This window comes from Micromonospora sp. B006 (assembly GCF_003408515.1).
In the GTDB taxonomy this organism is placed as follows: domain Bacteria; phylum Actinomycetota; class Actinomycetes; order Mycobacteriales; family Micromonosporaceae; genus Micromonospora; species Micromonospora echinospora_A.
Genome location: NZ_CP030865.1, coordinates 5,744,546 through 5,970,202 on the forward strand (window position 1 = coordinate 5,744,546; position 225,657 = coordinate 5,970,202).

Here is a 225,657-nt window from a genome sequence, read left to right on the forward strand (position 1 = left end):
CCGGGCCGGCCGGGCGGGAGCGGTACGCGCGCGCCGACGTCGGGGTGCTGGACCGGGACATCGTGGAGGTCGGCCGGCCGCAGCTCGCCGGGGTGCACACGTTCGGCTCCGGCGCCGCCGACCACCGCTTCACAGCGCTCTACGCGCCGACCTGGGAGGGCTGGCTCGACGACGACCCGTACCACACCTCGCTGGTGCTGATGGGGGAGCGGATCGTCTCCGGGCTGCTCGCCGCCGGGGACGTGCGGGTGATCTACAAGCCGCACCCGCTGACCGGCAGCCGGTCGGCGAAGGCGCGGGCCGTGCACGAGCGGATCGTGGCCCGGATCAAGGCCGCCGGCGGCGACACCGATCCGTCCTCGCTGGACGGGACCGCGCACCTGGTGGTCACCGGCCGCACGCCGGGGCTGTTCGACTGCTTCAACGTCACCGACCTGCTGGTCAGCGACGTGTCCAGCGTGGTCTCCGACTTCGTGCAGAGTGAGCGGCCGTACGTGGTGGCGAACCCGGCCGGCCTGCCCGAGGACGAGTTCCGGCGGCAGTTCCCGACCGCGCGGGCGGCGTACCTGCTCTCGGCGGACTGCGGCGAGCTGGCGAAGATCCTCGACGTGACCCGGACCGGCGACGACCCGTTGACCGGGGCGCGGCGGGAGCTGAAGGAGTACCTGCTCGGCCCGGCCGGGTCGAACCCGATGGACCGCTTCCGGGACGAGATCGGCCGGCTCTGCGGCTGAGACCTACCGACGACGAGGGGCGGCGACCGGCGTGGTCGTCGCCCCTCGTCGCCTGTTCAGCCCTGGTGCGGCGGGTTGTCGACGTCGCGGGAGACGACCTCGCCCTTGGCGTCGACCCAGCCCTTCGGCCGGGCCGGGTTGCCGGCCACCAGCTGGTACGGCTTGACGTCGCGGGTCACCACCGAACCGGCCGCGATCATCGCGTACTCGCCCACCTCGATGCCGCAGACGAGCGTGGCGTTCGCGCCGATCGAGGCGCCGCGGCGGACCAGCGTCGGGGTGATCGTCCAGTCCGGATTCTGCGCGCGCGGGCGGAAGTCGTTGGTGAACACCGCGCAGGGGCCCACGAACACCTCGTCCTCGAGGGTCACGCCCTGGTAGACCGAGACGTTGTTCTGGATCTTCACCAGGTCGCCCACCGTGACGCCCGCGTCGACGTAGACGTTGCGGCCGATCACGCAGCCGGCGCCGACCTGTGCGCTCGACCGGATGTGCGCCAGGTGCCAGACCTTGGTGCCGTCGCCGACCTTGGCGCCGTCCTCCACGTCGGCCGTCGGGTGGACGAAGACGGAGGCGGACCGGTCGTTGCTGTCAGTCATCTCAACTCGCATCGTGGCAGGGCGCGTCGCGCCGTCGGGCGGGCTCGACGCAGCATAACGAGCACTCACCCGAGCAGTTCGGCCACCGCGTCGGCGGCGGGCCGGTCCGCCGGCAGCGGATGCGCGGCGACCACCGCGTCCACCGGCAGCGCGGCGTACAGGTGCGGGAACAGCGCGCCGCCGCGGGACACCTCCCAGCGCAGCGCGTCGCCGAGCCGCGCCTCGTCCACCGCGAGCAGAGTCAGGCCGGTGACCCCGGCGAAGACCCGGCGGGCCGTCTCCACCACCTGGTCGGCGGCGGAGAGATGGACGTAGCCGTCCTGCCGGTCCATCGCGGTGCCGGTGAACCGCCCGGCGGCCCGTGCCCCGGCCCACTCGTCGTCGGAGAGAATCTTGTAGATCACGGCAGCAGCCTAGAGCGCGCTCGCGTCCCGGCGGCGCGTCTGCCACCATTCGCAGGGCACTTGTCGAGCGGAGGGAGGAACGGGTGCGGATCCTCCTGGTCGAGGACGACCGTCGGGTCGCCGCCGCGCTGTCGTCCGCGCTGACCCGGCGCGGCTACCAGGTGGAACACGCGGCCACAGTCGCCGCGGCGCTCTCCGCCGCCCCCTGCGACCTGGTGCTGCTCGACCTGACGCTGCCCGACGGCGACGGCACCGAGGTGTGCCGCGAGCTGCGCAGGCGCAGCAGCCAGCTCGGCATCATCGCGGTGACCGCGCGCGGCGAGGAACGCGACCGGGTGCTGGGCCTGCGGCTGGGCGCCGACGACTACGTGGTCAAGCCGTTCTCGATGGTGGAGTTGCAGGCGCGGATCGAGGCGGTGCTGCGCCGCGCCGCGCACACCGTCCCGGAGCGTCACCTCATCGAGGCCGGGTCGGTGCGCATCGACGTCGGCGGCCGGACGGTGAGCGTGGCCGGCCGGGACGTGGCGCTGACCCGCAAGGAGTTCGACATCCTGCTCTCGCTGGCCCGCCAGCCAGGGGTGGCGGTGCCGCGCGAGCGGATCCTGCTCGACGTGTGGGGCACCACCTGGGCCGACCGGCACACGGTGGAGGTGCACGTCGGGTCGCTGCGCGGCAAGCTCGGCGACGCGACGCTCGTGGAGACCGTACGCGGGGTCGGTTACCGGCTCCGCGGCGCGTGAGGAGGGGCCCGTGCGTCGCCGGCTGGTGATCAGCTATCTGCTGCTGATGGTGCTCGTCCTGATCGCCCTGGAGACGCCGCTGGCGTTCACGCTGGCCTCCCGGGAGACCGACCGGGTACGCGCCGACCGCCTCGCCGACGCCACCCGCTTCGCCTCGCTGGCCGGCCCGGCGCTGCGCGGCGGCAGTCCCGGCCCGCTCGACGGGGAACTGGCCGCCTACGACGCCCTCTACAACATCGGCGCCGCGGTGGTGGACCGGGAGCGCCGTACCGTGGCCGCCTCGTCGGCCTGGGAGCCGGGCGCGGGCACCGGCCCGGCGCTCGACACCGCGCTGTCCGGCCAGCAGTTCAGCGGGCCGGAGTCGGTCTGGCCGTGGGGCGACGGGCCGGTGGTGACGGCCGTGCCGATCAACGACGGCGGCGAGGTGCTCGGCGCCGTGGTGACCACCAGCCCGGCGGACGGGGTACGCCGTACCGTCAGCACATGGTGGCTGCTGCTGGCCGGCATCGGCCTGCTCGCGGTGCTGGCCTGCGTCTCCACCGCGTTCGGGCTGGCCGGCTGGGTGCTGCGCCCGGTCACCGAGCTGGACGCGGTGACCCACGAGATCGCCGAGGGCCGCCGGACCGCGCGGGTACGCCCCCGGCTCGGGCCACCCGAGCTGCGCCGGCTCGCGACGAGCTTCAACGACATGGCCGACGCGGTCTCCGACGTGATGGACCGGCAGCGCGCGTTCGTCGCGCACGCCAGCCACCAGCTCCGCAACCCGCTGACCGCGTTGCGGCTGCGGGTGGAGGAACTGGGTCCCAGCCTCGGCGACGCCGACGGGCGGGCCGAGCACCGGCTCGCGCTGGAGGAGACCGACCGCCTGGCCACCGTGCTCGACGCGCTGCTGACGCTGGCCCGCGCCGAGCGGGAGGAGAATCAGCGGATCACCGTGGACGCCGCCGCCTCGGCCGCCTCCCGGGTGGCGGCCTGGCTGCCGCTGGCCCGGCACCGCGAGGTCGCGCTGCGCCTCGACGCGGACGGCACGCCGGTGTACGCCCGCACCGTGCCCACCGCCATCGACCAGGCGCTGGACGCCCTGATCGACAACGCGGTGAAGTTCAGCGGGGTCGGGGGAGAGGTGACGGTGACCGTCCGGGCCGCCGAGGGCGGTACGGCGCTCACCGTCCGGGACACCGGCCCGGGCATGACGGCCAGCCAGCTGGACCAGGCCACCGAGCGGTTCTGGCGGGCGCCGGACGTGCAGAACGTGGACGGCGCGGGACTCGGGCTGACCATCGCCGCGGTGCTCGTGGACGCCTCGGACGGCCGGCTCACCATGCGCCAGGGCGAGCCCCGGGGTCTGGTCGCCGAGTTGTGGTTCCCGGCGCCGGCCGGTGACCCGGGTGAGGCCGGCGACAAGGCCGCGGCGGACAGCCCGGCCGAGGCCGGCGGCACGGTGGGCGCCCGGCGCGACGGCGAGCCGGTCAGCCGCTGACCGCGCCCGGGCCGCAGCCCACAGCCGGGTAGCGGACCGCGCCCGGGCTCAGGGCTTGGCGGCGCGGTACCACTGCGCCGCGCCCGGGTGCAGCGGCAGCGGGGTGGTGACGATCGCCGACCGGGGGCTCATCCGTCCCGCCGCCGGGTGGGCGGCGGCCAGTTCCGCCCGGCGCTCCATCAGCAGCCGGGTCACGTCGCGCACCAGCGAGGTAGGCAGGTCGGCGCGGACGATCAGGTAGTTCGGGTTCGCCACGGTGCTGACCGGTTCCGCCTGGTACATGGAGCGGGGGATGTCCCGGGTCACGTAGACCTGCCCGTACCCGCGGCGCAGCGACTCGGTCCACTCGCCCAGGTCCACGATCCGCAGCGAGGTCCGCTCGGCCAGGTTGGCGACGCCGCGTACGGGCAGCCCGCCGGAGAAGAAGAAGGCGTCGATCCGGCCGTCCCGCAGGGCGGTCATCGAGTCGTCCAACCCGAGGTGCTCCTGGCGGATCCGGCTGCCGTCGAGCTGGGCCACCTTCAGCAGGCGAGTGGCGGTGATCTCGGTGCCGGACCCGTCGGCGCCCACCGAGACCCGGTGGCCACGCAGGTCGGCGAGCGTGCGGATCGGCCCGCCGGCGCGGGTGACCAGGTGCAGCAGGTCGTCGTAGACGCGGGCCACGGCGAGCACGGACGGGTGCTCGGGTTCACGCGGCGGGAGCACGTCGGCCTGGGTGAAGCCCAGTTCCGCCGCGCCGGAGCCGACCAGCCGGACGTTCTGCGCCGAGGCGGCGGTGACCACCACCTCGGCCCGTACCCCGGGCAGCTCCCGGTTGAGCACGGCGGCGAGCGACTGGCCGAAGGCGTGGTAGACGGCGGTCGGGCTGCCGGTGGCGATGCGGATGCGGGTCGGCTCGGCCGGCTCGTCCCGGCATCCGGCCAGGCCGGAGACGAGCAGCAGCGCCAGCACGAGCGGGGCGGCGGCGCGCACAGGCCAGTGTCGGCTCACGGGCTGCACTCTGCGCCGTGCACCCGCCGCCGCGCAAGCCCGCCGCCGCGCGAGCCGTCCCCCGTGCGAGCCCACCGTCGCGCAAGTCGCCCCTCGCGCAGGTCGCCCGCCGGGCCGGGCCCGGGCGGCCGGGCCGGTCAGCCGGCGGCGGCCAGCTCCGCGCTCTCGGTGATCCGGGTCCGGTACTCCCCGTTGGGCACGATCACCAGGAAGCAGCCCGCACCCGGCCGCAGCGCCGCCGGCACCTCCAGCAGCGCCGCGCTGCGGACCAGCACCGCCGCCAGGTCGCGGTCGGCCAGCCGGATGCCGAGGCAGTGCCGGCGTACGTGCCGGCCACCGGCGAGCAGCGCCGCCCGCCAGGCCGCCGCCGCCAGCCGGGGCCGCCAGAGCCGCCGCGCCGCCGAGGCGCCCGGGAACGGCCCGCCGAGCAGCTCCCGGCGGCCCTGCCGCCAGCCCGTGGTGAGCAGATTCGCGTACGCCGCCCGGTGCTGCGGCGGCACCGCCAGCCGGTGCAGCTCGTAGCGGCGGCGCAGGCCACCGGTGGTCAGTTCGTGCTGCACCGGCACGTCGAGCCGCCCCAGCAGCTGCCGCATCCGGTGCGACGCGTCCTCGCGGTTGAACTCGGCGATCCCGCCCCGGTGCGGTCCGGGGTCCAGGCGGCGTACGTCGGCGGCCGGCGGCGGCGTGCAGCGCACCATGCAGGCGATCTCGAAGGCGTCGGTCAGGGTCAGCCAGTCCAGCGGCGGGGACGGGCGGGGGCGGTCGAGCAGCGAGGTGGGCTCGGCGAGCATCGGCTCAGCTCCTCGGGTCAGAGTCGGGGTACCTCTACCGTCGTCGCCAACCGCCGGGCCGGGAACCGATGCGGCCGAGCCTTGAGCAAAATTTGCGGGAAGCCCGCCGTCAGAGTTCGGTGACCACCAGGTCGACCTGCCGCGGCCGCCCGGCCGACCGGGGTGCCTCCTCGACCGTGTACTTGAGGTCCCGCAGCGCGCCCACCAGCGCGTCGACGGTACGCGGCCGGGCGTCGGCGAGCAGCAGGTCCCGCACCAGGCGGCCCTTCGTCGCCTTGTTGAAGTGGCTCACCACCGAGCGGGTCGGCGTGCCGTCCACGGTCCGCTCGTGCAGCACCCGCACCGTCACCGTGCGTTCGGCGAGCGCGCCGCCCGGCGTCCACGTCGCCGCGTACGCGCCGGAGCGCAGGTCCAGCACCGGGCCGCGTCCCGCGGCGGGCTCCAGCACGGGGCCGAGCGCGGAACGCCAGTACGCCGACAGCGACCCGAGCCCGGGCAGCCGCGCCCCGATCGGGCAGCGGTACGGCGGGATCCGGTCGGCGAGGCGTACTGCGCCCCACAGCCCGGAGCTGATCAGCACCTGGCGGCGGGCCGCCCGCTGCGCGTCGGCGGGCAGCGTGTCCAGCCCGAGCGCCTCGTAGAGCACCCCGGTGTAGAGCCGCCCGGCGGGGGCCGTGGCCGCCTCCCGGAGCCGGGCGTTGCGCCGCAGTTCGCCGCGCTGCCCCTCGGTCAGGCCCAGCGCGGTCCGGGCCGCCGCCTCGTCCGGCCCGGCGCACAGGTCGACGAGCGCGGTCAGCGCCGCCTCCCGGGCCGGGTTCAGCTCGGTCAGGGACAGCCGGGACAGGTCCAGCCGGCGGCCGGTGCCGGCCTCGGCCTTCCCCTCCGACGGGGGCAGCAGGATGAGCACCGGCACAGCGTACGGGCCGGGCTCAGCGCCACGGCCGCACGGCACGGTCGGGGTGGTACACGCGACTGCCGCCCACCTCGGCCACCACCGCCGCGTCGGCGCGCTCGCCCAGCAGCCGCCGCAGCGTGCGCTCGGCGGGGGAGCCGACGTCCACCACGTACCCGGGCCGCGCCGCGCGCGCCACCCGCTGCCAGTACGCCGGATAGCGGTTCTGCCCCGGCGTCAGCGCGCCGTCGAGCACGCCGCAGGCGACAGTCTCCCCGGTGTTGAAGATCAGCCGGTTGCAGGTCCAGTAGTCCCCGTACACCTCCTGCAGGCCGGCCCGCCGGACCGTGTCCGCCAGCCGCCGGGCCGCCTGCTCCTCGGCGCGTACGCCCGGCACGCCGGCCAGGAACGCCACGGTGCCAGCGATCGTCGCGGCGGTCAGCGCGGCCAGCACTGCCGCCGTCGTGGCGCCGCCGAGGCGGGCGGCCCGTCCGGCGGTGGCCCGCAGCGCGTGCGCGGCGGCCAGCCAGAGCGGCCACAGCACGGCCGGCAGCGAGATCTGCAGCACCGACAGGTAGCGGGCGTTGCCCAGCGGGTCGGTCGCGGCGAGCGGGCTGCGCACGTACGCCAGCAGGGTCAGCGCCGCGCCCACGACCAGGGCGAGGATCGCCGCGGCCCGGACCCGCGCGGCGTGGTCGGCGGCCCTGCGGTAGGCGACCAGGCCGAGCGCGGCGGCGGCCACCAGCAGCACCGGGTAGAGCAGGCCGAACCACTGCGCCCAGCGCGCGCAGCCGTCCATCGGGCACAGGCCGGACGCCAGCGGCACCCCCTCCAGCAGTCCGCCGCGCAGCCGCTCGGCGAGCGACGGCGCGACGCCCTCCTTGGTGCTGATCTCGCGGAACACCGACAGCGAGTCCTGCCCGGGCGGCGCGACGATGTTGTCCTTGACCACCGGGGCGATCCCGGCGGCGAAGCCCGCCACCAGCAGCACGCCCGGCCAGCCGATCAGCTCCCGGGGCACCGCCAGGACCAGCACCACGCCCGCCACCGGCAGGTACGGCGTGATCAGCCAGTCCGACCAGAGCGCCAGCCCGGCGAGCAGCCCGAACGCGCCGGTGGCCAGCCAGCGGTGCCGGACCCGGTCTTCACCGAGGGCGACCGCGAGCAGCAGCATCGCCAGCACCGCCGGCTTCACCTCGGGCCGGCCCCCGACCACGGTGAGCTGGTCGCGGACCACCCGCTCCGAGCCGAGCGCCAGCAGGCCCACCACGACCACGGCGAGCCAGGGGGAGAACAGGCGGCGGGTCAGCCGGTACGCCAGCCACAGGAACACCGCGAAGAGCGCGACCAGCGGCAGCCGCAGCACCGGCCAGCTCGGGCCGGCCCAGCCGACCAGCGGCGCGGCCAGGTAGGACTCCAGCACGCCCATGTAGCGCTGGCCGTAGAGGAAGACCGGCCGTTCCCGGCCGGCGGCGATGTGCAGCGCGGCCAGTCCGAACGTGGCCTCGTCGCTGTTCGACGCGGGCACTGTGAGCAGCGTCAGCGCCAGGCGGTAGCCGACACCGGCCACGCCGAGCAGCAACGCTGCCAGCGCCGGCGCGTCCGGTCGCCGTCGTACCGGGTTCCGCTTCGCTGTCGACACGACCAACGCCCCCGTCGTCGCCCCGACCGCAGTCTGTCACGGCGCGACGCGGCTCCGAGGGCCGATCGGTGTGGATCACTCGCGTGGCCGGGCCCGGCCGGGTGTGGCAATGTTGCAGCGTGCCACCCACACCACCGGACCAGCTTGCCGTGCCGCGACTGCACCGCGCCGCGCGCTTCGAGGACGCCGTGCACGGCCTGGTGGAGCGCCGGTTGCGGCGCACCGGGTGGCAGCCCAACATCATCGCGTACGCGGGCTACGGCGCCCCGGGCTGGGCGCGCGTGCTCTGCCGGGTGCTGCTCGGCCGCCCGGACACGCGGCGGCGGGGCCGCCTGGACAAGGTGCGGGGCTGGCGCAGCTTCGCCACGCTGCCCGCGAAGCACGTGAAGGTGACCATCGAGGCCGACGGCGTGCGCCAGGAGGTGACCGCCGACCGCAGCGGCTTCGTCGACACCGTGATCGAGGCCGACTTCACCCCCGGCTGGGGCTGCGTACGCCTCAGCGTCGCCGACGCCGAGCCGGTGGAGGCGCTGGTCCGCGTGCTCGACCCGGCCGTCCGGTTCGGCATCCTCTCCGACATCGACGACACCGTCATGGTGACCGCGCTGCCCCGGCCGCTGCTGGCCGCGTGGAACACGTTCGTGCTGGACGAGCACGCCCGCACCGCAGTGCCGGGCATGGCGGTGCTGTACGAGCGGCTGGCCACCGCCCACCCGGGCGCGCCGGTCTTCTACCTGTCCACCGGCGCCTGGAACGTCGCGCCGACGCTGACCCGGTTCCTGTCCCGGCACCTCTACCCGGCCGGGCCGCTGCTGCTCACCGACTGGGGGCCGACCGCCGACAGGTGGTTCCGCAGCGGCCGGGAACACAAGCGGGCCACGCTGGCCCGGCTGGCCCGGGAGTTCCCCGAGGTGCGGTGGCTGCTGATCGGCGACGACGGGCAGCACGACCCGGAGATCTACCGGGAGTTCGCCGCCGCGCACCCGGATCACGTCGCAGGGGTGGCGATCCGGCAGCTGTCGCCGACGCAGTCGGTGCTCGCCGGCAGCCTCCCGGCACCGCCCGGACGTTCCTCGTCCGGCCCGATCGGCCAGAAGTGGCTCAGCGCCCCCGACGGCGCCGGCCTCTGGAAGCTCCTCCGCGAAGCCGACCTGGTCTGACCGCCGGCCCCTCCTCTTCGCGTCGATCATGAGGTTGACCGCCTTGTAGAGATCCACAACTGCCGTCAACCTCATGATCGGCGGCCGACTGTTACGGCGTCACCACGATCTTGCCCGTCGCCGTTCCCTTCTCCAGGTACCGGTGCGCCTCGAAGATGTCGTTCAACGTGAACACCCGGTCCACCATCGGTTGCAGCACGCCGGTGCGGACACCAGCGGCCAGGAACGCGGCGACGCGCCGGGCGGTCACCGGGTCGACCATGTCCGCAAAACTCATGTAGCGATAGATGGTCAGTGACGGGTTCGCCGGGAACGACGCCGGGCGCGGGTCCAGCCAGCCCACCGTGGCCAGGGTGCCGCCGAGCTTCGCAGCCAGCGACAGCTCGGCCAGGCCCGGGCCCATGACAGCGTCCAGGATGATGTCGGCGCCCACCCCACCGGTGTGCCGCCGGGTGGCCTCCCCGATGTCCTCCCGGTCGGTGGCGATCACCGCGGCGGCTCCGGCGGCCAACAGGCTCTCCACTTTGGCGCTCTGCCGGGTGACTGCGATCGGCACGGCGCCGATCTGGTTGGCGATCTGGATCGCGGCCCGCCCGACACCGCCCGACGCCGCGGTGATCAGGACCTGGTCCCCAGGCCGCATCCCGGCTCTGTCCACCAGCGCGCCGTAGGCGGTGAAGTACGACACCCAGAGCGCCGCCGCAGCGACGGGCTCCAGCCCGGCGGGCCGTGGCACCACCCGGTCGGCCGACAGCACGGTGTACTCGGCGTACGCGCCCCTGGTCTCGAAGTCGGGTATCGCACCGAGGATGACCGGGTCGCCGACGGCCAGCCCGGTCACCCCGGACCCGAGCGCGTCGATCACACCGGTCCCCTCGACGCCCAGCCGCGCGTGCGGCAACGGCACGGGCTGCGGGGACTGCCCGACCCGGACCATCTGGTCGAGCGGGTTGACCGCGAAGGCTTCGATCCGTACGCGTACCTCGCCGGCCGCGGGCTCGACGACCGGCTCATCGACGACGCGCAGAACGTCCGGACCGCCGGTCTCGTCGAACACGACTACTCGTGGCATGAATGGCTCCTTGTGTTCCTGAAGGGCTTCGTCGCACGACGCTACGGAGCCGATAGGAACCCGCTGGTACCTTTTGGCCTTGTGCACGACACTCCGGGCCAGGTCTTCCTCGCCGATTGCCCCACCCGCCTGGCGGTCGAGATCATCACCGAGAAGTGGGCGGTGATCGTGCTGTTCGCACTCAGCCTGCAACCACGACGCCCGGGCGAGCTGGCCCAACTCATCGGCGGCATCTCCCACAAGGTCCTCACCCAGACCCTGCGCCGCCTGCAGGCATACGGCCTGGTCGAACGCCACGCCTACGCCGAGGCGCCCCCACGCGTCGAGTACAGCCTCACCCCACTCGGGCAGACCCTGGTCGAGCCGATCAAGGTTCTGACCGACTGGGCTCGAGACAACGGCGAAGCGATCATCGACTTCCAGGAACAGAACGAGCGCTGAACCAACCCGCCCAACCGAAGACGCTGTCTCAGTGCCGGCCGCCGTGGCTGTTCTGGCGGTACTCGCACTCAGGCAGTTGCGGGTAGGAGCCAGAGCACGCCGAGCGGGGGGACGCGCAGGGATACCGAGGCGGGCAGGCCGTGCCACGGCACGTTCTCCGCGTGCACCTCGCCCAGGTTGCCCACGCCGGAACCGCCGTAGTGGTGGGCGTCGGTGTTCAGCGCCTCGGCCCACGTACCGGCCGCCGGCAGGCCGATCCGGTAGTCCTCCAGCGGCAGCGCGGAGAAGTTCGCCACACAGACCAGCGTCCGCCCGTCCGGGGCGATCCGGATGAACGACACCGCGTTGTTCGCGACGTCGTCCCCGGCGATCCAACGGAAGCCGGCCGGGTCGGTGTCCTGCGCCCAGAGCGCCGGGGTCTCCCGGTAGACCCGGTTCAGGTCGGCGACCAGCCGCTGCACGCCCGCGCGCGCCGGATCGTGGGTGAGGTACCAGTCGAGGCCGCGCTCCTCGCTCCACTCCCGGTCGTCGGCCAGCTCGCAGCCCATGAAGAGCAACTGCTTGCCCGGGTGCGCCCACATGTACGCCAGCAGCGCCCGCGTGGTGGCCAGTCGCTGCCAGGTGTCGCCGGGCATCTTGCCCGCGAGCGAGCCCTTGCCGTGCACCACCTCGTCGTGGCTGATCGGCAGCACGTAGTTCTCGCTCCACGCGTACGCCAGGGAGAACGTGAGCTGATGGTGGTGGTGCTGCCGGTAGATCGGGTCCTTCGAGGTGTAGAGCAGGGTGTCGTGCATCCAGCCCATGTTCCACTTGAACCCGAACCCGAGCCCGCCCTCGGAGGTCGGCTTGGTGACGCCCGGCCAGGCGGTGGACTCCTCGGCGATCATCAGCACGCCCGGGTGGTGCCGGTAGACGGTGGCGTTCACCTCCTGGAGAAACGCGATCGCCTCCAGATTCTCCCGGCCACCATGCACGTTCGGCGCCCACTGTCCGTCGGAGCGGGAGTAGTCCAGGTAGAGCATCGAGGCGACCGCGTCCACGCGCAGCCCGTCGATGTGGAACTCGTCCAGCCAGTACAGCGCGTTGGCGACCAGGAAGTTGCGGACCTCGTTGCGGCCGAAGTCGAAGACGTACGTGCCCCAGTCGGGGTGCTCGCCGCGACGCGGGTCGGGGTGCTCGTACAGCGGGGTGCCGTCGAAGCGCGCGAGGGCCCACTCGTCCTTCGGGAAGTGTGCCGGCACCCAGTCCAGGATCACCCCGATGCCGGCGGCGTGCAGCCGGTCCACCAGGTACCGGAAGTCGTCCGGGTCGCCGAACCGGGCGGTCGGCGCGTAGTAGCCGGTGACCTGGTAGCCCCACGAGCCGCCGAACGGGTGCTCCATCACCGGCAGGAACTCCACGTGGGTGAAGCCCATCTCCAGCACGTACGCGGTGAGCTGCTCGGCCAGCTCCCGGTAGCCGAGGCCGGGCCGCCACGAGCCCAGGTGCACCTCGTACACGCTCATCGGCTCCTGGTGCGGCGCCTGCCGCGACCGGCGCGCGAGCCAGTCCGCGTCGCCCCACTCGTACCGTGACTCGTGCACCACCGACGCGGTGGAAGGCGGCACCTCTGTGCGCGCGGCCATCGGGTCGGCCTTGTCCCGCCACCGGCCGTCCGCGCCCAGGATGCGGTACTTGTAGCGGCTGCCCACCGGCATGCCCGGCACGAAGATCTCCCACACGCCGCTGGACCCCAGCGACCGCATCGGCCAGCCGTCGTCCGGCGCCCAGCCGGTCACGTCGCCGACGAGCCGCACGGCGCGCGCGTTCGGTGCCCAGACGGTGAACGCGACGCCCTCGTCGAAGACCCGGGCGCCGAGCGCCGCCCAGAGCCGCTCGTGGCGGCCCTCGCCGATCAGGTGCAGGTCGAGTTCACCCAGCGTGGGCGGATAACGGTACGGGTCGTCGTGCGCCGTGCCGTCCACCTCGACCCGGTAGTCGAGCACCTCGCCGGGCAGTACCGCCTCGAAGACACCGGCGTCGTGCACCCGCTTCATCGGGTGCGCCTCGCCGTCGACGAGCAGCGTCACCTCACCGGCGCCCCGGCGCAGCGTCCGGATCGTGGTGCTCCCGCCGGCCGGGTGCGCGCCGAGCACGGCGTGCGGGTCGTGTACCTCGCCGGTGATCAGCTGGTCCATCGGGCGTCGTCCTTGTCGGCCGGTGCGGTCGGGGCGGTGCCGCCGGAGAGGTCGGCGGGTACGTCTTCCACTGTGAGGTCCGGCGCGGCCGGGTGCTCCGGTTCGGCGACGGTCTCCGGTGCGGCCGGGCGGCGCACGGTGAGCACGTGCGCCGGTTGCAGGTACGGGTCGAGGCGCACCGCGTTGCGCTGCCCCCAGTCGTACTCGGCGCCGGTCAGCTCGTCGCGCACGGTGAACCGCTCGTGCCAGTCCAGGCCGAGCGCCGGCATGTCGAGCGTCGTGTTGCCCCACTGCACCTCGCGGGAGTCGAACGAGCAGACCACGATCACCGTGTTGCCGCTGTCCGGGTCGTGCTTCGACCAGCACAGCAGCGCCGGGTTGTCGATGTCGTGGAACCGCAGGTTGCGCAGCTGGTGCAGGGCGGGGTTGTCCCGGCGTACCCGGTTCAGCGTGGTGATGAACGGCGCCAGCGACCGGCCCTGCGCCAGCGCGGCGTCCCAGTCCCGGGGCCGCAGCTCGTACTTCTCGTTGTCCAGGTACTCCTCGGCGCCGGGGCGGGCCACGTGCTCGAACAGCTCGAACCCGGCGTACATGCCCCAGGAGGGGGAGAGCAGCGCGGCCAGCACCGCCCGGATCTTGAACATCGGCGGCCCGCCGTGCTGCAACGACGAGTGCAGGATGTCCGGCGTGTTGGGCCAGAAGTTCGGCCGCATCCAGTCGACCGAGGCGACGAGCTCCTCGCAGTACTCCCGCATCTCGGCCGCCGTCGTGCGCCAGGTGAAATAGGTGTACGACTGGGTGAAGCCGATCTTGCCGAGCCCGTGCATGATCGCCGGCCGGGTGAACGCCTCGGCCAGGAACAGCACGTCCGGGTCCACCTTCTTGACCTCGGCGATAAGCCAGTGCCAGAAGTCGAACGGCTTGGTGTGCGGGTTGTCCACCCGGAAGATCCGGATGCCCTGGCCGACCCAGTGCAGCACCACCCGCAGCATCTCGGTCCGGATGCCCTCGGGGTCGTTGTCGAAGTTCAGCGGATAGATGTCCTGGTATTTCTTCGGCGGGTTCTCCGCGTACGCGATGCTGCCGTCGGCGCGGGTGGTGAACCACTCCGGGTGCTCGGTGACCCACGGGTGATCCGGCGCGCACTGCAACGCCAGGTCCATCGCCACCTCCAGGCCCTGCTCGGCGGCGGCGGTGACGAAGTCGCGGAAGTCCTCCGGCGTACCCAGATCGGGGTGGATGGCGTCGTGGCCGCCCTCGGCCGCGCCGATCGCCCACGGCGAGCCCACGTCGTCCGGCCCGGCGGTGAGCGCGTTGTTGCGGCCCTTGCGGTTGACCCGGCCGATCGGGTGGATCGGCGGCAGGTAGAGCACGTCGAAGCCCATCGCCGCGACACCCGGCAGCCGCTGGATCGCGGTGGCGAACGTGCCGGAACGGGCGGGGGCGTCGACTGTCGCCGGGATCGCGCCCTCGGAGCGGGGGAAGAACTCGTACCAGGCGGAGAAGAGCGCCCGCGGCCGGTCCACCCACAGCGTGTGCTCCGCGCCGGTGGTGACCAGCTCGCGCACCGGGTGCGCCCAGAGCAGGTCGGCCAGATCCAGCGCCGCGCTCACCCGCCGCGGCAGGTCCAGGTCGTCGTCGGTCAGCGCCCGCGCGGCTTCGCGTACGCGATCACGGTCGGCCTTCGGCACCAGGTCGAGCGCGGCGGTGAGCACGCGTACGCCCTCGGCCAGGTCGTTCGCCAGCTCGGCCGCGCCCTGGCCGGCGGCGATCTTCTTGGTGACCGCGTTCTGCCAGGTGAGGTACGGGTCCTGGAACGCCTCCACGGCGAAGCGCCACAGGCCCACCGCGTCCGGGCGGATGGTGGCGTGCCAGCGGTCCTGGCCGGGCTCGCCCGGGCGCATCCGGGTGAACGGGCGGGCCGCGCCGTCCGGGCCGAGCCAGACCACGTTGCACCCGAGCGCGTCGTGACCCTCGCGATAGGCCCGCGCCGACACCGGCACGACCTCGCCGACCACCGCCTTGGCCGGGTAGCGACCGCAGGAGACGACGGGGGAGACGTCTTCGATCGGGAACCGTCCAGTCACCCGCTCAACCTACTGCGCGAGATCCTTTCGCGCTCGGTTGCGCGTTGCTTCCACGGCGACGCGCCGGGCCCGGCCGCCCCGGGTGGACGGGCCTGCCGGGTCAGCGCCGGGCCCGCCACGCCTTGGCACGACGCATGTAGCGCAGCACCCCGGCCGGCCCGGTGGAGACGGGCCAGTCGTCGGTGCGGAAGTAGGCGTCCGAACCGCCGTCCAGGAAGATCACCGAACCGCAGAGGAAGTCGGCGGCCGGCGACAGCATGAACGCCACCCAATCGCCGACGTCCGCCGGCCTGCCGCGCCCGCCGATCGGCACCGGCAGCCCCTCGACCGCCTCCTTCTCGCCCCGGGCGATCTGCTCCTCCAGCAGCGGGGTGGCGATGATGCCGGGGGCCAGGACGTTCACCCGGATGCCCGCGCCGGCCCACTCCGGCGAGATCGCGGCGCGGCGTGCCCACCGCGTCACCGCCAGCTTCGAGCTCGCGTACGCGAACGGCGCCGAGCGCTTGCCGAAGCGCCCCACCACGCGCAGCGCCCGGTCCGCGTCGCGGTCGAGCAGGGCCCGTACGGCGCGCTCCGGCACCATCGGGGTGAGCGTGACGGAGTTCGAGCCGAACACTACGACCTTGCTGTTGCCGGCGGCGGCCAGCGCGGGTCGCCACGCCTCGAGCAACTCCACCACGCCGAAGAAGTTGACCTGCTGCACGAGCCGGTCCCGGCCGGGGATGCCGCCGAGCCCCGCGGCGCAGACCGCCCCGTCGAGCCGCCCTCCGGCGCGCTCCAGCACCTCGGTCGCAGCCGCCGCGCGCCCGGTCGGCGTGGAGAGGTCGGCGACGACCTCCACGTCCCGCAGGTCCACGCCGACGACAGTGTGCCCGTCGCGCCGCAGCCGCTCGGCGGACGCCCGGCCCATGCCCGAGGCCGCGCCGGTCACCGCGTACGTACCCATGTCGGTTCCTCTCCGCTTCGCCGACGGTCGGTCCGGGTCGGCCCGTGCGTCCTGCCGGATGCTGGCACGTCGGGCGGCCCCGGGTGCGACAAAACCGTGCCTAGTCCGCCGTCCGGCGGGCCGGGGCCCGGTCGGCGGCGGGGAGCTTGCCCGCCGCGTGCCGCCCGACGACGTAGCCGTAGACCAGGCCCTGGCCGATGGTCGCCCCGGCCCCCGGGTAGGTGCGGCCGAAGGCGTTGGCGGCGGCGTTGCCGATCGCGTACAACCCCGGGACCGGGTTCCCCGCGTCGGACAGCGCCCGGCCGAGGCCGTCGGCCCGGATCCCACCGCAGGTCCCGAGGTCGGACAGGACGACCCGGACGGCGTACAGGTTGCCGGCCAGGGGCCGCAGGTTCGGGTTCGGCGTCACCGTCGGGTCGCCGTAGTAGCGGTCGTACGCGCTGGCGCCACGCGCGAAGTCGTCGTCGACGCCGGCGGCGGCGAACTGGTTGAACCGCGCCAGGGTGGCGCTCAACGCGTCGGCGTCCACGCCCATCGACCGGGCGAGGTCACCCGGGGTGCCCGCGCGGTGCGCGATGCCCGCCGCGTACCAGGACTTCGGCAGCGGGGCGCGGGGGAACTGCGTGCCGGCGAAGACGTAGCTGTTGCGGTACCGCTGGTCGAAGACCAGCCACATGGCCGGCAGCGCTCCGCCCTCGTGGGCGAGGCCGAGCACCCGCTGCCCGAACGTCATGTAGTCGCAGGACTCGTTGACGAACCGGCGGCCCGTGCCGTCCACCATGAGCGACCCGGGCAGGGAACGCTCGGCGAGGAGCACCGACGGCGCGCCGTCGCCGACCGGCGCGACGGCGGGGAACCACCACGCCTGCTCCATCAGGTCGGTGCCGGCGCCCGCCTCCTGGCCGGCGCGGATCCCGTCGCCGGTGTTGCTGTCCGCGCCGAGGCTCCAGTCGCCCAGGTCACGGTGGTGGTGGGCGTGCCGCAGCGGCAGGTCGTGGTCGAAGCCGCCGGTGGCGAGCACGACACCCCGCTCGGCCCGTACGGCGAACGTCGTCTCCCCGTGGCGCAGCTCGGCCCCGACGACCCGGTCCCCCTCGACCAGGAGCCGCTCCAGCGCCGTCTCGGTCCAGACCGGGATACCGGCGCGGCGGACGCCGGCGAAGAGGCCGGCGGCGATGGCCTGGCCGCCGGCGGCGTACTCGCGTCCGAGCGCGAGGCCGCCGAGGCCCTGGGCGAGGCGGGTCACGATGCGGGGCAGCGCGCGAACCGGGGTCTTCGCCATCAGGTTGAGCCACTTGTAGTCCGCGCCGGTGACCGGCATGGGCACTGGTGCGGAGAGGACGGCGGGACGCAGCCGCGCGCGGTCGGCGCCGAGGAGCTTCAGGTCCAGCGGGCGGCACTCGCAGCTGCGGCCCTCGGCGGTGCCGCCGGGCAGCTCCGGGTGGTAGTCGGAGTAGCCACGGGCCCAGAGGAACCGCATCGGGGTGGTCCGCGTGAGCATCTCGATCGTGGCGGTGCCGTGCTCCAGGAAGCTGCGCCAGCGCTGTTCGGGCGCGGAGCCGTCCACGACGGCCTCCAGGTACGCCGCGCCGCGCTCGGGCGTGTCCCCGGAGCCCTCGGCGGCCAGCACGGGATTGGCGGGGATCCAGAAGGCGCCGCCGGAGCGCGCCGTGGAGCCGCCGACCCAGCGCGACTTCTCCACGACCACGACGGAGAGGCCGGCCTCGTGGGCGCTGAGCGCGGCGGCGAGGCCGGTGCCGGAGCCGATCACGACGAGGTCGACCGAGGTCGGACGGGGCTGCCGGGGTACGGACATCAGGAAACTCCTTGCTACGGGGCGACGACGGGGCGGGTGCCGGCGGCGACGAGCGCGGCCGTCCCCTCGGCGTCCAGGGGGCAGTGGGTGCCGGTGAAGATGCTGGCGGCGCAGAGGTTGCAGTGGGTGCAGCGCGACCGGGTGGCGGCGTCGCGGCTGATCCTGTTGATCAGGTCCGGCTCCCTGAGCAGGGCGCGGGCCATCGCGACGTACTCGAAGCCGTCGCTCATGGCCGTGCGCATCCCGTCGAGGTCGGTGACGCCGCCGAGCAGGATCAGCGGCATGGACAGCTCGCGGCGGAACTGGAGCGCGAGGTCGCGGAAGTAGAGCGGCTGGTAGGGGTAGTCGCGGAACAGGAACCGGCCGAACATCTTCATGCCGAGCCGCAGCAGCGGCGGCTGGGGCGCGGCCATCGCCGCGAGCGGGATGTCGCCCCGGAACAGGAACATCGGGTTGAGCAGCGAGGACCCGCCGGTGAGCTCCAGGGCGTCCAGGTGCCCGTCGGTCTGCAGCATCCGGGCGAACGGGATCGACTCGTCGAGATCGAAACCGCCGCGTACGCCGTCGCTCATGTTCATCTTGGCGATGACGGCCACGTCGTCGCCGACGGCCTCCTTGACGGCGGCCAGGATCCGGCGCGGGAACTCGGCCCGGTTGGCAAGCGCGCCGCCGAACTCGTCCCGGCGCCGGTTGAGCTTCGGCGACAGGAACGACCCGGCGAGGTAGGTGTGGCCCAGGTGCACCTCGACGGCGTCGAAGCCCACCTCGCGCGCCGCCGCGGCGGCGCTGCCGTGTGCGGCCACGACGCGGCGAATGTCGTCGTGCGTCGCGGCGCGGTCGAGGCCCATCGCCAGGGGGTTGAACCGCGCCGACGCGGCGAGCGAGGGCAGCCCGTTCGAACGGGAGTTCGCCACCGGCCCGGCGTGGCCGATCTGGGCGCTGACCTTGGCGCCGGTGGCGTGCACCGCCTCGGTCAGCCGCCGCAGCCCGGGCAACGCCTCGGGCCGCCAGTAGACCTGCCCCCGTTCGGTGCGCCCCTCGGGCGCGACGGCGAGGTAGGCGACAGTCGTCATGCCGACGCCGCCGCGGCCCACAGCGGTGTGGTACTCGATCAGGCGGTCGGTGACCAGGGCGTCCGGGGTCGCCCCCTCGAAGGTGGCGGACTTGATGACCCGGTTGCGCAGGCGAACCGGACCGAGGATGGCGGGGGCGAGCGGGTCGGGAATCGGGCGCGTGGTGGTCACGGGGCTTCCTCGGGTGTGGTGATGCGGATGTCCAGCAGACGCAGCAGGGCGTCGACGGCGTGGGCGGGCGAGCCGTCGGGGCCGCCGCGGGCCCAGTCGTACAGCGCGGCCTGGGCCGCCTCGCGGTACGCGGCGGCGACGGCGTGGCAGATCGCCGTCGGCGCTCCCGGTCGACGCCGGGCGATCTCCCGGGCGAGGGCCTCGGTCCAGGGCGCGTAGGCGCGGGCGGAGGCTTCCGCCAGCTCGGGTTCCTCGGCGACGACCCGCATCCAGTACCCGCCCGCGCTGAGCACGAGCGCGTCGTCGGAGACGGAGGCGACCACGGCGGCGCGCAGCGCGTCCGACAGCGGGATGTCGAGAGGCAGCGTGCGGAACGTCTCGGTCAGCCGCCGGGTGGCGGCGGGCACCCCCACCCAGGCGAGGGCGGCCTTGGACGGGAAGTGCCGCATCAGCGTGCGGGCACTGATCCCGGTGGCCGCGGAGATGTCGTCCCAGCCGGTGGCGCCGTAGCCGCGTTCGGCCCAGAGCCGCAGGGCCGCGGTGCCGACCGCTTCGGGATCGAGCACCGTGGGCCGGCCGCGTCGGCGTCGCACGGGCGGGGGGTCCGAGGCCATGTGACCAGTGAAGCATTTTTGTCAGGAAGCGTCAATAATCGGCGGCCGGCCGACGACGCGCTCCGGGTCTAGCTCGTCCGCTGCGCGACGAACACGAACTCCCGATCGGGGCGATCAGGTGCCTCCCGCACGTCGAGCACCCGGTATCCGGCGGCGGTCAGGCTCGACTCGACCTCGGCGCGCTCGCGGAACCGCAGCGTCGAGTCCGACGTGACCACTGCCCCGTCGGCCAGAAACCGGTAGGTGAAGCGGAAGGAGACGAACGGCAGGTCGATCGCGGTGACCCGGAAACGCCGTTCCACCCGTCCGACGCCCGGGACGGACCGGACGACCGGGCCGGTATCCGTCGCCCACTCCTCCCAGGCGCGATACTCGGGACGCCGGGTCTCGAAGACGAGATACCCCTCCGGCCGGAGCGCGGCGTGGATGCTCCGGAGCGTCCGTCCCCAGTCGGCGTCGGTCAGGAAGACCTGCGCCACGTTCCCGGTCATCGTGGCCAGGTCGGCGTCGAGCGCGGGCAGCGCCGTGGCGTCGCCGTGGATCCAGTGGACCGTGCCGGCCCCGTCCTTGGCCCGCGCGACGTCGAGGGACGCCTCGGCCGGGTCGACGCCGACGACCGCGTGCCCGTGCCGGGCCAGCAGGACCGCCAGCGACCCGGTCCCGCAGCCCACGTCGAGCACCGTGCGCGCGCCCAGCTCACCGACGAGCGCGAGGTAGGCGGCCAGGTCGTCCCGGTCGGAGTCGAAGGCGTCGTAGACCGGCGCGAGGCGCGGATGGGCGAAGATCGCATCGGGCATCGCGCGACCCTAACCCGGCCTGTGACGTCCGCACGTCGTAGCGCCCGGGTGCGGCGGGCCGCACCCGTTAAGAAGGGGCCCTTCCTCTACCGGAGGCGTTAAGAAGGGGCCCTTCCTTGCACCCCCACCGAGCGGTACACCTCGATCGTCTGCTCGGCGATCGCCTGCCAGGAGAAGTGCTCCACCGCCCGCCGCCGCCCCGCCGCGCCGAACGCCGCGATCCGCTCCGGGTCGGCCAGCAGCTCGTTCATGCGCGCGGCCAGGTCGGCCACGAAACGCTCCGGGTCCAGCGGGGTTCCGGACCCGTCGCCGGCCTGCTCGATCGGCACCAGCAACCCGGTCTCGCCGTCGGCGACCACCTCCGGGATGCCGCCCGTGGCGGTCGCCACCACCGCCGTCTCGCAGGCCATCGCCTCCAGGTTGACGATGCCCATCGGCTCGTACACGGACGGGCAGACGAAGATCGTGGCGTGGGAGAGCACCTGGATCACCTCGTGCTTGGGCAGCATCGCCGCCACCCAGACGACCCCCGACCGCTTCGCCCGCAGTTCGGCGGCCAGCTCCTCGACCTCGGCGGCGATTTCCTGGGTGTCCGGCGCGCCGGCCAGCAGCACCAGCTGGACGTCGGCGGGCAGTTCCCGGGCCGCGCGCAGCAGGTACGGCAGGCCCTTCTGCTTGGTGATCCGCCCGACGTAGACCACGCTGGGCCGGGACGGGTCGATGCCGAGCCGGTCGAGCACGTCGGTGTTCCGGTCCGGCGCGTACTGCGCGGTGTCGATGCCGTTGTAGACCACGCGGACCCGGTCCGGGTTCACCGCCGGGTACGCGGTGAGCACGTCGCGGCGCATCCCCGCGCTCACCGCGATGATCGCGTCGGCGGCCTCGAACGCGGTCCGCTCGCACCAGGAGGAGAGCGCGTACCCGCCGCCGAGCTGCTCGGCCTTCCACGGGCGCAGCGGCTCCAGGCTGTGCGCGGTGACCACGTGCGGCACCCCGTGCAGCAGCTTCGCGGTGTGCCCGGCCAGGTTGGCGTACCAGGTGTGGCTGTGCGCCACGTCGGTGCCGGCCGTACCGGCGGCCATCTCCAGGTCGACGCCCATGACCCGCAGCGCGGCGTTCGCGCCGGCCAGCGCGGCCGGCTCGGCGTACGCGGTCACGCCCTTCTCGTCGCGCGGCGCGCCGAAGCAGTGCACCCGCACGTCGGCGAGCCGGCGCAGCTCGCGGGCGAGGTATTCCACGTGCACTCCGGCGCCGCCGTACACCTCCGGCGGGTACTCGCGGGTGAGCAGGTCGACGCGCATCGGTGCCATGCCCGCACCCTAGTGCAGAGCGGCGTGTCGCACGCGGTGCGCAAGTGTGGGCGTCCGAGTGGTGAAGTCGGTTCCAGGTCGTTAGCGTCTGAGCATGGCTGCCAAGGTGCTCGCGATCGTCCTGGCCGGCGGGGAGGGCAAGCGCCTGATGCCCCTGACGACCGACCGGGCGAAGCCCGCCGTCCCCTTCGGCGGGATGTACCGCATGGTCGACTTCGTCCTGTCCAACCTGGCGAACGCCGGCTTCCTCAAGATCGTCGTGTTGACCCAGTACAAGTCGCACTCGCTGGACCGCCACATCACCAAGACGTGGCGGATGTCGACGCTGCTCGGCAACTACGTCACGCCGGTGCCGGCGCAGCAGCGCCGCGGCCCGTGGTGGTTCGCCGGCTCGGCCGACGCGATCTACCAGAGCTTCAACCTGATCAACGACGAGCAGCCCGACTACGTCATCGTCTTCGGCGCCGACCACATCTACCGGATGGACCCCCGGCAGATGGTCGACGACCACATCGCCTCCGGCGCCGGGGTGACAGTGGCCGGCATCCGGCAGCCGCTGTCGATGGCCGACCAGTTCGGCGTGATCGAGGTCGGCGAGGACGGCAAGCGCATCCGCGCGTTCCGGGAGAAGCCCACCGACGCGGTGGGGCTGCCCGACGCGCCGGACCAGATCTACGCCTCGATGGGCAACTACGTGTTCACCACCCGGGCGCTGTGCGAGGCCGTCGAGCGCGACGCGGCGGACAAGACCAGCAAGCACGACATGGGCGGCAGCATCATCCCGATGCTCGTCGAGCGCGGCGAGGCCAACGTCTACGACTTCAAGGACAACGAGGTGCCGGGCAGCACCGACCGCGACCGCGGCTACTGGCGGGACGTGGGGACGCTCGACTCGTTCTACGACGCGCACATGGACCTGATCAACGTGCACCCGGTGTTCAACCTCTACAACTTCGACTGGCCGATCTACACCGAGCAGCCGCCGTACCCGCCCGCCAAGTTCGTGCACGCCTGGGGCGAGCGGGTGGGCCGCGCGGTCAGCTCGATGGTGTCGCCCGGCTCGGTGATCTCCGGCTCGCTCGTGGAGAACTCGATCGTGTCGCCGAAGGTGAAGGTGCACTCCTGGGCGCACGTCGACGGCGCCGTGCTGATGGAGGGTGTCCAGATCGGCCGGCACGCCGTGGTCCGGCGCGCGATCCTGGACAAGAACGTCCACGTGCCCGAGGGCGCCGAGATCGGCGTCGACCGGGAGAAGGACCGCCAGCGCTACACCGTGTCCGACAACGGCATCGTCGTCATCGGCAAGGGCCAGCGCGTCGAGCCCTGAGCAAGCACCACCGCAACCCGAGGAGGATCCCGCAGTGGCCCACCCCCGTGCCGGCCAGCCCGCGCAGCCCGACGATCTGGTCGACGTGCCCCGGCTGGTCACCGCCTACTACGCCGAGCACCCGGACCCGAACGATCCGGCGCAGCAGGTCTCCTTCGGCACCTCCGGCCACCGCGGGTCGAGCCTGCGCCACGCGTTCAACTCCGACCACATCCTCGCCGTCACCCAGGCGCTCTGCGACTACCGGCGTGAGCAGGGCCTCGACGGGCCGCTGTTCCTCGGCCGGGACACCCACGCGCTGTCCGCGCCGGCCGAGGCCGACGCGCTGGAGGTGCTCGCCGCCAACGACGTCACGGTGCTGCGCGACAGCCGCGACGGCTACACCCCGACGCCCGCCGTCTCGCACGCCATCCTCACCCACAACCGGGGGCGGACCAGCGGCCTCGCCGACGGCATCGTGATCACCCCGTCGCACAACCCGCCGTCCGACGGCGGCTTCAAGTACAACCCCACCCACGGCGGGCCCGCCGACACCGACGCCACCAAGTGGATCCAGGACCGCGCGAACGCGATCCTCGCCGCCGGGCTCAAGGAGGTCAGACGCATCCCGTACGCGCGGGCGCGCGCCGCCGACACCACCGGCGAGTACGACTTCCTCGCCCGGTACGTCGACGTCGTGCCCGCCGCGCTGGACATCGACGCGATCCGCGACGCCGGGGTACGCATCGGCGCGGACCCGATGGGCGGGGCGAGCGTGGCGTACTGGGGCGAGATCGCCGAGCGGCACCGCCTCGACCTGACGGTGATCAACCCGCTCGTGGACCCGACCTGGCGGTTCATGACGCTCGACGGCGACGGCAAGATCCGGATGGACTGCTCGTCGCCGAACGCGATGGCGTCGCTGATCGCCGCCCGGGACGACTACGCGGTCTCCACCGGCAACGACGCCGACGCCGACCGGCACGGCATCGTCACGCCCGACGGCGGGCTGATGAACCCCAACCACTACCTGGCCGTGGCGATCGGCCACCTGTTCCGTACCCGGGAGCAGTGGGGCCCGGCCGCGGCGGTGGGCAAGACGCTCGTCTCCTCCTCGATGATCGACCGGGTCGCGGCCGACCTCGGCCGCCCGCTGCTGGAGGTCCCGGTCGGGTTCAAGTGGTTCGTGCCCGGCCTGCTCGACGGCGCCGTCGGCTTCGGCGGCGAGGAGAGCGCCGGGGCGTCGTTCCTGCGCCGCGACGGCGGCACCTGGACCACCGACAAGGACGGCATCCTGCTCTGCCTGCTCGCCGCGGAGATCATCGCCACCACCGGGCGTACGCCCAGCGAGCACTGGGCCGAGCTGGCCGACCGCTTCGGCGCGCCCGCGTACGCCCGCATCGACGCCCCGGCCGGGCGGGAGGAGAAGGCGGTCCTGGCGAAGCTCTCGCCGGAGCAGGTCACCGCCACCGAGCTGGCCGGCGAGCCGATCACCGCGATCCTCACCACCGCGCCCGGCAACGGCGCCGCGATCGGCGGCCTCAAGGTGACCACGGAGTCGGGCTGGTTCGCCGCCCGCCCGTCCGGCACCGAGGACGTCTACAAGATCTACGCCGAGTCGTTCCAGGGCCCGGAGCACCTGGCCCGGATCCAGGAGGAGGCCAAGGCGCTCGTCGACGGGGTGCTCGGGGCGTCCTGACGGTCAGCGGGGCGGGGGCAGCTCCCGGCGGTTGAACTGCTCCCGCAACCCGTCCGGCAGCAGCTCGCGGAGCTGGTCGGGCAGCAGCGGCAGGTCCAGCAGGCTCAGCTTGAGCTGGTTGCGCTCCTGGTAGCGGCGCGGGTCGAGGCGGACCACCCGGCCGGCGTCGCGGACGTACCGGATGTGCACCGAGCCTTCCGTCGCGGCCTCGCGGATCAGCAGCCCGTCCATCTCCACCGCCACCGGCGCCGAGTCCGCGCGCAGCTCCAGGTGCACCGTCTCGTGCGCGGAGAGCAGCACCGAGCGGGAGATCCCGGCCATCGGCGCCGACGGCGTCACCACCATCGCCTCCGTGGCCGGTGAGATCAGCGGGCCGCCGGCGGCGTAGCTGTACGCGGTCGATCCGGTCGGCGTGCTCACCACCAGCGCGTCGCAGCGGTAGTAGCCGTACCGCTGGCCGTCCACCGCCAGGGTCGCAGTGACGAAGCCGGCGCCGGGTTGCCGGACCAGGGCGATGTCGTTGAACGCCACCACGTCGTCACCGCAGACGTCGCAGGCCAGGCAGGCGTGCGACTCGACTGTGAAGTCGTGGTTCACCAGCCGTTCCAGGGCCCGGGGCAGGTCCGGCGGCTCCACCTCGACCAGGAAGCCCAGCCGGCCCAGGTGGACGCCGAGCACCGGCTTCGGGTCGCGGACGGCCAGGCGCAGCGCGCCGAGCATGGTGCCGTCGCCGCCGATGCTGATCAGCGCGGCGCAGCGGTCGGCCAGCTCTTCCGCGGCGATCGCCTCCACCGCGGCCGGCACGCGCGTGCGGTCCTCGGCGCGTACGGCGAGGGTGATCCGGTGCCGGGCCGCCCAGTCCACGACGATCCGCACCACCTCGGAGACGTCCCGGGTGGGGTGCAGCACCAGCCCCAGCACATCTCCCGCCACCGGTACAGCTCATCACAGCGGCGCGCGGCGCCGGGCCCACCCGCGGGCGCGAAGCCGGGGAAGTGCCCCCGAACAGGTGATTTCCGTACCCCCGTGCAGGCCCGGCTCGTTGGACGCGAGGTAGGGCGGGGACGAGCGGAGAGCCGATGCATGTCGTGATCATGGCGGGTGGCGCGGGGGTACGGCTGCGTCCCTACACCTCCACCCTGCCGAAGCCGCTCGTGCCCATCGGCGAGAGCTACGCGATCCTCGAGATCGTCCTGCGCCAGCTCGCCGATCGCGGCTTCACCCACGTCACCCTGGCGATCAACCACCTGGGCGCGTTGATCCGGGCCTTCGTCGGCGACGGCTCCCGGTTCGGCCTGGCCGTCGACTACGTCGAGGAGGACCGGCCGCTGTCGACCATCGGCCCGCTCTTCGGCATCCGGCACCGCCTGCCCGAGCACTTCCTGGTGATGAACGGCGACGTGCTCACCGACCTCGACTACGCCGACCTCCTGGCCACCCACGCGCGGTCGGGCGCGCCCCTGACGGTGGCCACCTACCGGCGTACCGTCAAGATCGACTTTGGGGTTCTGGAGCTGGCCGGCGACAAGATCACATCCTTCTCCGAGAAGCCGGTCCTGCACTACCGGGTGAGCATGGGGGTCTACGGCCTCTCCCGCAGCACCATCGCCCACTATCCGGCAGGGCAGCCGTTCGGGTTCGACCAGCTGGTGCTGGACCTGCTGGGCCGGGGCGAACCACCGGCCGGCTACGAGTTCGACGGCTACTGGCTGGACATCGGCCGCCCCGAGGACTACGACGAGGCCAACCGCTGCTTCGCCGAGGTCCGGGACCTGCTCCTGCCTGCCGGCGCCCCGGCCGGAGCATGATGCGCGTACTCCTCTTCGGCGCCGCCGGCTTCATCGGCGCTCACGTACGACGGGAGCTCGCCGCCACGGCGGACGTCGCGTGCCCGTCGCGCGACGAGTGCGACCTGGTCACCGCGGCGCCCGAGACGTTACGGGCGTTGCTCGACACGGTCCGGCCGGACGCGGTCGTCAACTGCGCCGGAGCGGTGAGCGGCGCCGCCGAGGATCTCGTCCGGGCGAACACGCTGGCGGCCGCCAGGCTGGTGGACGCGGTCGCCGACGCCGCGCCCCGCGCCCGACTGGTTCGCCTTGGCTCCGCCGCCGAGTACGGTCCCGTTCCGTTCGGCGCCGCGGCTGCCGAGGACCATCCCCCGGCGCCGGTCAGCGCCTACGGCGTGAGTCAGGCCGCGGCAACCCGCCTCGTCGAGTTGGCGGTCGCGGCCGGCCGGGTGGACGCGGTCGTGCTCCGGGTGTTCAACCCCGTCGGTCCCGGCATGCCCCGCACGACGCTGCTCGGCCGGGTGGCGGCGCTGCTGTCCCGCCTCGCGCCCGGCGAGGACCTGCGTACCGGCCCGCTGGACGCGTACCGGGACTTCGTGGACGTGCGGGACGTGGCCGCCGCGGTCCGGCGGGCGGTGACCGTCGCGGCGCCGCGGGCCCGTGTCCTCAACGTGGCGAGCGGCCGGGCGGTGCCGGTGCGCGACGCCGTCCACCTGCTGGTCTCGGCGGCCGGCCGGCCGGTCCGCGTCCGGGAGGACCGCCCACCGTCCCCCCGCTCCGCCGACGTGGGCTGGATGCGTGGCGACGTCGACCGGGCCGCCTCGGTCCTGGGGTGGACGCCCGAACACGACCTGTACGACTCGGTCGGCGCGCTGTGGAGCCAGGTGGCTCCGGCGGCGGCGCCGGCTCGTTGAGCCGACCCGGTACCGGTACGGCCGGACCGGCGAAGAGGAGGAGCGAACCATGACGGCACACTCGTCCGGCGGCCCGGTGGTGGTGACCGGGGCCGGTGGCTTCATCGGCTCCCACCTGGTCGAGGCGCTCGCCGCCGCGGGCCACCCGGTGCGCGCCCTCGTGCGCTACAACGGCGCCGGATCGCACGGCTGGCTGGACACCTTCGGCCCGGACCAGCTGGCCGGCGTCGAGGTCGTCGCGGGGGACATCCGCGACCGGGGCATGGTGCAGCGGCTGGTCGACGGCGCCCGCACCGTCTACCACCTGGCCGCGCTGGGTGGCATCCCGTACTCGTATCTCGCGCCGCAGTCCTACGTGGACACCAACATCACCGGCACGCTCAACGTGCTGGAGAGCGCGCGGACGGCCGGCGTCGGCCGGGTCGTGGTCACCTCCACGAGCGAGGTGTACGGGACGGCCACCACGGTCCCGATGACCGAGCAGCACCGGTTGCGCGGGCAGTCGCCGTACTCGGCCTCCAAGATCGGCGCGGACAAGCTGGCCGAGAGCTACCACCTCAGTTTCGGCCTGCCGGTGGTCACGCTGCGGCCGTTCAACACGTACGGCCCCCGGCAGTCCACCCGGGCGGTCATCCCCACCATCATCAGCCAGATGGCGAAGGGCGACGGGGTGGTCCGGCTGGGCGCGCTGCGTACCACCCGGGACCTCCTCTACGTGACGGACACCGTGGCCGCGTTTCAGGCCGTCGGCACGGCGCCCGACGACGCTGTGGTGGGCGGCGTGTTCCAGGCCGCGACGGGCCGGGAGACCTCGGTCGGCGACCTGGTCCGCAAGATCGCCGCGATGTTCGGCGCCCAGCCGGAGGTGGTGGTCACCGAGTCCCGGCTCCGCCCGGCGGATTCCGAGGTGGAACGCCTGCTCGGCGACGCCGGCCTGCTCCGGTCGCGGACCGGGTGGCAGCCCGTCACGAGCATCGACGAGGGGCTGAAGGCGACAGTCGAGTGGTTCCTCGATCCGGCCAATCTCGCGCGTTACCGCTCCGACCGGGCGGTGTGACGGGTTCCAAGCTCGGTGCCGCAGGAGGCTCGAACGTGATGGTGATGCAGGACAGCCGCCGGTCGTCGGCGATCGGCACGGTCCGCGGCCCCGGTGGGCCCGCCGGACCGGAGACACCGGTGCGGCGCACGGGTGGTCTCGTCTCGACGGTGCTGCGCGCCACCGCCGTGGTGCTGGTGCTCAACTTCGACCAGTTCCCGCGCATGGTCGGCCGCGGATTCCTGATCGCCGCGGTGGTGCTCGCGGTCCCGTTGCTCCTGCACGAGATCCTCCGGCCGGCCTCGCGGTCCCGGACAGTGATCTTCTGGACCCTTGTGGTCTTCGGCGTCCTCGCCTTGCCGGGGGTTCTGCACCCGCCGGAGACGGACTACGGCCGGCAGAAGTTCCTGCTGCTCATGACGCTGACCGTGTTCGCCACGGCGGCGGTGGCGGTGCTGCGCGGGCGGCGTGACGTCGAGATGTTCGCCGCCGTCTTCGTCCTGTCGGGGGTGGTGCTCGCGATCGCCACGCTCAACGGTGATCCGCAGGAGGGCCGGGCCGACGGCTTCGGCTCCAACCCGATCTGGCTGGCCCGGGCCATCGGCGGTGCGCTCGTCGCTCTCACCTGGCTCTACCTGCGCAAACGGGTGGCGGCGTGGTGGGCGGCGGGCCTGGCGGTGCTCCTCGGCCTCGGTCTCTTGGCGACCGGCTCCCGGGGACCGCTGCTGGCCACCGTGGTGGCCCTCTTCGTCCTGATGCTGGCAGGGTTCCGCCTGAAGATCCGGCGGGGCCGCCGTGAGTGGGTCGGTCTGGGCCTGATGGGCGGCCTGGTGCTCGCCGTCATCGCCCTGCCGTCGCTGCTGCCGCCCCGGTTGTACGCGCTTCTGGTCGATCCGAGCGAGGAGATGTTCGGCACTGCCCGAGCGCAGATGCGTGAGGTCAGCGTGCCGATGATCACGGAGAATCCGGGCGGGGTCGGCTACGGCAACTGGGGCGACTACTCCGGCATGCTCGTGCACAACTATCCGCACAACCTGTGGCTGGAACTGCCGGCCGAGGCGGGCTGGCTGGTCGGCGGGGCCTTCATCCTGGCCACCGTGGTCGTCGCGGCGGGGCTCTGGCGCGCGACCCGGCGTGATCCGGTCGCCGGGTTCGTCCTGGCCGTGCTGGCGTTCAACGTGGTGGCGGTGTCGACGTCCGGGGACGTGAACGCTGGGCGTCCGCTCTTCGCCGCGATGGCCCTCGGTGTGCTCGTGCTGGCCGGGGCGACGCTGCCCGCCGGGGTACGGGCTCGCGCCGGACGGGCGCGGCCGGTCGACCGCCCGGGGGTCGCTGGGTGAGGTGGCGGGCCCGGCTCGCCCTGTCGAGCGGGCGGCGCGGAGTGCTCGGCATCGCCGCCGGGTCGGCCGGCGGTCAACTGCTGGCGCTGGCTGCGGTCCCGTTACTGGCGAGGCTCTACCGTCCGGCGGACTTCGGCGTGCTCGCCGTGGTCGCCGCGCTCGTGGTCACGGTGGGCACGGTGGCCGCGCTCCGGTTCGAGATGGCCGTTCCGCTTCCCGAGCGGGAGGAGGATGCACGCACGCTGGTGCGGCTCGGCCTCGTTGCGGCCGCCGGCACGGCGATCCTGGCATCGACGGTCGTCCTGCTGGCGGGGGACCGGGCGGCGCTCTGGTTCGGTCAGCCCGAGCTGGCCCACTGGCTCTGGGTGGTGCCGCCCTCCGCCGCCGCGATGGGTGTCGTCCTCGTGCTGAACCAGTTCGCCGTGCGGCACCGTCGGTACGGCGCGATCGGCCGGCGCAACCTCTTCCAGTCCGTGGCTGTGGTGGTCACCCAGATCGTGGCCGGGGTGGCGGGGCTTCGCCCCGGTGGCCTGGCGCTCGGCTTCGGGTTCGGTCAGGTCGCGGCCGCCGCGGTCCTGCTCGGGGACGCCCGTCGGCGCGGCGCGAGTGCCCGGGCCGGTCGGCGGCCGCCACGCCTGCTGGCGGTGGCACGCCGGTACCGGCGGTTCCCGTTCCTCCTGGCCCCGTCCGGTCTGCTCAACGTCCTCGGCATGCAGTTGCCGGTGCTGCTCATCGCCTACTGGTACGGCTCGGCGGTGGCTGGCTGGCTGGGGCTGACCCAGCGGGTGCTCGCCATGCCCGCCGCGCTCGTGGCGTCCGCGGTGGCCCAGGTCTACCTGGGGGAGATCGCCCGGATCGCCAGGGAGCAGCCCCGGAGCGGCCGGCGCGCGTTTCTCGACGCCAGCCGGAAGCTGGCCCTGGTCGCGGGTCCCGGCGCGCTCCTCGTGGTGGTCGGCGCGCCCGCGGCCTTCAGCCTGGTCTTCGGCGCGCAGTGGCACAGCAGCGGCGCCTACGCCCAGGCCCTGGCCGTCTTCATGGCAGCTCAGCTCGTCGTCTCGCCGCTGTCGCAGACGCTTGTCGTGTTCGAACGCCAGGGTCTTCAACTCGCCTGGGACGCGGGCCGCGTCGCGCTTGTGGCGGGAGCCGTGTCCGTGGTGGCTCTGACGGGCGGGTCGCCGCTGACCGCGGTGTGGGCGTTCGGGGTGTCCGGCGCGCTGGCGTACGGCGTCGGGTGGCTGATGTCGCTGCGGGTCGCGACGGCGGCCGGCCGGGACCGCGGCCGTCCCCGCCCCGCGCCGCAACTCGTGTCGCAGGGCTGAGGCGTTCGACGCCTTTCGTCATTTCTTGTCTGGGAAGAAATCGTTTATCCCTGCATGATGAACGACCCACGTCCGGAGCCGGCACCGCGCCTGCTGATCGTCTCGTATCACTTCCCACCGGCGGAGACCGTCGGCGCCCGCCGTCCCGCGGCCCTCGCGGCGTTCGCGGCACGGCAGGGGTGGGACGTCCGGGTACTGACCGCGGTCGGGGCGAACCAGGGTACGGTTCCCGTCCCGGTGCCCGAGGAACAACTGATCCGGGTCGCGCCGTCACCGCGGCTGCCGCGGCCCGGCCGCAGCGGAGGCGGTACGGCGACCGGCGGCGGTGGCGGGGCCGCGTCGCGATCCCGGCTCCGGCGGATCCGCACCGGCGCCGACCGCCTCCTGGTGAAGGTCGGCATGGAGCTGTTGCTGCCGGACCCGCAGCTCAACTGGATCCGGCCGCCGGTGCGCGACTTCGACCGGGCCGCCGCCGGCTGGTGCCCGGACGTCATCCTGGCATCCGGCCCGCCCTTCTCCGGGTTCTTGGTGGCCGCGACGCTCGCCCGGCGGTTCCGGGCGCCCTGGGTCGCTGACTACCGGGATCTGTGGTCGGTCGGCAACGACCACTGGGTCCGGACGGCGCTACGTCGAGCTGTCGACAAGAGGCTTGAGCGGCGAGTGCTGCGGACGGTCGCGGCGTGCGTGACGGTCTCGGAGCCGCTGGCCGACACGATCCACCGCACGTTCGGAGTGCGGACGCATGTGGTGATGAACGGCATCGACCGCCGGCCGGTGCCGGCGGAGTCCGCCGCGACTCCCGTCGGCGTCGATGCGTCGGCGGCCACTCTGACGCTCGCGCACACCGGTTACATCTATCCGGGCAGGCGTGACCCGGGCCCGCTCGTCGACGCGATCGCCCTGCTCGGCGCGGACGCCGCACGGGTGCACGTGATCTTCGCGGGGGCGGACCACGGCATCACCCGCGCCGCCGCGGAGCGGGCCGGCGTGGCCGACTCCGTCACGCTGCTCGGCCCGGTCTCGCCGGAGAAGTCGTGGCGTATCCAGGCCGACGCGGACGCGCTGGTCCTGCTCATGTGGAACGATCCGCGGGACGCCGGCACGATGACCGGCAAGATCTTCGACTATCTCCAGGCCCGCCGCCCCGTCCTGCTGCTCGGTTACGAGAACGGCGTGGCCGCACGCCTGCTGCGCGAACGGGGCGCGGGCGTCGTGGCGAACGACCCGGTCGCGATCGCGTCCCAGTTGCGGGAATGGCTGACCGTGAAGGAGCGGACCGGGCGGGTGCCGGCCGTGCCGGCCGCCGCGATGGACGGACTGTTCCGTGAGGATCAGCTCGGCCGCTACCTCGACATCCTCCGGGAAGCCGCAGACGCGGGCGGGCCTGCTCGTCGTCTCGTCCGCTGACCGGTTCCTCCGGCGCCCCGCACCATCAGGTGCGGGGCGCCGGACGTCAGCGTCGGGACGGAAGCGGGGCCGGTGCTCTCCGGCCCACCCGGCCGGCGGCGGTCTCGGCGACGGTCCGGTAGAACGACGCCCGGCGGGCGTCCAGCGTCTCGGCGGAGAAGTCATGGGCCCGGCGCAGGTTGCGGGCCGAGGCTGCCGCGAGCCGGTCCGGGTCGGCAAGCATCGCGGTGACCGTGGTGGCGAGAGCGGCCGGGTCGTCCGGTGGGACCAGACACTCCGGTTCGAGCAGTTCCGGAATGCCACCGGCGGTCGAACCGACAGCCGGGAGCGCCCTGGCCATCGCCTCGATGAGCGCCCGGGGCAGGCCCTCGGTGCGGGACGGCATCACGAACAGGTCGGCCGCGTCCAGTTGGCGGCGGACCGCGTCGGCGTCGGGCAGCGGACCGGTGAAGCGCACCCGGTCGGCCACTCCCGACCGGTCGGCCAACTGCTCCAGCTGGGGACGGTATGCGCCCACGCCGACATGCACGAGCCGGGCCCGGGGGCCGTCGGCGGGCATCAGCGCCAACGCGGAGATGAGCGTGTCGACCCCTTTGTAGAGCTGTTCGAGCGAGCCGACCGAAACCAGTGTCGCCTCGTCCGGGAGCTGCCGGAGCGGCCGGGCCCGCGGCACGAACGCCGCCGGCGGCAGGTCGACGCTGGAGATGCCGGCCGTGGGCGTGGTCGGCAACGTGGGATACCGGAGCTGTAGGCGCCGTTCCGTCTCGTACGCCACCGCGGCGGCCTCGCGGCACTGCCGGCGCAGCGTCCTGGTGGACAGCGTGCGCAGCAGCGGCCGCAGCGGATGCCGGACGACCCCCGGGGCGAGCACGTCGTACGGATCGCCGATCACTTCGAGCGCGTACGGGAGACGGGCCCGGTTCCGTGCCCGCGCCAGCAGCGAGCCGATCGGCGAGGGCACCCGGAGCACCACCGCATCCTCAGGCTCCACCGCGGCGGTCACCGCCGCGGCGATCGCCCGCCGCCCGAGCAGGTAACCCCGTGGCCCGACGTAGTACGGCAACGCCCAGACCTCGACGCCGTCCCCGTCGACCCGGGACGCGGCCGCCGGCGGCTGTGCGACGTCCCGGACCCGGGCGGCGACGCGGACGTTGTCGAAAGCGGCCAGGTACCGCCGCCAGATCGCGTTGTCCGGGCCGGCCTCGACCCACACTGCGCCGTCCGGAGTGCGGCTGAAGCGCGACTCCGACGTCACCACGACCCGCATCAGGCTCTCCCGCCGGTCCGGCAGGCGGCCTCCACCACGTCGGCGACGTCGGCGGCCGCCACCGTGTTGTCGAAGTGCCGCAGCGCGAACCGCTGGGCCCGCTCACCCCGCAGCCGAAGCCGGCCGTCGGTGAACTCCTGGTGCGCCTGCTCCAGCCCGGCGACCAGCGCCGCCACGTCGTTGCGCGGCACCACCCAGCCGGTCGTCTCGTCGACTGTCTCGGGCAGACCGCCAGCGTCGCTGACGATGCTGGGCACCCCGGTGGCGCCCGCCTCGCAAGCGGCACCGTGTCCCTCGGACAGGGAAGGGCTGACGCTCACGTCGGCGGCGCGGTAGCAGTCGCGCACGTCCGACACCGAGGCCAACCATGTGACGCTCGGGTCCCGGTCGATCCCGAAGCGCTGGATCAACTCGCGCCGGTGCTCCTCTCCGGCCGCCGAGAAGCCGGCGCCCACCAGGAGCAGCCGGGCGTTCGGGTGGTCGGCGCGGAACTCGCGCCACGCCGCCAGCAGCACGTCGTGTCCCTTGATGCCACGGCCCTGGTGGACCAGCTTCCGGGGTGGATAGACGTAGGCGACCATGATGACGACGAACGCGTCCTCCTCGATGCCGAGTTCGGCGCGCGCCTTGGCCCGTACCTCCCGCCGGCCGGCCGAGCCCTCCAGGTCGGCGAAGTGCGCGGTCCGGGCGCCGTAGGTGACGACCGGGCGCCGGGGCGCGGGACATCCGAGCGCGCCGTAGAGGCCGGAGGTGTGGCCGGTGCCGCAGATGGTGACGTCGTCGAGCCGCCACAACGCCCGCTCGACCAGCTTGATCAGCGGAGACTCCAGGTACAGCGGCCCGGCCACCATGTGCACCCGGCGCAGCGGCAGGCGCAGGCTCGCGAAGCGGGCGGCGAGCGCTGAGGCGTACAGGTGGTACTTGAGGACGTCCGGGCGGAGCCGGCTGATGAGGCGGCGGAGCCGCCACAGGTCCCGCAGCGTCGACGGCCGCAGCCGGAAGCGGAAGTCGAACGGCGAGTCGTGCACCTCGACACCTCGCCGCCGTAGCTCCTCGGTCAGCCGCCCGGTCTCGCGCGGCAGGACCGCCACGACCTCGTGCCCACGGCGGCGGAGTTCCTCCACCTGCGGGATGATCCAGAGTCCGCCCTGGTCGGTCTTCAGCAGGACGACGATCCGCAGCGGGCTCATGCCCGCGCCGGCCGTCACCGGGCGTCCAGGAACTGCTCGACCGCGCCGACGACCCGGGCGAGGCGGTCGTCGTCCAGGGCGGAGCCGCTAGGCAGGGTGAGACCCTGGGCGAACAGGCGGTCCGAGGCGCCCGTCACGACCGCGCGGCACCCGGCGAACACCGGCTGCCGGTGCATCGGCTTCCACACGTGCCGGGTCTCGATGTCTCGCGCGGCCAGGTGCGCCCCGAGTTCCGCCGCCGACCACCCGGTCCGCTCGGGGTCGACCACGATGCTTGTCAGCCAGCAGTTGGAGCCCTCGTCCCCGTCGCCGAGCAGCCGGACCCCGGGCACGCCGGAGAACAGCTTGGCGTAGCGCTCGCGCAGCAGCCGGCGGCGGCGCATCATCCCGTCCAGCCGGTGCAGCTGGGCCCGGCCCAGCGCGGCGAGCAGGTTGCTGAGCCGGTAGTTGTAACCCACGTCGACGTGCTCGTAGTGCGGCACGGGTTCGCGTGCCTGGGTGGCCAGGTGCCGGCAGCGGGCGAGCAACACCTCGTCGTCGGAGAGCAGCATCCCCCCGCCGGACGTTGTGATGATCTTGTTGCCGTTGAACGACAGCGCGTTGAGCCGCCCGAAGGAGGCGGCGGGACGCCCGCGATAGGTGGCGCCCAGCGCCTGCGCGGCGTCCTCGACCACCGGCACACCAGCCGCCTCGCACACCGGCAGCAGCTCGTCGTAGTCGGCGCAGGTGCCGAACATGTCCGCGATGAGTACCGCAGCGACCTTCTCGCCGGCCCGGCCCAGCCGGTCGAGCATCTCGCCGAGCGCGCTCACGTCCATGTTGCCGGTCGCCGGGTCGCAGTCGACGAAAACGGGCTCGGCGCCGGTGTAGACGGCGGCGTTGGCGGTGGCCGCGAACGTCATCGTCGGCGCCACCACCACGCTCCCCGGCCCGGCACCGAGCGTGAGCAGGGCGAGGTGCAGCGCGGACGTACCGGAGTTCAGCGCCAGCGCGTGAGCCGTCCCGACGCGGTCCGCGACCTCCCGCTCGAACGCCTCCACCTCGGGGCCGAGCGGCGCGACCCAACCCGAGCGGATCGCGCGGAGCACGTAGGACTCCTCCAGGGGCCCGACATCGGGCGGGGACAGGTAGATCCGGGCGGTCATCGAGCCTCCGTCCCCGCAGCGGGATCACGGTCGTGGCAGCGAAGGGTCACGGACGGTAAAACGGGACAACCCGCCGAGGGGTGATGGCGTACGCCGTGTTCGTGCCGAAAAGCACACGATCGTGCCTCGCGACGCCGTCGAGCCGGGAACCGCTGAGCCAGGGAACGAGTAGAGTTCGGCGGCCCTGCCAGAAATCAACGATCAGGGGAGCCACGAGTGCTGCACCTGAGGGTGATCGCGCCGAGCGACCAGTCGTCGGCGGTCGTGGAGCTGCTGGCCGCCGAACCAGGCGTCACGCACCTCGTGGTGCTGCCCGGCGCCGCCCGCCAGCCCGCGGGTGACTACGTCACCTGCGACGTGGTCCGGGAGAGCGCCGACGGCGTGCTGAGCCGGCTGCAGGAACTCGGCGTCGAGGCGCACGGCGCGATCGCCGCCGCCGACGTGGAGCTGACCCTGTCCGAGGCGGCCGACCGGGCCGCCGAGGAGGCCCCCGGCCACGGCGAGGACGCCGTGGTGTGGGACGAGATCGCCGCGAAGACCGGCGAGCAGACGGTGCTCACCGGCACGTTCCTCGCCCTGATCGTGGTGGCCACCATGATCGCCGGGATCGGTGTGCTGCTCGACCAGCCGATCCTGATCGTCGGCGCGATGGTGGTCGGCCCCGAGTTCGGCCCGCTCGCCGCGCTCTGCGTGGCGCTGCTGCGGCGTCAGCCGCGCGTGGTCGGCCACTCGGTGCAGGCCCTGACCGTCGGCTTCCTCGTCGCCATGGCGGCCACCGTGCTGAGCACCTGGGCGCTCACCGCGGCCGGCCTGGTCAGCCGGGACATGCTGCTCGCGGAACGGCCGATGACCGACTTCATCTGGCGCCCGGACGCGTTGTCCTGGGTGGTGGGCCTGCTCGCCGGCGTGGCCGGCATGCTGTCGCTGACCTCGAAGAAGTCCGGGTCGCTCGTGGGTGTGCTGATCTCGGTGACCACAGTGCCGGCGGCGGCGAACGTGGCTGTGGCGTCCGCGTACGGCGTGTGGCACGAGGCGGCCGGCTCCGCCCTCCAGTTGGTGATCAACCTGGCCGCGATCGTGCTCGCCGGGCTGCTCACGCTCGTGGTCCAGATGTGCTGGTGGCGGCACGTCGCCCGGCGGGCCGCGCACGCGGTGCCCCGGCAGCGGGCGGACCGGCCGCCGTCCCCGGTCAGCGCCAGTCGTCGCCCGCGTCGAGACGACGGCTGAGCAGCGTCGCCAGCGGCACCGACTCGCCGTCACGGCCGCCCCGGCCGATGACGAGCGGCGGCGCGCTGGGCCGCGGGTCCGCCCCGAGCAGCCGGGCCCGCAGGCCCGGCGGCACGGTGAGCAGGTAGAAGCGCCCGTCGGTGTCCACCGCGCGGCTGTGCGCCCGGTCCACGTACCAGCCGGTGATCCGCGTGCGGTAGCGACCGCGCCCGTCGTGGCCGGTCGCGGTCAGCCGGTCGGCGCGCAGCCCGCGGCGCAGCGCCTCGGCGGCGAACCGGGCCACCAGCTCCGCGGCCTCCGCCTGCTCGGCCTCGCGTTCGCGGGCGGCGGCCTCCGCGTGCGCCCGCACCGCGTGGCGTCGCCGCTCCCGCCACCGCTCGTCGTCCTCGCCGCCCACGACCGCGAGGGTACGCGGAACCGGTGCCGCCCGGCGCAGAGGCCGTCGGGACCGGGGCGCGCACCGCCGAGGCTGCGGTGATCAAGGGGTTTGTGTCAGTCGAACGCCCCGAACAGCCCACAAACTCCTTGGTCAACACGCGCTTTGGTGAGTGGTGTTCGCGGCTCTGGCAGGCGTGATCCGTCCCTTTCTCGGCGCGCTGCCCCGCCGGGCGTGATCAACTCCAGTTCGCCGAAGTGGTCGTGTCGCGGAGCCTCTGATGCCACCACGTCGGCGAGATTGTGTTGATCAAAGGTGGGGATGCCGCCGGCTCGGCCCGTCCCCGCGGCCGTCGTCCTGCCGGGCCGCGTGACCGCGACACGGGCCGGCACGTCGCGGTTCACCGGCGGGCGCTGCCGGGCTGAGCGGTTCGTGACCTCAGCCCGGCAACGGGACGTGTCAGGCCAGTCCGGCGCGGCGCAGCGCCTCCGCCATGGCGTCGTTGACCGGGGCCGGACCGCCGCCACCGCGCCCCGGCCGCTGCTGCGGGCCACCGCGTGACGCGCCGCCCTGTCCGCCACCGCGCGACGCGCCGCCCTGTCCGCCACCGCGTTGCCCGCCGCCGCCCGAGCCGCCGCGTTGACCGCCTCCGCTCTGCCCGCCGCCCGAGCCGCCGCGCTGGCCAGTTCCGCCCTGGCCGCCGCCCTGTCCGCCCAGGCCCTGGCCGCCCGGCCGGGGACCGGCGCCGCCCCGGCCGCCCCGGCTCTCGCCGCCCGCCGGGCGCCCGCCGCCGGCCGGCGCCTCGTCCTCCAGGCGCAGCGTCAGCGAGATCCGCTTGCGCGGCACGTCCACGTCGAGCACCCGGACCTTCACCACGTCGCCGGACTTCACCACATCACGGGGGTCCTTGACGAAGGTGTGCGACATGGCCGAGACGTGCACCAGACCGTCCTGGTGCACGCCCACGTCGACGAACGCGCCGAACGCGGCAACGTTCGTGACCACGCCCTCCAGCACCATGCCCGGTGTCAGGTCGCTGATCTTCTCCACGCCCTCGACGAACGTGGCGGTGCGGAACTCCGGGCGCGGGTCGCGGCCCGGCTTCTCCAGCTCGGCCAGGATGTCGGTGACGGTGGGCAGGCCGAACGTGTCGTCGACGAAGTCGGTGGCGCGCAGGCCGCGCAGAATGGCGGACTTGCCGATCAGCGCGCGCAGGTCCTGCCCGGTGGAGGAGAGGATGCGGCGCACCACCGGGTACGCCTCGGGGTGCACGCTGGAGGAGTCCAGCGGGTCGTCGCCGCCGGGGATGCGCAGGAAGCCCGCGCACTGCTCGAACGCCTTCGGGCCGAGCCGCGACACCTTCTTCAACTCTGCCCGGGTGCGGAACGGCCCGTTGGCGTCGCGGTGCAGCACGATGTTCTCGGCCAGCCCGGCGCCGATGCCGGAGACCCGGGTGAGCAGCGGCGCGGAGGCGGTGTTGACGTCCACGCCGACCGCGTTGACGCAGTCCTCGACCACCGCGTCGAGCGAGCGGGACAGCTTCACCTCGGACAGGTCGTGCTGGTACTGCCCGACGCCGATCGACCGCGGGTCGATCTTCACCAGCTCGGCCAGCGGGTCCTGGAGGCGGCGGGCGATCGACACCGCGCCGCGCAGCGAGACGTCCAGGCCGGGCAGCTCCTGCGAGGCGTACGCGGAGGCGGAGTAGACCGACGCGCCGGCCTCGGAGACCACCACCTTGGTCAGCTTCAGCTCCGGGTGCCGCTTGATCAGGTCGGCGGCGAGCTTGTCGGTCTCCCGGCTGGCGGTGCCGTTGCCGATCGCGACCAGTTCGACGCCGTGCGCGGCGGCGAGCGTGGCGAGCGTGTGCACTGAGGCGTCCCACTGCCGGCGCGGCTCGTGCGGGTAGATCGTGTCGGTGGCGACCACCTTGCCGGTGGCGTCGACGACTGCGACCTTCACGCCGGTGCGCAGGCCCGGGTCCAGGCCCATGGTGGGACGCGCGCCGGCCGGCGCGGCCAGCAGCAGGTCGCGCAGGTTGGTGGCGAAGACCCGCACGGCCTCCTCCTCGGCCACCTGCCAGAGCCGCATCCGCAGGTCCGCGCCGAGGTGGATGAGGATCCGGGTACGCCAGGCCCAGCGCACTGTGTCGGCCAGCCACTTGTCGGCGGGCCGTCCCTGGTCGCTGACGCCGAAGCGTCCCGCCACGGCGGCCTCGTAGCGGCTGGGGCCGGTGGTCGCGTCGGCGTCCCCGTCGGCCTCCGGGTCCATGGTCAGCTCCAGCACGCCCTCCTTCTCGCCCCGGAACATGGCGAGGATGCGGTGCGAGGGCAGCTTCGGGTACGGCTCGGCGAAGTCGAAGTAGTCGGCGAACTTCGCCCCGGCGGCCTCCTGACCCTCGCGTACCCGGGAGACCAGACGGCCCCGCGACCACATCTGCTCGCGCAGCGTGCCGATCAGGTCGGCGTCCTCGGCGAAACGCTCGATCAGGATGGCCCGCGCCCCGTCCAGCGCGGCCGCGGCGTCCGCGACGCCCTTGTCCGGGTCGGCGAACCCGGCGGCGACGGCCTTCGGGTCCTGCGTCGGGTCGGACAGCAGCGTGTCCGCGAGCGGCTCCAGCCCGGCCTCGCGGGCGATCTGCGCGCGGGTGCGCCGCTTCGGCTTGTAGGGCAGGTAGATGTCCTCCAGGCGCGACTTCGAGTCGGCGGCGAGGATCTGCGCCTCCAGCGCCTCGTCGAGCTTGCCCTGGCTGCGGATCGACTCCAGCACCGCCGCGCGCCGCTCGTCCAGCTCGCGCAGGTAGCGCAGGCGCTCCTCCAGCGTGCGCAGCTGCGCGTCGTCGAGCAGGCCGGTGGCCTCCTTGCGGTAGCGGGCGATGAACGGCACTGTGGCGCCGCCGTCGAGCAGCTCGACTGCTGCCCGCACCTGACGTTCGGCGACGCCGAGTTCCTCGGCGATCCGCTGGTGCACTGACTGGGTCACGATCTGATCCGCCTTCTCGGGTGGGTTCCCGTGCATTCTGCCGTCCCGGTGCGACGACGGCGTCCGCGCCCGCCCTCGCCCGGCGGGGGATCCGCGACAGTCACGAATACTCATGTTATGTGCGTCTATTCCACGCATGATGAAACGAGGCTGGCAAAAGCGACAAGCGGTTGCTGGGATGGGGGGCACACTCCCGACCTTGGAGGTCCCATGAGGATCCGCCTGTCCTGGCGCGTGCCGGTGGCCGCGGTGCTCGCCCTCGGCCTGGCGGGGACGCCGGTGACCGGTGCGGCGGCCGCCCTCCCCGAGCGGAGCGCGACGCTCACCGCGTACGCCCGGGACGGCTACCTGCCGCGCCCGCTGCCCGGCTCGGTCTCACCGACCTCGCGGCAGATGACAGTCCCGCGGACCGACCCGCTGGCGCACGACGCCTCCGGGGTACGGCTCTTCAACTGGCAGGGCGTCCTCTACGACCACCCGGTGGTCCAGGCCGACTGGGGACTGGACAACCTCAACGCCTACCAGGTCACCGGTGACCGCTTCTTCCTGGACCGGGCGATCGCGCAGGCCCGGCGGAACCTGGACCGCAAGGTGGAGTCCCGCGGGGCGTGGTGGTACTCGTACCCCTTCGACCTGCCCCGGTGCACCGGGCTGGTGCTCCAGGCGCCCTGGTACAGCGCCATGGCGCAGGGGGAACTGCTCAGCCTGTTCGTCCGGCTGTACGAGGTGACCGGCGACGCCACCTGGCGTACGGCGGCGGACCGCACGTTCCTCAGCCTCACGCTCGGACCGCAGCTCGGCGTGCCCTGGGTGAGCTGGACCGACACGGACGGCTACCTGTGGCTGGAGGAGTACCCGGACAGCCCGGGGGTGCGCGGGGAACGGGTCCTCAACGGCATGATCTACGCGTTCTACGGCGTGTACGACTACTGGCGGATCACCCGGGACAGCCGGGCGGTGAGCCTGATGGACGGGACGGCCACGACGGTGCGGCGGTACGTGCCGGTCACGCTGCGCGTCCCGCAGTGGGCCAGCCGGTACTCGGTGGGCTGCGCCCGTTCCTACCCGAGCTACCACCAGGTGCACACCCAGCAGATGCTCGCGCTGCACCGGCTGACCCATGCCGGCGTGTTCGCCGCGTACGCCGACGTGCTGCGCGCCGACTATCCGTACCCGCCGGTCGACGGCATAGTGTGGTTCGGCCCCGGATCCCACGTCGCCTACCAGTTCGACGCCGCCGGCCGGATCGTCGCGCAGAAGTCGATCAATCTGATCCGGTTCTCCACCGCCACCGCCGACCAGCGCGTCCGGGTGACCGGCCGGGGCGTGTACTACCGCATGGCCAACGGAGTGTTCGCCGGCATGTTCGTCGCGGAGGACGCCCAGAACCGGTGGCTCGCCGGGAAGTTCGTCGAGCACACGTACGCGCCCACCCGGCTGCTGACCGTCGAGCCCGGCACCTACACCGGCTACGCCTACGACAGCAGGTGGCAGGTCGTCGGGTCCAAGACCGTCACCTTCCCGCGCACCTCTGGCGCGCCACTCGGCGCCAGCGCCTGGGTGAACGGCCGCCTGAGTTACCAGGTCACCGCCGGCACCTATCTGGGTTACTGGCTGCCGGCGGCTCCCGGTCTGGTGCTGGGGGACGCGCCCTTGCTGCCCTAGGCACAGGTCGTGGCGCGCCCGACGCGTCGCTGCGCTAGCGTGGCGATCATGGAGGCACCTGCGGACCCGCGGGCCCGGCGGCTCTTCGGGGGCAGCGCCCGGGCGCTCGGCGACCTGGCCGCCGGCCCGTTCCGGGCCGACCGGGACCGGATCGTCGGCTCGCCGTTCTTCGCCCGGCTGAACGGTGTCACCCAGGTGATCAGTCCCGGCGGATCGGGGCTGCTGGTGCACAACCGGCTCACCCACAGCCTGAAGGTCGCCCAGGTGGCCCGGGCGATCGCGGAGCGGCTGACGGCCGATCCGGCGTACCGGGACCTGCTGGACAAGCTCGGCGGCTGCGACCCGGAGGTGGTGGAGGCGGCCGCGCTCGCGCACGACCTCGGCCACCCGCCGTTCGGGCACCTGGGGGAGCGGGTGCTGGACCGGCTGGCCCGGCAGCGGCTCGGGCTGGCCGACGGCTTCGAGGGCAACGCCCAGTCGTACCGGATCGTCACCAGCACCGAGATCCGCGGCGCGGCGACCACCGGGCTGGACCTGACCGCCGCGGTCCGGGCCGCGATGCTGAAGTACCCGTGGACCCGGCTGGACCACCCCGACCCGCACCCGCGGCACCTCGAGCCGGCGCCCCGGGGCGCGGCGGCGCCGCCGGAGGACCCGGAGAGCGGGTCGGTGAAGTTCGGCGCGTACCGCACCGAGCTGGACGACCTGCGCCAGGCGCGGGAGCCGTTCGCCGGGCGGATCCCGGACTGGCAGCAGACCCCCGAGGCGTCGGTGATGGACACCGCCGACGACATCGCGTACGCGATCCATGACGTGGAGGACTTCTACCGCGTCGGGGTGCTCCAGCAGGGCGCGGTGGCGGCCGAGCTGATGGCCTGGCAGCGCGAGTACGGGCACCTGCGGTCGATCACCGCGCCGGCGCTGGAGGGGGCGGGCCGGCGGCCGGGAGCCGCGATCGAGCGGTTGCGCCGGCAACTGCACCGCAAGGACGGCTGGATCGCCGACGACGAGGCGTTCGCCGCGGCCGTCGAGCACGTCCGCGAGGAACTGGTGGAGGGTCTGCTGGCGCTGCCGTTCGACGGCTCGATCGAGGCGGAGCAGTACGTCGCCCGGTTCTCCGCCCGCTGGACCACCCGCTTCGTGGACGCCATCACGGTGACGCCGGAGCCGCACGTCCGCTCCGGCTACGTGCTGCTGACCAAGGCGCAGTGGCACGAGGTGCAGGTGCTCAAGTTCGTCCACCACCGGTTCGTGCTGGCCCGCCCGGACCTGGCGCTGCACCAGCGCGGCCAGGCCCGGCTGCTGGGCACGCTGGTGGAGGCGCTCTGGGAGTGGCTGCTGGACCCGGACGAGGAGTCCCGGCTGCCGCGCCGGCTGCACGACCTGGTCGAGCTGGCCGAGGCGGAGCTGCACCCGCGTACCCCGGACCGGATCGGCCGGGCCCGGGGCCGGGCGATCATCGACTTCGTCGCGCAGCTCACCGACGGCCAGGCGGTGGCCATGCTGGACGCGCTGTCGGGCCGCTCGGGCGCGCTCTGGACGGACGCCTTCGTGCTCTGAGGACCGCTCAGCGGGCCGGCACTCCCTTGACCACGCTCTCCGGCGGCACGTCGCGCACCACGCACGCCCCGGCGCCGACCGTCGCGCCGGCGCCGACCCGCAGGCCGGGGAGCACCACCGCGCCCGCTCCGATCAGCGCGGCGCTGCCGAGGCGGCAGTCGCCCGACACCGCCGCGAGCGGATGCAGGGAGACGTGGTCGCCGACCACGCAGTCGTGCGCGAGCGTGGCGTTCTGGTTGACGTGCAGGTGCCGTCCGGCGGTGACGTTCGTGGTGATCCGGCCACCGGCGAACACCACGAGGCCCTCGGCCGACACCAGGTCCGGGCCGACGGTGGCGTCCGGGTGGACGAGGCTCGCCACCGGCCTGCCGTACGTGTCGACCCGCGCGCCCACCTTCTGCCGGACGCGCGGGTCGCCCAGGCCGAGGACGACGTGGGTCTGCGGCGGTAGTTGCCCGAGCGCCGCCACGGTCCCCAGGTAGGGCGCGCCGCACGACTCGGCGCGCTTGCGGTTCCGCTCGGAGGGGTTGTCGTCGACGAAACCGGCCAGCCGCCACGGCGGCCGCGCGGAGGACTCGTTGACCGCCGCCACGATCTGGGCGATCTCCCGGCCGTGGCCGCCGCACCCGACGACGACGAGGTCGAGGGTCACCGGGAACCGCTTCCCGCGGTCGCCGCCACCGCCTCTTCCGCGGCGGTGCCACGGAACTCGTGCGCGGTGGCGGCGCCGGGCGCGCTGATGCCCTGTCGCCGCAGCACCGCGACCGCGGTCCGGGCCAGGATGCGGGCGTCCAGCCGCAGGCTCCAGTGCTCCACGTAGCGCAGGTCGTAGGCGAAACGCTCCGCCCAGCCCAGTTCGTTGCGGCCGTTGACCTGCGCGAGCCCGGTGAGGCCGGGCCGGACGTCGTGCCGGCGGAACTGCTCCGGCGTGTAGAGGTCGCGGTAGCTGGTCGGGAACGGGCGCGGGCCGACCAGGCTCATGTCGCCGCGCAGGATGTTCCAGAGGCTGGGCAGCTCGTCCAGGCTGGTGGCCCGCAGCCACCGCCCCAGGGGCGTCAGCCGTGCCTGGTCGTCGCCGGGGGAGAAGCCCTCGCCGCCGCCCGCCATGGACCGGAACTTCAGAATGGTGAACTCTCGGCCGTACCGGCCGATCCGTCGTTGGCGGAAGAGGACCGGTCGGCCCATGCCGAGCAGCACCGCGACCGCGACCACGGCCAGGATCGGCGCCGTCACCAGCAGGGCCGTCGCCGAGACGGCGACGTCGACGCCCCGTTTGGCGGCGGCGGCGACGCCCGTCGGCGGGGTGGGTGTGCGGGGGTCTTCCACGCCTGGGGAGAGGCGAACCTGCATGCTGTCCTCCGGCCGCTGACTCGTCAGCGAACAGAGTACGCAAATATGCGCAGAAGAATGCCTTGTCCGATTTTTTCGGCGTGGCTCAGGCGACCGACTGCCACCAGCCGTCGACCGCCGGCGGCTCGTCGACCACCACCCGCTCGCCGGGACGCGGCACGGCGAGCCGGACGTCGCGCGCCTTCGCCTCGGCCCAGAGCCGGTTCACCGGCTCGGACCAGTCGTGCAGGGCCAGGTTGAACGTGCCCCAGTGCACCGGCACCAGCAGTCCGCCGCGTACGTCGAGGTGGGCGGCGACCGCCTCCTCCGGGAACATGTGGATGTGCGGCCACGCCCTGTCGTACGCGCCGATCTGCATCAGCGTCACGTCGAACGGCCCGTGCTCGGCGCCGATCGCGGCGTACCCGTCGAAGTAGCCGGAGTCGCCGGTGTAGAAGACCTTCCGGTGCGTGCCGGTGATCGTCCAGGAGCTCCAGAGCGTGCCGTCGCGGCGCAGCCCGCGCCCGGAGAAGTGCTGCGCGGCGGTGGCGGTGAGCGTCAGCCCGCCGACCCGGTGGCTCTCCGACCAGTCCAGCTCGACGATGCGGTGCTCGGGCACGCCCCAGCGGGCCAGGTGGGCGCCGACGCCGAGCGGCACCACGAACGGCGCGGACTGGAGATCGGCCAGCGTGCGGACGGTGTCCATGTCGAGGTGGTCGTAGTGGTCGTGCGAGATCAGCACCGCGTCCAGCGGAGGCAGGTCGGTCAGGCGGACCGGCGGCTCGTGGATGCGCCGCGGGCCGACCAGCCCGGACGGGGAGCACCTGTCGCTCCACACCGGGTCGAGCAGCACCCGCTGCCCCTCGATCTCGACGAGCGTGGAGGCGTGGCCGTACCAGATCACGTTCAGTTCGCGGGCCGGGTCGGCGGCGGGCGCGGCGCCGGGGCGCAGCAGCGGCACCGGGCTGCCCGGCCGCCGCTTCTGCTTGCCGAAGACCAGTTCCCGGAGCAGGTTGCGGCCCGGGTCGGCGACCATGGTGGCGCTGGCGCCGGCCGGGTTGTGGAACGTGCCGTCGCGGAAGCGCGGTGACCGGGCCGCCCGTTCCGCCCGGGCGCCGGTGAGCCGGCCGCCGAGCTGGGCCGGTACGTCCCGTGCCGCCCAGGCCAGCCCGGCCACGGCGGCCAGCCCGGCGAGCTTCCACACCCGCCCGCCGCGCGTCCGGTCCGGCCCCTGCCCCGTTGCCTGCCGCATGCTCGTCCCTCCGCCGTGTCCCGCCGTACACGGTAACCACCCCTGGCGCGCTCCGCCGCTCCGACCGGCACGGCGGCGGTCAGGGCAGCCGGCGCCGCACCGCCGACGCCACGCCGGCCGCGCGCCCGCCGGCCGCGCGTACCAGTTGTGACACGTCGGGCACCCATCCGCCCCGGACCGCCTCGCCGGCCGGGTTCGGCGTGAACACGATGCCCCGGTGGGCGGCGACCGGCTGCCGGGTCAGTCCGGCCAGGCGCATCAGCGGCCCGACCAGCACGTCGTACACCCCGGGCAGGGCGGTGAAGCCGACGCGCATGATCACGTTGAGCCGTCCCACCGAGACCTCGCGGCGGGGCCGGTCGAGGCATCCGGCGATGGCCCGGGCCACCCGTTCGGGTGCGGCGACCGGTGGTGGCGGCCGGCCGATCCGGCCCAGGTAGTTGGCCGCCTGCCGGTAGACGGGTGTGTCGACGCTGCCCGGGTTGACCAGGCAGATCGCGATGCCCGGTGTCTCCCGCGCCTCCTGCTGGAGCGTGCGGGCCAGCCCTTGCAGGCCCCACTTCGCCGCCACGTAGCCGCTCATGTAGGGCGCGGTGATGTGCCCGAGCACCGAGCCGGTGAGCACGAGCGTGCCACCGCCGGCGGCCCGGAACCGGAGCAGCGCCTCCCGGGCCACGGCCGCGGCGGCCAGCAGGTCGGTGCGGACCACCTGCTCGAACACCTCGGCCGGGGTCTCGTCGAAGCGGCCGTAGGACATCACCGCGGCGGTGTGCACCCAGGCGTCGACGCCGCCGTACTCGGCCTGCGCCGCGTCGGCGAGCGCGGCCACCGCGCCGGGCTCGGTCACGTCCATCGGTACGGTGATCGCCGCCGCGCCCGCGGCCCGGCACTCCTCGCGCACCTCGGCGAGCGTGGTGGGGGAGCGAGCCGCGAGGACCAGCCGGTCCCCGCGGCGCGCCAGTTCCCTGGCGGTCGCCCGGCCGATCCCGCTGGTCGCGCCGGTGACGACCACCGTCCGGGTCACGGCGCGAGCACGACCTTGACGCAGCCGTCCTCCTTCTTCTGGAACATCTCGTACGCCCGCGGCGCGTCGGTCAGCGGCAGCCGGTGGGTGCGAAGGTCCTCGACGCCCAGCGGGTCGTCGTCGCGCTCCAGCAGCGGGATGATGTCGTCGACCCAGCGCCGCACGTGGCACTGGCCCATGCGCAGCTGAATGCCCCTGTCGAACATCTCCATCAGCGGCATCGGGTCCTGCTCGCCGCCGTACACGCCGGCGATGGACACGGTGCCGCCGCGCCGGACGGCCTTGAGCGCGGCGTGCAGCACCACGAGCCGGTCCACGCCGGCCTTGTCGGTCATGGCCTGGGCCAGCTTGTCCGGCAGCAGCCCGGCGGCGGTCTGGGCCATCTTGCCCAGCGGCGCGCCGTGCGCCTCCATGCCGACGGCGTCGATCACCGCGTCCGGGCCGCGCCCGTCGACCAGGTCGATGAGCGTGCCCGGTACGTCGTCGAGCTGGCTGACGTCGAGCACCTCGATGCCGTGGCGCCGGGCCATCTCCAGCCGCTCCGGCACCAGGTCCAGCCCGATCACGCGGCCGGCGCCCAGGTGGCGGCCGATCCGGGCGCTGAACTGCCCGACCGGGCCGAGCCCGAACACGGCGAGCGTGCCGCCGGGCGGGGTGTCCGCGTACTTCACGGCCTGCCAGGCGGTGGGCAGGATGTCGGAGAGGTAGAGCCAGCGCTCGTCCGGGCCGCTGTCCGGGATCGTGATCGGGCCGAACTGGGCCTGCGGCACGCGCAGGTACTCGGCCTGGCCGCCGGGGATCGAGCCGTACAGCGAGGTGTAGCCGAACAGGGACGCGCCCTTGCCCTGGCTCTTGACCTGCGTGGTCTCGCACTGGGCGTAGAGCTGCCGCTCGCACATCCAGCACGAGCCGCAGGAGATGTTGAACGGGACGACCACCCGGTCGCCCTTCCTGAGCCGGGTCACGCCGGATCCGACCTCCTCGACGATGCCCATCGGCTCGTGCCCGAGGACGTCGCCGGGCTTCAGGTACGGCCCGAGCACCTCGTACAGGTGCAGGTCGGAACCGCAGATGGCGGTCGAGGTGATCCGGACGATCGCGTCGGTCGGCTCCTCGATCCGGGGGTCCGGGACGTCCTCGACGCGAACGTCCCGCTTGCCGTGCCAGGTCAATGCCTTCATGCCCGTATGTCCCCTCTCCGGTGCCGTCCATGGGACTGCTACCCGGCAGGGGACCGTTGAATCGGCTGCCGATCATCGTGACGCGACGTCGACGGCCACGGCGATCGTCCTGGTGGTGGCCGCCGTGACGGCGAGGGCGCCGATGTCGAGGCGGCGGCCGGCGCCGTCGGTGACGGCACCGGCAGCGAGCCGCAGGCCGGCGACGGGCGCGCCGAGCGTCGCCGACGCGGCCTCCAGCAGCCGGCGGCGGGCCACGGCCGCGGCGACCCGCACGGGGGTACGGATGGCCACGGCCGGCCCCGGTCCGGCGCGCCCCCCACCGGCCGCCGGTCGTGGGCGCGCGTCGGCCGGTGGGACGCGCACGCGGCGGCGCGGCAGGGACAGCTCCTCGGCGATCAGCTCGGCGGCCGAGCCGTCGCCGCCGTGCCCGATCCGGCCCGGCGGCAACGTGAGCGACACGGTTCCGTCCGGGCCGACCTCGACGGAGATCAGTTCCGCCGCCGGCAGCGCCGTCGCGGTCAGGACGTGGCCGAGGCCGAGCAGGCCGGTCACGTCCGGCGACGGCAGCCGGGCGGCCCTCGGGTACGCCGCCGCGAGTTCGGCCGCGGTGACGAGGACCGGCGCGGCCAGCACGTACCCGAGGAACCGGGGGACGGATGCGCTCGTCGTGGCCCGCGCGGTGCGCAGGTGAGCCGGGGACACGGTGCTCAGAACTCGCGGTTGCCCAGCGGGATCTCGATGTTGATGGACTGCCCCTCGGACAGGAACAGCAGGGCCAGCTTGCGCAGGAACTCGTCGAAGAGCCAGTAGCACTCCGGCGCGAGCGGGAACGGCAGCAGTGCCTCCCGGACCGCGATGAACGGGCCCCAGCTCGTCCGCAGCAGCGTGTCCCAGAGCAGGTCGCGGGGGATCTGCAGCCAGTTGGCGATCTGGTTGCCGAGCATGAACCGGGTGAACGAGCCGAGGATCGGCTTGCTCAGCAGCCCGGCGTCGATCTCCTTGCCGAGGCCGAGCAGGATGTCCGCCAGCGCGTTGCCCTCGCGGGTGGGCGCCAGCACCGGGTCGAGGACCTCGGCGGCCTGGGCGTTCGCCTCGCTCCAGGAGGCGGGAATGTACTCGTCCTTGATGCCGAGCATGTGGGCGGCGACCTGCCACAGGTGCAGGAACGCGGCCGACTCGGCGGCGGGGATCGGGACGCGCCAGTCGGTCAGCTTCCGCATGACCGTGGTGGGCAGGCTGTGCCAGGTGACCATGAGGTCCCGCTGGCTGATCGGGATGTCCTCCGGCGCGACCTCGGCCCAGTCCGGCGACTGCGGCAGGAGGTGACGGACGCCCGCGTGGGCCAGCCGGGTCTTGACGGCGGTCACGATCATCGAGCCGTCGGGCTGGTAGGCGTTGGCGGTGCCGATGTCGTACCCGAGCTTGGCGGTCTTGGAGATGCGGTCCTTCATGTCCGCGCCGCCCTTGGAGTAGTAGACGGCGCGGGCCTCCTTCGGGATGACGGTGCTCATCATGCCGCTGGCCAGGCCGTACAGCACGCCGAGGTAGAGCCCGCGCTTCTCGTTGAAGCGCACGGCGGTGGCCAGCTTGCCCTGGTCCACCCAGGACGGCAGCACGCGCGCGCGTTCGATGAACTGGCGTACGTCCGCCGGAAGGCCGGCCGGCAGCGGCTGACCGTTCTTCGTCCACGTCCGCAGCAACTGGTTGACCAGTGGCGCGTCGCCCCGGTCGAGGAGCGAGGCGACGAGCGGGTCGGCCTCCTCGTCCCACACCCACCGCGGGTCGACGCCCGCTCCGGCTCCGGCCACCGAGCCCTGGGGCGACCAGGTCCACGCCGACCTGGCCTGGGCCGGCGCGGCGACGCTCAACGCGCCGAGCGCGCCCAGCGCCCCACCGGCTTTCAACATCTTGCGCCTGCTGACTGGTTCCACGTCCACTCACTCCTCGGGGGTCGAGGCCGCTGATACGGTGAAACAAATGTTGCGCCCGTGTATCACATGAGAGCACGCCGTAACGGTGTCCACAAGGCTCACGGTGACAACTGTCGATGGATCAAGTAGAGGGGAGTCCACCGTGGCGGTGGTCGGAGAAGCGCTGTCGGGCAAGGTCGCGTGGGTGACCGGGGCGAGTCAGGGCGTCGGCGCGGCGATCGCCGAAGGGCTGGCGCGGGCCGGCGCGTCGGTGATCCTCCAGTCCCGGCGCGCGGACGCGCTGGCCGCGGTGCGGGACCGGATCGTGGCCGCCGGCGGCACGGCCGAGGTGGTCGCCGGGGACGTCGCCGACGAGTCCGCCGCCGACGCGGTCGTGGCCGTGGCGCGGCAGCGGTGGGGGCGCCTGGACGTCCTGGTCAACAACGCCGGCATCAGCCCGGCGCTGCACCGCAGCGAGCGGCTGAACCTCGCGGACTGGCAGCAGGTGATCGACACCAACCTGTCCGGGGTGTTCGTCTGCGCCCGCGCGGCCGGCGCCGTCATGATCGAGCAGGGCGCGGGCAGCATCGTCAACATGTCCTCGGTGCACGGTCAGGTCGGCTTCCCGCGCCTGGCCGCGTACAGCGCCAGCAAGGGCGGGGTCGAGCAGCTCACCCGGACGCTGGCGTTGGAGTGGGCGGCGGCCGGCGTACGCGTCAACGCCGTCGCGCCCGGCTACCTGGAGACTCCGATGACGGAAGGGCTGCGCGGCCACGAGCAGTGGTCGAAGCGGCTGCGCGAGCGCATCCCGATGGGCCGGTTCGGCCGGCCCGAGGAGGTCGTCGGAGCGGTGCTGTTCCTGGCCTCGGACGCGGCCGGCTACGTCACCGGCAGCGTGTTGCACGTGGACGGTGGCTGGACCGCGCAGTGACCGAGGGCGCCGCCCGCGTGGTTAGCCGGCGTTCTCCCCGTGGGCGCGCATCCGGTCGCGATGAGCACGTATCGACCGCTGCTTCTTCCCAGGAAGTTAACCCTCGTTTACAGTGCTGCCATCGGCTGCGGAGCCCCGCGGCACCACGGCGAGGGGTGCGGCCAGCCCTGCCACCACCAGGCCCGGTTGCGTGCGAAGGAGAACTCCATGGACCCCGCCGACGTCCTTGCCGACCAATGCGCCAAGAAAGCCGCCGACCTGACCGTCCCGGCGCTGCTGCACCGCAACGCCACCGAGTTCGCCGACCTGCCGGCGCTGACCACGCTCGGCCGCGACGACACCCGCACCTGGGCGCAACTGCGCGACGAGGTCGCCGAGCTGTCCGGCGGGCTGGCCGAGATCGGCCTGGAGGCCGGACGGCACATGCTGATCATGATGTCCAGCCGTGCCGAGCACTGGCTGGTCGACCTCGCCGCGGTTCACCTGGGCGCGGTGCCGTCCACGATCTACCCGACGCTCAGCGCCGAGCAGATGCGCTACCTGGCACGGCACAGCGCCGCCCAGGTGCTCGTGCTGGAAGGGCCGGCCGAGCTGGAACGCTGGCGGCCGATCCTGGCCGACCTGCCGGACCTGCTCCGGGTGGTGCTTGTGGACGAGCCGGGCGAACCGGCCGCCGACGCGGTGCCGCTGTCGCGCGTGCGTACCCTCGGCCGGGCCGCGCGCGAGGCGGACCCGGACGCCTTCGAGCGGCGCTGGCGCACGATTCGCCCCGAGCAGCCGGTGACGCTGCTCTACACGTCCGGGACGACTGGTAACCCGAAGGGCGTCGTGCTCAGCCACCACAACGTGATCTACCAGGCGGTGGCGCTGGACGCGATGGTGTCCGTCCCCGACCACGCGCCGACGGTGGCCTACCTGCCGCTCGCGCACATCGCCGAACGGTTCCTCGGCATCTACAACGCGATCTACCGCGCCGGGCACGTGACCATCTGCCCCGACGCCACGCAACTCGTCGCGGCGCTGCGCGCTGTCGGTCCCGCCTCGTTCTTCGGGGTGCCGCGGGTCTGGGAGAAGATGGCCGCCGGCGTGCAGGCCCACCTGGCCGGCGCGGAGCCCGCGGTACGCGCCGCCGTCGCCGCCGCGAGCGCGGTGACGCTGGAGGCGTACGAGCTGCGCGCGGCCGGAAAGCCGGTGCCCGACGAGCTGGCCGCCCGGGTGGAGCAGGCCCGGGCCACTGTGCTCCGGCCCCTGCAGTCCACGCTCGGCCTGCAGAACATGGTCTGGCCCGGCAGCGGCGCCGCCCCGATCCCGGTGGACGTGCTGCGGTTCCTCGCCGGGCTCGGCGTCGACGTGCTGGAGGTGTGGGGCCTGACCGAGACCACCGGCACCGCCACCCTCAACACCCCCGACCGCTTCCGCACCGGGACGGTCGGCCGGCCCAACGTGGGCATGGAGGTACGCCTCGCCGACGACGGCGAGATCCTCGTCCGGGGTCCGCTGGTGTGCTCCGGCTATCTGCGGGAGGACGGCGGCGTCGAGCCGGTCGTCGACGCCGACGGCTGGCTGGCCACCGGCGACGTCGGCACGCTCGACGACGACGGCTTTCTCACCATCACCGACCGCAAGAAGGAACTCATCATCACCTCCAGCGGGAAGAACATCTCTCCGGCGCAGATCGAGAACCTGCTGCGGGCGCACCCGCTCATCGGTCAGGCGGTGGCGATCGGCGACCGCCGGCCGTACGTCACGGCGCTGATCGTGCTGGACGAGGAGGTGGCGCCCCAGTGGGCGCGGGCGAACGGCATCAGCGACCCGCAGATGCCCGGCCTGGCCTCGGATCCGGTGCTGCTGGCCGAGATCCAGTCCGCCGTGGACGCGGCGAACGCCCGGCTCGCCCGTCCCGAGCAGGTCAAGTCCTTCCAGGTGCTGCCGTCGGCCTGGACGCCGGAGTCCGGCGAGCTGACCCCGACGCTGAAGCTACGGCGCCGGATCATCGTCGACCGGTACGGCGACCGGATCGACTCCCTCTACGCCGCCGCCGGGGCGGCGGCGGAGCCCGTCACGCAGTAGCGCCGGGTCGATGCCGGGCGGGGGTGGCGGCGCGCCGAGGTCGGTGGGCCGGTACCCCCGCGGGTAGCCGGGATAGGTGCGGTTGCGCGGCGCGCGGGTCAGCCGGCTCGTGGTCCGCGCGGGCAGCAGCCGCACCACCGCCGCCCGAGCGCGCAGCCCGGCGGTGAGCGCTCCGGACAGCCAGCGTGGCGCGGCCGGGAAGCCGAACGCGGCCCGCAGGTCGGCGGGAAGCAGCGCGAGGACGCCGAGCCGGGCCGCGCGGCGCAGCGGCGCCGGGTACCAGGACGCGAACAGGTCGAGCGTGGACGCGCCGACGCGCTCGTTGCTCGGGGCGTAGCGGAAGTTCGCGCGCTCGTACTCGCGCTTGAAGTCGCGGAAGGCGTCGAAGTCCGCCGGGACGTCCCGGATGCCCATCCGCTCGCCGACCGCGCGGTAGTAGTGGAACGCGGCCAGTCGTTCGTGCTCGTGCAGCGGGCGCCAGCCGTACCGGTCCAGCCAGTCGATCGGCTCGTAGACGAACGTGGACAGCACGTACCGCATGTCGTCGTCGGAGATCGCGTACCGGCCGTGCGCCCGGTTGATCACGCGCAGCGCCTCCCGGCCGCGCGGTGAGTCGTACCCGTGCTCGACCATCTCCGCCATCAGCAGCGCGGTGTCGTCGTAGCGCTGCTGTGCCCGCACGCGGAACTCGCCGGTCGCGTCGAGCAGCGCGGAGATGCTCGGGACGCAGTACGTGCGCAGCAGCGCCAGTTCCAGCGCGCGCTGGTAGTCAAAGGGGAATTCGTACCCGGCCGAGAGCCGGTAGATCTCGTGATGGTCGCGTACCGGATCGAGCTGCTCGATCCGTCGCAACCAGCGGTACCGCCCGCCACCAGCCATTCCGACCACCTCACCACCCACCCTTGCCGACGAAGTCAAGCTCCTCTATGTTAATAGAAAATCACATCCCCGGATAACTCGAAACCTGCTTGTGCGCACCTCACGGGCCGGTTTTCAGGGCGATGTCCGGTCGAACCGGGAAGTGGTGCGAATGGAGAATCTCAGTAGACGCAGCCTCCTGACCCTCGGTGCCGCGCTGGGACTGGTCGCCGTGACCGACACCCCCGAGGCGTGGGCGTGGTCGTCGTCCGGCTCGATCGCCGGGACCGACACGGTCACCGACCCGTGGGACGTCTGGGACGACGACACCGACCCGCTCGTCGCCTCGCTGCTGGACGCCGGTCAGATCCCGGCGGTGAACACCGCGTTCGCTTCCTGGATCCGCAACGGCGACGCGCTGCCTGCCGGCCTGCCCCCGGCGCTGTCGACCTACCTGCGGCGGGTCAACACGCTGCCGTCCTGGGCCGACCCGGCCAAGCTGGACCGCGCCGCCCAGTTCAACAAGCGCATGAGCATGTACCTGTTCCTGCTCTACGGCCTGGGCAGCGGGATCATGAGCACGGTGATCCCGCGCGAGGCCCGCAACGTGTACTGGTCCGAGGGCGGCGCGGACATGAAGTCGCGCGCCGCGAAGACCTTCACCTACGGCTACGACCTGAGCGCCCCCGACGCGTTCAAGGCCACCGGCAGCTTCGTCGTCACCTCACACAAGACCCGACTGACCCACGCGGCGGTGCGGCACCTGCTGCCACAGTCCGCGCCGTGGCGCGGCGTCACCGACCACCCGATCCCGATCAGCAACGGCGACATCCTCATCACCTTCCACAGCCTCGGCACGTACGTGCACCGCAAGCTGCTCGACTGGCGCCGCTGGGGGCTGCGGATGTCGGCCGCGGAGGAGGAGGCCTACCTGCACATGTGGCAGGTCGCGCTGCACCTGCTCGGGGTGCGCGACGAGTTCATCCCGAACAGCTGGGCCGCCGCCGAGGAGCAGTCCCGGTACGCGCTGACGCCGCTCCTCGCGCCGACGCCCGAGGGCATCGACCTGGCCGACGTCCTGCTGAACCTGACGTCCTCGGTGGACCTGGGCGTCACCCGGGGATTCCAGCGGGAGTTCGCGCGCTACGTGCTCACCGACCGGATCGGCGACTGGCTGCGGCTGCCCCGCGACTACATCTCCCGGGGCGTGATCGAGGCCGGCTGGCCGACGTACGTCATGTTCCGCGAAGGGCTCTCGCCGCTCGTGCCGGAGACGTTCGGCCTGTTCGACAGGTTCATCCGCGGGCTGGCGATGCTGTTCCTCAACAACGGCTCGTCCGCGACGCACACCCCGATCACCATCCCGGTCATGAACCGGCCGGGCACCTGAGCCGGTGCCGGTTCACCGGGTCAGGGCGCCGGTGACCAGCGCGGTGACGGCGTCCCGGTGGCCGGGCGAGTCCTGCCAGCGCAGGGCGCGCCCGGCCTCCACCGCCACCCCGAATCCGGCGTGCACCAGCAGCCGGGCCTGCCGCCGGTCCAGGTCCGGGCGGACCGCCCGCAACTGCTGCTCCCAGACCGCGATGTGCTCACGCTGGGCGAGGATCAGCGGGCGCCGCACGTCGGCCGGGAGGCCGGCCACCTCGGCCTCGGCGACACTGTTGAGGGCGTTGTGCTCGAAGCAGTAGGCCACGTACGCCGCCGCCAGCGCGACCACCGCCTGCCGGGGGTCGGACGCCCGCTGGAGGCTGCGGTCCACCGCCTGGGCGAGCAGTTCCGCCGCCTGGAGGCAGGCGGCCACCAGGATGTCCACCTTGCCGGGGTAGTGGCGGTAGAGGGCGGACGGCGCGAGCCCGACGGCCTGGGCGATCTGCGCGTTCGTGACGGTGGCGAACCCGTCGCGGGCGAACAGCGGGACGGCGGCGGCCAGGATCTGCGCGCGCCGGGTCCGGGGCACCGGCTGGGCGGGCAGCTCGACCAGCCGCGCGGTGCCGGCGGCCGTCGTGGGGTCGGTGGCCGCCACGCGCATCGCGGACCGGAGCACCAGATCCTCGATCCGGCGCTGCGCGATCGAGGTGTGATGCATCGTCACCGAGCCGATCACACCGAGGGCCGCCACGGCGCGCAGGCGCTCGTCGGGCAGCGGGTACTCCCGCCGTACCGTCTCGGTGACCCGGCCCACGACGCGGTCGAACTTCGTGCGGAGCAGGCGGCGGTCCTCGCGGCCGAGGTAGCGGGCCTCCCACCGGTACAGGCCGCCGGAGGCGCGGTGCGCCACGGTGACCCGGGTGAGGGCGAGGAGCACGTCGGCCAGCGCCGCGTCGGGCGGCCACTCGTCGACGACCTCGACGAGGTTGTCCACCATGACGTTGGCGCACGCTGCGAACAGCGCGTACTTGTTCGGGAAGTGCCGGTAGAGCGCGGGCGCGCTGATCCCGACGGCGGCCGCGATCTCCTCCATGGACGCGCCGTGGTAGCCGCGCTCGCTGAACACCTGCCCGGCCGACTCGACGATGACCTGCCTGCGGTTGCGTGGCCGGGTGGCAGCGGCCGGCCCGGTGGTCACCGGGCCGGCCGATCGGCCGCGGGCGGGCACAGTACCATGCGTGTCAGTCAATCACAGCGCCTCACGCCGCCCGCGTGGTCGCCGCGGCCCGGCGGCGCCGGTCAGGCGTGCAGCACCGTGAGCGCGAGCCGGGCGGTCTGGGTGTCGTAGCCCTCGGTGCGGTCGAAGCGGCCGATCCGCCCGACGTCGGTGACGACGTTCAGCGCGGCGTGCACGAGGACGCGGGCGTCCCCGGCGGGCAGGTCCGGTCGCACGGCGCGGACCAGGCCCACCCACTCCTCGACGTGCAGGCGCTGCGCGCCGCGCAACTGGTGCCGGTCCCGGTCGGGCAGGTTGTTGTTCTCCGCCAGGTAGACCGCGACGAGGTCGCTCTGGGTGAACGTGAAGTCGACGTAGGCCCGCACCACCCGGCGCAGCGCGTCGGCCCTGTCGCCCGCCTCGGCGATCGCGGCGGTGGTGGCCCCGGTCAGGCGGTCGGTGGCGCGGTAGTAGGCGGCCGCGAGCAGGTCGGCCTTGCTCGGGAAGTACCGGTACACGCTGGATGCCTGCATGCCTGCCGCGCGCCCGATGTCCTCGACGGCGACGGCGTGGTAGCCGTGGCGGTGGAACAGGCGGATCGCCTCGACCAGCAGCAGCTCACGGCGCGACGCCGGACGCACCGGCCCGGTGACCGGCGTGTCCTCCGACGCGGGACGCCGCCGGGGCGGCACCGAGGGAGCGTCGGTCCGCAGCAGGGTCCAGGCGACGCGGGTGAGCAGGCGTTCGGTGTCGGCGCCGGTGGCCGCGGCCCGGTAGGTGGTCACGCTGCCGAAGGCGCTCAGGGCCGCGTTCGTCAGCAGGTCCGCCTGTCCGGCGGTCAGCTCGGGGCGCAGCTCGCGCAGCGGCCCGGCCAGGCGGCCGACGAGCGTGGTCATGCTCGCGGCGAACTCCTGCCGGTGCTCGGCGGTGAGATACCGGCCCTCCCACTGGTACAGCCCGGCCACCCGTCGCCGGCTCACCGCGGCCCCGGCGAGCGCGTGCAGCAGTTCGTCGAGCCGCGCCCGCGGGTCGGTCGCGGACGGCTCCTCGGTGGCGGCGAGCAGCGCGCCGACGACCTCCCGGGTGGCGTGCACGAGGATCGCGTACTTGTTCGGGAAGTGCCGGTAGACGGCCGGGCCGCTGATGCCGACGGCGGCGGCGATCTCGTCCACCGACACCCCGTGGTAGCCCCGCTCGCAGAACAGCTCGGCGCCGGCCAGCGCGATGCGGGCCTTGCGGTCCTTGGGCCGTCTGGCAGGTGCCGGCGCGGTGTCGCTCGCTGCTTGTCGCACCCCTACACGTTAGCGCCACCTCGCGGCATCTCCGCGTCACCCCGGCGCCTCAACGGCCGCCGAATCCGGGCCGGGTCGATGGCGGCCAGCGCTCTTCGGGCGTCGACGCTTCTTGACAAGCTGCGGTGGGCTCAAGAAAAGTTAGGCGAAATTCGCATGCGGGTGAGCAATGAGGAGCTTGGCATGACGACCGAGGCGTTCATCTACGACGCGTTGCGCACACCGCGCGGGCGAGGCAAGCCCACCGGAGCCCTGTACGGGGTCAAGCCGATTTCGCTCGTCACCGGCCTGATCGAGGAGACCCTGCGGCGGATGCCCGGCCTGGACCCGGCGCTGATCGACGACATCGTGCTCGGCGTGGTGTCCCCGCTCGGCGACCAGGGCGCCGACATCGCCCGCGCCGCTGCCGTCGCCGCCGGCCTGCCCGACATCGTGGCCGGCGTCCAGCTCAACCGCTTCTGCGCCTCCGGGCTGGAGGCGGTCAACATCGCCGCGCAGAAGGTGCGCTCCGGCTGGGAGGATCTCGTCCTCGCCGGTGGCGTCGAGTCGATGTCCCGGATCCCGATGGGCTCCGACGGGGGAGCGTGGGCGCTGGACCCGGAGACCAACTACACCACCGGCTTCGTGCCGCAGGGCATCAGCGCCGACCTCATCGCCACGATCGCCGGCTTCGACCGCGAGACCGTCGACGCGTACGCGCTCCAGTCGCAGGCGCGGGCCGCGAAGGCGTGGGCGAACGGCTACTTCACCCGTTCCGTGGTGCCGGTGCGCGACCGCAACGGGCTCACCGTCCTGGACCGCGACGAGCACATCCGGGCCGACTCGACGGCGGAGAGTCTCGCCGCCCTGCGCCCCTCGTTCGCCGGGATCGGCGAGCAGGCGGGCTTCGACGCGGTCGCGTTGCAGAAGTACCACTGGGTCGAGCGCATCGAGCACGTCCACACGGCGGGCAACTCCTCCGGCATCGTGGACGGCGCCGCGCTCGTCACGATCGGCAGCGAGGCGGCCGGCGCCGCCGCCGGGCTCACGCCCCGGGCCCGCGTCGTGGCGACAGCGCTCAGCGGCGCCGACCCCACCATCATGCTCACCGGCCCGGCCCCGGCCGCCCACAAGGCGCTGGCCAAGGCGGGTCTCGGCGTCGAGGACCTCGACCTGGTCGAGATCAACGAGGCGTTCGCCGCCGTGGTCCTGCGGTTCGTCGCCGACCTCGGAGTCAGCCCGGAGATCGTCAACGTCAACGGCGGCGCGATCGCGATGGGGCACCCGCTCGGCGCCACCGGCGCCATGATCCTCGGCACGCTCGTCGACGAGCTGGAACGGCGCGGCGGCCGCTACGGGCTGGCCACGCTCTGCGCCGGCGGCGGCATGGGCATCGCCACAGTCATCGAACGAATCTGAGGAGCACGAATGGCAAACACCATCCGGTGGGAGCACGGCGACGACGGCATCGTGCTGCTCACCCTCGACCAGCCCGGCCGCTCGGCGAACGTGATGAACGCGGAGTTCGGCGCGAGCCTCACGGCCACTGTGGACCGGCTCGAAGCCGCACGCGACCGGATCACCGGCGTGATCGTCACCTCGGCCAAGAAGACGTTCTTCGCCGGCGGCGACCTGGAGACCCTGGTGCGGCTGACCCCCGCCGACGCCGAGACGTCAGCCGCCGGTGCGGCCGCGCTCAAGCACGCCGTACGCCGGCTGGAGACGCTCGGCCGTCCGGTCGTCGCCGCGATCAACGGATCGGCCCTCGGCGGCGGGCTGGAACTGGCACTGGGCTGCCACCACCGCGTCGTCCTCGACGACCCCGCCATCGAGATCGGCTTCCCCGAGGTCACGCTCGGCCTGCTGCCCGGCTGCGGCGGCGTGGTGCGTACCGTCCGGCTGCTGGGCGTGGTCGACGCGCTCACCAACTGGCTGCTGCGCGGCCAGCGCCACCGGCCGCAGGACGCGCTCGCGCACGGGCTGGTCGACGAGATCGCCGCCGACCGGGACGCCCTCATGGCCGCCGCCCGCGCCTGGATCGCCGCGAACCCGGACGCGACCCAGCCGTACGACCGCAAGGGCTACCGGATGCCCGGCGGCACGCCGTCCACCCCGGCGCTCGCGGCCCAGTTGCCGGCCATGCCGGCCCTGCTGCGCAAGCAGCTCAAGGGCGCGCCCTACCCGGCGCCCCGCAACATCCTCGCCGCCGCCGTCGAGGGCGCCCAGGTCGACCTGGACACCGCGTTCGCGATCGAGGGGCGGTACTTCACCGAGCTGGCCACCGGCCGGATCGCCAAGAACATGATCAAGGCGCTCTTCTTCGACCTCCAGACCGCCCGGTCCCGGGCCGCCGGCGGGGACCACGAGCCGGTGCGCAGCGTCGCGGTCGTCGGCGCGGGCATGATGGGCGCGGCCATCGCGTACGTCTGCGCCCGCGCCGGCATGCGCGTCGTGCTCAAGGACGTGACGGCAGAGGGGGCGCTGCGGGGCAAGGCGTACTCGGCCGGTCTGCTCGACAAGGCGGTCGCCCGGGGCCGGTCCACGCCGCAGAAGCGCGACGAGATCCTGGGCCGGATCCAGGCCACCGGTGACGTCGCCGACCTCGCCGGCGTCGACCTCGTCATCGAGGCGGTCTTCGAGGACCCGGCGCTCAAGCACAAGGTGTACGCCGAGATCGAGCAGGTCGCGCCGGACGCGCTGCTCGCCTCCAACACGTCCACGCTGCCCATCACGCTGCTCGCCGAGGGCGTCAGCAAGCCGGAAGAGTTCGTCGGGCTGCACTTCTTCTCCCCGGTGGACAAGATGCCGCTGGTCGAGGTGATCCGTGGGGAGCGGACCAGCGAGGCCACGCTGGGGCGCGCCCTCGGGGTCGTCCGCGCGCTGCGCAAGACGCCGATCGTCGTCAACGACAGCCGGGGCTTCTTCACCAGCCGCGTGATCAGTACGTTCACCAACGAGGGCGTGGCGATGCTCGCCGAGGGCATCCCGGCGGCGACCATCGAGCAGGCCAGCAGCCAGGCCGGGTACCCCGCGCCGGTCCTCGCGCTGATGGACGAGCTGACCCTCACGCTGCCCCGCAGGATCCGGCAGGAGACGGCCGCGGCCACAGTCGCCGCGGGCGGCACCTGGCATCCGCACGCCGCCGACGCGGTCATCGACCGGATGATCGACGACTGCGGCCGGACCGGACGCTCCGGCGGCGCCGGCTTCTACGACTACCGCGACGGGAAGAGAGCCGGGCTCTGGCCAGGGCTGCGGGAGCAGTTCGGCGGCACCAACCTGGACACGCCCTTCGAGGACCTCAAGGAGCGGATGCTCTTCATCGAGGCGATCGAGTCGGTGCGGTGCCTGGACGAGGGCGTGCTGACCTCCGTGGCCGACGCCAACGTCGGCTCGATCCTGGGCATCGGCTATCCGAGCTGGACCGGCGGCGTCCTGCAGTACGTCAACCAGTACGACGGCGGGCTGCCGGGCTTCGTCGCCCGCGCCCGCGTGCTCGCCGAGCGCTACGGCGAGCGCTTCGACCCGCCGCCGCTGCTGTGCGGGATGGCCGAGCGGGGCGAGCGGTTCGAGTAGGCGACGAAGCGGCCCGGTCGGTGGGGCTCACCCTCCGGCCGGGCCGTCGCACGTCAGAGCATCCGGTCGGACAGTCCGTACGTCTTCGCGATGATCTCGCGCTGGATCTCGCTCGCGCCGCCGTAGACGGTGGACACGATCGACGAGCGCACCAGGCGCTCCATGTCGAACTCGGTGGTGTAGCCGTAGCCGCCCATCATCTGCATCGCGTCGAGGGCGACCCGGCGGGCGGTCTCGGTGGCCTTGAGTTTCGCCATCGAGCTCTCCCGGGGCAGCATCGTGTCCGGGGACCTGTCGACAGCGGCGGCGGTGTCGTAGACCAGCAGCCGGGCGCACTCGATCTCGGTGGCCAGGTCGGCGAGGCGGTGCCGGATCACCTGGAACGACCCGATCGGCCGGCGGAACTGCCGCCGGTTCTTGACGTACTCCACGACGTCGTCGAACGCCCGCTGCGCGGTGCCGAGCATGATGCTGGCGAGGATCAGCCGTTCCATGTTGAGCCCGGCCATCAGTTGCCGCCAGCCGTTGTCGACCTCGCCGACCACGGCGTCGGCGGGCAGCACGCAGTCGGTGAAGTAGAGGTCGTTCACCTCCCGGCCGCCCATGGTGTCGATGCCGGAGACGGTCAGGCCGGGCGCCGTGGCGGGGACCAGGAACATGGTCAGGCCGTGGTGGTCGCCGGCCCGGCCGGAGGTACGGGCAACCAGCAGGATGTGTTCGGCCAGGTGGGCGTTCGAACACCACGTCTTCTGGCCGTTGACGACGTACCCGTCACCGCGGCGCTCGGCGCGGCAGCTCAGGTTCGCCACGTCCGAGCCGGCCTCGGGCTCGGACATCGCCACCGCCTCGATGACGCCACGGGCCACCCCGGACAGGATCAGCTTCTTCTGCGCCGGTGTGCCGAACCGCTGGTAGGTGGCGGCCACGATGATCGAGGTGGTGAAGCCGCCGATCGGGGCCATCGCGCGGGCCGTCTCCTCCAGGAACAGGCACAGCTCCGTGATGCCGGCGCCGCCGCCGTCGAACTCCTCCGGCAGGGACAGGCCCAGCCAGCCGAGGTCGGCCATCCTGCGGTACAGCTCCGGGCTGTGCGGTTCCCGGCCGCCGTTCGTGAGGTTCTGCCGCTGCTCGCGGGTGCCCACCTCGCGGCGGCAGAAGTCCCGCACCGCCTCGACCAGGGATCGTTGCTCGTCGCTCCACTCCACTGCGGTACCTCCAGCGCGTCAGCAGGGATTGACAGCAAGGCTAGACTATCGAATATCAAATGTCAGGAGGCTGCCGATGACGTCCCTCGTTGAGCGCCCTCGCCGGTTGCGCGTCGTCGACCCGGTCACCGGGGAGCACCGTGCCGACTACGAGATGGCCGACGACGAAGCCGTACGCGCCGCCGTCGGGCGGGCCCGCGAAGCGGCCGGCTGGTGGGCGGGCCTGGACGCCCGGCAGCGCCGCCGGCACCTGCTCGCGTACAAGGCGTCAATCGCCGGCGGCATCGACGAGCTGGCCGGCATCATCCGGAGCGAGACCGGCAAGTCCCTCGCCGGAGCCCAGCTCGAGGTGATGCTCGCCGTCGAGCACCTGGACTGGGCGGCGCGCCACGCCCGGCGGGTGCTGCGGCGGCGGTCGGTCTCCTCCGGCCTGCTCGCGTTCAACCAGGCCGCCTCCGTCGAGTACGTGCCGTACGGCGTGGTCGGCGTGATCGGCCCGTGGAACTACCCCGTCTACACGCCGCTGGGCGCGGTGTCGCACGCGCTCGCGGCCGGCAACGCGGTGGTGTTCAAGCCCAGCGAGTTCACCCCGGGCGTCGGCGTGTGGCTGGCCGAGCGCTGGCGTGCGCTGTTCCCCGACCACCCGGTGCTGCAGGTCGTCACCGGCGACGGCTCGACCGGCGCCGCGCTGTGTCGCGCGGGGGTCGACAAGGTCGCGTTCACCGGGTCGGCCGCGACGGCGCGCGTGGTGATGGCCGCCTGCGCCGAGAGCCTGACGCCGGTGGTGATCGAGGGCGGCGGCAAGGACGCGCTCATCGTCACCGCCGACGCCGACCTCGACGCCGCCGCCCGGGCGGCGGTCTTCGGCGGCCTCGGCAACGCCGGGCAGACCTGCGCCGGCGTCGAGCGCGTCTACGTCGAACAGCCGGTGTACGAGCCGTTCCTGGCCAGGCTGACCGAGCTGGCGCGGGAGGTCCGCCCGGGCGCCGAGCCGGACGCGCCGTACGGGCCGATGACCACGCCCACCCAGCCGGACGTCGTACGGCGCCACGTCACCGACGCGCTGGAGCGGGGCGGCCGGGCGGTAATCGGTGACGCGACCTCGGTACGGCCCCCGTTCGTGGAGCCGGTCGTGCTGGCCGAGGTGCCGGAGGACAGCACGGCGGTCACCGAGGAGACGTTCGGACCGGTGCTCGTGGTCAACCCGGTGGCCGACGCCGACGAGGCGGTACGCCGGACGAACGCGACGACCTACGGGCTGTCCGGCTCGATCTTCACCCGCGACCGCCGCCGTGGCCTGGCGCTCGCCGGGCGGCTGCGGGCCGGCGCGGTGTCGGTCAATTCGGTGCTGGGGTACGCCGGCGTGCCGTCACTGCCCTTCGGCGGTGTGGGCGACTCGGGGTTCGGCCGGGTCCACGGCGCGGACGGACTGCGCGAGTTCAGCCGGGCGCGGTCGGTCACGTGGCAGCGGTTCCGGCCCGCGATCGACGTGATGACGCTGCAGCCGTCCGCCGCCGCCATGCGCCGGTCGCTGGCGATGTTCGCCAGGCGTCATGGCCGCCGGTGACTCACTCGTTCCACACGCCGAGGCCGTCGAGGTGCTTGACCAGCCGCTCGGCGCCGTCGGTGAAGTGGCGGGCCATGACCGGCCGGACGGTCTCCGGGTCCCGGGCTTCGAGCGCGTCGAGCAGGGCCTCGTGATCGGCGACCATGCCGGCCCGCCACCCCGGGTCGGCGGCGTAGAAGCGCGAGGGCGTGTAGCGGGTCACGGTCCGCAGCAGCCAGGACAGCTTGCGCGCGTCGGCGAGCCGGTTGATCCGACGGTGGAACTCGTACTCCAGTTGCTCGACCCGGCTGACCTGCCGGGCCTGGGCGGCCCGGCGCAGGCGCTCGTGCTGCTGCCGCAGGTCGTCGAGCTGGTCGGGCGTGATGCTGAGGGCGACCCGGGCGGCCAGCTCGCCGGCGATGTGGCCCTGGAGGCCGAACACGTCGATGATGTCCTGCCGGGACAGCGGCGCGACCACGTGCCCGCGGCGCGGTTGCAGCTCGACCATGTCCTCCGCGCGCAACATCAGCAGCGCCTCACGCACCGGCGTGATGCTCAGCCCGGTCTCCTGGGCGACCTCCTCCAGCCGGATCCGTTCGCCGGGGCGCAGCTGGCCGGACATGATCCGGTCACGCAGCAGGCCCGCCACCGTCTCGGAGAGCTGGGGCTGGGACACGCTCGGGGTCTTGCCACGTTCCGCCACCGGACAAGGGTATCAAATGTCAAATGTCACAAAAACCGAGCTGGCCGGTGACGGCCTGCGGGCTGCCACCGCCGGTGGCGTCCGCACCATCTGGTTCGACCGGCCCGACCGGCGCAACGCGATGTCACTGGAGATGTTCCGCGGCTACTACGCCGCGCTGGTGGCCGCCGACGCCGACCCGCAGGTACGGGCGATAGTGGTGACCGGCGCCGGCGACTGGTTCTGCGCCGGCGCCGACCCGGAGGCGCTCGTCGCGCTGCTCGACGGGCGCAACCGTGACCTGCTGGCAGACGAGTTCGGCTTCCCACCGCACCTGCCGTCGACGCTCGGCACGCCGATCGTCGCGGCGGTGAACGGCGGAGCGGCCGGCCTGGGCCTGGTCCACGCGCTCTACGCCGACGTGCGGTTCCTGTCCGAGCGGGCGCGCCTGGCCACCTCGTTCAGCCGGCTCGGCCTTGTCGGCGAGTACGGCAGCGCCTGGCTGCTGCCCCGGCTGATCGGCGTCGGCAACGCGCTCGACCTGTTGCTGTCCGGCCGCAAGGTCGACGCGGCGGAGGCGTACCGGATCGGGCTGGTACAACGTGTGCTCCCGCGCGACGAGGTGCTGGCCGAGGCGCAAGCCTATGCGGCGGACCTCGCCGAGCACTGCTCACCGGCCTCCATGGCGGTGATCCGGCAGCAGGTCTGGTCGGGCCTGGAGACCGGGGCGGCCGAGGCGGCCGCCGACGCCGTCCGGCTCATGACCGCCTCCCTCGCCGGGGCCGACTTCGGCGAGGCCCTGCTCAGCCGGGCCCAGGGACGCGCGCCCCGCTTCGCCCCGCGGGCCGGCGCGTGAGCGGCCCGCTCGCCGGGGTCCGGGTCGTGGAACTGGCCGGGATCGGGCCCGGCCCGTTCGCCGCCATGCTGCTCGCCGACCTGGGCGCCGACGTGGTGCGCGTCGACCGGCCGGAGCCCGGCGCGTTCGCCGCCGGCGAGCCCGGGCGGAACCTGCTCAACCGGGGCAAGCGCTCGGTGGTGGTGGACCTGAAGCACCCCGACGGCGCCGAGGTGGTCCTCGAACTCGCCGGCCGGGCCGCGATCCTGATCGAGGGCTGGCGTCCCGGCGTGGCCGAGCGGCTCGGCGTCGGACCGGAGGCCGCGCTGGCCCGCAACCCCGCCCTGGTCTACGGACGGATGACCGGGTGGGGGCAGGACGGGCCGCTGGCCCGCGCCGCCGGCCACGACATCGGCTACATCGCCGTGGCCGGGGCGCTGCACCCGATCGGCCGCGCCGGCGGGCCGCCGCAGATCCCGCTCAACCTGGTCGGCGACTTCGGCGGCGGCTCGCTCTACCTGGTCGTCGGCATCCTGGCGGCGCTGCACGTCGCCGGCGCCACCGGGCGCGGGCAGGTCGTCGACGCCGCCATCGTGGACGGCGCGGCCCACCTCACCACCCCGTTCGCCGGGCTGCTCGCGCAGGGCGCCTGGCGACCCGAGCGGGGCCGCAACCTGCTCGACGGCGGCGCGCCGTTCTACGACGTGTACGCCACCGCCGACGGCGGTCACATGGCCGTGGGCGCGCTGGAACCCCAGTTCTACGCCGAACTGCTGCGCCTGCTCGGGCTCGCCGACGCGGACCTGCCGGACCGGCACGACGTGACCGGGTGGCCGATGCTGCGGGCCCGCTTCGCCGAGGTGTTCGCCGGCCGTACCCGCGACGAGTGGACAGCGGTGTTCGACGGCACCGACGCGTGCGTCGCGCCGGTGCTGTCGCTCACCGAGGCGCCGGGCCACCCGCACCTGCTCGCGCGCGGCACGTACGAGGAGCACTTCGGCGTCCGGCAACCCGCCGTGGCGCCCCGCCTGTCCGAGACACCCGGCCGGGTCGGCGGCCCGCCGCCCGCGCCGGGCGCGGACACCGAGCCCGTCCTCACCGACTGGGGACTGGGCGCACACCTACGACGGTGGCGGGACGGCGGCGCCGTCCGCCAGGGACAGGGAGTTCGCTGATGCGTATCGGGACGACGCTTGCCTACGCCGCCGACCCCCGCGGTGGGGCCGACGACGTGGCCGCCTGGGAACAGGACGGCCTGGACGTGGTCTGGGTGTCCGAGGCGTACGGCTTCGACGCGCCGACGGTGATGGGTTACCTCGCCGCCCGGACGAGCCGGGTGCACATCGGCTCCGCCATCCTGCCGATCTACTCGCGTACCCCGGCGTTGCTGGCGCAGACCGCGGCGGGCCTGGACGCGATGTCCGGTGGCCGCGCCATCCTCGGCCTGGGCGCGTCCGGGCCGCAGGTGATCGAGGGCTGGCACGGCGTGGCGTACGACCGGCCGCTGGCCCGCACCCGGGAGGTGATCGACATCTGCCGGCGGGTGTGGCGGCGCGAGACGCTGACGAACGACGGGCTCTACCGGTTGCCGCTGCCGCCCGGTGAGGGCACCGGGCTGGGCAAGCCGCTGAAGATCCTCACCCACCCGGTCCGCGACCGCATCCCGATCCACGTGGCCAGCCTGGGCGACCGGAACGTGCGGATGACCGCCGAGATCGCCGACGGGTGGCTGCCGTTCCTCTACGACCCGCAGCGCGCCGGCGACGTCTGGGGTGACGCGCTGGCGGCCGGCCTGGCCAAGCGGCCCGCCGATCTCGGGCCGCTGGAGGTGGTGGCCGGTGGCCCGCTGGCCATCGGTCCGGACGTGACCGGGCTGCGCGACCTCGCGCGGCCACTGATCGCGCTGTACGTGGGCGGGATGGGCGCCAAGGGCCGCAACTTCTACCACGACCTGCTGTGCCGCTACGGCTACCCGGCCGAGGCGGACCGCATCCAGGACCTCTACCTGGCCGGCCGCAAGGCCGAGGCCGCCGCCGCGGTGCCGGCGGAACTGCTGGAACGCACCAGCCTGATCGGGCCGGAGAGCTACGTGCGCGACCGGGTGCAGGAATTCCGCGACGCGGGCGTGACCGTCCTCAACGTCGCGCCGCTGGGCGACGATCCCCGGCGTCTCGTCGCCGCCGTCGCGGACATGGCCCGCTAGCGCAGGGTAGGAGCTGACACATGGACCGCGCGATCTTCACCGCCGACCACCTCGCGTTCGCCGAACTGGTGCGCGCGTTCATCGACAAGGAGATCTCCCCGCACCACGAGCGCTGGGAGGCCGACGGCATCGTCGACCGCGCCGTGTGGCGGGCCGCCGGGGCCGCCGGCCTGCTCGGCTTCTTCGTCGACGAACGGTACGGCGGCGCCGGGGTGACCGACCGGCGCTTCCACGCCGTCCTGACCGAGGAACTGGCCCGGGCCGGCGCCAGCGGCCCGGCGTTCGGCCTGCACAACGACATCATCGGGCCGTACCTGACCGACCTGACCACCGAGGAGCAGAAGCAGCGTTGGCTGCCCGGCTTCTGCTCCGGCGAGATCGTCACCGCCATCGCCATGTCCGAGCCGGGCGCCGGCAGCGATCTGCAGGGCATCACCACCACGGCGGTACGCGACGGCGACGACTGGGTCCTCAACGGGCAGAAGACGTTCATCAGCAACGGCATCCTGGCCGACCTGGTCATCGTGGTCGCCCGTACCGACCCGGACGCCGGGCGGCGGGGGATCAGCCTGCTGGTGGTCGAGCGCGGCATGCCGGGCTTCGAGCGGGGCCGCAACCTCGACAAGCTCGGTCAGAAGGCGCAGGACACCGCCGAGCTGTTCTTCGCCGACGTCCGCGTACCAGCGGCCAACCTGCTCGGCGCGAAGGGGGAGGGCTTCGCCTACCTGATGCGCAACCTGCCGTTGGAACGGCTGTCGATAGCCGTCGCGGCGCTCGCCGGCGCCGAGACGGTGTTCGCGCAGACGCTGGAGTACTGCAAGCAGCGTCAGGCGTTCGGCCGTCCCATCGGTAGCTTCCAGCACAACCGGTTCGTGCTCGCCGAACTCGCCACCGAGCTGCGACTGGGCCGGGTCTTCGTCGACGACTGCCTGGTGGCGCCGGACCTCGGCGCGGAGACGGCGGCGATGGCGAAGTGGTGGTGCACCGAGTTGCAGAAGCGCACCGTCGACAGGTGCCTGCAGTTGCACGGCGGCTACGGCTACATGCGCGAGTACCCGGTGGCCCGCGCCTACCTGGACGCCCGTGTCCAGACCATCTACGGCGGCACCACCGAGATCATGAAGGAGGTGATCGGCCGGTCACTGGGCCTGTGAGCCGGTCTCCAGCATGGGTACGAGGAACCGGCGGGCCATCTCCCGCAGCGCGTCGTCGTCGTCCAGGTCGATGACGTGGCTCGGGGTGAGCAGGAAGGAGCAGGACAGCCGCGTCATCAGCTCGGCCACCACCTCGACGTCCACGGCGCCGGAGATGGTGCCGGCGCGTTGCTCGCGGCGCAGCTGCCCGGCGACGAACCGCTGCACGGTGGCCAGCGTCCGCCCGCCGTCGCTGATCATCGAGGGGATGAGCACGTCCGGCTCGACGCTCATCAGCCCACCGATCAGCGGGTTGCGGCGGATCGCGCCCAGCGCGCTGACGAAGCCCAGCACCACCCGGTCACCGACGGTCTCCGCCCGCTGGATGTCGAGGAGGAACTGGTCGAAGTAGCGGCGGAACTCCCGGCGTACCACCTGCTCGACCAGCCGGTCCTTGGTGGCGAACCGGCGGTACGCGGTGATCCGGGAGACGCCGGCCCGCCGGGCCACGTCCTCCATCGTGGAGCGCCGGATCCCCATGCGGCAGAACTGCTCGTAGGCGGCGTCGAGGATCCGGGTGGCCACCTCGTCGGTCTCGTCGGCGCTCTGCAGTGCCTCGGTGAACGCGCGTTCCAGCAGCGACTCCGGCGGGCCGGCCGGTCCGTCGTGACCCGCCCGGGGGGAGGACGCCTGCGCGGGAGCGGTCCCGGTCATGTTGCCCTCCCGGGAGAGACGGTGACGCGACTGGCGCTTCACCGTACCAATCGCCGGGGCGTACCCCGGGAAAGCGCGACCGCCGCGCTCCGGGTGCGGGGCGCGGCGGTCGCGGTTGTCGTGCGGTGGTCAGGAGCCGGCGCGCTTGGCCGTCGCCTTCAGGTAGTCCCGGTTGAGCCGGCCGATGGTGTTCAGCGGGATGCCCTTCGGGCAGGCCGTCGCGCACTCGCCGATGTTCGTGCAGCCGCCGAAGCCGGCCTCGTCGTGCGCGTCCACCATGCCGATCACCCGGGTGTAGCGCTCGGGCTGGCCCTGCGGCAGCAGCGAGAGCTGGGTGATCTTCGCGGCGGTGAACAGCATGCCGGAGCCGTTCGGGCCGGCCGCCACGCAGGCGCCGCAGCCGATGCAGGCCGCCGACTCGAACGCGGCGTCCGCGTCGGCCTTCGGCACCGGGGTGGCGTGCGCCTCGGGGGCGCTGCCGGTGGGCGCGGTGACGTAGCCGCCGGCGGCGATGATCTGGTCGAACGCGTTGCGGTTGACCACCAGGTCCTTGACGACCGGGAAGGCCCGGGCCCGCCACGGCTCGATGTCGATCGTGTCGCCGTCGGAGAACTGCCGCATGTGCAGCTGGCAGGCGGTGGTGCCGCGCTGCGGGCCGTGCGCCTCACCGTTGATCATGAGGCTGCACATGCCGCAGATGCCCTCGCGGCAGTCGTGGTCGAACGCGACCGGCTCCTCGCCGTCGAGGATCAGCTGCTCGTTGAGCACGTCGAGCATCTCCAGGAAGGACATGTCCGGCGACACGTCCTGCACCGGGTAGGTCACCATCCGACCCTTGTCCTCGGGGCCGTGCTGGCGCCAGATGCGCAGGGTCAGGTTCACTTGTAGCTCCGCTGCGTGGGGTGGACGTATTCGAAGGTCAGGTCTTCCTTGTGCAGCACGGGCTCACCGGTGCCGGTGTACTCCCAGGCCGCCACGTACGCGAACCGGTCGTCGTCGCGCTGCGCCTCGCCGTCCGGGGTCTGGTGCTCGGCCCGGAAGTGGCCGCCGCAGGACTCCTCGCGGTGCAGCGCGTCGATGCACATCAGCTCGGCCAGCTCGAAGAAGTCGGCGACCCGGCCGGCCTTCTCCAGCGACTGGTTGAGCCCCTCGCCGTCGCCCGGCACGCGCACCCGCTGCCAGAACTGCTCGCGCAGCGCGCGGATCTCGTCGATCGCCTTGCGCAGCCCGGCCTCGGAGCGCTCCATGCCGCAGTGCTCCCACATGATCTGGCCCAGCTCACGGTGGAACGAGTCCACCGTGCGGTCGCCGTTGATGGCGAGCAGCCGCTTGATCCGGTCCTCGACGTCGGTACGCGCCGCGACCGCCTCGGGGTGGCTCGCGTCGACCTTGTCCAGCGGGCCGGTGGAGGCCAGGTAGTTGGCAAGCGTGTTCGGCAGCACGAAGTAGCCGTCGGCCAGGCCCTGCATCAGCGCCGAGGCGCCGAGCCGGTTCGCGCCGTGGTCGGAGAAGTTGGCCTCACCGATCACGAACAGGCCGGGGATGCTCGACTGCAGGTCGTAGTCGACCCAGAGGCCGCCCATCGTGTAGTGCACGGCGGGATAGATCCGCATCGGGACCTCGTACGGGTCCTCGCCGGTGATCCGCTCGTACATCTCGAAGAGGTTGCCGTACTTGGCCTCGATGGCCTTGCGGCCGAGCCGGTCGATCGCGTCGGCGAAGTCGAGGTAGACGCCGAGGCCGCTCGGACCGACGCCACGGCCCTCGTCGCAGACGTTCTTCGCCGCGCGGGAGGCGATGTCGCGGGGGACCAGGTTGCCGAAGGAGGGGTAGATCCGCTCCAGGTAGTAGTCCCGCTCGTCCTCGGGGATCTCCCGGGGGCTGCGCTGGTCGCCCTTGGCCTTGGGCACCCACACCCGGCCGTCGTTACGCAGCGACTCGCTCATCAGGGTCAGCTTCGACTGGTGGTCGCCGGAGACCGGGATGCAGGTCGGGTGGATCTGCGTGTAGCAGGGGTTGGCGAAGTACGCGCCCTTGCGGTGCGCCCGCCAGGAGGCGGTGACGTTGCAGCCCTTGGCGTTGGTGGAGAGGTAGAAGACGTTGCCGTAGCCGCCGGTGGCGAGCACGACGGCGTCGGCCATCTCGGTGCTGATCTCGCCGGTGACCATGTCGCGGACCACGATGCCCCGCGCCCGGCCGTCGACGATGACCAGTTCGAGCATCTCGTGGCGGGCGTTCATCTCCACGTTGCCCAGGCCGATCTGCCGCTCCAGGGCCTGGTACGCGCCGAGCAGCAGCTGCTGGCCCGTCTGGCCCCGGGCGTAGAAGGTGCGCTGCACCTGCGCGCCGCCGAAGGAGCGGGTGTCCAGCAGGCCGCCGTACTCGCGGGCGAACGGCACGCCCTGGGCGACGCACTGGTCGATGATGTTGACCGACACCTCGGCCAGCCGGTGCACGTTCGACTCGCGGGAGCGGAAGTCGCCGCCCTTGACCGTGTCGTAGAACAGGCGGTGCACGGAGTCGCCGTCGTTGCGGTAGTTCTTGGCGGCGTTGATGCCGCCCTGCGCGGCGATCGAGTGGGCCCGGCGCGGGCTGTCCTGGTAGCAGTAGGACCGCACCTGGTAGCCCTGCTCGGCCAGTGTGGCGGCGGCGGAGCCGCCGGCCAGGCCGGTGCCGACCACGATCACCGTCATCTTGCGGCGGTTGGCCGGGTTGACCAGCTTCATCTCGAAGCGGTGGCGCTCCCACCGCGTCTCGATCGGGCCGTCCGGGGCCCGGGTGTCGGCGATCGGGTCGCCTTCGCTGTAGAGATCCATGTCAGGACACCAATCCGGTGATCACGGCGAACGGGACCAGCAGGTAGCCGCCGACGAGCGCGACGGCGAAGACGAGCGCGGCGATCTTGGCCCGGCGCTCGCCCTTCGGGGTCTGCTGGCCGAGGCTGCGGAACGCGCTGAACGCGCCGTGGCGCAGGTGGAAGCCGAGGGTCACCAGCGCGAGGGTGTAGAAGAGCGTGACGTACCAGCGCTCCGGCGCGAAGCCGGCGACCACGTTGCCGTACGGGTTGGCCGGGTCGCCCTGCGGGTTCAGGTGGCCCGTGGTCAGGTCGAGGATGTGGTAGATCACGAAGAGCAGGATGATCACACCACCCCAGCGCATCGTGCGGGCCGCGTAGTTCACGTGGATCTTGCGGCGGTGCGCGTACTTCACCGGCCGGGCGGCGCGGGACCGCATCGCGAGCAGGGTGGCCGCGCCGATGTGCCCGAGGACGGCCACGGTGAGCACCGTGCGCTGGATCCACAGGAACCACGTCGTCGGCAGCAGCGGCGTGCCGATGTCGCGCAGCCAGTGCGCGTAGTGGTCGAACGACGTCTCGCCCGTGAAGATCTTCAGGTTCCCGAGCATGTGCAGGATCAGGAACAGCACAAGGATGATGCCCGTCACCGCCATGACGGCCTTGAGGCCGACGTTCGAGCGGATGGGCGACCGAGTTTTCGTGATTACCACGCGAACGACGCTAGGAGCACTTCGATCAGGCGTCCAATGCATCGAAATCGCAGCGTTGATAGCCGTAGGCTATGTAGATGCAGCTCCATCAGCTTCGCTACTTCGTAGCGGTCGCCGAAGTACGACATTTCACCCAGGCGGCCGATCTTGTCGGCATAACCCAGCCCTCGTTGAGTAAGCAAATTCACGCGCTGGAGACCGACCTGGGGGCCCCGTTGTTCGAGCGGGTAAGGGGCAACATCACACTCACCGCGGCCGGCGAGGTGCTGCTGCCACTGGCCAAGCGGATCCTGGCCGACGTCGACACCGCGACCCGCGAGGTGCAGGAGCTGGTCGGGCTGCGCCGCGGCCGGGTCCGGCTCGGCGCGACGCCCAGTCTGGCCACCTCGCTCGCGCCGCCGGTGCTGCGCCGGTTCCGCGACGCGCACCCCACGATCGACCTGCGTGTGGAGGAGGGCGGCTCGCAGGACCTCGTCCGGGACCTGCTCCGCGGCGGCCTCGACCTCGCCCTGATCATCATGCCGTCGGCCGGCACCGACCCGGGGCTGCGCGCCGACCCGATCCTGCGGGAGAGCCTGGTGGTCGCCTCCGTCGACCCGCTCCCCGGCGCCTCGGCTACCGGCGAGCTGTCCATCACCGACCTGCGCGACCAGCCGCTGGTCATGTTCCGCGAGGGCTACGACCTGCGCGACGCCACGCTCCAGGCGTGCCGGGCGGCCGGGTTCGAGCCGACCCTGTCCGTCGACGGCGGCGAGATGGACGCGGTGCTCAGCTTCGTCGAGGCCGGGCTCGGCGTCGCGCTGGTGCCGGGCATCGTGGTGGCCCGCCGCGCCGGCATCCGGGTCACCCGGCTCGTGCCGCCCGGAGTCCGCCGGACCATCGCGGTGGCCCGCCGCCGCGACGTGGTCCCCACCCATGCCGGGCGCGAGCTGCGCCGCATCCTCCTGGAGTACGTCCACGACGCCACCGCCGCCGAACAGCTCCCGCCCGGTGTGGAGCCGTTACCGGCTGTTTGACGGATCTCCGACATGTCGGAACGAATGTCCTTGCTCGTCCCGGTCGACGGGAACAGCATGGGAAGGCTGATGCCCAGCATGTGAAGACACGGGAGGTTCGCATGCGCCATCAAGACCCGTCCGAGACCGCCGGCCCGACACCCGCGCTGAGCCGGCGCGCCGTCGTCGCCGGCTCCCTGGCCGCCGCCTCGGTCCCGCTGCTCGGCGGCGGCCCCGCCTGGGCCGCGGCGTCCCCGACGACCTCGCTCCTGGTGCCGGCGGACCCGGTCATCGACCCGGCCCTGGAGATCGGCCCGCCGGGGCCGGTCGAGCCACTGCCGGAGGTGTCCGCGATCCCGGCCCGGGACGTGCCCCGGCTCGCCCCGCGCGCGGCGTCCACGCCGGGCGCCGGCCGCGTCGGCGGACCGACCCGCCGGTACGCCGCCACCGCGTCGGTGCCGTTCCAGTTCCGGTACGACGACTTCGAGATCCGGGAACTGCCGATCGGCATCGAGCCCTACCACATGACCTCGCCGGTCCCGCTCGTCGATCCCGGCGTGCACGACTCCACCGGGGTGCGCATGGTGCGCCTCGGCGGCCGGCTCTACGATCACCCGGTCGCGCAGGCGCAGTACGGCCTGCACCTGATGGAGGCCCACCGGATCACCGGCAACCAGGCGTACCTGGACCGGGCGAAGCGGCAGGCGCAGCGCCTGATCGACCGCCGCACCCTGCGCTCCGGCGCGTGGTTCTATCCGTACCCGTTCGACCACCGGCTGCACGGTGGCCCCGACCTCTACCCGGCGCCCTGGTACTCGATGATGGCCCAGGGGCAGGCGCTGAGCCTGTTCACCCGGCTCTACCAGCGCACCGGCGAGACGAAGTGGAAGGGCGCCGCGGACGCCACCTTCGCCTCGTACCTGCTGCCCGCGGCGGCCGGCCAGCCGTGGGGCGTGTACGTGGTCGACGGTCTGCTGTGGCTGGAGGAGTACCCGCACCCGAAGGCGGTCCGCGGCGACCGCACCTACAACGGGCACATGTTCTCCGCGTACGGCCTCTACGACTACTGGGTGCTCACCCGCAACGCCGACGCCAAGCTCATGCTGCAGGGCGCGATCACCACCTACCGGGACGTGTGGGAGCAGGCCCGGGTGCGGCACTGGCGCAGCCGCTACTGCCTGACCCACGGCATCGACGCCGGCCAGTACCACTCCACCCACATGTTCCAGTTCGTCCAGCAGTACGCCATCACCGGTGACACGTACCTGGCCCAGCTCGCCGACCTCTGGTACACCGACTACCCGCCCTACGGCGTGAAGGGCAACATCCGGTTCTCCAACGGCACGCACACGGCGTACAAGTTCAACAGCGCCGGCACGGTGACCGCGCGGACGAAGATGACGCTGGCCCGCGCCAGCGCCGCGCCGTCCGGCGACCGCGTGAAGATCATGCGTCAGACCGGGATCTGGTACGCGATCACCGCCGGCACCCTGACCGGCTACTACGTGCAGGAGTACTCGCCCTACCGGTACCAGGTCGGCATCTGCGCCGGGTTCGGCTACAAGCTGCACCGGCCCGGCACGATAGCCGTCGACGCCCCACCGGCGTACTCGATCGACGCCGCCGGGCTGATGAAGTCGGTGCCCACCACCTACCGGGTCGGTGACCCGGTAGCCATCGACGGCCGCTCGGTGCTCAACGGCCGCGAGCACGTCCGCCTCGTCGAAGGTCCGTACGCCGGACGCTGGCTCGGCTTCGGCGCGGTGATCCGCCGCTGACCGGACCGCCGCGCCGGCGTCGGCCGGCGCGGCGGATCAGCGGCCCTCGGCGTCGTCCATGGCCCGGTAGATGCGCTGCTCGGAGACCGGATACGGGGTGCCGAGGGCCTGCGCGAACACGTTCACCCGCAGCTCCTCGATCATCCAGCGGATCTGCCGGACCGCTGTCTCCTGGCGGCGGGCCGGCGGCAGCGCGGCGAGCATGTCCTGGTACTCCTTCTGCACCACGGCGATCCGGTCCTGCTGTTGCTTGTCCCGCTGCGGGTTGCCGGGCAGCCGGTCCAGCCGCCGCTCGATCGCGGTCAGGTAGCGCAGCAGGTCGGGCAGGCGCGCGTAGCCGGCCTCGGTGATGAAGCCCTTGTGCACCAGGCCGGTGAGCTGGTTACGGATGTCGGCCAGCGCGGCCACCACCGCGAGGTTCCGGGTCGCGCCGAGCCGCTGCTCCACCGCGTACCCGGCGGCCAGCACCCGCCGGACCCGATCCATCACCTCGACGACCGTGTCCACCAGGTCGGCCCGCACCCTGTCGCGCAGCGCGGCGAAGCCCTCGGCGTCCCAGGCCGGGCCGCCCGCGTCGCCGATCAGCTTGTCGATCGCCGCCCCGGCCGCGTCCTCGATCAGCTCCGGCACGCTGCCGTGCGGGTTGCGGGACAGCGCCAGCTTCGCCTCGTTGCTCAGCCGCCCCTGAAGGAACTTCGCCGGCGACGGCAGCGTCAGGCGCAGCAGCCGCCGGGTGCCCGCCCAGTGCGCGGCCTCCTGCTCGGCGGCGGAGTCGAACACCTTCACCCCGACCGTCGTGCCCTCGTCCACCAGCGCTGGGTACGCGGTCACCGCGAAGCCGGCGCGTACCTGCTCGATGCTGCGCGGCAGCGCGCCGATCGACCACTCGGTCAGCCCGGTACGGGCCACGTCCGGCGCGGCGGCGGCCACGACCTGGCGTACCTCCTGGCGCAGCTCGCGTTGCAGCGCCGGCAGGTCCTTGCCCTCGGCGACCGGCTTGTCGTCGTCGCCGAGCACCCGGAATGTGACCCGCAGGTGCGGCGGCAGCCGACCCAGGTCCCACGCGTCCGCCGGTACGGTCACGCCGGTCATCCGGCGCAACTGCCGGGTCAGCGCGGCGGGCAGCGGCTCCTCGCCCGGCGTGATCGCGGCCAGCGCGGCGCGGGCGTAGTCGGGTACCGGCACGAAGTTGCGCCGCACCGGCTTGGGCAGCGACCGGATCAGCGCGATCACCAGTTCCTCGCGCAGCCCCGGCACCTGCCAGTCGAAGCTCTCCGCCGGCACCTGGTTGAGCAGCGGCAGCGGGATGTCCACCGTCACGCCGTCGGTGGGCGCGGTCGGGTCGAACGTGTACGTCAGCGGCAGCGTCACGCCGTCGGCCCGCCACTCGTCCGGGAAGTCCTCCTCGTCCACCCCGCTCCGGCCGTCGTTGACGAGCAGTTCGCGGGTGAACGTGAGCAGGTCGGGCCGTTCCCGGCGGGTCTTCTTCCACCAGGAGTCGAAGTGCCGGCCGGAGACCACGTCGGCGGGGATCCGCTGGTCGTAGAAGGCGAAGATGGTCTCGTCGTCGACCAGGATGTCGCGGCGTCGGGCCCGGTTCTCCAGCTCCTCGATCTCGGTCAGGAGCTTCTGGTTGTCCCGCCAGAACTGGTGGTGCGTCTGCCAGTCGCCCTCCACCAGGGCGTGCCGGATGAACAGCTCCCGGCTCAGCTCCGGGTCGATCCGCCCGAAGTTCACCTTGCGGGAGGTGACGAGTGGGATGCCGTACAGCGTGACCTTCTCGTAGGCCATCACCGCGGCCTGCTTCTTCTCCCAGTGCGGCTCGCTGTAGCTGCGCTTGACCAGGTGCTGGGCCAGCGGCTCGACCCACTCCGGCTCGACCCGCCCGGCCACCCGGCCCCACAGGCGGGACGTCTCCACCAGCTCGGCGGCCATCACCCAGCGCGGCGGCTTCTTGAACAACGCCGACCCGGGGAAGACGGCGAACTTCGCGCCCCGCGCGCCCAGGTATTCGTGCTTCTGCGCGTCCTTGAGGCCGAGGTGCGACAGCAGGCCGGGCAGCAGCGACTGGTGCACCTTCGGGGTGTCGATCTCCTCCGGCAGGTCGGCGCCGGCGCCGCGCCGGCCCTCACCCTTGTCCGAGGTACGCAGGACCTGGCGCAACTGGCTGACGATGTCCTGCCACTCGCGTACCCGCAGGTAGTTGAGGTATTCGGCCTTGCACATCCGGCGGAACGCGCTGGAGGACAGATCCCGCTGCTTCTCCCGCAGGTAGCGCCACAGGTTCAGGTACGCGACGAAGTCCGACTCTTTGTCGGCGAACCGGGCGTGCGCCTGGTCGGCCTGGGCCTGCTTGTCGGCCGGGCGTTCGCGCGGGTCCTGGATGGACAGCGCGGCGGCGATCACCACCACCTCGGTGGCGCAGCCGTTGCGTTCGCCTTCCAGGACCATCCGGGCCAGCCGGGGGTCGACCGGGAGCTGCGCCAGCCGGCGGCCCAGCGCGGTGAGCCGCTTCGCCGGGTCGGTCTCGGCCGGGTCGAGCGCGCCCAGCTCGTGCAGCAGGTTGACGCCGTCGGTGATGTTGCGCCGGTCCGGCGGGTCGATGAACGGGAACGCGGCCACGTCGCCGAGCCCGATCGCCGTCATCTGGAGGATGACCGAGGCCAGGTTGGTGCGCAGGATCTCCGGGTCGGTGAACTCGGGCCGGGAGTCGAAGTCCTGCTCGTCGTAGAGGCGGATGCAGATGCCGTCCGAGGTACGCCCGCAGCGGCCCTTGCGCTGGTTGGCGCTGGCCTGCGAGACCGGCTCGATCGGCAGCCGCTGCACCTTCAGCCGGCTGGAGTAGCGGGAGATCCGGGCGGTGCCCGGGTCCACCACGTACTTGATGCCCGGCACCGTCAGCGAGGTCTCCGCGACGTTCGTGGCCAGCACCACCCGGCGGTTGCTGTGCGCGGCGAAGACCCGGTGCTGCTCGGCGGTGGAGAGCCGGGCGTACAGCGGCAGGATCTCGGTGCCGAGCAGGGACCGCTTGGACTGCACCAGCTTGCCCAGCGCGTCGGCGGTGTCCCGGATCTCCCGCTCGCCGCTGAGGAACACCAGGATGTCGCCCGGTCCCTCGGCGGCCAGCTCCTCGACCGCGTCGCCGATGGCCTGGATCTGGTCGCGGACGTTCTCCTCGTCGGCCTCGTCCTCCTCGTCGGCCTCGGTGACCTCGACCAGCGGCCGGTAGCGGACCTCCACCGGGTACGTGCGCCCGGACACCTCGACCACCGGCGCCGGGTTGCCCTCGGCGTCGGCGAAGTGCTTCGCGAACCGGTCGGTCTCGATGGTCGCCGAGGTGATGACCACCTTGAGGTCGGGCCGGCGGGGCAGGAGCTGCCTGAGGTAGCCGAGGATGAAGTCGATGTTGAGGCTGCGCTCGTGCGCCTCGTCGATGATCAGCGTGTCGTACTGCCGCAGCATCCGGTCGGTCTGCAACTCGGCCAGCAGGATGCCGTCGGTCATCAGCTTGACCAGGCTGTTCTCGCCCACCTGGTCGGTGAAGCGCACCTTGTAGCCGACCACGTCGCCCAGCTCTGTGCCGAGCTCGTCGGCGATCCGGTCGGCGACGGTGCGGGCCGCCAGCCGGCGGGGCTGGGTGTGCCCGATCAGGCCGGTGATCCCGCGCCCCAGCTCCAGGCAGATCTTGGGCAGCTGGGTGGTCTTGCCGGAGCCGGTCTCACCCGCCACGATCACCACCTGGTGGTCGCGGATCGCGGCGGCGATGTCGTCCTTGCGATCGCTCACCGGCAACTGCGGCGGATAGGCGATCGCCGGCACGGCCGCGCGGCGCGCCTCCAGGCGCGCCTCCGCGCGGGTCACCTCGGCCGTGATCTCGGCCAGCGCCGCCTCCCGCCGCTGCGGGTCACGCAGCCGCCGCACGCCGTCGAGCCGCCGCTGGAGGCGGCGCTGGTCGCGGAACATCAGCGGGGCGAGGCGGCGGTGCAGGTCGCGGGCGGTGTCAGGGGCGGCGGGTACGGCTGGATTCTGCATGTCGTCGCCAAGGATAGGCAGCCGCGCGGCGGACCGCCCCCGGGTTACCGGCGACGGGCGCGCCGTCACCGGCGGGCCGCCCCACGGGGATAAAGTTGCCGCCGACGGGGGCCGACGGGGCCGACGAGGGGCGGGGATGATCATGCGGGACACCGACCGGGCGCTCGTGCAGGCCGCCACCGCCGTCGCGAAGCTGCGCTGCCGCAGCGACAACCACACAGTCGCCGCCGCCGTACGCAGCACCGACGGCCGGGTGTTCAGCGGCGTCAACGTCTACCACTTCACCGGCGGCCCGTGCGCCGAGGTGGTGGCGATCGGCGCCGCCGCCACACAGGGCGCCGGCGAGCTGGAGACGATCGTCGCGGTGGGGGACCGGGGCCGCGGCGTCATCCCGCCGTGCGGGCGCTGCCGCCAGGTGCTGCTCGACTACTTCCCGTCGATCAAGGTGATCGTCGGGCCGCCGGACGGGCTGCGCGCCGTGCCGGTGACCGACCTGCTGCCCGAGACGTACGTCTGGTCCGACCAGCAGGTCGAGGTGCCGGCCGGGCCGCGCGCCCCGCTGTGGCCGACACCGGTGGTGCCGGGCGTCCGGCAGGCCGCCGAGGACTGACCCGCGCTCCGGCCGAGCCGCGACGCTCAGTCGCCGGCGGCGGCCTCCAGCATCGAGCGGGGCACCGGCACCTGCTCGAAGCGGACCTGACCCTCCGGCACCATCCAGCTGCTCACCTGCGCGACCAGATGGCCCGCGCGTACCGCCGGGTCGTTCGCGTAGAGCTCACGGGCCATCTGCGGGTCCACCGACAGCACCACGAAACCGCGGACCCGCTCGTCGTCGCCGTCCAGGAACGGCCCGGCCGCGAGCACTGCGCCCTGCTCCACCAGCCCGGCCTGGTGCGCCAGGTGGGCGTCCTGGATCCGGTCGAGGGCGTCGGGCGGCAGGTCCGGCGCGTCGTCCGGACGGACCAGGAGCACCACCGTGTGCCTGTCGAATCGCATGTCCTCAGGCTAGGTGCTGCCGGGCGTGCAGTGCCCGGATCGACCAGTCCAGCACCGGCGCCAGGCTCTCGGGCGGTGGCCAGCCGTTGACCACGGAGAGCAGCTCCAGGTACCGCTCCCGGCGAGGGTCGCGCGCGGTCCGCAACCGGTCCAGCATCCGCCGGCGCAGGTCGGCGTCGTCCGGCCGGCCGCAGAGCCGCGCGTACCGGTCCGCCGCCCTGTCCAGGACGGGGTCGGCCCCGGGTGAGGCCGGCTCGACACCGGCGGCCAGCGCCGGGGCCACCTCCTCCCGGACCACGGCTACCACGTCCCGGCGTACGCCCTCGGCGCCGGCCCGGTCCGCCGCGTGCTGCTCGGCCAGCCGGCGCAGCCCGGCCCGGAACTCCGGGTCCTGAGCCAGCTCGGCCAGCTCCACCCACGCCTCGATCTGGCAGTCGTCCGGATCGTCCGGCAGCTCCGGCGTGAGCGACCGGCGGATGCCCGCGAACCCCGGATCGGTCAGGCCGCCGAACGCCGCGTCGAGGAACTCGTCGGCCAGCCGCCGTCGTTCCCGCGTGGCCAGGCCGGCCAGCCGGTGCAGCAGGTCGGCCTGCGACGGGGTGGCCCCGCGCCGGGCGATCACAGTGAGCACCGCGCGGCGCGTCCGCAGCAGCCGGATCTGCGCGGTCAGCGCGTCCGCGTGCGCCGAGGCGACCTCGGCCAGGGTGATCTCCCGGCTCACCACCCGGTGCACGGTGGGCAGGTCCACGCCCAGCTCGCGCAACGTCCGTACCAGGTCGAGCCGGGCCACCGCGGCCGCGTCGTAGCGGCGGGGGCCCGCCGGTCCCCGGTCGGTGGGCGGCACGATGCCGCGGTCGGACCAGAACCTGATCGTCTTCACCGGCAACCCGGTCCGCCGGGCCAGGTCACCGATCGAGTAGCGCTCCGCACCGTCCATGCGCCCACCATCGCGCCTCCCCCTGGTGGAGGCGCAACCCGCTCAGGTACGCCTTACCAGGTCAGCTAAGGTAAGGCGCACCTAACCGGAAGGCCAAGATCCCTCGTGACGACCGTCGCCGTCCGGCCCGCGCGGGCCGGGGCTCCCGTCCGCCGCGGCGCCGTCCGCCGCGTCGCGGTCACCGTGGCGGCGGCGCTCCTGCTCCTGCTGGCGCTGCTGGCCAGCCTGGCGCTCGGCAGCCGGCATTTCCCCGTCGACCAGGTGTGGCACGCGCTGGTGTCCCCGGACGGCGGCGACGCGACCACGGTCGTCCGGGACATGCGGCTGCCGCGTACCGTCCTCGGGCTGGTCGTCGGCCTCGCGCTGGCGCTGGCCGGGGTGCTGTTCCAGGCGGTCACCCGCAACCCGCTGGCCGAGCCGCGCATCCTCGGCATCAGCGCCGGGGCCTCGTTCGGCGTGGTGCTGGCCATCGCCGTGTTCGGAGTCGGCACGCTCGCCGGGTACGTCTGGTTCGGCATCGCCGGCGCGCTGCTCACCGGGCTGCTCGTGTTCGCCGTGGCCAACCGCGCCCGCGACGGCGCCAGCCCGGTCACCCTCGCGCTCGTCGGTGCGGCCCTCGACGCCGGTCTCGGCGCCATCGTGTACGCGCTGCTCAGCATCGACGCCCGCACGTTCGAGGAGTACCGCTTCTGGGTGGTCGGCGGGCTGACCGGCCGGGGCGTCGGCGTGGCCGGCCAGGTGCTCCCGTTCGTGGCGGCCGGGGTGGTGCTGGCCCTGCTGGCCGCCCGCGGCCTGGACGCGCTCGCCCTCGGTGACGACGTGGCCCGGGGACTCGGCCACCGGGTCGCCCTGGTCCGGCTCGCCGCCGGTGGCGGTGGCGTGCTGCTCACCGGCGCCGCGGTGGCCGCCGCCGGGCCGATCGCCTTCGTCGGGCTCGCGGTGCCGCACCTGGCCCGGGCGCTCGTGGGCGCCGACCACAGGTGGACGCTGCTGGTCGCCGCGCTGCTCGGCCCCGCGCTGGTGCTCACTGCCGACGTGGCCGGCCGCCTGGTCGCCCCGCCCGGCGAGATCCCCGCCGGCATCATCACGGCCCTGCTCGGCGCCCCCCTCCTGGCCTACCTGGTCCACCGAGCCAAATCGGTGACGACATGACCACCCCGGCCCCGAGCCCGGCCCCCCGCGATCTTGCACTTGCTGCCCCGGCGAAAGGGGCGATCCCGGCGCCGTCGGGGCAGCAAGTGCAAGATCAACGACGCGGGCCTCGGGGGACCGGGCGCGGGGTTCTGCGGGTCGGGGCGATGGTGGTGGTGCCGTTCCGGTGGCGGCCCGTCGTTCTGGCAGTGGTGCTGTTCGTGTTGCTCTGCCTCGCGGTGGTGGTCAGCCTGTCGCTGGGGACGCCGTACGTGGCCCCCGTCGACGTGCTGCGCTCGCTCTCCGGCGCGGGCACCCCGTACGACCTCGTGGTGCGCGACCTGCGACTGCCCCGCGCCGTCCTCGCGGCGGTCGCCGGGGCGGCCTTCGGCGTGGCCGGCACGCTGATCCAGAGCGTCGCCCGCAACCCACTGGCCAGCCCCGACGTCATCGGCGTCACCCAGGGCGCCGGACTGGCCGCCACCATCGCGCTGACCAGCGGGGCGGCGGCGGTGCTGGTGGCGCCGGCAGCGCTGCTCGGCGGCCTGGCCGCGGCGGTGCTGGTGTTCGCGCTGGGCGCCCGGCACGGCCTGGCCGCCCAGCGGTTCGTGCTGGCAGGCGTGGCGGTGGCGTTCGCGTTCCGGGCGCTGATCGAGGTCGTCATGCTCACCGCCGACCCGATCGACGGGCTGCGCGCGCAGATCTGGCTGATCGGCACGCTCGCCGGCAAGGGGTGGAGCGAGGCGGCCTGGATCGCTGGCACGCTCGCCGTGCTGCTGCCGGTGCTCCTCTGGGCCGGCTGGGCGCTGCGCAGCAGCACGCTCGACGACGACACCGCGCGGGGGATCGGCCTGCGGCCGGTGGCCCGGCGCGTGGGCCTGGCCGGCACCGGCGTGCTGGCCGCCGCCATGGTCAACGCCCAGGTGGGCGCGGTGGACTTCGTGGCGCTCGTCGCCCCGCAGGTGGCTCGCCGGCTGGCCCGGACCGAGCGCCCGCCGCTGCTCTGCGCCGCGCTGCTGGGCGCGTTGCTGCTGGTGCTCGCCGATCTGGGCGCCCGCCGGCTGCTGGCGCCCACCCAACTGCCGGCCGGCGTGCTCACCGCGGCGATCGGCGGCCCGTACCTGATCTTCGTGCTGCTGCGCACCCGAGGGAGGCGCTCGTGACCGCGCTGCTGTCCACCCGCGACCTGGTCGTCGGGTACGAGGGCCGGACCGTGCTGGACGGACTGGACCTCGACCTGCCGGCCGACACGTTCACCGTGATCGTCGGCCCGAACGCCTGCGGCAAGTCGACGCTGCTGCGCACCATGGCCCGCCTGCTCACCCCCCGGCGGGGCGCGGTGCTGCTCGACGGCGCGGCGATCCGGGACCTGCCCACCCGGGACGTGGCCCGGCGGCTCGGCGTGCTGCCGCAGAGCCCGCTGGTGCCCGAGGGGATCACCGTGGCCGACCTGGTCGGGCGGGGCCGGCAGCCCTACCAGCGCTGGTGGCGGCAGTGGTCGGCCGAGGACGGGCGGGCGGTCGATGAGGCCATGCGGCTGGCCGACGTCGCGGGGCTGGCCGACCGGGCGGTGGACACGCTCTCCGGCGGCCAGCGCCAGCGGGTGTGGATCGCCATGACACTGGCCCAGGACACCGACGCGCTGCTGCTGGACGAGCCCACCACGTATCTCGACCTGGCCCACCAGGTGGAGGTGCTGGACCTGCTGCACCGGCTGCGCGCCGAGCGGGGCCGGACCGTGGTGGCCGTGCTGCACGACCTCAACCAGGCGGCCCGGTACGCCGGCCACCTGATCGCCATGCGCGACGGCGCGGTGGTCGCCGCCGGCCCGCCGCGCGAGATCCTCACCGCGGACCTGGTCCGGGGCGTGTTCGGGCTGGACTGCGTGGTCGTGCCCTGCCCGGTCAGCGGCGCGCCGCTGGTGGTGCCCGCCCTCACCCAGAGCGCCCGCGCCGAAAGAGCAGCCACCCAGACCTCGGCCGTTCCGGCCGCCACGTCGGCCACTGCCGGCGTCCCCGTCGGCGACGCCTGAGCGCGCCGACCCGCACCACCGAAAGGAACACCATGCGTCGTCTCGCCGTCGCACTCACCGCCGCGCTCGCCCTCGGCGTCGGTCTCACCGCATGCGGGGAGAGCGATCCCGTCGGCGGCGCCGGCACCGGGGAGACCCGGGAGATCACCCACGCCATGGGCACCACGAAGGTGCCCGCCGAGCCGAAGCGCGTGGTCGTGCTCGACACCGACAAGATCGACACCGCGTTGTCGCTCGGCGTCACCCCGGTCGGCGCCGCCACCGCCGGTGAGGCGAAGAGCTGGCCCACCTACTTCGGCGCGGAGAAGCTCGCCGGCATCACCGAGGTCGGCGTGCTCACCGAGCCGGACCTGGAGGCGATCAACGCGCTCAACCCGGACCTGATCCTGGGCAGCAAGTTCCGGCAGGAGAAGTTCTACGACGAGCTTTCCAAGATCGCGCCGACCGTGTTCACGGAGAAGGTCGGCATCACCTGGAAGGAGAACTTCCTCCTCGACGGCGCGGCGCTGGGCAAGGAGCAGCAGGCCAAGGACCTGCTGGCCGGGTACGAGAAGCGGGCGGAGGACTTCGGCGCGAAGCTCGGCGACGCGGCGTCCCGCAAGGTCTCCATCGTGCGCTTCATGCCGACCGAGATCCGCCTGTACGGGCCGGACTCGTTCTCCGGCATCGTCGTCGGCGACACCGGCCTGGGCCGCCCCGAGCGGCAGCTGCTCGCCGGCAAGGAGGACAAGCGGATGGACCGGGTCAGCCCGGAGCGCATCGCCGAGGCCGACGGCGACGTGGTGTTCGTGACCGCGTACGGCGAGAAGGCCGCCGCCGAGCAGGCGAAGGTCACCGGCGGCACGCTGTGGAAGGGCCTGTCGGCGGTCAAGGCGGGCAAGGCGCACGTGGTCTCCGACGAGATCTGGATGACCGGCATCGGCGTCGGCGCCGCCAACAAGATCCTGGACGACCTGGAGAAGTACCTGGCCGCCTGAGCCCCGGCACACCCGCGCCCGTCCAGCCGCACGAGGCTGGACGGGCGCTGGTGTGTTTCAGGCGGCCAGCTGCGAGAGCAGGAACGCGTTGAGCGCCACCACGAACGCGGTGATCGCCACCGCCGCCGCGGTGGTGGCCCGGCGGTTGACCAGGTTGCCCATCAGGTCCCGGCGGCGGGTGAACATCACCACCGGGATCAGCGCGAACGGGATGCCGAAGCTCAGCACCACCTGGGACAGCACCAGCGCCCGGGTCGGGTCGACGCCGATCGCGAGCACGGCCAGCGCGGGCAGCAGCGTGATCATCCGGCGGGCCAGCAGCGGAATCCGGCGGCGCAGGAAGCCCTGCATGATGACCTCGCCGGCGTACGTGCCGACGCTGGTGGAGGCGAGGCCGGACAGGAGCAGCGCGACCGCGAAGCCGACCGCCGCTGCCGTGCCGAGCGTGGTGGCGAGCCCGGCGTGCACACCTTCGAGGGTGTCGGTGCCGGGGATCGACGTGCCGTGGAAGCTGCTCGCCGCCACCAGCAGCATGGCCAGGTTGACCGCCCCGGCGACGCCGAGCGCGATCAGCACGTCGACGCGTAGCCCTTTGGCGACCACCCGCCGCTGCGCCTCGCCCTCGGTGGGCAGGCGGTTCGGGGTCAGCGCCGAGTGCACGTAGATGACGTGCGGCATCACCGTCGCGCCCAGGATGCCGGCGGCGAGCAGCATGCTGTCGGTGCCCTGCATCCGGGGCAGCAGCCCGGCCGCGGCGTCGGACACGTCCGGCTGCGCGGTGACCAGGTTGACCGCGAACGCCAGCACGATCACGCCGAGCAGCACCGCGATGGCGATCTCGAACGGCCGGAAGCCTCTGGAGCGCAGCGCCAGGATGGCGAACGAGGCGGCGCCGACGATCAGGCCGCCGGGCAGCAGCGGGACGCCGAACAGCAGGTACAGGGCGACCGCCCCGCCGATCACCTCGGCCAGGTCGGTGGCCATGGCGACCAGCTCGGCCTGCGCCCACATGAAGCGGTTGAGCGGCCGGGGCAGGTGCTCCCGGCACAGCTCGGGCAGGCTGCGCCCGGTGGCCAGGCCGAGCTTGGCGGTGAGCGTCTGCACCAGCATGGCGGCCAGGTTCGCCGCCACCACCACCCAGACCAGTAGGTACCCGTACCGGGCGCCGGCGGTGGAGTTGGTGGCGAAGTTGCCGGGGTCGACGTAGGCCACCGCGGCCACGAACGCCGGTCCGAGCAGGATGAGGCGGCCGCGTGCCGGGCGCGGGGCGCGGGCGGTCCGCAGCGGGGGTACGACGGGCGAGTCGTTTGTTACCACTGGTGCTCCTCGACGGACGACGGGTGGCGGGACGAGACGACGATCGGCGGGGGCGAGGCGGAGTCAGGCGGGTTCGTGCCGGGCCGCCGCCGGGTTGCGCTCCAGCGCGTCCGCGAACGGGACCAGCGCGACGAGGTCATGGAGGCCACGGCCATGCCGGGTTGTTCCCGACTATTACTCACATATGCCACTAACCTGAGCCCGGAGGGGAAAGCGCACATGAGGGACGGTGCCGCCCGGCTCGCGGTGATTGCCCGCCGGGCGGTGACGACCGCCGCCCTGCTGCGGCGGCTCCTCCGGCCCGGCGGGTCGCCCCGGGCGCAGCACGCCGAACGGCCGTCCCGGGAGCGGGACGGCCGTTCGGTCAGGCGGCGGTGAGTCGGTGCCGGTCGGATCGGTCGGTCAGGCGGCGGTGGACCAGATGGCGCGGAACGCGGCCGCCTCACCGGCCAGCCACTGCTCGATCTGCCCGGGCTTGACGTCGGGGGGCATCCGGTGCGCCTCGCCGCGCCGCACGTCGACCAAAACCGGCTCGGCGTGCGGCAGCACCGCGTCCATGTGCCGGGCCATCAGGTGCAGCGTGGCGAGCGTGGCCTCCTCGCTCGGCGGCGTCTCGTCGAAGTGCAACCGGATCGCCTCGGCCCGGCCGTCGGCGTACCGGACGCCGAACTGTGGGTTGATCTTCACGGGCAGGTCACCCAGCATCGCCAGGGCGTCGCGGGTCTGCGCCAGGTCGACCCCGGCCGGCTCGCCCAGCGAGTGCAGCCAGCGGGTCGCGCCCGGCACGAGCGCCTCGTAGAGCGGCCGCCAGCGCGGCTTGACCAGGTCGGCGACCTGCGCGAGGTGCGTGCCGCCGGTGTGGAACGCGACGTCGGCCTTGAGCGCCTTGACGAACTGGCCGTGCGGGTTGAAGCCGTGCCGGCTGGCCCGCTGCCGGCGCAGCCCGCCGACGAAGGTGGCCTTGGTGGGCCCGGTGCGGTCGACGTACCGGGTGAAGCCGAGGAGGGTGGCGTAGGGGGTGACAGGGGCGGCGGAGGTGGGCGCGGTCACTGGCGTCCTCCCAGGTCAACGACTGGATTAGTACATACATTCTAATCGACGGGTCTGACATCGCCCAGGGCTTCGGCGGACGTTCTCGGCCTGCCCACCGGTGGTCGGCCGGGCCGGTCGGCGCAGGACTCCGGCATCGACGCCGGCCGCCCCCTATACTCGCCGCATGGCGGCGTCACCTGCTGTCGTCGCAGACCTCGGCGACGAGCTGAGAGGGCTGGGCTGGGTCAGCGACCTGATGGTGGCGGGTTCACTTGCCACCGGCGACTACGTGCCGGGCGTCAGCGACCTCGACCTGGTCGCGCTCGTCGACGGACCGGTCGACGCCGGCCGGCGGGACGCACTCGTCGCGATTCATCGTCGCCTCGACGGCGGCAGCGGCGAGGGACTCAAGCTCGGCTGCGTGTACGTCGAGGGCGCCACCGTTCCCGACCTCGGCCTGCGGCATCCGACCTGGACCCACGGCCGGCTCGTCCACCGCGTCCTCTCCCGGGTCACCAGAGCGGAGCTGGCCCGGCACGGATACGCGGTCCTCGGGCGCTCGCCGGGTGACGTCTTCCCCGAGGTCTCCGCCGACGACATACGAGCGGCGGCCCGCGCCGAACTGACCGGCTACTGGGCCTGGGCCGCCCGACGTCCATGGCTGTGGCTGGACCCCACCGTCGCCGAGCTCGGTCTCACCTCGATGGCACGGGGCCGGCACGCGCTCCGCGAGGGCGCGCTGCTCACCAAGACGCAGGCGATCAGCCAGGCGCACGCCCCCGCCTGGCTGATCGACCGGCTCGCTGCCAGACGGCGGGGCGAGGACGTCTCCCCGCCCCGGATACGGACGGCCTTCGTCGCCTGGCGCGACGCCCGCCGAACGGTCGCCCACGCACGGCGCGTCCGCTGAGCGGCGGGCCGCCTCAGCGCGCCGCCGCTACAACTGGCCGACGTCGGTGATCCGGACCGCCGCCGCGCCGATCTCGTCCGAGGCGGCGAGGTCGATCTCGGCGCTGATGCCCCAGTCGTGGTCGCCGTCCGGGTCGTCCAGGATCTGCCGTACGGTCCACTTCTCGCGGCCCTGCTCGATCATCAGCAGCGCCGGCCCGCGCGCGTCCGGACCCACCCCGATCGCGTCGTACGTCTCGAAGTACGGCTCCAGCGCGTCGGCCCAGGCGTCGGCGTTCCACCCGTCGCCGGCGTCCAGCTCGCCGAGCAGGTCCCAGCGGCGCAGCGCGGCCAGCTCGACGCGGCGGAACATCGCGTTGCGCACCAGCACCCGGAACGCCCGCGCGTTGCGGGTGACAGCCGGCGGCCGGTCGTCCAGCGAGGCGGCCACCTCGGCCACGTCCGACGGGTTGCGCAGCCGCTCCCACTCGTCGATCAGGCTGGAGTCGACCTGGCGGACCAGCTCGCCCAGCCACTCGATGAGGTCGACCAGCTCCTCGGTCTTCGCGTCCTCGGGGACGGTCTGGCGCAGCGTCTTGTACGCGTCGGCGAGGTAGCGCAGCACCAGCCCCTCGGACCGGGACAGCCCGTAGAACTGGACGTACTCGGGGAACGTCATGGCCCGCTCGTACATGTCGCGGACCACGGACTTGGGGGAGAGCTGGTGGTCGGCGACCCACGGGTGGCCCTGCCGGTACATCTCGTACGCGGACTCCAGCAGCTCGGCGAGCGGCTTGGGCCAGGTCACCTCGTCGAGCAGTTCGAGGCGTGCCTCGTACTCGATGCCCTCGGCCTTCATCGCGGCGACCGCCTCGCCGCGCGCCTTGAACTGCTGCGCGGAGAGCACCTGGCGCGGGTCGTCCAGGATCGACTCGATGACGCTGAGCACGTCGAGCGCGTACGACGGCGACTCCCGGTCGAGCAGCTCGACGGTGGCCAGCGCCAGCGGCGACAGCGGCTGGTTGAGCGCGAAGTCGAGCTGGAGGTCGACGGTGAGGCGTACCCGGCGGCCGGTCTCGTCCGGCTCGGGCAGCTCCTCGACCACGCCGCCGGCCCGCAGCGCCCGGTAGATGGCGATGGCCCGGCGGATGTGCCGGCGCTGCGCGGCCGGGTCCTCGTGGTTGTCGGTGAGCAGGTGCCGCATCGAGGCGAACGCGTCACCGGGGCGGCCGATCACGTTGAGCAGCATCGAGTGGCTGACCTGGAAGCTGGACGTGAGCGGCTCCGGCTCGGCCTCGACCAGGCGCTGGAACGTCGGCTCACCCCAGCCGATCGAGCCCTCCGGCGGCTTCTTCTTCACCACCTTGCGGCGCTTCTTCGGGTCGTCACCGGCCTTCGCGAGCGCCTTCTCGTTCTCGATCACGTGCTCCGGCGCCTGCACCACGACCCGGCCCAGCGTGTCGAACCCGGCCCGCCCGGCCCGGCCGGCGATCTGGTGGAACTCGCGGGCCTTGAGCAGCCGGGTACGGGTGCCGTCGTACTTGCTCAGACCGGTGAACAGCACGGTACGGATCGGCACGTTGATGCCGACGCCGAGCGTGTCCGTGCCGCAGATGACCTTGAGCAGGCCGGCCTGGGCGAGCGTCTCGACCAGGCGGCGGTACTTCGGGAGCATGCCCGCGTGGTGCACGCCGATGCCGTGCCGGACCAGCCGGGACAGCGTCTTGCCGAAGCCCGAGGTGAACCGGAAGTTCCCGATCGCCTGGGCGATCATGTCCTTCTCGGCGCGGGTGCAGACGTTCACGCTCATCAGCGCCTGGGCGCGTTCCAGCGCGGCGGCCTGGGTGAAGTGCACGACGTACACCGGGGCCTGCTTGGTCTGCAGCAGTTCCTCCAGGGTCTCGTGCATCGGCGTGGTCGCGTACGAGAAGAGGAGCGGGACCGGCCGCTCGGCCGAGCGGACGACGGCGGTCGGCCGGCTCGTGCGCCGGCTCAGGTCGTCGACGAAGCGGGTGGTGTCGCCGAGCGTGGCCGACATCAGCACGAACTGGGCCTGCGGCAGCTCGATCAGCGGCACCTGCCAGGCCCAGCCGCGGTCCGGCTCGGCGTAGAAGTGGAACTCGTCCATGACCACCTGGCCGACGTCGGCGCGGGTGCCCTCGCGCAGCGCCAGGTTGGCCAGGATCTCCGCCGTGCAGCAGATGATCGGCGCGTCCGCGTTGACGCTGGCGTCGCCGGTGAGCATGCCGACGTTCTCGGCGCCGAAGACCTCGCAGAGCGCGAAGAACTTCTCCGAGACCAGCGCCTTGATCGGCGCGGTGTAGAAGGTGGTGCGGTCGTCGGCGAGCGCCGCGAAGTGCGCCGCGATCGCCACCAGGCTCTTGCCCGAGCCGGTGGGCGTATTCATGATCACGTTCGCGCCGGAGACGATCTCGATGACCGCCTCCTCCTGGTGGGGATAGAGGCTCAGGCCGCGCTCGGACGCCCAGGAGGCGAACGCGTCGTAGAGGGTGTCGGGGTCGGCGGTCTTCGGCAGCGCGGCGGTGAGAGTCATGGCGCTCCCATCGTGCCTGGATCACACCACGCCGCGCCAACCGGGTTCAGCGCACCGGGTTCAGCGCACCGGCTTCAGCGCCGCCGGTGGATCAGGTCGAAGACCTCCCGGCCGGCGGTCAGCGCGCGGCGTTCGAACTTCGTCACCGGCCGGTGCCCGGGCCGGGGCGCGTAGCCGCCGTGCACGTCGACCAGCTCCGGGTCGGCGGTGAGCGTCTCGCGCATCGACTCGGCGTACTCGGCCCAGTCCGTCGCGCAGTGCAACGTGCCGCCGGGCGCCAGCCGGGAGCGCAGCAGCGCCACGTGCGCCGGCGCGATGATCCGCCGCTTGTGGTGGCGGGTCTTCGGCCACGGGTCGGGGAAGTAGACGTGCACTGCGTCCAGGCAGCCCTCCGGCATGGCCCGGACCAGGTCCAGCGCGTCCCCCTCGGCCACCCGCACGTTGTCCAGACCGTGCCGTTCGACCAGCTCAAGCAGGTTGGCGATTCCCGGCGTGTGGACCTCGACCGCCAGATAGTGTCGGTCCCGGTCGGCCGCCGCCATGGCGGCGGTGGCGTCGCCCATGCCGGAGCCGATCTCCAGCACCAGCGGCGCCCGCCGTCCGAACAGCGCCGCCGGATCGTACGGCCCGTCGAGGGTGGCGATCCTGAGGCCGTACGCGGGCCAGAGCCGGTCCAGCGCGTCGCGCTGCCGCTCGCTCATCCGCCCGCGACGCGGATGGAAGGTGCGGATGCGGGCGGCGGGGAGGTCGGTGAGGGTCACAACGACCCGAGCCTACGCCACCCGGATCGGATGTGATGTGCGGCCGGGGGTGAGAGGATTCATCCCGTACGCCGGGAGGGGTCATGGGGTCGTTCAGGGTACGTGAGGCGCTGCTGGTCGCGGTCGCCGCGTGCGCCGCCCCGCTGGTCGGCGCGGTGCCCGCCCAGGCCGCGCCGCGCGCCGCCGAGCCGGTGCCGGAACAGCCCCCGGCCGACGTGATCTTCGTGGAGGTCACCCCGGGCACCGTGTCGCCCGGCTACCTGGTCGGCATCCGGGCGAGCTGCCGGAACAACACGGTGCCGGCGATCGTCACCTCGGACGCGTTCGGCAAGATCCAGGTGCAGCCGCAGCGCGGCCTGCTCACCGCCTCGCCGATGGTGCACGAGCGCACCCGGCCCGGCAACTACCGGGTCAAGCTGGAGTGCCCCGGCGGGGAGACCGCCTCCACCATGCTCCAGGTGGTCAAGCAGGGGCAGCCCACCCGGCAGCCGACCCACAGGCCCAGTCACCTGCCCAGCCGTGGCCCGGCGACCGGGTTCGGCGGCACCGCCGGTCCCGGCCTCGGTGGCCTGCTGGTGCCGGTCGGGCTGGCGGTGACCATGGTCGGCGCCGGGCTCGGTGTGGCCGCGTCCCGCCGCCACGCCCGCGGCGCCGCCGGACGCTGAGGCCCGCCATGGCCGAGCACTTCGTTCCGCCGCCCGCCGGGTCCCGGCGTTCCGGCTGGCCGTTCCTTGCCCTGCCCCCTCCGGCCGCGCCGCCGACCACCGCGGCCCGCCCGTCCCGGACCGGTCCTCCCGCCGCGCCGTCCACCGACGCGGCCCGGCTGTCCCGGACCGGCCCTTCCGCACCGTCCACCGATGCGGCCCGGCTGTCCCGGGCTGATCCGGCCGCCGCTCCCCGCGCCGGCTCGCGCTCGGGGGACGTGCCTGCCGCCGGAACGGGATCGTCCGTCGTACCGGTCTCCGGCTCGCGGCCGGGCGGCGCCCCGGCCTCCGGCACGGATCCGGCGCCCGGGACGGGATCGTCCGTCGTACCGGTCTCCGGGTCGCGGCCGTGGCTGCCTCCGCCCGCCGCGTCGCGCCCATGGGATCCGCCGTCGGCCGATGCGCGGGCCCTGCGTCCGCGGCCCGCCGGGCCGCCACCGGTCCAGCCGCCACCGGCGTCGCCGGCCGAACGGGGCCGGGGCTCGTGGACGAAGCCGCTGGCCGTGGTGCTGGTGCTGATCGGTGTGTTCGCCACCGGGGCCGGGCTCGGGCGTACGGCGGGGCCGTTCGACTTCGCCGACGCGTCGACCGAGTCGAGCGGGTCGAGTGCGGCGGCCCCGGCGGGCGCTGCCGCCCCGGCCCGGAAACCGGCCAGCCGGCCGGTACGCCTGTCGGTGCCGGCCATCAAGGTCACCGCTCCGGTCACCCCGGTGGGGCAGGCGAAGGACGGCTCGGTGGACGTGCCGCCGCTGACCGAGCACAACCAGACCGGCTGGTACGACAGGGGAGCGGTGCCCGGCGACCCCGGACGGGCGATCATCGTGGGCCACGTCGACACCAAGAGCGGGCCGGCCGTCTTCTACAGGTTGCGTTCGCTGAAGCCGGGCGCCCGGATCACGGTGACCCGCGCGGACCGCAGCGTGGTCACGTTCAAGGTGGACAGCGTCGAGTACTTCGACAAGGCGAACCTGCCCGCGGCGCGGGTCTACGGCGACTCCGGCCCGGCCGAGCTGCGCCTGATCACCTGCGGCGGCGAGTGGGTCGGCGGCCGCACCGGCTACCAGGACAACGTGATCGTCTTCGCGTCCCTCACTCGCTGACCGCTCCCGCGCCGGAGCGCCAGGCCCGTGGGAGATCTTGGTACGAAACGGCCCCTATGGGGGCGCGAATCTTCCAAGATCTCCGCGAGGCCGGGCCTTGCGCGCGTTGATCATGAGGTTGGCGGGGACAAAAGGGACGGCGGGTGCCGCCAACCTCATGATCAACCGGGAGGGCGGGTCAGGGCTTGGCGGGGACCTGCTGGACGACCTCGAACTCCAGCAGGTTCGCGCCGGTGGCGACCGGCTTGCGCGGCTCGCCGCCCTCGGCGTGCGCGGCCCGGGACGGGCCCTGCGCCCAAGCCTGATACGCCTCCTCGCTCTCCCAGCGGGTGTAGACGAAGTAGCGGCTCTCCCCGGCGACCGGGCGCAGCAACTCGAAGCCGAGGAAACCGGGGGAGTTCTCCACCGCGCCGGCCCGGGCCGCGAACCGCTTCTCCAACTCCTCGCCGGCGTCGGGCGGGACGTCGATCGCGTTGATCTTCACGACTGCCATGTGTCCACCCTAGCGAGCGCCGCCGCGCGGCAGCGGGCGGTCAGAACGTCTCGACGGCCGGGGCCAGGTCGGCGTCCACCACGACCGGGGCGTGGTCGGAGGGGCCCTTGCCCTTGCGGGCCTCCCGGTCCACGTACGCGGAGCGGACCGCGCGGGCGAACGACGCGCTCGCGTACACCAGGTCGATCCGCATTCCCTTGTTCTGATGGAACATCCCGGCCCGGTAGTCCCAGTACGTGTACGGGTGCGGCCCCTTCATCGGCGTCGGCACCACGTCCTCCAGCCCCAGGTCACGCAGCGCGGCCAGGGCGGCCCGTTCGGCCGGCGTGACGTGGGTGGACGTGACGAACAGCGCCGGGTCCCAGACGTCGGCGTCGGTGGGCGCGACGTTGAAGTCGCCGCAGACGGCCACCGGCAGGGGCCCGGCCACCTCCGGTTCCAGGGCGTCGCGCAACGCCGCGAACCAGGCCAGCTTGTACGCGTAGTGCGGGTCGTCCGGCGTGCGGCCGTTCGGCACGTACACCGACCAGACCCGCAGCCCGTCGCAGGTGGCCGAGATGGCGCGGGCCTCGGGCTCGGGGAAGCCGGGCTCACCCGGGAAGCCGACCGCCACGTCGGCGAGCCCGACCCGGGACAGGACGGCGACGCCGTTCCACCGGCCGTCGCTGTGGCTGGCCACCTCGTAGCCCAGCTCGCCGACCTCGGCGACCGGGAACGCCCCGTCCGGGCACTTGGTCTCCTGCAGGCACACGACGTCGGGCTTCGTGGTGGCCAGCCACTCGAGCAGCCGGGGCAGGCGGGCCTTCACCGAGTTGACGTTCCAGGTCGCCAGGCGCATGTGACCAGCCTGCCGCATCCCCGGCCGCCTTGCCCGCCCGGCCCGCCGGTCAGGTACCGCGCGGAGCCGGGCACGCCGCGGAGCCGGTCGGGCGGCGCCGGGCCTAGCGCTCCGGGGTGTCGCCGGGGCGGGTCTGCTCGGCCAGGAAGCGTTCCAGCTCGGCGCCGAGCTCGTCGGCGGTGGGCAGCGGCCCGGTCTCGCCGGCGAGCAGGCTCTTCTCGCCCCGGCCGCGGGCGAACGTGTCGTACTGCTCCTCCAGCGCCTGCACGAGCGTGGCCGCCTCCTCGGTCTGGGTGACCTGGCGGTCGATCTCGACCCGGACCGCCTCGGCGGCGGTGCGCAGGTCCTCGACCGGCAGCAGCAGGCCCGTGCTGCGGGACACGGCCGACAGCAGCGCCTCGGCTGCGGCCGGGTACTCGGTCTGGGCCACGTAGTGCGGCACGTGCGCGGCGAACCCGAGGGCGTCGCGGCCCTGCTCGCCGAGGCGGTACTCCAGGAGGTGACCGACGCTGGCCGGCACCTGCACCTTCTGCAGCCACGGCTCGTGGCCGGCGATCAGCTCCTTGCGGGTGGCGTGCGCGGTGACGCCGCTGGGCCGGGTGTGCGGCACCGCCATCGGGATCGAGTTGAGACCGACGGTGAGCCGGACGTCGAGGCGCGCGCAGAGCCCGGCGACGGCTGCTACGAAACGCTCCCACTGCAGGTCCGGCTCGGGGCCGGTGAGCAGCAGGAACGGCGTCTCGTCGTCGTCGCGCAGGGCGTGCAGCTCCAGGGCCGGGGCGTCGTAGTCGGCCCAGTGGTCCTCGACGAACGTCATCACCGGGCGGCGGGAGCGGTAGTCGAAGACCTGGTCGATGTCGAAGCGGGCGATCGTCCGGGCGTCGAGCGAGGTGAGCAGCTGCTCGCGGGCGAGCCGGGTGGCGTTGCCGGCGTCGACGAAGCCGGTGAGCGCCTGGATCAGCACCGGCTGGCCGAGCTCGGGCAGCTCGTCGGTGAGTTCGTAGAGCTCGTGTGGATCGAGCACCGGTGGGGTCCTCCCTGTCGACGCGTACGGGGGAGCGCCGAACGTGCGGTCTCCCCGGTTCGGCCAACGTACCGGGGGGTGTGGTCCATTCCGTTACGGACACCTCCGATGCCCGGATGGTGATCACGATTCGGCTACGCCCCGGTCCGGCGGCGGACATCCGGATCGTCCGAACGGACGAGTTAGTCGATCATCGGGCGGGAGCGGGAGACCTGCGAGGTTCGTGCCGGGGGAGATTCGACCCATGGCGGGCGGGCGATTCGCCCGGTTCCCGAGGTCCGTCGCCAGCTGGGCGCGGCAGGCCGCGAGTGCCCGGCCCGGGCCGCACAAAGTGTGACGAGGGCCACCCTTCTGGCCTGGATGATCCCGGTTTGTGCTGCCTAGCCTCGTCGGATGCGTAGCGACGGCACCCTCGACGACCCGAACGGCCCCGGCCGCCCGGCTGACCGTTCGGACGATACCCCCTCCACCAACCGGTCGGCCAGGCTTCGGGACCTGATCCGGCGTACCCGCTTCTGGGCGCCGATGAACGCGCCGATGAACCCCCGGCCCGGCCGGACGAAGCTCGCGGTCGCCACCGGCGCGGCCTGCTGCCTCGGCCTGGTCGGCGTCAGCCAGGCCGGCTTCGGCGCGCCGGAGCGCGCGGCCGCCCCGGCGCCCTCGGCGGATGTCGCCGAGCGCGCGGAGGCCGACGTCGCCTCCCGCGCGAGCGCCCGCCCGAGCACCGCGCCGTCCACCGCCGCCCCGTCCGCGACGGCGAGCCCGAAGGCGACCGCCAAGCCCAAGCCGAAGCCCACGAAGACGGCCCGGCAGATCGTTCCGGTCGCCGGCCTGGACCGTACCCAGATGAACAACGCCAAGAAGATCGTGCAGGCCGGCAAGGAGATGGGCGTGCCGCGCCGGGCCCTGGTCATCGCGGTGGCGACCGCGATGCAGGAGAGCACGCTGCTCAACTACGCCAGCGGGGTGCTGCCCGAGTCGCAGAACTACCCGCACCAGGCCATCGGCTGGGACCACGACTCGGTCGGGCTGTTCCAGCAGCGCCCGAGCAGCGGCTGGGGCACCGTCGAGCAGCTCATGGACCCCGAGTACGCGACGAAGGCGTTCCTGTCCGCGCTCGACGAGATCCCCGGCTGGCAGGACCTGCCGCTGTCCGTGGCCGCCCAGGCGGTGCAGATCTCGGCGTTCCCGGACGCGTACGCCCAGCACGAGTGGCGGGCCGGCGAGGTGGTGGCCGAGATCCTGGGCTGACCCGCGAGGGGTGGTTGCCGAAGCGGTGATTCGGGTATCAAGGGCTTGCCGGTCCCAGGTACACATGAAGGGGACCGCGGGACGGAGGACACCATGTCGCTGATGCAACGGATCACCGCCTTCCTGCGGTCGCCGCGGGGCCAGCAGTTGGTCGACCGCGGCCGGCGTGAGATGTCCAAGCCGGAGAACCAGGCCCGGCTGCGGCAGATCGCGACCCGGCTGCAGTCGCGCCGGCGCTGACCCGCGTCACCCCCGCCGCACGAGCCCTCGGAGCCCTTCGTGACCGACCCCGCCGCCCCCGTTCCGCCGGTGGAGGTGCCCGAGGGGCCTCCGGCCAAGCTCTGGGACCGCATGCGGGAGGACCCGCAGTACGCGCCGGAGCACCTGGCCCTGGAGGCGGTACGCCGGCTCGGGCCGGAGGCCGCGCAGTGGGCCGCCCGGGAGCGGGCCCTGCGGCCGGACGCCCCGCCCGAGCAACTGGCCGACCAGGCGGTCCGCAAGTTCGTCAACCACGCCCGGCTCTCCGGCGCGGTGTCCGGCGCGGCCGGGCTGCCCGGCGCGGTGATCGACGTGGGCGTGCTGGCCTGGACCCAGGCCCGGCTGGTGCTGCACGTGGCCGCCGCGTACGGCGCCGACCCGACGCACGTCGACCGGGCCACCGACCTGCTGGTGCTCCAGCGCGTGCACAAGGCCGCCCAGACCGCCCGCCTGGCGCTCGGGGTGGCCGCCGGCCGTGAGCGGGCCGGCGCGTTGTTCGGCTCCGCCGCCGACCGGGCGCTGGGCCGGGTGATGCTCCAGCTCGGCGTCCGGCTGGCCCGGATGGCCGGGGTGCGCGCCGCCAAGCGGATGTTCGCCAAGGTCGTGCCGGGCGCCGCGATCGTGCTCGGCACCTGGGCCAACTCGTCGGCCACGAAGGAGCTGGCCGACCGTACGCGCGCCCTCTACCGGGCCGGCGGTCCCCGGCCGCTTCCCGGTCCGCGTCAGCCCTGACCAGCAATTGCGCCGGCCCCCCGGGGGCGGCCGGTCAGCTCGCCCAGCCGGAGGCGTTCCAGGCCACCTCGGCCAGCCGGCCCTGCCCGGCCGCGTTCGGGTGGAACCAGTCCAGCGCGTTCACCTGGTCCAGGGTGAAACGGTGGCGGTGCACCGCGCCACCGTCCCAGCGGCAGCGTGACCCGTACGCCCGGCAGGCGGCACGCAGTTGCCCGTCGTACGCCTCGATCCGGTCCCTGACGCGGGCCCGGCGGGCCACCGCGGCGGGCGCGGTCGACGTGGCGTCGGCCAGCAGCGCCGGGCAGACGCCCCGCGACCAGGCCCGCACGGCGCGGGGCTCGGTGTGCCCGATCTGCCAGAGGCGGTGCAGGTCCGGGATGCTGACCACCAGCACCCGGGCCTTCGGCCGGCCCTCGCGCAGCACGCCCAGGGCCGCGTCGACCTGTTCCCGGAAGGTCGCCACGGCGGTCATGTCGTCGACGTCGCCCCGGCAGGCGTCGTTCGCCCCGACCAGCACGGTGACCAGGTCGGCCTTGTCGCGTACCGCCGACCGGGCCTGGCCGGCCAGCCCGGCCGCGCGGGCCCCCGGCACCGCCCGGTTGTACGCCCGCAGCCCCGGCGCGTCGGCGCGCAGCCGCCGGTAGAGGCTCTCCACCCGCAGGCCGTCCCCGGTCGACCAGGAGTTGCGCTCGCAGCTCACCAGCACCAGGCAGGAGCCGTAGCCGGTGCTCACCGAGTCGCCGAGCGCGACCAGCACCCGGGGCTCGCCGGGCCGGGGCGTGCCGGACGGCCGGGGCGACGCCTCGCCGGAGCCGTCACAGGCCAGCGCGACGAGCGCCGCCAGGCAGGCCAGCGCGGCGATCCAGCGTCGAGGCATCGGTTCCCCCGTCCGGCGGCGGCAACGGGCGCGTCGACCCTATGCCCCGGCGGGGCCCCGGAAGCGGTTCTGTCGGCTATCGGGCATCGACCACTGTCGTTCACATCTGTCGGGTCGGCGCAGGTCGGCCGTGCAGCCACCGGTGCAGCGCGCGGGTGATCCGGGGCAGTACCAGGTAGGTCATCAGCGGGGTGAGCACGAGCGTCATCAGCAGCGTCCGCCCGGCCAGCGGCACGTCGGCGAGGAACCGGGTGGTCAGCAGCGTGGCGGCCAGGCTGAGCGGGAAGAACGCCAGCCAGATCGTGACCGCCTGCTTCCAGCGCGGCGGCGCGGCCGGCTCCGGCTCGCCGAACGTCTCGACCACGTGGTCCACCGGCGGGTCGAACCAGCCCTCGATGCCGGTGCGCCGCTCCACCCGGGTGTGCTCGACGATGCCCTGCGCCGAGCTGAGCCACCAGCGCCGCTGCGGCGAGTCCTCCCAGCCGCGCAGCGTGTCCGCGTCGGCGAAGCGGTACATCACGTGCCACTCGCCGGAACCGGGCGCGCTGCGGACGAAACCGGCGCCGAGGAAGCCCGGGAAGCTCTCCGCGAGCGCCGTCCCGGCCCGCATCCACGCCACCACCTCGTCGGTACGCGCGGGGTCGGCGCGCCGGGACACGGCGACGGTCACGGGTACGGCCTGCGTCGTGGTCATGCCATCCTCTCCACCGGCCCGCGGGATCTCCGCCGGAACCGGCACCCGAAGTAACGCACCCGCCCGCCGGCCGCATCCGGCGACCGCCCGCCGGGTGTCCCGCATCACCGGTACGGCCCGGGCCGTACCGGTAGTGGCCGGTTAGCCCGCCCGTTCCGGGGTAGGCCCCAGGAATGACCCGATCACAACCCCGGCGCGCCCGTGGCACGGTCGGCCACGCGAACAGCGCCCTGAACCTGCGGCTCGTGCTGGCGACGTTCGGTCTGGTCGTGATGACCGTCTTCGCGGTGCTCGCGTTCGCCGCCGGCATCGCCTGGCTGGGCGTGGTCTGCGCGCTCCTCGCCGTCGTGGCGGTGGTCGACCTGGTCGTGATCCAGCGCCGCCGGGCCGCGCGCCGCCGGGAGGAGCCGGGCGTACGGCACTCGCTGTTCGAGTGACAGGAGGACGACATGCCCATCGCCACCACCAATCCCGCCACCGGACAGGTGCTCAAGACGTACGACGCGATGTCGGACGAGCAGATCGACGCCGCGATCGAGCGGGCCGACCTGGCCTTCCGGCAGTTGCGTGAGACCACCATCGCGCAGCGGGCCCGCTGGCTCACCGCCGCCGCCGACCGCCTCGACGCCGAGCGCGACGAGACGGCCCGGCTGATGACCACCGAGATGGGCAAGACGTACGCGGCCGCGAAGGCGGAGGTCACCAAGTGCGCCACCGCCTGCCGCTTCTACGCCGACAACGCACCGGCGATGCTCGCCGACGAGCCGGCCGACGCCGCCGCGGTCAAGGCGAAGCGGGCGTACGTGCGCTACCAGCCGATCGGCCCGGTGCTCGCGGTGATGCCGTGGAACTTCCCGCTCTGGCAGGTCATGCGCTTCGCCGCCCCGGCCCTGATGGCCGGCAACACCGGCCTGCTCAAGCACGCCTCGAACGTGCCGCAGACCGCGCTCTACCTGGAGGACCTGTTCCGCCGGGCCGGCTTCCCCGAGGGCGCGTTCACCACGCTGCTGGTCGGCTCCGACGCGGTCGACCGGATCCTCAGCGACCCCCGCGTCCGCGCCGCCACGCTCACCGGCAGCGAGCCGGCCGGGCGTTCCATCGCGCAGATCGCCGGCCGGGAGATCAAGAAGACGGTGCTGGAGTTGGGCGGCAGCGACCCGTTCGTGGTGATGCCCTCGGCCGACCTGGACACCGCCGCCGAGGTGGCCACCACCGCCCGTTGCCAGAACAACGGCCAGTCCTGCATTGCCGCGAAGCGGTTCATCGTGCACACCGACGTCTTCGACGCGTTCGCCGAGAAGTTCGCCGCCCGGATGGCGGCGCTGCGCGTCGGCGACCCGATGGACGACGGCACAGACGTCGGCCCGCTCGCCAGCGAACGCGGCCGCGACGAGGTGCACGCCCAGGTCACCGACGCGGTGGACCAGGGTGCGACGGTGCTCTGCGGCGGCGAGAAGCCGTCCGGCGACGGCTGGTACTACCCGCCGACAGTGGTCACCGACCTGCGCCCGGAGATGCGCATGTGGAGCGAGGAGGTGTTCGGGCCGGTCGCCGGGCTCTTCCGGGTCGGCTCGTACGACGAGGCGATCGAGGTCGCCAACGGCACCAGCTTCGGCCTCGGCTCCAACGCCTGGACCAACGACCCGGCCGAGCAGGAGCGCTTCGCCGTGGACCTGGACGCCGGCAACGTGTTCATCAACGGGATGACCACCTCGTACCCGGAGTTGCCGTTCGGCGGCGTGAAGAACTCCGGGTACGGCCGTGAGTTGTCCGCCGCCGGCATGCGCGAGTTCTGCAACACCAAGACCGTGTGGATCGGCGAGGGCGAGGCGGGCGCGGGCGCCGGCGCGCACTCCGAGTAGACGCGATTGGCCGGACGCCGTCACGGGTAGGAGTGCCCACCATGACGGCGTTCGGCTTCCACGCATCCCACGAGCAGATCCATCCGGCCCGGCTGCTGGAGGCGGTGATCCACGCCGAGCGCGCCGGCTTCGACGCGGCCATGTGCTCCGACCACTTTTCGCCGTGGAGCGAGCGGCAGGGCCACTCCGGGTTCGCCTGGTCCTGGCTCGGGTCCGCGCTCCAGGCCACGAACCTGTCCTTCGGCGTGGTGAACGCGCCCGGCCAGCGCTACCACCCGGCGATCATCGCGCAGGCCATCGGCACGCTCGGCGCCATGTACCCGGGCCGGTTCTGGGCCGCGCTGGGCAGCGGCGAGGCGGCCAACGAGCACATCACCGGCGAGGTGTGGCCGCGCAAGGACGTCCGCAACGCCCGGCTGCGCGAGTGCGTCGACGTGATCCGGGCGCTGCTGGCCGGCGAGGAGGTCAGCCACGACGGCCTCGTCACCGTGGACCGGGCGAAGCTGTGGACCCGGCCGGAGGAGCCGCCCGCACTGGTCGGCGCCGCGGTCAGCGTCGCCACCGCGCGGTGGTGCGCCGAGTGGGCGGACGGGCTGATCACCGTCAACGCGCCGGTCGAGCACCTGCGCCGGATGATCGACGCCTACCGGGACGCGGGCGGACGCGGCCCGCTGCACCTGCAGGTGCACGTCAGTTGGGCGCCCGAGCAGGAGCAGGCCGAGGCGATCGCGTACGACCAGTGGCGCAGCAACGTCTTCGCCCCGCCGGTCTGCTGGGACCTGGACACCCCCGAGCACTTCGACGTGGTCAGCGCCGACGTGCCGATGTCCAAGGTCGCCGAGACCGTGAACGTCTCCGCCGACCTGGGCCGGCACATCGGCTGGCTGGAGGAGTACGTGGCGCTGGGCTTCGACCAGATCGCGCTGCACCACGTCGGGCAGGAGCAGCGCGCGTTCATCGACACGTTCGGCGCGGAGGTGCTGCCGAAGCTGCGCTCCGCCGCCTGAATCACACATCGACGCCGCGGCGCATAGGCTCGACGCTCGTGGATGCTCTGTTCGAGGTGGTGGTCTTCCTGGCCATCGCCACCTTCGGCGCGGCGCTGGCCCGCAAGCTCGGCCTGCTCGCGCCGATCCTGCTCGTGGTGCTCGGTCTCGCGCTGTCCTTCCTGCCGTTCTTCCCGCACGTGCGGCTGGAACCGGACCTGGTGCTGGTGGGCATCCTGCCGCCGCTGCTGTACGTGGCGGCGGTGGAGACGTCGGTGCCGGCGTTCCGGCTCAACCTGCGGCCGATCCTGCTACTCGCGGTCGGGCTGGTCATCTTCACCGCGTTCGTGGTGGGCACCGTCGTGCACTGGTTCCTGCCCCACCTGCCGTACGCGATCTGCCTGGCCCTCGGCGCGGTGGTGGCGCCGCCGGACGCGGTCGCCGCCACCGCGGTGGCCCGCCGGGTCGGCCTGCCCCGGCGGATCGTCACGATCCTGGAGGGCGAGAGCCTGGTCAACGACGCCACCGCGCTGGTGCTGCTGCGGGTCGCGATCGTCGCGGCGACCGCCACCACCGGCGGCGTCAGCGCCGGCGACGTGGCCCGGGAGGTGGTGGTCGCGGCCGGCGGCGGCATCCTGGTCGGCCTGCTCGGCGTGGTGGTCTTCGGCTACCTGCACAAGCGCGCCACCGACCCGGTGCTGGACAACGCGCTGTCGCTGATCGTGCCGTTCGCCGTGGTCTTCGCCGCCGAGGAGATCCACGCCTCCGGGGTGGTCGCGGTGGTGGTGACCGGCCTCGGCATCGGACACAAGCTGCCCACGCTCATGTCCGCCGCCTCCCGCCTGCAGGTGACAGCGTTCTGGCGGCTGATCCGGTTCCTCCTCGAAGGACTGGTGTTCCTGCTGGTCGGCCTGCAACTGCCGGAGGTGGTACGCGACCTGGAGGAGCCGTTCGGCTCGCTCGTCGCGATCACCGCGGCGGTGCTTGCGGCCGTCTTCCTGGCCCGGTTCGTCTGGGTGTTCCCGGCGACCTACCTGGGCCGGCTCGTGCCCCGGATCCGTCACCGTGACGCGGCGCCGCCGGTGCAGTACCCGGTCGTCATCGGCTGGGCCGGCATGCGGGGCGTGGTGACGCTCGCCGCCGCGCTGGGCCTGCCGCTCACCCTCGCCGACGACGCGCCGTACCCGCGCGCGCTGCTGATCTGGCTGGCGTTCGCAGTGATCGTGGCGACGCTGGTCGGGCAGGGCGCCACGCTGCCGTGGCTGGCCCGGCGGCTGCGGCTGCCCCCGGACGACCCGGTGCAGGACGCGCTGTCCGCCGCCGGGGTGCAGCAGCGGGCCAGCCGGGCGGCCCGGGAACGCCTCGACGAACTGGCCGGGACCGCGCCGGAGGCCGTCGTGGAACGCCTGCGCGGGCTGGTCACCTCCCGCGCGAACCTGGCCTGGGAGCGGCTCGGCGGCACCGAACGGGAAACGCCCTCCCAGGCGTACGCGCGCCTGCGGCAGGAGATGATCGACGCCGAGCGGGAGGTCTTCCGGGCCGCCCGTGACTCCGGCCAGATCCCGGAGGAGGTGCTCACCCGCGCCTATCGTGACCTGGATCTGGAGGAGTCACTGCTGCGACAGGAGGTCGTCGAATGAGTTGCCAGCACCTGACCGGGGCGGGCACTGCCGAGCCCGCCACCACGACCGAGTGCCCGGACTGCGTGGCCATCGGCAACCCGGACTGGGTGCACCTGCGCGCCTGCCTGACCTGCGGGCACGTGGGCTGCTGCGACTCCTCGCCGTACCAGCACGCCACGAAGCACTTCGAGTCGGACGGGCATCCGGTAATGCGGTCGGTCCAGCCGGGGGAGTCGTGGCGCTGGTGCTTCGTGGACGAGGAGATCGGCTGACTCAGCCGATCTTGCGCTCCAGCACCTGCCCGGTCCACGGCTCCCGGCCCGTCCGCTCCACGACGAACGTTTCGGTGGCGGTGAACCCGCAGCTCTCGTAGAACCGGACGAGCGCCCGGTCCGGGCTGCGGAAGCAGTCCACCCGCAGCAGGCCGACGCCGCGTTCGCGGGCCCGCTCCGCCGCGTACTCCAGCAGCCGCGCACCGACCCCACGCCCCGCGTACGCCCGGTCGGTGACCAGCAGGTTCACGTACAGCTCCGGTTCGGTGGCCGGCGGCACGTAGTCCGTCGCCGCGCCCACCACCAGCGCGCCCACCACCGTCGCGTCGATCTCGGCGAGGTACAGGCCGTCCCCGGCCGCCCACGCGTCGGCCTGGGCGATGCGGCGCGGGTCGATCGACGCCGGCTCGGCGCCCCACTGGTCGGTGCGCCCGCGCTCGGCCAGCCAGGCGGTGGCGCTGTCGAGCAGCCGGAGCAGGGTGGGCGCGTCGCCGGGTCCACCGGGGCGGATGGTGAGGGAGGACTGGTCGGTCATCCCGCCATGCTGCTACACCGCGCTCAGCCGGGCACGCCGGCGGGTCGTGCCTGCGGCGCCGGCCGGTTCGCCACCGCGCGGCGGGTCAGCGCCGGGGCGGCCAGCCCGGCGGCGGCGAAGACCCCGCCGAGCACCAGCCAGCCGACCGGACCGCCGCCGAGCACCAGCAGCGTGAGCAGGCCCCGGCCGAGCGCCTGGGCCGACCCGGCCAGCAGGCCGTCCGCGCCCTGGTAGGCCCCGATCGCGCCGGGTGGGGCCAGGTCGTAGGCGAGGCCCGCCCCGGCCGCGCAGTGCCACAGGTCGCCGACCGTCCACACCGCTGTGGCGACGAGCAGCAGCACGACCGCCGGAAGCACCGGCAGGACGCCGGTCACGGCGTACAGGGGTGTCGCCGCCGCGAGCACCAGCCCGGCCCGGCGCAGCTTCCGGGCGGCCGGCGCGGCTCGCTCCGCGCCCCGGCTCAGCCGGACCGCGAGCAGCACGGTGAGCACCGTGTTCGCGAGCAGCACCGCCGACACCACAGGCGGCGGGGCGCCGGCCCGGTCCACCGTCCACAGCGGCACGACGAGCACGAGCACCGTCACGTGCGTGCTCAGCACCGCCGACGCGCCGCTCACCGCGAGGAACCAGCCGTCCCGCAGCGGCCCGCCGCGCCGCAGCGCGCCCGGCCTGGTCGCCGCTGGGGGTGCCCCGTCCGTGCCGGGTCTCCGCCGCACGCCACCGCCGGCCGGCTGCGGTGGCAGGCGCAGCAGCAGCGCCGCCGAGAGCAGGTAGCTGGCCGCGTTGCCGACGACGAGCACCTGGTACGCCCGGTGCGTGTCCACCGCGAGCGCGATCCCGGCCAGCGCGGTGCCGACGCTGATGCCCAGGTTCGCCACCGCGCGCAGCGTGGCGAAGGCGTGCACCCGGCCGTCCGGGCCGCCCACCGCCGCGACGAGCGCCGCCCGCACCGCCAGGTTGCCGGCCGCGAGCAGCGCCTCCGGCACCGCCACCGCCAGGAACGCCGGGAACGAGCCGACCAGCAGGTACGCCAGCGCGGCGACCGCCTGCCCCACCTGGAGGACGGCCCGGAGCGTACGCGGATCCCACCTGTCGGCCAGCGCGCCCAGCGGCACGCTCGCGGTCAGCCCGACCAGCCCGGCGACTGTGAGCCCGGCGCCCACCGAGGTGGCGGAGACGCCCACGTCCCGGGTCAGGTAGAGCGCCCCGCCGGCCAGCCACAGCCCCGCGCCGACGCTGTTGACCAGCGTGGCGTAGGCCAGCGTGCGCAGCGGCCCGGGCGGTGGGAGCGGCGAGACGCGTCCCATCAGCGGGGTCCGGCGAGGGCCATGCGATCGACGCTAGATGTGGGCCGGCGGTAGCGATGCCCCGGAATCGGCGACGCCCGTCACAGGATGCCTCAGGGAGCCGCCACCTCGGCGAGGCGTTCCGTGGCCAGGCAGGAGATGAGGCAGCGCTCCTTGGCGTCGCCGAGCAGCCGCGCGGTCCAGTCGGTGAAACCGCCGTCACCGATCTCCCATTCACCGTCGCGGACCGTGACCCGCAGCGCCGCACCTCGGTAGTAGCCGCGACCGCGTTGCCGCTCGGGCTCGTCATGCAGGGGAACCGGGCCGTCACCGAGCATCGGACGGACCGTGTCGGCGAGCCGGTCGCCGACGATCTCGTCCAGGGCCGTGACGTGCAGCCGAGGTGTTGCCGCCGGAACCAGGTCGGCCAGCACCGCACGCCAGAAGGCGAGATGCCGGACGAGCATCCGAGCTTCGGAGCGTCCCGACCCGGTGTCCCGGGCGGTGGAGACGAGCGCGCAGAGCCGGAAGTGGGCCGAGGCGCCAGGCCCGAAGTCCTGCGCCCGCAGCACCCTGTGCATCGCGGCCAGGTGCACCTCATCGGCCTGCCTGCGGCGCACCGCAGCTTCCACCGCCAGAGCGTTCGTCGGGTCGCTGACCACCTCCGTGCCGCGCATCGTGGAGACGATGCGGTGCTGGCTGACCGGTGCGACGGCGGCGCAGGTGCCGAGTGGCGCCACCGGCGACAACTCCACCCCGGCCACATCCGGCGGCAACAACGACCAGATCCGCCCTTCCACCCGGGACAGCGCACGGGGGTCGGCCGCGGACGGCCGGACGAACCGGTCCTCATTCCAGCGCCGCAGCACCTGCGCCGGACGGACGGCCCCGGCGCGGTCACGGGCGACGCCGAGAAGCAGCGTTCGCAGGTCCGCCGACGGGAGCGCAGCGAGCGCGTCGCGGCTACCGTCTGGCATTGCCGCCCACACCCGACGTTCCGCGTCGCCGCCCACGAGGGTCACGATCGCGCACGTGCCTGTGCGAGTCCACCGGATTCTCGGCAGGCCGGGGTGATATGGCGGCACCGAAGTGACGCTCGGTCCAGCCTGGCTGCGCTAATCGCGGCAGCAGCTCCCGCGGGAACGATGAGCTTCCGAGCGTTATGCCTGTCGGTCATATTTATGACTCAGAGGCATAACGTCCGAGGAGTAACTCTTCTGTTTTGAGGCGACACGCCGGGAGGGCGGTTAACCGGTCGACCGGGGGCGCGGGCCGTGCCACGATCGCGCGATGCCTGCCTCCGTGACCGGCGTGCTGCGCTGGCAGTTCGACCTGACCTGGGCGCTCGCCGAGTACCACCTCGACCGGCTGGAGCCGGCGGACTTCCTCTGGGAGCCGACCGAGCTGTGCTGGACCATGCGTCCCGGCCCGGCCGGCGGGTGGCGTCCCGACTGGGCCGACAGCGAGCCGGACCCGGTTCCGGTGCCCACCGTCGCTTGGCTGACCTGGCACATCGGCTGGTGGTGGTCGGTCGCGGCCGACCACGTGCGGCAGCGCCCGGCGCGGGGACGCGACGACATCCGCTGGCCCGGGCCGGGCGCGGAGACGGTCGCCTGGCTGCGGGAGCTGCGAGCGGAGTGGACGGACGCGCTGGACGGTCTGACAGTGGCCGACCTGGACCGGCCGTCCGCGTACCCCTGGCCGCCCGACGCGGGGCTCACCGTGGCGCACCTGGTTGCGTGGGTGAACGCCGAGCTGATGAAGAACGTGGCCGAGATCGGGCAGCTGCGGCTGCTGCGCGCGGCGGGGCGGCCGGTCTGAGCCGGGCCGTGCTCAGTGGGCGCCGCCGAGGTTGAGCACCACCACCCCGGCGATGACCAGTCCCGCGCCGACCACCTTCGCCACGCTCAGCGGCTCGCCCAGGAACGCCGCGCCGATCGCCATGATGGCGGCGGTGCCGAGGCCGGACCAGACCGCGTACGCGACGCCGACCGGAATGTCCTTCACCGCCAGCGAGAGCAGCCCGAACGCGGACAGGTACGCCACCGCCAGGCCCAGTGTGGGCCAGAGCCGGGTGAAACCGTCTGTGGCCTTGAGCAGGCTGGTGCCGATCACCTCGGCGGTGATCGCGCCGAGCAGGAAGAGGTACGCCATCGCAGGACCGTACCCGGTCCTGCGATGGCGGCCGGTCAGCTCGGTCAGGAGACCGTGCAGGCCTTTCCGTTCAGGGTGACCAGCCCCGGATCCGGGTTGGGGAAGCGGGACGCGGTGCCGTTGAAGCCGAACGTGGTGGACGCGCCCGGCGCCAGCTTCGCGTTCCAGGACAGGTTCTTCGCGGTGACAGTGGCGCCGCTCTGGCCGAGCTGCGCCGACCACGCCTGGCTCACCTTCTGGTCGCCGAGGAACGCCCACCGCAGGCTCCACCCGTTCACCGCCGTCGTGCCGGTGTTGCGCACCGTCACCTGGGTGGTGAAGCCGGACGGCCAGCTCCCGTGCGTGGTGTACGTGACCGCGCAGGACGGCGCCGGCACCGCGCGGGCGTCACCCTGGTCGGCCAGGAACGACGCGAGCCAGGCCAGCGCCGAGTTCCAGTTGATCGCCACCTCGTTCGTCGCGTACGAGTTGATGTCGTCGACGAAGCAGAACATCGGCGCGCAACCGGCGAGCAGGTTCGCCGCGAACGGGTCCTGCAGCGCGGCGTTCGGACCACCGGCGAGCGAGCCGGCCGGCGGGCGCGGCAGGTCCGGGTTCAGCTGGTGGCCGAAGATCCGGCTGTGCTGGTTGCGGGCGTGCTGCTCACCCCACCCGGTCACGTACGACATGTTCAGCGCGTTGCGGCCGAACAGGTAGTCGGCGGCCTGCACCGCGCCGTCGCGGTACTTCGCGTCCCGGCTCAGGTCGAACGCGGTGGCCAGCACGATCGCGTTGTTCACCAGGTTGCTGTTGCTGCCCCAGACGTACGCGTCGGCGCTGCCCGGGAACGGCAGCCCGTACGCCTGGCCGGCGATCGTGGCCAGGTAGCTGTCGGCGGCGGCGGTGATCGACTCGCGGATGCGGGTCTTCTCCGCCGCGGGCAGCGTGTTCGGCACGGTGGCCAGGTCCATGCGGCCCAGCGCGGCGACGCTCTGCCAGCCGAACGCGCCGTTCGGGGCGAACACGTCGGCGGTGTGCAGCGGCGAGCCGGTGACGTCGGCCAGGTACGCCTTGTCGCCGGTGGTCAGCCACAGCTCGGCCGCGGCCCAGTAGAACTCGTCGCTGACGTTGGTGTCGTCGTACGCGCCGCCGCCGGTGCTGTCGCTGGCCGGGGCGTAGATCGCCGGGTTCGCCTTGGCCGCCGCGTACGCGGTCTTCCCGGCGGTGCCGCAGCGCGCGGCGAACGCGGCGTCGTACGGGGCGTACAGCCGCTGGCACTGCGCGGCGACGGCGGCCAGGTTCAGCGTGGCGGCGGTGGACGGCGCGTGCAGCTCACGCGGCTGCGGGTCGTCCTGGGGTGAGAGCGGCAGGCCGGTCCAGTTCCGGTCGTGGATCTTGTGGTGGACCATCCCGGCCAGCGGCTTGCCGGCCGGCACCTGCATGCGCAGCAGGAACTCCAGCTCCCAGCGGGCCTCGTCGAGCACGTCCGGCACGTCGTTGCCGCGCTCGGGCAGCCGCAGCGTGGAGTCGCCCAGGGCGGCGCCGCCGTCAGCGGTCTCGGCGGTCTTGGTCCGCTCGAAGGTGCTCAGGAGCTGGTAGGTGGCGATGCCGCCGTTGACCACGTACTTGCCGTGGTCGCCCGCGTCGTACCAGCCGCCGCGCACGTCCAGCGAGTAGTCGCAGACGCCGGCCTGGCACGGCACGTCGGTGTCGCCCTGGTTCGGCGCGACGCCGAGGTGGCCGGCCGGGCGGGCGTACTCCTCGCCGATCAGGTCGCCGTCGATCTCGATGCCGCTGCGCTGGGCGTAGAAGAACTGCAGCGAGTCGGCGCGCAGCCGGTCGTAGAGCGCGCCGGAGATGTCGAACGGGTGGCTGGTCTCGCCGTCGACGGTGAGCGTGTAGCCGGTGCCCGGCTTGCGGTACGCGGAGAAGTCGACGGTCTGCACGTTCTGCGCCGAGGCGGCGTCGGTGCCGCGCGGCGTGGTCTGCCCGCTGGCGACCACCGCGCCGCTGCCCGACTTCAGCTGCCACGGCAGCGCCTCGGTGGCCTCGGTGACCACAGTCGCGTGCTTCGGCCCGCCGGGCAGGTAGCCGACCTGGTTGACCCGGACCCGGGGCCCGGTGTCCGGCTCGTACGGCGGCGCCGGCTCCCCGCCACGCAGCGACACGTTGTCCAGGCAGAACGTCTGCGCCTCGGCGCTGCCGCCGACCTGGAAGATCAGCTGGGCGGTGGGGTTGTCGGCCGGGGAGGTGAACGTGGTGGTGACGCGCTTCGCCGTACCGGTGGCGGTCGCGTCGACGCTCGCGTACGTGGTGTAGGGGGCGCTGCCGAGCTGGAGCACCGCCTTGACGGCCGCGCCGGGGGTGGCGGAGACGTCGAAGGACAGCTCGTACTCGGCGCCCTGCGTCAGCGGCACCGCGTCCTGGCCGATGCCGGCGTCCCAGGGGTTGGCGGTGCCCGCCGCGACTGTGGTGCAGAGCCGGCCGTCGACGACAGCGAGGTCGCCCGTGCCGTAGGAGAACCAGGGGGAGACACCGGCGCTGAAGTCGCCGTTACGGAGTTGTTCGGGGGCGTCCGGCGGCACCTCGGCAAGGGCCGGGCCGGCGGAGAGGCCGGTGAGCGCCAGCGTGGTGGCCGCGAGCGCGGCGAGCCGACGACGGGATCGGGTCACGGAGGTTCCTTCCGTGCTCGGGGGTGGTGGGGGACCACGGGAGCTGGGAGCGCTCCCAATATCAGGGCGATGTTTCCACCGCGTTCCGTCGCTGTCAATCGATCTGGCCCGATGCTCGGCCGAACGCCCGCTCGCGGAGGGATCCGGCGCGCCACGTACGATGTCGGTGATCTCCTACAGACAACCGAGCCCTCGACCTGGCAGGCTGCGACCCATGACCCTGAAGCTTCGTTCCGTCGGAGCGAGCGACCGTGGGCTGATTCGTAGCGGCAACCAGGACGCGCAGCACGCGGGCCCCTGGCTGGTCGCGGTCGCCGACGGCATGGGCGGCATGGCGGCCGGCGACCTGGCCAGCCGCATCGCGATCGACGCGATCGCCCCGCTGGACGTGGAGACGCCGGAGGACGCACTAGTCGCCGCGCTGCAGGGCGCGATCGAGCTGGCCACCGCGCGGATCCGCCAGGCGGTGGAGGAGGACCCGGAGCGTCAGGGCATGGGGACCACGCTCACCGCGCTGCTGTTCGCCCGTACCGGCAGCTGCCTGGCGCTGGCGCACGTCGGCGACTCCCGCGCCTACCTGTTCCGCGAGGGCGTGCTCAAGCAGGTCACCCGCGACGACACGTTCGTGCAGATGCTCGTCGACCAGGGCGTGATCACCGCCGAGCAGGCCAGCAGCCACCCCCGGCGGGCGGTGGTCACCCAGGCGTTGCAGGGCGACCAGGTCTCCCCGTCGTACGCGACGATGGTGCCCCGCGCCGGCGACCGCTGGCTGCTGTGCAGCGACGGCCTCTCCAACGTGGTCCGCGCGGACACGCTCACCGAGGTGCTCAACGAGCAGCTGGAGCGGGACGCCTGCGCGGCCCGGCTGATCGACTTGGCGCTGCGGGCCGGTGGCCCGGACAACATCACCGTCGTGATCGCCGACGTCGTCGAGGAGTAGCCCTCACCGTCGGCGCGGGGCGGCCCGGCGGGTCGGCTCGGCAGTGGTCGGGTCCTCCGGCCACGGGTGACGCGGGTAGCGGCCACGCAGCTCCGCCCGTACCTGCGGATAGCCGGTTCGCCAGAACGACGCCAGGTCGGCGGTGACCGCCACCGGCCGCCCGGCGGGGGAGAGCAGGTGCAGCAGCACCGGCACCCGCCCGTCGGCGATCCGCGGCACGTCCCGCCAGCCGAACGTCTCCTGGAGCTTCACCGCCAGCACCGGCGCGGCCGGATCGGCGTAGTCGATACGTACCCGCGACCCGCTCGGCACCGCGAGCCGCTCTGGGGCCAGCTCGTCCAGCCGGGCGGCCTGCCGCCAGTCCAGCAGCCGGCGCAGCGCCGCCGCCACGTCCGCCCGGCCCAGGTCGGCCCGGCGGCGGGCGCGGACCAGCTCCGGCCCGAGCCACTCGGGCGCGCGGTCGAGCAGCGTCGCGTCGGAGACGTCCGGCCAGTCCTCGCCGAGCGCGTGGCGGCAGAACGCCATCCGGCGGCGCAGCCCGGTCGCCTCCGGCGTCCAGCGCAGCAGTCCCGGCCCCTCCTGCCGCAGCCCGTCCAGCAGCGCCGCCGCGACCAGGTCCGGCGCCGGAGTGGTCAGTTGCCGCTCGACCAGCTCGATCGCGCCGAGCCGGACCACCTCCCGGGCCACCACGTCCCCGCCGGCCCAGGCCACCTCGCGCCCGGAGCGCAGCAGCGCCGCCCCGGCCTCCCGGGCGGTCGCCTCGTCGATCGGCGCGGCCAGCCGCACCCGGGCGGCCGGAGCGCCGGGGGAGCGGTCGGCCACCGCGACGGCCAGCCACGCCGACCCGGACAGCCCGGACCCGGGCGCCAGCTCCGCTGCGGTCCCGCCGGCCATCAGGTACGCGGACCCGCCCGGCCGCCGCACCCGGGCCAGCCGCTCCGGGTACGCGAGTCCGGCGAGCAGTCCCGCGGCCAGATCGTCGGGCAGGCGCTCCCGCCGGTCTCCCACCGGCTGTCCGCTGTCGCCACGGTGCGGCGCCGGACCGGTGGGCAGGGCGGCACGCAGCCGGCGTACCTCGGCGCGCCAGCGTGCGGTGGCGGCCGGGTCGGCGCCGGAGCGCAGGCGGCGCCAGCGGGCCGGCAGGTCGTCCCCCGACCCGCCCAGCGTGTCGTCGGAGAGCACCGCCACCACCTCGGCGGCCCGGTCCGCGTCGACCCGGAGCGCGCCGTCCAGCAGGGCCCGCGCCAGCCGGGGATGGGTGCCCGCCGCCGCGACCGCCCGGCCCCGCGCGGTGATCCGGCCGTCGTCGTCCACCGCGCCGAGCGTGCGCAGGGTCTCCCTTGCCACGGCCAGCGCGGCCGGTGGCGGCGGATCGGGCAGCGCCAGACCGGCGCCGTCCGGCGTACCCCAGGCCGCCAGCTCCAGCGCGAACCCGGTCAGGTCGGCGGTGGCGATCTCCGGCTCGGGTTGCGGGGCGAGCCGCTCGTGTGTCGCCTGCGACCAGCAGCGGTAGACCGCGCCCGGCGCCTCCCGTCCGGCCCGGCCGGCCCGCTGGGTGGCCGCCGCCCGGGACACCGGCACCGTGACCAGCGCGCCCAGCCCTCGGGCCAGGTCGGTGCGGGGCACGCGGCTCAGGCCGGCGTCGACCACCACCCGCACGCCCGGCACGGTCAGGCTGCTCTCCGCCACCGCGGTCGCCAGCACCACGCGCCGCCCGGCGGCCGGTGTCAGGGCCGCGTCCTGGGCGGCGGCGGGCAGCCGGCCGTGCAGCGGCAGGACGGCGACGTGCTCACGCAGGTCGGCCAGCCGGCCCGCGACCGCGGCGATCTCGCCCGCCCCGGGCAGGAAGACCAGCACGTCGCCGTCGCGTTCGCGCAGCGCCCGGCGGACCGTGGCGGCCACGTGGTCCAGCAGCGCCGGATCGACCCGGCCGCTGCCGGGCGGCGTCACCGGGCGCGGCGTCGGTGCCCACACCCGATCGACCGGGTGCAGGGCGGCCTCGGCGCGTACCACTGGCGCGGGGTCGCCCGCGCCGAGCAGCGCGGCGAACCGGTCCGCCTGCGGGGTGGCCGACATGGCCAGCAGCCAGAGGTCCGGGCGCAGCGTGCCGCGCGCCTCGACGCTGAACGCCAGCGCCAGGTCGGCGTCGAGCTGCCGCTCGTGGCACTCGTCGAGCAGCACCGCGTCCACGCCGGGCAGCTCCGGGTCGTGGTGCAGCCGCCGCACCAGCAGGCCGGTGGTGACGACCTCGATCCGGGTACGTGGCCCGGACCGCCGCTCGCCGCGTACCGCGTAGCCGATCCGGTCGCCGACCCGGCCGCCGAGCAGCGCGGCCATCCGGTGCGCGGCGGCACGGGCGGCGACCCGCCGGGGCTGGGCGATCACCACCCGCCCGGCGACGGCGTCGGCGACCGCGAGCGGCGCGGTGGTGGTCTTGCCGGTGCCCGGGGGCGCCACCAGCACGGCGGCGCCCCGGGCGCGCAGCGCCTCGACGAGCGCCGGCAGCACCGGCCGGACCGGCAGGTCGAGGGCGACGTCGGCGAGCACGGACCCACTCTCGCACCGCGCCGCCGGACGGTCCGCGCTGCCCCCGGAACACGGAACGGCCCGGCCGGCGCACCGCCGACCGGGCCGGGTGGACCGCTGCGCCGGGTCCGCCGACCCGGCCGCCGCCACCTGCTAGTACGTTCCGTCGAGCTGCCCGCGCAGCTTGGTCAGGGCCCGGGCCAGCAGCCGGGACACGTGCATCTGCGAGACGCCGATCTGCTCGGCGATCTGCGACTGAGTCAGGTTGCCGTAGAAGCGCAGCGTGAGGATCTTCTGCTCGCGCTGGTCGAGCGTGGCCAGCGCCGGGCCGAGGGCCACCCGCATCTCGGCCAGCTCGAACTCGCCGTCCTCGCCGCCGATCAGGTCGCCGAGCTCGGTGGCGCGCTCGCCGTCACCGGTCGGGGTGGACAGCGACACCGCGTTGTACGCGCGGGCGCCCTCCAGGCCCTCCAGCACCTCTTCCTCGGTGAGCTTGAGGTGGGCGGCGATGTCGGCGACCGTCGGCGAGCGGCCGAGCGTCTGCAGCAGCGTGCTGTTGGCGTCGGAGATGGCCAGGCGCAGCTCCTGCAGCCGGCGGGGGACGCGGATGTCCCAGGTGCGGTCGCGGAAGTGGCGCTTCAGCTCGCCGATGATGGTGGGGATCGCGTAGCCGGCGAAGTCGACGCCGCGCGACGGGTCGAACTTGTCGATCGCCTTGATCAGGCCGATCGCGGCGGTCTGCGCCAGGTCGTCGTTCGGCTCGCCGCGACCGCTGTAGCGGTGGGCCAGGTGGTTCGCCAGCGGCAGCCAGGCCTCGATGGCGCGGTCGCGCAGCGCGGGCCGCGACGGGTGGTCGGCCGGCAGCGCGGCCATCGCGTCGAGCAGGTCGGCGGCGCTGTCGGTGAGCGAGCGGGGGTCGAGCTTCGCGGAGCCGGCCGGCGTGGTCGCCGGGGCGCTGATCGTGGGAGCGGTCATGGGTGGTTCCTCCCTGCACCTCGTCCACGGAAGAAAAAAGACGTGACGCTTAGGTTTAGGTGACGGTAGTACGTTCGGAAGCCACCATAGCCCGATCGTGCTGCGGAAATCTAGCCGAAAGTACGATGTACTTAAGGTGTAAGCGGCCATGAAAGGCATGAGCCGGTTGATATCGCGCTCGGCATGGCGGCGCGCCGCGTTGACCGGTCGGCCCCGCTCCTACCCCGACCGGTCAACGCGGAATCCGACAGGTGGGCGAAGTGTCGTCTTTCTGTCGTTGTCCCGCCGACGGGACCGCCCGTACCGTCCGTAGCGACACGTCAACGGAGGCACCGTGCTGGATCCCGCCGCGCCGCAACTCGTCATCAACGCCCGGACGCTGCTGTTCAGCTGGCTCCCGGCGGATCCCGGCGCGGTCGAGACGCTGGTTCCGGCCGGGCTGCGCCCGCACCCGCAGCGCCAGGTCTTCGTCAACCAGTACGTGGTCGACGACGAGACGCAGACCTCCGGCTTCGGCGCGTACTCACTCACCTACATCGGTGTCTCGCTCGCGGACATGGACCCGCCCGACGGCGGGACGCCCGGGGGCTGGTGGACGCACTACCTCGCCTCCAGCGAACGGGTCCGGCAGTACGCCGCCGCGCGCGGCGCGCCGGCCGTCGAGGGGCAGACCCGGGTGGACGTGCGGGGCGACCGGCTCACCTCCGAGACCCGGGCCGCGGACGGCACGCCGCTGATCCGGGTCACCGCCCGGGTCGGGCACACCGGCACCGAGGCGCACAACGGCCACCACCGCTACCTCACCCGTCTCGACGGCGAGCTGATCGTCACCGACTACCCGTACGTGGCCGAGCCGGTGTCACCGTTCGAGGTCGAGTCGGTGGAGTTCCCGGCGCCGGAGCACCCGGTCCACGCGCTGCGGCCGGCCAACCCGCTGCACGTGTGCTGGGGCTTCTACTCGCCGCGCGTGTCGTTCGCGTACCCGGCCCGCCCGAACGTGCCCGACGAGGTGACCGGCCTTCACCAGGTGCCGGCCCGCCGGGCCCGCAGCGGCCTGCCGTCCGGGTCGTAGACCAGCCGGTACGCCGGCAGCGCCCAGAGCCGCGTACGCCAGGGCAGCCGCTCCGGGCGGTGCGGCCGCAACCGGCCCCGCGGACGGGGACCGGCCCGGCCCCCGGCGTGCCAGCGGTCCAGTTCCTCCGCCGCCGCGGTGATCGCCGCCACCGCGTCCGCCGGATCGATCAGGTCGTCGTCCTGCGCGCCGCCGGGATCGCGGTCCAGGTGCTCGCGCCACAACCGCAGCCGCAGGTCGCGGGCGAACACCCGGGCGCTGTCGCCCAACCCGGCCGGGTCGGCCGGGGCCCGCTCGTCCCGCGTGTCGTCGAGCACCGCGCAGGACAGTTCGCTGTCGTGCGTCCAGGACCGGCGGTTGAAGTTGTCGCTGCCCACGCTGGCCCACACGTCGTCCACCACGCAGACCTTCGCGTGCACGTAGACGGGCGTGCCGTCGTGGTTCTCCACGTCGAACACGTGCACCCGCTGCGGCGCGGCCCGGTGGCACAGCGACAGCGCCTGCTCCCGGCCCACCATGTTCGGCGGCAGCGCGAGCCGGCCGTCCACGTCCGGGTGCCGGGGCACGACCGCCACCAGGTGCAGGTCCTGGTGCTCGTGCAGCGCCTGCGCGAACAGCTCGGCCACCTCTGTCGACCAGAGGTACTGGTCCTCCAGGTAGATCAGCCGCCGCGCCCGGCGTACCGCCTTGGTGTAGCCGCGGGCCACGGTGCGCTCGCCGTCCGGGGCGAACGAGTAGCGGGGCCGCACCGCCGGGTAGGTGCGCAGCACCTGCACGTGGTGCGGCCCGCAGGGCGGCGGGTCGGCGGGCTGCTCGGGCAGCGGGTCCGGGCGCAGGTCGGAGCCGCGCATCCGGTCCCGCAGGTACGCCATCGGGTTCTCCGAGTCCAGCGGCATCGGGTCGGTCCACCGCTCCCGGAACGTCGTGTCGAGCGCGCCGACCACCGGCCCGCGCACCGCGAGCTGCACGTCGTGCCAGGGCGGTGTGGGGCCGTACCGGGGGGACATGCCGATCGGCTGCGGGTCGCCGGCGTGGGCGGCGTCGTCGCGGCGGCTGTGGCACAGGTCGATGCCGCCGGCGAACGCGATGTCGCGGCTCGGGTCGCCGGGCCGGCGCAGCACCACGAGCTTCTGGTGGTGCGAGCCGCCGCGCCGGACCCGCTGGTCGAGCAGCACCTCGCCGCCGGCCGCGCGGATCGCCTCGCTGAGGTCGCGGTTCTCCGCCTCGCTGTAGGACAGCGCGTCGAGGTGGGAACGCCAGACCAGGCCCTTGACGATCACGCCGCGCTGGGCGGCCCGGGCGAACAACTGCGCCACGGTCGGGCCGTCCGGGCGCATCCGCTCGTCCGGGTCGCCACGCCAGTCGGTGAAGAACAGGTGGTCGCCCGCCGACAGCGCCTCCACCTCGCTGACCAGGCGGTCGAAGTACGCGGCACCGTGAATCAGCGGCTCGGCGAGGTTTCCATCGGTCCAGACGGGTAATTCAGAGCCCGGGTTGGCGCGTTCCTGTGCGGTGAGGAACCAGTCCCGCAGAGTCACGTTCCACCCCCCGAGGTCGACGACGTCCTCACACGGTAGGACCCCCGGCAGGGCCCCGCACGTCGAGCAGCAGGTCGGCGTCGGTGCGCGCGTCAGGGGTGCGCCGGACCCCTGGACCGCGAAACCGAGGAGGCACCGACATGCCCGCCGAGACGACGAACACCGTGACCGACGACCGCGACCAGGCGGTGGAGGGGGAGCGGGGTGCGCTGGTGGCGGTCCTGTTGATGGTGATCCTCGGGGTGGCCGGGATCTTCGCCGTCTCCTGAGACCGCGGCCGGGCGCCCCGGCGAACCGGGGCGCCCGTGGCAGGTCAGGGCCGGTCGCCCTGGCCGTCGCTGTGCGGCACCCGCCCGGTCGGGATCACCCCGAGCCGGCCGGCCTGGAAGTCCTCGACCGCCTTGATCAGCTCGGCGCGGGTGTTCATCACGAACGGGCCGTAGTGCGCCACCGGCTCGCGGATCGGCTGGCCGCCCATCAGGTACAGCTCCAGCGCCGGGGCGTTGGAGTCCTGCGTCCGGTCGGCGGTGATCCGCAGCGCCTCACCGGGCCCGTGCACGGCGAGCTGGCCGAGGTGGATCGGCCGCCGGTCGGTGCCGACGGTGCCGCGGCCGGCCAGCACGTACACCAGCGCGTTGAAGTCCGACCGCCACGGCAGGCTCAGCTCGGCGCCGGGCTGCAACGTGACGTGCGCGATGGTGATCGGCGTGTGCGTCGAGCCCGGGCCCTGGTGCCCGGCGATCTCGCCGGCGATGACGCGGATCAGGCCGCCGCCGTCGGGCGTGGTCAGCAGCGCCGCTTCCCGGCCGCGGATGTCCTGGTAGCGGGGCGCGCTCATCTTGGCCACCCGGGGCAGGTTGACCCAGAGCTGAAGGCCGTGGAACAGCCCGCCGCTCATCACCAGGTGCTCCGGCGGCGCCTCGATGTGCAACAGGCCACTACCTGCTGTCATCCACTGGGTGTCGCCGTCGGTGATGGTGCCGCCGCCACCTGTCGAGTCCTGGTGGTCCATGATCCCGTCGATCATGTAGGTCACCGTCTCGAAGCCGCGGTGCGGGTGCCAGGAGGTGCCCTTCGGCTCGCCCGGCGCGTAGTCGACCTCGCCCATCTGGTCGAGGTGGATGAACGGGTCCAGCTCGGTCATCGGCACGCCGGCGAAGGCCCGGCGGACCGGGAAGCCCTCGCCCTCGTACCCGCTGGGGGCGGTGGTGACCCGGCGGACCGAGCGGTATTCGGTGGCCTCCCCGAGCTTCGGCAGGCGGGGCAGGACGAGGACGTCGTCGACGGTGATCGCGGGCATCGCGGGGCTCCTTACTTGTCGGCCGGGGTGGACGACGCGGTGCGGTCGGCGCGCAGGCGCCGGCCGAGCCGCTCGAAGACCCGGGTGAGGCAGGCGACCTCGGCGTCGTCGAGGTCGTCGATCAGGTGGGCGCGCACGGAGCGCAGGTGGTGCGGCGCGGCCTCGCGCAGGGCGAGCAGGCCGGCCGCGGTGAGCACGGCTTCGCTGCCGCGCCGGTCCGCCGGACACGCCTCCTTCGCCACCAGGCCGCGCTTCTGCATCGTGGTGACCTGGTAGGTCAGCCGGCTCGGCGAGAACACCAGCCGGTCGGCCAGCTCACCCATGCGCAGCCGCTGGCCGGGCGCCTCGGAGAGCAGCACCAGCACGTGGTAGTCGGCGAAGCTCAGGTCGCTGTCGGCGCGCAGGTCGTCCTCGAGCCGGGTGAACAGCCGCTGGCTCGACTCGATGTACGCGCGCCAGCAGGCCATCCGCTCCGCGTCCAGGCTCTCCGTCATGGCTCTGAGGGTAGCACTATTTAAAATTTAAACAAGTGGCCCTGCTGCGTGCGGTGCGGCCCGGTCGCGGCTCTTCTTGAAAACTGAAGATAAGGTCGGGGGATGGATGATCTCGACCTGCTCGACTGGCGGGAGCGGGTGGCCCGGCTCTACCTGTCCGACCTCGACCTGACCGGCTTCCGGGCCGCCCGCGACGAGCTGTTCCGCACCCACCCCAGCAGCCCGGTGCCGCCCGCCGACCGGCCCGGCTTCACCGGGCTGCGGTGGTACCCGCCCGACCTGGCGGCAGTGGTCGAGGCGCCGCTGCGGCCCGCCTCCGGTGAGCTGCGCATCGACACCGGCGGCCCGGACGGCGTGGTCGCGTACCGGCGGGTGGCCGTCGCCGAGACGCCGTGGGGACCGCTGACGCTCTGGTGGATCGAGGCGTACGGGGGCGGGCTGTTCCTGCCCCTGCGCGACGCCACCTGCGGCGACGGCTCGTACGGCGGAGGCCGGTATCTCACCGACACGGTGAAGGGCACGTTCGGCCGCGGCCTGACCGTGCTGCCCGGTGACCGGGTACGCCTGGACGCCAACTACCTCTACAACCCCAGCTGCGCCTACGACGACAGGTGGGCCTGCCCGCTGGCCCCGCCGGAGAACCGGGTGGACGTGCCCCTGCGCGCCGGTGAGCGGGCGTACCACTGACGCGGCGAGGGAGGACCCCGGCGGGGCCCTCCCTCGATGTCGCGTACCGCCGGTCAGCGGGCGGTGGCGCCGGTCGGTGTCAGGTGCATCCGGCTGAGCAGCTGCTGGGCCTGACCGGCCAGCTCCGCGTCCACGGTGACCGCGTACTGGGCGGCCCGCAGCGAACTGGCCGACGTGAAGTCACGCTGACCGCCGCTCATCGCGTGCGCGACAGCGCCGAACACCGCACCCCAGATCGCGCCGATCACCAGGCCGACCAGGATCACCGCGAGCCAGTTGCCGGCGGTGAAGATGCCGAAGAGCAACCCGATGAACAAACCGAACCAGGCGCCGGTGCCGGCCCCGAGCAGGGCCGCCCGGCCCGTGGTGAGCCGTCCCATTACGGTCTCCACGAGCGTGAGGTCCGTACCGACGATCGAGGTACGTTCCACCGGGAACCGGTTGTCGGCCAGATAGTCCACCACGCGCTGGGCGGACGGATAGTCCGGGTACGAGCCGATTGTGACGGTCGCCGAACCGGCCTGCGGTCCGTGCCCGTCCCCGCTCGGCGGCGTCGGGCGACCGCCCGGGCCGGACGGGAGGTTGTCGCTGCCCGGCATTCCGGGTTGCCAGGCCGCGGTCGGAGTCGAGGGTCTGGTCATGAGCATCCTCCTTCGTCAACCCGCCGCGTTCCCACCCCCGGCGAGCGGTAACGCGGCGACCGCCACCGATGCGGCCAGGCATGGCGGCGCCCGTGCCGGGTAGCCACAGTCGTGCGTACCGGACGGATCAGCGAGCACGGCTTCCTCGCCGACGGGCGCAGCGCGGCGCTTGTCGACCGGGAGGGCGCCGTCAACTGGTGGTGCCCGGCCCGCTTCGACTCGCCGTCGGTGTTCGGGCGGCTCCTCGACTCCGACGCCGGGCACTGGAGCATCCGCCCCGAGGGCGAGGCCACCAGCACGCGCTCCTACCTGGACGACACGCTCGTGCTGCGTACCGTCTTCGCCACCGGGACCGGCACGGTGGCCGTCACCGACGCGCTGGCGCTGGAGTCCGGCGCGCGCGGGCACGAGATCGGGTTGCGCTCGCCGCGGGTGCTCGTCCGGGTGGTGGAGGGGCTCACCGGCGAGGTGCCGATGCGCGTCGACTACGCGCCGCGCTTCGAGTACGGCCGCGTCGGCGCCTACCTCACCGAACGCGACGGGGTGGTGGGCGCCACCGCCGGGGCGTGCCACCTGGAGTTGCGCTGCGACGTCCCGCTGAGCTTCGACGGCGGGACCGCCGTCGGGCGGTTCACCGCCCGCGCCGGCAGCAGGCACCGCTTCACCCTCGGGTACGCCCCGACGTACGACGGCGCCGCCCCGGCGCTGCCCGACGCCGCCGACGTGGTGGCCGAGACGGTGGCGGGCTGGCGCTCCTGGTCCGGCCTGCACGACTACCAGGGCGAGTTCCGCGACGAGGTGCGGCGCAGCGCGCTCGCCGTGCAGGGCATGACGTACGGGCCCAGCGGCGCTGTCGTCGCCGCGGCCACCGCCTCGCTGCCGGAGAAGCCCGGCGGTGACCGCAACTACGACTACCGCTTCGTCTGGCTGCGCGACTTCAGCCTCACCCTCCAGGCGCTCTGGCGTGCCGCCTGCCCGGACGAGGCGGACCGGCAGTTCACCTGGGTGGCGCGGGCGATGGGGCTGATCGGCGACGAGCCGGTGCCGATCATGTACGGCGTCGAGGGTGAGCGGGACCTGACCGAGCACGACCTCGACCACCTCGCCGGGTACGCCGGCAGCCGGCCGGTGGTCGTCGGCAACGACGCCTGGCGGCAGCGGCAGAACGACGTGCTGGGCGAGGTGCTCGACGCGGCCTGGCTGCTGCGCTACTACCTCGATCCGATGTCACCCGAGGTGCGTGACCTGCTGCGGATGCTCGCCGACCAGGCCGTGCGCGGCTGGCGCCTGCCCGACTCCGGGATGTGGGAGGGGCGCGGCCCGGAGCGGCACTACGTCTCCTCCAAGGTGGAGTGCTGGACCGCGCTGGACCGGGCGGTCCGGTTCGGCTCGCGTATCGGCGAGCCGGCCGACGTGGCCCGCTGGGCGGCAGCCCGCGACGAGGTACGGGCGGCGGTGCTCACCCGGGGCTGGAACGAGCGGGTCGGCGCGTACACCGGGGTCTTCGGCTCCGACGACCTGGACGCCTCGGTGCTGCTCATGCCGCTCGTCGGTTTCCTGCCCGCGAGCGATCCGCGGATGCGGGCCACGATGGACGTCATCGAGCGCCGGCTGTCCCGGGGTGGGCTGCTGCGGCGCTGGGACGGCGACCCGGCCGGGTTCGTGATCTGCTCGTTCTGGCTGGCCGCCTGCCTGGCCGAAGCGGGCGAGCTGGACCGGGCCCGGCGGCTGTTCGGGCAGGTGGCCGCTCGCACCAACGACCTCGGGCTCTACGCCGAGCAGATCGACCAGGACACCGGCGAGCAGGTCGGCAACTTCCCGCAGGCGTACTCGCACATCGGCCTGATCATCGCCGCCGGCCGCATCACCGACGCCGCCGCCCGCGCCGAGGCCCCCGCCCCCACCGCCGCGTCTTCGCGTCGATCATGAAGTTGACGGCGTAGTCGATCTCCCTGAGTGCCGCCAACCTCATGATCGACGCGGGAGAAGAGGTGGGTTGGGGGAGGATGAGGGGGTGGATCTCGTGATCATGGCGGACACGCATGTGCCGAAGCGGGCCCGGGACCTGCCCGCGCCGCTGTGGGCGGCGGTGGAGGCCGCGGACGTGGTGGTGCACGCCGGGGACTGGGTGGACGTGGCGCTGCTGGACGCGCTGGAGGAGCGGTCGCGCCGGCTGGTCGGGGTGTACGGCAACAACGACGGCCCTGCGCTGCGCGCCCGGCTGCCCGAGGTGGCCCGGGTCGAGCTGGACGGCCTGCGGGTCGCCGTGGTGCACGAGACCGGCCCGAAGACCCGCCGCGAGGAGCGCTGCGCCACCGCGTACGGCGACTGCGACCTGCTCGTCTTCGGGCACTCGCACATCCCCTGGGACAGCGTCGCGCCGGGCGGCCTGCGGCTGCTCAACCCCGGCTCACCGACCGACCGGCGGGCGCAGCCGCACGCCACGTACCTGACCGCGCGGGTGGCGGCGGGGCGGCTCGACCGGGTCGAGCTGCACCGCCTGCCCCCGCGCTGACCGCTCAGCGGCCCCGGCCGGTCTCCGCCTGCAACTCGTCGATCCGCCGGGACGCCTCGGCCTTGGTCAGGCCCTCCGGCACCGGCTCGCCCGCCTCCTGGGCCAGCGTGTGCAGGTACGACTCCTGGGCGGCGGTGGGCGGCTCGTCGCCGGTGACCCAGTCGTCCGGGTCCTTGACGGCGGCGTCCGGGTTCACGCTCCTGCCGTTGGTGTTGGCGCGGTCGGCCATGCTCATCACCTCTCCTCGAACAGGTGTTCCACTACCCCCGGCCCGCCGGGTTCATGCCGGCCGCCGCCTACGATCACCTGGTGACGACGGACCGGGCGGGCGTGGTGGTGGTCGGCGCGGGCATCGCCGGAGTGGCGTGCGCGACCGAGCTGGCGCGGGCCGGGATCCCGGTACGGCTGCGCGAGCGCGCCCGGGTCACCGGCGGGCGGATGGCCAGCAAGCGTTTCGACGGCCGCCCGGCCGACCTCGGCGCCGCGTACTTCACAGTTGACGACCCGGACTTCGCCGCCGTGGTGGACCGGTGGCGGGCGGCCGGGCTGGCGCGGGAGTGGACCGACACGCTCGTCGCGTACGGGCCGCGCGGCCGCGAGCAGGTCAGCGGCCCGATGCGCTGGGCCGCCCCGCGCGGGCTGCGCTCGCTCGTCGAACATCTGGCCGGCGACCTGCCGGTGACCCACAACCGGCTGGTGATGAGCGTCGAGCCGGGCCCCCGGGTGGACGGCGCCGAGGCCGAGGCGGTCGTGCTCGCCATGCCCGGCCCGCAGGCCGCGCTGCTGCTGGACCCGGCGCTGGCCGAGGCGACCCGGGCGGTGGCCGCGCAGCGGTGGTCGTCCGCGCTGACCGGGGTGCTGCACTTCCCGGCCCGCCGCTGGGCGGACTTCCGGGGCGCGTTCGTCAACGACCACCCCGTACTCAGCCTGGTCTGCGACGACGGCGACCGGCGCGGCGACGGCGCGCCGGTGCTCGTCGCGCACACCACCGCCGGGTTCGCCGCCGGGCACCTGCTCCAGCCCACCGGGGCCCGAGCGGCCGTCGAGCAGGCGGTCCGCGACCTGCTCGGGCTGCCCGAGCAGGCGCTGTCGACCCACGTGCACCGCTGGACGTACGCGACGCCGGCGGCCCGCGCCGACGGCGCGACCTTCCACCTGGACGACGACGGGATCGGCCTGGCCGGCGACGCGTTCGGTCGCCCGCGCGTGCAGACCGCCTGGCGCTCCGGCCGGGACCTCGGCCGCGCGCTCGCCGCCCGGCTGGCCTGAGGCGCGCCGGCCCGGGCCCGGGGCGTTCAGCCCGTGGCGCCGACCGGTTGCGCCGCCCGCCCGGCCTCGGCGCCCTCGCCGGTGCGCTGGCCCGCCCGGTCGAGCAGCTGCATGACAGGGGTCGCGGCGATGCCGTGCGCCACCACCGACACCACCACCACGAGACCGACAGTGGCCCAGACCAGATCCGCCTGCGGGAAGTCGGTCTTGCTGGTGGCGTACGCCAGGTAGTAGAACGAGCCGACGCCGCGGATGCCGAACAGCGAGATCACCCAGTGCTCGGCCGGCTTGCCGGGCGCTCCGCGCAGCGACAGCCACCCGGCCAGCGGCCGGATCACCAGCACCAGGGCCAGTCCGGCCAGCGCCGCCGGCCAGGTGAGCGGGGCGAGCAGCCCGCCGATGACCGCGCCGCCGAACAGCAGCAGCAACAGCACGGTGAGCAGCCGCTCCACCTGCTCGGCGAAGTCGTGCAGCACGGAGTGGAACTCGTGGGTGCGCTCGGCGGCGCGGATCGCGCGGGCGGCCACGAACACGGCCAGGAATCCGTACCCGCCGATCACCTCGACCAGCCCGTACGCGAGGAACGTCGCGGCCAGCGCGAGGAACCCCTCGGAGTGCCGGGCCAGCCGCAGCTTGCTCGGGGCGCGGAAGAACAGCTTGCCGAGCAGCCAGCCGACGAGCAGCCCGCCGCCCACCCCGGCGGCGAGCTTGTAGAGCACGTCCACCGCGAACCACTCGCCGAGCCAGCCGGACGGGGCGAGACCGGTGGTGGCGATCGCGATGGCCGCGTACACGAACGGGAAGGCCAGCCCGTCGTTCAGGCCCGCCTCGGAGGTGAGCGCGAAGCGCACCTCGTCCTCCGAGTCCTCCACATCGGTCGGTTCGCCCACCTGCACGTCGGAGGCGAGCACCGGGTCGGTGGGCGCGAGCGCCGCGCCGAGCAGCAGCGCCGCGGCCGGCACCAGGCCGGCCCACCACCAGCCGAGCAGCGCCACCGCGGCGATGCACAACGGCATGGCGATGGCCAGCAGCCGCCACGTCGACGACCAGCGGGCCCAGCTCAACGGGCGGTCGATCTTCAGGCCGGCGCCCATCAACGCGACGATCACCCCGACCTCGGTGAGGTGGGTGGTCAACTCCGGCCAGCGCAGCGGGTCCGGTGTGGGCAGACCGGTGGGCAGCAGGAAGACGAGCATGCCGAGCCCGAGGAACGCGATCGGCATCGACAGCGGCCGTCTCTCCAGCACCCGGGGGAGCACCCCGGCCAGCAGCGCACCGACGCCCAGCAGAGCGAACGCGACATCGACCGGTTCCACGGCACCACCCTTCCGACGCCCGTCGCCCGGGCGGTGGAGTCCAGCAGTGCCCCGAAGCGGGCCCGGTTAAGCCTGCGCGTGCCCGCCGGTCGAGGCCGGTCAGCCGAGCGACGCGATGGCGCTGTCCGACAGGGCGTCCCGCAGCGCGGCCGGGTCGTCGTACACCGCCACCGCGCCCGCGCCGGCCAGCTCCGCGCGGCCGGTGCCGCCGCAGGTCAGCCCGATGCAGGGGATGTCCAGCTTGCCGGCGGCGGCGACGTCCCAGACGGAGTCGCCGACGAACACCACCCGCTCGGCGGCCAGTCCCGACTGCTCCAGCGCGGCGACCAGGATGTCCGGCGCCGGCTTGCTCTCCTGCGCGTCGGCCGACGAGGTGACCGAGTCGATCACGTCGTCCGCGTCCAGCGCGGCCCGCAGCGCGGTCACCTCGTGCTCGGCGGCCGAGGTCGCGAGCACCACCCGCAGCCCGCGCTCCGCGCAGGCGCGCAGCAGCTCCCGCGCCCCGGGCAGCGGCGTGAGCCGCTCCCAGTACTCGCCGTAGAGCGCGTCGTGCGCGTCGCGCAGCCGGCCGTCGGCGTCCCGGTCGCGCTCCGCGCCGAGCAGGTGGTCGAGGAGCTTGTCCGAGCCCATGCCGATGGACCTGTGGATCCGCGCCATCGGCACCCGGTGGTCGGCCTGGCGCAGCGCCTCCCACCAGCTCACCGTGTGCAGGTACGTCGTGTCGACCAGGGTGCCGTCCGCGTCGAAGAGGACACCGCGGCGCTTGTCGTCGGTCATGGTCGGCTCCTACCCGGCCGGGGCGTCGCCGACGCGCGACCCGTCCGACGGAATGAGGATCTCGAACCACACAGTCGAGCCGCGTACGGTCGGGTCGGTGCCCCAGGCGTCGCTCAGCTCCTCGATCAGGCCCAGCCCGCGGCCCCGGCTGCTGAGCGTGTCGGTCTGGGCACGGGTGACCTGACCCCGGGTGCCCGAGTCGGCCACGGACACCAGCAGCCGCTCCGCGGACAGGTCCACCTCGACCCGGGCGGCGGTGCCGGCGTGCAGCAGCGCGTTCGTGGTCAGCTCGCTCGTGCACAGCACCGCCGCGCCGATCACCGCCTCGGGCACCTGCCACTCGGTGAGCTGCGCGGTCATCCAGTGCCGGACCCGGCTCGGCGCGGTCGGCTCGGCCGGCACCTCCATGCTCGCCGACCGGCTCGGCCGGACCGCGTACTCCACCGCGAGCACCGCCACGTCGTCTTCGGTGGCGCCCGGCACGGCGGCGGTCGCGACCGCGCACAGCGCACGCGGGTCCCCGCTGGCCGCCCCGGTGACCGCCGCGCCCAGCCCGGCCAGCCCGGCAGCCAGATCCTGCCAGCGCCGCTCCACCACGCCGTCGCTGTAGAGCAGCAGGGTGTCGCCGGGGTGGAACGGCACGCTCGCGGTACGCGCGCGCCCGCCGAGACCCAGCGGCGGCGCGGGCGGCACCTGCACGAACTCGGCGACCGCCGTCGCGCCGGGCCCGGCGCGGCGGATCAGTGGCGCGGGATGCCCGGCGCTGGCGAGCGTGACCCGCTCCCGGTCCGCCTCGACCACGCCGAACACCACCGTGACGAACAGTTCCTGCGTGCCGCCCTCCACGCCGAGGCTGGCCACCAGCCGGTCCAGGCCGTCGAGCACGGCGTCCGGGCGGGGGTCGACCAGGGCGAGCGCGCGCAGCGCGGCGCGCACCTGACCCATCCGGGCGGCGGCCTGCACGTCGTGCCCGGCCACGTCGCCCAGCACCACCCCGAGCGCCCCGGTGGGCAGCAGGAACGCGTCGTAGAAGTCGCCGCCGGCGGCGTTGCCGTCCACGCCCGGGTCGTACCGGGCGGCGATGCGCAGCCGGGGCAGGTCCGGCAGCCGCTCCGGCAGCATGCTGCGTTGCAGCATCTGGGCGGTGCCGTGCTGGGTCTCGAAGCGGCGGGCCCGCTCGGCGGCCTGGCCGACCAGCTCCGCCGACGCGGCGAGCAGCGCCCGTTCCGCGGGGGACCAGGGACGCGGCTCCCGGTATCCGATGGTGAGCGAGCCACGGACCACACTCGTGCGCAGCGGCAGCGCCGCGAGCGCGCGGATCTTCTCGTCGTGCCGGTCCGCCGCGACGCCGCGCAGCGGCTGCCCGTCGGCGGTGAACGAGGCCACGCCGCTGCGCGCGGACACCACCGCCGGCAGCGCCGACTCGGCGGACATCCGCCGCCACAGCGGGGGCAGCCGCTCGTCGGCCTCGTCGAGCAGCTCGCCGCGGATGCGGCGGACCAGCCGCCAGGCGCTGCCCTCGTCCACCGCGAACGACACCCGGTCCGCGTCGAAGGAGTGCAGGCAGTAGCGCAGCGTCACCCGGGCCACGTCGTCCAGGGTGAGCGTGCCGGACAGCGCCGCCGCGAAGTCGCTCAGGCTCTGCAACTGCTGGGTCAGCTGGGTGGTCTGCGCCGAGACGGTGAGCACGCCGACGATACGGCCGTTCGAGTCGCGTACCGCGCAGTGCCCACGGGTGAACACGGCCGGCTCGGCCGGGCCCTGCCGGTCGGCGGGCAGCACCGCCTCCCGCTGCAGGAACGGCTCGCCGTGCCGGTAGACGCGCTCCAGCGCCTCGCCGGCGCCGGGATCACGCCACACCTCGGCGAACGCCTCGGCCGCCGGCCGGCCGAGCGCGTGCGGGTGCCGGTCGCCGATCAGCTCGGCGTACCCGTCGTTGTAGAAGACGACGAGGTCGTCGCCGAGAAGCAGCGCCATCGGCACCGGGGAGGCGAGCACCACGTCCATCACGGCGCGTACCGCCGGATCCCAGCCCTGCGGGGCGCCCAGCGGCGTGCCGGCCCACGGATGATCGGTCTGCGCGGGCGGCCCGTGGACGACGGGATCGGCGGGCGCTCCCGGTGCGGGGGCGGGCGGTGTGGGAACCCGACCGACGGTGCCTGGCATGACCGCAGCCTAACCGGAGCGTGGCGGGCTGGTTCCGATCATGCGTTCGTGGCGGGTCCCGGCTTGCGGTCGCGTGGACGTTCGGGCAGGTCAGGGCCGGTTCGATCACCCATGTCGGGAAATTGGCCCGGTCCGGCCCGGAGTGCTGCCCTGGTCACCGGGTATGCGGGCGGCGCAGTTCACGCGACAGGAGGGACATCATGCCGAAAACCCTCGCGGTCGGGCAGGTCGACATCGGTGCGGCCTGGACCGACTTCTGGAGGTCGGTGCTGCTCTTCGTACCGCGGGCGATCGCGTTCATCGCGATTCTCGTCGTGGGTTGGCTCATCGCCCGAGCCGTACTCAAAATCGTGGACGCGGCACTGGAACGGGTGGGGTTCGACCGCGCCGTGGAACGCGGCGGCATCAAACGAGCCCTGGAACGCACCAAGTACGACGCCAGCGACATCCTGGCCAAACTGGCCTACTACGCGGTCCTGCTGTTCACCCTGCAGTTCGCCTTCGGGGTATGGGGACCGAACGCGATCAGCGACCTGATCCGCGGGGTGGTGTCCTGGCTTCCGCGAGCCTTCGTGGCGATCGTGATCGTGGTGATCGCCGCCGCCATCGGCAACGCTGTCCGGGACCTGGTCTCCGGGGCGCTCGGCGGGCTCTCGTACGGCCGGGTGCTGGCCGACGTGACGGCGATCTTCATCCTGGCGCTCGGCGTGATCGCCGCGCTGAACCAGGTGGGTATCGCCACCACGGTGACCACACCGGTGCTCGTGGCCTTCCTCGCCACAGTGGCCGGCATCCTGATCGTCGGTGTCGGTGGTGGTCTGATCAAGCCGATGCAGGACCGCTGGGACGGGTGGCTGCACCGGGCCGCCGAGGAGTCCCGGGCGTTCCGGGAGCAGCGGCAGGCGCAGCAGGCCGGCCGGGGCGACTACGAACGCAAGATGGCCGACCGGGGCGGGCAACCGACGCCGGCCGCGCCGCAGTCGTCGATGTCGGGCGCGGGCACGTACCGCTCCGGCGAGATGGGCGACGAGACGCAACAGTTCCGCCGGCCGGGAGGCTGACGGCAACGGGTGACGGGGTGTCCGCGGGGTGATCGCGGGCACCCCGAAGCCGTGTCCGGAGCAGCCCGGCCGTCGAGGTCGGCCGGGTGTACGGATCAGGCCAGGTGACGCGGGTCGAGCGCGCGGGCCAGCAGGCAGACCGCCAGGAGGCGGGTGAGCACCCAGTCCGGCGAGGACCAGTCCACCGGCTCGGCCGGCGGCGTCCAGCCGTGCTCCGCCGCCGCTTCGCGCAGCCCCTCGGCGTATCCGGCGAGCGTGGCCACGGTCAGCGGGTGGCGGTCGCCGTCGAGGCTGTCGCGTACCCCCGCGGCGTGCTGGTCGACCTCGGCGAGCAGCCCGGGGTTCGCGTGGGCCGCGGCGAGGCCGGCGGTGCCGACGGCGGTGGTCAGCGTGGTGAGGGTCGACCGCGCGGCCACTGCCGCGGAGCGGGTCGCGACCCGGTTGTTCGGCACGCGCATGGTGTCCGAGGCTAACGCCGCCCGGCGCGGGCCGACCTCGGCCGACCGGCGGATTGCCGGGTCGTCCGGGGGACCGGCCACCCCGTCCGCGGGGATTGAGTCGCCCGTGCGGGGGCAGAAGTCCGGCATGAGGACCACGCAGCAGGCCCACGGAGGGACATCATGGGACACCAGGCCGACGGACCGGACCGGGCACACCGGCGCCCGGAGGGAGTGAGTGACGCCACGGTCGAGGCGCTGGGCAAGCTCAGCGAGGCCCTGGAGTGCGTTGAACGGGCACGTGGGCACCTCTACGAGCTGCACCAGCTGATCGGCCACGCCGACCTGATGCTCGACGACGCCGTGGAGATGTTCCGCTCCGCCGGGCACCCGGCCCTGGCCGAGCGCGTCGACCGGGAGCTGCTCGGACGCAATGTCATCGCCGGGCGGTGGACGTTCCAGATCGTCGAGGACTTCGACGACGGGTACTACGCGCTCTTCCGGGAGCTGGACCGGCAGGCCCGCGACGAGCTGGTCGAGGGGCGGCGGCACCTCTACGAGGCGGAGATGAAGGAACGCCGCCGCAGCCGGGGTGTGCCGGGGCACGAGGCGCGTCCCGGCACGAGCTGAGTCAGTCGGAGGGGCGGGCGTTGGCCGGGCGGCGGCGTGCGCCGTCGTCGGCGATGATCACGGTCGCGACCATCAGCGCCACCACCAGGCTGAACAGCCAGGAGCTGTCCTCGGTGAACCGGGCGGAGACCGGAGCCTGGATCGCGGCGAGCAGGAAGCCCAGCCAGGCGAGCTTGCGCTGACGGTTGGAGAGGAAACCGGAGCCCTGTTGCATTCCGAAAGTCTTGCGCGCGACAGGGGGAGTGCCGTCAGCCGTTCGGCCGATTCTGGATGGGCTGTCCGTTTTCCTGGCTGTCCGTACCGCACTTTTTGTCGCATCGGTCGAGCATGAATCCGGCGGCTACGGGCATCGGCACCGGTGCCCGCAGCCGCCCGGGATCAACCGCTGTCCGGGCCGGTCCGCCCGATCGTCGACGGCCGGTACGCCCGGTCCGCATCGGTCATCTCGCGCCGCTCGGCCTCCGGACCGGCGCCCCGGTCCACCGCCTCCGGGCCGTGGCCGAACGCGGCCTCCTCGCCGGCGTCGTTGGCCGTGACGTCGTCGCCCTGGCCGTCCATCGCCGACCGGGCGACGGCCTGGTCCAGCTCGTGCAGGGGAGTACGGTCCTCGTCGCGCCACACGTGGCGGTCGTTGTCGGTCATTCCCCTGCGGTACCCGGACCGGATGATCGCAAACGGCCGGACACGGCGATGGCCGCCGACAGTGCCGGCGGCCATCGAGGCTCGGGTACGGGGGAGGTGGCTCAGGGGACGGGCCGGTCGACCGAACCGCGCCAGGCGCCGGTCTCCTGGCCGCGCCGCTCGATGAACTGCTTGAACCGCTCCAGGTCGCCCTTGGCGCGCCGGTCGACCACGCCGAGCTTGTCGCCGGCCTTCTCGACCGCGCCGTGCGGCTCGAACTCCATCTGCAGCGTGACCCGGGTGTGCCCCTCGTCGAGGCGGTGGAACGTCACCACGCCGGCCTGCTGCGTGCCGCCGGTGGAGCGCCAGGCCACCCGCTCGTCCGGCAACTGCTCGGTGATCTCGGCGTCGAACTCGCGCTTCACGCCCGCGATCTCGACGGTCCAGTGGGTCATCGTGTCCGAGAGCTGCCGGACCTCCTGCACGCCCTCCATGAAGTGCGGGAACTCCTCGAACTGGGTCCACTGGTCGTACGCGGTCCGGATCGGGACGTCCACGTCCACATGCTCGGTAACACCACTCATGTCGGGGTTCCTCCTGTTCCGCTGGTACGTCTCGTGCGGGCCGTGGGCCGGCCCGCTCACCAGCGCGTCGTCTCGTTCTTGTGCCCGAGCGCGGCCCACACCTCGGAGATCGTGCGGTAACGGGTGCCCTCGGGCAGGGTCTCCAGGGCGGCGACGAGGTCCGCCGGCGCCTCGTTCTCCCGCGCGTTGGCGACCAGCGTCTCCCGGTCGCCCGGCAGCGCGGCCATGCCGATGAAACGGCCGAGACGGCTGCGCTCCTCCACGTCCGCCGAGCTCATGCCCTGGGGAGCGCCGGTACGCAGCTCACCGGCCGGAGCCGTGGTCGCCTCGGGCTGGTCCTCGCCGGACGGCTCGGGCTGGCGGAACTCGTCGACCCGCGCGCCGCCGGTCCCCGGGCCCTGGACGAGCCCCTTGACCTCGCTGCTCATCTGGTCGTCGACCCTGGGCGAGTGCTTGCTGCTGCCTCGTTCCATGCCTTGGGAGATGCCCCGGGGGACCGCCGGTAAACCGGGGCCGGCCGGGGGAGGCGGTCATCCGGGCGGCAACCGGTCGGCCGTCTTGTCCGCATCGGTCTGGTCCGTGTCGGTCTGGTCCGTGTCGGTCTTGTCCTCGTCGGCCGGGGCGCGTGGCGGCAGCACCGGGTCGTCCGGCTCCTCGACCCCGGCCTGCATCACCCTCCCGCGTTGCAGCTCGGCGTTGACCTGCACGCCGAGCATCAGCGCGCAGTTGGACAGGTAGAGCCAGACCAGGAACGCGATGACCGCGCCGAGACTGCCGTAGGTGACGTCGTACGAGCCGAAGTTGGCCACGTAGAGGCCGAAGCCGAAGGACGCGAGCACCCAGGCCACGAGCGCCAGCGCGCCGCCCGGGGTGAGCCAGCGGAACCGCGGCTGCCGGACGTTCGGCGCGATCCAGAACAGCAGCGACAGCAGCGTCATCGCGACCACGGCGAGCAGCGGCCACTTCGCCACCGACCACGTGGTGCGGGCCACCGCCCCGGCGTGCAGCAGGTCGCCCACCGCGTCGGTGACCGGGCCGCTGACGATCAGCCCGGTGGCCACCACGGCGAGCAGCACGATCGTCACCGCGGCCATGCCGATCTGCAACGGGCGCAGCCGGTAGAACGGCCGGCCTTCCCGCACCCCGTAGATCGCGTTGGAGGCGCGGGTGAACGCGCCGATGAACCCGGAGGCGGACCAGAGCGCGCCGAGCAGACCAAAGCTCAGCAGCACCTTCGCCGAACCCTGCTGCTCCACGACGTTGCGTACCACGCCCACGAACGCGTCGTTGCCGACCACCGAGCCGGCGCCGATCTCCCGGGCCAGGTCGATCACCGTGTCGACGGTGCGCGGGCCGTCGGAGACCAGGCCGACCAGCGCCACCACCACGATCGTGGACGGGAACAGCGCCAGCACCCCGTAGTAGGTGAGCGCCGCCGCCCAGTCGGCGCAGTTGTCGGTGACGAAACCCTTGCCGCTGCGCACCAGCACGCCCCGCCAGGTGCGCCAGTTCAGCTGCCGGATCCGGCGGGGGAGACGGGACCGCGTCCGGCCGCCGACCACCTGTGGTGCCGTCACGGTCATGTCCGCCTCCTTCACCGCCCCGCTGCCGGGCGTGGCCGGGCGGTACCCCCCGGGGGAAATCGACAAACCGGGGCGCCGGTTTGCCCGCCGTGCGGCAGGGAACCAGGCAAGACAGACGATCGAGACTCCAGGAGGACGAGATGCCCGGGCGCGAGGTACTGCCCAGCACGCTGCGGCGCTCGCCGGCGAAGGCGCAGCGGACCTGGGAGAAGACGCACGACTCGGCGGTCGAGACCTACGGCGAGGGGGAGCGGGCGCACCGCACCGCCTTCGCCGCCGTCAAGCACGAGTTCGAGAAGGTGGGCGACCACTGGGAGCCCAAGGGCCGCAAGGGTCCCAGCGACAAGCAGGCCGAAGGCGGCGGCCCGGCCCGGCGCGCGAACACGGCCGGCGGGGTGGACGCCAACGCCACCAAGGACCACCTCATGGAGGTGGCGAAGAAACTGGACGTGCGCGGCCGGTCCCGGATGACCAAGCCGGAACTGGTCAAGGCGATCGAGAAGGCCAACAACAACGCGACCCGCAAGGCCCGCGGCGGTCGCTGACCCCTGGGGGTACGCGTCGAGCCCGGGACCGCCTCGGTCCCGGGCTCGCTTCGTGCCGTCTCACCAGTGGCCGCCGCCCGGCGCCTGAAGGTGCACCGCCTTCACGGTGCTGAACTCGTCGAGCAGCTCCGGGCCGTACCCGAAGCCGTGGCCGCTGCCCCGGCGCCGCTGCGCGGCGCCGCCCGGCGCCCCGCCGAAGACCGCGTTCACCTTGACGGTGCCCACCGGCAGCTCCCGCCAGGCGCGCTGGGCGTGGCTCATCGAGCCGGTCAGCACGGTGGCGGCCAGGCCGTACGGGGAGTCGGCCGCGCAGCGCAGCCCCTCGCTGAACGAGTCGACCACCACCACCGGGGCGACCGGCCCGAACGTCTCCTCGCGGACCAGAGCCATGTCGTGGCGGCAGCCCTCGACCACGGTGGCCGGATAGAACGCGCCCGGCCCGTCCGGCAGCGTGCCCCCGGCGCGTACCCGGGCGCCGGCGGCCACCGCGGCGGTGACCTGCCCGTGCACGTGGTCCCGGTGCCGCCGGTCGACCAGCGGGCCGAGCTGCGTGCCCGGGTCACGGCCGGGGCCCACGGTGAGCGCCTCGGCGCGCGCCACGAGTGCGTCCAGGAAGCCCTCGGCGACGTCCCGGTGCACGTAGATCCGCTCGACCGCCACGCAGATCTGACCGGCGTTGGCGAAGCAACCGAGCGCCGCCTGCTCGGCCGCCCAGACCGGGTCGACGTCCGCGTCCACCACCAGCGGGTCGCTGCCGCCGTTCTCCAGCAACACCTTCGCGCCGGTCCGCGCGCCCGCCGCGGCGATCGCCCGGCCGGTGGCTGTGGAACCGACGTGGGCGACGACGTCGACGTCCTGCCCGGACAGCGCGGCGCCCACCTCGCCGCCGCCGGTGAGCAGCGACAGCACCCCGGCCGGCAACGCCGAGTCCAGCGCCCGGGCCAGCAGCCAGCCGGTCGCCGGGGTTCGCTCGCTCGGCTTGTGCAGCACCACGTTGCCGGTGACCAGTGCCGCGCCGAGCAGGCCGCAGGACACCGCCACCGGATCGTTCCACGGGGTGATGGCCGCGACCACGCCGCGCGGCTCGGGGGCCATGAAGTCCAGCGCGTCGTGCCCGCCGTGCAGCGTCCGGCCGCCCCGCACCGGCGCCAGCTCGGCGTACTGTCGCAGCGTGCCGATGCCCGCCGCCACTCCACCCCGCGCGTCGTCGAGGGGCTTGCCCATCTCCGCGGTGGTGGCCTGGGCCAGATCCTCGGCCGCCGCCTCGACCGCGTCCGCCGCCCGGTGCAGCGCCGCGGCCCGGTCCGCGGGCGAGGTCGCCGCCCATTCCGCCGCGACGCCCCGGGCCGCCTCCACCGCCTTGGCCACCTCGTCGGCGGTCGCCACCGGCGCCCGGCTCACCGGCGACCCGTCCGCCGGATCGTGGACGACGAGTTCGCCGCCCTCGCCACCGGCGCCCCACACTCCACCTATGAGCTGCGCAACCGTGTACATGCGGCCGTGCTTGCCCCGGCCTGGGCGGGACAAACGCGTTTCGCCCGGTGACCGGCCGGGTAGGCGGATCCGATGACCTCCACCGCCGACGCCGTCGTCATCGGAGCCGGGCACAACGGCCTGGTGGCCGCGAACCTGCTGGTGGACGCCGGCTGGGACGTCACCGTCCTGGAGGCCACCGAGGCGCCCGGCGGGGCCGTGCGGTCCGGGTACGTGACAGCGCCCGGTTACCTCAGCGACCTCTACAGCTCCTTCTACCCGCTCGGCTACGCGTCCCCCGTGCTGGACGGGCTGGGCCTGGAACGGCACGGCCTTTCCTGGACGCACGCCCCGGACGTGCTGGCGCACCTGCTCCCGGACGGGCGGGCCGCGGTGGTCAACCGCGACCTGGACACCACAGCCGCGTCGCTGGAGGCGTTCGCGCCCGGCGACGGGGAGCGCTGGCGGCACGCGTACGCCGACTGGCGTCAGGTCGCCGAGCCGATGCTGCAGAGCATCACCACCCCGTTCCCGCCGGTACGCGGCGGGCTGGGCCTGCTGCGGCAGCTCCGGATCGGCGGCGCGCTCCGGCTCGCCCGCCGCCTCGTGCTGCCGGTACGCAAGCTCGGCGCGGAGCTGTTCGAGGGCGAGGGCGGGCCCGTGCTGCTGGCCGGCTGCGCCCTGCACACCGACCTGTCCCCGGAGGAGGCCGGCTCCGGGGTGTACGGCTGGCTGCTCGCCATGCTCGGCCAGCAGGTGGGCTGGCCGGTGCCGGTCGGCGGCGCGCAGCGGATCACCGACGCGCTGGTGGCCCGGCTGGTCGAGCGGGGCGGGCGGATCGAGTACAGCGCCCGGGTCGAGCGGGTGCTCACCGCCCGGGGCCGCGCGATGGGCGTACGCACCGCCGGGGGAACCGACTGGCGGGCGCGCCGCGCGGTGCTCGCCGACGTGCCCGCGCCGGCGCTCTTCCTCGACCTGGTCGGCGCCGCGGCGCTGCCGCCCCGGATGGTCGAGGACCTGGCGCACTTCAAGTGGGACGGCTCCACGCTCAAGGTCGACTGGGCGCTGTCCGCGCCGGTGCCGTGGAAGAACCGGGAACTGGCCGGCGCCGGCACCGTGCACCTGGGCGCCGACATGGACGGCCTGACCACGTACGCGGCCGAGCTGGCCCGCGGCGAGCTGCCCCGGGACCCGTTCCTGCTGGTCGGGCAGATGTCGGTGGCCGACCCGAGCCACTCCCCGCCGGGCACCGAGTCGCTCTGGTCCTACACGCACCTGCCGTTCCGCCGGGACTGGCGGGCCGAGGACGTGGCGGGGCACGTGGAGCGGATGGAGGAGGTGCTGGAGGCGGCGGCACCCGGGTTCCGGGCGTCGGTCGTCGGGCGGCACGTGGCCGGCCCGGCCGACCTGGAGGCCGCCCAGCCCAGCCTGGTGGGCGGCGCGCTCGGCGGTGGCACCGCTGCCGCGTACCAGCAGTTGTTCCTGCGGCCGATCCCCGGCCTGGGCCGCGCGGACACTCCGGTGGACCGGCTCTACCTGGCCAGCGCCTCCGCCCACCCCGGCGGCGGCGTCCACGGCGCGCCGGGGGCGAACGCGGCGCGGGCCGCGCTGGCCCGCGACCGGGCCGTCACCGGCGCGGTGTACGCCCGCACGATCGCCGCCGCCCACCGCGCCGTCTACCGCTGACCGCGACGCACCCTCCGCGCGCTCACGGCGGCTGTCGGCCGATCCCGCACCCATTACGGCTGAGCATCTGATTCGCCAACTGCGGAACACCTGGCAAACCGGTTCACCGGAAGCTCGCCTTACCGTCGGCCGCGTTGGAACCTGCCGCCCGTCTCGACAATGAGATAAATAGCCCACATCCCGGGAGATAGCGTAGGTCAGGTCGCCACTTCCCCGATGTGGCGGCAACGAAGGGCCCTGGATTCAGCCACCTCGCCGAGCTGGCGGACCGGGCCACCACCACGGCGAAGTGGCGGCAACGGAGCGCCCGGCATCCAGCCACCTCCCCGAACTGGCGGGCCGGCCCGACCACCACACCGTCCCGGGCGGGCCCTACCACCACACTGTCCCGGGCCGGCCCGACCACCGCACCGCCCTGGGCCGGGCTGGTTGACGGTCAGGCGGTTGGTCGCCACACGCTCTGCGGCCGACAGTGTCGAGGTGAGTCCCGGGGGAGTGCTCGGCGCCGCCCCGGCGCGCCTTTCGCGCCGCCGCCTTTGCATGCGTCGCGGTGTTCCGAGGGCGAAATCGCCAATCCACCCGCGCCAGCCGCCACGGCTGGGCCCAAGTCCCACGCGATCTTGCAGTTAGTGCCCCAGGGATGCCTGCTTCGCGGTGTTTGCCGGGGACCAAACTGCAAGATCGCGCCTGCGTCGGGGTGGGGCTGAGGGCTGTGAGGCATGGAGGGCTGGTTACACGGCGTGGTTGATGTGCGGGGGCGAGGGAACGGTTACCCGGGGAGAGTGCCCAGCTCAAGGCGGTGTTGCGCCGGTGGCGGCAGAGCAAAGGCGCGGGGCGGGGGATGTGGCGGTGCCAGCGCGCCCTCACGCGGGGTGACAGCGGCGTGAGGGCGCGTTGCGGCGTGCGAGTAGGTCAGGAGTCGAGGTTGCGGTGCCGGCTGCGCAGTTTGAACGGCATCAACGCGCTCTCGATCTTCGTGGCGGTGGTCATCTTCGAGTCGCCGTCACGGCGCTCCTCGAAGCGGATCGGCACCTCCAGGATGGTGTGCCCCAGCTTGGTGGCGAGGTAGTGCATCTCCACCTGGAAGCTGTAGCCGTTCGACTGGACCCGGTCCAGCCCGATCTCGCGCAGCGCCTCGGCCCGCCAGATCTTGAAACCGGCGGTCAGGTCACGGATGCGCACCCGCAGCAGCGTGTGCACGTACAGGTTGGCCCAGCCGCTGAGCGCGCGCCGGTAGAGCGGCCAGTTCTCGTCCAGCTCACCGCCGGGCACGTACCGCGAGCCGATGACCACCGACGCCTGCGTGGAGAGCAGCGCGCCGAGCATGCCGGGCAGCGCCTCCGGCGGGTGCGACAGGTCGGCGTCCATCTGGGCGACGAAGTCCGCGCCGTCGTCGAGCGCCCGGCCGATGCCGTCCACGTACGCCCGGCCGAGACCCTCCTTGCCCGGGCGGTGCACCACCATCACCCGCTCCGGGTGCTCGATGGCCAGCTTGTCGGCGACCTCACCGGTGCCGTCCGGGGAGTTGTCGTCCGCGACCAGCACCTTCAGCCCCGGCAGAGGCAGCGCGAGCAGGCGCTCGACCAGCACCGGGAGGTTGCCCGCCTCGTTGTAGGTCGGAACGACGACGGTCAGGCGCGCATCCCCCCACGGGGAGGGTAACTGCACGGGTTCGATCATCACGGACATCCTCGGTCAGCGGACAGGTTCATCTGAGAGGGTATCCAGTGGGCCGTGCGGCGGCCGCACAGACGCCCCGCCGAGGGATCGATCACCGCTCCGGCTTCTGCCGCGTCGCGATGTCGGACAGCCGGGCCAGCGTCTCCCGGTTGCGCAGATGCAGCACCAGGTCGTTGAGCTTGGTCCGGACCCACCGCAGCGGCCCGGCGGCGAAGTCCTCGCCGATGGTCACCCGGGTCCGGCCGTCCTCCAGCGGTTCCAGGGCGAACGCCACGATCGCCTCGCCGGCTGGCCACAACCCGGCGCGCAGCACGAGCCGGTGCGGCGCCTGGCACTCCAGCACCGTGGATTTGTCCTGGAGCGAGAACGGCCAGGGCCCGGCCCGATGGTGCAGGTTGCTGCCGACGCGGGGCCACGCGTCGTCCACGTCCCGCACGTGCGCGGTGCCCACCACCCAGTCGCTGTAGGTCCACCCGTCCGCGAGCACCTCGAAGACCTGCTCCGGGGGCGCGTCGATCACCTTCTCCACAACCGCCATCACCAACCGGTACCCCGGCGCGGGCCGCCGCTAACGGGGATGCGGGTTAGCTTCTCCGGGGCGGCGGGTATCGCCGGACCGGGCCGGTCGTGGCAAGTGTGCGCCGGCCGTGCGGCACCGGCGGGGCGCGCCTGGCGCCGACGTCGACGTTTACTCCTCGGGGGCTCGGGAACCCGCCGCCCGTGCGACGGGACCAGGAGCGGGATCAGTGCAGGTCAGCCCGGGTTGACCCGGGTGCTGACCGGTTCCCGTCCGGCCTGTACGACGCGGTGCTGCTGGACCGGGACGGCACGCTGGTCGAGGACGTGCCGTACAACGGCGATCCGGAGAAGGTACGCCCGGTGCCGGGTGCCCGGGAGGCGCTGGACCGGTTGCGGGCGGCCGGGTTGCGGCTCGCCGTCGTCACGAACCAGTCCGGCCTGGCCCGCGGCTGCTTCACCGCGGACAAACTGCGCCTGGTCAACGCCCGGGTGGAGGAACTGCTCGGGCCCTTCGACCACTGGGCGATCTGCCCGCACGCGGAAGCCGACGGGTGCGCCTGCCGCAAGCCCGCGCCCGGCCTCGTGCACGAGGCCGCTGCCGCGCTCGGCACCACACCCACCCGGTGCGTGCTGATCGGGGACATCGGCGCGGACACGGCTGCTGCCGCCGCCGCGGGGGCGGCCGCGATCATGGTGCCCACGCCGGCCACCCGGGCCGCCGAGGTGGCCGCCGCGCCGACGGTCGCCGCCGACCTGCCGGACGCGGTGAGCACCGTGCTGGCAAGGATGCGCCTGACGGCCGCGCCGGAACGCGCGCGCCGCAGCCGCCGGGGCACTGTCCTCGTCGTGCGCAGCGACGCCGCCGGGGACGTGCTGGTGACCGGTCCGGGCATCCGGGCGGTCGCGGCGGGAGCGGACCGGGTCGTGCTGCTGTGCGGGCCACGCGGCCGGGCGGCGGCCGAACTGCTGCCCGGCGTGGACGAGATCGTCGAAGCGCCGCTGCCCTGGATCGACGCGCCCGCCCCACCCGTCGACCCCGCCGCCATGCGCGCGCTCACCGACCGGCTCGCGGCCGTACGCGCCGACGAAGCGGTCGTGTTCACCTCCTTCCACCAGTCACCCCTGCCCCTGGCCCTGCTCCTGCGCCTGGCCGGCGTACCCCGGATCAGCGCCATCAGCGACGACTACCCCGGCAGCCTCCTCGACGTGCGCCACCGCGTCCCCGCCGGCGTACCCGAACCCGAACGTGCCCTGTCCCTCGCCGCCGCCGCCGGCTACGCGCTGCCCGACCACGACGAACCGGCGCTGCGCATCCGCACCGACCGCCTTCCGCCGCCCGCGGCCGAGGCCGGGGCGGCCGGCTACGTGGTGCTGCACCCCGGCTCGTCGGTGGAGACCCGCGCCTGCCCGGAGGAACTGGCCACCCGCGTGGTCCGGGTGCTCGGCGCGGCCGGTCACCGGGTGGTGGTCACCGGCGGGCCGGACGAGCGAGGGCTGACCGCGCGGGTCGCCGCGGCGGGCGGCGTCGACCTGGGTGGGCGTGCCGGGCTGGCGGAGCTGGCCGCTGTGGTCGCCGGAGCCGGCGCGCTGGTGGTCGGCAACACCGGGCCCGCGCACCTGGCCGCGGCGCTCGGCGTGCCGGTGGTGAGCCTGTTCGCGCCGACGGTGCCGTTCGGACAGTGGGGGCCCTACCGGGTGCCGACAGTGCGCCTCGGCGACGCGGCGGCGCCCTGCCGGGACACCCGCGCCACCGTCTGCCCGGTCCCCGGGCACCCGTGCCTGTCGGCTGTCGAGCCGGGCCGGGTGCTCAAGGCGTTGCGGCTGCTCGGCGTGCCGGCGCCGGTCCCGGGCGGGGTGGTCGGATGAACATCCTGCTGTGGCACGTGCACGGCTCCTGGACGACGTCCTTCGTGCACGGCAAGCACCGCTACCTCGTGCCGGTGACCCCCGACCGGGGCCCCTACGGCCTCGGCCGGGCGCGCACCTACCCGTGGCCGGACACGGCCGTCGAGGTCACTCCCGAGGACCTGCGGGACACCGACGTCGACCTGGTCGTCCTCCAGCGCCCCGAGGAGCTCGACCTCGCCGCCGAGTGGCTCGGCCGCCGCCCCGGCCGCGACCTTCCGGCGATCTACGTCGAGCACAACACGCCGAAAGGCGACGTGCCGAACACCCGGCACCCGATGGCCGACCGCGACGACCTGCTCCTGACGCACGTCACGGCCTTCAACGAGCTGTTCTGGGACAACGGGACGACCCGCACCACGGTGGTCGACCACGGTGTCGTACCGCCCGCCGTCGAATGGACCGGGGAGCTCGACCGCCTCGCCGTCGTCATCAACGAGCCGGTACGCCGCTGGCGGGTCACCGGCACCGACCTGCTCGCCCGGTTCGCCGCCGTCGCCCCGCTCGACGTCTACGGCATGAAGGTGGCCGGCCTCGCCGCCCACCTCGGGCTGCCCGAGGACCGGCTGACCAGCCACGACGACGTACCCCAGCACGCCATGCACGCCGAACTCGCCAAGCGGCGCGCCTACCTGCACCTGTGCCGCTGGACCTCACTGGGCCTCAGCCTCGTCGAGGCCATGACCATGGGCATGCCCGTGGTGGCGCTGGCCGCCACGGAAGCGGTGGAAGCCGTGCCCCCGGAGGCGGGCGCGCTCTCCACCCGGGTCGACACGCTCGTCGACGCCGCCCGTGGCCTGCTGGACGACAGGGAGTCCGCCCGCCGGGCGGGCGCCGCGGCGCGGGCCGCCGCCCGGAGCCGCTACGGCCTGGAGCGTTTCCTCGCCGACTGGGACCGGCTGCTGGAGGAGGAAGTATGCGCATCGCGATGATCTCGGAGCACGCCAGCCCGCTCGCCGTCCTCGGCGGGGAGGACGCCGGTGGCCAGAACACGCATGTCGCGGAGCTCTCCGCCGCGCTCGCGGCCGCCGGTCACGACGTGCGGGTCTACACCCGGCTCGACGCGGTGGACCTGCCGGTGAGCGTCCGCGCCCCGGACGGGTACGAGGTGGTGCACGTACCGGCCGGGCCGGCCGAGCCGGTGGCCAAGGACGATCTGCTGCCGTACATGCCGGCGTTCGGGGACTGGCTGGCCGACCGGTGGCGCGCCGGCGACTGGCAGCCCGAGGTGGTGCACGCGCATTTCTGGATGAGCGGGCTGGCCGGGCTCGCCGCGGCCCGTCGCGCGGGCGTGCCGGTGGTGCAGACCTACCACGCGCTCGGCACCGTCAAGCGCCGCCACCAGGGCGTGCAGGACACCAGCCCGCCGGGCCGGGTCGAGCACGAGCGGAAGCTGGGCCGCTCGGTGGACCGGGTGGTCGCCCAGTGCCAGGACGAGGTCGCCGAGCTGGTCCGGATGGGTGTGCCTCGCTCCCGGATGACGGTCGTGCCGTCGGGGGTGAACCTGTCCACGTTCTCCCCGCTCGGCCCGGTCGCCGAGCGTGACGGCGGCCGGGCCCGCATCCTCACCGTCGGCCGGCTGGTCGAGCGCAAGGGCTTCCAGGACGTCATCCGGGCCGTCGCCGAGGTGCCGGACGCGGAGTGCGTCGTGGTCGGCGGCCCGCCGGCCGGGCTGCTGGAGACCGACCCGTACGCGCTGCGCCTGCGGACGCTGGCCCGCTCTCTCGGCGTCGCCGACCGGGTACGGCTGGTCGGCGCGGTGCCCCGGGAGGAGATGGGCCGCTGGTACCGGTCGGCGGACGTGCTCGTCGCCGCCCCCTGGTACGAGCCGTTCGGGCTCACCCCGCTGGAAGCGATGGCGTGCGGCGTACCGGTGGTCGGAACCGCCGTCGGCGGGCTCATCGACACGGTGGTGCCCGGCCGCACCGGCGACCTGGTGCCGGCCCGCGATCCGGCCGCCCTCGCCGCGGCGATCCGGGGCCTGCTCGGCGACCGGATCCGCCGGTTCGCCTACGCCACCGCGGCGCTGGAACGGGCCCGCACCCGCTACTCGTGGGCCACCGCCGCGGACCGCCTCACCGAGCTGTACGGCGAGGTGGCCACCGTCGGCCGCCCCACCCGGGTGGTCGCCTGATGGCGGCGACCCCGCCGGCCGCCGGCGGCACGCTGCTGGAGGACCACCTGGCGCTGCTGGCCGCCGCGCTGCTGCCGCTGCGGGAGTCGGAGCGGACGCTGGCCCGCTGGGGTGAGGAACTGGCGCACCGGCTCGCCGCCGGCGGGCGGCTGCTGGTGGCCGGCAACGGCGGCAGCGCCGCCGAAGCCCAACACCTCACTGCCGAACTCGTCGGCAAACTCCGCCACGACCGCCAACCCCTGTCCGCCATCGCACTGCACGCCGAAACCAGCGCCCTCACCGCCATCGCCAACGACTACGGATACGACGAAACCTTCGCCCGACAAGTCCGCGCCCACGGCCGACCCCACGACATCCTCCTGCTCCTCACCACCAGCGGCACCAGCACCAACCTCCTCACCGCCGCCCACGCCGCCCACCAGGCCGGCCTGCGCAGCTGGGCCTTCACCGGACCCGCACCCAACCCCCTCGCCGACCTCTGCCACGAGCACCTGGCGATCGACTCGCCGGACGGGCAGGTGGTGCAGGAACTGCACCTGGTGGCCTCGCACGTGCTCTGCGAGTACATGGAACGGGCGCTGCCCGCGGCGCTCGCCGCCCCGGCGCCGGCCGAACCGGTGCGTACCGGCGTCGAGGTGGTGCTCGGCGACCCGGACCCGGCGGCGCCCGCCGGACCGGGAGGCCGGGCATGACGGGGCCGGTGGTGGTGCTCGGGGACACGCTGCTGGACCGCGACGTCGAAGGGCTGGTGAACCGGCTCTGCCCGGACTCCCCGGTGCCGGTGCTGGACGAGACGTCCTCCGTCGACCGTCCCGGCGGCGCCGGCCTGGCCGCGGTCTTCGCCGCCGCCCAGGGCGCCGAGGTCGCGCTGGTCACCGCCGTCGCCGACGACGCCGGCGGGGCCCGGATCGGCACGCTGCTCGCCGCCGCGGGGGTGCGGTTGTACGCGCTGCCGCTGGCCGGCGCCACGCCGGAGAAGGTCCGGCTGCGGGTACGGGGCCGGGTGCTGCTGCGTCACGACCGGGGCGGGGCGGCCGGCGTGCCCGGTCAGCCGAGCGACGCCGTGCTGCGGCTGATCGCCGACGCGTCCGCCGTGCTGGTGAGCGACTACGGCCGGGGCGTGGCCGGGCATCCCGCGCTGCGCGCCGCGCTGGCCGCCACCCGGGCGCCGGTGGTCTGGGATCCGCATCCGCGCGGACCGGCCGCGGTGCCCGGGGTGCACCTGGCCACCCCGAACGAGCCGGAGGCCCGCGACCTGGCCAAGACGCCGCCGGGCGGGTCGCGCCTGGCGGCCGCGTCCCGCAGCGCGCAGGCGCTGCGCCGCCGCTGGCAGGCGCGCGCGGTGGCGGTGACGCTCGGCGGGGACGGCGCGCTGCTCTGTCACGCCGGATCCACGCCCCTGGTGGTGCCGGCGCCACCGGCCGAGGGGGACACCTGCGGGGCGGGGGACCGGTTCGCGTCCACGGCGACGCTGGCCCTGGCCCGGGGCGCGCTGGTCTCCGAGGCGGTGCAGGAGGCGGTGGCGGAAGCGTCCGCGTACGTGGCCGGGGGCGGGGTGGCCGCCGCGCTGCCGGCCCCGGTACGGGCGGTGGCCCCGGCGGTGGTCACCGGCGGCAGCGACCGGATCGGCGCCGGCGCGGCCGGTGAGGTGGTGGCCCGGGTACGCGCGGCCGGCGGCACCGTGGTGGCCACCGGCGGATGCTTCGACCTGCTGCACGCCGGGCACGTGGCGACGCTCCAGGCGGCCCGGCAACTCGGCGACTGCCTGGTGGTCTGCCTCAACTCCGACGCCAGCGTCTCCGGGCTGAAGGGGCCGGAGCGCCCGGTCGTGCCGCAGGGCGACCGGGGGCGGCTGCTCGCCGCGCTCGGCTGCGTCGACGCGGTGCTGATCTTCGACGAGCCGACCCCGGAGGCGGCGCTGTCCTGGCTGCGCCCGGACATCTGGGTCAAGGGCGGCGACTACGCCAGCGGCGGCGGCGCGGAGACGCTGCCCGAGTCGGAGATCCTGGCCCGTTGGGGCGGGCACACGGTGGTCGTGCCGTACCTCGACGGGCGCTCGACCACCGACATGATCGCGGCGGCGCGGGCGGGGCGGGGCGGCACCGGCTGGCCGGCCGCGGCTGTCGACCCGGCGGAGGCCGTCGCGCAGGCGGTGGTCCGGTCCACGGCGAAGGGAGCACGATGAACGAGCGACGCATCCGTTCCGGCGCGGTCGCGCGGGCGGCGGCATGAGCGCCCCCGCTCCCGGAGCCGGGCCCTCGGTCCTGGTCACCGGCGGGTCGAGCGGGCTCGGCGCGGCGGTGGTCGCCGCGGTGGCCCGCTCCGGTGGACGCCCGCTGGTGCTGGACCGGCAGCGTCCCGCCGACGGGGTGCCCTGGGCCGAGTGCGACCTGGCCGACACCCGGGCCGCCGAGGCCGCCACCCGCGATCTCGCGGAACGCTCCGGCGGGCTGGACGCCGTGGTCACCGCCGCCGGCATGGACGTGCCGGGGAAGCTGGCCGACATCCCGGCGGAGACCTGGGAACGGATCGTCACCGTGGACCTGCTCGCCACGGCCGCGGTGATCCGGGCCGCGCTGCCCTGGTTGGAGGCGTCCCGCGGCAACATCGTCACTGTGGCCTCGACGCTGGGCGTGAAGGCGGTGAGCGACGCGACGGCGTACTGCGCGGCGAAGTTCGGGGTGGTCGGCTTCACCCGGGCGCTCGCCGCCGAGCTGGCCGGCGCGGTCGGCGTGACGCTGCTGATCCCGGGCGGCATGCGCACCGCGTTCTTCGACGAGCGGGACGCGCAGTACCGCCCCGGCCCGGACGCGGTGCTCAACGAGCCGTCCGACACCGCCGCCGCGGTCATGTTCGCGCTGTCCCAGCCGGCCGGTTGCGCGGTACGCGAGATGGTCGTCTGCGCCGCGCAGGAGTCCTCGTACCCGTGATCCTGGTGCTGCGGGCGCTCGGCGTCGGCGACCTGGTCACCGCCGTGCCGGCGCTGCGCGGCCTGCGCGCCGGCCTGCCGGGCCGGGAACTGGTGCTCGCCGCCCCGGACTGGCTGGCGCCGCTGGCGCGGCTGACCGGGGCGGTCGACCGGGTCCTGCCGACCACCGGGCCGGACCGGATCGGGTGGACCGGGCCACCGCCGGAGGTGGCGGTCAACCTGCACGGGCGGGGACCGCAGTCGCACCGGGCGCTGGCCGCCGTCCGGCCCGCCCGGACGTTCGCCTACCGCAATCCGGCGGCCGGTCATCCGGACGGCCCGGCCTGGGACGACGACGAGCACGAGGTCCGCCGGTGGTGCCGGCTGCTGCACGCGTACGGCCTGCCGGCCGACCCGGGCGACCTGGCGCTGCGCCGTCCGGCGGCGGTCGGCGTACCGGCCGGGATGACGCTGCTGCACCCGGGCGGCAAGATCGCGGCGAAGCGCTGGCCGGCGGAGCGGTTCGCCGGGCTGGCCCGGGAGCTGACCGCGCGGGGCCACCGGGTGGCGGTCACCGGGTCGGCCGGCGAGCGGGCGCTGGCCGAGCGGGTCGCCCGCGACGGCGGGCTGCCGCCGGAGGCGGTGCTGGCCGGCCGGACCGGGCTGGCCGAGCTGGCCGCGCTCGTCGCGGGCGCACGGCTGGTGGTCAGCGGGGACACCGGCGTGGCGCACCTCGCCACCGGCTACGGCACCGCCTCGGTGGTGCTGTTCGGGCCGGTGCCGGCCGCGCACTGGGGTCCACCGGCGGACCGGCCACGGCACCGCGCGCTGGGTGCGATAGAGGCCACCAGCGTCAACCGGGATTTGACCGGGTCACACGGGGTAGGAAGCCACCCGACATTGAATGCCATCGGGATCGACGAGGTGGTGGCTGCGGTGGCCGCTGTGGAACGGGTATCCGGTGCGGTTGCGGCGTAGCGATCCGGGCCGGCCGGGGTACGCGCGCCGGCGGCGGGGCAAGGGCTGGCTGTTCCTCGACCCGGCCGGCGAGCCGGTGCGCGACGCCGGGGAGCTGGCCCGGCTGCGGGAGCTGGTCATCCCGCCGGCCTGGCAGGACGTGTGGATCTCGCCGTACCCGAACGGCCACATCCAGGCCATCGGCATCGACGCGGCGGGCCGCAAGCAGTACCTCTACCACCCGCACTGGCGGCGCAAGCGCGACGAGGCGAAGTTCGACCACGTGCTGGAGGTGGCGCACCGGCTGCCCGCGCTGCGGGACCGGGTCACGCACGACCTGACGCTGCGCGGCCTGCGCCGGGAGCGGGTGCTGGCCACCGTCGCCCGGCTGCTCGACATGGGCGCCTTCCGGGTCGGCAGCGACCAGTACGCCACCGGCGACGACCCGACCTTCGGGGTGGCCACGCTGCGCCCCGAGCACACCCGCCCCCGGGGCGGGTGCGTGGTCCTGGAGTTCCCCGCCAAGGGCGGCATCGAGCAGGTCCGCCGGATCGAGGACGCGGAGCTGTGCCGGGTGCTGCTCAACCTGCGCCGGCGACGGCGGGCCCAGGAGCGGCTGTTCGGCTACTGGGACGGCCGGTCCTGGCGCGACGTGCGCAGCGACGAGGTGAACGACTACCTCCGCGACGCCAGCGGCGGGGAGATGACCGCGAAGGACTTCCGCACCTGGCACGCCACGGTGCTGGCCGCGGCCGAACTGGCCACTGTGGGCCCGCAGCGCTCCGCCACCGCCCGCAGGCGCGCGGTGGCGGCGGTGATGCGTTCGGTGGCCGAGCTGCTCGGCAACACCCCGACGGTGGCGCGGGCCTCCTACGTGGACCCGCGGGTGGTGGACCTCTACCACGGCGGGGTGCTGGCGCCGGTGCAGCCGGAGATGCCGCGCGAGGCGGTGGAGAAGTCCGTGCTGGCGCTGCTGGAGGAGGAGGCCGGCTGACCGCTGACCGGCCCCGTCGGTCCTGGGGGGAAGCGCGACGGGGCCGGAAACCTCGGCGGGCGCGGATGCGGGAGACCGCCGGGTGGCGGCCGCCCGCGGCCGGGCCGCCGCGGACGCCGCGCCACGGCCCCCCGTTACCCGTGGGCTGCCGCCATGAGCGGTGTCAGCCCTGCGTCAAGTATGTCCGCGCCGAGTTGACTGCGGATGCCGTGGTGTTGACGATCCGTGCCGGTTCCAGGTGACGGGTCCGGTATGCCTGCGGCGTCTCCGCGTGCGCGGCCCGGAACGCGCGGCTGAAGTGGGCCTTGTCCCGGAAGCCCCAGCGGGCGGCGATGAGCTGGATCGAGCGGTCGCTCAGGCCCGGGTCGGCGAGGTCGCGGCGGCACCGGGCCAGCCGCTCGTCACGGATGTACGCCGCGACCGTGGTCTCCTCGTCCTCGAAGAGCCGGTGCAGCGAGCGCACCGAGATGTGGTGCGCGTCGGCGATCCGGCCCGGGTCCAGCGTGGCGTCGCCGAGGTGCTGCTCCACGTACGAGCGCACCTGGGCGAGCAGGGCGCGCCGCCGGATCTCGGTGGGTACCGCCTCCTCGGAGACCAGGTTGCGGCCGAGCAGCGTGGCGATCAGGTCCAGGCCGATCCCGCCCAGCCGCTCGGCGTCGGCCGCGTGGTACTGCTCGGGGTGACCGGTGACCCGGATGAGGAAGTCGGCGAGCAGGCCGCCGACGCCCTCGGAGCCGGACATCCGCCCGGCGAACAGGGGAGCGAGGCGGCGGCGCGGCAGCGGCAGCGCGTCGTACGGCATCAGGGCCACGATCGAGCGGGCGTACGCGGGCCCGGCCGGGTCGGCGTGGTGGCTGACCTCGTGCGGGCGGGAACAGTCGTAGAAGGTGAGGTCGCCGGGGCGGCAGCGGGCCCGCTGTCCCGCCTGGTCGGCCTGGCTGGTCCCGGTGAGCGTGAGCGCGAGCAGGTAGTAGTCCGGGTCGGAGCGCTGGATCAGTTTCGAGGTGCGGACGCAGTCCACCGACGGGTAGCGGTAGCGGATGAGCCGCAGCCGGCCCAGCTCGACGAACTCGGCCCGCGCGACGAAGTCGTCGGCGTGCGCGGTGTGCATCCGCAGCGGCGTCGGGCTGCTGGCCATCATGTCCAGCCACGTGCCGAAGCGCTCCCGTGGTGGCAGATCTTCCGTGTCGAGCACCTGCCGGCGCAGCCTGCCGTCCATCAACCCACCCCCGTGGTTTTGTCACACCTGTTAAAACCAGGACGCCCCACGGGGCCGGAAAGCGACACCCGTGGGGCCGTGACGTCCGTCATTGACGGACGGGGGAGCCTTCTGTTAGCAGTCCGTTCAGTCGTTCAGCACCTGGGCCAGCCGGTCGCGGAACCGGCGCTCGGAGTCGGTCACCGTGTCGCCGCCGAGGCCCAGGAGGCCGCCGCTGGACGCCGCGCCCACCACCTGCTCGGCGATGTCCACCAGCCAGTGCCGGTACGCCCCGGCCTGGCCCTCGTCCACCCGCGCGGCGAGCAGGGCGGCGGCCTGACCGGCCCGGGCCAGCACGTCCTCGATCATCGCCTTCGGGTCCTGCGGCGTGAGCACCGGAAGCTCCGCGCCGGTCTCCGGGTCGCCGACCCGGGACACGATCTCGCCGGCCACCGCGGCGACGAGAGGGCTCGCCGACTCGCGGCCGGCGGCGATGGTCTCCAGCCCGGCGGCGTTCTCGGCCATGGTGCGGCGGGTGCCGTCGGACTCGGCGGCGGCCGCCGCGGTGAGCACCGACTGCGGCAGTCCCACCAGCAGCCCCCACTCCTCGTCGGAGACGCCGAACCGGGTGTACGCCGGCTGCTCGATCACGATCAGGCCCCTTTCGCCGTGGTCGTCGTTGTCGACGGGCGCCGCCGCGGCGCCCGGGTCAGGCTAGTCGAGTTCCAGCAGTCCCTGTTCGGACACCACTGGCACGGAGAGCGTCTTGTAGCCGACCTCGTCGAAGAGCACCGTCATCCGGTCCTCCTCGTAGCTGAGCACCAGGCCGGCGCCCCACTCCGGGTGGCGCACCTGGCTGTGCACGGGGAACGGACCGACCGCGCCGTCGGCGGCCACGCTGGTGCCGGCGTGGCAGTTGTCGCAGTGCCCGCAGACCTTCTGCATCTGCTCGCCGAAGTACGCCAGCAGGGCCTGGCCGCGGCAGCCGGTGGTCTCGGCGAAGGCGCGCATCATGTCGGTACGCGAGCGGGTCACTGTCTGCTGCCGTTCCGCCTCGGCGAGCGCCGCGCGGCCCGACTCGGCGGCCTCCGGCGCGTACCGGGGCGCGCCGATGCGCTGCCCGGCCCGCGGCTCGGCGGCGCCGATCTGCTCCAGCAGGGACAGGTACTGGCCCAGCTTGCGCGGACCGAGGCCGGTCAGCTCGCGCAGCTCCTTGCGGTTGCGGGCCTTGCCGCGCAGCACCGCGGCCAGTTCGGCCAGTTCCTTCTCGTCCGGCAGTCCGCCGCTGAAGTAGCGCTGCAGGCCGACGTCCTCGGCGCGCCACAGCAGCAGCACCCGGGCCGGCGACCCGTCGCGCCCGGCGCGGCCGATCTCCTGGAAGTAGCTGTCCGGCGAGTCGGGCAGCGCCATGTGCACCACCCAGGCGATGTTCGGCTTGTCGATGCCCATGCCGAACGCCGACGTGGCCACCATGATCGGCACCCGGTCGGCGAGGAACGCCTCGTGCAGCTCGTGCCGGGCCGCCGTGGGCATGCCGCCGTGGTAGAACTCGGCCGGGAAACCGGCGCCGGTGAGCCGCTCGGCCAGCTCCTCGGCCGCCCGGCGGGTCGGCACGTAGATGATGCCGGGCCGCTCGTCGTCACGCAGCAGCGCGATCAGCCGCCGCCACCGGTAGTCGTCGGTGGGGCAGTGGGCCACCTCCAGGAAGAGGTTCGGCCGGTCCAGCCCGGAGACCACCACCTCGGGCTCGCGCAGCCGCAGCCGGGCGATGATGTCGTCGCGTACCGGCGGGGAGGCGGTGGCGGTGAGCGCCACCACCGGCGGTCGGCCCAGGCCGTCGATCAGGTGGCCCAGCGCCAGGTAGTCCGGCCGGAAGTCGTGGCCCCAGGCGGAGATGCAGTGCGCCTCGTCGATCGCCACCAGCGCCGGCTTCAGCTCACGGACCTCGGCGAGCCGGTCCGGGTTGCTCAGCGCCTCCGGCGTGATGAACAGGAACTCCGCGCGCCCGGCCCGGATGTCCTCGATCGCCTCGGCCTGCTGGGCGGCGCTCTCGTCCGAGCTGATCCGCACCGCGCGCAGCTCCGGACGCTGCCGTTCGTTGAGCGCGGCGATCTGGTCCTGCTGCAACGCCAGCAGCGGGGAGATCACCACCGTCGGGCCCGGGATCAGGCTGGCCGGGATCTGGTAGATCGCCGACTTGCCGGCGCCGGTGGGCAGCACCACCAGGGCGTCGCGGCGCTTCATGACGGCGCGCATGGCGGCGAGCTGGTTGGGCCGCAGCGCGGTCCAGCCGAACAGGTTCCGCGCCGCCCGGCGCAGGCTGGAGGAGTGCGTGGTCAGTTTCATCAAGCGCCTCAGCTACCCCCGGCGATCCCGCGCGAAACCGTTCTCCCGCTCACCGCAGCCGGGGCAGGATCTCGTGCCGGTACAGGTCGAACAGGCCTCCACTGTGCCCGGACGTCCGGACCGGGCAAGCCCTACCCCCGGCGGCGGGCGCCAACCCGGCCGGCGCGGGCTCAGCGGCGGAACATGGCCCGGATCGCGATCAGCAGGAACAGGCCGCCGACGATCAGGCCGAGCAGGCGTACGCCGGGGATGTCGGCGGCGCTCGTGGCGTCGGCGAGCGGCAGGGCGGGCATGTGGGAACTCTCCCACGGGTGGTCGCGGGGCGCCAGCGGCTAACAGTAAGGATTGTTGACTATTTAGCTGCGCGGTGTGACCATGGCAGCACCCGCCGGCCCCGGCGGGTCCGTGGGGGAGACGGGGGTACGACAGCACATGAGCGAGCGGACCGAGGGATCGACCGGAGACCTGGCGGCGCTCGCCGCCGCCGTCCTGCAACCGGGGTTCGTCGGCACCACGCCGCCGCCGTGGGTGTGCCGCTGGCTCGGCGAAGGGCTCGGCTCGGTCGTCCTGTTCGCCCGCAACGTCGTCGACCACGAGCAGGTCGCCACGCTCACCGAGACCCTGCGCGCCGAACGGCCGGACGTCATCGTCGCGATCGACGAGGAAGCCGGCGACGTCACCCGGATCGAGTCCGCCCGGGGCAGCTCGCGACCCGGCAACTACGCGCTCGGCGCGGTCGACGACCCGGCGCTGACCGAGGAGGTCGCCCGGGACCTCGGCGCCGAACTGGCAGCCGTCGGCGTCACGCTCAACTACGCCCCGGACGCCGACGTCAACTCCAACCCGGCCAACCCCGTCATCGGGGTACGCGCGTTCGGCGCCGACCCCGACCTGGTCGCCCGGCACACCGCCGCCTGGGTACGCGGCCTGCAGTCCGGCGGCGTCGCCGCCTGCGCCAAGCACTTCCCCGGACACGGCGACACCCGGGTCGACTCGCACCACGACCTGCCCCGCATCGGCGGCGACCGGGCCCGCCTCGACGCGGTCGAGCTGGCCCCGTTCCGGGCCGCTGTGGCAGCCGGGACACAGGCGGTGATGACCGGCCACCTGCTGGTGCCGGCGCTGGACCCGGAGCTGCCCGCCACGCTCAGCCCGCGCGTGCTGGGCGGCCTGCTGCGCGAGGAGATGGGCTTCGGCGGCGTGGTGGTCACCGACGCGGTGGAGATGCGCGCGGTGTCCGACCGGTACGGCTTCACCGGCGCGTCGGTGCGCGCGCTCGTCGCCGGCGCCGACGCGATCTGCGTCGGCGGGGAACGGGCCACCGAGGCCGACGCCCGCGAGCTGCGCGACGCGATCGTCGCCGCGGTGATCAGCGGGGAGCTGCCCGAGGAACGGCTCGCCGAGGCGGCCAAGCGCGTCGGTCAGCTCGCCGCCTGGAGCGTCGCCGCCCGCGCCCGCCGGGTCGCCGGCACGCCACCGGCCGACGGCTCACCGATCGGGCTGGCCGCCGCCCGCCGGGCGGTACGGGTCAGCGGCGACGCCGCGCTGCTGCCGCTGGCCGGGCCGGCGCACGTGGTGGAGTTCGCGCCGCCGCGCAACATCGCCATCGGCGAGGAGACGCCGTGGGGGATCGCCGCGCCCCTGACCCACCTGGCGCCGGGCACCACCACCGCCCGCTACGCCGCCGACGCCGTACCGGCCGACCCGGGCGACGTGCCGGCCGGACGGCCGCTCGTGCTGGTGGTGCGCGACCTGCACCGGCACGACTGGATGCGGGACGCGGTGCGCCGGGCGCTCGCCGCGCGCCCGGACGCGGTGGTCGTCGAACTGGGCGTGCCCGAGCTGGTCACCGGCGCGGTGCACCTGGCCACCCACGGCGCCACCGCCGCCGCGGCCAGAGCCGCCGCCGAAGTGCTCACCGGCACCCGCTGACTCCCGGGCCGGCCGGGTGGGGAGGTCCCCCGGCCGTCCCGGGCCTCACTCCGGGTCGACCACCAGGTCGGCGTACTCGGGGTGACGCTTGACGAACGCGGCCACGAACGGGCAGCTCGGCACGATCCGGCCGCCCCGGGCGCGGACCTCGTCCAGCGCGCCCCGGACCAGCGCCGCGCCGACGCCCTGACCCTGGAACCGGTTGTCGACCTCGGTGTGGGTGAAGACCAGCACCCCGTCGCCGGGGGTGTACGCGGCGAACCCGGCCAGCGCGTCGTCCACCAGGATCTCGAAGCGCCGCTTGGCGGGGTTGTCCTCGACCTGAAAGCTCACCGGATCATTCTCCCTCCGGGGCCGGCCAGCCGGTCCAGTTCGGCCAGCAGCCGGTCCACCTCCTCGACGGTGTTGTAGTGGTAGACGCTGGCCCGGACCGCGCCGCCGTCCGCGCGCAGGCCCATGGTGCGGAAGTACTCGTAGGCGTAGTAGTCGCCGTGCGACAGGCACAGGCCCGCCTCGCCCAACGCCGCCGCCGTCTCGGCCGGGGATCGGCCGGCCACCCGGAACGACACCGTCGGGCAGCGCCGGGCCGGCGTCCCGTAGACGGTCACGAACGACCGGCCGGTCAGCCCGGCGAGCAGCCGGTCGAAGACCGCCTCCTCGTGCGCCTGCGCGGCGGCCAGCCCGGCGCGTACCCGCTCCCGGCGGTCGCCGGTCGCGGACGGATCCAGGCCGGCCAGGTGATCCACCGCTGCGGTCACCCCGGCCAGCAGCGGGAAGCTCGGCGTGCCGTACTCGAACCGGTCCGGGACCGCGTCGGCGGAGGGGATCAGCTTCGCCGGGCGCAGCTGCTCCCACCGCGCCGGGTCGGCGGCCATCGCCGCCAGGTGCGGCCCGGACCACTTGTACGCGCTGGTCACCAGGAAGTCCGCGCCGACCGTGGCCAGGTCGGTCGGGCCGTGCGGCACCGAGTGCACGCCGTCGACGCAGACCAGCGCGCCGGCCGCGTGCGCGGTCTTGGCGATCGCCGCCACGTCCGGCACCGTGCCGATCGCGTTGCTGCCGGCGGTCACCGCGACCAGCCGGGTGCGCTCGGTGACCAGATCGGCGTACTGGCCGGTGGGCAGGTCGCCGGTCACCGGGTCGAACTCGGCCCAGCGCACCGTGGCGCCGGCCGCCTGCGCGGCCTGCACCCAGGGCCGGACGTTCGCGTCGTGGTCCAGCCGGGAGACCACCACCTCGTCGCCCGGCCGCCAGCCGGCGCCGAGCGTCCGCGCCAGGGTGTACGTCAGCGCGGTGGCGCTCGGACCGAGCACCACGCCCGACGGCTGCGCGCCGAGCAGGTCGGCGACCGCGGCCCGCGCCCCGGCGACCAGCTCCAGGGCCCGGCGGCCGGGCACGAAGGCAGTGCTGCGGTTGCCGGTGGCGGCGCGCATGGCGCCGGTCACCGCCTCGATCACGCCGGCAGCGGTCTGGGTGCCCCCGGCGCCGTCGAAGTGGACGAAGCCCTCGCCCAGAGCGGGATAGGCGGCCCGGACCCGGGCGACGTCGAAAGCCATTCCGGCACCCTAGCGCGCACCTCGCAGACACCGCCCGGCGTGGCCGTCGCGGGCCCCGGGCGCGACGGCACGGTGGCGCATGCCGCCTATCCTTGGACGGGTGACCCTCCGACGCGCCACCTCCGCCCCCGCCCGCCGCGCCGCCGGTCTGCTCGCCGGGCTCGCGCTCGGCGCCGCACTGCTCGCCGGATGCAGCTCCGAGGGCGCCGAGACCGACTGCGGCCTCGACGCCTGCACGATCACCTTCGACCGCGGCGTGGAGGCCAGCGCCCGCATCCTCGGCGTCGAGGCGAAGCTGGTCAGCGCCCAGGGCGACCAGGTCACCGTCGAGGTCGCCGGGGAACAGCTCTCCCTGACCGTCGGCCAGCAGGCCACCGAGGTCGCCGGCTTCCAGGTCAGCCTGGACAGCGTCACCGACCAGCAGGTGGTGCTGCGGGTCGCCCGCGACCTCAACGGCTGATCCGTTTCGGCCGCTCCCGGCGGGGGAGACGTTTGGAAAATCGCCCGCCGGGAGATTGAGGGCTCATGTCTCTCACCCGGAATGCCGGAGCCACCGCCTCCCAGGCTCGAAACAGCCGGTGGCTCGAACTGTTGACCCGTGCCGGATTCATCGGATACGGGGTGGTGCACCTCCTCTTCGCCTGGCTGGCGCTGCAGATCGCCTTCGGTAACTCGGGCGAGGAGGGAAACCAGAACGGCGCGCTGCGCACCCTCGGTGAACAGCCGCTCGGGAAATTCCTCCTGATCGCCGTCGCTGTCGGCCTGTTCGCCATGGCGATCTGGCAGGCCTTCGAAGCGATCTCCGGCCACGTCTCCAAGACCGGCAAGGAACGACTGTTCGAACGGATCGCCTCGGCGGCCCGGGTCGTCGTCTTCGTCTGGCTGGGCTGGACCGCGATCCAGGTCTTCAAGGACGCCAGCTCCAACGCCTCGGACCAGCAGCAGCAGCTCTCCGAGAAGCTGATGGCCTCCGACGGCGGCCGGTGGCTGGTCGGGCTGGCCGGCCTGGCGCTCGCCGCGCTCGGCGTCGGCATGGTGATCTACGGCCTGAAGAAGAAGTTCGAGCGCAACCTCAAGACCGGCGAGATGAGCCCGAAGACCCGTCAGCTCACCCGCCGCCTCGGCATGGCCGGGTACGCCGCCCGGGGTGGCGTGTTCGCCATCGCCGGCGTGCTGGTCGTCGTCGCCGCGGTGAACTACGACCCGGAGAAGGCGCGCGGCCTGGACGCCGCCCTGCGGACGCTGCGCGACCAGTCGTACGGGCCGTGGCTGCTGGCGCTCATGGCGCTCGGCATCGCCGCGTTCGGCGTCTACTGCTTCTTCCAGTCCCGGTACCGCAAGGTCTGATCCTGGTCGATACCCGGGCCGCCGGGCACCATTGGGTCTTTGCGCCCGATTCCGCCCGGTCGGAGGGAGAGAGAGTTAGTGCAGAGTTACGTCGTGACCATCGCCGCCGCGCTCGCCGCGGCGGCGATCGCGTTGGTGCTGGCCCAGGTGGTGCACCGGGTCACCCGCCGGCTCGGCCGCCGCTCGCTGCTGATGACCGAGCTGACCGAGCACTCGCACCGCGCGTTCCAGGTGGCCGCCACAGTGGTCGCGGTGCAGATCGCGGTGCGGTTCACCACCCTGTACGCGGTCGGCAGCCCGTGGCGGCAGTTCGTCCTGCACACGCTCGTGCTGGCGATGATCGCCGCGACCGCCTGGCTGGTGGCCTCGCTGCTGGTGGTGGCGGAGGACACCGCGCTGGCCCGGTTCCGGGTGGACGTGCCGAACAACCGGCACGCGCGCCGGGTGCGTACCCAGGTGGTGCTGCTGCGCCGGCTGACCATCGCGGTGATCGTGATCCTCACCGTCGGCGTCATGCTGATGACGTTCCCGGCCGTACGCGGCGTCGGCGCCGGTGTGCTGACCTCCGCCGGTGTGATCGCCGCCGTCGCCGCGCTGGCCGCGCAGAGCCTGCTCGGCAACGTCTTCGCCGGTCTCCAGCTCGCGTTCAGCGACGCGGTGCGGCTCGACGACGTGGTGGTGGTCGAGGGGGAGTGGGGCCGGATCGAGGAGCTGACGCTCAGCTACGTGGTGGTGCAGGTCTGGGACGACCGCCGGCTGATCCTGCCCACCTCGTACTTCACCAGCCGGCCGTTCCAGAACTGGACCCGCACCGAGGCGGCGGTGCTCGGCACCGCCGAGTTCGACCTGGACTGGGCCATCCCGGTGCAGGCGATGCGGGAGGAGCTGCGCCGCCTGTGCGAGGGCACCGAGCTGTGGGACGGGCGGGTCTGCGTGCTCCAGGTGACCGACGCCACCGGCGGCATGGTCAAGGTCCGCGCGCTGGTCAGCGCCGCCGACGCGGGCAGCCTGTGGGACCTGCGCTGCCTGGTCCGCGAGCACCTGGTGACCTGGGTACGCGACCAGCGCCCGACCGCCCTGCCCCGGCTGCGTGCCGAGGTGGGCGACGCCACCGGCCCGCTGCCCTGGCAGGCGGCGCAGCCGCGCCGCCCGGTCCGCCGCCCGGCCGGCACCGAGGCGCCCGACGACGCGCGGGTCTTCGGCGGCAGCGACGACGGCGAGGCCCGCAGCGAGGTGTTCGTGGGCAGCCGGGAGGAGCACGCCGAGGCGCGTCGCTGACCCGCGTACCCCGATCGGAGCCCTCGGCCGCCCACCGGCGCCGAGGGCTCCCCGCGTGCGGAGGGGGAGCTTTCGGGGACTTTCGGGCCGGCCGGGTTTGCCCGGCCCGTTGCGGGGGACGTGGTGCGCACGCCCCGGATCCGGTGCTCGTGAGCACAGGGCTCCGGCGGCGCGCGGCCGGGCGGACCGGCCGCGCCGCGCAGGATTGACGGGCGGCGACTCCGGGCATACAGCGCGGTGATGACGAAAGGAGGACAGCATGGCTGACGTCGCGAGTCGCAGCACGTCCCGGACCGGGCACGAGCCGTCCACCGCGGAACTGGTCCAGCGCGCCACCGAGCAGGTCACCCGTCTGGTGCGGGACGAGCTGGCGCTGGCCCGCGCGGAACTGACCCAGAAGGGCAAGCACGCCGGGATCGGGATCGGTCTGTTCGGCGGCGGCGGGGTGATGGCGCTCTACGGCGCCGGCGCCCTGGTCGCCACCGTGATCCTGCTGCTGGCGCTGGTCATGCCGGCGTGGCTGGCGGCCCTGATCGTGGCGGTGGCGTTGTTCCTGCTCGCCGGGATTCTGGCGCTGGTGGGCAAGAAGCAGGTCAGCCGTGCCGTCCCGCCGGTGCCCGAGGCGGCCGTCCGCAGCGTGCGGGCGGACGTCGACACGGTCACCGCCGCGGTGAAGGACGGGAGACGGGCATGACCGGCAACGGAACCGGGGATGTGGCGGCGCTCCGGGAGGAGATCCGCCGGACCCGGGTGGAACTCGGTGAGACGGTGGAGCTGCTCGCGGCCAGGGCCGACCCGAAGGCGCTGGTGCGGCACTCCGCGGAGCAGGCGAAGGCGCGGATGCGCGAGCAGGCGTCGCTGACCGCGGCCCGGGTGCGCGGTCGCGCGGCGGAGCGGGCCCGGCTGGTCCGGGCGCAGGCGTACGAGAAGGGTGAGGCGGTCGGGCGCAATCCGTTGCCGTGGGCGGCCATCGCGGCCGGCGCCCTGGTGACAGTGGTGGTGCTGGCGATCGTCCGAGGGAGGCGCAGGTGAGCGGGAAGGTCGGCAAGGCGGCGTACAAGCCGGTGGGGGTACTGCTCGGCCTGGCCGCCGGTACCGTCGCCGGCATGATCTTCCGCCAGGTCTGGAAGTTGACGGCGGGCGACGGCGAGGCGCCGAGTGCCACCGACGAGGAGCGCCGCTGGGGCGAGGTGCTCGCCGCCGCGGCCCTGCAGGGGGCGATCTTCTCGGTGGTGCGGGCCGCCGTCGACAGGGGTGGAGCGGTCGGCGTACGCCGGCTCACCGGTCGCTGGCCGGACTGAGAAAAAGGCCGGAAAGGCCCCTTTCCCGAGCGCGGGGAAGGGGCCTTTCGCATGGCTCCGGCGGGGCCGCGCAGCGCTGTCGGCGCGACCTTCAGGTCACATGTCGGAGAATTTCGTCGGCTAGGCTGTGCGAAGTTTTTGCGTACGTGGTTTGCTTTCTCACGCTGTTGCGAGACGCGTGGGTTGAGCGAAGTCTCCGGTACTGGGGGCTGTCTCAGGCGCCGCTGCTCGAAAACGGCCAATCGGCCGCACGGCGTGCTCGGCCGCCAGTTTTAGAAGGAGATAGACATGGCGCAGGGAACCGTGAAGTGGTTCAACGCTGACAAGGGCTTCGGCTTCATCACCGTCGACGGCGGGGGTGCTGACGTGTTCGTCCACTTCTCGGCCATCCAGACCAGCGGCTACCGCACGCTGGAGGAGAACCAGCGGGTGGAGTTCGAGATCGCCCAGGGTCAGAAGGGTCCGCAGGCCGAGCAGGTCCGCCCCATCTGAGCTGACGCAGCGCCGGTCACGCCGGCTGGAGCGTCGTGAAGCCCCGCGTCCCGCACGGGAGGCGGGGCTTCGCCGTGCCCGGCCGCGCCGCCTCAGCGACGTCGGGCCCGCATGCCCCACCACAGCCCGGCGAGTCCGATCAGGATCAGCGCCACGCCCACGTACACCCAGTTCCGCTCGTCGCTCAGGACGCTGCCCTCGACGTACCCGAGCCCGAGCACCGTCCACAGCGCGCCCAGCACCACGGCGAGCAGCCCCAGGGTGAGCCGGAACCAACCCCTCATCGTTCCCCCTCCGACGACGACAGTTCCGCTCCAGCATGCCCGGCGGCGCGGGCGGCCGGCGACGCCGCGCCGGCCGTCCGGCTCACCACCGGTCGTGCACCTGCGGGCGGATCAGCTCGTCGTAGGCGGCCCGCACCGCGGCCAGCTCCACTTCGGTCAGTGCCGGCTGGCCGGCCGCCTCGGCGTTGCGCCGTGCCTGTTCGGGCGAGCGGGCGCCGGGGATCACCACTGTCACGCCGGGCTGGTCGAGGATCCAGCGCAGCGCGAACTGCGCCATCGTGCGGTCGTCGCCGACGAGCGGCGCGAGCCGGCGCACCGCGGCCAGGCCCAGGTCGTAGTCGACGCCGGAGAACGTCTCGCCGACGTCGAACGACTCGCCGTGCCGGTTGAACGTGCGGTGGTCGTTCGCCGGGAACGTGGTGTTCTCGTCGTAGCGGCCGGAGAGCAGGCCGCTGGCGAGCGGCACCCGGGCGATGATGCCCACCCCGGCGGCAGCGGCGGCCGGCAGCACCTGCTCCAGCGGCTTGTGCCGGACCGCGTTGAGGATGATCTGCACACTCGCCACGCCGGGCCGGGCGATGGCGGTGAGCGCCTGGTCGCAGGTCTCCACGCTGACGCCGTACCCGGCCACGCGACCCTCGTCGACGAGCGTGTCCAGCGCGTCGAAGACCCGGTCGTCGGCGAAGACCGCGGTGGGCGGGCAGTGCAGCTGCACCAGGTCGAGCGTGTCGACGCCGAGGTTGGCCCGGGACCGGTCGGTCCAGGCCCGGAAGTTGTCGAGCGTGTACGCCTCTTGCGTCTGCTCCACCCGGCGGCCCATCTTGGTGGCCACCGTGAGCCCGTGCCCGGGGCGGGAGCGCAGGAACCGGCCGATCAGCGCCTCGCTGCGTCCGTCGCCGTACACGTCGGCGGTGTCCAGGAAGGTGACGCCGGCGTCGACGGCGGCGGCCAGCACGGCGAGCGCCGCGTCCTCGCTGACCTCGCCCCAGTCCGCGCCGAGCTGCCACGCGCCGAGTCCGATGATGCCGACGTGCCGGCCGAGCCGGTCGAAGCTGCGCTGTTCCACCCGGCCGAGCCTAGTGAGCCGCTTGCCGTCGCGCGCGGCGGGCCGTACGGTCCAACAAGACGTACGTACGGTTTGGAGGCTGCCATGTGGGATCCAGACACCTACCTGCGCTACGGAGACGAGCGCTCCCGGCCCTTCCACGACCTGCTGGCCCGGGTCGGCGCCGATCAGCCACGCGCCGTGGTCGACCTCGGCTGTGGTCCCGGCACGCTCACCGCCACGCTCGCCCACCGCTGGCCCGGCAGCCGCGTCACCGGCCTCGACTCCTCCCCGGAGATGGTCGCGCGGGCGAACGCCGAGGGCGGCCCGGTCGGCTACGCCGTCGCCGACCTCCGCGACTGGCGGCCCGAGCCGGACGTGGACGTGCTGGTCGGCAACGCGGTGCTCCAGTGGGTGCCGGAACACCGCGACCTGCTCCGCCGCTGGGCCGCCGAGCTGCCGGCCGGCGCCTGGCTGGCGTTCCAGGTACCGGGCAACTTCGACGCGCCCTCGCACCGGCTGCTGCGCTCGGTCGCCGCCCAGGACCGGTGGCGGGACGCGCTCGCCGCCAAACTGCGCGAGGCGCCCGTCGACGAGCCTGTCGGCTACGCCACGCTGCTCGCCGACGCCGGCTGCGCGGCCGACACCTGGGAGACTACGTACGTGCACCTGCTGCCCGCCGCCGGCGCCGACCACCCGGTGCTGGCCTGGATGGAGGGCACGGCGCTGCGCCCGGTCCGCGCCGCGCTGGACCCCGCCGGCTGGGACGCCTTCCGCGCCGAGCTGGGGGTACGGCTCGCGCAGGCGTACCCGGTGCGGCAGGGTCTGGTGTACTTCCCGTTCCGCCGGGTCTTCATGGTGGCCCGCACCGGCGCCCGCGCAGAGGAGAACTCGTGACCGACCTGCCCACCTTCATCGCCGGACTGCCCAAGGTGGAGCTGCACGTGCACCACGTCGGCTCCGCCTCGCCCCGGATCGTCGCCGAGCTGGCGGCCCGGCACGAGGGGCGCAGCCCGGTGCCGGCCGACCCGGAGGCGCTCGCCGACTACTTCGCGTTCCGCGACTTCGCCCACTTCATCGAGGTCTACCTCAGCGTCGTCGACCTGATCCGCGACGCCGACGACGTCTGGCTGCTCACCCACGAGGTCGCCCGGGAACTGGCCCGCCAGCAGGTCCGGTACGCCGAGCTGACGGTCACGCCGTACTCGCACGTCAACCGGGGCATCCCGGCGCCGGCGTTCTGCGAGGCCATCGAGGACGCCCGCAAGCGCGCCGAGGCCGACTTCGGCATCGCGCTGCGGTGGTGCTTCGACATCCCCGGCGAGGCCGGCCTGCCCGCCGCCGAGCAGACGCTGCGGATCGCGCTCGACGAACGACCCGACGGGCTGATCAGCTTCGGCCTCGGCGGCCCCGAGATCGGCGTGCCCCGGCCGCAGTTCAAGCCCTGGTTCGACCAGGCCCGCGCGGCCGGGCTGCGCTCGGTGCCGCACGCCGGCGAGACCACCGGCCCGGAAACCGTCTGGGACGCGCTGCGCGAACTGGGCGCCGAGCGGATCGGCCACGGCATCTCCGCCGCGCAGGACCCCGCGCTGCTCACCTACCTGGCCGAGCGGCGGATCCCGCTGGAGATCTCCCCGACCTCCAACGTGCGGACCCGGGCCGTGCCCAGCCTCGACGCGCACCCGCTGCCCCGGATCGTGGAGGCCGGCGTGCCGGTCAGCATCAACTCCGACGACCCGCCGATGTTCGGCACCACCCTCAACGACGAGTACGCGGTGGCCGCCCGGCTGCTGCGACTCGGCCCGGACGGCGTCGCCGAGCTGGCCCGCGACGCGGTCGCCGCGGCGTTCCTGGCCCCGGCCGAGCAGGCCCGGATCAGCGCCGAGATCGACGCGTACCGGGCGAGCGCGGCACGCTGAGCGGCCGTACGGGCGTCGGTCGCCGGGATCCCCGCGGCGGCCGGCGCCGCGCGGTCAGCATCACCCCGGCCAGGGCCAGCGCGGACAGCGCGGCGGCGGGGCCGGACGCGACAGCCGTGGGCCGGACCGGGCCGTGGGCGAGCACCGGGTCCTGCCAGAAGGCGAGCGTGAGGGCGACGCCCAGGCCGATCACGGCGGCCCAGCGGAGCAGACGGCCGACAGTCGGCGTCATGACGGTCACCTCGCCCGGAGCGACGGGAGAGCGCGCGACGGGAGCGAGGTGTGGGGGGACCGAACTCCCGTCGCGCGCACCGATCCGTCGGCCGAAAGGTGTTACGGGGCGTCCCGGCCGACGGAACTGATGGGTTCTGTCGGTAATCCTGGCAGTTCACGGCGGTTTCCCGGCCGTCGTTAAACCACCTTTAAGGAGAACTTGCGCCGCCCCACAGCCAGGGTGTCAGCGCGGGCGCGGCCAGCGCCGTCCGGCACGCGGCTCGCGGGCGTCCCGGGCCATCCGGCCGACCAGCCCGAACCGGTTCACCGGCCGGGGCGCCGCGTCCGGATCGGCCAGCAGCATCACCACGCTGGCCCCGCCGAGCCGGGCCCGGTCGATGCTCACCGAACCGTTCGCCTGCAACGCGACCCGCTTGGCGATGTCCAGCCCGAGCCCGGTGGAGCCCTGGTCGCTCTCGCCCCGGCGCAGCGCCCGGTCCGGGTTCGGGATGCCCGGCCCGGCGTCGTCGATCCGGATCGCCACCCAGCCGTCCCGGCGGCTCACCGCCACCTCGAACGCGGTGCCCTGCGGCGTGTACCGGAACACGTTGCCGATCACCGCGTCCAGCGCGGCGGCCAACTCGGCGCGGGGCACCGGCGCCGGGATGCGCAACTGCGCCCCGACCACCCGGTGCGGCCGGTTCTGGTCCCCGGCCAGCGCCGACCAGAACACCATCCGGTCCCGCACCACCTCGCTGACGTCGCACGACGCCGGAGCCGACTCCTGACTCACCGCCTTGCGGGTCGTCTTGATCAGCTGGTCGACCTCGCCCTCCAGCGTGACGATCGCCTGCCGGATGCGCCGGATGCCACGCCGCCGGTCCAGCTCCGCCTCACTGAACGTGCCGATGCTCGTGTCGTCGGACTCCAGCGCCTCGGCGTCCAGCCGCAGCGCGGTCAGCGGCGTACGCAGCCGGTGCGACAGGTCGGCGACCAGCTCGTGCTCGTCGGCGCGCAACGCCACCAGCCGTTCCGTCATCCGGTTGAACGCGTGCCCGGCCTCGGCCAGCTCGCGCGGGCCGGTCGGCTCGACCCGTACCCCCAGCTCGCCGTCGCCGACCGCGAGCGCCGCCTTGACCAGGTCGCCGGTGGCGTCCACGGCCCGGGCCGCCACCCGGTCGACCACTACCACCGCCGCGCCGACCAGCGCCAGCGCCACCGCGAGCAGCAGCAGCCAGCGTCCGCCGCCGTCGTCGAGCACCTCGTCGGGTACGAAGACCTCCACCACAGCGACCCGCTCACCGAGCACCACCGGGTCCAGCCGCAGCACCCCGCCGTCCACCTCGGTCACCACCGAACGGCGCTGCTCGGCGGCGTCGGCGAGCGCTGCCGCGTCGGCCCGGCCGGCGGACTCGTCCGCCCCGATGCCGTGCACGACAGGGCGAAGCGTCGGGTCGCCGCCGGCCGCGGCCACCACTGCCCGTTCGACAGCCGCCGTGTCGGTGCTGACCGCCAGCGCGCCGGTCACCAGCGCGGCGCGGCGCGCGGCGTCGGCCAGCTCCGCCTCCCGGGACCGGTCGGCGAGGGTGAGCCCGAGCGGAATGAGGAAGGCGAGCGCGACCAGGCTGCACATGCCGGCCGTGAGCGCGGCCAGCGACAGCCTCAGTCCGGCGCCACCAGCCGGAAGCCGACCCCCCGCACGGTGCGCAGGTAGCGCGGCTTCGCCGCGGACTCGCCCATTTTGCGGCGGAGCCAGTACAGGTGCACGTCGATGGTCTGGTCCTCGCCGACCGATGGCTGCCGCCATACCTCCTCCAAGAGTTCCCGCCGGGACACTACCCGGCCGGGGCGCGCGGCGAGATACGCCAGCAGGTCGAATTCCTTGCGGGTCAGTGCCAGCGGCTCGCCGTCCAGCACCGCGCTGCGCTCACCCACGTCGACCCGCAGGCCGCCGACCGTGTGCACGGCCGGCGCGACGGTACGGCTGGCCCGGCCGGCCCGGCGCAGCACAGTGGTGATCCGGGCGTCCAGATGCGCGCCGGTGAACGGCTTGACCATGTAGTCGTCCGCGCCGGCCCGCAGCAGCCGCACCACCGACTGCTCGTCGTCGCGGGCGGTGGCGATGATGATCGGCACGTCGGTGATGCCGCGCAGCATGCGCAGCGCGTCCGAGCCGTCCAGATCGGGCAGGCCGAGATCGAGCACCACGAGATCGGGTGCCTCCGCGGCGACCCGGCGCAGCGCGTCGAGCGCGGTGCCGACGGCGTGCACCGCGTGCCCCCGGTCGGTGAGCGACCGCAGCATGGCGCCGCGCACGACGTGGTCGTCTTCGACCAGCAGGACGGTTGCCACGTCAGCACCGTACAAGGTGTGGCAAGCCGGTCGCGTTGCGGCGGTCCGGCGAAGCGGGCAAGCTGGGACGGCGATGACGTTCACGCTCTTCCCCGACACCCGCCTCACGCTCGCCCGCGACGCGCTGGCCGGGCTGTCGGTGGGCGACGCCCTCGGCTCCCAGTTCTTCGTCCCCGGCCGGCACCCGGACGACCTCGCCGCCGGCCGGCTGCCCGCGCCGCCGTGGGAGTGGACCGACGACACCGAGATGGCCTGCTCCGTCGTGGCCGAGCTGGCCGCCGCCGGGCGGATCGACCCCGACCGGCTGGCGTTGGCGTTCGCGCAGCGCTGCGAGCCCTACCGGGGGTACGGGCCCGGAGCGGTGACGATCCTGCGGCTGATCCGCACCGGCACGCCGTGGCCGGTGGCCGCCGCGTCCGCGTTCGACGGGCAGGGCTCCTGCGGCAACGGCGCGGCCATGCGCGTCGCGCCGCTCGGCGCCTGGTACGCCGACTCCACCCGGCGCGCCGCCGAGCAGGCCCGCGCCTCGGCCGAGGTGACCCACGCCCACCCGGAGGGCGTCGCCGGCGCGGTGGCGGTCGCGGTGGCCGCCTCGCTGGCCGCCCGCGCCCGCCTCGACGGCGACCGCCCCGAGCCGGCCCGGCTGCTCACCGCCGTCGCCGGGGCGCTCGACCCGGCCGGTGAGGTGCACCGGGGGGTACGCCGGGCCGCCACGCTGCTCGGTCATCCGGCCGCCGAGGTCGCCGACGCGCTCGGCAACGGTTCCCGGGTCACCGCGCAGGACACCGTCCCGTTCACGCTCTGGGTCGCCGCCACGCTGCTGCACGACTACCCCGCCGCGATCCGCGCCTGCGTGGAGGCGGGCGGCGACGTGGACACCACGGCCGCGATCGTGGGCGGGACCGTGGCCGCGTACACCGGGGTCGGCGGGCCCGGCGGCGTCCCGGAGGACTGGCTGACCGCGCGCGAGCCGCTTCCCGGCTGGGTCACCACCCCCGCCTGACCGCCCGCCTTTCCGTTCGTCCTGACCGGGAATGCGGGCCACTTCGGCGAGGTGGCGGGGTTGAGGGGTGCGTGATGTCGCAACTCCCCCGAGCTGGTGTGGATCACTGCTGGTGGTGGCCGGGGCACGTGCGCCACTTCGGCGAGGTGGCGGGGTCAAGGGGAGCGTGATGCGGCAACCTCCCCGAACTGGTGTGGATCACGGTCGGTGGTGGCCGGGGCACGTGCGCCACTTCGGGGAGGTGGCGGGGTCAACGGGGGCGCGATGCGGCAATCTCCCCGAACAGGTGTGGGTCACGGTCGGTGATGACCGGGGGACGCGCGCCACTTCGGGGAGGTGGCGGGGTCGACGGGGGTGGGATGCAGCCACCTCGGCGACGTGGAGTCGATCATGCGTTCCGGCGCGCACCACCAGCGGGCACGGGCTCGCCGAGCGGGTGCGCGGCGCTCCCCGAATCGGGCGAATCCGGTGCCGGGTCGCCGACGGGCGAATGCGGTTCCGAGCCGCCGTGGGGTGAATCGGGTGCCGGGTCGCCGACGGGCGAGTCCGGTGACGGGCCGCTGCGGGGCGAGTCCGGTGACGGGCCGCTGGAGGGCGAGTCGTGCGCTGGGGGGTCGGCGGCTGGGGCGGGGGCGACGGCACGCTCGGGGGAGTCGGAGCGGTTGTCCTCGTCCGGGCGCTCGGTCGCGGCGGGCGCGTCGGGGGAAAGGCTGTCGTCCGGGGTAGGGCTGTCGTCGGGCGGCAGGGTCATGGTGTCGCGCCGGCGGCGGCTGAGCAGCCAGCCGATCGCCGCCCCGCCGGCCAGTCCGGCGAGCAGGCCGCCGCCGAGCAGCAGGTCCGCGCTCGGCCCGTCGTCTGCCGCGCCGGCTGCCGGCGCCGCGCCGTTCGGAGCGCCGTTCTGAACACCGCCGGGAACACCGCCCTGGGCGCCGCCCGCCGCGCCGTGACCGCTGTGCGCGCCGCCGTTCGTACCGGGGTCGCCGTTGTGCGCCATGGTGCCCGGCAGCGGCGGCAGCAGTTCGACAGTCGGCGCCGGGTGCTTGCCGCCGGCCGGTTCGGCCCACCGCACGACGGTGCCGTCGGCGTACGTCTGGACCACTGTGAACGTGAGCCGGTCGGTGGCGGGCATCGGACCCATGCCGAGTGGCAGCTGGGCCGCTCCGCCGCCGGTGCCGGGCACCCGCAGCCAGGTCACGGCATGGGTCACCTGGTTCAGTTCGGCCGCGTGCATGCCGGGGACCGGCTGGTCCAGGGTGCGGGTGGTGATGGTGGGCGCCCAGTCCGGCACGGACAGCGGGTACACCTCGCCGATCGGGGCGTCCGGGGGCATGGTCAGCTCGATCTTGGTGGTGCGGCTGCCGGGCCGGTCCGCCGGCACCACCACCGACAACTGGATCGCGTCGCCCTGGCGTACCTCGGCGGGTGAGGTCGTGACGGTCACCCCGGCCGCGCTCGCCGCGCCCGGCCAGCTCACCGCTCCGGCGAGCACCGCAGCCAGCAGCGCAGCGCCCCACCGGCCCTGACGGGTCATCCTCATCGTCGCCCCCATCCGTCTCGACCGGGGCCGGTACCGGCTCCGGCCCCACCTGGTAGTTCGGGCGGCGGGGCGAAAAGGTTCAACGCGGACCGAACTCGTTGCCGGCGGGCAGCGGCGTCGGCGACGGCCCGCGCCGGGGCGACCGATAGCATCGCAGGGGCCGGTCACCGGCCCATCCGTACCGTCGACGACTAGGAGTCACCGTGTCCGCACCCCGTACCCCCGTCGTGGCCGACCCCGTCGTCGTCGCCGCCGGGACGACGGCGGCCGACGCGGTGGCCGCGGCCGGCCTGCCGATGAGCGGGCCGAAGGCGATCGTGGTGGTCCGCGACCCGCAGGGCCAGCTGCGCGACCTGGACTGGCGTCCGGCCGAGGAGGTCGCTGTCGAGCCGGTCGCGCTGGACAGCCCGGACGGGCTGAACGTGCTGCGCCACTCCACCGCGCACGTGCTGGCCCAGGCGGTGCAGGACGTCTTCCCGGAGGCGAAGCTCGGCATCGGCCCGCCGATCGAGAACGGCTTCTACTACGACTTCGGCGTCGACAAGCCGTTCCAGCCGGAGGACCTGACCAAGCTCGAGAAGCGCATGCAGGAGATCGTCAAGTCCGGCCAGCGGTTCCGCCGCCGCCGGTTCGCCGACCTGGACGAGGCGCGGGCCGAGCTGGCCGCCGAGCCGTACAAGCTGGAGCTGATCGACGTCAAGGGGGAGGGGCTGGACTCCTCCGAGGTGATGGAGGTGGGCGGCGGTGAGCTGACCATCTACGACAACCTCGCCGCGAACGAGGACAAGGTCTGCTGGTCCGACCTGTGCCGGGGTCCGCACCTGCCGAACACCCGGCTGATCGGCGCGTTCAAGCTGATGCGCTCGGCCGCCGCGTACTGGCGCGGGTCGGAGAAGAACCCGCAGCTGCAGCGCGTCTACGGCACCGCGTGGCCGACCCGCGACGAGCTCAAGGCGTACCTGAAGCTCCTGGAGGAGGCCGCGCGCCGCGACCACCGCAAGCTCGGCGCGGACCTCGACCTGTTCAGCTTCCCCGACGAGATCGGCTCCGGCCTGCCGGTCTTCCACCCCAAGGGCGGCGTGCTCAAGCGGGTGATGGAGGACTACGTCCGGGCGCGCCACATCGAGGAGGGCTTCGACTACGTCGGCACGCCGCACATCTCCAAGGAAGGTCTCTTCCACACCTCGGGACACCTGCCCTACTACAAGGACACGATGTTCCCGCCCATGGAGATGGAGGGCAGCGACTACTACCTCAAGGCCATGAACTGCCCGATGCACAACCTGATCTACCGGTCTCGCGGGCGGTCCTACCGGCAGCTGCCGCTGCGGCTGTTCGAGTTCGGGTCGGTCTACCGGTACGAGAAGTCGGGCGTGATCCACGGCCTGACCCGGGTACGCGGCTTCACCCAGGACGACTCGCACTCCTACTGCACCCAGGAGCAGGCGCCGGCCGAGATCAAGCACCTGCTCGGCTTCGTGCTCAGCCTGCTGCGCGACTTCGGCATCGACGACTTCTACCTGGAGCTGTCGACCCGCGACGACTCCCGGCCGGACAAGTTCGTCGGCTCCGACTCCGACTGGGCGACGGCCACCGCCGTGCTGGAGCAGTGCGCGCTGGAGACCGGCCTGGAGCTGGTGCCGGACCCGGGCGGCGCGGCGTTCTACGGCCCGAAGATCTCCGTGCAGGCCAAGGACGCGATCGGCCGCACCTGGCAGATGTCGACCATCCAGTACGACTTCAACCAGCCGAAGGGCTTCGGGCTGGAGTACCAGGCCGCCGACGGCACCCGGCAGCAGCCGGTGATGATCCACTGCGCCAAGTTCGGGTCGATCGAGCGGTTCATCGGCGTGCTCACCGAGCACTACGCGGGCGCGTTCCCGGCCTGGCTGGCGCCGGTGCAGGTGGTCGGCATCCCGATCCGCGAGGAGCACGGCGACTACCTGGCCGACTTCACCGCGACGCTGCGCCGGCACGGCATCCGCGCCGACGTCGACCTGGGCGACGACCGGATGCAGAAGAAGATCCGCAACGCGCAGCAGCAGAAGATCCCGTTCATGGTGATCGCCGGGGACGACGACGTGGCCGCCGGCACCGTCTCGTTCCGCTACCGCGACGGCTCGCAGCGCAACGGCGTACCGGTCGACGAAGCGGTCGCGCACGTGCGCGAGGTGGTGGAGTCGCGTACCAACGCCGGCCCCACCGCCACCGCCGCCGAGTAGACGCTCCGCCGAACCGCGCCGCCGCCCGGCGGCGGCGCGGTTCGGCGCGGGTCCGGGCCGGATCGTAGGATCGCCGGTGTGACAGGGGCGGAGCGGGACACCGGATACGGCGGCGACAACGGTCTGGCTGACGGGCTGGACCGGCTCTGGACGCCGCACCGGATGACCTACATCTCCGGCGAGGACCGGCCCGAGGGCGGGTACGAGAAGCCGGCCGGCTGCCCGTTCTGCCTGGCGCCCGGGCTGCCCGCCGAGGAGAGCCTGGTGGTGGCGCGCGGTGAGCACGTCTTCGCGGTGCTCAACCTCTACCCGTACAACCCCGGCCACCTGCTGGTCTGCCCCTACCGGCACGTGGCCGACTACACCGAGCTGGACGAGCCGGAGACGGTCGAGCTGGCCGCGTTCACCAAGGCCGCCATGCGGGTCGTCCGGCACGTCTCCAGCGCGCACGGCTTCAACCTCGGCATGAACCAGGGCGGCGTGGCCGGCGCGGGCATCGCCGCGCACCTGCACCAGCACGTGGTGCCGCGCTGGGGCGGCGACGCCAACTTCATGCCGGTGATCGGCCGCACCAAGGTGCTGCCCCAGCTCCTCGCCGACACCCGGGAGTTGCTGGCGAAGGCGTGGGCGGCGGCCTGACGGCGGCCCGCCCCGACAGTACGATCTCGCGCATGGCTCTCCTGCACCGCGCGGAACTGCGCCCCTCGAAACTGGAACTGCTCGCCGGCTGGCTGCCCGGGCGGCAGTGGTTCGCCGGCGAGGCGGGCGCGCCGGTCAGCCGCGTCGCGGCGTACCGGTTCGACGACCCGGCCGGCGAGGTGGGCGTCGAGACGCTGCTCGTCCGCGCCGGTGACGGCTCGGTGCTCCAGGTGCCGCTGACCTACCGGGGCGCGCCGCTGGCCGGGGCGGACGAGCACCTGGTGGGCGTCATCGAGCACTCGGTGCTCGGCCGCCGCTGGGCGTACGACGCCTGCGGTGACCCGGTGTACCCGCCGCTGCTGGCCGCCGCCGTGCTCGCCGACGCCGGGCAGGCCGAGGAGTACTTCGAGGTCGACGGGAAGCGGGAGGCGCGCCCGGCGAGCATGACGCTGACCGGCAGCCGTACCGGCCGTCCGGTGCCGACGGGTCCGGTTTCGGCCGACCCGGGTGACGGCGGCGTGACGGTGGTCCGGGTGGGGGACGTCGAGCTGGCGGTGGTCCGGCGGCCCGTACCGGCCGACGTTCCGGCGGCGGGCGGCCTCGCCGGCACCTGGCCGGGCCAGGACGTGCCGGTACTGCTGGCCTACGCGCGCTGACGGCTCGCCGGGCGGCGGCGTTCACCGCGACCGTCCGCCGCCTGTCGTCACGCCGCGTGACCGTGACCGTACTCAGGAGCCAGGAACCGGCCCGCGGCCGCCCGGAAGATGACAGGATGCGGCGGTGGCAGTCGACAAGCGACAGTTGGGGCGCAGCGGCATCGAGGTGAGCGCCCTCGGCATGGGGTGCTGGGCGATCGGCGGCCCCTGGGCCGAGGGCGCCCGCCCGCTGGGCTGGGGTCAGGTCGACGACGACGAGTCGGTACGTGCCGTCCGCCGCGCGCTCGACCTCGGCGTCACGCTGTTCGACACCGCCGACACGTACGGCGCCGGGCACGGCGAGCGGGTGCTCGGCCGGGCGCTCGCCGGGCGGCGCGACGAGGCCGTGATCGCCACGAAGTTCGGCTACACGTTCGACGAGAGCGCCCGGCAGGCAACCGGGGAGAACGCCTCGCCGCACTACCTGCGCCGGGCGGTGACCGACTCACTGCGCCGGCTCGGCACCGGCCACATCGACCTCTACCAACTGCACCTCGGCGACCTGCCGCTGCCCCGGGCCGAGGCGCTCATCGGCACGCTCGACGACCTGATGGACGACGGCCTGATCCGGGCGTACGGATGGAGCACCGACCGGGCCGACCGGGCCGCCGCGTTCGCGCAGGTCGCCCGGGGCGCCGCCGCCGTGCAGCACGCGCTGTCGGTGCTCCGGGACGCCCCCGCCATGCTGGACGCCTGCGACAAGCACGACCTGGCCAGCCTGGCCCGGGGGCCGCTCGGGATGGGACTGCTCACCGGCAAGTACACGCCGGAGTCGACGCTTCCCCGCGACGACGTACGCGGACTCGGGCCGACCTGGCTGGAGTGGTTCCGCAGCGGCCGGCCCGCGCCGGAGTGGCTGCGCCGGGTCGCCGCCGTCCGCGACGCGCTGACGGCCGACGGCCGTACGCTCGCGCAGGGGGCGATCGGGTGGATCTGGGCGCGCAGCGACCGCGCCGTGCCGATCCCCGGGGCCCGTACCGTCGCCCAGGTCGAGGAGAACGCGGCAGCGCTGGCTTGGGGACCGCTCGCCCCGGATCACTTCGCCGAGGTGGAGCGGCAGTTGGCGGCGGTACGCTCGGCCGCCCTCCGGGACGCCGACCGCCCGTACTGGCCGATGCCCCCGGTCCCCGCCGTCCGCCCCTGACCCCCGCCCTCTCGGCGCCGATCTTGCGGTTGTGGCCCCTGACATGACCGGAATGCCCACCTTGCGAGCGCCGCAAGTGCAAGATCGCCGCAAAGAGGGCAGGGCGAGGGGCGAGTGTCAGCGGGTGGTGGACTCCTTGCGGGCCTGGTCGGCCAGGTGGGCGGGCATCGGCTCGTGGCGGGCGAACTCGCGGCGGAACGTGCCGGTGCCGGCGGTCATCGAGCGCAGCTCTACCGCGTATCGCAGCAACTCCGTCGCGGGCACCTCGGCGCGGACCAGCGTGCGGCCCTCGGCCTCCGGGTCCGGCTCGGTGCCGAGCACCCGGCCACGCCGCCCGGACAGGTCGCCCATCACCGCGCCGACCGACGAGTCCGGCACCCGCACGGTGATCTCGTCCACCGGCTCCAGCAGCGTGGGCTGGCCCTTCTCGGCGGCGTCGCGCAGCGCCAGCGCGCCGGCGGTCTGGAACGCCGCGTCGGAGGAGTCGACGCTGTGCGCCTTCCCGTCGACGAGCGTCACCCGCAGGTCCACCACCGGGCAGCCGGCGACCAGGCCGCGTTCCATCTGCGCCCGTACACCCTTCTCCACCGACGGGATGTAGTTGTGCGGGACCGCGCCGCCGACCACCCGGTCGACGAACTCGAAGCCGGCGCCCCGGGGCAACGGCTCCACCTCGATGTCGCAGACCGCGTACTGGCCGTGGCCGCCGGACTGCTTGACGTGCCGCCCGTGCCCGCGCGCGGCGGCGGTGAACGTCTCGCGCAGCGGCACCCGGACCGGCTCGGTGTCCAGCTCGACCCCGCCGCCGCGCAGCCGGTCCAGCACCACGTCGGCGTGCGCCTCACCCATGCACCAGAGCACCAGCTGGTGGGTCTCCGCGTTGCGTTCCAGCCGCAGCGTCGGGTCACCGGCGACCAGCCGGGACAGGTTGCGGGCCAGCGCGTCCTCGTCGGCCCGGCTGCGCGCCACGATCGCCACCGGCAGCAGCGGCTCCGGCATCTCCCAGGGCGCGATCAGCAGCGGGTCGTCCTTGGCGGAGATGGTGTCGCCGGTCTCCGCGCTGCCCGATTTGGTGATCGCGCACAGGTCGCCCGCGACACAGGCGGCCACCTCGCGCAGCGTCGCGCCCAGCGGGGTGTAGACGTGACCGACCCGCTCGTCGGCGTCGTGGTCGGGGTGGCCGCGCTCGGCCATGCCGTGACCTGACACGTGGATCACCTGGTCGGGGCGGAGCGTGCCGGAGAAGACCCGGACCAGCGAGACCCGCCCGACGTGCCGGTCGACCGTCGTCTTGACCACCTCGGCGACGAGCGGGCCGTCCGGGTCGCAGGTCAGCGGCGGACGGGGCGAGCCGTCCACCCCGGTGACCGCCGGCAGGTCGTGCTCCAGCGGGGACGGGAACGCCGCGACCAGGCCGTCGAGCAGCGCGTCCAGGCCGACGCCGGTCTCCGCGCAGACCGGCACCACCGGGTAGAAGTGGCCGCGGGCGACAGCCGTCTCCAGGTCGGTGATGAGCACCTCGGGGTCGATCTCCTCACCGCCGAGGTAGCGGTCCATCAGGGTCTCGTCCTCGCTCTCCGCGATGATCCCCTCGATCAGCTCGTCGCGGGACTCCTGGATGGCCGGCAGGTGCTGCGGGTCCGGCTCGCGCACCTCCGGCGGCAGCCCGGCGGAGTAGTCGTACACCCGGCGGGTGATCAGGCCCATCAGGCCGGCCACCGACTCGCCGTCGTCGCCGAGCATGGGCAGGTAGAGCGGGAGTACGTTGTCGCCGAAGACCCGCTGGCACAGCGCCACCGCCTCGTCGAAGTCGGCGCGCGGGTGGTCCAGCCGGGAGACCGCGACCGCGCGCGGCATGTCGACGGCGGCGCACTCCTCCCAGAGGGCGGCGGTGGCGGCGTCCATGCCGTCGACGGCGGAGACCACGAACAGCGCCGCGTCGGCGGCGCGCAGCCCGGCGCGCAGCTCGCCGACGAAGTCGCCGTAGCCCGGCGTGTCCAGCAGGTTGACCTTGACGTCGCGGTGCGTCAACGGCGCGCAGGCCAGGCTCACCGAGCGCTGCTGCCGTACGGCGGCGGGGTCGTGGTCGCAGACCGTGGTGCCCTCGGTGACCGCGCCGGCCCGGCTGATCGTGCCGCTGGCCGCCAGCAGCGCCTCGACGAGAGTCGTCTTGCCGGCGCCGGAGTGCCCGACGAGCACCACGTTGCGAACCCTGCCGGGCTCGGTCACCACCGGCGCGCCGCCGGTGACACCCTTCTCGTTCTTCTGCGCCATCGCGGCGCACCTCCCTCAACCGGTGGTGGTGGCGACCGCCGCGGGCGACGGGGGAGCGGACCCGGGACGGGCGCCGCGGCGATATCTTCCGGTGATCTCATGCTGGCCGGGAACGCGGACCGGTGATCCGGTGATCCGGCTCACCTCCTGGCTCGATCTCACACCCGCGCGGGTGCGGGCACAAGGGCCGTCGGGCGGGTCGTGCGCCCGGCTGTGTCCCCGGCGGTTGCGGGCCGTTATCGTGGGACCGCCATGGCGAAGATCTTCCAAGTGACGGCCCGCGCGGGCATGACCCGCGTCGTGGAGCCGATCGCCCGTACGCTGTTGCGTGCGGGCGTGTCCCCCAACGCGGTCACCGTGACCGGCACCGTCGGCGTGCTCATCGGCGCGCTCGGCTTCGGCGCGCGCGGCCATCTGGTCGCCGGCGCGCTGATCGTCACGGTCTTCGCCCTCACCGACCTGCTCGACGGCACGATGGCGCGGATGAGCGGCGGGTCCACCCGGTTCGGGGCGTTCCTCGACTCGAGCATGGACCGGGTCGCCGACAGCGCCGTGTTCGGCGCCGTCGCGTACTGGCTGGCCACCCAGCACGACTACTCGGGCGTGGCGGCGGCGCTGATCTGCCTGGCCGCGGGCGGGCTGGTCTCCTACGTCAAGGCCCGCGCCGAGGGCCTCGGGATGACCTGCAACGTGGGCATCGCCGAACGCACGGAGCGCCTGCTCATCGTCGGGGTGGGCGGCATCCTCACCGGCGTCGGCGTACCGCTCGCGCTGGAGATCGCGCTCTGGCTGCTCGCCGCCGTCTCGATCTTCACCGTCGGGCAGCGGATGGCCCACGTGTACCGCCAGGCCCAGCGGGTCGGCGTCGAGTGAACCTCACCGAGGCGGGCTTCGTCGCGGGTTGGCGCCTGATCCGCGCGCTGCCCCGGCCCGTCGCGGCCGCGGCCTTCCGGGCGGGCGCCGACCGCGCCCACCGCAAGGACGGCGGGGGTACGCGCCGGTTGCGCGCCAACCTGCGCCGGGTGGTCGGCCCGGAGCTACCGGACGCGGAGCTGGACGCGCTGGTGCGCGCCGGGCTGCGCTCGTACGCCCGCTACTGGATGGAGGCGTTCCGGCTTCCCGGCCTGAGTCGGGCGGAGATCCTCGCCGGGTTCCGCCTGGACGGGCAGGAGATGCTCGCCGCCGACGTGGCGGCCGGGCGGGGCGCCGTGGTGGCGCTGCCGCACGCCGGGAACTGGGACGCGGCCGGCGCCTGGGTGGCGGCCACCGGCTGGCCGATGACCACTGTGGCGGAGCGGCTCCCGAAGGGCGTCTACGAGCGGTTCGTGACGTTCCGGGAGGGGCTGGGGATGGAGATCCTGCCCAACACCGGCGGCCCGCGGCCCGCGTTCGACGTGCTGGTGGACCGGCTGCGCGCCGGTTACGTGGTGCCGCTGCTCGCCGACCGGGACCTGTCGGCCCGGGGCGTGGAGGTCGACTTCTTCGGCGCGCGGACCCGGATGCCGGCCGGCCCGGCGCTGCTCGCCATCCGCACCGGCGCGCCGCTCTACGTGGCCTCGATGTGGTACGAGCCGGACGCGGCGTGCGCCTCGCTCGAAGGCCCGCTGCCGCTGCCGGACCCGGACAGCGCCCCGCTGGACGCGCGGGTGCGCGTGGTGACCCAGCGGATTGCCGACGGTCTGGCGGCGGGCATCGCCCGGCATCCGCAAGACTGGCACATGTTGCAGCGGATGTGGCTGGACCAGGGCCGGGACGGTGCGCCCACGCCGGCGCAGCCGCCGGCCACCACCGGGACGGTCTAGGGGGAGGGCGCAGTGCGTATCGGCATCGTGTGCCCGTACTCGTTCGACGTGCCGGGCGGGGTGCAGAACCACGTCATGGACCTGGCCGAGGCGCTGCTCGGGCTCGGCCACGAGGTGAGCGTGCTGGCGCCGGCCGACGAGGACTCGGCGCTGCCGCCGTACGTGGTGTCGGCCGGGCGGGCGGTGCCGCTGCCGTACAACGGGTCGGTGGCCCGGATCGCGTTCGGCCCGGTCTCCACGGCCCGGGTGCGGCGCTGGATCACCCGGGGCGACTTCGACGTGCTGCACGTGCACGAGCCGCTCACCCCGAGCCTGTCGATGCTGGCGGTGCTCTGCGCCCGCGGTCCGGTGGTGGCGACCTTCCACACCGCGATGACCCGTTCCCGGGTGCTGTCGGCCGCGCAGGGCGCGCTCCAGATCGTGCTGGAGCGGATCACCGCCCGGATCGCGGTGAGCGCGCTGGCCCGCAAGGTGCAGGTTGAGCACATGGACGGCGGCGCGGTGGAGATCCCCAACGGGGTGGCGGTGGCGAAGTTCGCCGGGGTGCCGCCGCTGCCGGGCTGGCCCGGGGAGTGCGCCCCGGGCACGGGCGGCACGCTCGGCTTCCTCGGCCGGTTCACCGAGCCGCGCAAGGGCTTCCCGATCCTGCGCGACGCGTTCGTCGCGCTCGCCCCGCGCCGTCCCGGGCTGCGGCTGCTGGTCGCCGGCCCAGGCGACGCCGACGAGCTGTACGGGCGGTTCCCGGCCGACCTGCGGGACCGGGTCACGTTCCTCGGCCTGGTCTCCGAGGCGGACAAGGCACGCATGCTGCGCAGCGCGCACCTCTACGTCGCACCGAACACCGGCGGGGAATCATTCGGGATGATCCTCACCGAGGCGCTCGCCGCCGGGACGACAGTGGTCGCGAGCGACCTGGACGCGTTCCGCCGGGTGCTCGACGGCGGGCGGGCCGGGCGGCTGTTCCCGACCGGCGACGCGGCCGCGCTGGGCGCCGCGGTGTCCGAGCTGCTGGACGACGCCGGCCTGCGGGCCGGGCTGACCGCCTGCGGCGACCAGGTGGTGGCGAATTTCGACTGGCCCGTGGTTGCCCGCCGCGTTCTGGAGGTATACGCAGCCGCGATCGAGGCCACCGACGGCCGGGTCATGGACCAGGAGTGGGCGGGACTGGGCTGACTTCGGTGGCCGGTGCGGCCGCTGTGACGAGCGCGTCGACCGGTGCCCCGCGCCGGCCGGGCGGGATGAGGAGCAGCACTACGATGCCGGGCATGTGGTGGGTGGTGGGCGCCGTCCTGGTAGTCGGGGTGGTCTCGGCGTACCTGATCTGGACCTCCGGCCGGGTGCAGCGGCTGCAGGTCCGCGCGGACTCGGCGGCCCGCGCGCTGGAGGCGCACCTGCTGCGCCGCGCGGCCGCCGCCGCGGTCCTGGCCGAGCAGCGGTACGGCGTGGAGCTGTACGCCGCCGCCCGGATCGCGCTCGACGCCGCCCCGGAGGAGCGGGAGGCGGCCGAGAACGACCTGACCCGGCAGTTGCGGGCGGTGCGGCTGGACCCGGACGACCCGGGCTGCGCGGCGGTGATCGCGGCGAGCCGCCGGCTGGCGCTGGCCCGGCAGGTGCACACCGACCTGGTCCGCGACGCCCGCTCGGCGCGAGGGCGTCCGGTGGTGCGGCTGTTCCGGATGGGGCGGGGCCGGGAGTGGCCCCGCTACTTCGACATCGACGACCCGACGCTGGCCTCCCCGGCGGACGTGACCACCGGCTGACCGGCGGTCGTGACGGGGGCCACACGGCAGGCCACCGGGGGTTCGATTGGCGCTCGGAGCGGCGCCGGGACGGTCGTAGCATTCCTGCGCAGTCACCTCCCGAGCACGCCGAGGAGCGATGTCCCGTGTCTGAGTCCGCAGCCCCGACCCCCGCCACAGCCGTCGGCACCGCCCGCGTCAAGCGCGGCATGGCCGAGATGCTCAAGGGTGGTGTGATCATGGACGTGGTCACCGCCGAGCAGGCGAAGATCGCCGAGGACGCCGGCGCGGTGGCGGTGATGGCGCTGGAGCGGGTGCCGGCCGACATCCGCGCGCAGGGCGGCGTGTCCCGGATGAGCGACCCGGACATGATCGACGGCATCATCCAGGCCGTCTCGATCCCGGTGATGGCCAAGGCCCGCATCGGTCACTTCGTGGAGGCGCAGATCCTCCAGGCGCTCGGCGTCGACTACGTCGACGAGTCCGAGGTGCTGACCCCGGCCGACTACGCCAACCACATCGACAAGTGGGCGTTCACCGTCCCGTTCGTGTGCGGGGCGACGAACCTGGGCGAGGCGCTGCGCCGGATCACCGAGGGCGCCGCCATGATCCGGTCGAAGGGTGAGGCGGGCACCGGGGACGTCTCCAACGCCACCACCCACATGCGCAAGATCCGGCAGGAGATCCGCCGGCTCCAGTCGCTGCCCGACGACGAGCTGTACGTCGCGGCCAAGGAGCTGCAGGCCCCGTACGAGCTGGTCAAGGAGATCGCCGAGCAGGGCAAGCTGCCGGTCGTGCTGTTCACCGCGGGCGGCATCGCGACCCCCGCCGACGCGGCCATGATGATGCAGCTCGGCGCCGAGGGCGTCTTCGTCGGCTCGGGCATCTTCAAGTCCGGCAACCCGGCGCAGCGGGCCGCCGCGATCGTCAAGGCGACCACATTCCACGACGACCCGGACGTGCTGGCCAAGGTGTCGCGCGGGCTGGGCGAGGCGATGGTCGGCATCAACGTCGACGAGATCCCCCAGCCGCACCGCCTCGCCGAGCGCGGCTGGTGAGTGCAAGGAAGGGCCCCCTGTTAACGCCTCCGGTAGAGGCGGGGCCCCTTGTTAACACCCCGGAAGGAACATCGTGGCCGGACCGGTGATCGGCGTGCTCGCGCTTCAGGGCGACGTACGCGAGCACGTCGCGGCGCTGACCGGCGCGGGCGCCGACGCCCGGCCGGTGCGGCGCCCCGGCGAGCTGGACGCGGTCGACGCGCTGGTGGTGCCCGGCGGCGAGTCGACCACGATCAGCAAGCTGGTGGACATCTTCGAGATGCGCGAGCCGATCGACAAGCGGATCGCCGCCGGCATGCCGGTCTACGGCTCCTGCGCCGGCATGATCATGCTGGCCGCGCAGGTGCTGGACGGACGCCCCGACCAGCGCGGCTTCGCCGGGGTCGACATGACGGTGCGGCGCAACGCGTTCGGCCGTCAGGTCGACTCGTTCGAGGCGCCGGTGACGCTCACCGGCGTCGACGGCGGCCCGTTCCACGCCGTGTTCATCCGCGCGCCCTGGGTCGAGCGGGTCGGCCCGGACGTCGAGGTGCTCGGCCGGGTGACCGACGGCCCGGCCGCGGGCCGGATCGTCGCGGTACGGCAGGGCAACCTGCTGGCCACCTCGTTCCATCCGGAGCTGACCGGCGACCTGCGGCTGCACCGCCACTTCGTGGAGCTGGTCCGGGCAAGCCGCTGAGTGACCGGTCCGTCCCTGGTTGTGCCGGTTCGGGGGGCCTCGGGCGGGCCGCTGCCGTGCGGCGCGTGACAGCCGACCGCCCGCCGCCGGTAGGATTGCCGAGATTCGGCAGGGCCATCAGCCCGCCGCGGCTCCCAGCGAAGATCACAGCACCTCGACGTGCGCCGGCGGGGGAGCGGGGCGTGTGCGGTGCGGTCGATGCAGACGGCGGGTAGCAACGGAGGTAACAGATGTCCGGCCACTCAAAGTGGGCGACGACCAAGCACAAGAAGGCGGTCATCGACGCCAAGCGCGGCAAGATGTTCGCCAAGCTGATCAAGAACGTCGAGGTGGCCGCACGTACCGGCGGCGGCGACCCGGCCGGCAACCCGACTCTCTACGACGCCATCCAGAAGGCGAAGAAGAACTCGGTCCCGAACGACAACATCGACCGCGCGGTCAAGCGCGGCTCCGGCCTGGAGGCCGGCGGCGCCGACTGGCAGACGATCATGTACGAGGGTTACGGCCCGAACGGCGTGGCGATGCTGATCGAGTGCCTCACCGACAACCGCAACCGTGCCGCCACCGAGGTGCGTACCGCGCTGACCCGCAACGGCGGCTCGCTGGCCGACGCGGGCTCGGTGTCGTACATGTTCTCCCGCAAGGGCGTGGTGATCGTCCCCAAGGGCGGCACGACCGAGGACGACGTGATGATGGCAGTGCTCGACGCGGGCGCCGAGGAGGTCAACGACCTCGGTGAGGCGTACGAGGTGGTCTCCGAGCCGGGTGACTTGATCGCGGTCCGCACCGCGCTGCAGGACGCCGGCATCGAGTACGAGTCGGCCGAGTCCTCCCTCATCCCCAGCGTGAACGTGCCGCTGGACGAGGAGGGCGCGCGCAAGATCTTCAAGCTGATCGACGTGCTGGAGGACTGCGACGACGTGCAGAACGTCTTCGCCAACTTCGACGTGTCCGACGAGGTGATGGCCGCGGTCGGCTGACCCCGGCCCGACGTGCCGAGCGCCGGCCCCCCGCTGCGGGGGCCGGCGCTCGGCGTTGCGGGCGGTCAGCCGATCGGCTCGCGTTGCCGCCACGCCGCCCGCACCGAGGTCCGCCCGTTGGTGCGCAGCAGCGAGCCCTCGTAGACCCGGGCCCCGGCGAGCAGGAACCCGGCCGCCGCGAGCAGCAGCAGCGCCAGCGACACGAACGGCTCCCACGTCGCCGCGTCGCCGGTGAACAGCCGTACCGGCATCGCGGTCGGCGAGGAGATCGGCAGGTACGACAGGACCCGCATCGCTGTGGCGTTGTCGTTGAGGAACACCACGGCGAAGAACGGCGCCATCACCGCGAGCTGCACCGGGGTGGACGCGCCCGCGATGTCCTCCTGCCGGTTCACCAGCGCCCCGGCGGCCGCCCACATCGCCGCCAGCAGCAGGAAGCCGCACAGGAAGAACGGCACGAACCAGCCGACCGCGGGCGCGACCAGGCTCAGCAGGTCACCGCCGCCGGTCAGGCGCATCCCGATCAGCGCGGCGGCCGCGATCAGGGTGATCTGCCCCAGCGCCAGCGCGCCCGCGGCGAGGATCTTGCCGGCCAGCAGCGCCCGGGCCGGCACTGCGGCCACCAGGATCTCCACGATCCGGGTCTGCTTCTCCTCGGTGACGCTCTGCGCGATCTGCAACCCGAACGTCTGGGACATGAAGAAGAAGACGAACGCGAACGCGAACGGCACCAGGTACGCGACGAGCGGGTCCACCGCGTCCGGGTCCAGCAGCCGTACCTGCGGCGCCGCGCTGAGCGCGGAGACCACGTCGTCCGGGGCCCGCTCGTCGGCGACCACGACCGGACCGGTGACCACCGCGGCGTCCGCGTCGCCGTCGCGTACCGCCTGCTCGGCGGCGCCGTCGTCGGCGACCACGAGGACGTCCAGCCCGGCCGCGCGCAGCGGTTCGGCGCCGGCCGCGGTGACCGCCACCGTGGACGGGCCGCTGCTCAGCATCGCGGGCACCACGGTGGCGACGACGGCGAGCAGCAGGAAGATCAGCGTGCTGTAGAGGAACGTCTTGTCGCGGACCTTGACCTTGATCTCGCGGGCCGCGACCAGCCGGGTGGCCTGGAACGTGTTCACTGGTTGACCTCTCGGAAGATCTCGGCGAGGGACGGGGTGACCGGGCCGAACGCGCGCACCGGGCCGCGGTCCAGCGCCGCGCGCAGCACGGCCTGGTCGTCGGTGGGCGGGTCCACCTCGAACACGGCGCGCGCGCCGTCGAGGTCGACCAGCCGCACGCCGGGCTGGTCGCGCAGCCAGCCGGCGTCGCCGTCGACCACGAGCGAGAACCGGGGCAGGGTGTACGCGGCGCGCAGCTCCTCGCGGGCGCCGGCGGCCCGGATCGTCCCGCCGGCGATGAGCACCAGGTCGTCGCAGAGCCGCTCCACCACGTCGAGCTGGTGGCTGGAGAACAGCACCGGCGCTCCGGCGGCGGCGCGTTCCCGCAGCACCGCCACCACCATGTCGACGGCGAGCGGGTCGAGCCCGGAGAACGGCTCGTCCAGGATCAGCACCTCCGGGTCGTGCACCAGCGCGGCGGCGATCTGCGCGCGCTGCTGGTTGCCCAGCGACAGCGTCTCCAGCAGGTCGTCGGCCCGCTCACCGAGACCGACCCGCTCCAGCAGCGCGTCGGTGCGGCGGCGGGCCCCGGCGGCGTCCAGCCCGTACAGGCGGCCGAGGTGGACCACCTGCTCGCGGGGCGTCATCTTGGGATAGAGGCCGCGTTCCTCGGGCATGTAGCCGAACCGGCTCCGGTCCTCCCGGGTGAGCCGGTGTCCCCGCCACGTGACCTGCCCGGCGTCCGGGGCGAGGACACCGAGGATGATGCGCATGGTGGTGGTCTTGCCGGCGCCGTTGCCGCCGACGAATCCGGTCATGCGCCCGGCGGTCACGTCGAAGGAGACGTCTTTGAGCACCTGACGGCCGCCGAAGCTGCGGTCGACGCCGTCGAGGCGGAGCACGCTGGTCATGATCCCGACGCTACGGCCGGCGCCCGCTCCCGTCGTCCCACCGCGGGACGATCACGTGGTCCGCCCTGCGACGGACCGGCGTCATCCGCCGGGCCGGACCACCCCGTGCTCGTACGCGAACACCACGGCCTGCACCCGGTCGCGCAGCCCGAGCTTGGCCAGCACGCGGCTGACGTGGGTCTTCACCGTCGCCTCGCCGACACGCAGGACATCCGCGATCTCGGCGTTGCTGGCCCCGCTCGCGACCAGCTCCAGCACCTCCCGCTCGCGCGGCGTCAGGTCCGCCGTCGCCGCGTCGTGCCGGGGGTCCGGCGGCGCCGCGCCGGGCCGGGCGAACGTGGAGATCACCCGCCGGGTGAGCGCCGGCGCGATCAGCCCTTCGCCCCGCGCCACCACCCGTACCGCCTCGACCAGGTCCTCCGGCGTGCCGTTCTTCAGCAGGAAGCCGCTCGCCCCGGCGCGCAGCGCGGCGAACAGGTAGTCGTCCCTGTCGAACGTGGTGAGGATGAGCACCGCCGGGCCGCCCGGCGTCGTGTCGCCGGTGATCCGGCGGGTGGCCTCCAGCCCGTCGAGGACGGGCATCTCCACGTCCATCAGCACCACGTCCGGCCGCAGCGCGGACGCCATCGACACGGCGCGCTGCCCGTCGGCGGCCTCGCCGACCACCTCGATGTCGTCCTCGACTTCGAGGATGACCCGGAAACCGGTCCGGACCAGGTGCTGGTCGTCGACGAGCAGCACCCTTACCGGCGCGCTCACGCCGCCCGCCCGGCGGCCTCGACCGGCAGCGGCATGCGGGCCCGGACCCGGAACCCGCCGCCGGGGCGCGGCCCGGCCTCCACCTCACCGCCGTGCGCGACGACCCGCTCCCGCATGCCGATCAGGCCGAGCCCGGTCCCGGCCGCCGGCGCGCCGCCCTGTCCGTCGTCGCTCACGTCGATCTCCAACTCCCTCGCCAGATAGCGGACGCGCACGTCGAGCGTGGTGGCGTGGGCGTGCTTGACCACGTTCGTCACCGCCTCCTGGACGATCCGGTACGCCGCCTGCGACACCGAGCGGGGCAGCGGCACGGGCTCCCCGTACACCCCGAGGTCGGCCCGCAGCCCGGTCTCCCGGGCCCGGTCGACGAGCGCGCGGACCTGGTCGATGCCGGCGGTGTCCTCCGGCGCGGCGACCGTACCGGCCGCGGCGTCCGGGTCGCGCAGCACGCCGAGCATCCGGCGCAGCTCGTCGACCGACGTGCGGGCCGTCTCCTCGATGGCGGCCAGGGCGGTACGCGCCTTGTCCCGGTCGCGGTCGAACACGCGCCGGCACGCGGCGGCCTGCACGCCCATCACCGACACGTGGTGGGCGACCACGTCGTGCAGCTCACGGGCGATGCGGACCCGCTCGCCCATCACCGCGCGCTCGCGCGCCTCCGCCTGGGACCGGCGCAGTTGCTCGGCCTGCTCGCGTAGCTCGTGCCGGCGGCGCGCGGCCACCCAGGCGGTCTGCCCGGCGTAGTAGGCGAACCCGAAGAACAGCACGTTGTAGAGCACGCCGTTTACCACGGCGGCGAGCACCGGCGGCACCGGGCCGGCGGCGTCGGCGAAGGAGGCCGCCGAGATCTGGTCGGCCCGCAGCGCGAGGGACAGCGCGAGCCAGCCGAACATCGCCACGATGATGCCGGCCCGCAGCCGCCCGGCCAGCCGCCGGTCGGCGCCCCACGCGCCGAGCGTGAACAGGGCGGCGAACAGCGCGCCCGACGGGAGCTGCGCCAGCGGGACCGCACGCGCCTGCCCGGCGACGAAGGCGACGGCGACGATCACCGCGACGGTGGCGGGCCACCGCCGCCGTACCGCCAGCGGGGCGGTCACCGCGACGGTCCACCAGATCTGCTCGGCGACGCTCGGCGGCGGCCCGAGCAGGAACGCCCCGGTGCTGTACGCCAGGGTCAGCTCGAACAGGGCCAGCACGGTGACCGCGAGCCCGACCCAGAGGTCGGCGCGGAACTGCGCGGCCGTGGGAGCCGGCCGGCGCCAGGCGGTGGTGGGTGCGGTGCTCACCGTACGACCATGCCACCGACCGGGCCGCCGTGGTGGCCGGGGCGTAATCGGGTGGGCCGGACGACAGTGCCGACGTAACCTGCCGGGGTGTTCGTGCCCGATCTGCCGTTGCGTACCGAGCGTCTGCTGCTGCGCGCCTTCACCGCCGCCGACCTCGCCGTGGTCCGGGACTACCGGGGCCGCCCGGAGGTCACCCGCTACCTCTACCACGAGCCGTACGACGACGCCGCCGCCCGAGCCGCGATCGAGCGGCTGGTCCGGCGGACCGCGCTGCGTGCCCCCGGCGACGTGCTCAACCTCGCGGTGACGCTCGCGGACACCGGCGAGTTCGTCGGCGACGTGCTGCTGAGCTGGACCAGCGGCGAGCACCGGCAGGGCGAGATCGGGTACGTGGCGCACCCCGCGCACACCGGCCGGGGCTACGTCACCGAGGCGGCCCGGGAACTGCTGCGGATCGGCTTCGACGGGCTGGGCCTGCACCGGATCGTCGGCCGACTGGATGCCCGCAACACCGCCTCGGCCCGGGTCCTGGAGCGGCTCGGCATGCGCCGGGAGGCGCACCTGCGGGAGAACGAGTTCGTCAAGGGGGAGTGGGCCGACGAGGTGGTCTACGCGCTGCTGGCCCGCGAGTGGCGGGCGGCGGCCTGAGCGCGGGCCCGGCGTGACGGCCGGGCCCGCGTCCGGCGGGTTCCCGGTGACTCAGCAGCAGCAGCCCCGCCGGAACGACCGCTCGACGTACGACGCCAGACCGGCCTCGTAGAAGCCGACCCCGGGCCGGATCGGGTGGTCGCTGAACAGCTCGACCCGCGACCCGAACCGGACCAGGTAGGCGTCGGCGTCCCCCGCGTCGTTGCGGATCATGCGGCCGCGCGGCCCGTAGATGCGCTCCAGCTCGGCGAAGGACATCCCGACCGACCCGCCGGCCGGGGAGCGCGGCGGGGCGGTGGCAGTGCCCACCGAGACGAGCCGGCCGTCCCGGAAGGTCAGCATGATCGCCCCGGCCCAGGAGCCGGTGACGCCGGCGTGCACGATTCCGGGACAGCCCGGGGCGGTCCAGTCGATCAGCCCGGCCGCGACGAGCCGGTCCAGCCGGGCCCCGATCCGGAACGGGCCGGCGCCGCGGACGCTGAGCACCTCGTTCTGCGCGACAGCCGGCCGGACGGGCGCGGCGTCGGCGGCGGTGCGCGCGGGCGCGGCGGAGGCGGCCGGCGCGGCGGCGGTGACCGGCACGACACCGGCCAGCGCCAGCAGGCCGGCGAGGACTGTGGACGGGATTCGGTTCATGGCGGTTCTCCTTCGGTCGGGTTCTCCTGTCCTGTTGGTCTCCGGCCGGTCCGGTTCGGTTCGGGATCGTCTACCGTCGACGTGACGGTGATCGTGGCGGCGGTCCCGGAGGTGATGCCGATGACCACGCCGACGCGGATCGGGGCGTTCCGGGTGGAGCGTCTGCTCGGGGCGGGGTCCTTCGCCACGGTCTGGCTGGCCTACGACCCGGCCCTCGCCGACCGGGTCGCGGTCAAGGTGCTGGCCGAGAACTGGAGCCACGACCTGCGGGTGCGGGAACGGTTCCTCGACGAGGCCCGGCTGCTGCGGCGGCTGGACGACGACCACCTGGTCCGGGTGCACGGCGTCGGGGAACTGCCGGACGGGCGCCCGTACGCGGTGCTGGCCTGGGCGGACGGCGGCAGTCTCCGGGATCGGCTGGCCCACGGTCCGCTGCCGGTGGGCCGGGCGCTGACGGTGCTCGACGAGATCGCGGCGGGCGTGGCGGTGCTGCACCGGCATCGGGTGGTGCACCGCGACCTGACGCCGAGCAATGTCCTGTTCCACTCCGGGCCGGACGGCGAGCGGGTCCTCATCGCCGACCTGGGGCTGGCCAAGGCGCTCGCCTCCGCCTCCGGGCTGACCGCGCGGGCCGGCACGCCCGGCTACATGGCGCCCGAGCAGAACGAGCCGCTGGCGGTGGTCGACACCCGGGCCGACGTGTTCGGGCTGGGCCGCCTGGGACTGCGGCTGCTCGGCCGGTGCAGCCGGGCCGACGCAGAACCGGCCGCCTCGCGGCTGCGTGCCGGCGTGCCGGCCGGTGTGGACCCGGTGCTGCGGCGGGCCACCGCCGTACGCCCGGCCGACCGCTACCCGGACGCGGACGCGTTCCGGCAGGCGCTGCGGCGCGCGGTGGCGGGCGGGCCCGCGCTCGTGCGGGCGCGGCGGGCGCCGCGTCCGGGCCGGCTGGTCGCCGGGGTCGCGGTGGCGCTCGCCGTCGCCGGTACGGGCGCGGGGGACACGGCCCGTCCGCACCCGGCCGGCGCGCTGGGGCGCAGCGGCCCGCTGACGGTGGTCCTGCCGGCCGGCTGGCGGGCCGAGGGCACCGGCTGGGCCGGCCAGTACGGCGACGACGGTGACCTCGAACCGGCGCTGGTGATCTCCCCGGATCCGGGGAGCTGGGCGGTCGACCCGGGCCTGCCCGGGGCCTTCGTCGGCCTCTCCGCCGGTACGGCGCGTCGTACCGGCCCGGCGGGTTTCCTCGCCGAACGGCCGCACGCGGACTGCGCCGGGGCGCCGTCGCGGCACAGCCGGCAGGGCGGCGTCGAGTGGACTGTCGTCACGTTCACCTGTCCCACCGGCCGCCCCGTGATCGTCGAGGCCGCCGGGCTGGCCCCCGGCCGCGCCGGTCTGCTCTACGTCCAGCTCGTCCCGCCGGCGGGCGCGGGCGCGGACTTCGTCGACGGTGTGCTCGCCGGGGTGCGCGCCGGATAGCCGGCGCGGTCAGACCACCACGACCGTGATCGGGTACGCGCGGCCGTCCTGCGGAATGGTGACCACCACGGTCCCGGTACGCACGAACCGGATGTCGACCACACCGGCCTCGTAGTTGCGCGAGACGAGGTCCTCCCGGTCCACAGTGACCTCACCCGGCCCGATCCCCTGGATGCGCAGCACCCCGCCGGCGGCGAAGCAGAGGGACTTCAGCAGCGCCAGTTCGGTCTCGGCGAGGACCAGGTCGTAGCGGACCGGCCCGAGACAGGCGGCCGGTGGCGTGGTGCGTACCGGCGGGGTGGGTCTCGTGGTCCGGGGCGCGGCCGGTGGCCGTGACCGGGCCGGCGAGTTCGCTGGCGTGGCGCGCGACGGCGCCGCGACCCCGCTGACGCCGGGCGCCGGGGTGAGGGCGGCCGGGGTCGTCGCGGCGGACGGCGCGGCGGCGCTGGTGACCGGCGGGCGTACCGGCAGAGGCGAGACCGGGCGGTCGGCGCATGCGGGCGTCCCGGCGAGGACGGCGAGCGCGGCGACCACCGCGGCGCGGCGGCGGGGTGGCTCACGCATCGGACATCCGCCGCCGCAGCTGCCGGCGGGCCTCGTGGACGCGGGACTTCACGGTGCCCTCGGGCACGTCGAGCAGGCCGGCGATCTCCCGGTAGCTCATCCCGAGCACGTCGCGCAGGGTGACCGTCTCGGCGAGGTCCGGCGGGACGGCGTCGAGCGCGTCCAGCAGGTCGAGCCGGGTGCCGGCCACCACGCTGGTCCGGCGGGGGTCGGGCGGGTCCGGCAGCGGGACGCCGCCGGCCTCCCGCTGCCACCGTCGCCGCAGCGCCCGGTAGGTGGACCGGGCCCGGTTGGCGGTGATCCGGTACAGCCAGGTGTCGAAGGACGAGCGTCCCTCGAATCCGGCGATGCCGCGGGCGAGCGCGAGCAGCGTGTCCTGGCACGCCTCCTCGGCGTCCTGCCGGTGGGGCAGCAGGCGGGCGCACTGGCGCAGCACGTCCGGCCGGACGGCGGCCAGCAGGGCGTCGAGTGCCCGCCGGTCTCCGCGTGCGGCCGAGCGGGCCAGCTCGTCCGTGCCGTCGGGGAGGGGCATCAGAGGTCCAGTGCTCGCCGGTGGTGCGGGAGACCAGGCTATGCCCGGGGTGACCGTGCCGCCGCCGCTGAGTCGGGCAGCCGACGGCTGGCCGCCCCGGCACCGAGGGGTGCCGGGGCGGCCGGAGGATCGGCCGGCTTCAGCGGGTGGCGCGGCCGGCCTTGACCGCGCTGTCGATCACGTCCCAGATGGCGACCAGCACGACCACCGCGCCCGCCACCCGGGCGAACTCGACGGTCCCGCCGTCCCGCAGCCAGGCGAACCGCTCGACCAGCTCCGGGTTGAGCAGCCGGTCGGTGGCGAGCAGCCAGAGCACCGGGGCGGCGAAGGCGACGTTGAGCACCGCGTTGACCGCCACCAGCGGCCAGGTCCACCGGCCGGACCGGTACTTGGCGATCTCCAGGCCGACGGTCGCCAGCAGCACCACGATCAGGGCCGGCAGCCAGAAGCTCCAGAGCGCCGGGTCGAGCGCCGGCAGCCGGGTGCCGTCGTCGGTGGTCCAGCGCTGGAAGTGCTGGCCGATCAGGAGGCCGATGGTGGCGAGCAGGAACACCACCGAGGCGATGCTGTCGGAGTGGCTGATCTGCCGTTCCCGGGCCTCCTCGGGGAGCTGGTCGACCGTCCACTCGGGCAGCCCGAGCGGCGTGCGGGTGCGTTCCAGCACGGCGAACACCAGCGTGACCCAGAACGCGATCTGCACCGCGGTCTGCATGGCGGCGACGACGGCCGCCCCGATCGCCGCGCCCGGCTCGCCGTCGACGAGCGCCTTGGTGAGGCCGGTGAGCACGCCGACGATCGCCGGAATCCAGGTGAGCAGCAGCCGCAGCAGCCGCCACCAGGTCAGGTAGTAGCGCGGGCCGATGAGTTGCAGCGTGCGGTCGCTGTAGCGGGCCGCGAGCTTCTCGGGGTGGCCCAGCTCGGTGAGCACCTCGCGTTCGGCCGAGGCGTGGTCCTGCCCGCCGGAGGTCCGGTCGTCGATCATGTCGGCGATGGAGCCGCGCAGCTCCTCGGCGAGTTCCAGGCGGCGTTGCGCGGGCACGGCCCGCATGGTGGCGGCGACGTAACGGTCGGTCAGGGAACTCATCGTTCCGCTCCTTCGATCAGTTCGGTGACGGACGTCCGCACCGCGGTCATGTCGTCGAGCAGCCGGTTCAGGACGGTCTCGCCGTCGTCGCTGGTCCGGTAGAACTTGCGCGGCCGGCTCTCCTCGGTGTTCCACTCGCTGGTCAGCAGGCCCTGGTCCTCCAGCCGGCGCAGCAGCGGGTAGAGCGTGTTCGCGTCGACCGCGAAGCCGTGGGTGGCCAGCCGTTGCAGCAGTGCGTAGCCGTAGTCGGGGCGGCGCAGGGCGACCAGGCTGGCCACCACGACAGTGCCGCGTCGTAGCTCCTGGAGGTGGGTCCGGAGGACCTCTTCGCTGACCATGTGCAACACGATACTGTGTGCCACACACCATTGCAATAGAGAAGAACATCGCGTGCCACACACCGGCCGGTCGGAGAGACCCGGACCACCCTCGGCGCGGACGGTGGAGCCCGCACGATCACCTCGGTAGGGTGGGTCGGTCGACTCCGACGCATTGATCCACAACCCGGGGGGCGCCACGCATGGGCGATTCGTTCGCGCATCTGCACGTACACACCGAGTACTCGATGCTCGACGGGGCGGCCCGGCTCAAGGACCTCTTCGCCGAGGCGGCGCGGCTCGGCATGCCGGCGGTGGCGATCACCGACCACGGCAACATGCACGGCGCGAACGACTTCTACAAGCAGGCGATGGACGCCGGGGTCAAGCCCATCCTCGGCGTCGAGGCGTACGTGGCGCCGGAGTCGCGCTTCCACAAGGCCCGGGTCAAGTGGGGGCGCCCCGAGCAGAAGAGCGACGACGTCTCCGGCAACGGCGCGATCACCCACATGACCATGTGGGCGAAGAACCGCGACGGCCTGCACAACCTGTTCAAGCTCAACTCCCGCGCCTCCATGGAGGGCCACTACGTGAAGTGGCCCCGGATGGACATGGAGCTGATCGCCGAGCACGCCGAGGGCATCATGGCCACCACCGGCTGCCCGTCCGGCGCGGTGCAGACCCGGCTGCGGCTCGGCCAGTTCGACGAGGCGCTCAAGGTCGCCGCCGCGTACCAGGACATCTTCGGCAAGGACAACTACTTCCTGGAGATCATGGACCACGGCCTCGACATCGAGCGCCGGGTCCGCGAAGGGCTCACGGAGATCGCCCGCAAGCTCGACATCCCGCCGGTGGTCACGAACGACTCGCACTACACCCACGAGGCGCAGGCCGAGGCGCACGACGTGCTGCTCTGCGTACAGACCGGCAGCAACGTCGCCGACCCCAACCGGTTCCGCTTCGAGGGCGGAGGCTACTTCGTCAAGTCCGCCGACCAGATGCGCGCGGTCGACTCCTCCGAGTTGTGGCAGCAGGGCTGCCGCAACACGCTGCTGGTGGCCGAGAAGGTCGACCCGGCCGGCATGTTCACGTTCCACAACCTGATGCCGCGGTTCCCGATCCCCGAGGGCGAGACCGAGGAGTCCTGGTTCCGCAAGGAGACGTTCGCCGGGCTGAAGCGCCGCTTCCCCAACGGCATCCCCGAGGGCCACGTCGTCCAGGCCGAGTACGAGCTGGGCGTCATCATCCAGATGGGCTTCCCGTCGTACTTCCTCGTGGTCGCCGACTTCATCCAGTGGGCCAAGAGCCAGGGCATCGCGGTCGGCCCCGGGCGAGGCTCGGCGGCCGGCTCGCTCGTGGCGTACGCGCTGGGCATCACCGACCTCGACCCGATCCCGCACGGCCTGATCTTCGAGCGGTTCCTCAACCCCGAGCGCGTCTCCATGCCGGATGTCGACATCGACTTCGACGAGCGCCGGCGCGGTGAGGTCATCAAGTACGTGACCGACAAGTGGGGCGAGGACAAGGTCGCGCAGATCGCCACGTTCGGCACGATCAAGGCGAAGGCCGCGATCAAGGACTCGGCCCGGGTGCTCGGCTTCCCGTACGCGGTCGGCGACCGGATCACCAAGGCCATGCCCCCGGCGGTGATGGGCAAGGACATCCCGCTGTCCGGCATCTTCGACCCGAAGCACCCCCGCTACGCCGAAGCCGGCGAGATCCGCGGCCTCTACGAGTCGGACCCGGACGTCAAGAAGGTCATCGAGACCGCCAAGGGCATCGAGGGCCTGATCCGGCAGACCGGTGTGCACGCCGCGGGCGTCATCATGTCCGCCGAGCCGATCATCGAGCACATCCCGCTTATGCGGCGCGACTCCGACGGCGTCATCATCACGCAGTTCGACTACCCGACCTGCGAGTCGCTCGGGCTGCTGAAGATGGACTTCCTCGGCCTGCGCAACCTGACGATCATCGACGACGCGGTGAAGAACATCCAGCTCAACCACGGCCGGGAGATGGACCTGCTCGGCCTGCCGCTGGACGACAAGGCGGCGTACGAGCTGCTGGCCCGCGGTGACACGCTCGGCGTGTTCCAGCTCGACGGCGGGCCGATGCGCTCGCTGCTGCGGCTGATGAAGCCGGACAACTTCGAGGACATCTCCGCCGTCCTGGCGCTCTACCGGCCCGGCCCGATGGGCGTGGACTCGCACACCAACTACGCGCTGCGCAAGAACGGCCTCCAGGAGATCACCCCGATCCACCCGGAGCTGGAGGAGCCGCTGCGCGAGATCCTCGCGCCCACGTACGGCCTGATCGTCTACCAGGAGCAGGTGCAGCGCGCCGCGCAGATCCTCGCCGGCTACACGCTCGGCCAGGCCGACCTGCTGCGCCGGGCGATGGGCAAGAAGAAGAAGGAGATCCTGGACAAGGAGTTCATCCCGTTCCGGGACGGCTGCCGCGAGCGCGGCTACTCCGACCAGGCCATCCAGGCCGTGTGGGACGTGCTGGTGCCGTTCGCCGGCTACGCGTTCAACAAGGCCCACTCCGCCGCGTACGGCCTGGTCTCCTACTGGACCGCGTACCTGAAGGCGCACTACCCCGCCGAGTACATGGCCGCCCTGCTCACCTCCGTCGGTGACGACAAGGACAAGATGGCCCTGTACCTGTCCGAGTGCCGCCGGATGCGCATCCAGGTGCTCCCGCCGGACGTGAACACCTCCGCCGGCCCGTTCACCCCGGTCGGCAAGGAGATCCGCTTCGGTCTCGGCGCGGTGCGCAACGTCGGCGCGAACGTGGTCTCCTCGATCATGCGGTGCCGCGAGGAGAAGGGCGACTACACCGACTTCTACGACTTCCTGTCCAAGGTCGACGCCGTCGTCTGCAACAAGAAGACCATCGAATCGCTGATCAAGGCCGGGGCGTTCGACTCGCTCGGCCACCCCCGCAAGGGCCTGCTGGCAGTGCACGCCGACGCCATCGACGCGTACGCCGACGTCAAGCGCAAGGAGGCGGTCGGCCAGTACGACCTGTTCGGCGCCGGCTTCGGCGAGGCGGAGACCGGCGGCACCACCACCGTCATGCCGGTCATCGGCGAGGGGGAGTGGGACAAGCGCGACAAGCTCGCGTTCGAGCGCGAGATGCTCGGCCTGTACGTCTCCGACCACCCGCTGTTCGGCCTGGAACACGTGCTCGGCGCCGCCGCGGACACCACCATCGCTGCGCTGTCGGAGGAGGGCACAGTGCCCGACGGCGCGGTGGTCACCCTGGCCGGCATCCTCTCCGGCGTGCAGCGCCGGGTCACCAAGCAGGGCCGGGCCTGGGCGTCGGCCACCCTGGAGGACCTCGCCGGTGGCGTGGAGACGCTGTTCTTCCCGAACACGTACGAGGTGATCGGCCAGTACATCGCCGAGGACGCCATCGTGGTGGTCAAGGGCCGGGTGGACCGGCGCGACGACACCCCGCGCATCATGGCGATGGACATGTCCATGCCCGACGTCACCAGCAACCCGGCGAACAAGCCGGTCACCCTGAGCATCCCGGTGCACCGCTGCACGCCGCCGCTGGTGGAACGGCTCAAGGAGACGCTGGTGCTGCACCCCGGCGACACCGAGGTGCACGTCAAGCTGCTCAACGGCGGCAAGGTCACCACGCTGCGCCTCGGCCCGTTCCGGGTCGCGCCCACCACCGCGCTGATGGGTGACCTGAAGAGCGTGCTCGGCCCGGCCAACGTGAGCTGACCGGGCCGAGCGCCCGCGGGACGTACCGCTAGACGCGGGTGACGCGGATGGCGTCGGCGATCACGTACCCGGTGCTGCCGGACCACCTGCTGACACCGACCTTGTTGGCGTCCCCGGCGGCCAGGGTGAACGTGCCCAGCGAGCGCCACGCACCGCCGTTGGCGCTCTGGTTCACCGAGACCGTCTGGTTGCCGCTCGTCGTCGCGACGATGTACGGCGTGGAGGTGTTGTAGCCGGCGACGGCCGGATACCAGACCTCCACCCGGTAGGTGGCTGTCGCCGGGATGTTCACCTTGTACCAGGCGGTGTCGCTGGCCGCGACGGGGTTGGCGTACCGGTAGTCGGCGCCGTAGCGCTGCGCCGAGTACGTCGAGGTGCCCCAGTTGGCGCTCGCGGTGAACCGGCCGGCCGTGGTGTTGTCCACGATGGTGGACCAGGCAGTCGGCGGCGGCGTGGTGTCGCCGGTGACGAGCTGCATGTAGTAGGTCCAGTTCCAGTTCGAACCCGGGTCGGTGTGCGTGGCGCCCGGCACCTGGTTGTGCCCGATGATGTTGTTACGGGTCTTCGGGATGCCGTACTTGTCGCACAGGAACCGGGTCAGCGCCGCCGACGACCGGTACATCGCGTCGGTGTACCAGGAGGCGTTGTCGACGTACCCCTCGTGCTCGATGCCGATCGACTGGGTGTTGTAGGTCCAGTTGCCGGCGTGCCAGGCGATGTCCTTGTCCCGCACCATCTGGGTCACCGCGCCGTCGGAGGAGCGGAGCAGGTAGTGCGCGCTGGTGCCGGCGGCGGCGTTCTGGAACCAGCTGATCGAGCCGGCGTAGCTGCCCTGCATGGTGTGGATGACGATGTAGTTGATCGGGTACGCCGACTCGCGGCTGGAGACCGTGTAGTTGGACGAGTTGGCCGGCACCCAGGCCGCCGGGCCGTAGTCGGTGCTCAGCGTGCCGAAGTCGCCGGTGCCCAGCGGCGCCACGTCGGCGTACCGGCCCCGCTGCGGCGCGACCGGACGGCCGTCCACGCTGACCTCGCCGCCTGCGGTGGTCGCGATGAAGCCCCGGGCGAGCAGGTCGTACACGGAGTCGGCGTACAGCCGGGCGGTGGACTCGTCCGTCGAGCCGCCGTAGCGGGCGATCGGGCCGTACCACTGGTTGACGTCGTCGCGCTGCGCCGCGGTCAGCCCGGCCTCGTCGGCGTAGGAGCGCAGCACCGCCGCCGCGCCGGCCACGTTCGCCGCGTCCCGGGTACGCAGTTCGGCGCGGTCCAGCCGGGTCCGGCGCGCGGCCTCGTCGAGGGTCCGCACCTTCGGGTTGCTGGTCAGGTGCATCACGCCGTACCCGCCGGAGGCGCTGGGCTGCCCGCCGTGGCCGTCCAGACGTGTCTCGGCGTACCCGAGCGCGGCGAGCAGGTCGCGTGGCACGTCGGAATCGGCCGCGGCCTGCGTGAAGGCGGCGGCGAGCGGCTGCGCGCGGTGCTGAGGCGCGGCCTGGGCCGGCTGGCCGGTCAGGCCGATCGTGAGGATCATGGCGCCGCCGAGCAGGGTGCTCACCCGACGCGAGGGTCTCCGAATTGTCACGTCACTCCTCGTCGACTACTTGGGGCGACTGGCTCCCGTCGCCGGTTCGCCGCACCTTATAGCGTGACGTTCGTCTATGTCGATACCTTGCAAAGTAAGCTTTCTTGATGAAGACTTCCTTCAGGACTGTGGCATGTGCGGCAGCCGCGCCGCCCGCCCTCCGCTGCGCCCCGGCCAGGTCGGCGCGAGCTGTCCCCGTACCGTCGCGGTCTTGCCCGGCGTGCCACGGCCGGGCAGCATCGTGCGGATGCCGCCCACCGGCCTGCTGCGCGTCCGTGACCTGGTGCCCGACTTCCTGGCCTGCGCCGAGGCCGGCCCGCCGCAGCCGTGGACCTCTCGCTACCTGGCCGGGCATCCGGACGTGGTGCGGGCGCTGCGCCGCGACGGCGACTGGTCCGACGCCGCCGGCGTGGCCGCCGCCCTGGACAGGCTCCGCGACCGGGCCGCCGACCTGGCGGCACGAGCCGAGACGGTACGCGCGGCGCTGCCGGACGGCGTCGCGGCGGTGGCCGGGGCGCTGGGCTGGTCCGGCGACGGCGGGCCGGTCGAGTGCGTGGTGCTGGTCGGGCTGAACCAGGCCAACGGCTGGGCCGGTGAGCTGAACGGCAGGTACGCGCTCTTCCTCGCCGTGGAACAACTCGGGCCACCGGAGGACCTCGACCTGCTGGTCCGGCACGAGGCCGCGCACGTGGTGCACGACCGCGGCGCCGCGATCCGCGACTGGCCCGAGTACGGGGTGGCGAACGCGCTGTTCACCGAAGGGCTCGCCACCCAGGTCACGGCGGAACTTGACCCCGGCCGGCCGGACGAGGAGTACCTCTGGTTCGGCCGGCCCGGGCACCGGCAGTGGCTCGACGAGTGCCGCCGCCGGTGGCCGGAGATCCTGCGCCGGGTACGCGCCGACCTCGACGCCACCGACGCCGAGCACCACGCCCCGTACTTCCTGATGCGGGACTCGCCGCTGGCCGGCGGCCTGCCCAAGCGGTGCGGCTACCTGGTCGGCCTGACCGCGGTCCGGCACCTGCGCCGCCACCACTCCCTGCGCGACCTGGCCACCTGGCCCCTGCCCCGAGTCCGCACGGAGCTGGCCGTCGCGCTCCCCGACCTCCCCCCACCGCCCTGACCCCCGCCCCCACCCCCGCCCCCACCGCGACGATCATGAAGTTGGCGGCACCTGCGGTCCGATTTGTCGCCGTCAACTTCATGATCGACGGCGCGAGGAGTTCGTGCGTTCGCGCCCCGCCCGACCCCGCGATCTTGCACATTCCGCCCCACGCCCCTCGTTTCGCCGCGCGATCTTGCAGCTTCGGCCCTCCGGGGCGCGTGTTTGCCCCGATTCGCCGGGGCCGAAAGTGCAAGATCGCCGAGAGCAGGGGCGCGGGCGCGGGGGGCCACGGGGGTGGGATTGGCGGTGTCTAGGGGGCGGTGGGGGTGGTTAGCGTCGGAGGTATGGAGCTGGAGCAGGCACGGAAGTTGTGGCAGCCGGAACCGGGCTGGTTGAACACCGCCACCTACGGGCTGCCGCCCGAGCCGGTGTGGGACGCCGTGCAGCGGGTGCTCGCCGACTGGCGGGGCGGGCGGGTGTCGTTCGAGGTGTGGGACGAGTCGGTCGGGCGGTCCCGGGCCGCGTTCGCCCGGCTGGCCGGTGTGGACGTCGCCGACGTGAGCATCGGCTCCGCCGTGTCGCAGATGGTCGCGCCGATCGCGGCCAGCCTGCCGGCGGGGGCCACTGTGGTGGTGCCCGAGGTCGAGTTCACCTCGAACCTGTTCCCGTGGCTGGTCCAGCAGGAGCGCGGTGTGCGGGTACGCACCGTCCCGCCGGCCGGCCTGGTGGACGCGATCGACGCCGACACCGACCTGGTGGCGTTCAGCGTGGTGCAGTCCGCCGACGGCACGGTGGCCCCGTACGACGAGATCGTCGCGGCGGCCCGCGCGCACGGCGCGTTCGTGGTGGTCGACGCCACGCAGGCGTGCGGGTGGCTGCCGTTCGCCGCGGACCGGGCCGACGCGGTGGTGGTGGGGGCGTACAAGTGGCTGATGGCGCCGCGGGGCGCGGCCTTCGCCTACCTGGCGCCGGAACTGCGCGAGCGGATTCGCCCGGACGCGGCCGGGTGGTACGCCGGCAAGGACCCGCACGCCTCCTACTACGGCCTGCCGCTGCGCCTGGCCGACGACGCCCGGCGCTTCGACATCTCCCCGTCCTGGCTGTGCTACGTCGGAGCGGCGCCGGCGCTGGAACTGCTCGCCGACCTCGACCCGGAGGCGGTGCGCGCGTACGACGTGGGGCTGGCCAACCGGTTCCTGGCCGGGCTGGGCCGCCCGCCCGGCGACAGCGCGATCGTCTCCGTCGACGTGCCGGACGCGCACGAGCGGCTGGCCCGCGCCGGGGTGCGCGCGGCGGTCCGGGCCGGCCGGGTCCGCGCCTCGTTCCACCTGTACACGACCGAGGAGGACGTGGACCGGGCGGTCGAGGCGCTGACCGGCTGACGGCTGCGGCCAGCTGACCGCTCAGGCCAGGTGGCCGCCGATCTTCGTGTAGCCGCGCAGCAGGTCCCGGGAGATGATCAGTCGCTGCATCTCGTCGGTGCCCTCGAAGATCCGGTACAGCCGGACCTGCCGGTACCAGCGCTCGATCGGCAGCTCACGGGTGTAGCCCATGCCGCCGTGGATCTGGAGCACCCGGTCCACCACCCGGTTGACCATGCCGGCGCCGTAGAGCTTGCCCATCGAGGAGGCATGCCGGGGGTCGAGGCCCTGGTCGACCGTCCAGGCCGAGCGCAGGATCAGCCAGCGGGCGGCCTCCAGCTCGGTCTCCGAGTCGGCGATCATCCACTGGATGGCCTGGTTGGTGGCGATCGGCGCGCCGAACGTCTCCCGGGTGTTGGCGTAGTCGATCGCCATCTGGAGGGCGCGTTCGGCGATGCCGATGGCGTGCGAGGGGATGGTGTAGCGGCCCTTGCCGATCCACTCCATGCCGAGCGTGAAGCCCTGCCCGATCTCGCCGAGGATGTTGCGGTGCGGCACGCGTACGCCGTCGAAGATCAGCGAGGCGGGACCGCCCTCGCCCATGGTCTGGATGAACTCCGACCGCCAGCCCATGTCGCGGTCCACCAGGAACGCCGTGGCGCCGCCGCGGCGGGCGCCCTTCTCCGGGTCGGTCACCGCGACCACGATGGCGAAGTCGGCGTCGTTGCCGTTGGTGATGAACGTCTTCTCGCCGTCGAGGACCCAGTCGTCGCCGTCGCGGCGGGCCCGCAGCCTGATGTTGGCCGCGTCGGAGCCCGCGCCCGGCTCGGTGATGGCGAAGCAGGAGATCCGTTCCCCCTCGATGGTGGGGATCAGGAACTCGCGCTTCTGCTCCTCGGTGGCGTGGAACAGGATGTTGTCGGCCTCGCCGCCGAAGCGGAACGGCACGAAGCTGCGGCCCAGCTCGGTCCAGATCAGCGACTGCATGACCGCAGGCAGGGCCATGCCGCCGTACTCCTCCGGGGTGGCCAGCCCCCAGAAGCCGAACTTCTTCGCCTTGAGCTGGAGTTCGCGCAGCTCGGAGCGGTCGAGGCCGGGCTGGTGGGCGCGCTCGCGGCGCAGCACCTCCGCCTCCAGCGGCATCACCTCGCGGGTGACGAACGTGCGAACGGTGTCCCGGATCGCGCGTTCCTCGTCGGACAGTGCGAAGTCCACGGTGCCCCCTCAGGTCGACTGGCTATAAACTAGCGCTGGAAGTTTTCCCGCGTCCAGACCCGATGTCGAAAGGAGGATGATGATCAGGTGCCCCGACCCCGACAAGCCCTGCTCACACGCGACCGGATCGTCGAGACCGCGCTGGCGCTGATCGACGCCGACGGGCTGGACGCGCTCTCCACCCGGCGGCTCGCCGCCGCCCTGGGCGTACGCGGCCCCTCGCTCTACAACCACTTCGCCACCAAGGAGGAGATCCTCGACGCGGTGGCCGACAGCGTCGCGGCAACCGTCGACATCGACGTCTTCGACGAGTACGAGTGGCTCGACGCGCTCGGCCGCTGGGCGCGCTCGTACCGTGCCGCGCTGGCCGCGCACCCGAACATCGTGCCGTACCTGGCGCAGGGGCCGGGCCGCCGTCCGGCCGCGCTCGCCATGGCCGACGCGGTCTACGGCGCGCTGGTCCGGGCCGGCTGGCCGCCCGCGCGGGCCACCCACATCGGCGCCGCGATGCGCTACTTCGTGGCCGGGTCAGCGCTCGGCTCGTTCGCCCGCGGCTTCGTCGAGGACCCCTCGCTCTACGCCGCGCACCCGCACCTCAACCAGGCGCACCGCCTCGCCGGCCACCAGCGCAGCGTGGACGAGGGGGCGTTCGCGCTCGGCCTGGACGCGCTGCTGCACGGCCTCGCCGCCGAGTACGCCGCCACCGTCGCCCCGCTGGAACGGGCCGGCGGTCCGGAGTAGCGTCCAAACTCCCACCGCTAGTTTCCGCCGCCCCCGAAGGACGCCATGGATCTCGCCGCCGCCCCGCCCGCCCTGCTGACGCGCCGCCACCTGCACATCGCCGGTGACTGGGCCGACCCGTCGTCGGACGACACCATCCCGGTGGAGAACCCGGCCACCGCGAGCATCATCGGCGAAGTGCCGGCCGGTACGCCGGCCGACGTGGACCGGGCGGTCGCCGCCGCCCGCGCCGCGTTCCCCGGCTGGGCCGCCACCGCCCCCGAGCAGCGGGCCGCGCACCTGGACCGGCTGCACACCGCGCTCGCCGCCCGCGCCGACGAGATCGCCCGCACCGTGGCGACCGAGCTGGGCACCCCGCTCAAGCTCGCCACCCGCGTCCAGACCGGGCTGCCGCTGACAGTGCTGCGGAGCATGGTCGACCTGGCCGCTCGCCCGGCCGCCGAGCAGACGGTCGGCAACTCGCTCGTGGTCCGGGAGCCGGTCGGCGTGGTCGGCGCCATCACCCCGTGGAACTACCCGCTGCACCAGGTGGTCGCCAAGGTCGCGCCCGCGCTCGCCGCCGGGTGCACAGTCGTGCTCAAGCCCAGCGAGCTGACGCCGCTGACCGCGTACCTGCTGTTCGACGCGATCACCGACGCCGGCCTGCCGCCCGGCGTGGTGAACCTGGTGCCCGGCACCGGCCCGGTGGTCGGCGAGGCGCTCGCCGCGCACCCCGACGTCGACCTGGTCTCGTTCACCGGTTCCACCGCCACCGGCCGGCGCATCGCCCGCCTGGCCGCCGAGCGGATCGCCCGGGTGTCGCTGGAACTCGGCGGCAAGTCCGCGAACGTCGTCCTGGCCGACGCCGACCTGCCCACAGCGGTCAAGGTCGGTGTCGGCAACGCGCTGCTGAACTCCGGGCAGACCTGCACCGCCTGGACCCGGATGCTCGTGCACCGCGACCGCTACGACGAGGCCCTGGACCTGGTCGCGGCGGCGGTGGCCGGCTACCGGCTCGGCGACCCCTTCGACCCGGCCACCCGGCTGGGCCCGCTCGCCTCCGCCGCGCAGGCCCAGCGGGTACGCGACCACGTCGACCGGGCGCTCGCCGACGGCGCCCGGCTCGTCGCCGGCGACCCGGACGCGCCGCTGCCGCCGCAGGGCCACTTCGTGGCGCCCACCGTCTTCGCCGACGTGCACCCCGACAGCGCGCTGGCCCAGGAGGAGGTGTTCGGGCCCGTGCTCGCGGTGATCCCGTTCGCCGACACCGACGAGGCGGTCGCCATCGCCAACAACTCCCGGTACGGCCTCGCCGGCGCGGTCTGGTCCGCCGACTCCGACGCGGCGCTGGCAGTGGCCCGGCGGATGCGTACCGGCCAGGTGGACGTCAACGGCGGCGCGTTCAACCCGCTCGCCCCGTTCGGCGGCTACAAGCAGTCCGGCCTCGGCCGGGAACTGGGCGCGTACGGCGTGGAGGAGTTCACCGAGCTGAAGGCGATCCAGCGGTGAAGGCGCTCGTGGTGCGCGGCCGGGGCGAAACCCCGGCGGTCGAGGACGTACGCCTGCCCGCGCCCGGCCCGGGTGAGCTGCGGGTACGCATCCGCGCCGCCGGCATCTGCCACTCCGACCTGGCCATGGTGGACGGCACGCTGGCGCCCGCGTACCCGCTGGTGCTGGGCCACGAGGCGACCGGCGTGGTGGCCGAGGCCGGGCCGGGCACGACGATCGCCGTCGGCACGCCAGTGGTGCTCAACTGGGCGCCGGCCTGCCGGGAGTGCTGGCACTGCCGGCACGGTGAGCCGTGGCTCTGCGCGGCCAATCCCAACCCGTCCACGCCCCGGGGTGAGACGGCCGCCGGTGAGCCCCTTCAGGTCACGCTCGGGCTCGGCGCGCTCGCCGAGGAGGTGGTGGTGCCGCAGCGCGCCGCCGTACCGGTGCCGGCCGGACTGCCGCCGGAGCAGGCCGCGGTGCTGGGCTGCGCGGTGCTCACCGGCGTCGGCGCGGTCCGCAACACCGCACGGGTCGCGCCCGGCGAGTCGGTCGCGGTGATCGGGCTCGGCGGGGTCGGCCTGGCCGTGCTGACCGCCGCCCGGCGGGCGGGCGCGTCGCCGATCCTCGCCGTCGACGTGGTGGAGGCCAAGCGGGACCTGGCGCTCGCGGCCGGCGCCACCGACTTCCTGCGCTCCGACGACACGCTCGGAAAGCAGATCCGGGTCCGCACCGACGGGCGCGGGGTGGACCACGCCTTCGAGTGCGTCGGCCGCTCCGCCACCATCCGCGCCGCCTGGCGGGCGACGCGGCGCGGGGGAGCGGTCACAGTGGTCGGCATGGGCGCCCGCGACGACATGCTCAGCCTCTCCGCGCTGGACATCTTCCACTCCGCCCGCACGTTGCGCTCCTCGGTGTACGGCTCGACCGACCCGGACCGGGAGGTGCCGGAGCTGGCCGCCGCGCTCGCCGCCGGTGACCTGGACCTCGGGCCGCTGGTGAGCGGCACGGTGCCGCTGTCGGAGGCGCCCGCGGCGCTTTCCCGGCTGGCCCGTGGTGAGGGCGCCCGCTGGGTGGTGACCTTCCCGGACTGACCCGGCGGCGGCCGGATTCGCCGTCCGCGCATCCGGATCGGCGGGTGCGAGCGAACCCTGGGTAGGAGAGCTACCCGGGGGTACGTCCGTTGCTGACCGAGAACATGCCGGCCGGGGCCGCCGAGACGGCCCGCAAACGGCTGACCGCCGCCGCCGAGGATCTGGACGACAACCAGGTCGCCGGGCTGCTGCTCGACCTGGCCGCCGAGGCCGGGGTGGTGCCCGTCTGGGAACAGGTCTGCCTGCCGCTGCTGGGTGCGCTGCGCGGCGACGGCGCCGCCGAGATCGCGATGGAGCACGCCCTCTCCGAGGGGCTGCGGGTCGGGCTGGACGTGTTCGGCCGAGAGCCGACCCGGCCGTTGCCCGCCCAGGGCGTGCTGCTGGCCGGTGCCGAGCACGAGACGCACTGCCTCGGGCTGCACGCGCTCGCCGCGGCGCTGCGCGAGCGCGGGCGCGGCGCCCTGTACCTCGGCCCGGCCCTGCCCTGGTCCGCGCTGACCAGCGCGGCGGAGCGGGTCCGGCCGCGGGTGGTGGTGGTCTGGTCGCAGACCCCGGTGACCGGCCGCGCGTACCGCCTGGTCCGCCTGCGTCGCGACCTGCCCGGGGTACGGGTGCTCGCCGCCGGTCCGGGGTGGATCGAGCCGTTCCCGCCCACGTCGGCGGTGCCGCAGCGCCTCACCACGCTCGGCGAGGCCACGCTGGCCTGCCTGCGCGGCGTGAGCCCTGCCTGACGCCCGGCGCGCTCAGGCGGCGCGCTCAGGCGGCGCGTTCAGGCGGCGCGTTCAGGCGGCGCGGAAGCCGCGCAGCAGCACGGCGACCGCGGACTCCGGGTCGAAGTCGTCCTCCGGGCAGGCGAGCTGGTTGCTCAGCAGCCCTTCGATCAGCGCCAGCAGCATCCGGAAGTGGGCCGGCGGATCGGTCGAGCCGAGCGCGGCGAGCAGCGGCTCTCCCCGTTCGGCCAGCCGCGCCCGCCCGGCCTCGATCGCCGGGCGCAGGTCGGGCCGCACGGCCGCCTCGACGAACAGCGCGTACCGGGCCAGCGTGACCACCCGCCGCTGATCGGTGAACTCCCGGATCAGCTCGCCGAGCACCCGGGCGAACGCGGCGACGTCGCCGGGTGGCAGGTCCACGGCGAGCCGCTGCCAGGCCAGCGTCTCCACCTCGACCAGCCGGTCGAACACGCCGGTGACCAACGCCTCCCGGGTGCGGAACCGGTTGGACGCGGAGCCCTCGGGCAGGCCCGCCTCGGCGTCCACGGCCCGGTGGGTGAGCTGCCGCGGCCCGCCGGTGCCGAGCACCCGGATGGCGGCGTCGAGCAGGAGTTGCCGGCGATCGGTCACCCGGCCAGACTACAGCCGTAGTGCGGCCGACTACATCTGTAGTACGGTGGCGGCATGGGCGGACGAGCGGTCGTGGTCGGGGGCGGGATCGGCGGGCTCGCGGCGGGCATCGGCCTGCGGGCGGCCGGCTGGGAGGTGTCAGTCCTGGAACGGTCCGCCGCGTTGCCGGACAGCGGCACCGGGCTCGGCATCTGGCCCGGCGCGATGCGCGCCCTGGACGCGCTCGGCGTCGGCGACGAGGTGCGCCGCCGGGGCCGCCGCCAGTCCGGCGGATCGATCCGGCGCCCGGACGGCAGCCGGATCGCCACCATCGACGTCGACCGGCTGGAACGCCGGCGCGGCGAGCCCGTTCACCTGGTCACCCGGCCGGTGCTGCTCACCGCCCTGGCCGGTGCGCTGCCCGCAGCGGCGCTGCGCCTCGGCGAGCCGGTGACCGACCCGGGGTCGCTGCTCGACGCGTACGACCTGGTGGTCGGCGCGGACGGGATCAACAGCGTGGTGCGCGCCGCGATGCACGGCGGGCGCTACCCGCTGCGCTACGCGGGCGCGGTGGCCTGGCGCGGTGTTGTCGACCTCGACCTCGATCCGGGCGAGGGCGGTGAGACCTGGGGGCGGGGGCGCAAGTTCGGGCTCACGCCGGCCGGGCCGGGCCGCACCAACTGGTACGCGGCGGTGCGGCTGCCCGAGGGGCATCCGGCGCCCCCTGACGACCGCGCCGAGTTGCGCCGCCTCTTCGGCGACTGGCACCGGCCGGTGCCGCAGGTGCTGGACGCGCTCACTCCGGAGGGGATCCTGCGGCACGAGATCCGTGACCTGACGCCGCTGCCCTCCTACGTGGCCGGCCGGACCGCGTTGCTCGGCGACGCCGCGCACGCCATGACGCCGGACCTGGGGCAGGGCGCCTGTCAGGCGCTCGTCGACGCGGTCGCGCTCGCCGACTGCGTACGCGAGGCCGGCGACCTGCACGCCGCGCTGCTGGCGTACGACAGGTGCCGGCGGCGGCCCACGCAGCGGATCGCGGCGGGCGCGCGCTGGGCGGGGCGGCTCTCCGGGGTGCGGCGGCTGCTGCCGGTGCGCGACGCGCTGCTGCGGGTGGCGCTGGCCACCGGTCCGCCGGCCTGACGCGGGGCGCGGTCGCGGGCCCGCGAGTCCGGCCGTGACCTGGCTCACATCCGATACGAAACCGTTCCGTATCGAAATCGGTTCACCTACGCTCGGCTGCGTTACGAGTCTGACCCGTATCGTATTTTGACTCGGGTGAAGCGGGGGGAGAACCGCAGTGGAACCGCACGAGAACACCGGACACCCGAGGAGGTGGGCGATCCTCGGGGTGCTGGTGATCAGCCTCCTCGTCGTCGTCCTCGACAACACCATCCTCAACGTCGCGCTGCGCACCCTGGCCGACCCGGTGCACGGCCTCGGCGCCACCCAGGGCGAGCTGGAATGGGCGATCAACTCCTACACGCTCGTCTTCGCCGGGCTGCTGTTCACCTTCGGCGTGCTCGGCGACCGGCTCGGCCGCCGCCGCTTCCTGATCCTCGGGCTGGCGCTGTTCGGGCTGGCCTCGCTGCTGTCGGCGTACGCGCAGGACCCGGCCCAGCTCATCGCGGCCCGCGCGCTCATGGGCGTCGGCGGCGCGGCCATCATGCCGGTGACGCTCTCGATCATCTCCAACGTCTTCGACCCGCGCGAGCGGGCCAAGGCGATCGGCGTCTGGGCCGGCGCGGTCGGCCTCGGCGTGGCGATCGGCCCGGTGCTCGGCGGCGCGCTGCTGGAGCACTTCTGGTGGGGCTCGGTCTTCCTGATCAACGTGCCGGTGGTGGCGCTCGGCGTGGTGCTGGTCGCGGCCCTGGTGCCGGAGTCCCGCGACCCGAAGCCCGGCCGGGTCGACGTGCCCGGCGTGCTGCTGTCGGTGGTCGGCCTGGTCGCGCTCACCTACGGCATCATCGACGGCGGCGAGCACGGCTTCGACCGGCCACAGGTGTGGGTCGCGGTGCTGGGCGGCCTCGCGGTGCTCGGCTTGTTCATCGTCCACGAGCTGCGCACCGACCACCCGTCGCTGGACGTACGGCTGTTCCGGGTGCCCCGCTTCGCCGCCCCGGTGGCGCTGGTCGGGCTGGTCTTCTTCGCCGCCATGGGCGTGATGTTCTTCGGCGCGTTCTACCTGCAGCTCGTGCGCGGCTACAGCCCGCTGGAGAGCGGCCTGCTGTTCCTGCCGTTCGCGGTGGCCCAGCTGTTCTTCGCCCCGCGCAGCGCGGCGATGGTCCGCCGCTACGGCGGCCGGTCGGTGGCGGCGGTCGGACTGCTGCTCACCGCCACCGCGCTCGGCGGCTTCGTCTTCATCGACGCGGACACCCCGATCTGGATCTTCTCGGCGCTCGGGTTCCTCCAGGGCGCCGGGATGGCCAACATCATGCCCCCGGCCACCGAGTCCATCATGTCGTCGCTGCCCCGGGAGAAGGCCGGCGTCGGGTCGGCGGTCAGCAACACCGTGCGGCAGGTGGCCGGCGCGCTCGGCGTGGCGGTGCTCGGCTCGGTGCTCAGCGCGGTCTACCGCGACCATGTCGCCCCGGCGGTGGCCGCGCTTCCCGCCCCGGTACGCGACGCGGCCCGCGAGTCGGTCTCCGGGGCGTACGCCGTCGCCGACCGGCTCGGCCCCGCCGCGCCGCGGCTCATCGACGCGGCCAACGACTCGTTCGTCTCGGCCATGCACTGGGCCGCCGGCGTCTCGGCGGTGGTGGCCGCGCTCGGCCTCGTCATCGTGCTGCGGTGGATGCCGGGCCGGCCGGCCGCCGCCCCCGGCGCGACCCCCGCCACGGACCGGGAGCTGGCCGGGGCCGCATAGGTTCGTGGACAATGTCTGACATGACTTCCACGGCGGATGCTCCGCGGTCGCCCGGGCGACCGCGGAGCACCCGCGCGGACGAGGCGATCGTCGACGCGACCCTCGACCTGCTGGCCGAGGGCAACAGCATCGAGGCGCTGACCATCGAGGCGATCGCGACCCGCGCCGGAGTCGGCAAGGCCACCATCTACCGCCGCTGGCCGGGCAAGGACGCGCTGCTGCTGGACGCGCTGCGCACGCTCAAGGGGCCCGCGCCGCACTGCGCCGGACGCTCCGTCCGCGACGACCTGGTGCTGCTCGTCGGCGCCGTCGGCCAGCACGCCGACCCCCGGGCCCGCAAGATCATGCCGTGCCTGGTGCCCGAGGTGAACCGCAGCTCGGCCCACCGGCAGGCGTACGAGGCGATCGTCGAGCCCCGCCGCGAGGCGTTGCGCGAGGTGCTTCGCCGCGCGATCGACCGCGGCGAACTCCGCGCCGACATCGACATCGAGGTGACCATGGCGCTGCTCACCGCGCCGATGCTCACCCAGCGGATGCTGCAGTGGTACGCCGGGGACGAGCGGATGCTGCCCGAGCGGATCGTGGACACCGTCCTGGACGGCCTGCGCGTCCGCTGAGACCGGGTCGCCCTGCCCGGCCGCCCAGCGGGCGGGCGTGCGCAGCCGGTGCAGGCGCAACGCGAGCTGCACCTCCAGCGCCCGCTCCGGCCGCTGCCAGTCCGCGCCGAGCAGCTGCCCGACCCGTTCCAGCCGCTGGGTGACAGTGTTGACGTGCACGTGCAGCTGCTCGGCGGCCCGGGCCAGGCTGCCGCCCACCCCGAAGTACGCCTCCAGCGTCTTCACAAGCGCGGTGCCCCGCCGCGCGTCGTAGTCCACCACCGGACCCACTGTCGCGGTGAGGAACCGGGACACGTCCCGGTCCCCGGCGTCGCCGACCGCGCCCAGCAGCAGCCCGACGAAGCCCAGCTCGGCGGTGCTCGCCCCCTGCCCGGCCCGGCCCAGCGCGCCGAGCGCGGACAGGCAGCGCTCCGCCTCGGCGAACGTGACGGCCAGCGACGCCGGCCCGGTCGACGGGCCGCTCGCCCCGGCGGTCACCGGCCGGCCGGTCAGCCGCGACAGGTCCCGGGCCACCGCCCGGGCCGCGCCGCCCGCGTCCTGGCCGGGCAGCATCAGCACCACCCGCCCGTCGCGCGCCGCCGCCAGGCCGCCGCGGGTCGAGGCGTACGTGGTGGCCCAGGACAGCACGCGCTGCCGGGCCGAGCCGGTCTCGGCGAACGCGTCGTCGCCGACCGCCACCAGCACGTGCGGCGCGTCCAGGTCCACCCCGATGCGGCGGGCCCGCGCCCGCAGCGCGTCGGCGTCGCGCAGCGGCCGGGCGATCAGGTCGTCCAGCAGCTCGCCGCGGACCCGCCCCTCCGCCTCGGCCACCGTGCGGCGGAACAACAGCAGCAACGCGGTCACCAGCGCGGCGCGCTCCAGGATGCGCTGGTCGGCGTCGACCAGCTCGTCGTCCGGGCGCAGCACCAGCGCGCCCAGGTTCTCCGCGCCGGCCACCACCGCGGCGTACCAGAGCGGACCCCGGCGCACGCTGCGTCCCTCGGTACGCGACGCGGCGACCGCCTCCACGATGTCCGCCCGGTCCGGCTCCTCGATCTCGCCGACCCGGGCCAGCCGCCGGCCCTCGGCGTCCAGCGCCAGCAGCGCCCCGCCGAGCACCTCGGTGACCGCCGCGGCCACGTCCTCCATCCCGCCGCCGCGCACCACCAGCGCGGTCATCCGGTCGTGCGCGGCGGCGGCGCGCTCCACCGAGCTGCTGTGCGCCCGGATCGTGCTGTTCGCCGCCGACAGCTCCGCCAGCGCCGCCCGCGTCTCGGCGAGCAGTCGCGCGGTGTCGATCGCCACCGCCGCGTGCGCCGCGAGCGACACCAGCAGCGACACCTCCTCCCGGGCGAACGGCCGGGCCGAGCGGTTCGCCGCGTACAGCACGCCGATCACGCTGGAGCCCAGCCGCAGCGGCACGCCCAGGATGGCCACCAGGCCCTCCTCGCCCACCCCGCCGTCGATCTCCCCGGTGTGCCGGAACCGCTCGTCCTCCTGGTAGTTCGAGGTGACGTACGGCGTGCCGGTCTGCGCGACCAGGCCGCCCAGTCCGTCGCCCAGCTCCAGCCGCAGCCGCTGGAACCGGGCCGAGATCGAGCCGTCGGTCACCCGCATGTAGGTGTCGCCGCGCTCCTCGTCGTTGAGCGTCATGTACGCCACGTCGGTGCCGAGCAGGATCCGCGCCCGGTGCACGATCGCGCGCAGCACGTCGTCCAGGTCGCGCAGCCCGGCCAGGTCGCTCGCGGTGTCGTACAGGCCGGACAGCTCGGTCTCCCGGCGGCGCCGGCGGGCCAGCAGCGCCCGCACCCGCAGCGCCACCACCTTCGCCTGCTCCAGCTCGGCCAGCCGCTCGGCGGGCAGCCCGGCGGCGCGCGCGGCGACGAGCGGGCCCTCGAACTCGACCGCGGCTGCCTCGCGCGCCAGCAACTCCAGGAACTCGACCGGCGACGACATGACCGACATTGTGCGGGGCGCCACTAGTTCGCCGTCCAGCCCCCGTCGAGGGCGATCGAGGCGCCGGTGAGGAACGCGGCGGGCGGGGAGCACAGGTACGCCAGCAGCTCGGCCACCTCCTCCGGCTCGATCAGCCGCTTGATCGCCGCCCGGGCCAGCATGATCTTCTCGACCACCTCGTCCTCGCCGATGCCGTGCGTGGCCGCCTGGTCGGCGATCTGGCTCTCCACCAGCGCGGTGCGCACGTACGCGGGGTTGATGCAGTTGGCGGTGACACCGTGCGCGGCGCCCTCCAGCGCGACCACCTTGGACAGGCCCTCCAGGGCGTGCTTGGCCGAGACGTACGCGGCCTTGAACGGCGAGGCGCGCAGCCCGTGCACCGAGGAGATGTTGACGATCCGGCCCCAGCCGTTCGCGTACATCCGGGGCAGCGCCCGGCGCACCAGCAGGAACGGCGCCTCGACCATCACCCGCTGGATGTACTCGAAGCGCTCGACCGGGAAGTCCTGCACCGGCGAGACGTGCTGGAGGCCGGCGTTGTTGACCACGATGTCGGCGTCGACGTCGAGCCGGTCCACCGCCGCCGGGTCGGCCAGGTCGATCCCCACCGCCCGGCCACCGGCCTCGGCGGCCACCGCCTCGGCCGCAGCCGTGTCGCGGTCCAGCACCACCACTGTCGCGCCGGCCGCCGCCAGGCGCAGGGCGCAGGCGCGTCCGATGCCGCTGCCGCCGCCGGTGACCAGCGCGGTGCGGCCGGTCAGGTCGACGTGTACGACGTGGGGGACCACCACGGGTTCTGCCGTCATGGCGCATGAACGTACGAGCCGGGTGCCGCCGGGCACATGGGGCGGCGACACATACTCCACCGCCTGCGTGTGTGGTGCGCCGCGTCACCACCCGCGCCCGGCGTGTCCGGCCGACCCGCCGTCGGCGGGCACCAGTAGGGTGTGTCGAACACACGTACTGCTGGCGGCTTGGGGAGGAGGCGGCGTGCGGGTGCTGGGCGTCGACCCGGGGCTGACCCGGTGCGGGGCCGGCGTGGTCGAGGGTGTGCCGGGCCGCCCCTGCACGCTCGTGGCCTACTACGTGGTCTACACCGACCCGGCCGACGACCTGCCGCTGCGCCTGCTGCACCTGGACCGTTCGCTCACCGACCTGGTCGCCGAGCACCGTCCCGACGCGGTCGCCGTGGAGCGCGTGTTCAGCCAGCACAACGTCCGCACCGTGATGGGCACCGCGCAGGCCAGCGGCGTCGCGGTGCTCGCCGGGGCCCGGGCCGGGCTGCCGGTGACGACGTACACGCCGAGCGAGGTGAAGGCGGCGGTGACCGGCTCCGGCCAGGCCGACAAGGCGCAGATGACCGCGATGGTCACCCGGCTGCTGCGGCTGCCCGAGCCGCCGAAGCCGGCCGACGCCGCCGACGCCCTGGCGCTGGCCATCTGTCACGTGTGGCGCGGCGGCACCCGGTCCAAGCTGGCTGCGGCCGCGCAACGGGCCCGACGAGGAGGGACGCGATGATCGCGAGCGTACGCGGCACGGTGACCGCCACCGGCCCGGATCACGCGGTGGTGGAGGTGGGCGGCATCGGCCTGGCCGTGCAGTGCGCCCCCGGCACCCTCGCCGAGCTGCGCGTGGGCCAGCCGGCCCGGCTGGCCACCAGCCTGGTGGTCCGGGAGGACTCGCTCACGCTCTACGGCTTCGCCGACGACGACGCCAAGCAGCTGTTCGAGCTGCTCCAGACCGCCAGCGGGGTCGGTCCCCGGCTGGCCCAGGCGGTGCTCGCCGTGCACACGCCGGACGCGGTCCGCAAGGCCGTCGCCAACGCCGACACCGCGGCGCTGACGCGGGTGCCGGGTATCGGCAAGAAGGGCGCCGAGCGGCTGGTGCTGGAGCTGCGCGACCGGATCGGCCCGGTGCCGGTGGGCGCCGACGGCGCGGCCGGGGTGACCGGCGGCGCCTGGCCGGATCAGGTGCGCCAGGCGCTGGTCGGGCTGGGCTGGACGGCCGCCCAGGCCGAGCAGGCGGTGGCCGCGGTGGCGGAGACCGTCGACGGTGAGACGCCGCCGGTGCCGGTCCTGCTCAAGCAGGCGATCCGCCTCCTGGGCCGGACCCGATGACGGGCCCGCGCGGATGACCGGCGAGAACCTGGTCTCGGCGTACGTCAGCGACGCCGAGCGGGACGCGGAGGCGAGCGTCCGCCCGAAGCGGCTCGACGAGTTCATCGCCCAGCACCGCGTCCGCGACCAGCTCGACCTGCTGTTGCAGGGCGCGATGCGGCGTGGCTCGCCGCCCGACCACATCCTGCTGTCCGGGCCGCCCGGCCTCGGCAAGACGACACTGGCCAACATCGTCGCCGCCGAGCTGGGAGCGGGGATCCGGGTGACCAGTGGCCCGGCCATCGAGCGCTCCGGCGACCTGGCCGCGATCCTGACCAGCCTCGCCGAGGGCGACGTGCTGTTCATCGACGAGATCCACCGGATCGCCAAGCCGGCCGAGGAACTGCTCTACAGCGCCATGGAGGACTTCCGCGTCGACGTGGTGGTGGGCAAGGGGCCGGGCGCGACAGCCATCCCGCTCGACGTGGAGCCGTTCACGCTCGTCGGCGCCACCACCCGCTCCGGCCTGCTGACCGGGCCGATGCGCGACCGCTTCGGCTTCGTCGCGCATCTCGACTTCTACGCGCCGGCCGACCTGGAGACGCTGCTGCACCGGTCGGCCCGGATCCTCGGTGTGCCGATCACGGCCGACGGCGCGGCGGAGATCGCCGGCCGGTCCCGGGGCACCCCGCGCATCGCCAACCGGCTGCTGCGCCGGGTGCGCGACTACGCCGAGGTGCGGGCCGAGGGCGTGGTCACGCTGGAGACCGCGCGGGCGGCGCTGACCGTCTACGACGTGGACGCGCTCGGCCTGGACCGGCTCGACCGGGCGGTGCTCACCGCGCTCGTCGACTCGTTCCGGGGCGGCCCGGTGGGCCTGTCCACGCTGGCGGTCGCGGTGGGGGAGCAGCCGGACACGGTCGAGGAGGTCTGCGAGCCGTTCCTGGTGCGGGCCGGCCTGCTGGCGCGTACGCCGCGCGGGCGGGTGGCGACGGAGGCCGCTTGGCACCATCTGGGTCGCAACCCGCCGAATGGTACATTTGGTGCGGATACCTCTCCGGGGCCCGATCTCTTCTCGGTGCAGACCGACCAGCCGTGATCCGTTCGTGATCTGTGCCGCATTCGGTCTTCTCAGGAGCAGGGACTAGACTTCGCCGCGGTTTGTACAGGACGTGAGAATCTGCTTCCGCTGCGGCGCCCTCCGGCGCCGGGACGGAGGCCAACCGGAAGGTCTACACCGTGCTTTACGCAGCAGCGAGTGGCGGGGGAGCCGGCGGTCTGACGCCGATCCTGATGATCGCTCTGCTCTTCGTCGTCATGTACTTCATGATGATCCGACCGCAGCAGAAGCGCCGCCGCGAGGCCGAGCAGATGCAGTCCGCCCTGGCCCCGGGCGACGAGGTGGTCACCATCGGCGGCCTGCACGGCACTGTCACCGCGGTCGAGGACGAGACCGTCCTGCTGGAGGTTGCCCCGGGCGTGCAGACCCGGTACGCGCGCCCGGCCGTCGCCCGCGTGATCAAGCGCGCCGAGGCGCCGGCCGCCGAGACGATCACCGAGGAAGCCGAGCCGGTCAAGGAGTGACTGCCGCCCCGGACGGGGCAGCGGAATCATCGGTACAAGTGGATAGTTGGGGTCGGCGTCCGGCGCCGGCACCCGGCCAGGCCGTGCGGCGCCCCCGTGCCGCGCCCCGGTCGGCGTGCCGTCAGCCGGTGCCGACCCGCCGGAGCAGTCGGGCGGACACCCCCGGCCCGACAGTTGTCGCCGCCGCGAAAGCGGCGCGACCGTACAGGGAGACAGGACAGCCGTGGCACCACCTCAGGGACAGATGCGGCCCGGGCGGCAGCTCGCCGTGCTCGGGCTCATCTTCGTCGTCCTCTATCTTTTGGTGTTCTTCTCGGGCGGCGCCAGCGGTGGCTGGAAGGACCGGCTGGAGCCCCGGCTCGGCCTGGACCTCGTCGGCGGCACCCGGCTGACGCTCGAGGCCACAAACACCGTGGACGGCAAGCCGCCGACCGCCGGCAACCTCGAGGAGGCGCGCCAGATCATCGAGAGCCGGGTCAACGCGTACGGCGTGGCCGAGGCCGAGGTGGTCACCGAGGGCAACCGCAACATCGTCATCTCCCTGCCCGGCCAGAACCGGGACCTGACCGACGTCGGCAGCGCCGCCGAGCTGCGCTTCCGCAAGGTCCTCAAGGCCACCGACGGCAGCGGCGCCGCCGCCGCGCCCGCGCCGACCCCGAGCGCCGCTCCGTCCGGGACCGCCAGCCCGGCGCCGTCGGGCAGCGCGTCGCCGCAGGCGACCACGAGCCCCAAGGTCAGCGGGTCGCCGAGCGCCGGCGGACAGGGCGGCATGGCCCCGACCCCGAGCGCCAGCGCCCCGGCCACCCCGTCGGCCACGCCGAGCGCCGCTTCCCCGAGCGCCAGCGCCGAGCCGGTGCCGCAGAGCATCGAGCAGCAGCGCAAGGCCGTCGAGCAGAAGGTCGGCGCGGCCGCCTGGGCCGCGGCCTCGGGCCTGCAGGCCCCGGCCGACCTCACCACGGACCCGACGCTCGCCGACAAGCTCAAGCCGTTCGGCACGCTCACCCCGCAGGAGGTCGCGGTCCTGCCGGTCGAGATGCAGTTCAACGTCCCGACCATCACCTGCGCACAGCTCGACAAGCGCCCGGCCGCCTCGATCAAGGACGAGAAGCAGAAGGCGGTCGCCTGCGAGTCCGGCGCGAAGTACCTGCTCGACGTGGCGAAGGTGCTGGGCACCGACGTCAAGAACGCCTCCGCCCAGCTCGACCAGACCAGCTCCTGGGTGGTCAGCCTCAACTTCACCGGCAAGGGCCAGGAGAAGTGGACCGCGCTGACCCGCGAGGCGTTCAACAACGAGGGCCAGGCCTGCGACCAGACCGCGCTCGGCCAGGACGGCAAGTGCCGGGTCGCCGTGGTGCTGGACAACGCGATCGTCTCGTCCCCGGAGATCCAGGGCGTGCTGACCGGTGACTCGCAGATCACCGGCAGCTTCGACAACAAGACCGCGAACGCGCTCGCCAGCCAGCTCCGCTACGGCGCGCTGCCGGTGACGTTCGAGCCGCAGGAGCAGCAGAACGTCACCGCGACGCTCGGCGACAGCCACCTCAAGGCGGGTCTGCTGGCGGCCGGCATCGGCATGCTGCTGGTCATCATCTACTCGTTCTTCTACTACCGGCTGCTCGGCTCGGTCATCTTCCTGAGCCTGGTGCTCTCCGCGCTGCTCGTCTTCGGCGCGCTCGTGGTGCTCGGCCGCTCGATCGGCTTCACGCTCACCCTCGCCGGCATCGCCGGCATGATCGTCTCGCTCGGTGTGGCGGCGGACTCGTTCGTCATCTACTTCGAACGATTGAAGGACGAGATCCGGGAGGGCCGCAGTCCACGCAGCGCGGTGCCGCGCGCCTGGATCCGGGCCCGCCGGACGATCATCTCGGCGAACGCGATCACGCTGATGTCGGCAGTGGTGCTCTACATCGTGTCGGTCGGCGCGGTGAAGGGCTTCGCCTTCGCGCTCGGCCTGGCGACAGTGCTCGACCTGGTCGTCGTGTTCCTCTTCCGCCACCCGATCATGACGATGTTCGCCCGGACCCGGGCGTTCCTGTCGCCGCGGGTCAGCGGTCTGGGTCGGGCGCTGCCGGCCCGGTCGGCCGAGTCGGGCACCGCCCGCAACCCGCGTGTCAAGGAGGCCTGAGATGGCTAAGAACGGTCTGGCCGCCCGGCTCTACCGGGGCGAGGCGGATCTCAACATCGTCGGCCGCCGGAACCTGTGGTTCGGCGTGGCGGGCGTCCTGGTCCTGATCGCGGTGCTCAGCTTCGCGATCAGCGGCTTCAAGCTCGGCATCGAGTTCGCCGGCGGCAACACGTTCCAGGTGCCGGCCAGCGTCGGCACGCTGGACCGGGCCGAGCAGACCGTCGACGAGGTGCTGGCCGACGAGGCGCCCGGCGTCGAGGTGGTGAGCGCGCAGAAGGTCGGCAGCACCAGCGGCGAGTTCTACGAGATGCGCACCGGGCAGCTCAGCGCCGAGCAGGCCAACGCGGCCAAGGCCGCGATGGCGCAGGAGTTCGGCATCCAGGCCGACCAGATCAGCGGCAGCCAGGTCTCCGAGGCGTGGGGCAGCCAGGTCACCTCCCGCGCCTTCCTCGGTCTGCTGATCTTCATCGCGGTGGTGTCGATCTACCTGGTGCTGCGCTTCGAGTGGCGGATGGCGGTCGCGGCGATCATCTCGCTGCTGACCAACCTGGCCCTCACCGCCGGCATCTACTCGCTGGTCGGCTTCGAGGTCACCCCGTCGACGATCATCGGCTTCCTCACGATCCTGGGCTTCGCGCTCTACGACGTGGTGGTGGTCTTCGACAAGGTGCAGGAGAACACACGCGGCATCACCGCGAACAACAACGTCACCTACGGCGAGGCGTCCAACCTGGCGCTCAACCAGAGCCTCATGCGGTCGCTGAACACCTCGGTCGTGGCGCTGCTGCCGGTCGGCGGCCTGCTCTTCATCGGTGCCGGGCTGCTCGGCGCGGGCACGCTGAAGGACCTCGGCCTGGTGCTGTTCGTCGGTATGGCGGTGGCGTTCCTGACCTCGATCCTGCTGGCCACCCCGCTGCTGGTGCTGCTGAAGAACATGGACCCGCGGATCAGCGCGCACAACAAGCGGGTGCAGTCCCGCCGGGCCGCCCTGGCCCGGGGCGAGATCACCCCGAAGGGCGCCCCGCGCGCCGCCCCGGCCGCCGACGCCGACGCGCCGATCGACCCGGAGGCCGCCGCGCTCGCCGGCGCCGCCCCCAAGGTCGGCGCCCGCCCGGCCGGCAAGCGTCCCAGCGGCGCCCGCGGCGGCCGGCCCGCGGGCGGTGGCGGCAACCGGCCCGGCGGCAAGCGCCGCTGACCGTAGGGCCGGACGCAATCGCGACGACGGCGTCCGTCATGCTGATGTCACGGCATGACGGACGCCGTCGTCGTTTCGAGAGGACATGGGACGCACTGTGACGGAGACCCACACCACGGGCGTACGCGGAGACAGCGGCCCGGAGGCCGCCCAGCTCGTCGCCAGCCGGTTGCTGGACGTGCCGGACTTCCCCAAGCCGGGTGTCATGTTCAAGGACCTGATGCCGCTGTTCGCCGACGGCGCGGCGTTCCGTGAGGTGATCGACGGCATCATCGCGTACCACGGGCGCGACTCGTTCGACACCGTCGCCGGCATCGAGGCGCGCGGGTTCGTGCTCGCCGCGGCCGTCGCGTACGCCACCGGGGTCGGCGTGGTGCCGGTGCGCAAGGCCGGCAAGCTGCCCCGGGCCACGCACTCCGCCTCCTACGCGCTGGAGTACGGCGAGGCGACGCTGGAGGTGCACCAGGACGCCTTCACCGCCGGCCACCGCGTGCTGGTGCTCGACGACGTGCTGGCCACCGGCGGGACCGCCGAGGCCACGCTGGACCTGGTGGAACGCGCCGGCGGGACGGTGGCCGGGTTCACCGTGCTGCTGGAGCTGGGCTTCCTCGAAGGCCGCAAGCGGCTCGCGCCGCGCCCGGTGCACGCCCTGTTGACCGTTTGATCCCGACCGGCCGTCGGGCCGGTCGGCGCCGACCGTCCGGGGGAGCGGTGGCGTACCCTGCGTACGGGTAGCATTGCGCTTTGCCCGACCCGGCCGAGGTGTCCGGGGCGGCGCAGGCGCCGGGGCCCGGCCCCGGAGCCGCGGAACAACACCGGCCCCCGGGCCGGTTGAACGAGACGTCGGCCGAACGGCCGGCGCATCCCGGCGAGCGGTGAGGAGGCCGGTGTCCCACGATGTCGTCCCTCCGGTGGAGGGCACGGTGCACCCGACAGGCGACGCGGACGGCTCGGTGACCGAGCGCAGCGGCAACCCGCAGGCCCGGGCGACCGGCGCCACCGGCGGCGCGCCCGACGCGACTGCCGACGGCGGGGCGGTCGTGGTGCCGTTCCCGACCGAGAGTTCCGGTGACCCGTCGACCAGCGGCGGGTTCGCGCTCTCCAACGCGCCCACCGGCCGGCGGGTACGCGCCCGGCTGGCCCGGTTCAACGCGCCCTGGCAGACCTCGCAGGTCAGCGAGGTGCTGGAACCGCTGATCGCCACCCACCGGGAGAACCACCCCAAGGCCGACGCCCGGCTGCTGCAGCGCGCCTTCGACACGGCCGCGCGGTGGCACTCGGGGCAGTACCGCAAGTCTGGTGACCCCTACATCACGCACCCGCTCGCGGTGGCGACCATCCTGGCGAACCTGGGCATGGACACCACCACGCTGGTCGCGGCGCTGTTGCACGACACCATCGAGGACACCGAGTACACGCTCGACCAGATGCGCGCCGACTTCGGCGGCGAGGTCGCGCTGCTCGTGGACGGCGTCACCAAGCTCGACAAGGTCAAGCTCGGCGACGCGGCCAAGGCGGAGACCATCCGCAAGATGGTCGTCGCGATGGCGAAGGACCCCCGGGTCCTGGTGATCAAGCTGGCCGACCGGCTGCACAACATGCGGACCCTGACCTTCCTGCCGCGCCCGAAGCAGGAGCAGAAGGCCAAGGAGACGCTGGAGATCCTGGCGCCGCTGGCCCACCGCCTCGGTATGAACACGATCAAGTGGGAGCTGGAGGATCTCGCCTTCGGCACGCTGTTCCCGAAGCGGTTCGAGGAGATCAACCGGCTGATCGGGGAGCACCAGCCGCAGCGTGAGGCGCTGCTGCGCCAGGTGACCCAGAAGGTGTCCACCGACCTGAAGGCCGCCAAGATCAAGGCGGAGACGACCGGGCGGCCGAAGCACCTCTACTCGATCTACCAGAAGATGATCGTGCGGGGGCGCGACTTCAACGACATCTACGACCTGGTCGGTGTGCGGATCCTGGTCGACACGGTGCGCGACTGCTACGCGGCGCTGGGGGTCATCCACGCCAACTGGCAGCCGGTGCCGGGCCGGTTCAAGGACTACATCGCCATGCCCAAGTTCAACATGTACCAGTCCTTGCACACGACTGTCATCGGGCCCACCGGCAAGCCGGTGGAGATGCAGATCCGCACGTACGCGATGCACCGCACCGCCGAGTTCGGCATCGCCGCGCACTGGAAGTACAAGGAGCACAAGGGCACCCCGGTGGTGGGCCCGCCGGCGCACATCGACGAGATGACCTGGCTGCGGCAGCTGCTGGACTGGCAGCGTGAGGCGGCGGACCCGAGCGAGTTCCTGGACGCGCTGCGGTTCGACCTGTCCAGCCAGGAGGTGTACGTCTTCACGCCCAAGGGCGACGTCATCCCGCTGCCGACCGGGTCGACGCCGGTGGACTTCGCGTACGCGGTGCACACCGAGGTCGGGCACAAGTGCATCGGCGCGCGGGTCAACGGCAAGCTGGTGCCGCTGGAGTCGACGCTCTCAAACGGCGACGTGATCGAGATCTTCACGTCGAAGTCCGACACGGCCGGCCCGACGCAGGACTGGCTCGGCTTCGTCAAGAGCCCGCGCGCGCGTACGAAGATCCGCCAGTACTTCAACAAGGAGCGGCGCGAGGAGGCGATCGAGGCCGGCAAGGACGCGATCGTCAAGGCCATGCGCAAGCAGGGCATGCCGTTGCAGCGGATGCTCACCTCGGACGCGCTGATGGCGATCGCCCGGGACCTGCACCTGGCCGACGTGGCCTCGCTGTACGCGGCGGTCGGCGACAGCCAGGTCTCCGCGCAGTCGGTGGTGCAGAAGCTGATGGCCTCCTACGGCGGCGAGGAGGGCGCGGCGGAAGACATCGCCGAGACCGCCGTCGCCACCCGGCCGCCGCGCAGCCGGCAGAGCAGCGCCGACCCGGGCGTGGTGGTGCGTGGCGTCAGCGACGTCTGGATCAAGCTGGCCCGCTGCTGCACGCCGGTGCCGCCGGACTCGGTGTTCGGCTTCGTCACCCGCTCCGGCGGGGTGAGCGTGCACCGGGACGACTGCGCCAACGCCGAGGACCTGCGCGCCCAGCCCGAGCGGGTGGTGGAGGTCAGCTGGAAGCTCACCTCCGCCTCCACGTTCCTGGTCGCCATCCAGGTCGAGGCGCTGGACCGGCACAAGCTGCTCGCCGACGTGACGAGGGTGCTGTCCGAGGAGCGGGTGAACATCCTCTCCGCGACCGTGACCACCACCCGCGACCGGGTGGCGGTCAGCCGGTTCAGCTTCGAGATGGCCGACCCGAAGCACCTCGGGCACCTGCTGGCCGCCGTCCGGAAGGTCGACGGCGTGTTCGACGCGTACCGGGTCACCTCCGGGGCCTGAGCCACCCCACGCACGCGAAAGCGCCCGCCGGCTGGGATCAGCCGGCGGGCGCTTCGTCGTCGTACCCCGGAGGGCTCAGCCGCCCTGGATCGGGCTCATGGTCACCTTGGTCATGGTGATCTCCTTCTTCGGGTGACCACCGCCGGCCTGCTTGGCGAACGCGCCGTCGTCACCGGCCGCGGCGACCTGCTTCACCACGTCCATGCCACCGGTGATGGTGCCCAGCACCGTGTAGTTCGGGTCGAGCGACGAGTCGCCGTACACGATGAAGAACTGGCTGCCGGTGCTGCCCGGCTGCCCGGAGTTGGCCATCGCGATGACACCCTCCGGGTACGGCGGGCGCTTGTTGGTGGGGAGGTTCTCCTCGGCCAGGTTGTAGCTCGGCCCGCCGGTGCCGTCGGTGTCCCGCCAGCCCTTGCCGGTGGCGCTCGGGTCGCCGCACTGGAGGACCTGGATGCCCTGGGTCACCAGCCGGTGGCACTTGGTGTTGTCGAAGAAGCCCTTCTCCGCCAGGTGGGTGAAGCTGCCAGCGGTGCAGGGCACGGCGGCGCGGTCGATCTTGGCGGTGATCGGGCCCAGGTTGGTGTCGATCGTCATCGTCTGGGAGCCCTTGCCGGCCTGCTGGGTCGGCGGCAGCCCGACGTCCTTGATCTGCGGCGGCCGGCCCTCCTTGGGCACCTCCGTGTACGCGCACTGCACGGCGTCGGCGGCGGTGGCGCCGCCCGTCTGCTCGTCGTCGTCGCCGCCGAGCGAGGTGGCCAGCCACACCGTGCCGGCCACGACGAGCACCAGCACGGCCGCGGCGCCGACGATCGCCTGGGTCTGCCGGCGCTTGCGGGCCTTACCGGCCCGCTCCGCCATCTCCCGTTCGAGCTTGGCTCGCGCCGCCGCGCGCTGGCGGTCTCTGGTGGACGTCACGGTCACTCCTCACCTGCTGCGTATGGGGTCGGCGCGCGCGCCGGGTCACGTCTGGATCGCACCGGCGGCACGCCGCCGGCTCGCCTGTGTTCTCAGCCCGCGCTGGCGCTCGGCGAGGGCGCGGGGCTGCCGGCCGGAGCCGCGCCGGGCTCGCCGACGGTGACGCTCTGCACAAGGACCTGCGTCTTGGGCTTGACCTTGTCGCCGTTGCCATTGTCCACCGTCGGCATGGCGCCGATCTTCTCCACCACGTCGAGACCGCCGGTGACCTTGCCGACCACCGAGTAGGCCGGCTTGGCCGGGCTGGCGTCCTTGAAGAAGATCAGGAACTGGCTGCCGTTGCTGCCCGGCGGGTTGCCGATCATGGCGACCGTGCCCTTCGGGTACGTCGCCGGCTGCCCGGGGGCCGGGGAGGCCGACGGGCTGGGCTCCGGCGCGCTCGGGACGTTCTCGTCGAAGAACGAGTAGGTCGGGCCGCCGAGCCCGGTGCCGGTCGGGTCGCCGCAGCGCAGCGCGCCCTCGGCGGTGATCTCGTGGCACGTGGTGTTGTCGAAGAACGAGCGGCCGGCCAGGTAGCTCAGGCTCGCCGCGCCGCACGGCGCGTCGGTCTGGTCCAGCTCGACCGTGATCGGCCCACCCTGGTTGGTGGTGATCGTCATCGGGCGGGTGCCCGAGGTGGGCAGGCCCGTGGTGGGCGGCTCGCCGACGTCCTTGAGGTTGGTGTTGACGGCGCCGTCCTGCGCGGTCCAGAGGCAGACGTCCTCGGCGGCCTGCTTCTTCGGCTCCGAGTCGAACGCGCCGAGCGCCCAGGCGGAACCGGCCACGATCAGCACGAGCACCACCGCCGCGCCCACACCGGCCCGGATCTGCCGGCGGCGCTTCGCGACCGCCGCCCGCCGGGCGAGCTGCCGGTCAAGCTTGGCCCGCGCCAGTTTGCGCTGCCGGTCCCTGCTGGAAGCCACGTGCGCTCCCCTTCCTCTGCCTGAATCGCCGCCGGCGCCGGGCGCCGGCCGCCGTTCCGGTCGGGGTGCGCCACGCCACACGCCCGCCAGAGTGTACGGGTAGCGACTGTGAATGTCGTGTACGAGGTCCCGCCGTCTCAGCCGGGACCGGCTGGGCGGTGGCGGTGGCGGACGGAACTCGCTGGCCGCTACGACTAGGCTGAACGGGACGACGACCGGACGGAAAGGGGAGCGACGTGCTCGTGGCCGGCTTTCCCGCGGACGCCTTCGGCACCAACTGCTACGTGGTGGCGATCGCTCCGGGGGAGCAGTGCGTGGTGGTCGACCCCGGCATCGGGGTGCTCGACCGGCTCGACGCCGTGCTCGCCGAGCACCGCCTGCACCCGGCCGCCGTGCTGCTCACCCACGGCCACCTGGACCACACCTTCTCCGTCGCCCCGGTCTGCGGGGCGCGGGGCATTCCCGCCTACGTCCACCCGGACGACCGGGAGCTGCTGGCCGACCCGAGCAAGGCGCTGTCGATGGACCTGACCCAGTTGTTCGGTGGCCGGCTGCCGTACGCCGAGCCGGACGACGTGGCCGAGCTGACCGACGGCGCGACGCTGTCGCTCGCCGGGTTGGAGATCACCGTCGACCACGCCCCCGGCCATACCGGCGGGTCGGTGCTGTTCCGGTTGCCCGGCGCCGGCTCGCCCTGGGAGGCCGAGCAGATCTGCCTCTCCGGTGACGTGCTGTTCGCCGGCTCGATCGGCCGTACCGACCTGCCGGGCGGCAGCATGCCCCGGATGCTGTCGAGCCTGCGGGACAAGGTGCTCCCACTGGCCGACGACACAGTCGTCCTGCCCGGCCACGGCCCCGCGACCACTATCGGCCGCGAGCGCGCGACCAACCCGTACCTCGTCGAGGTGGCGGGCGTCGGCGGCGCGCGCCCGGCCGCGCCCACCCGCGGCCTCTGACCGCCGCGACCACGACGTTTCGCCCGCGCGCCGCGCGGGATCGAGGAGTACGCCCATGAGCAAGCCCACGCCCATTTCCGGCTTCCCCGAGTGGACGCCGGCGCAGCGGATGATCGAGCAGTTCGTGCTCGATCGCATTCGCACCACGTTCGAGCTGTACGGCTTCGCGCCACTGGAGACCCGCTCGGTGGAGCCGCTGGACCAGTTGCTGCGGAAGGGGGATACCGCAAAGGAGGTCTACCTGCTGCGCCGGTTGCAGGCCGACGCCGACGGGCCGGCCGGTGACGACGCGCTCGGCCTGCACTTCGACCTGACCGTGCCGTTCGCCCGCTACGTGCTGGAGAACGCCGGCAAACTCCAGTTCCCGTTCCGCCGCTACCAGATCCAGAAGGTGTGGCGGGGCGAG

The 225,657-nt window shown here is 73.7% G+C and carries 210 protein-coding genes and 1 pseudogene (2 of these 211 only partly in view); 109 read left to right on the forward strand and 102 right to left on the reverse strand.

The window, feature by feature from the left end:
* On the forward strand, positions 1 to 734 hold the end of the coding sequence (locus MicB006_RS25770; RefSeq protein WP_116511819.1) for a CDP-glycerol glycerophosphotransferase family protein. It extends 1,015 nt beyond the left edge of the window; only the last 734 of its 1,749 coding nucleotides appear in the window; its start codon lies beyond the left edge, outside the window; the stop codon is at positions 732 to 734.
* Between the two features lie 56 nt (positions 735 to 790).
* Here the strand turns inward: MicB006_RS25770 and MicB006_RS25775 are convergent, their stop codons facing one another.
* Both MicB006_RS25775 and MicB006_RS25780 read right to left on the reverse strand, forming a co-directional pair.
* Positions 791 to 1,333 (reverse strand): acyltransferase, encoded by a 543-nt coding sequence (locus tag MicB006_RS25775; RefSeq protein ID WP_116509583.1) that lies wholly within the window; start codon positions 1,331 to 1,333, stop codon positions 791 to 793.
* 65 nt (positions 1,334 to 1,398) lie between these two features.
* Positions 1,399 to 1,737 carry a DUF952 domain-containing protein gene (locus tag MicB006_RS25780; protein ID WP_073827482.1) on the reverse strand — a complete coding sequence of 113 codons (339 nt, stop codon included), beginning with the start codon at positions 1,735 to 1,737 and terminating at the stop codon, positions 1,399 to 1,401.
* 83 nt (positions 1,738 to 1,820) lie between these two features.
* Here MicB006_RS25780 and MicB006_RS25785 point away from each other — a divergent pair, with 83 nt between their 5' ends.
* The gene (locus MicB006_RS25785) at positions 1,821 to 2,477 is read left to right on the forward strand and encodes a response regulator transcription factor (RefSeq protein ID WP_073827483.1); all 657 of its coding nucleotides are present in this window, start codon (positions 1,821 to 1,823) and stop codon (positions 2,475 to 2,477) included.
* 10 nt (positions 2,478 to 2,487) lie between these two features.
* A complete protein-coding gene (locus tag MicB006_RS25790; RefSeq protein ID WP_116509584.1) occupies positions 2,488 to 3,957 on the forward strand; it encodes a HAMP domain-containing sensor histidine kinase in 1,470 nt (489 codons plus the stop codon).
* 48 nt (positions 3,958 to 4,005) lie between these two features.
* Here MicB006_RS25790 and MicB006_RS25795 read toward each other — a convergent pair whose 3' ends face one another.
* The 4 genes from MicB006_RS25795 to MicB006_RS25810 form a co-directional block, all read right to left on the reverse strand.
* Positions 4,006 to 4,947, reverse strand: a complete 942-nt coding sequence (locus MicB006_RS25795; protein ID WP_116511821.1) for a TAXI family TRAP transporter solute-binding subunit — start codon at positions 4,945 to 4,947, stop codon at positions 4,006 to 4,008.
* A 137-nt stretch (positions 4,948 to 5,084) separates the two neighbouring features.
* On the reverse strand, positions 5,085 to 5,738 hold the full coding sequence (locus tag MicB006_RS25800; RefSeq protein ID WP_116509586.1) for a hypothetical protein: 654 nt from the start codon (positions 5,736 to 5,738) through the stop codon (positions 5,085 to 5,087).
* A 109-nt stretch (positions 5,739 to 5,847) separates the two neighbouring features.
* Positions 5,848 to 6,651: a peroxide stress protein YaaA gene (gene yaaA, locus MicB006_RS25805; protein ID WP_116511823.1), complete on the reverse strand. Its 804-nt coding sequence runs from the start codon at positions 6,649 to 6,651 to the stop codon at positions 5,848 to 5,850.
* Positions 6,652 to 6,667: 16 nt separating this feature from the next.
* Positions 6,668 to 8,272, reverse strand: a complete 1,605-nt coding sequence (locus MicB006_RS25810) for a hypothetical protein (protein ID WP_116509588.1) — start codon at positions 8,270 to 8,272, stop codon at positions 6,668 to 6,670.
* A 119-nt stretch (positions 8,273 to 8,391) separates the two neighbouring features.
* On the opposite strand from MicB006_RS25810, the gene MicB006_RS25815 reads away from it, so the two are divergent.
* Positions 8,392 to 9,432 (forward strand): App1 family protein, encoded by a 1,041-nt coding sequence (locus MicB006_RS25815; RefSeq protein WP_225980505.1) that lies wholly within the window; start codon positions 8,392 to 8,394, stop codon positions 9,430 to 9,432.
* Positions 9,433 to 9,523: 91 nt separating this feature from the next.
* On the opposite strand, the gene MicB006_RS25820 is transcribed toward MicB006_RS25815, so the two are convergent.
* The gene (locus MicB006_RS25820) at positions 9,524 to 10,504 is read right to left on the reverse strand and encodes a zinc-dependent alcohol dehydrogenase family protein (protein ID WP_116509592.1); all 981 of its coding nucleotides are present in this window, start codon (positions 10,502 to 10,504) and stop codon (positions 9,524 to 9,526) included.
* Positions 10,505 to 10,585: 81 nt separating this feature from the next.
* On the opposite strand from MicB006_RS25820, the gene MicB006_RS25825 reads away from it, so the two are divergent.
* Complete coding sequence (locus MicB006_RS25825) at positions 10,586 to 10,945, forward strand: helix-turn-helix domain-containing protein (protein WP_116509594.1); 360 nt, start codon at positions 10,586 to 10,588, stop codon at positions 10,943 to 10,945.
* Positions 10,946 to 11,013: 68 nt separating this feature from the next.
* Here MicB006_RS25825 and glgB read toward each other — a convergent pair whose 3' ends face one another.
* The 8 genes from glgB to glgA all read right to left on the reverse strand — a co-directional run bounded on the left by glgB (position 11,014) and on the right by glgA (position 21,936).
* Positions 11,014 to 13,122, reverse strand: coding sequence for a 1,4-alpha-glucan branching protein GlgB (glgB, locus tag MicB006_RS25830; protein WP_116509596.1), 2,109 nt, complete (start codon positions 13,120 to 13,122; stop codon positions 11,014 to 11,016).
* A complete protein-coding gene (locus tag MicB006_RS25835) occupies positions 13,110 to 15,209 on the reverse strand; it encodes an alpha-1,4-glucan--maltose-1-phosphate maltosyltransferase (protein WP_116509598.1) in 2,100 nt (699 codons plus the stop codon). The genes glgB and MicB006_RS25835 overlap by 13 nt, the downstream gene beginning before the upstream one ends.
* Positions 15,210 to 15,309: 100 nt before the next feature.
* Positions 15,310 to 16,155, reverse strand: coding sequence for an SDR family oxidoreductase (locus MicB006_RS25840; protein ID WP_116509600.1), 846 nt, complete (start codon positions 16,153 to 16,155; stop codon positions 15,310 to 15,312).
* 100 nt (positions 16,156 to 16,255) lie between these two features.
* The gene (locus MicB006_RS25845; protein WP_116509601.1) at positions 16,256 to 17,971 is read right to left on the reverse strand and encodes a 3-ketosteroid-delta-1-dehydrogenase; all 1,716 of its coding nucleotides are present in this window, start codon (positions 17,969 to 17,971) and stop codon (positions 16,256 to 16,258) included.
* Positions 17,972 to 17,985: 14 nt separating this feature from the next.
* Positions 17,986 to 19,215: an NADH:flavin oxidoreductase gene (locus tag MicB006_RS25850; RefSeq protein ID WP_116509603.1), complete on the reverse strand. Its 1,230-nt coding sequence runs from the start codon at positions 19,213 to 19,215 to the stop codon at positions 17,986 to 17,988.
* Positions 19,212 to 19,808: a TetR/AcrR family transcriptional regulator gene (locus MicB006_RS25855; RefSeq protein WP_225980506.1), complete on the reverse strand. Its 597-nt coding sequence runs from the start codon at positions 19,806 to 19,808 to the stop codon at positions 19,212 to 19,214. Before MicB006_RS25855 ends, MicB006_RS25850 begins: the two co-directional genes overlap by 4 nt.
* 89 nt (positions 19,809 to 19,897) lie before the next feature.
* Positions 19,898 to 20,626, reverse strand: a complete 729-nt coding sequence (locus tag MicB006_RS25860; RefSeq protein WP_116509607.1) for a bifunctional 2-polyprenyl-6-hydroxyphenol methylase/3-demethylubiquinol 3-O-methyltransferase UbiG — start codon at positions 20,624 to 20,626, stop codon at positions 19,898 to 19,900.
* 98 nt (positions 20,627 to 20,724) lie between these two features.
* Positions 20,725 to 21,936 carry a glycogen synthase gene (glgA, locus tag MicB006_RS25865; protein WP_116509609.1) on the reverse strand — a complete coding sequence of 404 codons (1,212 nt, stop codon included), beginning with the start codon at positions 21,934 to 21,936 and terminating at the stop codon, positions 20,725 to 20,727.
* Between the two features lie 94 nt (positions 21,937 to 22,030).
* Between glgA and glgC the strand changes: the two genes are divergently transcribed.
* On the forward strand, positions 22,031 to 23,263 hold the full coding sequence (gene glgC / locus MicB006_RS25870; protein WP_116509611.1) for a glucose-1-phosphate adenylyltransferase: 1,233 nt from the start codon (positions 22,031 to 22,033) through the stop codon (positions 23,261 to 23,263).
* A 34-nt stretch (positions 23,264 to 23,297) separates the two neighbouring features.
* On the forward strand, positions 23,298 to 24,941 hold the full coding sequence (pgm, locus tag MicB006_RS25875) for a phosphoglucomutase (alpha-D-glucose-1,6-bisphosphate-dependent) (protein ID WP_116509613.1): 1,644 nt from the start codon (positions 23,298 to 23,300) through the stop codon (positions 24,939 to 24,941).
* A 3-nt stretch (positions 24,942 to 24,944) separates the two neighbouring features.
* Here the strand turns inward: pgm and MicB006_RS25880 are convergent, their stop codons facing one another.
* The gene (locus tag MicB006_RS25880) at positions 24,945 to 25,874 is read right to left on the reverse strand and encodes an NAD(+)/NADH kinase (RefSeq protein ID WP_116509615.1); all 930 of its coding nucleotides are present in this window, start codon (positions 25,872 to 25,874) and stop codon (positions 24,945 to 24,947) included.
* Positions 25,875 to 26,020: 146 nt separating this feature from the next.
* On the opposite strand from MicB006_RS25880, the gene MicB006_RS25885 reads away from it, so the two are divergent.
* Genes MicB006_RS25885 through MicB006_RS25910 form a run of 6 tightly spaced genes read left to right on the forward strand, consistent with a single transcriptional unit; the run spans position 26,021 to position 32,744 of the window.
* Positions 26,021 to 26,749: a sugar phosphate nucleotidyltransferase gene (locus MicB006_RS25885; protein ID WP_116509617.1), complete on the forward strand. Its 729-nt coding sequence runs from the start codon at positions 26,021 to 26,023 to the stop codon at positions 26,747 to 26,749.
* Entirely contained in the window at positions 26,749 to 27,642 is an 894-nt protein-coding gene (locus tag MicB006_RS25890) for an NAD(P)-dependent oxidoreductase (protein ID WP_225980507.1), read from the forward strand. Before MicB006_RS25885 ends, MicB006_RS25890 begins: the two co-directional genes overlap by 1 nt.
* A gap of 49 nt (positions 27,643 to 27,691) precedes the next feature.
* Positions 27,692 to 28,699, forward strand: coding sequence for an SDR family NAD(P)-dependent oxidoreductase (locus MicB006_RS25895; RefSeq protein WP_116509621.1), 1,008 nt, complete (start codon positions 27,692 to 27,694; stop codon positions 28,697 to 28,699).
* A gap of 38 nt (positions 28,700 to 28,737) precedes the next feature.
* The gene (locus tag MicB006_RS25900; protein WP_116509622.1) at positions 28,738 to 30,018 is read left to right on the forward strand and encodes an O-antigen ligase; all 1,281 of its coding nucleotides are present in this window, start codon (positions 28,738 to 28,740) and stop codon (positions 30,016 to 30,018) included.
* Complete coding sequence (locus tag MicB006_RS25905) at positions 30,015 to 31,337, forward strand: oligosaccharide flippase family protein (RefSeq protein ID WP_116509624.1); 1,323 nt, start codon at positions 30,015 to 30,017, stop codon at positions 31,335 to 31,337. The genes MicB006_RS25900 and MicB006_RS25905 overlap by 4 nt, the downstream gene beginning before the upstream one ends.
* A gap of 57 nt (positions 31,338 to 31,394) precedes the next feature.
* A complete protein-coding gene (locus tag MicB006_RS25910) occupies positions 31,395 to 32,744 on the forward strand; it encodes a glycosyltransferase (RefSeq protein WP_161565958.1) in 1,350 nt (449 codons plus the stop codon).
* Positions 32,745 to 32,790: 46 nt separating this feature from the next.
* Here MicB006_RS25910 and MicB006_RS25915 read toward each other — a convergent pair whose 3' ends face one another.
* From MicB006_RS25915 to MicB006_RS25925, 3 genes are read right to left on the reverse strand one after another with little or no spacing between them, the layout of a single operon-like run.
* On the reverse strand, positions 32,791 to 34,011 hold the full coding sequence (locus tag MicB006_RS25915; protein WP_116509628.1) for a glycosyltransferase family 4 protein: 1,221 nt from the start codon (positions 34,009 to 34,011) through the stop codon (positions 32,791 to 32,793).
* Positions 34,011 to 35,219: a glycosyltransferase family 4 protein gene (locus MicB006_RS25920; protein ID WP_116509630.1), complete on the reverse strand. Its 1,209-nt coding sequence runs from the start codon at positions 35,217 to 35,219 to the stop codon at positions 34,011 to 34,013. Before MicB006_RS25920 ends, MicB006_RS25915 begins: the two co-directional genes overlap by 1 nt.
* The gene (locus MicB006_RS25925) at positions 35,216 to 36,346 is read right to left on the reverse strand and encodes a DegT/DnrJ/EryC1/StrS aminotransferase family protein (RefSeq protein ID WP_116509632.1); all 1,131 of its coding nucleotides are present in this window, start codon (positions 36,344 to 36,346) and stop codon (positions 35,216 to 35,218) included. The genes MicB006_RS25920 and MicB006_RS25925 overlap by 4 nt, the downstream gene beginning before the upstream one ends.
* 216 nt (positions 36,347 to 36,562) lie before the next feature.
* On the opposite strand from MicB006_RS25925, the gene MicB006_RS25930 reads away from it, so the two are divergent.
* Positions 36,563 to 37,573: a DUF389 domain-containing protein gene (locus MicB006_RS25930; RefSeq protein WP_116509634.1), complete on the forward strand. Its 1,011-nt coding sequence runs from the start codon at positions 36,563 to 36,565 to the stop codon at positions 37,571 to 37,573.
* Here the strand turns inward: MicB006_RS25930 and MicB006_RS25935 are convergent.
* The gene (locus MicB006_RS25935; protein WP_116509636.1) at positions 37,536 to 37,970 is read right to left on the reverse strand and encodes a hypothetical protein; all 435 of its coding nucleotides are present in this window, start codon (positions 37,968 to 37,970) and stop codon (positions 37,536 to 37,538) included. The genes MicB006_RS25930 and MicB006_RS25935 overlap by 38 nt on opposite strands.
* Before the next feature lie 438 nt (positions 37,971 to 38,408).
* On the reverse strand, positions 38,409 to 40,931 hold the full coding sequence (locus MicB006_RS25940; protein ID WP_116511825.1) for a Tex family protein: 2,523 nt from the start codon (positions 40,929 to 40,931) through the stop codon (positions 38,409 to 38,411).
* 210 nt (positions 40,932 to 41,141) lie between these two features.
* Between MicB006_RS25940 and MicB006_RS25945 the strand changes: the two genes are divergently transcribed.
* Complete coding sequence (locus tag MicB006_RS25945; RefSeq protein ID WP_161565959.1) at positions 41,142 to 42,596, forward strand: D-glucuronyl C5-epimerase family protein; 1,455 nt, start codon at positions 41,142 to 41,144, stop codon at positions 42,594 to 42,596.
* A gap of 48 nt (positions 42,597 to 42,644) precedes the next feature.
* Entirely contained in the window at positions 42,645 to 44,156 is a 1,512-nt protein-coding gene (locus MicB006_RS25950; protein ID WP_116511827.1) for a deoxyguanosinetriphosphate triphosphohydrolase family protein, read from the forward strand.
* Between the two features lie 7 nt (positions 44,157 to 44,163).
* On the opposite strand, the gene MicB006_RS25955 is transcribed toward MicB006_RS25950, so the two are convergent.
* From MicB006_RS25955 to MicB006_RS25985, 7 genes are all read right to left on the reverse strand, one after another.
* Positions 44,164 to 44,808 (reverse strand): NeuD/PglB/VioB family sugar acetyltransferase, encoded by a 645-nt coding sequence (locus MicB006_RS25955; RefSeq protein WP_116509639.1) that lies wholly within the window; start codon positions 44,806 to 44,808, stop codon positions 44,164 to 44,166.
* Positions 44,805 to 45,506, reverse strand: coding sequence for a sugar transferase (locus tag MicB006_RS25960; RefSeq protein WP_225980508.1), 702 nt, complete (start codon positions 45,504 to 45,506; stop codon positions 44,805 to 44,807). Before MicB006_RS25960 ends, MicB006_RS25955 begins: the two co-directional genes overlap by 4 nt.
* A gap of 85 nt (positions 45,507 to 45,591) precedes the next feature.
* Positions 45,592 to 46,737 (reverse strand): MBL fold metallo-hydrolase, encoded by a 1,146-nt coding sequence (locus MicB006_RS25965; protein WP_116509642.1) that lies wholly within the window; start codon positions 46,735 to 46,737, stop codon positions 45,592 to 45,594.
* Between the two features lie 79 nt (positions 46,738 to 46,816).
* Positions 46,817 to 47,761 (reverse strand): SDR family NAD(P)-dependent oxidoreductase, encoded by a 945-nt coding sequence (locus tag MicB006_RS25970; protein ID WP_116509644.1) that lies wholly within the window; start codon positions 47,759 to 47,761, stop codon positions 46,817 to 46,819.
* Positions 47,758 to 48,942 (reverse strand): zinc-dependent alcohol dehydrogenase, encoded by a 1,185-nt coding sequence (locus tag MicB006_RS25975; RefSeq protein ID WP_116509645.1) that lies wholly within the window; start codon positions 48,940 to 48,942, stop codon positions 47,758 to 47,760. The genes MicB006_RS25970 and MicB006_RS25975 overlap by 4 nt, the downstream gene beginning before the upstream one ends.
* Positions 48,943 to 49,014: 72 nt before the next feature.
* Positions 49,015 to 49,644, reverse strand: coding sequence for a molybdopterin cofactor-binding domain-containing protein (locus tag MicB006_RS25980; RefSeq protein ID WP_225980509.1), 630 nt, complete (start codon positions 49,642 to 49,644; stop codon positions 49,015 to 49,017).
* Between the two features lie 5 nt (positions 49,645 to 49,649).
* Positions 49,650 to 50,849 carry an oxygenase MpaB family protein gene (locus tag MicB006_RS25985; protein WP_221453980.1) on the reverse strand — a complete coding sequence of 400 codons (1,200 nt, stop codon included), beginning with the start codon at positions 50,847 to 50,849 and terminating at the stop codon, positions 49,650 to 49,652.
* Positions 50,850 to 51,015: 166 nt separating this feature from the next.
* On the opposite strand from MicB006_RS25985, the gene MicB006_RS25990 reads away from it, so the two are divergent.
* Together MicB006_RS25990 and MicB006_RS25995 are read left to right on the forward strand one after the other, a co-directional pair.
* Positions 51,016 to 51,783, forward strand: coding sequence for an SDR family NAD(P)-dependent oxidoreductase (locus MicB006_RS25990; RefSeq protein ID WP_116509647.1), 768 nt, complete (start codon positions 51,016 to 51,018; stop codon positions 51,781 to 51,783).
* Between the two features lie 207 nt (positions 51,784 to 51,990).
* Entirely contained in the window at positions 51,991 to 53,853 is a 1,863-nt protein-coding gene (locus MicB006_RS25995; protein ID WP_116509649.1) for a long-chain fatty acid--CoA ligase, read from the forward strand.
* Here MicB006_RS25995 and MicB006_RS26000 read toward each other — a convergent pair.
* The gene (locus MicB006_RS26000; RefSeq protein ID WP_116511833.1) at positions 53,761 to 54,732 is read right to left on the reverse strand and encodes an oxygenase MpaB family protein; all 972 of its coding nucleotides are present in this window, start codon (positions 54,730 to 54,732) and stop codon (positions 53,761 to 53,763) included. The genes MicB006_RS25995 and MicB006_RS26000 overlap by 93 nt on opposite strands.
* 151 nt (positions 54,733 to 54,883) lie before the next feature.
* Here MicB006_RS26000 and MicB006_RS26005 point away from each other — a divergent pair, with 151 nt between their 5' ends.
* Positions 54,884 to 56,101 (forward strand): oxygenase MpaB family protein, encoded by a 1,218-nt coding sequence (locus MicB006_RS26005; protein ID WP_116509651.1) that lies wholly within the window; start codon positions 54,884 to 54,886, stop codon positions 56,099 to 56,101.
* Positions 56,102 to 56,113: 12 nt separating this feature from the next.
* Here MicB006_RS26005 and MicB006_RS32680 read toward each other — a convergent pair whose 3' ends face one another.
* A complete protein-coding gene (locus MicB006_RS32680) occupies positions 56,114 to 57,277 on the reverse strand; it encodes a TetR/AcrR family transcriptional regulator (protein ID WP_192900137.1) in 1,164 nt (387 codons plus the stop codon).
* A 101-nt stretch (positions 57,278 to 57,378) separates the two neighbouring features.
* Positions 57,379 to 58,587: a TetR/AcrR family transcriptional regulator gene (locus MicB006_RS26015; protein WP_116509654.1), complete on the reverse strand. Its 1,209-nt coding sequence runs from the start codon at positions 58,585 to 58,587 to the stop codon at positions 57,379 to 57,381.
* A gap of 183 nt (positions 58,588 to 58,770) precedes the next feature.
* On the opposite strand from MicB006_RS26015, the gene MicB006_RS26020 reads away from it, so the two are divergent.
* Complete coding sequence (locus tag MicB006_RS26020; RefSeq protein ID WP_116509655.1) at positions 58,771 to 59,985, forward strand: acetyl-CoA C-acetyltransferase; 1,215 nt, start codon at positions 58,771 to 58,773, stop codon at positions 59,983 to 59,985.
* Positions 59,986 to 59,994: 9 nt separating this feature from the next.
* On the forward strand, positions 59,995 to 62,142 hold the full coding sequence (locus MicB006_RS26025; protein WP_116509657.1) for a 3-hydroxyacyl-CoA dehydrogenase NAD-binding domain-containing protein: 2,148 nt from the start codon (positions 59,995 to 59,997) through the stop codon (positions 62,140 to 62,142).
* A gap of 53 nt (positions 62,143 to 62,195) precedes the next feature.
* On the opposite strand, the gene MicB006_RS26030 is transcribed toward MicB006_RS26025, so the two are convergent.
* Positions 62,196 to 63,347, reverse strand: coding sequence for an acyl-CoA dehydrogenase family protein (locus tag MicB006_RS26030; RefSeq protein WP_116509659.1), 1,152 nt, complete (start codon positions 63,345 to 63,347; stop codon positions 62,196 to 62,198).
* A 76-nt stretch (positions 63,348 to 63,423) separates the two neighbouring features.
* Between MicB006_RS26030 and MicB006_RS26035 the strand changes: the two genes are divergently transcribed.
* Entirely contained in the window at positions 63,424 to 64,914 is a 1,491-nt protein-coding gene (locus MicB006_RS26035) for an aldehyde dehydrogenase family protein (RefSeq protein WP_116509661.1), read from the forward strand.
* A gap of 1 nt (position 64,915) precedes the next feature.
* Here the strand turns inward: MicB006_RS26035 and MicB006_RS26040 are convergent, their stop codons facing one another.
* Positions 64,916 to 65,596, reverse strand: a complete 681-nt coding sequence (locus MicB006_RS26040) for a GntR family transcriptional regulator (protein WP_116509663.1) — start codon at positions 65,594 to 65,596, stop codon at positions 64,916 to 64,918.
* Between the two features lie 16 nt (positions 65,597 to 65,612).
* On the opposite strand from MicB006_RS26040, the gene MicB006_RS26045 reads away from it, so the two are divergent.
* Genes MicB006_RS26045 through MicB006_RS26060 form a run of 4 tightly spaced genes read left to right on the forward strand, consistent with a single transcriptional unit; the run spans position 65,613 to position 69,767 of the window.
* Positions 65,613 to 66,431 (forward strand): enoyl-CoA hydratase-related protein, encoded by an 819-nt coding sequence (locus tag MicB006_RS26045; RefSeq protein ID WP_116509664.1) that lies wholly within the window; start codon positions 65,613 to 65,615, stop codon positions 66,429 to 66,431.
* Positions 66,428 to 67,585 carry a CaiB/BaiF CoA-transferase family protein gene (locus tag MicB006_RS26050; protein WP_116509666.1) on the forward strand — a complete coding sequence of 386 codons (1,158 nt, stop codon included), beginning with the start codon at positions 66,428 to 66,430 and terminating at the stop codon, positions 67,583 to 67,585. The genes MicB006_RS26045 and MicB006_RS26050 overlap by 4 nt, the downstream gene beginning before the upstream one ends.
* Entirely contained in the window at positions 67,585 to 68,613 is a 1,029-nt protein-coding gene (locus MicB006_RS26055; RefSeq protein ID WP_116509668.1) for an LLM class F420-dependent oxidoreductase, read from the forward strand. Before MicB006_RS26050 ends, MicB006_RS26055 begins: the two co-directional genes overlap by 1 nt.
* A 20-nt stretch (positions 68,614 to 68,633) precedes the next feature.
* Positions 68,634 to 69,767: an acyl-CoA dehydrogenase family protein gene (locus MicB006_RS26060; protein ID WP_116509670.1), complete on the forward strand. Its 1,134-nt coding sequence runs from the start codon at positions 68,634 to 68,636 to the stop codon at positions 69,765 to 69,767.
* Here MicB006_RS26060 and MicB006_RS26065 read toward each other — a convergent pair.
* From MicB006_RS26065 to MicB006_RS26080, 4 genes are all read right to left on the reverse strand, one after another.
* Positions 69,753 to 70,460, reverse strand: coding sequence for a TetR/AcrR family transcriptional regulator (locus tag MicB006_RS26065; RefSeq protein WP_116509672.1), 708 nt, complete (start codon positions 70,458 to 70,460; stop codon positions 69,753 to 69,755). The genes MicB006_RS26060 and MicB006_RS26065 overlap by 15 nt on opposite strands.
* 129 nt (positions 70,461 to 70,589) lie before the next feature.
* Positions 70,590 to 71,342 carry a succinate dehydrogenase/fumarate reductase iron-sulfur subunit gene (locus tag MicB006_RS26070; RefSeq protein WP_116509674.1) on the reverse strand — a complete coding sequence of 251 codons (753 nt, stop codon included), beginning with the start codon at positions 71,340 to 71,342 and terminating at the stop codon, positions 70,590 to 70,592.
* Positions 71,339 to 73,276: a fumarate reductase/succinate dehydrogenase flavoprotein subunit gene (locus MicB006_RS26075; RefSeq protein WP_116509675.1), complete on the reverse strand. Its 1,938-nt coding sequence runs from the start codon at positions 73,274 to 73,276 to the stop codon at positions 71,339 to 71,341. Before MicB006_RS26075 ends, MicB006_RS26070 begins: the two co-directional genes overlap by 4 nt.
* Position 73,277: 1 nt before the next feature.
* Positions 73,278 to 73,961, reverse strand: coding sequence for a succinate dehydrogenase cytochrome b subunit (locus tag MicB006_RS26080; RefSeq protein ID WP_116511835.1), 684 nt, complete (start codon positions 73,959 to 73,961; stop codon positions 73,278 to 73,280).
* Between the two features lie 83 nt (positions 73,962 to 74,044).
* Here MicB006_RS26080 and MicB006_RS26085 point away from each other — a divergent pair, with 83 nt between their 5' ends.
* Both MicB006_RS26085 and MicB006_RS26090 read left to right on the forward strand, forming a co-directional pair.
* Positions 74,045 to 74,983, forward strand: coding sequence for a LysR family transcriptional regulator (locus MicB006_RS26085; protein ID WP_116509677.1), 939 nt, complete (start codon positions 74,045 to 74,047; stop codon positions 74,981 to 74,983).
* A gap of 101 nt (positions 74,984 to 75,084) precedes the next feature.
* Positions 75,085 to 76,740, forward strand: coding sequence for a D-glucuronyl C5-epimerase family protein (locus tag MicB006_RS26090; RefSeq protein WP_116509679.1), 1,656 nt, complete (start codon positions 75,085 to 75,087; stop codon positions 76,738 to 76,740).
* A 36-nt stretch (positions 76,741 to 76,776) separates the two neighbouring features.
* On the opposite strand, the gene hrpA is transcribed toward MicB006_RS26090, so the two are convergent.
* Complete coding sequence (gene hrpA, locus MicB006_RS26095; RefSeq protein ID WP_116509681.1) at positions 76,777 to 80,772, reverse strand: ATP-dependent RNA helicase HrpA; 3,996 nt, start codon at positions 80,770 to 80,772, stop codon at positions 76,777 to 76,779.
* 142 nt (positions 80,773 to 80,914) lie between these two features.
* Here hrpA and MicB006_RS26100 point away from each other — a divergent pair, with 142 nt between their 5' ends.
* A complete protein-coding gene (locus MicB006_RS26100) occupies positions 80,915 to 81,382 on the forward strand; it encodes a cytidine deaminase (protein WP_225980510.1) in 468 nt (155 codons plus the stop codon).
* A gap of 26 nt (positions 81,383 to 81,408) precedes the next feature.
* On the opposite strand, the gene MicB006_RS26105 is transcribed toward MicB006_RS26100, so the two are convergent.
* Together MicB006_RS26105 and MicB006_RS32685 are read right to left on the reverse strand one after the other, a co-directional pair.
* Positions 81,409 to 81,768: a YciI family protein gene (locus MicB006_RS26105; protein WP_116509683.1), complete on the reverse strand. Its 360-nt coding sequence runs from the start codon at positions 81,766 to 81,768 to the stop codon at positions 81,409 to 81,411.
* 4 nt (positions 81,769 to 81,772) lie between these two features.
* On the reverse strand, positions 81,773 to 82,705 hold the full coding sequence (locus MicB006_RS32685) for a MerR family transcriptional regulator (RefSeq protein ID WP_116509684.1): 933 nt from the start codon (positions 82,703 to 82,705) through the stop codon (positions 81,773 to 81,775).
* Between the two features lie 105 nt (positions 82,706 to 82,810).
* On the opposite strand from MicB006_RS32685, the gene MicB006_RS26115 reads away from it, so the two are divergent.
* The 4 genes from MicB006_RS26115 to MicB006_RS26130 all read left to right on the forward strand — a co-directional run bounded on the left by MicB006_RS26115 (position 82,811) and on the right by MicB006_RS26130 (position 86,845).
* A complete protein-coding gene (locus tag MicB006_RS26115) occupies positions 82,811 to 83,857 on the forward strand; it encodes an iron ABC transporter permease (RefSeq protein ID WP_116509686.1) in 1,047 nt (348 codons plus the stop codon).
* Between the two features lie 146 nt (positions 83,858 to 84,003).
* Positions 84,004 to 84,999: an iron chelate uptake ABC transporter family permease subunit gene (locus tag MicB006_RS26120; RefSeq protein WP_116509687.1), complete on the forward strand. Its 996-nt coding sequence runs from the start codon at positions 84,004 to 84,006 to the stop codon at positions 84,997 to 84,999.
* Entirely contained in the window at positions 84,996 to 85,868 is an 873-nt protein-coding gene (locus MicB006_RS26125) for an ABC transporter ATP-binding protein (protein WP_116509689.1), read from the forward strand. Before MicB006_RS26120 ends, MicB006_RS26125 begins: the two co-directional genes overlap by 4 nt.
* Positions 85,869 to 85,900: 32 nt before the next feature.
* Positions 85,901 to 86,845, forward strand: a complete 945-nt coding sequence (locus MicB006_RS26130) for an ABC transporter substrate-binding protein (protein ID WP_116509691.1) — start codon at positions 85,901 to 85,903, stop codon at positions 86,843 to 86,845.
* Positions 86,846 to 86,902: 57 nt separating this feature from the next.
* On the opposite strand, the gene MicB006_RS26135 is transcribed toward MicB006_RS26130, so the two are convergent.
* The gene (locus tag MicB006_RS26135; protein ID WP_116509692.1) at positions 86,903 to 88,162 is read right to left on the reverse strand and encodes an Nramp family divalent metal transporter; all 1,260 of its coding nucleotides are present in this window, start codon (positions 88,160 to 88,162) and stop codon (positions 86,903 to 86,905) included.
* Positions 88,163 to 88,381: 219 nt separating this feature from the next.
* Here MicB006_RS26135 and MicB006_RS31885 point away from each other — a divergent pair, with 219 nt between their 5' ends.
* A complete protein-coding gene (locus MicB006_RS31885; RefSeq protein ID WP_161565960.1) occupies positions 88,382 to 88,540 on the forward strand; it encodes a hypothetical protein in 159 nt (52 codons plus the stop codon).
* A gap of 24 nt (positions 88,541 to 88,564) precedes the next feature.
* Here the strand turns inward: MicB006_RS31885 and MicB006_RS26145 are convergent, their stop codons facing one another.
* On the reverse strand, positions 88,565 to 89,212 hold the full coding sequence (locus tag MicB006_RS26145; RefSeq protein ID WP_116509696.1) for a hypothetical protein: 648 nt from the start codon (positions 89,210 to 89,212) through the stop codon (positions 88,565 to 88,567).
* Between the two features lie 166 nt (positions 89,213 to 89,378).
* Between MicB006_RS26145 and MicB006_RS26150 the strand changes: the two genes are divergently transcribed.
* Complete coding sequence (locus tag MicB006_RS26150) at positions 89,379 to 90,104, forward strand: nucleotidyltransferase domain-containing protein (RefSeq protein WP_116509698.1); 726 nt, start codon at positions 89,379 to 89,381, stop codon at positions 90,102 to 90,104.
* Positions 90,105 to 90,131: 27 nt separating this feature from the next.
* Here the strand turns inward: MicB006_RS26150 and MicB006_RS26155 are convergent, their stop codons facing one another.
* Entirely contained in the window at positions 90,132 to 92,636 is a 2,505-nt protein-coding gene (locus MicB006_RS26155; RefSeq protein ID WP_116509700.1) for an RNA helicase, read from the reverse strand.
* A 74-nt stretch (positions 92,637 to 92,710) separates the two neighbouring features.
* On the reverse strand, positions 92,711 to 93,397 hold the full coding sequence (gene trmB, locus MicB006_RS26160; RefSeq protein WP_116509702.1) for a tRNA (guanosine(46)-N7)-methyltransferase TrmB: 687 nt from the start codon (positions 93,395 to 93,397) through the stop codon (positions 92,711 to 92,713).
* Positions 93,398 to 93,480: 83 nt separating this feature from the next.
* On the opposite strand from trmB, the gene MicB006_RS26165 reads away from it, so the two are divergent.
* Complete coding sequence (locus tag MicB006_RS26165) at positions 93,481 to 94,062, forward strand: hypothetical protein (protein WP_116509704.1); 582 nt, start codon at positions 93,481 to 93,483, stop codon at positions 94,060 to 94,062.
* Positions 94,063 to 94,511: 449 nt separating this feature from the next.
* The gene (locus MicB006_RS32085; protein WP_192900338.1) at positions 94,512 to 95,201 is read left to right on the forward strand and encodes a class F sortase; all 690 of its coding nucleotides are present in this window, start codon (positions 94,512 to 94,514) and stop codon (positions 95,199 to 95,201) included.
* Positions 95,202 to 95,379: 178 nt separating this feature from the next.
* Here MicB006_RS32085 and MicB006_RS26175 read toward each other — a convergent pair whose 3' ends face one another.
* The 3 genes from MicB006_RS26175 to MicB006_RS26185 all read right to left on the reverse strand — a co-directional run bounded on the left by MicB006_RS26175 (position 95,380) and on the right by MicB006_RS26185 (position 97,556).
* Positions 95,380 to 95,694 (reverse strand): antibiotic biosynthesis monooxygenase, encoded by a 315-nt coding sequence (locus MicB006_RS26175; RefSeq protein ID WP_116509707.1) that lies wholly within the window; start codon positions 95,692 to 95,694, stop codon positions 95,380 to 95,382.
* A 40-nt stretch (positions 95,695 to 95,734) separates the two neighbouring features.
* Entirely contained in the window at positions 95,735 to 96,532 is a 798-nt protein-coding gene (locus MicB006_RS26180; protein WP_116509709.1) for an exodeoxyribonuclease III, read from the reverse strand.
* Between the two features lie 103 nt (positions 96,533 to 96,635).
* Entirely contained in the window at positions 96,636 to 97,556 is a 921-nt protein-coding gene (locus tag MicB006_RS26185; RefSeq protein ID WP_116509710.1) for a proteasome assembly chaperone family protein, read from the reverse strand.
* Between the two features lie 393 nt (positions 97,557 to 97,949).
* Between MicB006_RS26185 and MicB006_RS26190 the strand changes: the two genes are divergently transcribed.
* The 3 genes from MicB006_RS26190 to MicB006_RS26195 all read left to right on the forward strand — a co-directional run bounded on the left by MicB006_RS26190 (position 97,950) and on the right by MicB006_RS26195 (position 99,797).
* On the forward strand, positions 97,950 to 98,807 hold the full coding sequence (locus tag MicB006_RS26190) for a peptidase M23 (RefSeq protein ID WP_073827554.1): 858 nt from the start codon (positions 97,950 to 97,952) through the stop codon (positions 98,805 to 98,807).
* A 93-nt stretch (positions 98,808 to 98,900) separates the two neighbouring features.
* On the forward strand, positions 98,901 to 99,047 hold the full coding sequence (locus MicB006_RS32090) for a hypothetical protein (protein WP_166456378.1): 147 nt from the start codon (positions 98,901 to 98,903) through the stop codon (positions 99,045 to 99,047).
* A 39-nt stretch (positions 99,048 to 99,086) separates the two neighbouring features.
* Positions 99,087 to 99,797, forward strand: coding sequence for an EcsC family protein (locus tag MicB006_RS26195; protein ID WP_116509712.1), 711 nt, complete (start codon positions 99,087 to 99,089; stop codon positions 99,795 to 99,797).
* Between the two features lie 34 nt (positions 99,798 to 99,831).
* Here MicB006_RS26195 and MicB006_RS26200 read toward each other — a convergent pair whose 3' ends face one another.
* The gene (locus tag MicB006_RS26200; protein WP_116509713.1) at positions 99,832 to 100,674 is read right to left on the reverse strand and encodes a GDSL-type esterase/lipase family protein; all 843 of its coding nucleotides are present in this window, start codon (positions 100,672 to 100,674) and stop codon (positions 99,832 to 99,834) included.
* 100 nt (positions 100,675 to 100,774) lie between these two features.
* The gene (locus MicB006_RS26205; RefSeq protein WP_073827557.1) at positions 100,775 to 101,368 is read right to left on the reverse strand and encodes an antibiotic biosynthesis monooxygenase; all 594 of its coding nucleotides are present in this window, start codon (positions 101,366 to 101,368) and stop codon (positions 100,775 to 100,777) included.
* 173 nt (positions 101,369 to 101,541) lie between these two features.
* Between MicB006_RS26205 and MicB006_RS26210 the strand changes: the two genes are divergently transcribed.
* The 5 genes from MicB006_RS26210 to MicB006_RS26230 are packed head-to-tail and all read left to right on the forward strand — an operon-like array spanning position 101,542 to position 106,110.
* The gene (locus MicB006_RS26210) at positions 101,542 to 101,805 is read left to right on the forward strand and encodes a DUF6343 family protein (protein WP_043325060.1); all 264 of its coding nucleotides are present in this window, start codon (positions 101,542 to 101,544) and stop codon (positions 101,803 to 101,805) included.
* A gap of 12 nt (positions 101,806 to 101,817) precedes the next feature.
* On the forward strand, positions 101,818 to 103,230 hold the full coding sequence (locus tag MicB006_RS26215) for an NADP-dependent succinic semialdehyde dehydrogenase (RefSeq protein WP_116509715.1): 1,413 nt from the start codon (positions 101,818 to 101,820) through the stop codon (positions 103,228 to 103,230).
* Positions 103,231 to 103,262: 32 nt separating this feature from the next.
* Positions 103,263 to 104,237: a TIGR03885 family FMN-dependent LLM class oxidoreductase gene (locus tag MicB006_RS26220; RefSeq protein ID WP_255419508.1), complete on the forward strand. Its 975-nt coding sequence runs from the start codon at positions 103,263 to 103,265 to the stop codon at positions 104,235 to 104,237.
* 38 nt (positions 104,238 to 104,275) lie between these two features.
* Positions 104,276 to 105,856, forward strand: coding sequence for a Na+/H+ antiporter (locus MicB006_RS26225; protein ID WP_116509717.1), 1,581 nt, complete (start codon positions 104,276 to 104,278; stop codon positions 105,854 to 105,856).
* Positions 105,853 to 106,110 (forward strand): UBP-type zinc finger domain-containing protein, encoded by a 258-nt coding sequence (locus tag MicB006_RS26230; protein ID WP_116509718.1) that lies wholly within the window; start codon positions 105,853 to 105,855, stop codon positions 106,108 to 106,110. The genes MicB006_RS26225 and MicB006_RS26230 overlap by 4 nt, the downstream gene beginning before the upstream one ends.
* Position 106,111: 1 nt before the next feature.
* Here MicB006_RS26230 and MicB006_RS26235 read toward each other — a convergent pair whose 3' ends face one another.
* From MicB006_RS26235 to MicB006_RS26245, 3 genes are all read right to left on the reverse strand, one after another.
* A complete protein-coding gene (locus MicB006_RS26235) occupies positions 106,112 to 106,645 on the reverse strand; it encodes a GNAT family N-acetyltransferase (RefSeq protein WP_116509720.1) in 534 nt (177 codons plus the stop codon).
* 23 nt (positions 106,646 to 106,668) lie between these two features.
* Entirely contained in the window at positions 106,669 to 107,952 is a 1,284-nt protein-coding gene (locus MicB006_RS26240; protein WP_116509722.1) for an MFS transporter, read from the reverse strand.
* A 92-nt stretch (positions 107,953 to 108,044) separates the two neighbouring features.
* Positions 108,045 to 108,908: a hypothetical protein gene (locus tag MicB006_RS26245; RefSeq protein WP_116509723.1), complete on the reverse strand. Its 864-nt coding sequence runs from the start codon at positions 108,906 to 108,908 to the stop codon at positions 108,045 to 108,047.
* A 313-nt stretch (positions 108,909 to 109,221) separates the two neighbouring features.
* Here MicB006_RS26245 and MicB006_RS26250 point away from each other — a divergent pair, with 313 nt between their 5' ends.
* On the forward strand, positions 109,222 to 109,752 hold the full coding sequence (locus tag MicB006_RS26250) for a DinB family protein (protein ID WP_116509725.1): 531 nt from the start codon (positions 109,222 to 109,224) through the stop codon (positions 109,750 to 109,752).
* 12 nt (positions 109,753 to 109,764) lie between these two features.
* On the opposite strand, the gene MicB006_RS26255 is transcribed toward MicB006_RS26250, so the two are convergent.
* On the reverse strand, positions 109,765 to 110,085 hold the full coding sequence (locus MicB006_RS26255; protein ID WP_069089914.1) for a multidrug efflux SMR transporter: 321 nt from the start codon (positions 110,083 to 110,085) through the stop codon (positions 109,765 to 109,767).
* A gap of 44 nt (positions 110,086 to 110,129) precedes the next feature.
* The gene (locus tag MicB006_RS26260; protein WP_116509727.1) at positions 110,130 to 112,736 is read right to left on the reverse strand and encodes a glycoside hydrolase family 9 protein; all 2,607 of its coding nucleotides are present in this window, start codon (positions 112,734 to 112,736) and stop codon (positions 110,130 to 110,132) included.
* A 214-nt stretch (positions 112,737 to 112,950) separates the two neighbouring features.
* On the opposite strand from MicB006_RS26260, the gene MicB006_RS26265 reads away from it, so the two are divergent.
* On the forward strand, positions 112,951 to 113,676 hold the full coding sequence (locus MicB006_RS26265) for a PP2C family serine/threonine-protein phosphatase (RefSeq protein ID WP_073827565.1): 726 nt from the start codon (positions 112,951 to 112,953) through the stop codon (positions 113,674 to 113,676).
* Positions 113,677 to 113,679: 3 nt separating this feature from the next.
* On the opposite strand, the gene hrpB is transcribed toward MicB006_RS26265, so the two are convergent.
* Positions 113,680 to 116,223, reverse strand: coding sequence for an ATP-dependent helicase HrpB (gene hrpB / locus MicB006_RS26270; protein WP_116509729.1), 2,544 nt, complete (start codon positions 116,221 to 116,223; stop codon positions 113,680 to 113,682).
* Between the two features lie 132 nt (positions 116,224 to 116,355).
* Complete coding sequence (locus MicB006_RS26275; protein WP_073827567.1) at positions 116,356 to 117,177, reverse strand: SigB/SigF/SigG family RNA polymerase sigma factor; 822 nt, start codon at positions 117,175 to 117,177, stop codon at positions 116,356 to 116,358.
* Positions 117,178 to 117,511: 334 nt separating this feature from the next.
* On the opposite strand from MicB006_RS26275, the gene MicB006_RS26280 reads away from it, so the two are divergent.
* Complete coding sequence (locus MicB006_RS26280; RefSeq protein WP_116509730.1) at positions 117,512 to 118,249, forward strand: hypothetical protein; 738 nt, start codon at positions 117,512 to 117,514, stop codon at positions 118,247 to 118,249.
* Here the strand turns inward: MicB006_RS26280 and MicB006_RS26285 are convergent.
* Positions 118,198 to 119,787 (reverse strand): phospholipase D-like domain-containing protein, encoded by a 1,590-nt coding sequence (locus tag MicB006_RS26285; protein ID WP_116509732.1) that lies wholly within the window; start codon positions 119,785 to 119,787, stop codon positions 118,198 to 118,200. The genes MicB006_RS26280 and MicB006_RS26285 overlap by 52 nt on opposite strands.
* A 140-nt stretch (positions 119,788 to 119,927) precedes the next feature.
* Between MicB006_RS26285 and MicB006_RS32630 the strand changes: the two genes are divergently transcribed.
* Positions 119,928 to 120,056 carry a hypothetical protein gene (locus MicB006_RS32630; RefSeq protein ID WP_255292629.1) on the forward strand — a complete coding sequence of 43 codons (129 nt, stop codon included), beginning with the start codon at positions 119,928 to 119,930 and terminating at the stop codon, positions 120,054 to 120,056.
* 44 nt (positions 120,057 to 120,100) lie between these two features.
* On the opposite strand, the gene MicB006_RS26290 is transcribed toward MicB006_RS32630, so the two are convergent.
* Complete coding sequence (locus MicB006_RS26290; RefSeq protein ID WP_116509734.1) at positions 120,101 to 121,087, reverse strand: pirin family protein; 987 nt, start codon at positions 121,085 to 121,087, stop codon at positions 120,101 to 120,103.
* 11 nt (positions 121,088 to 121,098) lie between these two features.
* Positions 121,099 to 121,581, reverse strand: a complete 483-nt coding sequence (locus tag MicB006_RS26295; RefSeq protein ID WP_073827571.1) for a MarR family winged helix-turn-helix transcriptional regulator — start codon at positions 121,579 to 121,581, stop codon at positions 121,099 to 121,101.
* Positions 121,582 to 121,683: 102 nt separating this feature from the next.
* Between MicB006_RS26295 and MicB006_RS26300 the strand changes: the two genes are divergently transcribed.
* On the forward strand, positions 121,684 to 122,268 hold the full coding sequence (locus MicB006_RS26300) for a DUF1684 domain-containing protein (protein ID WP_116509736.1): 585 nt from the start codon (positions 121,684 to 121,686) through the stop codon (positions 122,266 to 122,268).
* Between the two features lie 53 nt (positions 122,269 to 122,321).
* Here MicB006_RS26300 and MicB006_RS26305 read toward each other — a convergent pair whose 3' ends face one another.
* Entirely contained in the window at positions 122,322 to 122,909 is a 588-nt protein-coding gene (locus tag MicB006_RS26305; RefSeq protein ID WP_073827797.1) for a general stress protein, read from the reverse strand.
* A 111-nt stretch (positions 122,910 to 123,020) separates the two neighbouring features.
* Between MicB006_RS26305 and MicB006_RS26310 the strand changes: the two genes are divergently transcribed.
* The gene (locus MicB006_RS26310) at positions 123,021 to 124,838 is read left to right on the forward strand and encodes a glycoside hydrolase family 15 protein (protein ID WP_116509738.1); all 1,818 of its coding nucleotides are present in this window, start codon (positions 123,021 to 123,023) and stop codon (positions 124,836 to 124,838) included.
* 85 nt (positions 124,839 to 124,923) lie between these two features.
* Positions 124,924 to 125,424: a metallophosphoesterase gene (locus MicB006_RS26315; protein WP_116509740.1), complete on the forward strand. Its 501-nt coding sequence runs from the start codon at positions 124,924 to 124,926 to the stop codon at positions 125,422 to 125,424.
* 4 nt (positions 125,425 to 125,428) lie between these two features.
* Here the strand turns inward: MicB006_RS26315 and MicB006_RS26320 are convergent, their stop codons facing one another.
* Positions 125,429 to 125,653, reverse strand: coding sequence for a DUF3072 domain-containing protein (locus MicB006_RS26320; RefSeq protein WP_116511837.1), 225 nt, complete (start codon positions 125,651 to 125,653; stop codon positions 125,429 to 125,431).
* A 101-nt stretch (positions 125,654 to 125,754) separates the two neighbouring features.
* On the opposite strand from MicB006_RS26320, the gene MicB006_RS26325 reads away from it, so the two are divergent.
* A complete protein-coding gene (locus MicB006_RS26325; RefSeq protein ID WP_192900339.1) occupies positions 125,755 to 126,693 on the forward strand; it encodes an NAD(P)/FAD-dependent oxidoreductase in 939 nt (312 codons plus the stop codon).
* Between the two features lie 26 nt (positions 126,694 to 126,719).
* Here the strand turns inward: MicB006_RS26325 and MicB006_RS26330 are convergent, their stop codons facing one another.
* From MicB006_RS26330 to MicB006_RS26340, 3 genes are all read right to left on the reverse strand, one after another.
* Positions 126,720 to 128,009: a sodium:proton antiporter gene (locus MicB006_RS26330; protein ID WP_116509743.1), complete on the reverse strand. Its 1,290-nt coding sequence runs from the start codon at positions 128,007 to 128,009 to the stop codon at positions 126,720 to 126,722.
* 99 nt (positions 128,010 to 128,108) lie between these two features.
* Positions 128,109 to 128,786 carry an HAD family hydrolase gene (locus tag MicB006_RS26335; RefSeq protein ID WP_116509745.1) on the reverse strand — a complete coding sequence of 226 codons (678 nt, stop codon included), beginning with the start codon at positions 128,784 to 128,786 and terminating at the stop codon, positions 128,109 to 128,111.
* A gap of 9 nt (positions 128,787 to 128,795) precedes the next feature.
* On the reverse strand, positions 128,796 to 130,952 hold the full coding sequence (locus MicB006_RS26340) for a SpoIIE family protein phosphatase (RefSeq protein ID WP_116509747.1): 2,157 nt from the start codon (positions 130,950 to 130,952) through the stop codon (positions 128,796 to 128,798).
* A gap of 200 nt (positions 130,953 to 131,152) precedes the next feature.
* On the opposite strand from MicB006_RS26340, the gene MicB006_RS26345 reads away from it, so the two are divergent.
* Positions 131,153 to 132,013 carry a hypothetical protein gene (locus MicB006_RS26345; protein ID WP_116509749.1) on the forward strand — a complete coding sequence of 287 codons (861 nt, stop codon included), beginning with the start codon at positions 131,153 to 131,155 and terminating at the stop codon, positions 132,011 to 132,013.
* 95 nt (positions 132,014 to 132,108) lie between these two features.
* Here MicB006_RS26345 and MicB006_RS26350 read toward each other — a convergent pair whose 3' ends face one another.
* Positions 132,109 to 132,471 (reverse strand): DUF6401 family natural product biosynthesis protein, encoded by a 363-nt coding sequence (locus tag MicB006_RS26350; protein ID WP_116511839.1) that lies wholly within the window; start codon positions 132,469 to 132,471, stop codon positions 132,109 to 132,111.
* A 162-nt stretch (positions 132,472 to 132,633) separates the two neighbouring features.
* Here MicB006_RS26350 and MicB006_RS26355 point away from each other — a divergent pair, with 162 nt between their 5' ends.
* Positions 132,634 to 133,080 (forward strand): hypothetical protein, encoded by a 447-nt coding sequence (locus MicB006_RS26355; RefSeq protein ID WP_116509751.1) that lies wholly within the window; start codon positions 132,634 to 132,636, stop codon positions 133,078 to 133,080.
* Position 133,081: 1 nt separating this feature from the next.
* On the opposite strand, the gene MicB006_RS26360 is transcribed toward MicB006_RS26355, so the two are convergent.
* The 5 genes from MicB006_RS26360 to MicB006_RS26380 all read right to left on the reverse strand — a co-directional run bounded on the left by MicB006_RS26360 (position 133,082) and on the right by MicB006_RS26380 (position 135,868).
* Entirely contained in the window at positions 133,082 to 133,294 is a 213-nt protein-coding gene (locus MicB006_RS26360) for a hypothetical protein (RefSeq protein WP_116509753.1), read from the reverse strand.
* 164 nt (positions 133,295 to 133,458) lie between these two features.
* Positions 133,459 to 133,722 carry a hypothetical protein gene (locus MicB006_RS26365; protein ID WP_192900139.1) on the reverse strand — a complete coding sequence of 88 codons (264 nt, stop codon included), beginning with the start codon at positions 133,720 to 133,722 and terminating at the stop codon, positions 133,459 to 133,461.
* 101 nt (positions 133,723 to 133,823) lie between these two features.
* Positions 133,824 to 134,285, reverse strand: a complete 462-nt coding sequence (locus MicB006_RS26370; protein ID WP_073827582.1) for an SRPBCC family protein — start codon at positions 134,283 to 134,285, stop codon at positions 133,824 to 133,826.
* Positions 134,286 to 134,341: 56 nt separating this feature from the next.
* Entirely contained in the window at positions 134,342 to 134,758 is a 417-nt protein-coding gene (locus tag MicB006_RS26375; protein WP_116509757.1) for a DUF2795 domain-containing protein, read from the reverse strand.
* 57 nt (positions 134,759 to 134,815) lie between these two features.
* Entirely contained in the window at positions 134,816 to 135,868 is a 1,053-nt protein-coding gene (locus tag MicB006_RS26380; RefSeq protein ID WP_116509759.1) for a YihY/virulence factor BrkB family protein, read from the reverse strand.
* 140 nt (positions 135,869 to 136,008) lie between these two features.
* On the opposite strand from MicB006_RS26380, the gene MicB006_RS26385 reads away from it, so the two are divergent.
* Complete coding sequence (locus MicB006_RS26385) at positions 136,009 to 136,413, forward strand: ChaB family protein (RefSeq protein WP_073827585.1); 405 nt, start codon at positions 136,009 to 136,011, stop codon at positions 136,411 to 136,413.
* 60 nt (positions 136,414 to 136,473) lie between these two features.
* Here MicB006_RS26385 and MicB006_RS26390 read toward each other — a convergent pair whose 3' ends face one another.
* Positions 136,474 to 137,907, reverse strand: coding sequence for an aldehyde dehydrogenase (locus MicB006_RS26390; protein WP_116509761.1), 1,434 nt, complete (start codon positions 137,905 to 137,907; stop codon positions 136,474 to 136,476).
* Between the two features lie 72 nt (positions 137,908 to 137,979).
* Between MicB006_RS26390 and MicB006_RS26395 the strand changes: the two genes are divergently transcribed.
* On the forward strand, positions 137,980 to 139,572 hold the full coding sequence (locus MicB006_RS26395; protein WP_116509763.1) for an NAD(P)/FAD-dependent oxidoreductase: 1,593 nt from the start codon (positions 137,980 to 137,982) through the stop codon (positions 139,570 to 139,572).
* Between the two features lie 912 nt (positions 139,573 to 140,484).
* Here the strand turns inward: MicB006_RS26395 and MicB006_RS26400 are convergent.
* Both MicB006_RS26400 and MicB006_RS26405 read right to left on the reverse strand, forming a co-directional pair.
* Complete coding sequence (locus MicB006_RS26400) at positions 140,485 to 141,252, reverse strand: polyprenol monophosphomannose synthase (protein WP_073827799.1); 768 nt, start codon at positions 141,250 to 141,252, stop codon at positions 140,485 to 140,487.
* A 91-nt stretch (positions 141,253 to 141,343) separates the two neighbouring features.
* Complete coding sequence (locus tag MicB006_RS26405) at positions 141,344 to 141,790, reverse strand: SRPBCC family protein (RefSeq protein WP_073827800.1); 447 nt, start codon at positions 141,788 to 141,790, stop codon at positions 141,344 to 141,346.
* A gap of 182 nt (positions 141,791 to 141,972) precedes the next feature.
* On the opposite strand from MicB006_RS26405, the gene MicB006_RS26410 reads away from it, so the two are divergent.
* The 8 genes from MicB006_RS26410 to MicB006_RS26445 are packed head-to-tail and all read left to right on the forward strand — an operon-like array spanning position 141,973 to position 150,669.
* Positions 141,973 to 143,637, forward strand: coding sequence for an HAD-IIIA family hydrolase (locus MicB006_RS26410; protein WP_116509765.1), 1,665 nt, complete (start codon positions 141,973 to 141,975; stop codon positions 143,635 to 143,637).
* Entirely contained in the window at positions 143,634 to 144,608 is a 975-nt protein-coding gene (locus MicB006_RS26415; protein WP_116509766.1) for a glycosyltransferase, read from the forward strand. The genes MicB006_RS26410 and MicB006_RS26415 overlap by 4 nt, the downstream gene beginning before the upstream one ends.
* On the forward strand, positions 144,593 to 145,810 hold the full coding sequence (locus MicB006_RS26420; RefSeq protein ID WP_116509768.1) for a glycosyltransferase: 1,218 nt from the start codon (positions 144,593 to 144,595) through the stop codon (positions 145,808 to 145,810). Before MicB006_RS26415 ends, MicB006_RS26420 begins: the two co-directional genes overlap by 16 nt.
* On the forward strand, positions 145,810 to 146,502 hold the full coding sequence (locus MicB006_RS26425; protein ID WP_116509770.1) for an SIS domain-containing protein: 693 nt from the start codon (positions 145,810 to 145,812) through the stop codon (positions 146,500 to 146,502). Before MicB006_RS26420 ends, MicB006_RS26425 begins: the two co-directional genes overlap by 1 nt.
* Positions 146,499 to 147,995, forward strand: coding sequence for a PfkB family carbohydrate kinase (locus MicB006_RS26430; RefSeq protein ID WP_116509772.1), 1,497 nt, complete (start codon positions 146,499 to 146,501; stop codon positions 147,993 to 147,995). Before MicB006_RS26425 ends, MicB006_RS26430 begins: the two co-directional genes overlap by 4 nt.
* 43 nt (positions 147,996 to 148,038) lie before the next feature.
* On the forward strand, positions 148,039 to 148,740 hold the full coding sequence (locus MicB006_RS26435) for an SDR family oxidoreductase (RefSeq protein ID WP_116509774.1): 702 nt from the start codon (positions 148,039 to 148,041) through the stop codon (positions 148,738 to 148,740).
* A complete protein-coding gene (locus tag MicB006_RS26440) occupies positions 148,737 to 149,696 on the forward strand; it encodes a glycosyltransferase family 9 protein (protein WP_116509776.1) in 960 nt (319 codons plus the stop codon). The genes MicB006_RS26435 and MicB006_RS26440 overlap by 4 nt, the downstream gene beginning before the upstream one ends.
* The gene (locus MicB006_RS26445) at positions 149,680 to 150,669 is read left to right on the forward strand and encodes a DNA topoisomerase IB (protein ID WP_116509778.1); all 990 of its coding nucleotides are present in this window, start codon (positions 149,680 to 149,682) and stop codon (positions 150,667 to 150,669) included. The genes MicB006_RS26440 and MicB006_RS26445 overlap by 17 nt, the downstream gene beginning before the upstream one ends.
* Before the next feature lie 163 nt (positions 150,670 to 150,832).
* Here MicB006_RS26445 and MicB006_RS26450 read toward each other — a convergent pair whose 3' ends face one another.
* The 4 genes from MicB006_RS26450 to MicB006_RS32635 all read right to left on the reverse strand — a co-directional run bounded on the left by MicB006_RS26450 (position 150,833) and on the right by MicB006_RS32635 (position 154,506).
* Positions 150,833 to 151,888 carry a helix-turn-helix domain-containing protein gene (locus tag MicB006_RS26450; RefSeq protein WP_116509779.1) on the reverse strand — a complete coding sequence of 352 codons (1,056 nt, stop codon included), beginning with the start codon at positions 151,886 to 151,888 and terminating at the stop codon, positions 150,833 to 150,835.
* Between the two features lie 126 nt (positions 151,889 to 152,014).
* Positions 152,015 to 152,518, reverse strand: a complete 504-nt coding sequence (locus MicB006_RS26455) for a hypothetical protein (protein ID WP_073827597.1) — start codon at positions 152,516 to 152,518, stop codon at positions 152,015 to 152,017.
* A 63-nt stretch (positions 152,519 to 152,581) separates the two neighbouring features.
* On the reverse strand, positions 152,582 to 154,213 hold the full coding sequence (locus MicB006_RS26460; RefSeq protein WP_073827598.1) for an ATP-dependent DNA helicase RecQ: 1,632 nt from the start codon (positions 154,211 to 154,213) through the stop codon (positions 152,582 to 152,584).
* Between the two features lie 170 nt (positions 154,214 to 154,383).
* Positions 154,384 to 154,506, reverse strand: coding sequence for a hypothetical protein (locus MicB006_RS32635; protein ID WP_255419509.1), 123 nt, complete (start codon positions 154,504 to 154,506; stop codon positions 154,384 to 154,386).
* 139 nt (positions 154,507 to 154,645) lie between these two features.
* Here MicB006_RS32635 and MicB006_RS26465 point away from each other — a divergent pair, with 139 nt between their 5' ends.
* Complete coding sequence (locus MicB006_RS26465) at positions 154,646 to 156,145, forward strand: glycoside hydrolase family 3 protein (protein ID WP_116509781.1); 1,500 nt, start codon at positions 154,646 to 154,648, stop codon at positions 156,143 to 156,145.
* Positions 156,146 to 156,190: 45 nt separating this feature from the next.
* On the opposite strand, the gene MicB006_RS26470 is transcribed toward MicB006_RS26465, so the two are convergent.
* Positions 156,191 to 156,478, reverse strand: coding sequence for a GNAT family N-acetyltransferase (locus tag MicB006_RS26470; RefSeq protein WP_073827600.1), 288 nt, complete (start codon positions 156,476 to 156,478; stop codon positions 156,191 to 156,193).
* The gene (locus MicB006_RS26475) at positions 156,475 to 157,701 is read right to left on the reverse strand and encodes a cysteine desulfurase-like protein (RefSeq protein WP_116509782.1); all 1,227 of its coding nucleotides are present in this window, start codon (positions 157,699 to 157,701) and stop codon (positions 156,475 to 156,477) included. The genes MicB006_RS26470 and MicB006_RS26475 overlap by 4 nt, the downstream gene beginning before the upstream one ends.
* A gap of 100 nt (positions 157,702 to 157,801) precedes the next feature.
* Between MicB006_RS26475 and MicB006_RS26480 the strand changes: the two genes are divergently transcribed.
* The 7 genes from MicB006_RS26480 (at position 157,802) to MicB006_RS26510 (ending at position 162,119) form a co-directional block, all read left to right on the forward strand.
* A complete protein-coding gene (locus MicB006_RS26480; RefSeq protein ID WP_073827602.1) occupies positions 157,802 to 158,161 on the forward strand; it encodes a hypothetical protein in 360 nt (119 codons plus the stop codon).
* A 65-nt stretch (positions 158,162 to 158,226) separates the two neighbouring features.
* Entirely contained in the window at positions 158,227 to 159,048 is an 822-nt protein-coding gene (locus MicB006_RS26485; RefSeq protein WP_116509784.1) for a DUF1206 domain-containing protein, read from the forward strand.
* Between the two features lie 78 nt (positions 159,049 to 159,126).
* Positions 159,127 to 160,326, forward strand: a complete 1,200-nt coding sequence (locus MicB006_RS26490) for a mechanosensitive ion channel family protein (protein ID WP_116509786.1) — start codon at positions 159,127 to 159,129, stop codon at positions 160,324 to 160,326.
* 259 nt (positions 160,327 to 160,585) lie between these two features.
* Positions 160,586 to 161,020, forward strand: coding sequence for a phage holin family protein (locus tag MicB006_RS26495; protein WP_073827605.1), 435 nt, complete (start codon positions 160,586 to 160,588; stop codon positions 161,018 to 161,020).
* Entirely contained in the window at positions 161,017 to 161,358 is a 342-nt protein-coding gene (locus MicB006_RS26500; RefSeq protein WP_116509788.1) for a DUF3618 domain-containing protein, read from the forward strand. Before MicB006_RS26495 ends, MicB006_RS26500 begins: the two co-directional genes overlap by 4 nt.
* Positions 161,355 to 161,627 (forward strand): DUF4235 domain-containing protein, encoded by a 273-nt coding sequence (locus MicB006_RS26505; protein ID WP_073827607.1) that lies wholly within the window; start codon positions 161,355 to 161,357, stop codon positions 161,625 to 161,627. The genes MicB006_RS26500 and MicB006_RS26505 overlap by 4 nt, the downstream gene beginning before the upstream one ends.
* Before the next feature lie 288 nt (positions 161,628 to 161,915).
* Positions 161,916 to 162,119 (forward strand): cold-shock protein, encoded by a 204-nt coding sequence (locus MicB006_RS26510; protein WP_007075740.1) that lies wholly within the window; start codon positions 161,916 to 161,918, stop codon positions 162,117 to 162,119.
* A 92-nt stretch (positions 162,120 to 162,211) separates the two neighbouring features.
* On the opposite strand, the gene MicB006_RS26515 is transcribed toward MicB006_RS26510, so the two are convergent.
* The gene (locus tag MicB006_RS26515; protein ID WP_116509790.1) at positions 162,212 to 162,403 is read right to left on the reverse strand and encodes a hypothetical protein; all 192 of its coding nucleotides are present in this window, start codon (positions 162,401 to 162,403) and stop codon (positions 162,212 to 162,214) included.
* 82 nt (positions 162,404 to 162,485) lie between these two features.
* Positions 162,486 to 163,469 carry an aldo/keto reductase gene (locus tag MicB006_RS26520; RefSeq protein WP_116509792.1) on the reverse strand — a complete coding sequence of 328 codons (984 nt, stop codon included), beginning with the start codon at positions 163,467 to 163,469 and terminating at the stop codon, positions 162,486 to 162,488.
* An 84-nt stretch (positions 163,470 to 163,553) separates the two neighbouring features.
* Between MicB006_RS26520 and MicB006_RS26525 the strand changes: the two genes are divergently transcribed.
* On the forward strand, positions 163,554 to 164,345 hold the full coding sequence (locus MicB006_RS26525) for a trans-aconitate 2-methyltransferase (RefSeq protein ID WP_116509793.1): 792 nt from the start codon (positions 163,554 to 163,556) through the stop codon (positions 164,343 to 164,345).
* Positions 164,342 to 165,367, forward strand: a complete 1,026-nt coding sequence (locus MicB006_RS26530) for an adenosine deaminase (RefSeq protein WP_116509795.1) — start codon at positions 164,342 to 164,344, stop codon at positions 165,365 to 165,367. The genes MicB006_RS26525 and MicB006_RS26530 overlap by 4 nt, the downstream gene beginning before the upstream one ends.
* Here the strand turns inward: MicB006_RS26530 and MicB006_RS26535 are convergent.
* The 3 genes from MicB006_RS26535 to MicB006_RS26545 all read right to left on the reverse strand — a co-directional run bounded on the left by MicB006_RS26535 (position 165,324) and on the right by MicB006_RS26545 (position 167,932).
* A complete protein-coding gene (locus MicB006_RS26535; RefSeq protein WP_116509797.1) occupies positions 165,324 to 165,599 on the reverse strand; it encodes a hypothetical protein in 276 nt (91 codons plus the stop codon). The two genes, MicB006_RS26530 and MicB006_RS26535, sit on opposite strands and share 44 nt — an antisense overlap.
* A 225-nt stretch (positions 165,600 to 165,824) precedes the next feature.
* Positions 165,825 to 167,213 carry a HAMP domain-containing sensor histidine kinase gene (locus tag MicB006_RS26540; RefSeq protein ID WP_192900140.1) on the reverse strand — a complete coding sequence of 463 codons (1,389 nt, stop codon included), beginning with the start codon at positions 167,211 to 167,213 and terminating at the stop codon, positions 165,825 to 165,827.
* Between the two features lie 29 nt (positions 167,214 to 167,242).
* On the reverse strand, positions 167,243 to 167,932 hold the full coding sequence (locus MicB006_RS26545; protein WP_116509799.1) for a response regulator transcription factor: 690 nt from the start codon (positions 167,930 to 167,932) through the stop codon (positions 167,243 to 167,245).
* A 73-nt stretch (positions 167,933 to 168,005) separates the two neighbouring features.
* On the opposite strand from MicB006_RS26545, the gene MicB006_RS26550 reads away from it, so the two are divergent.
* Complete coding sequence (locus MicB006_RS26550) at positions 168,006 to 168,935, forward strand: ADP-ribosylglycohydrolase family protein (protein ID WP_116509801.1); 930 nt, start codon at positions 168,006 to 168,008, stop codon at positions 168,933 to 168,935.
* Positions 168,936 to 169,323: 388 nt separating this feature from the next.
* On the opposite strand, the gene MicB006_RS26555 is transcribed toward MicB006_RS26550, so the two are convergent.
* Positions 169,324 to 170,472 (reverse strand): YcnI family protein, encoded by a 1,149-nt coding sequence (locus MicB006_RS26555; RefSeq protein ID WP_225980511.1) that lies wholly within the window; start codon positions 170,470 to 170,472, stop codon positions 169,324 to 169,326.
* A 203-nt stretch (positions 170,473 to 170,675) separates the two neighbouring features.
* Here MicB006_RS26555 and thrS point away from each other — a divergent pair, with 203 nt between their 5' ends.
* The 4 genes from thrS to MicB006_RS26575 all read left to right on the forward strand — a co-directional run bounded on the left by thrS (position 170,676) and on the right by MicB006_RS26575 (position 175,172).
* On the forward strand, positions 170,676 to 172,694 hold the full coding sequence (gene thrS, locus MicB006_RS26560) for a threonine--tRNA ligase (protein ID WP_116509803.1): 2,019 nt from the start codon (positions 170,676 to 170,678) through the stop codon (positions 172,692 to 172,694).
* Between the two features lie 78 nt (positions 172,695 to 172,772).
* Positions 172,773 to 173,333: an HIT domain-containing protein gene (locus MicB006_RS26565; RefSeq protein WP_043325006.1), complete on the forward strand. Its 561-nt coding sequence runs from the start codon at positions 172,773 to 172,775 to the stop codon at positions 173,331 to 173,333.
* Between the two features lie 32 nt (positions 173,334 to 173,365).
* Entirely contained in the window at positions 173,366 to 173,989 is a 624-nt protein-coding gene (locus tag MicB006_RS26570) for a hypothetical protein (protein ID WP_116511843.1), read from the forward strand.
* 181 nt (positions 173,990 to 174,170) lie between these two features.
* Positions 174,171 to 175,172, forward strand: a complete 1,002-nt coding sequence (locus MicB006_RS26575; RefSeq protein ID WP_192900341.1) for an aldo/keto reductase — start codon at positions 174,171 to 174,173, stop codon at positions 175,170 to 175,172.
* Positions 175,173 to 175,289: 117 nt separating this feature from the next.
* Here MicB006_RS26575 and MicB006_RS26580 read toward each other — a convergent pair whose 3' ends face one another.
* Positions 175,290 to 177,446 (reverse strand): elongation factor G-like protein EF-G2, encoded by a 2,157-nt coding sequence (locus tag MicB006_RS26580; protein WP_073827616.1) that lies wholly within the window; start codon positions 177,444 to 177,446, stop codon positions 175,290 to 175,292.
* A gap of 252 nt (positions 177,447 to 177,698) precedes the next feature.
* Between MicB006_RS26580 and pgsA the strand changes: the two genes are divergently transcribed.
* The 7 genes from pgsA to MicB006_RS26615 all read left to right on the forward strand — a co-directional run bounded on the left by pgsA (position 177,699) and on the right by MicB006_RS26615 (position 183,704).
* Complete coding sequence (gene pgsA / locus MicB006_RS26585) at positions 177,699 to 178,319, forward strand: phosphatidylinositol phosphate synthase (RefSeq protein ID WP_116509807.1); 621 nt, start codon at positions 177,699 to 177,701, stop codon at positions 178,317 to 178,319.
* The gene (locus tag MicB006_RS26590) at positions 178,316 to 179,248 is read left to right on the forward strand and encodes a phosphatidylinositol mannoside acyltransferase (protein WP_116509808.1); all 933 of its coding nucleotides are present in this window, start codon (positions 178,316 to 178,318) and stop codon (positions 179,246 to 179,248) included. Before pgsA ends, MicB006_RS26590 begins: the two co-directional genes overlap by 4 nt.
* A 12-nt stretch (positions 179,249 to 179,260) precedes the next feature.
* On the forward strand, positions 179,261 to 180,421 hold the full coding sequence (locus MicB006_RS26595) for a glycosyltransferase family 4 protein (RefSeq protein WP_116509810.1): 1,161 nt from the start codon (positions 179,261 to 179,263) through the stop codon (positions 180,419 to 180,421).
* 92 nt (positions 180,422 to 180,513) lie between these two features.
* On the forward strand, positions 180,514 to 181,008 hold the full coding sequence (locus tag MicB006_RS26600; RefSeq protein WP_225980512.1) for a hypothetical protein: 495 nt from the start codon (positions 180,514 to 180,516) through the stop codon (positions 181,006 to 181,008).
* Positions 181,009 to 181,133: 125 nt separating this feature from the next.
* Positions 181,134 to 182,045, forward strand: a complete 912-nt coding sequence (gene pdxS / locus MicB006_RS26605) for a pyridoxal 5'-phosphate synthase lyase subunit PdxS (protein WP_116509812.1) — start codon at positions 181,134 to 181,136, stop codon at positions 182,043 to 182,045.
* 73 nt (positions 182,046 to 182,118) lie between these two features.
* Entirely contained in the window at positions 182,119 to 182,724 is a 606-nt protein-coding gene (gene pdxT / locus MicB006_RS26610) for a pyridoxal 5'-phosphate synthase glutaminase subunit PdxT (RefSeq protein WP_116509814.1), read from the forward strand.
* Positions 182,725 to 182,954: 230 nt separating this feature from the next.
* Positions 182,955 to 183,704, forward strand: coding sequence for a YebC/PmpR family DNA-binding transcriptional regulator (locus MicB006_RS26615; protein WP_116509815.1), 750 nt, complete (start codon positions 182,955 to 182,957; stop codon positions 183,702 to 183,704).
* Between the two features lie 65 nt (positions 183,705 to 183,769).
* Here the strand turns inward: MicB006_RS26615 and MicB006_RS26620 are convergent, their stop codons facing one another.
* The 4 genes from MicB006_RS26620 to MicB006_RS26635 form a co-directional block, all read right to left on the reverse strand.
* Positions 183,770 to 184,831 (reverse strand): ABC transporter permease, encoded by a 1,062-nt coding sequence (locus MicB006_RS26620; RefSeq protein WP_116509817.1) that lies wholly within the window; start codon positions 184,829 to 184,831, stop codon positions 183,770 to 183,772.
* Positions 184,828 to 185,721, reverse strand: coding sequence for an ABC transporter ATP-binding protein (locus MicB006_RS26625; protein WP_116509818.1), 894 nt, complete (start codon positions 185,719 to 185,721; stop codon positions 184,828 to 184,830). The genes MicB006_RS26620 and MicB006_RS26625 overlap by 4 nt, the downstream gene beginning before the upstream one ends.
* 81 nt (positions 185,722 to 185,802) lie before the next feature.
* Positions 185,803 to 186,480 carry a response regulator transcription factor gene (locus MicB006_RS26630; RefSeq protein WP_073827628.1) on the reverse strand — a complete coding sequence of 226 codons (678 nt, stop codon included), beginning with the start codon at positions 186,478 to 186,480 and terminating at the stop codon, positions 185,803 to 185,805.
* A complete protein-coding gene (locus MicB006_RS26635; protein WP_116509820.1) occupies positions 186,477 to 187,766 on the reverse strand; it encodes a sensor histidine kinase in 1,290 nt (429 codons plus the stop codon). Before MicB006_RS26635 ends, MicB006_RS26630 begins: the two co-directional genes overlap by 4 nt.
* A gap of 87 nt (positions 187,767 to 187,853) precedes the next feature.
* On the opposite strand from MicB006_RS26635, the gene MicB006_RS26640 reads away from it, so the two are divergent.
* On the forward strand, positions 187,854 to 188,414 hold the full coding sequence (locus tag MicB006_RS26640; protein ID WP_116509822.1) for a GNAT family N-acetyltransferase: 561 nt from the start codon (positions 187,854 to 187,856) through the stop codon (positions 188,412 to 188,414).
* 51 nt (positions 188,415 to 188,465) lie between these two features.
* Here MicB006_RS26640 and MicB006_RS26645 read toward each other — a convergent pair whose 3' ends face one another.
* Positions 188,466 to 189,050, reverse strand: coding sequence for a hypothetical protein (locus MicB006_RS26645; protein ID WP_116509824.1), 585 nt, complete (start codon positions 189,048 to 189,050; stop codon positions 188,466 to 188,468).
* Between the two features lie 81 nt (positions 189,051 to 189,131).
* Here MicB006_RS26645 and MicB006_RS26650 point away from each other — a divergent pair, with 81 nt between their 5' ends.
* The gene (locus MicB006_RS26650; RefSeq protein WP_225980513.1) at positions 189,132 to 190,523 is read left to right on the forward strand and encodes a serine/threonine-protein kinase; all 1,392 of its coding nucleotides are present in this window, start codon (positions 189,132 to 189,134) and stop codon (positions 190,521 to 190,523) included.
* A 9-nt stretch (positions 190,524 to 190,532) separates the two neighbouring features.
* Here the strand turns inward: MicB006_RS26650 and MicB006_RS26655 are convergent, their stop codons facing one another.
* The 4 genes from MicB006_RS26655 to MicB006_RS26670 all read right to left on the reverse strand — a co-directional run bounded on the left by MicB006_RS26655 (position 190,533) and on the right by MicB006_RS26670 (position 193,041).
* Positions 190,533 to 191,087 carry a hypothetical protein gene (locus MicB006_RS26655; RefSeq protein ID WP_116509825.1) on the reverse strand — a complete coding sequence of 185 codons (555 nt, stop codon included), beginning with the start codon at positions 191,085 to 191,087 and terminating at the stop codon, positions 190,533 to 190,535.
* Entirely contained in the window at positions 191,080 to 191,619 is a 540-nt protein-coding gene (locus MicB006_RS26660) for an RNA polymerase sigma factor (RefSeq protein ID WP_116509827.1), read from the reverse strand. The genes MicB006_RS26655 and MicB006_RS26660 overlap by 8 nt, the downstream gene beginning before the upstream one ends.
* 139 nt (positions 191,620 to 191,758) lie before the next feature.
* Positions 191,759 to 192,703 (reverse strand): permease prefix domain 1-containing protein, encoded by a 945-nt coding sequence (locus MicB006_RS26665; RefSeq protein WP_116509829.1) that lies wholly within the window; start codon positions 192,701 to 192,703, stop codon positions 191,759 to 191,761.
* On the reverse strand, positions 192,700 to 193,041 hold the full coding sequence (locus MicB006_RS26670; RefSeq protein ID WP_116509831.1) for a PadR family transcriptional regulator: 342 nt from the start codon (positions 193,039 to 193,041) through the stop codon (positions 192,700 to 192,702). Before MicB006_RS26670 ends, MicB006_RS26665 begins: the two co-directional genes overlap by 4 nt.
* A 182-nt stretch (positions 193,042 to 193,223) precedes the next feature.
* Here MicB006_RS26670 and dnaE point away from each other — a divergent pair, with 182 nt between their 5' ends.
* Complete coding sequence (gene dnaE / locus MicB006_RS26675; protein ID WP_116509833.1) at positions 193,224 to 196,757, forward strand: DNA polymerase III subunit alpha; 3,534 nt, start codon at positions 193,224 to 193,226, stop codon at positions 196,755 to 196,757.
* 28 nt (positions 196,758 to 196,785) lie between these two features.
* On the opposite strand, the gene MicB006_RS32865 is transcribed toward dnaE, so the two are convergent.
* Positions 196,786 to 197,736 carry an N-acetylmuramoyl-L-alanine amidase gene (locus MicB006_RS32865; RefSeq protein WP_370013509.1) on the reverse strand — a complete coding sequence of 317 codons (951 nt, stop codon included), beginning with the start codon at positions 197,734 to 197,736 and terminating at the stop codon, positions 196,786 to 196,788.
* A 733-nt stretch (positions 197,737 to 198,469) separates the two neighbouring features.
* Here MicB006_RS32865 and MicB006_RS26685 point away from each other — a divergent pair.
* Together MicB006_RS26685 and MicB006_RS26690 are read left to right on the forward strand one after the other, a co-directional pair.
* A complete protein-coding gene (locus MicB006_RS26685; protein ID WP_225980515.1) occupies positions 198,470 to 199,459 on the forward strand; it encodes a hypothetical protein in 990 nt (329 codons plus the stop codon).
* Between the two features lie 326 nt (positions 199,460 to 199,785).
* Entirely contained in the window at positions 199,786 to 200,823 is a 1,038-nt protein-coding gene (locus tag MicB006_RS26690; protein WP_116509836.1) for an aminotransferase class V-fold PLP-dependent enzyme, read from the forward strand.
* A 21-nt stretch (positions 200,824 to 200,844) separates the two neighbouring features.
* Here MicB006_RS26690 and MicB006_RS26695 read toward each other — a convergent pair whose 3' ends face one another.
* Entirely contained in the window at positions 200,845 to 202,017 is a 1,173-nt protein-coding gene (locus tag MicB006_RS26695) for an acyl-CoA dehydrogenase family protein (protein WP_073827639.1), read from the reverse strand.
* Positions 202,018 to 202,104: 87 nt separating this feature from the next.
* On the opposite strand from MicB006_RS26695, the gene MicB006_RS26700 reads away from it, so the two are divergent.
* The 4 genes from MicB006_RS26700 to MicB006_RS26715 all read left to right on the forward strand — a co-directional run bounded on the left by MicB006_RS26700 (position 202,105) and on the right by MicB006_RS26715 (position 206,050).
* The gene (locus MicB006_RS26700) at positions 202,105 to 202,758 is read left to right on the forward strand and encodes a TetR/AcrR family transcriptional regulator (RefSeq protein WP_116509838.1); all 654 of its coding nucleotides are present in this window, start codon (positions 202,105 to 202,107) and stop codon (positions 202,756 to 202,758) included.
* 45 nt (positions 202,759 to 202,803) lie between these two features.
* Positions 202,804 to 204,246 carry an aldehyde dehydrogenase family protein gene (locus tag MicB006_RS26705; RefSeq protein WP_116509840.1) on the forward strand — a complete coding sequence of 481 codons (1,443 nt, stop codon included), beginning with the start codon at positions 202,804 to 202,806 and terminating at the stop codon, positions 204,244 to 204,246.
* Positions 204,243 to 205,319, forward strand: coding sequence for an alcohol dehydrogenase catalytic domain-containing protein (locus tag MicB006_RS26710; RefSeq protein WP_225980516.1), 1,077 nt, complete (start codon positions 204,243 to 204,245; stop codon positions 205,317 to 205,319). The genes MicB006_RS26705 and MicB006_RS26710 overlap by 4 nt, the downstream gene beginning before the upstream one ends.
* A gap of 89 nt (positions 205,320 to 205,408) precedes the next feature.
* The gene (locus MicB006_RS26715; RefSeq protein WP_225980517.1) at positions 205,409 to 206,050 is read left to right on the forward strand and encodes a transcriptional regulator; all 642 of its coding nucleotides are present in this window, start codon (positions 205,409 to 205,411) and stop codon (positions 206,048 to 206,050) included.
* 51 nt (positions 206,051 to 206,101) lie between these two features.
* Here the strand turns inward: MicB006_RS26715 and MicB006_RS26720 are convergent, their stop codons facing one another.
* Entirely contained in the window at positions 206,102 to 206,659 is a 558-nt protein-coding gene (locus MicB006_RS26720; protein ID WP_116509842.1) for a TetR/AcrR family transcriptional regulator, read from the reverse strand.
* A 54-nt stretch (positions 206,660 to 206,713) separates the two neighbouring features.
* Here MicB006_RS26720 and MicB006_RS26725 point away from each other — a divergent pair, with 54 nt between their 5' ends.
* The 3 genes from MicB006_RS26725 to MicB006_RS26735 all read left to right on the forward strand — a co-directional run bounded on the left by MicB006_RS26725 (position 206,714) and on the right by MicB006_RS26735 (position 210,121).
* Complete coding sequence (locus tag MicB006_RS26725) at positions 206,714 to 207,781, forward strand: FAD-dependent monooxygenase (protein WP_116509843.1); 1,068 nt, start codon at positions 206,714 to 206,716, stop codon at positions 207,779 to 207,781.
* A 157-nt stretch (positions 207,782 to 207,938) separates the two neighbouring features.
* Positions 207,939 to 209,504, forward strand: coding sequence for an MFS transporter (locus MicB006_RS26730; protein ID WP_116509845.1), 1,566 nt, complete (start codon positions 207,939 to 207,941; stop codon positions 209,502 to 209,504).
* Between the two features lie 11 nt (positions 209,505 to 209,515).
* On the forward strand, positions 209,516 to 210,121 hold the full coding sequence (locus tag MicB006_RS26735) for a TetR/AcrR family transcriptional regulator (RefSeq protein WP_116511853.1): 606 nt from the start codon (positions 209,516 to 209,518) through the stop codon (positions 210,119 to 210,121).
* Positions 210,122 to 210,151: 30 nt separating this feature from the next.
* Here MicB006_RS26735 and MicB006_RS26740 read toward each other — a convergent pair.
* Together MicB006_RS26740 and MicB006_RS26745 are read right to left on the reverse strand one after the other, a co-directional pair.
* Positions 210,152 to 212,065 (reverse strand): annotated as a pseudogene (locus tag MicB006_RS26740) (helix-turn-helix domain-containing protein); the annotation flags it as partial.
* Positions 212,066 to 212,079: 14 nt separating this feature from the next.
* Complete coding sequence (locus MicB006_RS26745; RefSeq protein WP_116509847.1) at positions 212,080 to 212,862, reverse strand: 3-hydroxybutyrate dehydrogenase; 783 nt, start codon at positions 212,860 to 212,862, stop codon at positions 212,080 to 212,082.
* 184 nt (positions 212,863 to 213,046) lie between these two features.
* Between MicB006_RS26745 and ruvC the strand changes: the two genes are divergently transcribed.
* From ruvC to MicB006_RS26785, 8 genes are all read left to right on the forward strand, one after another.
* Complete coding sequence (gene ruvC / locus MicB006_RS26750) at positions 213,047 to 213,574, forward strand: crossover junction endodeoxyribonuclease RuvC (RefSeq protein ID WP_116509849.1); 528 nt, start codon at positions 213,047 to 213,049, stop codon at positions 213,572 to 213,574.
* A complete protein-coding gene (gene ruvA, locus MicB006_RS26755; RefSeq protein WP_116509851.1) occupies positions 213,571 to 214,173 on the forward strand; it encodes a Holliday junction branch migration protein RuvA in 603 nt (200 codons plus the stop codon). Before ruvC ends, ruvA begins: the two co-directional genes overlap by 4 nt.
* A gap of 13 nt (positions 214,174 to 214,186) precedes the next feature.
* A complete protein-coding gene (gene ruvB, locus MicB006_RS26760; RefSeq protein ID WP_073827650.1) occupies positions 214,187 to 215,251 on the forward strand; it encodes a Holliday junction branch migration DNA helicase RuvB in 1,065 nt (354 codons plus the stop codon).
* A gap of 140 nt (positions 215,252 to 215,391) precedes the next feature.
* A complete protein-coding gene (gene yajC / locus MicB006_RS26765; RefSeq protein ID WP_073827651.1) occupies positions 215,392 to 215,736 on the forward strand; it encodes a preprotein translocase subunit YajC in 345 nt (114 codons plus the stop codon).
* A gap of 223 nt (positions 215,737 to 215,959) precedes the next feature.
* A complete protein-coding gene (gene secD, locus MicB006_RS26770) occupies positions 215,960 to 217,861 on the forward strand; it encodes a protein translocase subunit SecD (RefSeq protein WP_192900141.1) in 1,902 nt (633 codons plus the stop codon).
* Between the two features lies 1 nt (position 217,862).
* Positions 217,863 to 219,056 (forward strand): protein translocase subunit SecF, encoded by a 1,194-nt coding sequence (gene secF, locus MicB006_RS26775; protein ID WP_116509854.1) that lies wholly within the window; start codon positions 217,863 to 217,865, stop codon positions 219,054 to 219,056.
* Between the two features lie 97 nt (positions 219,057 to 219,153).
* Positions 219,154 to 219,720: an adenine phosphoribosyltransferase gene (locus tag MicB006_RS26780; RefSeq protein ID WP_116509856.1), complete on the forward strand. Its 567-nt coding sequence runs from the start codon at positions 219,154 to 219,156 to the stop codon at positions 219,718 to 219,720.
* 223 nt (positions 219,721 to 219,943) lie between these two features.
* Entirely contained in the window at positions 219,944 to 222,415 is a 2,472-nt protein-coding gene (locus tag MicB006_RS26785) for a bifunctional (p)ppGpp synthetase/guanosine-3',5'-bis(diphosphate) 3'-pyrophosphohydrolase (protein ID WP_116509858.1), read from the forward strand.
* Positions 222,416 to 222,490: 75 nt separating this feature from the next.
* Here the strand turns inward: MicB006_RS26785 and MicB006_RS26790 are convergent, their stop codons facing one another.
* Positions 222,491 to 223,333, reverse strand: coding sequence for a peptidylprolyl isomerase (locus MicB006_RS26790; protein ID WP_073827656.1), 843 nt, complete (start codon positions 223,331 to 223,333; stop codon positions 222,491 to 222,493).
* Positions 223,334 to 223,425: 92 nt separating this feature from the next.
* On the reverse strand, positions 223,426 to 224,295 hold the full coding sequence (locus MicB006_RS26795; RefSeq protein WP_116509860.1) for a peptidylprolyl isomerase: 870 nt from the start codon (positions 224,293 to 224,295) through the stop codon (positions 223,426 to 223,428).
* A 236-nt stretch (positions 224,296 to 224,531) separates the two neighbouring features.
* On the opposite strand from MicB006_RS26795, the gene MicB006_RS26800 reads away from it, so the two are divergent.
* Both MicB006_RS26800 and hisS read left to right on the forward strand, forming a co-directional pair.
* Positions 224,532 to 225,251 (forward strand): MBL fold metallo-hydrolase, encoded by a 720-nt coding sequence (locus MicB006_RS26800; RefSeq protein ID WP_116509862.1) that lies wholly within the window; start codon positions 224,532 to 224,534, stop codon positions 225,249 to 225,251.
* A gap of 55 nt (positions 225,252 to 225,306) precedes the next feature.
* On the forward strand, positions 225,307 to 225,657 hold the beginning of the coding sequence (gene hisS / locus MicB006_RS26805) for a histidine--tRNA ligase (RefSeq protein WP_116509863.1). 990 nt of this gene lie beyond the right edge of the window; the window shows 351 of its 1,341 coding nt (coding positions 1-351); its start codon is at positions 225,307 to 225,309; its stop codon lies beyond the right edge, outside the window.

Excerpts from the sequence above, each read along its gene's own strand:
- MicB006_RS25775 (WP_116509583.1), bottom strand. The coding sequence starts at position 1,333 with ATGACTGACAGCAACGACCGGTCCGCCTCCGTCTTCGTCCACCCGACG.
- MicB006_RS25800 (WP_116509586.1), bottom strand. The coding sequence starts at position 5,738 with ATGCTCGCCGAGCCCACCTCGCTGCTCGACCGCCCCCGCCCGTCCCCG.
- MicB006_RS25820 (WP_116509592.1), bottom strand. The coding sequence starts at position 10,504 with ATGCCACGAGTAGTCGTGTTCGACGAGACCGGCGGTCCGGACGTTCTG.
- glgB (WP_116509596.1), bottom strand. The coding sequence starts at position 13,122 with ATGGACCAGCTGATCACCGGCGAGGTACACGACCCGCACGCCGTGCTC.
- MicB006_RS25840 (WP_116509600.1), bottom strand. The coding sequence starts at position 16,155 with ATGGGTACGTACGCGGTGACCGGCGCGGCCTCGGGCATGGGCCGGGCG.
- MicB006_RS25845 (WP_116509601.1), bottom strand. The coding sequence starts at position 17,971 with ATGTCCGTACCCCGGCAGCCCCGTCCGACCTCGGTCGACCTCGTCGTG.
- MicB006_RS25860 (WP_116509607.1), bottom strand. The coding sequence starts at position 20,626 with ATGCCCGATGCGATCTTCGCCCATCCGCGCCTCGCGCCGGTCTACGAC.
- glgA (WP_116509609.1), bottom strand. The coding sequence starts at position 21,936 with ATGGCACCGATGCGCGTCGACCTGCTCACCCGCGAGTACCCGCCGGAG.
- glgC (WP_116509611.1), top strand. The coding sequence starts at position 22,031 with ATGGCTGCCAAGGTGCTCGCGATCGTCCTGGCCGGCGGGGAGGGCAAG.
- MicB006_RS25885 (WP_116509617.1), top strand. The coding sequence starts at position 26,021 with ATGCATGTCGTGATCATGGCGGGTGGCGCGGGGGTACGGCTGCGTCCC.
- MicB006_RS25890 (WP_225980507.1), top strand. The coding sequence starts at position 26,749 with ATGCGCGTACTCCTCTTCGGCGCCGCCGGCTTCATCGGCGCTCACGTA.
- MicB006_RS25895 (WP_116509621.1), top strand. The coding sequence starts at position 27,692 with ATGACGGCACACTCGTCCGGCGGCCCGGTGGTGGTGACCGGGGCCGGT.
- MicB006_RS25900 (WP_116509622.1), top strand. The coding sequence starts at position 28,738 with ATGGTGATGCAGGACAGCCGCCGGTCGTCGGCGATCGGCACGGTCCGC.
- MicB006_RS25910 (WP_161565958.1), top strand. The coding sequence starts at position 31,395 with ATGAACGACCCACGTCCGGAGCCGGCACCGCGCCTGCTGATCGTCTCG.
- MicB006_RS25915 (WP_116509628.1), bottom strand. The coding sequence starts at position 34,011 with ATGCGGGTCGTGGTGACGTCGGAGTCGCGCTTCAGCCGCACTCCGGAC.
- MicB006_RS25925 (WP_116509632.1), bottom strand. The coding sequence starts at position 36,346 with ATGACCGCCCGGATCTACCTGTCCCCGCCCGATGTCGGGCCCCTGGAG.
- MicB006_RS25945 (WP_161565959.1), top strand. The coding sequence starts at position 41,142 with ATGAGGATCCGCCTGTCCTGGCGCGTGCCGGTGGCCGCGGTGCTCGCC.
- MicB006_RS25950 (WP_116511827.1), top strand. The coding sequence starts at position 42,645 with ATGGAGGCACCTGCGGACCCGCGGGCCCGGCGGCTCTTCGGGGGCAGC.
- MicB006_RS25960 (WP_225980508.1), bottom strand. The coding sequence starts at position 45,506 with ATGCAGGTTCGCCTCTCCCCAGGCGTGGAAGACCCCCGCACACCCACC.
- MicB006_RS25965 (WP_116509642.1), bottom strand. The coding sequence starts at position 46,737 with ATGCGGCAGGCAACGGGGCAGGGGCCGGACCGGACGCGCGGCGGGCGG.
- MicB006_RS25975 (WP_116509645.1), bottom strand. The coding sequence starts at position 48,942 with ATGAAGGCATTGACCTGGCACGGCAAGCGGGACGTTCGCGTCGAGGAC.
- MicB006_RS25985 (WP_221453980.1), bottom strand. The coding sequence starts at position 50,849 with ATGTTGAAAGCCGGTGGGGCGCTGGGCGCGCTCGGCGCGTTGAGCGTC.
- MicB006_RS25995 (WP_116509649.1), top strand. The coding sequence starts at position 51,991 with ATGGACCCCGCCGACGTCCTTGCCGACCAATGCGCCAAGAAAGCCGCC.
- MicB006_RS26000 (WP_116511833.1), bottom strand. The coding sequence starts at position 54,732 with ATGGCTGGTGGCGGGCGGTACCGCTGGTTGCGACGGATCGAGCAGCTC.
- MicB006_RS26005 (WP_116509651.1), top strand. The coding sequence starts at position 54,884 with ATGGAGAATCTCAGTAGACGCAGCCTCCTGACCCTCGGTGCCGCGCTG.
- MicB006_RS26020 (WP_116509655.1), top strand. The coding sequence starts at position 58,771 with ATGACGACCGAGGCGTTCATCTACGACGCGTTGCGCACACCGCGCGGG.
- MicB006_RS26025 (WP_116509657.1), top strand. The coding sequence starts at position 59,995 with ATGGCAAACACCATCCGGTGGGAGCACGGCGACGACGGCATCGTGCTG.
- MicB006_RS26035 (WP_116509661.1), top strand. The coding sequence starts at position 63,424 with ATGACGTCCCTCGTTGAGCGCCCTCGCCGGTTGCGCGTCGTCGACCCG.
- MicB006_RS26045 (WP_116509664.1), top strand. The coding sequence starts at position 65,613 with ATGTCAAATGTCACAAAAACCGAGCTGGCCGGTGACGGCCTGCGGGCT.
- MicB006_RS26055 (WP_116509668.1), top strand. The coding sequence starts at position 67,585 with ATGCGTATCGGGACGACGCTTGCCTACGCCGCCGACCCCCGCGGTGGG.
- MicB006_RS26060 (WP_116509670.1), top strand. The coding sequence starts at position 68,634 with ATGGACCGCGCGATCTTCACCGCCGACCACCTCGCGTTCGCCGAACTG.
- MicB006_RS26065 (WP_116509672.1), bottom strand. The coding sequence starts at position 70,460 with ATGACCGGGACCGCTCCCGCGCAGGCGTCCTCCCCCCGGGCGGGTCAC.
- MicB006_RS26075 (WP_116509675.1), bottom strand. The coding sequence starts at position 73,276 with ATGGATCTCTACAGCGAAGGCGACCCGATCGCCGACACCCGGGCCCCG.
- MicB006_RS26085 (WP_116509677.1), top strand. The coding sequence starts at position 74,045 with ATGCAGCTCCATCAGCTTCGCTACTTCGTAGCGGTCGCCGAAGTACGA.
- MicB006_RS26090 (WP_116509679.1), top strand. The coding sequence starts at position 75,085 with ATGCGCCATCAAGACCCGTCCGAGACCGCCGGCCCGACACCCGCGCTG.
- hrpA (WP_116509681.1), bottom strand. The coding sequence starts at position 80,772 with ATGCAGAATCCAGCCGTACCCGCCGCCCCTGACACCGCCCGCGACCTG.
- MicB006_RS26100 (WP_225980510.1), top strand. The coding sequence starts at position 80,915 with ATGCGGGACACCGACCGGGCGCTCGTGCAGGCCGCCACCGCCGTCGCG.
- MicB006_RS26105 (WP_116509683.1), bottom strand. The coding sequence starts at position 81,768 with ATGCGATTCGACAGGCACACGGTGGTGCTCCTGGTCCGTCCGGACGAC.
- MicB006_RS32685 (WP_116509684.1), bottom strand. The coding sequence starts at position 82,705 with ATGGACGGTGCGGAGCGCTACTCGATCGGTGACCTGGCCCGGCGGACC.
- MicB006_RS26120 (WP_116509687.1), top strand. The coding sequence starts at position 84,004 with ATGGTGGTGGTGCCGTTCCGGTGGCGGCCCGTCGTTCTGGCAGTGGTG.
- MicB006_RS26130 (WP_116509691.1), top strand. The coding sequence starts at position 85,901 with ATGCGTCGTCTCGCCGTCGCACTCACCGCCGCGCTCGCCCTCGGCGTC.
- MicB006_RS31885 (WP_161565960.1), top strand. The coding sequence starts at position 88,382 with ATGAGGGACGGTGCCGCCCGGCTCGCGGTGATTGCCCGCCGGGCGGTG.
- MicB006_RS26150 (WP_116509698.1), top strand. The coding sequence starts at position 89,379 with ATGGCGGCGTCACCTGCTGTCGTCGCAGACCTCGGCGACGAGCTGAGA.
- MicB006_RS26155 (WP_116509700.1), bottom strand. The coding sequence starts at position 92,636 with ATGACTCTCACCGCCGCGCTGCCGAAGACCGCCGACCCCGACACCCTC.
- MicB006_RS26165 (WP_116509704.1), top strand. The coding sequence starts at position 93,481 with ATGGGGTCGTTCAGGGTACGTGAGGCGCTGCTGGTCGCGGTCGCCGCG.
- MicB006_RS26175 (WP_116509707.1), bottom strand. The coding sequence starts at position 95,694 with ATGGCAGTCGTGAAGATCAACGCGATCGACGTCCCGCCCGACGCCGGC.
- MicB006_RS26180 (WP_116509709.1), bottom strand. The coding sequence starts at position 96,532 with ATGCGCCTGGCGACCTGGAACGTCAACTCGGTGAAGGCCCGCCTGCCC.
- MicB006_RS26190 (WP_073827554.1), top strand. The coding sequence starts at position 97,950 with ATGCGTAGCGACGGCACCCTCGACGACCCGAACGGCCCCGGCCGCCCG.
- MicB006_RS32090 (WP_166456378.1), top strand. The coding sequence starts at position 98,901 with ATGTCGCTGATGCAACGGATCACCGCCTTCCTGCGGTCGCCGCGGGGC.
- MicB006_RS26200 (WP_116509713.1), bottom strand. The coding sequence starts at position 100,674 with ATGCCTCGACGCTGGATCGCCGCGCTGGCCTGCCTGGCGGCGCTCGTC.
- MicB006_RS26205 (WP_073827557.1), bottom strand. The coding sequence starts at position 101,368 with ATGACCACGACGCAGGCCGTACCCGTGACCGTCGCCGTGTCCCGGCGC.
- MicB006_RS26210 (WP_043325060.1), top strand. The coding sequence starts at position 101,542 with ATGACCCGATCACAACCCCGGCGCGCCCGTGGCACGGTCGGCCACGCG.
- MicB006_RS26215 (WP_116509715.1), top strand. The coding sequence starts at position 101,818 with ATGCCCATCGCCACCACCAATCCCGCCACCGGACAGGTGCTCAAGACG.
- MicB006_RS26230 (WP_116509718.1), top strand. The coding sequence starts at position 105,853 with ATGAGTTGCCAGCACCTGACCGGGGCGGGCACTGCCGAGCCCGCCACC.
- MicB006_RS26235 (WP_116509720.1), bottom strand. The coding sequence starts at position 106,645 with ATGACCGACCAGTCCTCCCTCACCATCCGCCCCGGTGGACCCGGCGAC.
- MicB006_RS26240 (WP_116509722.1), bottom strand. The coding sequence starts at position 107,952 with ATGGGACGCGTCTCGCCGCTCCCACCGCCCGGGCCGCTGCGCACGCTG.
- MicB006_RS26245 (WP_116509723.1), bottom strand. The coding sequence starts at position 108,908 with ATGCCAGACGGTAGCCGCGACGCGCTCGCTGCGCTCCCGTCGGCGGAC.
- MicB006_RS26250 (WP_116509725.1), top strand. The coding sequence starts at position 109,222 with ATGCCTGCCTCCGTGACCGGCGTGCTGCGCTGGCAGTTCGACCTGACC.
- MicB006_RS26255 (WP_069089914.1), bottom strand. The coding sequence starts at position 110,085 with ATGGCGTACCTCTTCCTGCTCGGCGCGATCACCGCCGAGGTGATCGGC.
- MicB006_RS26265 (WP_073827565.1), top strand. The coding sequence starts at position 112,951 with ATGACCCTGAAGCTTCGTTCCGTCGGAGCGAGCGACCGTGGGCTGATT.
- MicB006_RS26275 (WP_073827567.1), bottom strand. The coding sequence starts at position 117,177 with ATGACCGCTCCCACGATCAGCGCCCCGGCGACCACGCCGGCCGGCTCC.
- MicB006_RS32630 (WP_255292629.1), top strand. The coding sequence starts at position 119,928 with ATGCCCGCCGAGACGACGAACACCGTGACCGACGACCGCGACCAGGCG.
- MicB006_RS26290 (WP_116509734.1), bottom strand. The coding sequence starts at position 121,087 with ATGCCCGCGATCACCGTCGACGACGTCCTCGTCCTGCCCCGCCTGCCG.
- MicB006_RS26295 (WP_073827571.1), bottom strand. The coding sequence starts at position 121,581 with ATGACGGAGAGCCTGGACGCGGAGCGGATGGCCTGCTGGCGCGCGTAC.
- MicB006_RS26300 (WP_116509736.1), top strand. The coding sequence starts at position 121,684 with ATGGATGATCTCGACCTGCTCGACTGGCGGGAGCGGGTGGCCCGGCTC.
- MicB006_RS26305 (WP_073827797.1), bottom strand. The coding sequence starts at position 122,909 with ATGACCAGACCCTCGACTCCGACCGCGGCCTGGCAACCCGGAATGCCG.
- MicB006_RS26320 (WP_116511837.1), bottom strand. The coding sequence starts at position 125,653 with ATGGCCGACCGCGCCAACACCAACGGCAGGAGCGTGAACCCGGACGCC.
- MicB006_RS26335 (WP_116509745.1), bottom strand. The coding sequence starts at position 128,786 with ATGACCGACGACAAGCGCCGCGGTGTCCTCTTCGACGCGGACGGCACC.
- MicB006_RS26340 (WP_116509747.1), bottom strand. The coding sequence starts at position 130,952 with ATGCCAGGCACCGTCGGTCGGGTTCCCACACCGCCCGCCCCCGCACCG.
- MicB006_RS26345 (WP_116509749.1), top strand. The coding sequence starts at position 131,153 with ATGCCGAAAACCCTCGCGGTCGGGCAGGTCGACATCGGTGCGGCCTGG.
- MicB006_RS26350 (WP_116511839.1), bottom strand. The coding sequence starts at position 132,471 with ATGCGCGTGCCGAACAACCGGGTCGCGACCCGCTCCGCGGCAGTGGCC.
- MicB006_RS26355 (WP_116509751.1), top strand. The coding sequence starts at position 132,634 with ATGGGACACCAGGCCGACGGACCGGACCGGGCACACCGGCGCCCGGAG.
- MicB006_RS26360 (WP_116509753.1), bottom strand. The coding sequence starts at position 133,294 with ATGCAACAGGGCTCCGGTTTCCTCTCCAACCGTCAGCGCAAGCTCGCC.
- MicB006_RS26365 (WP_192900139.1), bottom strand. The coding sequence starts at position 133,722 with ATGACCGACAACGACCGCCACGTGTGGCGCGACGAGGACCGTACTCCC.
- MicB006_RS26370 (WP_073827582.1), bottom strand. The coding sequence starts at position 134,285 with ATGAGTGGTGTTACCGAGCATGTGGACGTGGACGTCCCGATCCGGACC.
- MicB006_RS26375 (WP_116509757.1), bottom strand. The coding sequence starts at position 134,758 with ATGGAACGAGGCAGCAGCAAGCACTCGCCCAGGGTCGACGACCAGATG.
- MicB006_RS26380 (WP_116509759.1), bottom strand. The coding sequence starts at position 135,868 with ATGACCGTGACGGCACCACAGGTGGTCGGCGGCCGGACGCGGTCCCGT.
- MicB006_RS26385 (WP_073827585.1), top strand. The coding sequence starts at position 136,009 with ATGCCCGGGCGCGAGGTACTGCCCAGCACGCTGCGGCGCTCGCCGGCG.
- MicB006_RS26390 (WP_116509761.1), bottom strand. The coding sequence starts at position 137,907 with ATGTACACGGTTGCGCAGCTCATAGGTGGAGTGTGGGGCGCCGGTGGC.
- MicB006_RS26395 (WP_116509763.1), top strand. The coding sequence starts at position 137,980 with ATGACCTCCACCGCCGACGCCGTCGTCATCGGAGCCGGGCACAACGGC.
- MicB006_RS26400 (WP_073827799.1), bottom strand. The coding sequence starts at position 141,252 with ATGATCGAACCCGTGCAGTTACCCTCCCCGTGGGGGGATGCGCGCCTG.
- MicB006_RS26405 (WP_073827800.1), bottom strand. The coding sequence starts at position 141,790 with ATGGCGGTTGTGGAGAAGGTGATCGACGCGCCCCCGGAGCAGGTCTTC.
- MicB006_RS26415 (WP_116509766.1), top strand. The coding sequence starts at position 143,634 with ATGAACATCCTGCTGTGGCACGTGCACGGCTCCTGGACGACGTCCTTC.
- MicB006_RS26420 (WP_116509768.1), top strand. The coding sequence starts at position 144,593 with ATGCGCATCGCGATGATCTCGGAGCACGCCAGCCCGCTCGCCGTCCTC.
- MicB006_RS26425 (WP_116509770.1), top strand. The coding sequence starts at position 145,810 with ATGGCGGCGACCCCGCCGGCCGCCGGCGGCACGCTGCTGGAGGACCAC.
- MicB006_RS26430 (WP_116509772.1), top strand. The coding sequence starts at position 146,499 with ATGACGGGGCCGGTGGTGGTGCTCGGGGACACGCTGCTGGACCGCGAC.
- MicB006_RS26435 (WP_116509774.1), top strand. The coding sequence starts at position 148,039 with ATGAGCGCCCCCGCTCCCGGAGCCGGGCCCTCGGTCCTGGTCACCGGC.
- MicB006_RS26450 (WP_116509779.1), bottom strand. The coding sequence starts at position 151,888 with ATGGACGGCAGGCTGCGCCGGCAGGTGCTCGACACGGAAGATCTGCCA.
- MicB006_RS26460 (WP_073827598.1), bottom strand. The coding sequence starts at position 154,213 with ATGAAACTGACCACGCACTCCTCCAGCCTGCGCCGGGCGGCGCGGAAC.
- MicB006_RS32635 (WP_255419509.1), bottom strand. The coding sequence starts at position 154,506 with ATGCCCGCCCTGCCGCTCGCCGACGCCACGAGCGCCGCCGACATCCCC.
- MicB006_RS26465 (WP_116509781.1), top strand. The coding sequence starts at position 154,646 with ATGAGCGAGCGGACCGAGGGATCGACCGGAGACCTGGCGGCGCTCGCC.
- MicB006_RS26475 (WP_116509782.1), bottom strand. The coding sequence starts at position 157,701 with ATGGCTTTCGACGTCGCCCGGGTCCGGGCCGCCTATCCCGCTCTGGGC.
- MicB006_RS26485 (WP_116509784.1), top strand. The coding sequence starts at position 158,227 with ATGTCTCTCACCCGGAATGCCGGAGCCACCGCCTCCCAGGCTCGAAAC.
- MicB006_RS26495 (WP_073827605.1), top strand. The coding sequence starts at position 160,586 with ATGGCTGACGTCGCGAGTCGCAGCACGTCCCGGACCGGGCACGAGCCG.
- MicB006_RS26500 (WP_116509788.1), top strand. The coding sequence starts at position 161,017 with ATGACCGGCAACGGAACCGGGGATGTGGCGGCGCTCCGGGAGGAGATC.
- MicB006_RS26510 (WP_007075740.1), top strand. The coding sequence starts at position 161,916 with ATGGCGCAGGGAACCGTGAAGTGGTTCAACGCTGACAAGGGCTTCGGC.
- MicB006_RS26515 (WP_116509790.1), bottom strand. The coding sequence starts at position 162,403 with ATGAGGGGTTGGTTCCGGCTCACCCTGGGGCTGCTCGCCGTGGTGCTG.
- MicB006_RS26525 (WP_116509793.1), top strand. The coding sequence starts at position 163,554 with ATGTGGGATCCAGACACCTACCTGCGCTACGGAGACGAGCGCTCCCGG.
- MicB006_RS26535 (WP_116509797.1), bottom strand. The coding sequence starts at position 165,599 with ATGACGCCGACTGTCGGCCGTCTGCTCCGCTGGGCCGCCGTGATCGGC.
- MicB006_RS26540 (WP_192900140.1), bottom strand. The coding sequence starts at position 167,213 with ATGTGCAGCCTGGTCGCGCTCGCCTTCCTCATTCCGCTCGGGCTCACC.
- MicB006_RS26550 (WP_116509801.1), top strand. The coding sequence starts at position 168,006 with ATGACGTTCACGCTCTTCCCCGACACCCGCCTCACGCTCGCCCGCGAC.
- MicB006_RS26555 (WP_225980511.1), bottom strand. The coding sequence starts at position 170,472 with ATGAGGATGACCCGTCAGGGCCGGTGGGGCGCTGCGCTGCTGGCTGCG.
- MicB006_RS26570 (WP_116511843.1), top strand. The coding sequence starts at position 173,366 with ATGGCTCTCCTGCACCGCGCGGAACTGCGCCCCTCGAAACTGGAACTG.
- MicB006_RS26575 (WP_192900341.1), top strand. The coding sequence starts at position 174,171 with ATGGGGTGCTGGGCGATCGGCGGCCCCTGGGCCGAGGGCGCCCGCCCG.
- MicB006_RS26580 (WP_073827616.1), bottom strand. The coding sequence starts at position 177,446 with ATGGCGCAGAAGAACGAGAAGGGTGTCACCGGCGGCGCGCCGGTGGTG.
- pgsA (WP_116509807.1), top strand. The coding sequence starts at position 177,699 with ATGGCGAAGATCTTCCAAGTGACGGCCCGCGCGGGCATGACCCGCGTC.
- MicB006_RS26600 (WP_225980512.1), top strand. The coding sequence starts at position 180,514 with ATGTGGTGGGTGGTGGGCGCCGTCCTGGTAGTCGGGGTGGTCTCGGCG.
- MicB006_RS26615 (WP_116509815.1), top strand. The coding sequence starts at position 182,955 with ATGTCCGGCCACTCAAAGTGGGCGACGACCAAGCACAAGAAGGCGGTC.
- MicB006_RS26625 (WP_116509818.1), bottom strand. The coding sequence starts at position 185,721 with ATGACCAGCGTGCTCCGCCTCGACGGCGTCGACCGCAGCTTCGGCGGC.
- MicB006_RS26645 (WP_116509824.1), bottom strand. The coding sequence starts at position 189,050 with ATGAACCGAATCCCGTCCACAGTCCTCGCCGGCCTGCTGGCGCTGGCC.
- MicB006_RS26655 (WP_116509825.1), bottom strand. The coding sequence starts at position 191,087 with ATGCGTGAGCCACCCCGCCGCCGCGCCGCGGTGGTCGCCGCGCTCGCC.
- MicB006_RS26660 (WP_116509827.1), bottom strand. The coding sequence starts at position 191,619 with ATGCCCCTCCCCGACGGCACGGACGAGCTGGCCCGCTCGGCCGCACGC.
- MicB006_RS26665 (WP_116509829.1), bottom strand. The coding sequence starts at position 192,703 with ATGAGTTCCCTGACCGACCGTTACGTCGCCGCCACCATGCGGGCCGTG.
- MicB006_RS26670 (WP_116509831.1), bottom strand. The coding sequence starts at position 193,041 with ATGGTCAGCGAAGAGGTCCTCCGGACCCACCTCCAGGAGCTACGACGC.
- dnaE (WP_116509833.1), top strand. The coding sequence starts at position 193,224 with ATGGGCGATTCGTTCGCGCATCTGCACGTACACACCGAGTACTCGATG.
- MicB006_RS26685 (WP_225980515.1), top strand. The coding sequence starts at position 198,470 with ATGTGCGGCAGCCGCGCCGCCCGCCCTCCGCTGCGCCCCGGCCAGGTC.
- MicB006_RS26690 (WP_116509836.1), top strand. The coding sequence starts at position 199,786 with ATGGAGCTGGAGCAGGCACGGAAGTTGTGGCAGCCGGAACCGGGCTGG.
- MicB006_RS26705 (WP_116509840.1), top strand. The coding sequence starts at position 202,804 with ATGGATCTCGCCGCCGCCCCGCCCGCCCTGCTGACGCGCCGCCACCTG.
- MicB006_RS26725 (WP_116509843.1), top strand. The coding sequence starts at position 206,714 with ATGGGCGGACGAGCGGTCGTGGTCGGGGGCGGGATCGGCGGGCTCGCG.
- MicB006_RS26735 (WP_116511853.1), top strand. The coding sequence starts at position 209,516 with ATGTCTGACATGACTTCCACGGCGGATGCTCCGCGGTCGCCCGGGCGA.
- MicB006_RS26745 (WP_116509847.1), bottom strand. The coding sequence starts at position 212,862 with ATGACGGCAGAACCCGTGGTGGTCCCCCACGTCGTACACGTCGACCTG.
- ruvA (WP_116509851.1), top strand. The coding sequence starts at position 213,571 with ATGATCGCGAGCGTACGCGGCACGGTGACCGCCACCGGCCCGGATCAC.
- ruvB (WP_073827650.1), top strand. The coding sequence starts at position 214,187 with ATGACCGGCGAGAACCTGGTCTCGGCGTACGTCAGCGACGCCGAGCGG.
- secF (WP_116509854.1), top strand. The coding sequence starts at position 217,863 with ATGGCTAAGAACGGTCTGGCCGCCCGGCTCTACCGGGGCGAGGCGGAT.